Annotated in this window: 217 protein-coding genes, 2 tRNA genes and 1 pseudogene (1 of these 220 only partly in view); 95 read left to right on the forward strand and 125 right to left on the reverse strand. The window is 57.9% G+C overall.

The features are described 5' to 3' along the window. Positions 1-288 precede the first annotated feature (288 nt). The 14 genes from ACFPM8_RS07480 to ppa form a co-directional block, all read right to left on the reverse strand. Positions 289-729: a transglutaminase-like domain-containing protein gene (locus tag ACFPM8_RS07480; protein WP_378996638.1), complete on the reverse strand. Its 441-nt coding sequence runs from the start codon at positions 727-729 to the stop codon at positions 289-291. Between the two features lie 23 nt (positions 730-752). After that, on the reverse strand, positions 753-1,223 hold the full coding sequence (locus ACFPM8_RS07485; protein ID WP_378996640.1) for a hypothetical protein: 471 nt from the start codon (positions 1,221-1,223) through the stop codon (positions 753-755). A gap of 2 nt (positions 1,224-1,225) precedes the next feature. Further along, positions 1,226-1,849, reverse strand: a complete 624-nt coding sequence (locus ACFPM8_RS07490; RefSeq protein ID WP_378996642.1) for a type II secretion system protein — start codon at positions 1,847-1,849, stop codon at positions 1,226-1,228. After that, the gene (locus ACFPM8_RS07495) at positions 1,836-2,240 is read right to left on the reverse strand and encodes a type II secretion system protein (protein ID WP_378996644.1); all 405 of its coding nucleotides are present in this window, start codon (positions 2,238-2,240) and stop codon (positions 1,836-1,838) included. The genes ACFPM8_RS07490 and ACFPM8_RS07495 overlap by 14 nt, the downstream gene beginning before the upstream one ends. Further along, positions 2,234-2,731: a type II secretion system protein gene (locus ACFPM8_RS07500; protein ID WP_378996646.1), complete on the reverse strand. Its 498-nt coding sequence runs from the start codon at positions 2,729-2,731 to the stop codon at positions 2,234-2,236. Before ACFPM8_RS07500 ends, ACFPM8_RS07495 begins: the two co-directional genes overlap by 7 nt. Next, positions 2,728-5,112, reverse strand: coding sequence for a cohesin domain-containing protein (locus ACFPM8_RS07505; protein ID WP_378996648.1), 2,385 nt, complete (start codon positions 5,110-5,112; stop codon positions 2,728-2,730). The genes ACFPM8_RS07500 and ACFPM8_RS07505 overlap by 4 nt, the downstream gene beginning before the upstream one ends. Before the next feature lie 20 nt (positions 5,113-5,132). Then, positions 5,133-5,690, reverse strand: coding sequence for a hypothetical protein (locus ACFPM8_RS07510; protein WP_378996650.1), 558 nt, complete (start codon positions 5,688-5,690; stop codon positions 5,133-5,135). Next, positions 5,687-6,340 carry a hypothetical protein gene (locus tag ACFPM8_RS07515; RefSeq protein ID WP_378996652.1) on the reverse strand — a complete coding sequence of 218 codons (654 nt, stop codon included), beginning with the start codon at positions 6,338-6,340 and terminating at the stop codon, positions 5,687-5,689. Before ACFPM8_RS07515 ends, ACFPM8_RS07510 begins: the two co-directional genes overlap by 4 nt. Continuing rightward, the gene (locus tag ACFPM8_RS07520; RefSeq protein WP_378996654.1) at positions 6,328-7,743 is read right to left on the reverse strand and encodes a hypothetical protein; all 1,416 of its coding nucleotides are present in this window, start codon (positions 7,741-7,743) and stop codon (positions 6,328-6,330) included. Before ACFPM8_RS07520 ends, ACFPM8_RS07515 begins: the two co-directional genes overlap by 13 nt. Beyond that, on the reverse strand, positions 7,733-9,427 hold the full coding sequence (locus ACFPM8_RS07525; protein ID WP_417629162.1) for a GspE/PulE family protein: 1,695 nt from the start codon (positions 9,425-9,427) through the stop codon (positions 7,733-7,735). Before ACFPM8_RS07525 ends, ACFPM8_RS07520 begins: the two co-directional genes overlap by 11 nt. A gap of 293 nt (positions 9,428-9,720) precedes the next feature. Next, the gene (locus tag ACFPM8_RS07530) at positions 9,721-10,179 is read right to left on the reverse strand and encodes an SEL1-like repeat protein (protein ID WP_378996658.1); all 459 of its coding nucleotides are present in this window, start codon (positions 10,177-10,179) and stop codon (positions 9,721-9,723) included. Positions 10,180-10,246: 67 nt separating this feature from the next. Further along, the gene (locus ACFPM8_RS07535; RefSeq protein ID WP_378996660.1) at positions 10,247-11,509 is read right to left on the reverse strand and encodes a type II secretion system F family protein; all 1,263 of its coding nucleotides are present in this window, start codon (positions 11,507-11,509) and stop codon (positions 10,247-10,249) included. 38 nt (positions 11,510-11,547) lie between these two features. Further along, positions 11,548-11,979 (reverse strand): type II secretion system major pseudopilin GspG, encoded by a 432-nt coding sequence (gene gspG / locus ACFPM8_RS07540; RefSeq protein WP_378996662.1) that lies wholly within the window; start codon positions 11,977-11,979, stop codon positions 11,548-11,550. A 564-nt stretch (positions 11,980-12,543) separates the two neighbouring features. Further along, positions 12,544-13,083, reverse strand: a complete 540-nt coding sequence (gene ppa / locus ACFPM8_RS07545; protein WP_378996664.1) for an inorganic diphosphatase — start codon at positions 13,081-13,083, stop codon at positions 12,544-12,546. A gap of 278 nt (positions 13,084-13,361) precedes the next feature. Here ppa and ACFPM8_RS07550 point away from each other — a divergent pair, with 278 nt between their 5' ends. Further along, positions 13,362-13,754 (forward strand): PRC-barrel domain-containing protein, encoded by a 393-nt coding sequence (locus tag ACFPM8_RS07550; RefSeq protein ID WP_378996666.1) that lies wholly within the window; start codon positions 13,362-13,364, stop codon positions 13,752-13,754. A gap of 136 nt (positions 13,755-13,890) precedes the next feature. Here the strand turns inward: ACFPM8_RS07550 and ACFPM8_RS07555 are convergent, their stop codons facing one another. Next, the gene (locus tag ACFPM8_RS07555; RefSeq protein WP_378996668.1) at positions 13,891-14,139 is read right to left on the reverse strand and encodes a hypothetical protein; all 249 of its coding nucleotides are present in this window, start codon (positions 14,137-14,139) and stop codon (positions 13,891-13,893) included. Positions 14,140-14,426: 287 nt separating this feature from the next. Here ACFPM8_RS07555 and ACFPM8_RS07560 point away from each other — a divergent pair, with 287 nt between their 5' ends. Both ACFPM8_RS07560 and ACFPM8_RS07565 read left to right on the forward strand, forming a co-directional pair. After that, positions 14,427-14,579: a DUF3309 family protein gene (locus ACFPM8_RS07560; RefSeq protein WP_378996670.1), complete on the forward strand. Its 153-nt coding sequence runs from the start codon at positions 14,427-14,429 to the stop codon at positions 14,577-14,579. 86 nt (positions 14,580-14,665) lie between these two features. Continuing rightward, positions 14,666-15,568, forward strand: a complete 903-nt coding sequence (locus ACFPM8_RS07565) for a hypothetical protein (protein ID WP_378996672.1) — start codon at positions 14,666-14,668, stop codon at positions 15,566-15,568. A 65-nt stretch (positions 15,569-15,633) separates the two neighbouring features. On the opposite strand, the gene ACFPM8_RS07570 is transcribed toward ACFPM8_RS07565, so the two are convergent. From ACFPM8_RS07570 to ACFPM8_RS07580, 3 genes are all read right to left on the reverse strand, one after another. After that, the gene (locus tag ACFPM8_RS07570; RefSeq protein WP_378996674.1) at positions 15,634-15,936 is read right to left on the reverse strand and encodes an ElaB/YgaM/YqjD family protein; all 303 of its coding nucleotides are present in this window, start codon (positions 15,934-15,936) and stop codon (positions 15,634-15,636) included. 94 nt (positions 15,937-16,030) lie between these two features. After that, a complete protein-coding gene (locus tag ACFPM8_RS07575; protein ID WP_378996677.1) occupies positions 16,031-16,879 on the reverse strand; it encodes an OmpA family protein in 849 nt (282 codons plus the stop codon). A gap of 81 nt (positions 16,880-16,960) precedes the next feature. Further along, positions 16,961-17,338, reverse strand: a complete 378-nt coding sequence (locus ACFPM8_RS07580; RefSeq protein ID WP_378997424.1) for a DUF4398 domain-containing protein — start codon at positions 17,336-17,338, stop codon at positions 16,961-16,963. Positions 17,339-17,880: 542 nt separating this feature from the next. Here ACFPM8_RS07580 and ACFPM8_RS07585 point away from each other — a divergent pair. Then, positions 17,881-19,170 (forward strand): NRAMP family divalent metal transporter, encoded by a 1,290-nt coding sequence (locus tag ACFPM8_RS07585; protein ID WP_378996678.1) that lies wholly within the window; start codon positions 17,881-17,883, stop codon positions 19,168-19,170. Positions 19,171-19,347: 177 nt separating this feature from the next. Here the strand turns inward: ACFPM8_RS07585 and ACFPM8_RS07590 are convergent, their stop codons facing one another. Then, a complete protein-coding gene (locus ACFPM8_RS07590; RefSeq protein WP_378996680.1) occupies positions 19,348-19,761 on the reverse strand; it encodes an RcnB family protein in 414 nt (137 codons plus the stop codon). Positions 19,762-20,108: 347 nt separating this feature from the next. Between ACFPM8_RS07590 and ACFPM8_RS07595 the strand changes: the two genes are divergently transcribed. The 6 genes from ACFPM8_RS07595 (at position 20,109) to ACFPM8_RS07620 (ending at position 24,254) form a co-directional block, all read left to right on the forward strand. Then, positions 20,109-20,414: a hypothetical protein gene (locus ACFPM8_RS07595; protein ID WP_378996682.1), complete on the forward strand. Its 306-nt coding sequence runs from the start codon at positions 20,109-20,111 to the stop codon at positions 20,412-20,414. A 411-nt stretch (positions 20,415-20,825) separates the two neighbouring features. Beyond that, positions 20,826-21,545, forward strand: coding sequence for a Crp/Fnr family transcriptional regulator (locus ACFPM8_RS07600; protein ID WP_378996684.1), 720 nt, complete (start codon positions 20,826-20,828; stop codon positions 21,543-21,545). 254 nt (positions 21,546-21,799) lie between these two features. After that, positions 21,800-22,492, forward strand: coding sequence for a Crp/Fnr family transcriptional regulator (locus tag ACFPM8_RS07605; RefSeq protein ID WP_378996686.1), 693 nt, complete (start codon positions 21,800-21,802; stop codon positions 22,490-22,492). Between the two features lie 293 nt (positions 22,493-22,785). After that, positions 22,786-22,998 carry a CsbD family protein gene (locus tag ACFPM8_RS07610; RefSeq protein WP_378996689.1) on the forward strand — a complete coding sequence of 71 codons (213 nt, stop codon included), beginning with the start codon at positions 22,786-22,788 and terminating at the stop codon, positions 22,996-22,998. 26 nt (positions 22,999-23,024) lie between these two features. Continuing rightward, positions 23,025-23,573 carry a hypothetical protein gene (locus ACFPM8_RS07615; protein ID WP_378996692.1) on the forward strand — a complete coding sequence of 183 codons (549 nt, stop codon included), beginning with the start codon at positions 23,025-23,027 and terminating at the stop codon, positions 23,571-23,573. Positions 23,574-23,669: 96 nt separating this feature from the next. After that, positions 23,670-24,254: a BPSL1445 family SYLF domain-containing lipoprotein gene (locus ACFPM8_RS07620; protein ID WP_378996693.1), complete on the forward strand. Its 585-nt coding sequence runs from the start codon at positions 23,670-23,672 to the stop codon at positions 24,252-24,254. Positions 24,255-24,373: 119 nt separating this feature from the next. Here ACFPM8_RS07620 and ACFPM8_RS07625 read toward each other — a convergent pair whose 3' ends face one another. Next, entirely contained in the window at positions 24,374-24,565 is a 192-nt protein-coding gene (locus tag ACFPM8_RS07625; RefSeq protein ID WP_378996695.1) for a Thivi_2564 family membrane protein, read from the reverse strand. Positions 24,566-25,507: 942 nt separating this feature from the next. After that, positions 25,508-25,693 carry a hypothetical protein gene (locus ACFPM8_RS07630; protein ID WP_378996697.1) on the reverse strand — a complete coding sequence of 62 codons (186 nt, stop codon included), beginning with the start codon at positions 25,691-25,693 and terminating at the stop codon, positions 25,508-25,510. Positions 25,694-25,931: 238 nt separating this feature from the next. Here ACFPM8_RS07630 and ACFPM8_RS07635 point away from each other — a divergent pair, with 238 nt between their 5' ends. The 5 genes from ACFPM8_RS07635 to cydX are packed head-to-tail and all read left to right on the forward strand — an operon-like array spanning position 25,932 to position 29,743. After that, entirely contained in the window at positions 25,932-26,588 is a 657-nt protein-coding gene (locus ACFPM8_RS07635) for a GbsR/MarR family transcriptional regulator (protein WP_378996699.1), read from the forward strand. Between the two features lie 4 nt (positions 26,589-26,592). After that, positions 26,593-26,844 carry a cytochrome oxidase putative small subunit CydP gene (gene cydP / locus ACFPM8_RS07640; protein WP_378996701.1) on the forward strand — a complete coding sequence of 84 codons (252 nt, stop codon included), beginning with the start codon at positions 26,593-26,595 and terminating at the stop codon, positions 26,842-26,844. Continuing rightward, positions 26,831-28,420, forward strand: a complete 1,590-nt coding sequence (locus ACFPM8_RS07645; protein ID WP_378996703.1) for a cytochrome ubiquinol oxidase subunit I — start codon at positions 26,831-26,833, stop codon at positions 28,418-28,420. The genes cydP and ACFPM8_RS07645 overlap by 14 nt, the downstream gene beginning before the upstream one ends. Next, positions 28,417-29,559 (forward strand): cytochrome d ubiquinol oxidase subunit II, encoded by a 1,143-nt coding sequence (gene cydB, locus ACFPM8_RS07650; RefSeq protein WP_378996705.1) that lies wholly within the window; start codon positions 28,417-28,419, stop codon positions 29,557-29,559. The genes ACFPM8_RS07645 and cydB overlap by 4 nt, the downstream gene beginning before the upstream one ends. Before the next feature lie 10 nt (positions 29,560-29,569). After that, a complete protein-coding gene (gene cydX, locus ACFPM8_RS07655) occupies positions 29,570-29,743 on the forward strand; it encodes a cytochrome bd-I oxidase subunit CydX (protein WP_378996707.1) in 174 nt (57 codons plus the stop codon). Between the two features lie 16 nt (positions 29,744-29,759). Here the strand turns inward: cydX and ACFPM8_RS07660 are convergent, their stop codons facing one another. Next, positions 29,760-29,999, reverse strand: coding sequence for a hypothetical protein (locus ACFPM8_RS07660; RefSeq protein WP_378996709.1), 240 nt, complete (start codon positions 29,997-29,999; stop codon positions 29,760-29,762). A 78-nt stretch (positions 30,000-30,077) separates the two neighbouring features. On the opposite strand from ACFPM8_RS07660, the gene earP reads away from it, so the two are divergent. Both earP and ACFPM8_RS07670 read left to right on the forward strand, forming a co-directional pair. Beyond that, on the forward strand, positions 30,078-31,235 hold the full coding sequence (earP, locus tag ACFPM8_RS07665; RefSeq protein ID WP_378997426.1) for an elongation factor P maturation arginine rhamnosyltransferase EarP: 1,158 nt from the start codon (positions 30,078-30,080) through the stop codon (positions 31,233-31,235). A 139-nt stretch (positions 31,236-31,374) separates the two neighbouring features. Next, positions 31,375-31,944, forward strand: coding sequence for an elongation factor P (locus tag ACFPM8_RS07670; RefSeq protein ID WP_378996711.1), 570 nt, complete (start codon positions 31,375-31,377; stop codon positions 31,942-31,944). A gap of 78 nt (positions 31,945-32,022) precedes the next feature. Here ACFPM8_RS07670 and ACFPM8_RS07675 read toward each other — a convergent pair whose 3' ends face one another. After that, on the reverse strand, positions 32,023-32,514 hold the full coding sequence (locus ACFPM8_RS07675) for a MarR family winged helix-turn-helix transcriptional regulator (protein WP_378996713.1): 492 nt from the start codon (positions 32,512-32,514) through the stop codon (positions 32,023-32,025). A 152-nt stretch (positions 32,515-32,666) separates the two neighbouring features. Here ACFPM8_RS07675 and ACFPM8_RS07680 point away from each other — a divergent pair, with 152 nt between their 5' ends. Next, positions 32,667-33,584, forward strand: coding sequence for an EamA family transporter (locus ACFPM8_RS07680; RefSeq protein WP_378997427.1), 918 nt, complete (start codon positions 32,667-32,669; stop codon positions 33,582-33,584). 17 nt (positions 33,585-33,601) lie between these two features. After that, positions 33,602-33,889: a helix-hairpin-helix domain-containing protein gene (locus tag ACFPM8_RS07685; protein ID WP_378996715.1), complete on the forward strand. Its 288-nt coding sequence runs from the start codon at positions 33,602-33,604 to the stop codon at positions 33,887-33,889. Positions 33,890-33,917: 28 nt separating this feature from the next. Here ACFPM8_RS07685 and mmsB read toward each other — a convergent pair whose 3' ends face one another. The 3 genes from mmsB to ACFPM8_RS07700 all read right to left on the reverse strand — a co-directional run bounded on the left by mmsB (position 33,918) and on the right by ACFPM8_RS07700 (position 37,732). Next, positions 33,918-34,811: a 3-hydroxyisobutyrate dehydrogenase gene (gene mmsB / locus ACFPM8_RS07690; RefSeq protein WP_378996717.1), complete on the reverse strand. Its 894-nt coding sequence runs from the start codon at positions 34,809-34,811 to the stop codon at positions 33,918-33,920. Between the two features lie 135 nt (positions 34,812-34,946). Beyond that, positions 34,947-36,455 (reverse strand): CoA-acylating methylmalonate-semialdehyde dehydrogenase, encoded by a 1,509-nt coding sequence (locus ACFPM8_RS07695; protein ID WP_378996719.1) that lies wholly within the window; start codon positions 36,453-36,455, stop codon positions 34,947-34,949. Between the two features lie 23 nt (positions 36,456-36,478). Continuing rightward, positions 36,479-37,732: an ABC transporter substrate-binding protein gene (locus ACFPM8_RS07700; protein ID WP_378996721.1), complete on the reverse strand. Its 1,254-nt coding sequence runs from the start codon at positions 37,730-37,732 to the stop codon at positions 36,479-36,481. Between the two features lie 131 nt (positions 37,733-37,863). Here ACFPM8_RS07700 and ACFPM8_RS07705 point away from each other — a divergent pair, with 131 nt between their 5' ends. After that, a complete protein-coding gene (locus tag ACFPM8_RS07705) occupies positions 37,864-38,790 on the forward strand; it encodes a LysR family transcriptional regulator (RefSeq protein ID WP_378996724.1) in 927 nt (308 codons plus the stop codon). Between the two features lie 140 nt (positions 38,791-38,930). Next, complete coding sequence (locus ACFPM8_RS07710; RefSeq protein ID WP_378996726.1) at positions 38,931-40,601, forward strand: peptide chain release factor 3; 1,671 nt, start codon at positions 38,931-38,933, stop codon at positions 40,599-40,601. Between the two features lie 165 nt (positions 40,602-40,766). Here the strand turns inward: ACFPM8_RS07710 and ACFPM8_RS07715 are convergent, their stop codons facing one another. After that, positions 40,767-42,125 (reverse strand): dicarboxylate/amino acid:cation symporter, encoded by a 1,359-nt coding sequence (locus ACFPM8_RS07715; RefSeq protein ID WP_378996728.1) that lies wholly within the window; start codon positions 42,123-42,125, stop codon positions 40,767-40,769. 363 nt (positions 42,126-42,488) lie between these two features. On the opposite strand from ACFPM8_RS07715, the gene ACFPM8_RS07720 reads away from it, so the two are divergent. Together ACFPM8_RS07720 and ACFPM8_RS07725 are read left to right on the forward strand one after the other, a co-directional pair. Beyond that, entirely contained in the window at positions 42,489-43,235 is a 747-nt protein-coding gene (locus ACFPM8_RS07720) for an acetoacetate decarboxylase (protein WP_378996730.1), read from the forward strand. Positions 43,236-43,244: 9 nt separating this feature from the next. After that, positions 43,245-44,027 carry a 3-hydroxybutyrate dehydrogenase gene (locus ACFPM8_RS07725; protein WP_378996731.1) on the forward strand — a complete coding sequence of 261 codons (783 nt, stop codon included), beginning with the start codon at positions 43,245-43,247 and terminating at the stop codon, positions 44,025-44,027. 78 nt (positions 44,028-44,105) lie between these two features. Here the strand turns inward: ACFPM8_RS07725 and ACFPM8_RS07730 are convergent, their stop codons facing one another. Continuing rightward, on the reverse strand, positions 44,106-45,428 hold the full coding sequence (locus ACFPM8_RS07730; RefSeq protein ID WP_378996733.1) for a hemolysin family protein: 1,323 nt from the start codon (positions 45,426-45,428) through the stop codon (positions 44,106-44,108). A gap of 249 nt (positions 45,429-45,677) precedes the next feature. Between ACFPM8_RS07730 and ACFPM8_RS07735 the strand changes: the two genes are divergently transcribed. From ACFPM8_RS07735 to ACFPM8_RS07750, 4 genes are read left to right on the forward strand one after another with little or no spacing between them, the layout of a single operon-like run. Then, positions 45,678-47,219, forward strand: a complete 1,542-nt coding sequence (locus ACFPM8_RS07735; protein WP_378996735.1) for an ABC transporter ATP-binding protein — start codon at positions 45,678-45,680, stop codon at positions 47,217-47,219. Continuing rightward, entirely contained in the window at positions 47,212-48,303 is a 1,092-nt protein-coding gene (locus ACFPM8_RS07740) for an ABC transporter permease (RefSeq protein WP_378996736.1), read from the forward strand. Before ACFPM8_RS07735 ends, ACFPM8_RS07740 begins: the two co-directional genes overlap by 8 nt. Positions 48,304-48,357: 54 nt before the next feature. Beyond that, entirely contained in the window at positions 48,358-49,278 is a 921-nt protein-coding gene (locus tag ACFPM8_RS07745) for an ABC transporter permease (protein WP_378996738.1), read from the forward strand. A 44-nt stretch (positions 49,279-49,322) separates the two neighbouring features. Continuing rightward, on the forward strand, positions 49,323-50,465 hold the full coding sequence (locus ACFPM8_RS07750; RefSeq protein ID WP_378996740.1) for a BMP family ABC transporter substrate-binding protein: 1,143 nt from the start codon (positions 49,323-49,325) through the stop codon (positions 50,463-50,465). Between the two features lie 302 nt (positions 50,466-50,767). Here the strand turns inward: ACFPM8_RS07750 and ACFPM8_RS07755 are convergent, their stop codons facing one another. From ACFPM8_RS07755 to hemC, 4 genes are read right to left on the reverse strand one after another with little or no spacing between them, the layout of a single operon-like run. Next, positions 50,768-51,964, reverse strand: coding sequence for a heme biosynthesis protein HemY (locus tag ACFPM8_RS07755; RefSeq protein ID WP_378996742.1), 1,197 nt, complete (start codon positions 51,962-51,964; stop codon positions 50,768-50,770). Positions 51,965-51,968: 4 nt separating this feature from the next. Further along, positions 51,969-53,195: a uroporphyrinogen-III C-methyltransferase gene (locus tag ACFPM8_RS07760; RefSeq protein ID WP_378996744.1), complete on the reverse strand. Its 1,227-nt coding sequence runs from the start codon at positions 53,193-53,195 to the stop codon at positions 51,969-51,971. Further along, positions 53,192-54,001: a uroporphyrinogen-III synthase gene (locus ACFPM8_RS07765; RefSeq protein WP_378996746.1), complete on the reverse strand. Its 810-nt coding sequence runs from the start codon at positions 53,999-54,001 to the stop codon at positions 53,192-53,194. Before ACFPM8_RS07765 ends, ACFPM8_RS07760 begins: the two co-directional genes overlap by 4 nt. Next, complete coding sequence (hemC, locus tag ACFPM8_RS07770) at positions 53,961-54,959, reverse strand: hydroxymethylbilane synthase (protein ID WP_378996748.1); 999 nt, start codon at positions 54,957-54,959, stop codon at positions 53,961-53,963. The genes ACFPM8_RS07765 and hemC overlap by 41 nt, the downstream gene beginning before the upstream one ends. 100 nt (positions 54,960-55,059) lie before the next feature. On the opposite strand from hemC, the gene ppc reads away from it, so the two are divergent. The 4 genes from ppc to ACFPM8_RS07790 all read left to right on the forward strand — a co-directional run bounded on the left by ppc (position 55,060) and on the right by ACFPM8_RS07790 (position 60,224). Next, complete coding sequence (gene ppc, locus ACFPM8_RS07775; RefSeq protein ID WP_378996750.1) at positions 55,060-57,930, forward strand: phosphoenolpyruvate carboxylase; 2,871 nt, start codon at positions 55,060-55,062, stop codon at positions 57,928-57,930. A gap of 207 nt (positions 57,931-58,137) precedes the next feature. Continuing rightward, a complete protein-coding gene (locus tag ACFPM8_RS07780) occupies positions 58,138-59,193 on the forward strand; it encodes an adenosine deaminase (RefSeq protein WP_378996752.1) in 1,056 nt (351 codons plus the stop codon). Between the two features lie 325 nt (positions 59,194-59,518). Next, a complete protein-coding gene (locus ACFPM8_RS07785; protein ID WP_378996754.1) occupies positions 59,519-59,788 on the forward strand; it encodes a hypothetical protein in 270 nt (89 codons plus the stop codon). Between the two features lie 178 nt (positions 59,789-59,966). After that, positions 59,967-60,224 (forward strand): DUF1488 family protein, encoded by a 258-nt coding sequence (locus ACFPM8_RS07790; protein ID WP_378996756.1) that lies wholly within the window; start codon positions 59,967-59,969, stop codon positions 60,222-60,224. Between the two features lie 37 nt (positions 60,225-60,261). On the opposite strand, the gene ACFPM8_RS07795 is transcribed toward ACFPM8_RS07790, so the two are convergent. After that, positions 60,262-60,429, reverse strand: coding sequence for a hypothetical protein (locus ACFPM8_RS07795; RefSeq protein ID WP_378996758.1), 168 nt, complete (start codon positions 60,427-60,429; stop codon positions 60,262-60,264). A 30-nt stretch (positions 60,430-60,459) separates the two neighbouring features. Here ACFPM8_RS07795 and ACFPM8_RS07800 point away from each other — a divergent pair, with 30 nt between their 5' ends. The 6 genes from ACFPM8_RS07800 (at position 60,460) to leuA (ending at position 66,128) form a co-directional block, all read left to right on the forward strand. Continuing rightward, the gene (locus ACFPM8_RS07800) at positions 60,460-60,864 is read left to right on the forward strand and encodes a DoxX family protein (protein WP_378996761.1); all 405 of its coding nucleotides are present in this window, start codon (positions 60,460-60,462) and stop codon (positions 60,862-60,864) included. 137 nt (positions 60,865-61,001) lie between these two features. Next, a complete protein-coding gene (locus ACFPM8_RS07805) occupies positions 61,002-61,418 on the forward strand; it encodes a MarR family winged helix-turn-helix transcriptional regulator (RefSeq protein ID WP_378996763.1) in 417 nt (138 codons plus the stop codon). Positions 61,419-61,428: 10 nt separating this feature from the next. Then, positions 61,429-63,183: a chloride channel protein gene (locus ACFPM8_RS07810; protein ID WP_378996765.1), complete on the forward strand. Its 1,755-nt coding sequence runs from the start codon at positions 61,429-61,431 to the stop codon at positions 63,181-63,183. 185 nt (positions 63,184-63,368) lie between these two features. After that, the gene (locus ACFPM8_RS07815; protein WP_378996767.1) at positions 63,369-63,701 is read left to right on the forward strand and encodes a hypothetical protein; all 333 of its coding nucleotides are present in this window, start codon (positions 63,369-63,371) and stop codon (positions 63,699-63,701) included. 488 nt (positions 63,702-64,189) lie between these two features. After that, positions 64,190-64,339: a hypothetical protein gene (locus tag ACFPM8_RS07820; protein WP_378996769.1), complete on the forward strand. Its 150-nt coding sequence runs from the start codon at positions 64,190-64,192 to the stop codon at positions 64,337-64,339. An 82-nt stretch (positions 64,340-64,421) separates the two neighbouring features. Further along, entirely contained in the window at positions 64,422-66,128 is a 1,707-nt protein-coding gene (gene leuA, locus ACFPM8_RS07825) for a 2-isopropylmalate synthase (protein WP_378996771.1), read from the forward strand. 138 nt (positions 66,129-66,266) lie between these two features. Here leuA and ACFPM8_RS07830 read toward each other — a convergent pair whose 3' ends face one another. Continuing rightward, complete coding sequence (locus tag ACFPM8_RS07830; RefSeq protein ID WP_378996773.1) at positions 66,267-66,884, reverse strand: FMN-dependent NADH-azoreductase; 618 nt, start codon at positions 66,882-66,884, stop codon at positions 66,267-66,269. Between the two features lie 135 nt (positions 66,885-67,019). Between ACFPM8_RS07830 and ACFPM8_RS07835 the strand changes: the two genes are divergently transcribed. Beyond that, positions 67,020-67,916: a LysR substrate-binding domain-containing protein gene (locus ACFPM8_RS07835; protein WP_378996776.1), complete on the forward strand. Its 897-nt coding sequence runs from the start codon at positions 67,020-67,022 to the stop codon at positions 67,914-67,916. 128 nt (positions 67,917-68,044) lie between these two features. Here ACFPM8_RS07835 and ACFPM8_RS07840 read toward each other — a convergent pair whose 3' ends face one another. Beyond that, positions 68,045-68,968, reverse strand: a complete 924-nt coding sequence (locus ACFPM8_RS07840; RefSeq protein WP_378996778.1) for a LysR family transcriptional regulator — start codon at positions 68,966-68,968, stop codon at positions 68,045-68,047. 103 nt (positions 68,969-69,071) lie between these two features. Between ACFPM8_RS07840 and pcaD the strand changes: the two genes are divergently transcribed. Next, complete coding sequence (pcaD, locus tag ACFPM8_RS07845; protein ID WP_378996780.1) at positions 69,072-69,863, forward strand: 3-oxoadipate enol-lactonase; 792 nt, start codon at positions 69,072-69,074, stop codon at positions 69,861-69,863. 93 nt (positions 69,864-69,956) lie between these two features. Here the strand turns inward: pcaD and egtB are convergent, their stop codons facing one another. Beyond that, positions 69,957-71,204, reverse strand: a complete 1,248-nt coding sequence (gene egtB, locus ACFPM8_RS07850) for an ergothioneine biosynthesis protein EgtB (protein ID WP_378997429.1) — start codon at positions 71,202-71,204, stop codon at positions 69,957-69,959. 2 nt (positions 71,205-71,206) lie between these two features. After that, entirely contained in the window at positions 71,207-72,181 is a 975-nt protein-coding gene (gene egtD / locus ACFPM8_RS07855; RefSeq protein ID WP_378996783.1) for an L-histidine N(alpha)-methyltransferase, read from the reverse strand. A gap of 242 nt (positions 72,182-72,423) precedes the next feature. Here egtD and ACFPM8_RS07860 point away from each other — a divergent pair, with 242 nt between their 5' ends. Continuing rightward, positions 72,424-74,214: an ABC transporter transmembrane domain-containing protein gene (locus tag ACFPM8_RS07860; protein WP_378996785.1), complete on the forward strand. Its 1,791-nt coding sequence runs from the start codon at positions 72,424-72,426 to the stop codon at positions 74,212-74,214. 133 nt (positions 74,215-74,347) lie between these two features. On the opposite strand, the gene ACFPM8_RS07865 is transcribed toward ACFPM8_RS07860, so the two are convergent. The 4 genes from ACFPM8_RS07865 to ACFPM8_RS07880 all read right to left on the reverse strand — a co-directional run bounded on the left by ACFPM8_RS07865 (position 74,348) and on the right by ACFPM8_RS07880 (position 77,896). Then, entirely contained in the window at positions 74,348-75,295 is a 948-nt protein-coding gene (locus ACFPM8_RS07865) for a LysR family transcriptional regulator (RefSeq protein ID WP_378996788.1), read from the reverse strand. A 233-nt stretch (positions 75,296-75,528) separates the two neighbouring features. After that, positions 75,529-76,509 (reverse strand): pyridoxamine 5'-phosphate oxidase family protein, encoded by a 981-nt coding sequence (locus ACFPM8_RS07870; protein ID WP_378996789.1) that lies wholly within the window; start codon positions 76,507-76,509, stop codon positions 75,529-75,531. A 35-nt stretch (positions 76,510-76,544) separates the two neighbouring features. Then, positions 76,545-77,183, reverse strand: a complete 639-nt coding sequence (locus ACFPM8_RS07875) for a glutathione S-transferase family protein (RefSeq protein ID WP_378996791.1) — start codon at positions 77,181-77,183, stop codon at positions 76,545-76,547. A 143-nt stretch (positions 77,184-77,326) separates the two neighbouring features. Then, complete coding sequence (locus ACFPM8_RS07880) at positions 77,327-77,896, reverse strand: TetR/AcrR family transcriptional regulator (RefSeq protein ID WP_378996793.1); 570 nt, start codon at positions 77,894-77,896, stop codon at positions 77,327-77,329. 226 nt (positions 77,897-78,122) lie between these two features. Here ACFPM8_RS07880 and xdhB point away from each other — a divergent pair, with 226 nt between their 5' ends. The 6 genes from xdhB to ACFPM8_RS07910 all read left to right on the forward strand — a co-directional run bounded on the left by xdhB (position 78,123) and on the right by ACFPM8_RS07910 (position 85,242). Then, a complete protein-coding gene (gene xdhB, locus ACFPM8_RS07885) occupies positions 78,123-80,489 on the forward strand; it encodes a xanthine dehydrogenase molybdopterin binding subunit (RefSeq protein ID WP_378996796.1) in 2,367 nt (788 codons plus the stop codon). A 138-nt stretch (positions 80,490-80,627) separates the two neighbouring features. Continuing rightward, the gene (locus ACFPM8_RS07890) at positions 80,628-81,242 is read left to right on the forward strand and encodes a TetR/AcrR family transcriptional regulator (protein WP_378996798.1); all 615 of its coding nucleotides are present in this window, start codon (positions 80,628-80,630) and stop codon (positions 81,240-81,242) included. Positions 81,243-81,331: 89 nt separating this feature from the next. Beyond that, positions 81,332-82,489, forward strand: coding sequence for an iron-containing alcohol dehydrogenase (locus tag ACFPM8_RS07895; RefSeq protein ID WP_378996800.1), 1,158 nt, complete (start codon positions 81,332-81,334; stop codon positions 82,487-82,489). Then, positions 82,489-83,436: a glutathione S-transferase family protein gene (locus tag ACFPM8_RS07900; RefSeq protein ID WP_378996803.1), complete on the forward strand. Its 948-nt coding sequence runs from the start codon at positions 82,489-82,491 to the stop codon at positions 83,434-83,436. Before ACFPM8_RS07895 ends, ACFPM8_RS07900 begins: the two co-directional genes overlap by 1 nt. A gap of 36 nt (positions 83,437-83,472) precedes the next feature. Continuing rightward, positions 83,473-84,507 carry an NADP-dependent oxidoreductase gene (locus tag ACFPM8_RS07905; protein ID WP_378996805.1) on the forward strand — a complete coding sequence of 345 codons (1,035 nt, stop codon included), beginning with the start codon at positions 83,473-83,475 and terminating at the stop codon, positions 84,505-84,507. A 57-nt stretch (positions 84,508-84,564) separates the two neighbouring features. Continuing rightward, entirely contained in the window at positions 84,565-85,242 is a 678-nt protein-coding gene (locus ACFPM8_RS07910; RefSeq protein ID WP_378996808.1) for a type 1 glutamine amidotransferase domain-containing protein, read from the forward strand. Positions 85,243-85,377: 135 nt separating this feature from the next. Here ACFPM8_RS07910 and upp read toward each other — a convergent pair whose 3' ends face one another. From upp to ACFPM8_RS07985, 15 genes are all read right to left on the reverse strand, one after another. Next, complete coding sequence (gene upp, locus ACFPM8_RS07915; RefSeq protein WP_378996811.1) at positions 85,378-86,028, reverse strand: uracil phosphoribosyltransferase; 651 nt, start codon at positions 86,026-86,028, stop codon at positions 85,378-85,380. A gap of 158 nt (positions 86,029-86,186) precedes the next feature. Continuing rightward, complete coding sequence (locus ACFPM8_RS07920; protein WP_378996814.1) at positions 86,187-86,591, reverse strand: MerR family transcriptional regulator; 405 nt, start codon at positions 86,589-86,591, stop codon at positions 86,187-86,189. A gap of 8 nt (positions 86,592-86,599) precedes the next feature. Then, complete coding sequence (locus tag ACFPM8_RS07925) at positions 86,600-86,953, reverse strand: integration host factor subunit alpha (RefSeq protein WP_465263048.1); 354 nt, start codon at positions 86,951-86,953, stop codon at positions 86,600-86,602. 267 nt (positions 86,954-87,220) lie between these two features. Next, positions 87,221-89,647, reverse strand: a complete 2,427-nt coding sequence (gene pheT, locus ACFPM8_RS07930) for a phenylalanine--tRNA ligase subunit beta (protein ID WP_378996819.1) — start codon at positions 89,645-89,647, stop codon at positions 87,221-87,223. A 108-nt stretch (positions 89,648-89,755) separates the two neighbouring features. Continuing rightward, positions 89,756-90,772, reverse strand: a complete 1,017-nt coding sequence (gene pheS / locus ACFPM8_RS07935) for a phenylalanine--tRNA ligase subunit alpha (RefSeq protein WP_378996821.1) — start codon at positions 90,770-90,772, stop codon at positions 89,756-89,758. Positions 90,773-90,953: 181 nt separating this feature from the next. After that, complete coding sequence (gene rplT / locus ACFPM8_RS07940; RefSeq protein ID WP_378996823.1) at positions 90,954-91,313, reverse strand: 50S ribosomal protein L20; 360 nt, start codon at positions 91,311-91,313, stop codon at positions 90,954-90,956. A 23-nt stretch (positions 91,314-91,336) separates the two neighbouring features. Continuing rightward, the gene (gene rpmI / locus ACFPM8_RS07945; protein ID WP_378996825.1) at positions 91,337-91,534 is read right to left on the reverse strand and encodes a 50S ribosomal protein L35; all 198 of its coding nucleotides are present in this window, start codon (positions 91,532-91,534) and stop codon (positions 91,337-91,339) included. Positions 91,535-91,785: 251 nt separating this feature from the next. Next, positions 91,786-92,307 carry a translation initiation factor IF-3 gene (gene infC, locus ACFPM8_RS07950; protein ID WP_378997430.1) on the reverse strand — a complete coding sequence of 174 codons (522 nt, stop codon included), beginning with the start codon at positions 92,305-92,307 and terminating at the stop codon, positions 91,786-91,788. Positions 92,308-92,368: 61 nt separating this feature from the next. Next, complete coding sequence (gene thrS, locus ACFPM8_RS07955) at positions 92,369-94,276, reverse strand: threonine--tRNA ligase (RefSeq protein ID WP_378996827.1); 1,908 nt, start codon at positions 94,274-94,276, stop codon at positions 92,369-92,371. A 307-nt stretch (positions 94,277-94,583) separates the two neighbouring features. Then, on the reverse strand, positions 94,584-96,053 hold the full coding sequence (locus ACFPM8_RS07960) for an efflux transporter outer membrane subunit (RefSeq protein ID WP_378996828.1): 1,470 nt from the start codon (positions 96,051-96,053) through the stop codon (positions 94,584-94,586). A 35-nt stretch (positions 96,054-96,088) separates the two neighbouring features. Next, positions 96,089-99,184 carry an efflux RND transporter permease subunit gene (locus tag ACFPM8_RS07965; protein WP_378996830.1) on the reverse strand — a complete coding sequence of 1,032 codons (3,096 nt, stop codon included), beginning with the start codon at positions 99,182-99,184 and terminating at the stop codon, positions 96,089-96,091. Next, entirely contained in the window at positions 99,177-100,355 is a 1,179-nt protein-coding gene (locus tag ACFPM8_RS07970; protein WP_378996831.1) for an efflux RND transporter periplasmic adaptor subunit, read from the reverse strand. The genes ACFPM8_RS07965 and ACFPM8_RS07970 overlap by 8 nt, the downstream gene beginning before the upstream one ends. Before the next feature lie 182 nt (positions 100,356-100,537). After that, positions 100,538-101,170, reverse strand: a complete 633-nt coding sequence (locus ACFPM8_RS07975; protein WP_378996833.1) for a malonic semialdehyde reductase — start codon at positions 101,168-101,170, stop codon at positions 100,538-100,540. Between the two features lie 94 nt (positions 101,171-101,264). Beyond that, entirely contained in the window at positions 101,265-102,650 is a 1,386-nt protein-coding gene (locus ACFPM8_RS07980) for a sensor histidine kinase (RefSeq protein ID WP_378996834.1), read from the reverse strand. Next, positions 102,647-103,321 (reverse strand): response regulator transcription factor, encoded by a 675-nt coding sequence (locus ACFPM8_RS07985; RefSeq protein ID WP_378996836.1) that lies wholly within the window; start codon positions 103,319-103,321, stop codon positions 102,647-102,649. Before ACFPM8_RS07985 ends, ACFPM8_RS07980 begins: the two co-directional genes overlap by 4 nt. Before the next feature lie 198 nt (positions 103,322-103,519). Between ACFPM8_RS07985 and ACFPM8_RS07990 the strand changes: the two genes are divergently transcribed. Beyond that, positions 103,520-103,912: a MerR family transcriptional regulator gene (locus ACFPM8_RS07990; RefSeq protein WP_378996837.1), complete on the forward strand. Its 393-nt coding sequence runs from the start codon at positions 103,520-103,522 to the stop codon at positions 103,910-103,912. A 31-nt stretch (positions 103,913-103,943) separates the two neighbouring features. Continuing rightward, entirely contained in the window at positions 103,944-104,348 is a 405-nt protein-coding gene (locus tag ACFPM8_RS07995; RefSeq protein ID WP_378996839.1) for a carboxymuconolactone decarboxylase family protein, read from the forward strand. A gap of 259 nt (positions 104,349-104,607) precedes the next feature. Here ACFPM8_RS07995 and ACFPM8_RS08000 read toward each other — a convergent pair whose 3' ends face one another. Further along, positions 104,608-105,543, reverse strand: coding sequence for a LysR substrate-binding domain-containing protein (locus ACFPM8_RS08000; protein WP_378996841.1), 936 nt, complete (start codon positions 105,541-105,543; stop codon positions 104,608-104,610). Between the two features lie 301 nt (positions 105,544-105,844). On the opposite strand from ACFPM8_RS08000, the gene ACFPM8_RS08005 reads away from it, so the two are divergent. Next, on the forward strand, positions 105,845-107,158 hold the full coding sequence (locus ACFPM8_RS08005) for an MFS transporter (protein ID WP_378996843.1): 1,314 nt from the start codon (positions 105,845-105,847) through the stop codon (positions 107,156-107,158). Between the two features lie 9 nt (positions 107,159-107,167). Here ACFPM8_RS08005 and ACFPM8_RS08010 read toward each other — a convergent pair whose 3' ends face one another. Continuing rightward, complete coding sequence (locus ACFPM8_RS08010) at positions 107,168-107,608, reverse strand: multidrug/biocide efflux PACE transporter (protein WP_378996845.1); 441 nt, start codon at positions 107,606-107,608, stop codon at positions 107,168-107,170. A gap of 108 nt (positions 107,609-107,716) precedes the next feature. On the opposite strand from ACFPM8_RS08010, the gene ACFPM8_RS08015 reads away from it, so the two are divergent. Beyond that, entirely contained in the window at positions 107,717-108,592 is an 876-nt protein-coding gene (locus tag ACFPM8_RS08015; protein ID WP_378996848.1) for a LysR family transcriptional regulator, read from the forward strand. 329 nt (positions 108,593-108,921) lie between these two features. On the opposite strand, the gene acpA is transcribed toward ACFPM8_RS08015, so the two are convergent. Then, positions 108,922-110,520, reverse strand: a complete 1,599-nt coding sequence (gene acpA, locus ACFPM8_RS08020) for an acid phosphatase (protein WP_378996850.1) — start codon at positions 110,518-110,520, stop codon at positions 108,922-108,924. Between the two features lie 139 nt (positions 110,521-110,659). Here acpA and ACFPM8_RS08025 point away from each other — a divergent pair, with 139 nt between their 5' ends. After that, positions 110,660-111,919: a cytochrome-c peroxidase gene (locus tag ACFPM8_RS08025; protein ID WP_378996852.1), complete on the forward strand. Its 1,260-nt coding sequence runs from the start codon at positions 110,660-110,662 to the stop codon at positions 111,917-111,919. Between the two features lie 13 nt (positions 111,920-111,932). Here ACFPM8_RS08025 and ACFPM8_RS08030 read toward each other — a convergent pair whose 3' ends face one another. Together ACFPM8_RS08030 and ACFPM8_RS08035 are read right to left on the reverse strand one after the other, a co-directional pair. After that, on the reverse strand, positions 111,933-112,829 hold the full coding sequence (locus ACFPM8_RS08030) for a TIGR01777 family oxidoreductase (protein WP_378996855.1): 897 nt from the start codon (positions 112,827-112,829) through the stop codon (positions 111,933-111,935). A 264-nt stretch (positions 112,830-113,093) separates the two neighbouring features. Next, positions 113,094-113,399 carry an ArsR/SmtB family transcription factor gene (locus ACFPM8_RS08035; protein WP_378997432.1) on the reverse strand — a complete coding sequence of 102 codons (306 nt, stop codon included), beginning with the start codon at positions 113,397-113,399 and terminating at the stop codon, positions 113,094-113,096. A gap of 92 nt (positions 113,400-113,491) precedes the next feature. On the opposite strand from ACFPM8_RS08035, the gene ACFPM8_RS08040 reads away from it, so the two are divergent. Next, positions 113,492-114,580: an NADH:flavin oxidoreductase/NADH oxidase gene (locus ACFPM8_RS08040; RefSeq protein ID WP_378996857.1), complete on the forward strand. Its 1,089-nt coding sequence runs from the start codon at positions 113,492-113,494 to the stop codon at positions 114,578-114,580. Positions 114,581-114,782: 202 nt separating this feature from the next. Here the strand turns inward: ACFPM8_RS08040 and ACFPM8_RS08045 are convergent, their stop codons facing one another. From ACFPM8_RS08045 to ACFPM8_RS08055, 3 genes are all read right to left on the reverse strand, one after another. Beyond that, the gene (locus ACFPM8_RS08045) at positions 114,783-115,667 is read right to left on the reverse strand and encodes an amino acid ABC transporter substrate-binding protein (protein ID WP_378996859.1); all 885 of its coding nucleotides are present in this window, start codon (positions 115,665-115,667) and stop codon (positions 114,783-114,785) included. A 210-nt stretch (positions 115,668-115,877) separates the two neighbouring features. Next, a complete protein-coding gene (locus ACFPM8_RS08050) occupies positions 115,878-116,945 on the reverse strand; it encodes an NAD(P)H-dependent flavin oxidoreductase (protein WP_378996861.1) in 1,068 nt (355 codons plus the stop codon). A 12-nt stretch (positions 116,946-116,957) separates the two neighbouring features. Further along, entirely contained in the window at positions 116,958-117,788 is an 831-nt protein-coding gene (locus ACFPM8_RS08055; RefSeq protein ID WP_378996863.1) for a nucleotidyltransferase domain-containing protein, read from the reverse strand. 615 nt (positions 117,789-118,403) lie between these two features. On the opposite strand from ACFPM8_RS08055, the gene ACFPM8_RS08060 reads away from it, so the two are divergent. From ACFPM8_RS08060 to ACFPM8_RS08070, 3 genes are all read left to right on the forward strand, one after another. Continuing rightward, a complete protein-coding gene (locus ACFPM8_RS08060) occupies positions 118,404-118,844 on the forward strand; it encodes a ProQ/FINO family protein (protein WP_378996865.1) in 441 nt (146 codons plus the stop codon). A gap of 58 nt (positions 118,845-118,902) precedes the next feature. After that, positions 118,903-120,066, forward strand: coding sequence for a heavy metal-binding domain-containing protein (locus ACFPM8_RS08065; RefSeq protein ID WP_378996867.1), 1,164 nt, complete (start codon positions 118,903-118,905; stop codon positions 120,064-120,066). A gap of 144 nt (positions 120,067-120,210) precedes the next feature. Then, positions 120,211-122,022 carry an L-lactate permease gene (locus ACFPM8_RS08070; protein ID WP_378996869.1) on the forward strand — a complete coding sequence of 604 codons (1,812 nt, stop codon included), beginning with the start codon at positions 120,211-120,213 and terminating at the stop codon, positions 122,020-122,022. 72 nt (positions 122,023-122,094) lie between these two features. On the opposite strand, the gene ACFPM8_RS08075 is transcribed toward ACFPM8_RS08070, so the two are convergent. Both ACFPM8_RS08075 and ACFPM8_RS08080 read right to left on the reverse strand, forming a co-directional pair. Continuing rightward, positions 122,095-123,699: a flavin monoamine oxidase family protein gene (locus tag ACFPM8_RS08075; protein ID WP_378996871.1), complete on the reverse strand. Its 1,605-nt coding sequence runs from the start codon at positions 123,697-123,699 to the stop codon at positions 122,095-122,097. 112 nt (positions 123,700-123,811) lie between these two features. Beyond that, positions 123,812-125,737: a thiamine pyrophosphate-binding protein gene (locus ACFPM8_RS08080; RefSeq protein WP_378996873.1), complete on the reverse strand. Its 1,926-nt coding sequence runs from the start codon at positions 125,735-125,737 to the stop codon at positions 123,812-123,814. Between the two features lie 344 nt (positions 125,738-126,081). On the opposite strand from ACFPM8_RS08080, the gene ACFPM8_RS08085 reads away from it, so the two are divergent. Both ACFPM8_RS08085 and ACFPM8_RS08090 read left to right on the forward strand, forming a co-directional pair. After that, positions 126,082-126,876: a beta/alpha barrel domain-containing protein gene (locus ACFPM8_RS08085; protein ID WP_378996875.1), complete on the forward strand. Its 795-nt coding sequence runs from the start codon at positions 126,082-126,084 to the stop codon at positions 126,874-126,876. A 113-nt stretch (positions 126,877-126,989) separates the two neighbouring features. After that, complete coding sequence (locus ACFPM8_RS08090) at positions 126,990-128,288, forward strand: cytochrome P450 (protein ID WP_378996877.1); 1,299 nt, start codon at positions 126,990-126,992, stop codon at positions 128,286-128,288. On the opposite strand, the gene ACFPM8_RS08095 is transcribed toward ACFPM8_RS08090, so the two are convergent. Beyond that, positions 128,279-129,124 carry a lysophospholipid acyltransferase family protein gene (locus ACFPM8_RS08095; RefSeq protein ID WP_378996879.1) on the reverse strand — a complete coding sequence of 282 codons (846 nt, stop codon included), beginning with the start codon at positions 129,122-129,124 and terminating at the stop codon, positions 128,279-128,281. The two genes, ACFPM8_RS08090 and ACFPM8_RS08095, sit on opposite strands and share 10 nt — an antisense overlap. Positions 129,125-129,464: 340 nt before the next feature. On the opposite strand from ACFPM8_RS08095, the gene ACFPM8_RS08100 reads away from it, so the two are divergent. Next, on the forward strand, positions 129,465-129,782 hold the full coding sequence (locus ACFPM8_RS08100; RefSeq protein WP_378996881.1) for a hypothetical protein: 318 nt from the start codon (positions 129,465-129,467) through the stop codon (positions 129,780-129,782). A 39-nt stretch (positions 129,783-129,821) separates the two neighbouring features. Here ACFPM8_RS08100 and ACFPM8_RS08105 read toward each other — a convergent pair whose 3' ends face one another. Beyond that, entirely contained in the window at positions 129,822-130,235 is a 414-nt protein-coding gene (locus ACFPM8_RS08105; protein ID WP_378996883.1) for an EF-hand domain-containing protein, read from the reverse strand. 96 nt (positions 130,236-130,331) lie between these two features. After that, positions 130,332-131,843 carry a S10 family peptidase gene (locus tag ACFPM8_RS08110; RefSeq protein WP_378996886.1) on the reverse strand — a complete coding sequence of 504 codons (1,512 nt, stop codon included), beginning with the start codon at positions 131,841-131,843 and terminating at the stop codon, positions 130,332-130,334. Between the two features lie 624 nt (positions 131,844-132,467). Here ACFPM8_RS08110 and ACFPM8_RS08115 point away from each other — a divergent pair. Both ACFPM8_RS08115 and ACFPM8_RS08120 read left to right on the forward strand, forming a co-directional pair. Next, a complete protein-coding gene (locus ACFPM8_RS08115; RefSeq protein ID WP_378996888.1) occupies positions 132,468-132,899 on the forward strand; it encodes a hypothetical protein in 432 nt (143 codons plus the stop codon). A gap of 93 nt (positions 132,900-132,992) precedes the next feature. Continuing rightward, positions 132,993-133,430, forward strand: coding sequence for a DUF4431 domain-containing protein (locus tag ACFPM8_RS08120; protein ID WP_378996891.1), 438 nt, complete (start codon positions 132,993-132,995; stop codon positions 133,428-133,430). Positions 133,431-133,435: 5 nt separating this feature from the next. Here ACFPM8_RS08120 and ACFPM8_RS08125 read toward each other — a convergent pair whose 3' ends face one another. Then, a complete protein-coding gene (locus tag ACFPM8_RS08125) occupies positions 133,436-133,909 on the reverse strand; it encodes a LexA family protein (RefSeq protein ID WP_378996893.1) in 474 nt (157 codons plus the stop codon). Positions 133,910-134,060: 151 nt separating this feature from the next. Between ACFPM8_RS08125 and ACFPM8_RS08130 the strand changes: the two genes are divergently transcribed. Continuing rightward, the gene (locus tag ACFPM8_RS08130; protein WP_378996895.1) at positions 134,061-134,450 is read left to right on the forward strand and encodes a DOPA 4,5-dioxygenase family protein; all 390 of its coding nucleotides are present in this window, start codon (positions 134,061-134,063) and stop codon (positions 134,448-134,450) included. 266 nt (positions 134,451-134,716) lie between these two features. Here the strand turns inward: ACFPM8_RS08130 and ACFPM8_RS08135 are convergent, their stop codons facing one another. Then, the gene (locus tag ACFPM8_RS08135) at positions 134,717-135,376 is read right to left on the reverse strand and encodes a class I SAM-dependent methyltransferase (protein ID WP_378996897.1); all 660 of its coding nucleotides are present in this window, start codon (positions 135,374-135,376) and stop codon (positions 134,717-134,719) included. Positions 135,377-135,491: 115 nt separating this feature from the next. Beyond that, positions 135,492-136,382, reverse strand: coding sequence for a LysR family transcriptional regulator (locus ACFPM8_RS08140; protein ID WP_378996899.1), 891 nt, complete (start codon positions 136,380-136,382; stop codon positions 135,492-135,494). Positions 136,383-136,581: 199 nt separating this feature from the next. Here ACFPM8_RS08140 and ACFPM8_RS08145 point away from each other — a divergent pair, with 199 nt between their 5' ends. Both ACFPM8_RS08145 and ACFPM8_RS08150 read left to right on the forward strand, forming a co-directional pair. Further along, on the forward strand, positions 136,582-137,577 hold the full coding sequence (locus tag ACFPM8_RS08145; protein ID WP_378996901.1) for a cyclase family protein: 996 nt from the start codon (positions 136,582-136,584) through the stop codon (positions 137,575-137,577). A 51-nt stretch (positions 137,578-137,628) separates the two neighbouring features. Next, a complete protein-coding gene (locus ACFPM8_RS08150; protein WP_378996903.1) occupies positions 137,629-138,117 on the forward strand; it encodes a RidA family protein in 489 nt (162 codons plus the stop codon). A 27-nt stretch (positions 138,118-138,144) separates the two neighbouring features. Here ACFPM8_RS08150 and ACFPM8_RS08155 read toward each other — a convergent pair whose 3' ends face one another. The 5 genes from ACFPM8_RS08155 to ACFPM8_RS08175 all read right to left on the reverse strand — a co-directional run bounded on the left by ACFPM8_RS08155 (position 138,145) and on the right by ACFPM8_RS08175 (position 143,292). Beyond that, positions 138,145-140,901, reverse strand: coding sequence for a UPF0182 family membrane protein (locus tag ACFPM8_RS08155; protein ID WP_378996905.1), 2,757 nt, complete (start codon positions 140,899-140,901; stop codon positions 138,145-138,147). 33 nt (positions 140,902-140,934) lie between these two features. Beyond that, on the reverse strand, positions 140,935-141,429 hold the full coding sequence (locus tag ACFPM8_RS08160; RefSeq protein WP_378996907.1) for a GlcG/HbpS family heme-binding protein: 495 nt from the start codon (positions 141,427-141,429) through the stop codon (positions 140,935-140,937). Between the two features lie 95 nt (positions 141,430-141,524). Then, the gene (locus ACFPM8_RS08165) at positions 141,525-141,890 is read right to left on the reverse strand and encodes a nucleotide pyrophosphohydrolase (RefSeq protein ID WP_378996909.1); all 366 of its coding nucleotides are present in this window, start codon (positions 141,888-141,890) and stop codon (positions 141,525-141,527) included. Between the two features lie 266 nt (positions 141,891-142,156). Continuing rightward, complete coding sequence (locus tag ACFPM8_RS08170; protein WP_378996912.1) at positions 142,157-142,558, reverse strand: VOC family protein; 402 nt, start codon at positions 142,556-142,558, stop codon at positions 142,157-142,159. A 341-nt stretch (positions 142,559-142,899) separates the two neighbouring features. Beyond that, positions 142,900-143,292 (reverse strand): hypothetical protein, encoded by a 393-nt coding sequence (locus ACFPM8_RS08175; protein ID WP_378996914.1) that lies wholly within the window; start codon positions 143,290-143,292, stop codon positions 142,900-142,902. Between the two features lie 194 nt (positions 143,293-143,486). Here ACFPM8_RS08175 and ACFPM8_RS08180 point away from each other — a divergent pair, with 194 nt between their 5' ends. Further along, entirely contained in the window at positions 143,487-144,377 is an 891-nt protein-coding gene (locus tag ACFPM8_RS08180) for an alpha/beta fold hydrolase (protein ID WP_378996916.1), read from the forward strand. A 114-nt stretch (positions 144,378-144,491) separates the two neighbouring features. Here ACFPM8_RS08180 and ACFPM8_RS08185 read toward each other — a convergent pair whose 3' ends face one another. From ACFPM8_RS08185 to ACFPM8_RS08200, 4 genes are all read right to left on the reverse strand, one after another. Beyond that, on the reverse strand, positions 144,492-144,911 hold the full coding sequence (locus tag ACFPM8_RS08185) for a DUF1801 domain-containing protein (RefSeq protein ID WP_378996919.1): 420 nt from the start codon (positions 144,909-144,911) through the stop codon (positions 144,492-144,494). A 117-nt stretch (positions 144,912-145,028) separates the two neighbouring features. Beyond that, complete coding sequence (locus ACFPM8_RS08190) at positions 145,029-145,436, reverse strand: SRPBCC family protein (RefSeq protein ID WP_378996922.1); 408 nt, start codon at positions 145,434-145,436, stop codon at positions 145,029-145,031. Further along, positions 145,433-145,756 (reverse strand): ArsR/SmtB family transcription factor, encoded by a 324-nt coding sequence (locus ACFPM8_RS08195; protein ID WP_378996924.1) that lies wholly within the window; start codon positions 145,754-145,756, stop codon positions 145,433-145,435. Before ACFPM8_RS08195 ends, ACFPM8_RS08190 begins: the two co-directional genes overlap by 4 nt. A 182-nt stretch (positions 145,757-145,938) precedes the next feature. After that, positions 145,939-146,928, reverse strand: a complete 990-nt coding sequence (locus ACFPM8_RS08200; RefSeq protein ID WP_378996926.1) for a zinc-dependent alcohol dehydrogenase family protein — start codon at positions 146,926-146,928, stop codon at positions 145,939-145,941. 104 nt (positions 146,929-147,032) lie between these two features. Between ACFPM8_RS08200 and ACFPM8_RS08205 the strand changes: the two genes are divergently transcribed. Continuing rightward, the gene (locus ACFPM8_RS08205) at positions 147,033-147,932 is read left to right on the forward strand and encodes a LysR substrate-binding domain-containing protein (protein ID WP_378996928.1); all 900 of its coding nucleotides are present in this window, start codon (positions 147,033-147,035) and stop codon (positions 147,930-147,932) included. Positions 147,933-148,304: 372 nt separating this feature from the next. Continuing rightward, positions 148,305-149,435 (forward strand): substrate-binding protein, encoded by a 1,131-nt coding sequence (locus ACFPM8_RS08210; RefSeq protein WP_378996929.1) that lies wholly within the window; start codon positions 148,305-148,307, stop codon positions 149,433-149,435. A gap of 235 nt (positions 149,436-149,670) precedes the next feature. Here the strand turns inward: ACFPM8_RS08210 and ACFPM8_RS08215 are convergent, their stop codons facing one another. The 4 genes from ACFPM8_RS08215 to ACFPM8_RS08230 all read right to left on the reverse strand — a co-directional run bounded on the left by ACFPM8_RS08215 (position 149,671) and on the right by ACFPM8_RS08230 (position 152,476). Continuing rightward, entirely contained in the window at positions 149,671-150,372 is a 702-nt protein-coding gene (locus ACFPM8_RS08215) for a hypothetical protein (protein ID WP_378996931.1), read from the reverse strand. A gap of 96 nt (positions 150,373-150,468) precedes the next feature. Further along, positions 150,469-150,867 (reverse strand): RidA family protein, encoded by a 399-nt coding sequence (locus ACFPM8_RS08220; RefSeq protein ID WP_378996933.1) that lies wholly within the window; start codon positions 150,865-150,867, stop codon positions 150,469-150,471. After that, entirely contained in the window at positions 150,867-151,838 is a 972-nt protein-coding gene (locus ACFPM8_RS08225) for a threo-3-hydroxy-L-aspartate ammonia-lyase (RefSeq protein WP_378996935.1), read from the reverse strand. The genes ACFPM8_RS08220 and ACFPM8_RS08225 overlap by 1 nt, the downstream gene beginning before the upstream one ends. After that, positions 151,835-152,476: a helix-turn-helix transcriptional regulator gene (locus tag ACFPM8_RS08230; RefSeq protein ID WP_378997433.1), complete on the reverse strand. Its 642-nt coding sequence runs from the start codon at positions 152,474-152,476 to the stop codon at positions 151,835-151,837. The genes ACFPM8_RS08225 and ACFPM8_RS08230 overlap by 4 nt, the downstream gene beginning before the upstream one ends. Before the next feature lie 344 nt (positions 152,477-152,820). On the opposite strand from ACFPM8_RS08230, the gene ACFPM8_RS08235 reads away from it, so the two are divergent. From ACFPM8_RS08235 to ACFPM8_RS08245, 3 genes are all read left to right on the forward strand, one after another. Then, positions 152,821-152,991, forward strand: coding sequence for a hypothetical protein (locus tag ACFPM8_RS08235; RefSeq protein ID WP_378996938.1), 171 nt, complete (start codon positions 152,821-152,823; stop codon positions 152,989-152,991). After that, complete coding sequence (locus tag ACFPM8_RS08240) at positions 152,978-153,220, forward strand: DUF6868 family protein (RefSeq protein ID WP_378996939.1); 243 nt, start codon at positions 152,978-152,980, stop codon at positions 153,218-153,220. Before ACFPM8_RS08235 ends, ACFPM8_RS08240 begins: the two co-directional genes overlap by 14 nt. A 255-nt stretch (positions 153,221-153,475) precedes the next feature. Continuing rightward, on the forward strand, positions 153,476-154,684 hold the full coding sequence (locus ACFPM8_RS08245) for an MFS transporter (protein WP_378996941.1): 1,209 nt from the start codon (positions 153,476-153,478) through the stop codon (positions 154,682-154,684). Positions 154,685-154,920: 236 nt separating this feature from the next. Here ACFPM8_RS08245 and ACFPM8_RS08250 read toward each other — a convergent pair whose 3' ends face one another. Next, positions 154,921-155,160 carry a hypothetical protein gene (locus tag ACFPM8_RS08250; RefSeq protein WP_378996943.1) on the reverse strand — a complete coding sequence of 80 codons (240 nt, stop codon included), beginning with the start codon at positions 155,158-155,160 and terminating at the stop codon, positions 154,921-154,923. A gap of 278 nt (positions 155,161-155,438) precedes the next feature. Here ACFPM8_RS08250 and ACFPM8_RS08255 point away from each other — a divergent pair, with 278 nt between their 5' ends. Next, on the forward strand, positions 155,439-156,839 hold the full coding sequence (locus ACFPM8_RS08255) for an aminotransferase-like domain-containing protein (protein WP_378996944.1): 1,401 nt from the start codon (positions 155,439-155,441) through the stop codon (positions 156,837-156,839). Positions 156,840-157,628: 789 nt separating this feature from the next. Here ACFPM8_RS08255 and ACFPM8_RS08260 read toward each other — a convergent pair. After that, entirely contained in the window at positions 157,629-158,261 is a 633-nt protein-coding gene (locus tag ACFPM8_RS08260) for an FMN-dependent NADH-azoreductase (protein ID WP_378996946.1), read from the reverse strand. A gap of 132 nt (positions 158,262-158,393) precedes the next feature. Between ACFPM8_RS08260 and ACFPM8_RS08265 the strand changes: the two genes are divergently transcribed. Both ACFPM8_RS08265 and ACFPM8_RS08270 read left to right on the forward strand, forming a co-directional pair. Then, positions 158,394-159,293, forward strand: a complete 900-nt coding sequence (locus ACFPM8_RS08265) for a LysR substrate-binding domain-containing protein (protein ID WP_378996948.1) — start codon at positions 158,394-158,396, stop codon at positions 159,291-159,293. A gap of 455 nt (positions 159,294-159,748) precedes the next feature. Next, on the forward strand, positions 159,749-160,525 hold the full coding sequence (locus ACFPM8_RS08270) for a hypothetical protein (protein ID WP_378996950.1): 777 nt from the start codon (positions 159,749-159,751) through the stop codon (positions 160,523-160,525). A 518-nt stretch (positions 160,526-161,043) separates the two neighbouring features. On the opposite strand, the gene ACFPM8_RS08275 is transcribed toward ACFPM8_RS08270, so the two are convergent. The 4 genes from ACFPM8_RS08275 to ACFPM8_RS08290 form a co-directional block, all read right to left on the reverse strand. Beyond that, a tRNA-Val gene (locus ACFPM8_RS08275) sits at positions 161,044-161,120 on the reverse strand. A gap of 75 nt (positions 161,121-161,195) precedes the next feature. Next, positions 161,196-161,927 carry a DNA polymerase III subunit epsilon gene (dnaQ, locus tag ACFPM8_RS08280; RefSeq protein WP_378996952.1) on the reverse strand — a complete coding sequence of 244 codons (732 nt, stop codon included), beginning with the start codon at positions 161,925-161,927 and terminating at the stop codon, positions 161,196-161,198. 76 nt (positions 161,928-162,003) lie between these two features. Next, a complete protein-coding gene (rnhA, locus tag ACFPM8_RS08285; RefSeq protein WP_378996955.1) occupies positions 162,004-162,438 on the reverse strand; it encodes a ribonuclease HI in 435 nt (144 codons plus the stop codon). 136 nt (positions 162,439-162,574) lie between these two features. Further along, on the reverse strand, positions 162,575-163,369 hold the full coding sequence (locus ACFPM8_RS08290; protein WP_378996957.1) for a class I SAM-dependent methyltransferase: 795 nt from the start codon (positions 163,367-163,369) through the stop codon (positions 162,575-162,577). Between ACFPM8_RS08290 and gloB the strand changes: the two genes are divergently transcribed. The 3 genes from gloB to fabI all read left to right on the forward strand — a co-directional run bounded on the left by gloB (position 163,341) and on the right by fabI (position 167,010). Further along, positions 163,341-164,162, forward strand: coding sequence for a hydroxyacylglutathione hydrolase (gene gloB, locus ACFPM8_RS08295; protein ID WP_378996959.1), 822 nt, complete (start codon positions 163,341-163,343; stop codon positions 164,160-164,162). The two genes, ACFPM8_RS08290 and gloB, sit on opposite strands and share 29 nt — an antisense overlap. A 375-nt stretch (positions 164,163-164,537) precedes the next feature. Further along, the gene (locus ACFPM8_RS08300; protein WP_378996961.1) at positions 164,538-166,004 is read left to right on the forward strand and encodes a transglycosylase SLT domain-containing protein; all 1,467 of its coding nucleotides are present in this window, start codon (positions 164,538-164,540) and stop codon (positions 166,002-166,004) included. Positions 166,005-166,227: 223 nt separating this feature from the next. Further along, the gene (gene fabI, locus ACFPM8_RS08305) at positions 166,228-167,010 is read left to right on the forward strand and encodes an enoyl-ACP reductase FabI (RefSeq protein WP_378996964.1); all 783 of its coding nucleotides are present in this window, start codon (positions 166,228-166,230) and stop codon (positions 167,008-167,010) included. 113 nt (positions 167,011-167,123) lie between these two features. On the opposite strand, the gene ACFPM8_RS08310 is transcribed toward fabI, so the two are convergent. The 3 genes from ACFPM8_RS08310 to ACFPM8_RS08320 form a co-directional block, all read right to left on the reverse strand. After that, on the reverse strand, positions 167,124-167,477 hold the full coding sequence (locus ACFPM8_RS08310; protein WP_378996967.1) for a c-type cytochrome: 354 nt from the start codon (positions 167,475-167,477) through the stop codon (positions 167,124-167,126). Positions 167,478-167,489: 12 nt separating this feature from the next. Then, positions 167,490-167,810: a c-type cytochrome gene (locus tag ACFPM8_RS08315; RefSeq protein WP_378996969.1), complete on the reverse strand. Its 321-nt coding sequence runs from the start codon at positions 167,808-167,810 to the stop codon at positions 167,490-167,492. A gap of 196 nt (positions 167,811-168,006) precedes the next feature. Next, a complete protein-coding gene (locus ACFPM8_RS08320) occupies positions 168,007-170,169 on the reverse strand; it encodes a site-specific recombinase (protein WP_378996971.1) in 2,163 nt (720 codons plus the stop codon). 270 nt (positions 170,170-170,439) lie between these two features. Between ACFPM8_RS08320 and ACFPM8_RS08325 the strand changes: the two genes are divergently transcribed. From ACFPM8_RS08325 to parC, 5 genes are all read left to right on the forward strand, one after another. Then, positions 170,440-171,294, forward strand: a complete 855-nt coding sequence (locus ACFPM8_RS08325) for an AAA family ATPase (protein WP_378996973.1) — start codon at positions 170,440-170,442, stop codon at positions 171,292-171,294. Between the two features lie 120 nt (positions 171,295-171,414). Next, positions 171,415-172,584, forward strand: coding sequence for a vWA domain-containing protein (locus ACFPM8_RS08330; RefSeq protein ID WP_378996975.1), 1,170 nt, complete (start codon positions 171,415-171,417; stop codon positions 172,582-172,584). Positions 172,585-172,805: 221 nt separating this feature from the next. Continuing rightward, on the forward strand, positions 172,806-174,794 hold the full coding sequence (locus tag ACFPM8_RS08335) for a DNA topoisomerase IV subunit B (RefSeq protein WP_378996977.1): 1,989 nt from the start codon (positions 172,806-172,808) through the stop codon (positions 174,792-174,794). Next, positions 174,794-175,633, forward strand: coding sequence for a lytic transglycosylase domain-containing protein (locus ACFPM8_RS08340; RefSeq protein WP_378996979.1), 840 nt, complete (start codon positions 174,794-174,796; stop codon positions 175,631-175,633). Before ACFPM8_RS08335 ends, ACFPM8_RS08340 begins: the two co-directional genes overlap by 1 nt. A gap of 13 nt (positions 175,634-175,646) precedes the next feature. After that, positions 175,647-177,953, forward strand: coding sequence for a DNA topoisomerase IV subunit A (gene parC, locus ACFPM8_RS08345; RefSeq protein ID WP_378996981.1), 2,307 nt, complete (start codon positions 175,647-175,649; stop codon positions 177,951-177,953). Positions 177,954-178,155: 202 nt separating this feature from the next. Here the strand turns inward: parC and ACFPM8_RS08350 are convergent, their stop codons facing one another. The 4 genes from ACFPM8_RS08350 to ACFPM8_RS08365 all read right to left on the reverse strand — a co-directional run bounded on the left by ACFPM8_RS08350 (position 178,156) and on the right by ACFPM8_RS08365 (position 181,182). Then, positions 178,156-179,349, reverse strand: a complete 1,194-nt coding sequence (locus ACFPM8_RS08350; RefSeq protein WP_378996984.1) for an aminotransferase-like domain-containing protein — start codon at positions 179,347-179,349, stop codon at positions 178,156-178,158. Positions 179,350-179,457: 108 nt separating this feature from the next. Continuing rightward, on the reverse strand, positions 179,458-179,916 hold the full coding sequence (locus ACFPM8_RS08355) for a RidA family protein (RefSeq protein WP_378996986.1): 459 nt from the start codon (positions 179,914-179,916) through the stop codon (positions 179,458-179,460). Between the two features lie 337 nt (positions 179,917-180,253). Further along, the gene (locus ACFPM8_RS08360) at positions 180,254-180,847 is read right to left on the reverse strand and encodes a LysE family translocator (RefSeq protein ID WP_378997434.1); all 594 of its coding nucleotides are present in this window, start codon (positions 180,845-180,847) and stop codon (positions 180,254-180,256) included. Further along, the gene (locus tag ACFPM8_RS08365) at positions 180,847-181,182 is read right to left on the reverse strand and encodes a DUF2917 domain-containing protein (protein ID WP_378996988.1); all 336 of its coding nucleotides are present in this window, start codon (positions 181,180-181,182) and stop codon (positions 180,847-180,849) included. Before ACFPM8_RS08365 ends, ACFPM8_RS08360 begins: the two co-directional genes overlap by 1 nt. A gap of 122 nt (positions 181,183-181,304) precedes the next feature. Between ACFPM8_RS08365 and ACFPM8_RS08370 the strand changes: the two genes are divergently transcribed. The 3 genes from ACFPM8_RS08370 (at position 181,305) to ACFPM8_RS08380 (ending at position 185,442) form a co-directional block, all read left to right on the forward strand. Beyond that, positions 181,305-182,771 (forward strand): aminotransferase-like domain-containing protein, encoded by a 1,467-nt coding sequence (locus ACFPM8_RS08370; RefSeq protein WP_378996990.1) that lies wholly within the window; start codon positions 181,305-181,307, stop codon positions 182,769-182,771. Positions 182,772-182,901: 130 nt separating this feature from the next. Further along, a complete protein-coding gene (htpG, locus tag ACFPM8_RS08375; protein WP_378996992.1) occupies positions 182,902-184,815 on the forward strand; it encodes a molecular chaperone HtpG in 1,914 nt (637 codons plus the stop codon). Positions 184,816-184,929: 114 nt separating this feature from the next. Further along, positions 184,930-185,442: a GNAT family N-acetyltransferase gene (locus tag ACFPM8_RS08380; protein WP_378996994.1), complete on the forward strand. Its 513-nt coding sequence runs from the start codon at positions 184,930-184,932 to the stop codon at positions 185,440-185,442. On the opposite strand, the gene ACFPM8_RS08385 is transcribed toward ACFPM8_RS08380, so the two are convergent. Both ACFPM8_RS08385 and ACFPM8_RS08390 read right to left on the reverse strand, forming a co-directional pair. Beyond that, a complete protein-coding gene (locus ACFPM8_RS08385) occupies positions 185,436-185,876 on the reverse strand; it encodes an Mpo1 family 2-hydroxy fatty acid dioxygenase (protein WP_378996996.1) in 441 nt (146 codons plus the stop codon). The two genes, ACFPM8_RS08380 and ACFPM8_RS08385, sit on opposite strands and share 7 nt — an antisense overlap. Positions 185,877-186,114: 238 nt before the next feature. Further along, on the reverse strand, positions 186,115-186,570 hold the full coding sequence (locus tag ACFPM8_RS08390) for an outer membrane lipoprotein (protein ID WP_378996998.1): 456 nt from the start codon (positions 186,568-186,570) through the stop codon (positions 186,115-186,117). Between the two features lie 304 nt (positions 186,571-186,874). Between ACFPM8_RS08390 and ACFPM8_RS08395 the strand changes: the two genes are divergently transcribed. The 5 genes from ACFPM8_RS08395 (at position 186,875) to ACFPM8_RS08415 (ending at position 190,566) form a co-directional block, all read left to right on the forward strand. Then, positions 186,875-187,360, forward strand: a complete 486-nt coding sequence (locus ACFPM8_RS08395) for a DNA-deoxyinosine glycosylase (RefSeq protein WP_378997435.1) — start codon at positions 186,875-186,877, stop codon at positions 187,358-187,360. Between the two features lie 69 nt (positions 187,361-187,429). Beyond that, positions 187,430-188,257: a class I SAM-dependent methyltransferase gene (locus tag ACFPM8_RS08400; RefSeq protein ID WP_378997001.1), complete on the forward strand. Its 828-nt coding sequence runs from the start codon at positions 187,430-187,432 to the stop codon at positions 188,255-188,257. A 52-nt stretch (positions 188,258-188,309) separates the two neighbouring features. Next, positions 188,310-190,091 carry a type IV pilus assembly ATPase TfpB gene (gene tfpB, locus ACFPM8_RS08405; RefSeq protein WP_378997003.1) on the forward strand — a complete coding sequence of 594 codons (1,782 nt, stop codon included), beginning with the start codon at positions 188,310-188,312 and terminating at the stop codon, positions 190,089-190,091. A 27-nt stretch (positions 190,092-190,118) separates the two neighbouring features. Next, complete coding sequence (locus tag ACFPM8_RS08410) at positions 190,119-190,400, forward strand: hypothetical protein (RefSeq protein WP_378997005.1); 282 nt, start codon at positions 190,119-190,121, stop codon at positions 190,398-190,400. A gap of 90 nt (positions 190,401-190,490) precedes the next feature. Next, a tRNA-Lys gene (locus ACFPM8_RS08415) sits at positions 190,491-190,566 on the forward strand. Between the two features lie 160 nt (positions 190,567-190,726). On the opposite strand, the gene ACFPM8_RS08420 is transcribed toward ACFPM8_RS08415, so the two are convergent. Continuing rightward, the gene (locus ACFPM8_RS08420) at positions 190,727-190,987 is read right to left on the reverse strand and encodes a hypothetical protein (protein ID WP_378997007.1); all 261 of its coding nucleotides are present in this window, start codon (positions 190,985-190,987) and stop codon (positions 190,727-190,729) included. A gap of 493 nt (positions 190,988-191,480) precedes the next feature. On the opposite strand from ACFPM8_RS08420, the gene ACFPM8_RS08425 reads away from it, so the two are divergent. After that, positions 191,481-192,626, forward strand: coding sequence for an MGDG synthase family glycosyltransferase (locus ACFPM8_RS08425; RefSeq protein WP_378997009.1), 1,146 nt, complete (start codon positions 191,481-191,483; stop codon positions 192,624-192,626). Then, positions 192,623-193,219, forward strand: coding sequence for a dual specificity protein phosphatase family protein (locus ACFPM8_RS08430; protein WP_378997011.1), 597 nt, complete (start codon positions 192,623-192,625; stop codon positions 193,217-193,219). The genes ACFPM8_RS08425 and ACFPM8_RS08430 overlap by 4 nt, the downstream gene beginning before the upstream one ends. 147 nt (positions 193,220-193,366) lie before the next feature. Here ACFPM8_RS08430 and ACFPM8_RS08435 read toward each other — a convergent pair whose 3' ends face one another. From ACFPM8_RS08435 to ACFPM8_RS08520, 18 genes and pseudogenes are all read right to left on the reverse strand, one after another. Continuing rightward, complete coding sequence (locus ACFPM8_RS08435) at positions 193,367-194,446, reverse strand: nucleoside hydrolase (RefSeq protein ID WP_378997013.1); 1,080 nt, start codon at positions 194,444-194,446, stop codon at positions 193,367-193,369. A gap of 64 nt (positions 194,447-194,510) precedes the next feature. Then, positions 194,511-196,835, reverse strand: coding sequence for a penicillin-binding protein 1C (pbpC, locus tag ACFPM8_RS08440; RefSeq protein ID WP_378997015.1), 2,325 nt, complete (start codon positions 196,833-196,835; stop codon positions 194,511-194,513). A 176-nt stretch (positions 196,836-197,011) separates the two neighbouring features. Beyond that, on the reverse strand, positions 197,012-203,092 hold the full coding sequence (locus tag ACFPM8_RS08445) for an MG2 domain-containing protein (RefSeq protein WP_378997017.1): 6,081 nt from the start codon (positions 203,090-203,092) through the stop codon (positions 197,012-197,014). A gap of 276 nt (positions 203,093-203,368) precedes the next feature. Continuing rightward, complete coding sequence (locus tag ACFPM8_RS08450) at positions 203,369-203,626, reverse strand: hypothetical protein (RefSeq protein WP_378997018.1); 258 nt, start codon at positions 203,624-203,626, stop codon at positions 203,369-203,371. Between the two features lie 837 nt (positions 203,627-204,463). Then, positions 204,464-204,937 (reverse strand): hypothetical protein, encoded by a 474-nt coding sequence (locus ACFPM8_RS08455; RefSeq protein ID WP_378997020.1) that lies wholly within the window; start codon positions 204,935-204,937, stop codon positions 204,464-204,466. A 199-nt stretch (positions 204,938-205,136) separates the two neighbouring features. After that, the gene (locus ACFPM8_RS08460; RefSeq protein ID WP_378997022.1) at positions 205,137-205,685 is read right to left on the reverse strand and encodes a hypothetical protein; all 549 of its coding nucleotides are present in this window, start codon (positions 205,683-205,685) and stop codon (positions 205,137-205,139) included. After that, on the reverse strand, positions 205,686-206,057 hold the full coding sequence (locus tag ACFPM8_RS08465; protein ID WP_378997024.1) for a hypothetical protein: 372 nt from the start codon (positions 206,055-206,057) through the stop codon (positions 205,686-205,688). A 223-nt stretch (positions 206,058-206,280) separates the two neighbouring features. After that, entirely contained in the window at positions 206,281-206,577 is a 297-nt protein-coding gene (locus tag ACFPM8_RS08470; protein ID WP_378997026.1) for a hypothetical protein, read from the reverse strand. Between the two features lie 281 nt (positions 206,578-206,858). After that, positions 206,859-207,221, reverse strand: a complete 363-nt coding sequence (imm40, locus tag ACFPM8_RS08475) for an Imm40 family immunity protein (protein WP_378997028.1) — start codon at positions 207,219-207,221, stop codon at positions 206,859-206,861. Between the two features lie 19 nt (positions 207,222-207,240). Continuing rightward, positions 207,241-207,339: pseudogene (locus ACFPM8_RS08480) on the reverse strand (hypothetical protein); the annotation flags it as partial. 206 nt (positions 207,340-207,545) lie between these two features. Further along, the gene (locus ACFPM8_RS08485; RefSeq protein WP_378997030.1) at positions 207,546-208,049 is read right to left on the reverse strand and encodes a hypothetical protein; all 504 of its coding nucleotides are present in this window, start codon (positions 208,047-208,049) and stop codon (positions 207,546-207,548) included. 240 nt (positions 208,050-208,289) lie between these two features. Then, positions 208,290-208,661 (reverse strand): hypothetical protein, encoded by a 372-nt coding sequence (locus ACFPM8_RS08490; protein WP_378997032.1) that lies wholly within the window; start codon positions 208,659-208,661, stop codon positions 208,290-208,292. Between the two features lie 54 nt (positions 208,662-208,715). Further along, the gene (locus ACFPM8_RS08495; protein WP_378997034.1) at positions 208,716-208,970 is read right to left on the reverse strand and encodes a DUF7660 family protein; all 255 of its coding nucleotides are present in this window, start codon (positions 208,968-208,970) and stop codon (positions 208,716-208,718) included. Positions 208,971-209,149: 179 nt separating this feature from the next. After that, positions 209,150-209,632: a pentapeptide repeat-containing protein gene (locus ACFPM8_RS08500; RefSeq protein ID WP_378997036.1), complete on the reverse strand. Its 483-nt coding sequence runs from the start codon at positions 209,630-209,632 to the stop codon at positions 209,150-209,152. Beyond that, complete coding sequence (locus ACFPM8_RS08505) at positions 209,626-212,085, reverse strand: RHS repeat-associated core domain-containing protein (protein WP_378997038.1); 2,460 nt, start codon at positions 212,083-212,085, stop codon at positions 209,626-209,628. The genes ACFPM8_RS08500 and ACFPM8_RS08505 overlap by 7 nt, the downstream gene beginning before the upstream one ends. Further along, positions 212,082-213,914 (reverse strand): DUF6531 domain-containing protein, encoded by a 1,833-nt coding sequence (locus ACFPM8_RS08510; RefSeq protein ID WP_378997040.1) that lies wholly within the window; start codon positions 213,912-213,914, stop codon positions 212,082-212,084. Before ACFPM8_RS08510 ends, ACFPM8_RS08505 begins: the two co-directional genes overlap by 4 nt. Before the next feature lie 1,161 nt (positions 213,915-215,075). Continuing rightward, a complete protein-coding gene (gene hmpA / locus ACFPM8_RS08515; RefSeq protein WP_378997042.1) occupies positions 215,076-216,290 on the reverse strand; it encodes an NO-inducible flavohemoprotein in 1,215 nt (404 codons plus the stop codon). Positions 216,291-216,391: 101 nt separating this feature from the next. Next, entirely contained in the window at positions 216,392-216,895 is a 504-nt protein-coding gene (locus ACFPM8_RS08520) for an RrF2 family transcriptional regulator (RefSeq protein WP_378997044.1), read from the reverse strand. Positions 216,896-217,049: 154 nt separating this feature from the next. On the opposite strand from ACFPM8_RS08520, the gene ACFPM8_RS08525 reads away from it, so the two are divergent. From ACFPM8_RS08525 to ACFPM8_RS08545, 5 genes are read left to right on the forward strand one after another with little or no spacing between them, the layout of a single operon-like run. After that, positions 217,050-217,571 (forward strand): Csu type fimbrial protein, encoded by a 522-nt coding sequence (locus ACFPM8_RS08525; protein WP_378997046.1) that lies wholly within the window; start codon positions 217,050-217,052, stop codon positions 217,569-217,571. A gap of 12 nt (positions 217,572-217,583) precedes the next feature. Continuing rightward, positions 217,584-218,318, forward strand: coding sequence for a fimbrial biogenesis chaperone (locus tag ACFPM8_RS08530; RefSeq protein WP_378997048.1), 735 nt, complete (start codon positions 217,584-217,586; stop codon positions 218,316-218,318). Next, positions 218,272-220,620 (forward strand): fimbria/pilus outer membrane usher protein, encoded by a 2,349-nt coding sequence (locus ACFPM8_RS08535; RefSeq protein ID WP_378997050.1) that lies wholly within the window; start codon positions 218,272-218,274, stop codon positions 220,618-220,620. The genes ACFPM8_RS08530 and ACFPM8_RS08535 overlap by 47 nt, the downstream gene beginning before the upstream one ends. Beyond that, the gene (locus ACFPM8_RS08540) at positions 220,617-221,093 is read left to right on the forward strand and encodes a Csu type fimbrial protein (protein WP_378997052.1); all 477 of its coding nucleotides are present in this window, start codon (positions 220,617-220,619) and stop codon (positions 221,091-221,093) included. Before ACFPM8_RS08535 ends, ACFPM8_RS08540 begins: the two co-directional genes overlap by 4 nt. Positions 221,094-221,141: 48 nt before the next feature. Next, positions 221,142-221,618: an OsmC family protein gene (locus ACFPM8_RS08545; RefSeq protein ID WP_378997054.1), complete on the forward strand. Its 477-nt coding sequence runs from the start codon at positions 221,142-221,144 to the stop codon at positions 221,616-221,618. A 4-nt stretch (positions 221,619-221,622) separates the two neighbouring features. Here the strand turns inward: ACFPM8_RS08545 and ACFPM8_RS08550 are convergent, their stop codons facing one another. The 6 genes from ACFPM8_RS08550 to ACFPM8_RS08575 all read right to left on the reverse strand — a co-directional run. Further along, positions 221,623-222,249, reverse strand: a complete 627-nt coding sequence (locus ACFPM8_RS08550; RefSeq protein ID WP_378997056.1) for a hypothetical protein — start codon at positions 222,247-222,249, stop codon at positions 221,623-221,625. Between the two features lie 5 nt (positions 222,250-222,254). Then, complete coding sequence (gene sctU / locus ACFPM8_RS08555; RefSeq protein ID WP_378997058.1) at positions 222,255-223,349, reverse strand: type III secretion system export apparatus subunit SctU; 1,095 nt, start codon at positions 223,347-223,349, stop codon at positions 222,255-222,257. Further along, positions 223,346-224,134 (reverse strand): type III secretion system export apparatus subunit SctT, encoded by a 789-nt coding sequence (gene sctT / locus ACFPM8_RS08560; RefSeq protein ID WP_378997060.1) that lies wholly within the window; start codon positions 224,132-224,134, stop codon positions 223,346-223,348. The genes sctU and sctT overlap by 4 nt, the downstream gene beginning before the upstream one ends. 26 nt (positions 224,135-224,160) lie before the next feature. Continuing rightward, on the reverse strand, positions 224,161-224,424 hold the full coding sequence (gene sctS, locus ACFPM8_RS08565; RefSeq protein ID WP_378997062.1) for a type III secretion system export apparatus subunit SctS: 264 nt from the start codon (positions 224,422-224,424) through the stop codon (positions 224,161-224,163). A gap of 490 nt (positions 224,425-224,914) precedes the next feature. Continuing rightward, positions 224,915-225,574, reverse strand: a complete 660-nt coding sequence (sctR, locus tag ACFPM8_RS08570; protein WP_378997064.1) for a type III secretion system export apparatus subunit SctR — start codon at positions 225,572-225,574, stop codon at positions 224,915-224,917. Further along, a protein-coding gene (locus ACFPM8_RS08575) for a FliM/FliN family flagellar motor switch protein (RefSeq protein WP_378997066.1) crosses the window boundary here: on the reverse strand, positions 225,568-226,170 show its 3' portion. The gene runs 477 nt beyond the window's last position; the window shows 603 of its 1,080 coding nt (coding positions 478-1,080); its start codon lies beyond the right edge, outside the window — the gene reads right to left on this strand; the stop codon is at positions 225,568-225,570. Before ACFPM8_RS08575 ends, sctR begins: the two co-directional genes overlap by 7 nt.

A 226,170-nucleotide genomic window follows, 5' to 3' on the forward strand; every position in this document is an offset into this window, starting at 1 on the left:
CGGATATATGGCTGCAATCTTTACCTGTTTGTGATCGTCGATTGAATGCTTGTCAAACTGAGGGCGTCCATATATGACTAGCTGTCGGGCTACCCCCGACCAGCTTCCACGGAGTAGCGACCGTGTTGAGTAACGACGAACGCATGCAACCGCCCATACTCCGTAGCCCGTTAAAAGGGGTCAGAGTAATTTTCGTCAAACTGCCGACGAAAAAAAACTCTGACCCCATTTAACTACGTCATCGCTGCATTCTGCCCCCGGTGAGCTACGGCCTACGGTCGCACTCTCCTACAACCTCACCTGCATCTCCCCACTGACATTAAACCGATGCGCCAACCCAACCGGATTGATCACACTATCCCGGTAAAAACGAAACGCAATGTACTGCTGCACCGGCGCCAGCCAATTCTCCTTTTGTGCATCCAGCAAGCGCCAGGCGCCATCCACATACAGCTCCGCCCAGTTGTGGTATTCCTCCGCGCGCGGCGCAATGTTGCGGTCGGTGACGTAACCGCCCACCATGCGCGCCGGGATGCCGTTGGCACGCGCCAGCGCGACCGCCAGATAGGCGTACTCGGTGCAGTCGCCGCTCCTTTGCAGCAGCGCCCACAGCGCCCACAGGTCGTCCGCGATGTAACCGGCATAGTGCGGCGGAGCGCGCCGGATTGCGCCAACGACGGCGGCGTCAGCATCAAGCAGGCTAACGCCCCGCCGCAGGTTTGCAGCCATCTTCTACGATTAATACCCGTCACTTACAAACCGCATCCCAACTGCTTCGGCCCATGCGCTTGCGCGGTCCAGATCGCTTTTTGCAAAGTCAGCTGGCGCGCATAGGCATCCTGGGTGTCGGCATAGATCAACAACGGCGTCGGCTGCGCCGCTTCGCGCCAGCGCTGCAGGGTTTCCGGCGTGGCGCCGGCGGCCGTCACCAGGATCACAGCGGCCAGCGGCGCGCCCTTGCTGCCTTTGCGGCGGCGCTGCTCGATCATGCTCTTGATGGCGGCCGGGCTCAAACGAACCGATTGCATCGCATCCAGCGGCTTGCCCAGCACGGCTTGCCGGCTCAATAGCCAGGACGGCATGCCGCCGCGCAGTACTTTGACTTGCTTGATGCCTTTCAAGGCCTCCGGCAGGTCGTTTGCGGATGAGGTTTGGGCTATCAGCACCAGCCAAGCCAGGCAGCCTAACCAGCGGCCGGCTGCAGAAAACAGGGATTTCGACATAGTCAGTTTGTATCCGGTTGGCGTGGCGGCCCGCTCAGGGGGTTATCGGTCAATGGCGTTGCGGCCTGAGGCGGCGCGCCGATCGAGTTCTTGAGGTCAACCGGCTTCAGCTCTTTGCCTTCAGCACCATTGAGGCCGTTGACATCGGTCCGCAGCAGCAAGTCGGACGGATAAGTAAACACCCAGTCGCTGTATTTTTCCTTGCCGCGAAACGACATGTCGTCGGCCTCGAAATGATCCTGTTTGATCGGCATTTTGGCCGACAGCGAATGGACGCCGACGATCCGCCCGGCGACCCGCACCAGGCCCCACTCTGCGCTGCCGGTCATCGGGTCGACGAAGACCTGACGCAAATGCCGCTTCAGGCCGGGGCTGCGATTATCGCGCAGCAAATCTTCCAGGCTGGCCGGGTATTCGCGCTTGCCGCCGCTACCGAGTTGGGTCTCATAGTAGCGACCGATCGCGACCCGGAACTGACGGCCGATAGCGAGCAATTCGGCCTCCTTGTCGCGGGTCACCGAGGTGGTGTAAATATCGACGCCCACGGTTAAACCGAGTCCCATGATTGCCACCAGAAGCAGCACCCACAGGTAGGCAAAACCACCATCTGTTTTAAAAGGTTTCATACGGCCTGCCGTCATACGCTTGCCCGATGGCGCCGCTTTTGACGTCGGCGATGCCTTTGGCTTCGGCCTCGCGCGGCGGGATCAGGATCCAGCTGGCGCTGGATTCGGTGACCGGATCGACCGGCACTGCGCGCAGATATTTTTGCTGGGTCAGTTCGTCCAGCGTCTCCGGATAATGGCCCTTATCGGCGTAAAACTTGTCCAGCGTGACCCGCAACACTTGCAGGTTTTCTTGCAGCGCCACGTCCTTGGCCTTGTTCAGCGAACCGAAATAGCGTGGCAAGGCAATCGTCAGCAGCAAGGCGACGATCGCCATCACGACCAGCAGTTCGATCAGGGTAAAGCCGCGGGTTTTATTGTTGAATTTATCTTGCAAGCGGAACCTCACCATTGCTTGTAGGGCACGCCGTTCAGCCCCTGCTTGTCGGATTTGGAGTGGATATCGAACACATCGTCGCCTTCGCTGGGATCGTCCGGCGGCGACGCATAACTGCGCAAGCCCCAGGTTTCGGAGGCCTTGACGGCGGCGCCGGCATACATCGGATCGGGCGGCAAGCTGCGCAGGAAATACAAATTCTGCCGCGACGGACTGCGCTGGTCCGGCACCCCTTCCACCAGTTGCTCCAGGTTTCTGGGATAGCCGGACTCGCCCACCTTGACGATGATCCGGCCTTGATCGGCGGCCCGTTTGTAGGCGTCCAGCGCGTCGCGGATCTGGATCAGCGCGCGCCGCAGTTCATGCTCTTTGTCGCGCTGTATGGTCACTTGCGCCATCGGCACCGCCACCAGTACCAGCACGCCCATGATCGCCAGGGTCATCATCAGTTCGATGAAAGTGAAGCCGCGCTGCCGGCTCGGCAACTCGTGACGACGCACGGTCACGGGACGATCCGCACCAGCTGTTCAAGCGGCAGCGCGATCGGGGTGGCGCTGACCGGTTCCGGCGAGGCCGACAACAGTTGCAGCTTGGCCGCGGCCGGCGCGGCGGTCGGCTTCAGCGCCTTGAAATTGACCGTCACGATGCCGCCGGCGCCGTTGACGCCGGCATCGGTGCCGGTCGCGTTTTGGCGGACTGCGGCGATGAATACCTTGCCCTGCGCCGGGTCGATGCGGTGACTGAAGTTGGTGGCGCCGCCGTTTTGCTTGAAGAAGTCGCCTTCCTGCACGCTGACCACCTGCAGCAACTGCGGATCGAAGCCGATCAACAGCGGCATGCCGCGCAACGCGCCCTGGCTGCTGACCCGCAGCACGGCGCTGAATTGTTCGCCGACCTTGACCTCGGCAGGAGTCTGCCAGTTCAGGCTCAGCGGGCCGGCATTGACCGCGGCCGGTACAGGATCAGTCGCAGCGGGTGCGGATGCGGGCGCGGCATTGGCGCCAAGTGCGGCAATCGCGGCTGGCGTTGCTGCTGGTGCAGCTGAGGTTGTAGCTGGCGCCGCCGCTTTTACTGTTTCAACCGAATTCATGGTCAACGACTCGGCGCCGATATTGGTTTCGGTGCCGGATTCGAACTCGGCCGCCAGCAGGTCCGGACGGCGGATCGAGCGCACCACGCGGGGCGTGATCGACAGCAGGATTTCACTGCGCTGGGTATCGTCCTTCTGGCTGCCGAACAAGCGGCCGATCAGCGGCAGCTCGCCCAAGCCCGGCACCTTGTTGGCGGTCGAGCGATCCTCGTCGTTGATCAGGCCGGCCAGGATCTGCGTTTCGCCATCCTTCAGACGCAGTATCGTATTGGCGCCGCGGGTCCCGATCTGGTAGGACAAGGTGCCGGCTTTGCTGGTGATCTCGCGCACGATGCTGGACACTTCCAGGTTGACCTTGATCGCCACTTCCTCATCCAGATAAATGGTCGGTTCGACTTCCAGCTTGAGGCCGACATCGACATAGTTGACCGACTCCGACACAAAGCCGGTATTGGTCGAGGTGGTCGTGATGACTGGCACCCGGTCGCCGATCAAGACTTTGGCTTTCTCTTTATTGCGCACGCGGATGCGCGGATTGGCCAGGATATTGCCGTCCTGATCTCCTTTGTTGGCATTGAACACCATGCTGCCGACGGTCGCTTGCGTGGTTTGCGGAGTCAAGTGCCGCAAGCCGTCCAGGGTCAGCGGCGCGCCGGCGACCTGCAGCGGCGCCAGGGTCAGCTGACTCGGCCATTGGATGCCCAGCTCCAGCATGCGCGAGCGCTTGATTTCCAATACCTCGACTTCCAGCATCACTTCCGGGTCGCTCAGATCTTGCAGCGCGACGATTTTTTCCGCCATCCGGATCGCCTCCGGCGTATCGCGCAGGATGATCAGGCCGAGTCGCTCGTCGATCACCATGTCCTTGGTTTTGACAATGGTCTTGATGGTGTTGGAAACCGCTTTGACATCCGCGTTGGTCAAGTAGAAAGTGCGCACCGCCAGGGTCTGATAATCCTTCAGCTTTTGCGGCGTGCTGGGGTAGATCAGGATCGAATTCTCGTTGAGCACCTTTTGCTCCAGCTGGTTGGTGACCAGCAGCAGCCGCACCACATCCGCCATCGAGGTGTTCTTGGCCAGGATCGACGCCTTCAAATCCGGACGCAGCTCTTTGTCGAAGAAGAAATTAAGGCCGGAAACCTGGGCAATCACCTCGAAGATGGTGCGCAATGGCGCATCGCGAAACTCCAGCGTGATCGGCTTCATATACGCCGCAGCCAGCTTGGCCTCCGGTTTGGAGGCCTTGGCGCGGGCTTCGTCGATCCGCGATTTCAGGTTGAGCGCGTCTTTTTGATTGGGGTTTTCCGACAGCACCGGACGCAATTTTTCCAGCGCCTCGATCAGGTCGTTGCGGCTGCCCTTCTTGAACAAGGCTTCAGCCTCGATCACTACCTGACGATGATGCCGTTCCATCACCAACGCTTCGATCCCTTGGCGCGCCATGTTGTTGTTCTGGTCCAGGTTGAGCGCCTGACGGTAGCTTTTTTCCGCATCCGACAAACGTCCTTCGCGGCGCGCAGTCTCACCCTGCATGACCAGTTGGTTGATGATCGACGAGCGGCGGCTGGACAGGGCGATCCGGTATTCCGCGTTTTTTGGGTCGAGCTTGACCGCCTCTTCCAGTTTGGCCAGGCCCGGTTCGATCTTGCCTTCCGCCAGCAGAGTATTGCCTTCGCGATATTCCCTGGTGCCGGCGCAACCGGCCAGCATCGCACCCAGTACCAGCACGCCCACCAGACGTTGCCATGGCGCGCCCGGCGTCATGCCGGAGCGGGAGGATGTTTGCACTCTATTCATAGTCATTCTTTTCAATTCGCTCAATTCGGATTACTTGGCAAAACGCCGACATCCAGCGTCTGCTGCTGATTCAGCGGGGTATACAGCAAGGTCAGGGTGCCGCCGTTCAGGCTCTGCACCTTGTAATTGCCGGCTATCGTGTCGCCCACGCGGACCACCAGACTCTGCTCGTTAAGCAGCAGGAACACCACGTCTTTGCCGTCCTCGACGTAACGGCCCAATACTTTGAAAGGCAAGGCCGGCGCTTGCGGCGCAGGCGGCGTCAGCGGTGCCGCGCTAGGCGGCGGCGCCACCACTTTCGGCGGCGGCGGCGTCCACTGGGTCGAGGCGAACACGTTGGCGCCGTCGTCCTCGCCCTCTTCCGCATCGCGCGGCCGTATCCGCAACACGTCAACGGACTGCGCGACGGACTGCGCTATCTTTGACGACTGCGGCACGGCCACGGCAGTCGCGCTCGCGCCCTTGCGAGTCGCCAGCACCACGCCATCGTCGGCGGCCGGAGGCGGCGCAAACACTACCGCCAGCAGTGCCGCCAACAGGCTCAGGCCCATGCCGATTCTTCCTTTATCCATTTTCATCGACGCTCTCCCGCTGCGGCGTTGGACTGGCTCGCGCCGTTCTCGGCCGGCAAGCGTGTCAGCACCACCCACTGAATCCGCGCCTCGACCACGGTGGCGTCGATCCGCTCGCGTTTGAACTGCACGCTTTCCAGCGCCAGCGCTTTTTGCGCGTGCAATGCGTTTTGCATGAAGCGATAAATGGCATGCGCATCGCCTTTGACCGGCATGGTCATCCGATAGCGCAGGAATTTCCCCGGCTGGTCGACCTGCGGCCGGTACTCGCCGCGGGTGATGGACAATTGCTCGGCTTCAGCCAGTTTGAGCAGACTTTGCACCACCTCGGGAATGTCCTCGTACACCAGCAAAAAGTCTTCGAAGTCCTTGAGCCGGGTACGGCCATCGCTATTGCGGCTCTCGACCAAGGCGGCTGGCGCCTGCTGCTGCGCATTTTTCATGCGAAGCAGCTGTGCGTGGACGTTGACCAGCGCGCGCACCTGCTGCCGCTTGATCTGCCACGCGCCGACGCCAAGCAGCGCGCAGCCCAACAGCACCAAACCGAACAGCCCGCAGCGCCGCATGAACCAATTCCTGGCGCGCCGCGCCTCCCATGCCAATTGCTCAGACAGCTGCGGCAGCCATTGCGTCGCTTGCATTTTCATTCCGCCCATACCGCCTCCACCGTAAACCGATAAGGCCGTTCCGGCGACGCTTCGACGATCTCGTGGCGCGACAGATATGCGCCGGTAAACGGCTTGCGTTCGGCCACAAACGCGACGTAACGCGCCATGTCGGCGCCGGTGTGCGCTTCCGCCACGATCCTGACGCCGGCGCTGCCGTCGGTGCTGGATGGAGCGGCCCCCATCACTTCGACGTTCAGCACTGCCGCCGCGATGTCGGCCGGCGGCTGCAATGCGCGCAACAGCGTCGCAATCGGCAGGTTCAGCTCGCGGATCGCGACGTTCACCGCCTGCACCCGCGTCACTTCTTCCCGGCTCCACGCAACCGGCGCCGGCGGCGGCCGTTGCGCGGCTTGCGAGGCGGCCAGCTGCTGCCGCACCAGCTTGACCCGGCCATGCATCTGCCAAACCTGGAACAGCAAGCCGCCGCACAGCAATACGGCCATCGCGGCCACGCCCCATTGCACGGCAGTCATCGCCGGTTTGGCGGCGACGGCGTCGATCGCGAGACGGCAGCGACGCGACAACCAGGCCAGATGCAGACGTGCCGACACTGCGCTGGCCGGCAAGCTTATGCAAAGCAGATCGGCGTCGGTCAAAGTTGCCCCCGCCGCTGACAGATTCAACACAGGAATCCGCTTCACTTGCGAGAAATGCAGGTCGCGCAATCGCATGCGCTGGATATGTTCACGCAATACCTGTTCAGTTCTTGCGGCATCCGCGCCAAAGTCGGCTTCTGCCCGTACCATCACCTCCGACATGCGTGCGCTGCCCTGCGCTGTCAGCAACAGCCCCCGCTCCAGCACCAGCAAGGCATCGGCCTTACTGCGCTGCGGCCGCGGCGCGGCCTCCCAAGCGGTGACACTGAGCGGCAGCACCGAGGCGAGGACCGCACCGACACCGGTCGCCAGCCTCGCAATCGCCGTCAGCAACACCGATGGATACGCCAGCACCAGCCGCGGCGCACCGAAGCGCGCGTCATCCAGCTTCACCGTATCGGCCGTCGTCAGGTCGAAGCCGGCAGCCTCCATCTGGCCGCGCGCAAACGCCTCGGCCGTGTCGGCGCGCTTCAGCATGCCGCTCCAGGGCAGGCTGGCGGTCGCCAGCCAGATATCGGAAATCAGCACCCTGACTTCACGCACCTTGAGCGAAGCCGCGGCTGGCTGCGCATCGCGCCAGCGCTTCAATGCCAGCTCGATCTGATCCAGCGCCGCTATCGGCGCAGCGGCATCCTGCGTCAAATCGAGCGGCGCCCGTTGCACGCTGTCCTTCAGCCAGTTGCCGCCGGCATGCACGCCCGATTCGATCTCCTGGGCGCCGATGACGATGAATAAAGTGCCGCGGTCCTTGCCTTGTCTTGCCTTGCCAATTCGCTTGATTCGTTTACCCAGCAACACGCATCACCTCTTCCAACGTAGTTTCGCCGCGTGCCGCCCACTGCAAGGCAGTGTCGTGCAATGCTCTCAGGCCGGCCTGCGCGGCCCGCTCCTTCAGCACCGAAATCGGCGCTTTACCGGCGATCAGCTCGCGCAGCATATCGTCCAGTATCAATACCTCGGCCACCGCCTTGCGCCCTTTGTAGCCGATGCCGCGGCAATGGCCGCAACCGCTTCCGGCTTTGAATATCCAGCCGTCGACCTGAGCCCGGCTCAAGCCTGCGGTCGCCAATTCGTCGTCGCTAGGCTCCACTTCCACCGCGCAATGCGGGCAGTTGATGCGCAACAGGCGCTGGGCCACGATGCCGTTCAGGGCCGCCGCAAAGCTGTAGGCATCCACCCCCATATGCAGGAAGCGTCCCAGCACATCGAATACGTTATTGGCATGCACCGTGGTGAACACCAGGTGGCCGGTCAGCGCCGCCTGCACCGCGATCTGCGCGGTTTCGTCATCGCGGATTTCGCCGACCATGATCTTGTCCGGATCGTGGCGCAGGATGGAACGCAAGCCGCGGGCAAAGGTCAGCCCCTTTTTTTCGTTGACCGGAATCTGCAATACCCGCGGCAGTCGGTATTCGACCGGGTCTTCGATCGTCACGATCTTGTCGCGGCCGGTATGGATCTCGGTAATCGCCGCGTACAGCGTGGTGGTCTTGCCGGACCCGGTCGGCCCGGTCACCAGCAACATGCCGTGCGGCTTGCTCGCCAGCTTGCGGATCGCCGCGATGGTATGGCCATCCAGCCCGAGATTGTCCAGCCGCAGCGCGCGCGCCTCTTCCGTCAGCGATTGCCGATCCAGCAAACGCAGCACCGCGTCCTCGCCGAAGATGTTCGGCATCACCGACACCCGGAAGTCGATCTCGCGATGATTGACCCGCACCTTGAAGCGGCCATCCTGCGGAATCCGGCGCTCGGCGATATCCAGCTCCGCCATCACCTTGATGCGCGAGATCACCTGCTCGGCCATATCCTGCCCCTGCACCTGGGTGATAGGCACCAGCGCGCCGTCGATCCGGTACAGCACATGCAGGCAGCCGGCGTCGCACTCCAGATGGATATCGCTGGCCTGCAATTTGAGCGCATCGTAGATGGTTGAATTGACCAGCCGCACCACCGGACTGGCATCGTCGCTGATACTCGCCAGCGTGATGACCGCCGCCACCTCTTCATCGTTGCGCCCGGCGCTGGCGCTGTCGAAGCCGTCCATCGCCCGCAACTGTTGTTCCTGCTGCGCGAAATACGCCTGCAAATCATCCGGATGCACCAGCACCACTCGCGGCGTCCCCGCGTGCATGCCGTAGCGCCGCAAAGCCCAGTTCTCCACTGCGCCGTCGAACGGATCGCCCAGCACCAGATGCGGCGTGTCCGTCTCATCGCTGGCGATCAGGACGCCGCGCTGCGCGCATTCGGTATACGGAATCCGTTCAAAGTCGGGGCGCAGCGCCTGCAACACCCGCATCGGCAGCACCGGATAACCGAACCGCGCGCCCAGCGCCTGCATCAATTCTTCGGCGTCCCAGCCGGTGAGCTGCTGCAAGCTGCGGATCAGCGCGGAGTCGTTTTGTGCGGATAGCAGGCGTGCCTGGTCGATCAGCGTTGTGGTCAGTGTCGGGCTTGCGCTATTGGTCGCTGCCGCGGCCATCTGCGTCACGCAGCCACCTTGTTCTTGCGGATGATGTTTTGTCCTGTCCTGCCGGGTTGCCCAACGCATTGTTGTGTAGTATTCATTGCCAACCGATTCATCTATCGGGCACCTCTAAAAACCTACTGCAGAGTTTGGCAAACTCGCCAATCTCGGGGCTGCGATGCTCACCCGCTCCATTCGGCTGCAAGTGTTGCAACTTAGTCGCCCCAACCTTGGGCCGCTCGCTACGGTTTTTAGAGGCGCCCTATTGTTTCTTAATATTTCTTTGCGCTTGATTCAATCGGCAATGCTCAGGGTTGAGATTTGGCGAGCATGGCAATCGCTTCTTTGCTGCCACCCTTGGCGGCCAATTGCAGCCATTTCTTACTCTCGACAGGATCGACTTTCACGCCTTCTTCGCCATACGCATAGGATTTGGCAATGCTCAACTCGTGCGGCGCAGCCGGGTCCTCGCCCGGCTCGACCAGCAGCGGCCCGATCGAGCCGCAACGCCGAAACCAGTAAATCGCATCGGCATCATTTTTAGCGACGCCATTGACGCCATAGGCGTAGATCGAGCCAACGATCATCTGGGCGGTCTTGTCGCCAAGATAAGCGAGCGGCTTCAGTTTTTCCAGCGCAGTGGCGCTTTGCCCCGCCTTATACGCCTGCACGCCGGCTTCCATCTGGTAATTACGCAATACGTACAAGCCCGCGCCGATGGCGGCTAGTACTGCAACAAACAAGGCCAGGGTTAATAATTTTTTCATACCGTTACTTTCAAAATATTGTTTCTAATTTCTATCTTCTTGACTCAGGATTTATGTGAGCCTTGGCTCACTCCAGACTCCCAGCCAAATCAAAAATCGGCATATACATCAACACCACCACAGTCCCGATCACCAGCCCGATCACCGTCATCAGGATCGGCTCCAGCAGGCGCGAAGCCCAGTCGACCCAGCGGGCGAAATCTTCATCCTGGAAGCGTGCGGTGCGTTCCAGCATTTCGGCCAATTGGCCTGAGCGCTCGCCGACCTTGATCAACGATTCGGCCACCGGGCTGGCCAGCCCCGCCGCCAGCAGCGCGGTCGACAGGCTCTGTCCCTGTTCGACCGCCAAGCGGCTTTGTGCCAGTTTGCTCTGCTGTTCGGCACTGAGCAAGCCGGTGACCATGCCCATCGCGCGCGACAAGGCGATGCCGGCGGCCAATAGCAGGCTGACGGCGCGGTAGAAACGGGCCAGGCGGAATTCGTTTGCCTTGGCGGCCAGCCACGGCAGGCGCAGCACTTGATTGAGCATCCGGGCGCGGCCCTCGGGCCGGCTGATCCACCAGCCGAGCACGGTGAACACGCTGAGCAGAGCGCCCAATGCGAGTTGCCAATTGTTGTAAATGCTCTTGCCGAAGGTCAGCAAGATGCGCGACAGGAACGGGATTTCTCGGCCCGAGGATTCGTACACGGCGCTGAATCTCGGCACCACATAACCGAGCAGGAACAAGGTGACGAAACCGCCGACCACCAGCAGCATCACCGGATAAATCGCGGCTGAAATCAGCTTCTTCTGGATCACGTCGAATTGCGACTGGTAAGCGATATAGCGCGCCAGCGATTGCGGCAAGTCGCCGGTGCGCTCCGAGGCGCGCACGATGGCGACATACACTTCGGGAAAATGTTGCGGCGCCAATGCCAGCACATCGGAAAAACTGCGGCCTTCGCGCAGCGTTTGCAGCAAGTCGCCCAATACCGCACGCACCGCTGGTTGCCGCTCCTTGTTGTGCAAGGTGGTCAGCGCCTCGGTCAGGTTCAGACCGGCGTCGAGCAAGGCCAGCAGTTCCTGGCTGAACAGCAGCAGCGGAAAGCGTGTCTTGGCGCCTGAGTCCGACGCGCTCGCGCCGGCAGCGGCGGATTCGATCGCCAGCACCCGCAGGCCGCGCGCGACGGTTCTGCGGATCGCCTCGGCTTCGGTGATGTCGGTGAATTCAAGAGTCTGGGCGCGACCGTCCACGCCCTGCACTTGCAGGCGCAGGCGGGTGGTCGACGTATTGACGGCGGGTGCCGGGACTGGAGCCTCAGCGAGCCTGGATTGATCCGAACGTGACATGCAGCTATCGCCTCTGCTTCGGTTTTAAGGCGACCTTATTAGCGATACGACACATCGGCATCATCTCCCTCGCCACCCGGCTGCCCATCCTTCGCATACGACATCAAATCGAAGTCGCCGCCCTGTCCCGGCGAGCGGTAGATATACGGCTTGCCCCAAGGATCGGGCGGCACTGCTTTTTGCAGGTAAGGACCGTTCCACTTGGTCTCATCGTTGGGTTTGACCACCAGCGCGTTCAAGCCTTGCTCGGTAGTCGGATAGTGGCCGGTATCCAGGCGGTAGGTATCCAACGCCTTGCCCAGCCCCTCGATCTGGGCCTTGGCCGTGCCGCGCTCGGATTTGCCGAGTTGCGCAAAATAGCGCGGCCCGACATAAGCCGCCAGCAAGCCGATGATGACGATCACCACCAGCAATTCCAGCAAGGTGAAACCGCTTACTGTTTGATTATTGCGTTGTTTGTTGCGATTCATTTTTGCACCGTCACATTCCATTTAAAATCCATGCCTAGCGTCCAGAGTTACTAAATCGTCAGGATAGGAATCGAGGACGCAGGAAATTCGGCGGCGCAAAGGCGGACTGGCGCACCGCGCAGCGGCGGTAGCGTGATTTGACTGAAAAACAAGGATTCCCCCTTGGGAAACGAAACTTAACGACGCTTAGTTACTTTGCGTAACTTTATCCCGCGCATTATCTGTTTTTCAATGCGCGAAAGCAACTTCTTTCTTAGGAGAATCGGGGTAGTACAAGGCTTGAGTTGAATGCGATGAGCTGATATTTCCAGAGTCGCAGGATGGTAGGGCGGAAAAGCGCAGCCCTTGCAGGGCGCGTATCCGCTTGCAAGCGGATACCGTTACGCAGGCCGATGGCATGCCATCCGAAACCCCTGCTTCACCCTTCCGCCGCTTCGAATGCGTCTAGCGCAGGTGGCGCATCCAGCGGCGGATAACGCTGCGCTCATCCGCCCTACTTCTTTCGATTTTTGGGTGAACGTAAAAAAGCGCACCGAGGTGCGCTTTTTTCTTGAGCTGAATTGCTTACGCTTCCAGCGACTTCTTGTATGCCTCGACGCCGGACAAGATTTCCTGGCGAGCTTCATCGGGACCGGACCAGCCGTCGATCTTGACCCATTTGCCCTTTTCCAGATCCTTGTAGTGCTCGAAGAAATGCTGAATCTGCTTCAGGCGCAGTTCATTCATGTCTTCCGGCTTTTGCCAGTGGGTGTAGATGCTCAACACCTTATCGACCGGCACCGCGAGCAGTTTGGCATCCTGGCCGGCTTCGTCCGACATTTTCAGCACGCCGATTGGACGGCAACGCACGACGACGCCTGGAAACAGCGGGAACGGCGTGATCACCAGCACGTCGACCGGATCGCCATCCGGCGACAGGGTTTGCGGAATGTAACCGTAGTTGCACGGATAGTGCATCGCGGTACCCATGAAGCGGTCAACAAAAATCGCGCCGGATTCCTTGTCGACTTCATACTTGATCGGATCGGCATTCATCGGGATTTCGATGATGACATTGAAATCGTTTGGCAAATCGCGCCCGGCCGGTACGTTATTCAGACTCATGGTGTGCTCTCGTCGGTAATAAAAAATACAGAAAATCTGTTGTTCAAAAATGTTATAGCGCGAAATTATAACGGGTCTGGGCCGCATCATGCGGCGCAACATTTATTTTGATGTTTGATTGCAAAGACGCAACTCTATAGTTGCTATTCATACCGCTTCATCCACGACCTCGCCGTCGTTGTGAATACAGGTGACAAGCGATCTGTGCGTTAGCGAACCGACTGCATTTGATTTTCATATCATCCTGAAGCCTCGATTTCATCACGAGGAGATTCAAAATGTCATACGAAGAACGCGACACCTACGGCATCTATAAAAAGAATCCGCATAAGGGGCCAGGCCCAGAATTAATGGGCGCCAATACCTTGATTGGGAACAAAGTACATAACACGCAAGATGAGCACCTGGGCGACATCAAGGAAATCATGCTCGATATGCGCACCGGCACGGTCGCGTATGCGGTGCTTTCTTTCGGCGGCGTCTTCAGCATCGGCGAAAAACTGTTTGCAGTACCTTGGAGTGCCTTGAAGCTCGACACCCTGAATAAGCGTTTTGTGGTTAACGTCGAAAAAGAGCGCTTCAAAAATGCGCCCGGCTTCGATTCCGACAACTGGCCCAATATGGCCGACCAGTCATGGGTCGATGCCATTCGCACTTATTACGGCGCTTGATCTGATTGACTCGGACCTGTTGCGGCGCCATGCCGCTGGCCCGGATGGCCGGCGGCATCGATGCATGAAACGTCATCCATCCACACAGTGGCAGCGACCGGCTGCGCGCCGGCCCGCTACCCGCTGCTTGCCGGTTTCAGCTATCCGGTTTTTTACTTCTCTGTCCTATCATCGAAATGGCCAGCGTGCGCGCCTCCGCCTCCGCTGCCTGTTCACTTGGAAATACGGATTCAAGCGCAACCCGTTGCGACGGAAAAATATCGTTCCTATGCATCGGATTGGAAGAAGGACCATAAATCGCCAGCATGGCGACCCAGTTGTCGCTGTCGGGTAACTGAAGTCCGGAATACTCGATTTCATATTCGCCAATTGTTTCAGATTGCATTGCAGCCTCCAAACAGTTCAGCTCAAAACCCAATGATGACATTGTTGTAGATGGAAAAATGCAGCGCATCTGTACGGTATCGAACTGTGGATGGTTTCTTTTAGAAAATGCGGTTTTGCGACTTCCCTTTGCAATCCCGCCAGCGGGGTTCCACCGGCAACCGATCTTGGTGCGTCAGCGTACAGACTTTGCGACTTTCGCTGACTATTGTGGTCTAAAGGCGGTCGGCGAAGGCGCCGGCCCCTCTTGCGCGGACCAATTTCTCATCCATTTTCCAGGAGTAAACCATGGGCACCCTGTTATTGATCATCCTGATCCTCGCCGTCATCGGCGTCTTGCCGACCTGGCCGCACAGCCGCAGCTGGGGCTATGCCCCTAGCGGTGTCGTGGGTCTGATCGTCATCGTCCTGATTGTCCTGTTGCTGGCCGGGCGGCTGTAATTTCACGTCCACCTCCGTCGAAGCGTGGTGCGATGCGTCATCCGCTTGAATATTCCAAGCCCGGATTCAACCGGAATGGAATGGCAATGCATAAGCGCGTTTGGTCAAGTGCTTTGAGTTGCTTGAGGTGGCTGCTGTTGATCTGCGCCGCAGCTGCCGCCGGCGTCGCGCTAGCGGAGTCCGATCCCGGTGCGACACTGCACGCTAAATATGCGTCGCTGGAAGAACAACTGCAGCGGAATCAGTTCGGGCGGCCGCTGGTTCTCGATTCCGTTGAAACGCCGAATCGCTTGAAGGGCGACATCTACGCGATTGTCGAATACCCGTTGGATGCGGTGAACACCGGCCTGAACAATCCGGATCATTGGTGCGACGTGATGCTGCTGCATATCAATACCAAATATTGTCACGCACTGGCGCAGCCGGCAGGCGCCATCCTGAGGGTCAATATCGGCAAGAAGACGCCCGAAGAATTGGCCGATACAGAACGAATCGAATTCAATTACAGCGTCGCCGCCGCGACCTCGGAATATGTGCAAATCAGGCTCAATGCAAAAGACGGGCCGCTGGGCACCAGCGACTACCATATACAACTGGAGACGATGGCGCTGCCGAACGCCAAAACGTTTTTGCACCTGACGTATTCTTACGCGATGAATTTTTCTGCGCGGCTGGCCATGCAAACCTATCTTGGAACTATTGGCAGCAGCAAGGTCGGATTCACCGTGATCGGCAAACGAGCCGATGGCCAGCCGAACTATGTCGGCGGGGTGCGCGGCATGGTGGAACGCAACACGATGCGTTATTTCCTCGCCATCGATAGCTTTTTAGGGGCCGCCAGCGCAGCGCCGGCGGCGCAGTTTGAAAAACGTTTGCAAGACTGGTTTACGGCGGTCGAGCGGTATCCGCGGCAGTTGCACGAGATGGACCGGGAGCAGTATTTGCAGATGAAGCGTGCCGAGTACTTGCGACAGCAAACCGAGCGCTGACATGGGTTGCCGCACTGTATTCATGTGACTGTAGGTTACGCTTGGCCAACCTATGCAGCGACTGATTATTTGCGCGCCAGGATCACGCCCACCAACAGTCCTACACCGGCCGCCGTCGCGATCGCGCGCCAGGGATTTTCTTTCACATAGTCGTCGGCCGACACCGCCATTTCCTTGCCGGCGTCAAGCACGCTGGTTTGCGCTTCCTGGGCCTTGGCCAGTGCCGTATCCAGCAAACGCATGGCGCGGTTGCGTACTTCCTCTGCTTTTTCGCCCGGCAACGCAGCCGCCGCTTGAAGCAGCGTTTGCGCATCCTTGATCAGCGTCTTTATGTCATTGCTGATCAGTTTCAGATTTGATTCCAACACGATGAACTCCTCAATATCAATATTTAACAGATATGAATGCACCGCCTCGGGCCGGTCCTGCGGCCGGACCTGGCGGGCACGCTATCGCCTTTTATTAGCGTTGCGAAATCTTACCGCTGCCATCAGAAAGAACGATCTCTACACGCCGATTCAGTTGGCGATTCTGCGCCGTATTATTGGCGGCCACCGGATATGCCTGGCCATAACCGCGGATCGCGATGCGTTCGGCGGGCACGCCCAGTTGCTGCAAAGCGCCGCGCACCGCGGTGGCGCGGCGCTCGGACAATTCCTGATTATGCGACGCCACGCCGGTGCTGTCGGTAAAACCTTCGACCAACACCGTGCGTTGCGGATTTTGCAGTAGCACATCGGCCAGCTTTTGCGCCGTGCGCATGCCGTCCGAATTCAAGCGCGCCAGGTCGGTGCCAAACAACACATCGCCGAAGGTGATGACCATCCCGCGTTCAGTCTTTTTCGCCGCCAGATCGGCCAGCTGTGCCTCCAGTTGTGCCGCGCGCGCTTGCGCTACTTGTGCTTCCTGCTTGGATTGTTCTGCACTCATCTTGGCCTGATCGGCTTCGTTCGTGCGTTGATCCAAACGCATTTGATCGCGCTCCTTGCCGGCGCTGGCGACGTTCGCTTCCGCAGATTTTTGTTTAGCCGCTTCTTGCGCCAGCGCGATTTTTTGTTTGGCAAGATAAGCCAGCTTATCGATAGTTTCGGCGCTGTCGTCATGGCTGGCCGCGGCATTGGCTTGCCCCAGTGCTTCACCGGCTTGCTTCATTTCCAGCGGCGCGTAGTTCGCGACGTTCGGATTGTTTTGCGCTGCGACGTAATCGCTGCGCGTCTGATCCAGCAAATAGGTGGTTTTCGGTATCGAGCTGCAAGCGCCGACCAGCATGGCAATCGCTAACAGCGTAGGCGTAAGATGATTGTTGTTCATGATCAAATCCTTTGAGTTACAGCGGCGCCATGCATGCGCGCCGCCGAATGTTGCAGATGTCGGGTTGCGGATGGGCGTGTCTTATTTTCTGCTGCGATCGAGCTCATCACGCAAGACGCGGACGTCCTCTTGCAAGGCATCGGCCGCGGTTTGCGCTTTGGCCGAATTGGCTTTGCCTTGCGCCAGTTTGGCGTCCGCCTGCGCCTGGGTTGCCAAGTCATCGGCCAGCTGATAATTTTTGGCCGCCATCGCTTTATTGGCCAAGGCTATTTTTTCACGCGCTGAATTCATCTCGGCCGGCGCAAATTCGGCACCGCCCGCGCCGGAGGCATTTTCGACAGCCGCAGTGGAGACCGCGACCGAGGCGGTCGCCGGGGTTTTCAAGCTGCTGCAGCCGGCAGTCAGCACCACGACCGCGCCGCACAGGACGCTGAACCATTGCTTCGAATTTTTTTTCATCATTTCTCTCCCGTAGACCGTTAATCGAATGTGGAATTACCCTCAAGCAATGACGTTATATGACGTTTTTTTTGCGGGATCGGTACGCTGACGCACATAGCGAAAGTTTTCGCTCGCAATAGTCGGCGCGCTATCGCATAAGTTTTCCAGGGAGTTAATTGAAGATGACGCTATGTTATTTAGCGTACAGACCAACAGAGGGGCGTTCGATACAGTAATTGCATCTTCCCTAGCTGGCCTTCCGAAGCCACTTGATTAGAGCGACGCTATCCATACTGCGTGCGCTTTGAGGACCAAATTGTTTGACAAGCAGTTTAATCGGCGGAGGTTGTTGTAGACATCGGACTACCGGGGCTGGCGGTCGGGAAATATACCAGCACCACCCTCCGTGATGTCACAGCAATGGACTTGCTGTCGTCACTGCGCTATTAGCGCAATCCGGATTGCATTCCACGCATTACTCGATTCGCTTGCCGTTTTTCAGACGGCATTTTTGTTCACCTCCTCCTGCATTCTTGTCTCGATTGCTTTGCGAAAAAAAAATGACAAACCTGGCAACAATCGTAGCGACAAAATCTTCCGAAGCTTCTTGGATAAGAGAACTCGGTCCGGGGCTGATTACCGGTGCCGCCGATGATGATCCGAGCGGCATCGCCACATATTCACAGGCGGGCGCACAGTTCGGGTTCAGCATGCTGTGGACGATGTTTCTTACTTATCCGCTGATGGTAGGCATTCAGGCTATCAGTGCCCACATCGGTCGCGTCAGCGGCCATGGTCTCGCCACCAATATTCGCCGCCACTATCCCGCATGGCTTCTTTATTGCATCGTCGGGCTTTTGCTGGTCGCTAATACGATCAATATCGCTGCCGATGTTGCCGCGATGGGGGAAGCATTGACATTGCTGACCGGCGGCCCGCCACATTTGTTTGCGCTTGGCTTCGGCATCGTGTCGCTATTGCTTCAACTTTTTGTTCCCTACAATCGCTACGTCCGCATATTGAAATGGCTCACGCTCGCCCTGCTGGCTTATGTCGGGGTCGTTTTCGTGGTGCAGGTGCCATGGCCCCAGGTACTGACAAAAACCTTACTGCCGCACTTGTCGTGGAAACCGGAATACATCACTACCGTTGTCGCCGTATTCGGCACCACCATCAGTCCCTATCTGTTCTTCTGGCAAACCTCGCAGGAAGTGGAGGACCAACAAGCCGATCCTTTGCAAAAACCGCTTAAAGATGCACCAAGCCAAGCTCCAGCCAATTTTCGACGCATCAAGGTCGATACGCTGATCGGCATGGGATTTTCCAATATCGTCGCCTACTTCATTATTCTCACTACAGCGGTAACCCTGAACCTGCATGGCATCACCGATATTCAAACATCGGCGCAAGCGGCATCGGCTTTGCGCCCGATTGCCGGCGAGTTTGCTTTCTGGTTATTCAGCGCCGGCATCATCGGCACCGGACTGCTTGCGATTCCGATATTGGCCGGCTCCGCCGCCTATGCAATGGCGGGTGCCTTTCGCTGGAAAAACAGCCTGGAATTAAAACCTGCAATGGCAAAAAAATTCTACGGCATCGTCGCCACTTCAACCTTGCTCGGTGTCGCCCTCTGCTTCGCCCCAATCGATCCGATCAAAGCACTGTATTGGAGCGCGGTAATTAACGGCGTCATTTCGGTCCCCATTATGTGCGTCATGATGCTGATGGCGGTACGCCCGGCGATCATGGGGCGGCTCGTCATTGGTTTGAGATTGAAACTATTGGGCTGGATCTGCACCGGCGTCATGGCAAGCGCGGTGGGGACGATGTTCTGGACTCTTGGGAAGTAAGCAATACAGACTTTATCCATTAAGAGCGCGCAGACAATTTTCAAACGTTTGTTGCATACCCAATGCTTCGATCGCGACATCGGGACCCAACATCTTCGCCATGTCAAGTCGGGCACTGATGCCATCAACCGCGATGAACAAGTTTTCAAACTGAAAACAGCGGCTCCGATCGCCGGCTCAGTTATTCAGGAACAGCTGCAGGATGATGCCGTTGGAATTCGCAACCAGAACATAGTCACCGCCTATTTGCACCCAGTGATAACCGCGCGGCGGCGCACTCAGCCGGTGGCCGCGCCAATCATCGACCGCATATTGCCTACTGCGGTATTCGGGCGGAAGCCGCTCGCCCCTGTGAAATTCATGATTTGGACCGGCGCCGCGTTCATCCCGCCGCCCGTCGTTGTAATGCCCGCGCCCCTGAAAGTCGCGGCGATCCGGCTGACGCCAGTCGCGGTGATCTTGCTGGTTGTCGCGTTGCATCTGTTCGTTGCGACCGCGGTCGTCGCGTTCTCCATAACCTTGGGCGAAGGAAAAACCTGCCGTCGCCAAAGACATCGCCATGATGGCGGAAACAACTTTATTACCGTTCATGCTGAGCTCCATTCGATTGAAAAGTACCGTATTCGCCTCGCGCACTTAGGCGTGCGCCTTGTGCCGATATGGAAGATAGGCTGGTAAAGCGACGGATTCTGTGCGCTAGCGTACCGAACCAGGCAAATAGTTCGCGTAGCCTCGTCGGCAGTCGTAACGCGCCGACAGAGTTCCCGCCCGGGGCTATTCGCGGAGGTCGGCTGCGGATGCGATCTTGCAGTAGCGATGGCCTGATCTGCCGACGCTGATCATTATCGCCAGAGACCGATCAAATCTGGATGGCTGCCCACAATGGCGTGTGTAGTTCTGGTTAACCAAGGAAATCATCATGAAATATTCGAAACTGTGTGCCGCAGTATTGGCAACGCTCGCGCTGGGTGGCTGTCTCACGCTTCCCACGGGTCCGGCCGGACCGCAAGGTGCAACCGGCAATACCGGAGCGACCGGATACACCGGCGCGACTGGATATACCGGTGCAACCGGTGACACTGGAGCGACCGGGGGAACCGGCGCAACTGGAGGAACCGGCGCAACCGGCGGGACAGGTGCAACCGGGGATACCGGCGCCACCGGATACACCGGTGCAACCGGCAGCACTGGCGCAAGAGGAAGCACAGGTGCCAAAGGAAGCCCAAATGGCGACACCGTCGTGATCGTGCCGCGTCGCTAGCAGGCCGGTGGCGAACCCTGGCTTGGGATTGCAGGGTTCGCCACCGGCTCCGTGAATCCGAAGGACGCCAAAAAACTCTTCAAGATGTTGATTTTGCGCTCATCGCCGCGATAGTTATTTCGAAGTATATGCAGCGTGCCTTGCAACAACCCGCATGGTTTCCCACAACAGTTCGACGAAATCAGCTGCCGCATGCGCCACTGTGCTGCCGAGTAATGACAGGCTCTGACGCTGACAACTACATTGTCCACTAGCGAACATAGCGCTGACTTCCTATACTGGTATTCCGGTGCGAGTGCACCACCAGTGGTAATCGTAGGGCTTGCCGACATATAAATTTCCCAATTGATATATCAACAGGCCCCAGAATCCAAACCAGCCTTGGAGTTCCGCGATGGCCATTTCCCCTGACCCAAGAAAGAACCACCTGCTCGCCGCGCTGCCGGATGCCGAGTGGCTGCGTTGGCTACCGCAGCTTGAAGCGATCGAACTGCCGCTGGGCAAGGTGCTGTATGAATCGGGCAGCACGCTGAACTATGTCTATTTCCCTACCACCGCGATCGTCTCGCTGCTGTATGTGCTGGAAGACGGCGCATCGGCCGAGATCGCCGTGGTTGGCAACGAGGGCATCGTCGGCATCTCGCTATTCATGGGCGGCGAATCCACTCCCAGCCGCGCGGTGGTGCAAAGCGCCGGCCATGGCTTCCGGCTGCGAGCGCGCACGATGAAAGATGAATTCAACCGCGCCGGTCCGGTGCTGCACCTGATGCTGCGCTACACCCAGGCGCTGATCACGCAAATGGCGCAAACCGCCGTTTGCAACCGCCACCATTCGCTGGATCAACAGCTGTGCCGCTGGCTGCTCTTGAGCCTGGACCGTCTGCAAGGCAACGAACTGGTGATGACCCAGGAACTGATCGCCAACATGCTGGGCGTGCGCCGCGAAGGCGTGACCGCGGCCGCGCTGCATTTGCAGGAGGACGGGCTGATTCGCTATGCGCGCGGTCACATCACGGTGCTGGATCGCCAGGGGCTGGAGCTGCGCACCTGCGAGTGCTATGCCGTGGTCAAGAAAGAGTGCGACCGGTTGTTGCCAAATAAGCTGGCGACGTAGCGCCGCGACGCCGGCTTACGTCAACGCGGGCGATCCGTCGCAGTCTCGAAAGCGCTCCGATGACAGGATCGGCCGCTGCCGATGTTGCACGTCAACTGATGCATCAATTTAATTTCCCTTATGTGCGCTGGCAGACAGTCACGCGGAAACACTTTATGCAGACTCATTCCATAGGCCGAAACGGCATTATGCGGCGACACGGCCTTCGGCCCGCCCCTCGCACGGAGGGGCCGGCAATACACAGGAGAGTCAGGTTGGCCACCATAGAGAACCACTTGATCGAACTGCTTCCGCGCAAGGACCGCCTGCATCTGCTTGCCGTCTGCGAGCCGGTCAAACTGGAGCTGGCAGAAGTGCTGTGCGAGCCCGGTACGCCGACTCGTTATGTCTACTTCCCGATCGACGGTTTCATTTCGCTGGTGGCGCGGATCGATGGCAGTCCGGGCGTGGAAGTCGGCATGGTGGGCCGTGAAGGCATGCTGGGCGCGCAGTTGGTGCTGGGCGTGGTTACCGCGCCATTGCATGCGTTGGTGCAAGGCCCGGGTTCGGCCTGGCGCATCGGCACCGCCACTTTCCGCAGTGAACTGGCATGCAGCGCCGCACTGCAGCGCGGCCTGAACCGCTACCTCTATGTGCTGATGGCGCAGATGGCGACGTCGGCCGTGTGTCTTCGCTCTCACCTGATCGGTCCGCGCCTGGCGCGCTGGCTGCTGATGAGCCAGGACCGCGCCCACTCCGACAGCTTCCGTATGACGCACGAATTTCTGTCCTACATGCTCGGCGTGCGTCGCGTCGGCATCACGACTGCCGCCAGCGCCTTGCAACGCAGCGGGTTGATCGAATACCGCCGCGGCGACTTAAGGGTGCTAGACCGCAGCGGACTCGAAGCTGCGGCCTGCGATTGTTATGCCGTGGATCGGCGGGCCTACGCCGAATTGCTGCGTTGACCCGGCATCAGTTACGCCGCCGTATTGAGGCCGAACAAACTTGAATGCGATTCTGTATTTGTCTTGTAAATCAGTTTATATAACCTAGAATTTCTAACAGACAACGCGAACTGCGGTCCCGAAAAATGCGTTTCGCAATCGATTTTTTCAAAAAATATGCTTCAAAAAAAAAGCATTTCGCCTGTTTTCGAGTATGCGGAATTTGACATGCTCGTTGTATTGACGCGGTGGCTGTTGATATGGATGTCGATTGCCGCTACTCCAAGGTAAATCGCGCTTAAAAGGAGACTCAAATGAATTGGGACATCGTTGCAGGAAATTGGAAGCAATTCAAAGGCAAGGTAAAAGAGCAATGGGGCAAGCTCACCGACGATCACCTCGACACGATTGCAGGCAAACGCGATCAGCTCGCCGGAAAAATCCAGGAAACCTATGGCGTCGGCAAGGACGAAGCCGAAAAGCAAATCAAGGAATTCGAAGAACGTCATAAGAAAGACGCTCCTTAACTTCCGCCACCCGACAAGGAAAAATCATGAACAAACTATTCGCATGTCTGTTTGTATGCGCTGCCACCCTTGGCTTCGCATCCACCGCACCAGCCGCAACGCCTGAAGCAAAAGCCACTTATAAAGCAGCCGAAGACAGCGCGGCAGCCGACTACAAAATTGCACGCGCAAAATGTGATTCGCTCACCGGCAATCCGAAAGATGTGTGCATTGAAGAAGCCAAGGCCGCCGAGAAGCGCAGCAATGCCGAAGCCGAAGCGCAATTCAAGCACACTCTCAAGGCCAGGACCAGTGCGCGGATTGCCATGGCCGAAGCCGACTATGCGGTAGCCAAGGCCAAATGCGGCGCCATGGTGGGTAACGACAAAGATGTCTGCATTAAAGAAGCCAAGGCGGTCGAGACCAAGGCGATAGCCGACGCCAAGGCCCACAAGAAAGTGGCCGAAGCAAAAACCGAGGCGCGTGAAGATACGCGCGACGCCCAGTATGACGCCGCCCTTGAGAAATGCAGCGCCTTGGCCGGTGCCGCGAAGGATACTTGCATCGCATCGACCAAAGTCCAATTCGGCAAATAGGACTACCGGCAGTGGCGTCCAAAGAGGCCACATGATTTTTCTTTGCGTGCTTGCGTGTTTAAAACCAGCTTTTCGTTTAACCCGATGGAGATCATTATGTATAGACGTGATTTCATGCTGAAGACGGCCGCCTCGCTCGCGGTCACCGGTTTGACAGCTGTAGGCTGCACCACCACCACGACGGCCGACTCCAATGCCGATAAGGGCAAGCGTCGTCATGAAATCGATGCGGGCGTCGATACCGCTCTGGCGCGGCTGTACACGGCGGCGCCGGGCGCGCGTGAATTGGTGGCAAAGGCGCACGGCGCGCTGGTGTTCCCGTCGGTCATCGCCGCCGGATTCTGGGTCGGCGGGCAGTACGGCGAAGGCGCGCTGCGGACCGGCAATACGACTGCGGGCTATTACAGCACGGCGTCGGCCTCGGTCGGATTGCAGATCGGCGCGCAGTCGAAAGCGATCATTTTCCTGTTCATGACCCAGGAAGCGTTCAACAAATTCCGCAACAGCGAAGGCTGGTCGGTCGGCGGCGATGCATCGGTCGCCGTGATGAAGATCGGCGCCAACGGCAACATCGACACCGACACGGCGACCGCAGCGGTGCTGGCATTCGTCCTGACCAATAGCGGCCTGATGGCCAACCTGACGCTGGAAGGCACCAAGGTATCGCGCCTCAAGATCTGAGCCGGACTTCGAAACCGGATCAGAAGCCAGCCTGAGTAAACGAAGAGGATGCATTGCATCCTCTTCGCGTCAACGCAGTACGACTCCCAATGTAATCAAGCAGCCAGGCAGCGCTCCGGCTACAGGTGGATATGCGGCAGATAACCGCCAGGGAGGATGCCGACCACCGACAGAATCATCAAGATCAGCAAGATGATGAATAGAATGCGGACAATCTGCGCCACCGGCGCCGGTAGCGGCAGCATACTGATTAGCCACCATATGAGTCCGAACACGACAAGATATACGATAAGACCGATGATTAAGTTCATTTTGTCCTCTGCTGCTAAAAACCGATTTACCTATCCGATCAGTAGCCGACAAATTTCTTGTTTAGATTGATGCCTGACTCTTTCAGGATCGCCGCACCCCTGATGCTGAAGTTCCGGCCGTCCGGAAAGTTTGTGCTGTCAAATGCAGACGCTTATCTGCGCCACCGTCACGGCACACGAGTAATCCGGCTTGAGATCGTGACGCGATCGGCAGCCGAATTCCCATGTGTCGCAGGCGTAGTTACTTCGGAACAACGACCACAGTATCACCGGCCTTGCCAGTCTTACCGGTATCCCCGGTATCGCCTTTGGCGCCCTCGCCGCCCGACGCTCCAGTTGCGCCGGTAGCACCGGTTGCGCCTTGGGCGCCCTCATTGCCAGCCGAAGCAGCCGCACCAGCCGGCCCAGGTGCTCCCTGCTGTCCAGGCGCACCGGCTGGTCCAGGAACCGGGACCGGAACGGCGACCGTTGCCGGTTGACGATCACAGGCTGTCAACGCGACGGATCCGACAAGCGTCAGTAAAAGAATCGAATATTTCATGGTGAACCCCTTTCTCGAAAACGAAAAAAATCTGCGACAAATCAAGCGGAAATGCCTTGAATAACGCAGGCGCTCAAACAAGATTCATTCACAACGGATGGCATCGACTGATGCGCGGGCGTATTGATTCACTAGCAAAAATCAGCTCACACACCGATGAACGTGTTCACACAATCCAGAGAAATGGATGTTCCGTTAAGTCACGCTGAAGTCTGCGCTACAAGATCAAGGGTTTCCGTTCGCTAGCGAACATACGGCAGCAAATAGCGGAAGGCTTTTCAAGCCCCGGCGTGCAGGGCAAGGCGCACAGCGCAGCGATAGTGGGCTATCGCAAGCATTTGCAACGCCGCCATGCGCGTCTGGTGCGCGACAGGCACTATCGAATCTATTGTTACAGTCCGCTAGTAACCGGAGCCACCCCGATCGTCGTGATGGCCTTCGCGGCGCTCTCCCCCTCGGTCGTCACGGTGTCCATGCCAGTCGCCGCCGCGATCGCCATGCGCTCCTTCCCCATCCGAGCCATACGGCACCGCTATACAGCCGCCGAGCAATACGGCCAACGAAAACAAGATAGCGAGACGTTTCATGATGAACTCCCAAGTAATTGGCGGCATTGATTTCGATGCCAAAGTCCGCTCATGGTTCAGATGTGAATGCCGCAAGATCATTGCATTCAGTGCTCCTGAATTCGAATCCGCCCCCTTGATAATCCGAACGCAACGTCGCGATTATTTTGCCATTTCCCCAACTTTAGCTTGCAGGATTTCCTGCTTTAACATATATTCCAGTAATTACTGAAAATTCAAAACAGCATTAAACATCACCATGCAAACCGACCCTTCCAGCAGCGCCGCCAACTCATCCATCACCCTAAGCCCCCTCACCCCTTTGACGCAGCGCTTCATTTCGCATTTCGGCGAAATGGGCAGCCGCTGGGGGATTAACCGTACCGTTGGCCAGATTTATGCGTTGCTGTATGTGCTGGGGCAACCGCTGAACGCCGATCAGATTGCCGAGTATCTATCGTTCTCCCGTTCCAACGTCAGCATGGGTTTGAAGGAATTGCAATCCTGGCGTCTGGTCAAGCTGCTGCACCAGCCCGGCGACCGTCGCGAATACTTCGAGCCGCCCAAGGATATCTGGGACATTTTCAAGACCCTTCTGGAAGAACGCCGCCGCCGCGAAATCGAACCGACGCTGTCGATGCTGCGCGACGCCTTGCTGGAAAATCCCACTACCGATGGCGACAAGCAGGCTCAGCAACGGATGCGTGAAATGTACAATTTGATTGAATTGTCCAGCTCGTGGTTCGATGACGTGCAGCGGCTTTCGCCCGAAACGCTGTCATCGCTGATGAAGATGGGTTCCAAGGTCAAGAAATTGCTGGATGTGCGCGACAAGTTCCGCACGCCCCTCAGTAGCAAAAGCAAGACCACCAGCGATCATCCTGACGTGCGATTGAACGTTCATACCAAGGAATAGACGCATGCCGTCGTTCACGCTGAAGAAACGTTTGACGCGCTTGCCGCTGGCGCTCGAAATCGGCCTGATCCTGATCGTCAAGATCGCTCTGCTGACGCTGCTCTGGAAAGCCTTTTTCTCCGAACCGCAAACCAAAAAGATGCGCATGCCGACCGCCCAGGTCGAACAGCACCTGCTGACCAGCCAAGCTGTCGCGCCGGCATCGCTCCCCTCTTATCCAACCTCCCGACCCGAGGCGCCTCATGATTCCCATTGAAGAAGTTGTCAATCTGTCGCGGCTGCAATTTGCCGCCACCGCAATGTTCCATTTTTTGTTCGTGCCGCTGACGCTGGGTCTGGCATGGATCCTGGTCATCATGGAGTCGGTCTACGTGATGACCGGCAGTCCTATCTACAAGGACATGACGCGCTTCTGGGGCAAGCTGTTCGGGATTAATTTTGCGATGGGGATCGCCACCGGCATCACGCTGGAATTCCAGTTCGGCACCAACTGGTCGTATTACTCGCATTACGTCGGCGACATCTTCGGCACGCCGCTGGCGCTGGAGGGGATGATGGCGTTCTTCCTCGAATCGACTTTCGTCGGCTTGTTCTTCTTCGGCTGGGATCGCTTGTCGCGGGTCCAGCATCTGCTTATCACCTTCCTGGTGGCGCTCGGCTCCAGCCTGTCGGCGCTGTGGATCCTGATTGCCAACGGCTGGATGAACAATCCGGTCGGCGCCGAATTCAATTACGAAACCATGCGGATGGAACTGACCAGCATCGTCGATGTGATCTTCAATCCGGTGGCACAGGTCAAATTCGTGCACACGCTGTCGGCCGGTTATGTGGCGGCGTCAATGTTCGTGCTCGGCATCTCCGCCTTTTATCTGCTGAAAGGCCGCGACACCGCATTTGCGTTGCGCTCGTTTGCGATTGCCGCCGGCTTTGGACTGGCCTCGACCTTGTCGGTGATCGTGCTCGGCGATGAGTCCGGCTATACCGCCGGCGAGGTCAACAAAGTCAAGATGGCGGCGATGGAAGCCGAGTGGCATACCGAACCGGCGCCGGCCGGCATCACCGTGTTCGGCTGGCCGAACGAGAAGGAGCAGCGCACCGACTATGCCATCAAGATTCCGTATGTGCTGGGCTTGATCGGCACCCGCTCGGTCGACAAGCAGATCGCCGGCATCCAGGACCTGAAGCGAGAACATGAAGTCCGCATCCGCAACGGCATGCTGGCTTACGCCGCGCTCACCCGCCTCAAATCCGGCGACATATCGCCGGCCGCCATCGGCGAATTCGAACTGCTGAAACGCGATCTCGGCTTCGGCCTGCTGCTGAAGAAATACACGCCGGCGGTGATCGACGCCACGCCGCAGCAGATCGCGATGGCGGTCAACGACACCTTCCCGAAAATTGCGCCGATGTTCTGGTCGTTCCGACTGATGGTCGGGCTGGGGCTGCTGTTCCTGTTTATTTTTGCCAGCTCGTTCTATTTCCTGATCCGCAAAAAACTGGCGCCGCAGCGCTGGTTGTTGCGGCTGGCGATGGTCAGCATTCCATTGCCTTGGGTCGCGATCGAACTGGGTTGGCTGCTGGCCGAATACGGACGCCAGCCGTGGACCATCTCCGGCGTGCTGCCGACCCATTTGTCGGCTTCCACGCTGCAACCGGGCAGCCTGTATTTCAGCCTGGCCGGCTTCCTCGGCTTCTATACTTTCCTGTTCGTGATTGAAATGATCCTGATGGTGAAATACGCGCGCCGCGGGCCGAGCAGCCTGCATACCGGCAAATACCACTGGGAAGCGCTGGAAAAACTGCAAGCCGCCAAACTGAAGGGAACGCCATGATCTTCGATTACGAAACCTTGAAAATAATCTGGTGGGGCTTTGTCGGCGTGCTGATCATCGGCTTCGCGTTGACCGGCGGCTTCGATTTCGGGGTCGGCATGCTGCTGCCGTTCATCGGCAAAACGGATGGCGAACGCAGAGTCGTCATCAATGCCATCGGCAGCACCTGGGAAGGCAACCAGACCTGGTTCATCACCGCCGGCGGCGCCCTGTTCGCAGTGTGGCCGCTGGTCTATGGCGCGGCGTTTTCCGGCTTTTATGTGGCGCTGATGCTGCTGCTGTTTTCGCTGTTTTTCCGTCCGGTCGGCTTCGACTATCGCAGCAAAGTGGCCGATACCCGCTGGCGCAATTTCTGGGATTGGGGGCTGTTTGCCGGCGGCATTGTGCCGGCGCTTATTTTCGGGGTCGCTTTCGGCAACCTGCTGCTGGGCGTGCCGTTTCATTACGACGACAGCATGCGGGTCGAATATACCGGCAGCTTTTTCGGCTTGCTCAATCCGTTCGGACTGTTGTCCGGCTTACTGAGCGTGGCGATGCTGACCATGCATGGCGCCGCTTTCCTGCAGGTCAAAACCGATGGCGCGATTGCGCTGCGGGCGCGCAATGCCGCCAGGATTGCGGCGCTGGCAACCGTCGTGCTATTCGTCATCGGCGGAATCTGGATTGCGCTCGGCATCGACGGCTATCGCATCACGGCGATGCCCGATCCGAATACCGCTTTCATGCCGCTCGCCAAAACCGTCACCGTCGTCAACGGCGCCTGGCTCGACAACTATGCGCGCTGGCCTGCCATCTGGGCGCTGCCGATCGGGACTATCGCAGCCGCCTTGCTGTGCCTGGCGTTCAGCATTGCGCACAAGGTGCTGGCGGCTTTCCTGTCCAGCGGCGTCGCCGTGACCGGCATCATCCTGACCGCTGCCGCCTCGATGTTCCCATTCATCATGCCTTCGTCGCTCGATCCTAAAAGCAGCCTGACGATCTGGGATGCGGTTTCGAGCCACAAGACGCTTGGCATTATGTTCTGGGTGGTGGCGATCATCATGCCGATCATCATGCTGTACACCGGCTGGGTGTATCGCGTGATGCGCGGCAAGGTGACGCTGAAGCATATCGAAGATAACGAACACACCGCCTATTAAGGAGAAAATGATGTGGTACTTCGCATGGATACTAGGGGTCGGGCTGGCGCTGGCGTTCGGCATCATCAACGTCATGTGGCTGGAAGCCAATTACGCGTTCGGCACGCGCGATGAAGAGACCACCCGCGAACGGTTCGAACAGGCCGCGGCCGCGCATGAGCTAGCCAAGGCGCGCAAGAAATAAGGACTGCGATCCGCAGTCATGCGTCAGGCAGGTTGGCGGCCGGAGTGGCGGCCGATCCGTCGTCGGCCGGTAAAGTCTCGGCGCATTCACTGATGGCGATGGCCACCATTTCCAGCTTGGTTACCGCCACATTCAAGGAATCGTTTATTTGCGCTTTGGTGTGCGCCGGCATGGTTTCCGCTATCTGCGCCACGGCCCCTGCCAAATCGATTACCGCCAGCGTCAGATTGGCAATCAGGTCGCGCTCGTTAGTCATCTTTCATCGTCCAGTGTGATACGGGGGGCGGCATTATTACATTACACTGTCGAAATTTGAATCTTGAGCCACCAAAAAATGCATCCGAAAGAGCATCAAACCACATCGCTGGCGCTGTTTTGCAAAGTCGTCGACAACTATGGCGACATCGGGATCTGCTGGCGTTTGACACGGCAGTTGGAGCAGGAACACGGCATCGCCGTCACCTTGTGGGTGGACGATTTGCGGAGTTTTCAGCGGATTTGCCCGGAAGTCGCCATCGACCGCGAGACGCAACAGATCGGCAGCGTGACGGTACGCCATTGGCGCGATCAAAACGGCGTGTTTGCGGCCAGCGATGTGGCCGATATCGTGATCGAATTTTTTGCCTGCGACATCCCGCCTGGATATATTGCAGCAATGGCAGAGCGCACTCCTCGTCCGGTGTGGCTAAACCTGGAAGGCCATAGCGCGGAAGAATGGGTAGAGGGCTGCCATACATTGTCGTCACCTCATCAATCGTCCTTGACCAAGTATTTCTTTTTCCCTGGCTTCACCGGCAAAACCGGCGGCCTGCTGCTCGAATCCGGATTGCAGCAACAGCGCCAGGCATATCAACAGGATCAAGCGGAAATGGCCGCTTTTCTCGGACAATTCGGCGTCACGCCGGCAGAGATGGCATCGCTGAAGGTCTCGCTGTTTTGCTATCCGCAGGCGCCGGTTTCAGCCTTATTCGATGCATGGCAAAGCAGCGGCACAGCGATTACCTGTCTGGTGCCGGAAGGCGTTGCGGTCGATGCCGTGCAAGCCTTTCTCGGGCAAGTGGCAAAGGCGGGAGCAAGCGCGAGCCGCGATGCGTTAACGGTGCGTGTGCTGCCTTTTATTCCACAGCCTGATTACGACAAGCTGTTATGGGCATGCGACCTCAATTTTGTGCGGGGAGAAGATTCCTTCGTGCGCGCGCAGTGGGCTGGCAAACCTTTTGTCTGGCACATCTACCCGCAAGACAAAGACTTGCACCACGTTAAATTGAACGCATTTTTGCAGCGCTATTCAGCAAAAACGGAGAGCTTGGTCGAATTCTCCTTAGCCTGGAATGCCGCCGCGAAAACAGCCATCGATTGGGCTGCGCTATGGCCGTCGTTTGAAGCTGACCTGCAAAAAATTGCCGACATGTCCGTCGATTGGCAGCTCCAGTTGTCGGCAAATGGCGATTTGACCGCTAATTTACTGAAATTTGCCGAAACAGTTCAGTAAGAGATATTCAAAAATGGGTTAGAATACTAGGCTAATTTTTGACGCATTTTAAAAATTCAATCATACGTGGGCTTGCGGCGCTTCATGCCAGTAGGCTACAGATGATTTTCAAGTAACCTACTTTTTACGACTATTCCCTATGAAATTTGCAAAAGAAATTCGTGTTGGCAACATCATTATGGTTGATAGCAAGCCGATGATCGTCTTGCGCTCGGATGTCAACGGCTCGAGCCGCACAGGCTTCACCTACAAGTGGAAGATGAAGAATCTTCTGACAAATAGCCCTCAGGAAAACGTGTTCCGCGGCGACGACAAGTTCGATGTCGTCGTGCTCGACAAAAAGCCTGTGACCTATTCGTATTTCGCCGATCCGCTGTTTGTATTCATGGACGCCGACTACGAGCAGTACGAAATTGAAGAAGAGAACCTGGGCGATGCGCTGAACTACCTGAAAGACGGCATGGAATGCGAAGCTGTGTTTTACGACGGCAAAGCAATTTCGGTCGAACTGCCGACCACTATCGTGCGCCAAGTGGTTTATTCGGAACCAGCGGTCAAGGGCAACACTTCGGGCAACGTCCTGAAAGAAGCCAAGATCGAAAACGCCATCGAAGCCAAGCAGCACACAGTCATGGTGCCATTGTTTATCAGCACAGACGACAAGATTGAAATCGACACACGCACCAACGAGTTCAAAAAGCGCGGTTAATACCTTCCCGCTTGCAAAAAACGCTGCCGATTTTCCGCAGCGTTTTTTTTCGCCCATCGGCCATCCAAAACGCGCCGGTCAGGATTCAAATCTGACCAGCAACTGACGCAACAATCCCGCCAACTGCTCCCTGTCCGCTTCACCCAATTCGGCCAGCAGGCGATGCTCGTTGGCGACGTGCGCCGCCACCGCCTTCTCAACCAATTCGAGACCGCTTGCGGTCAGGCTGATCAATACGCTGCGCCGGTCATCCGGGTTATGCCCGCGCTCGACAAGTCCGGCGCGTTCCAGGTGATCGATGCGATTGGTCATGGTGCCGGAAGTGATCATCAGCGATTGCAATAATTCATTCGGCGACAAGCGATACGGCGCACCGGCGCGGCGCAATGTGGCCAGCACATCGAACGACCAGCGGGTCAGGTCGAACTGCGCCAGCCCGTCATTTACCCCACGCTCCAGATAAGTGGACAGACGACCGATGCGGCCAATAATGCCCATCGGCGAGCTGTCGAGATCCGGCCGCTCGCGCTGCCACTGCTTAAGAATTTCATCTACTTTGTCTGTTTTCATTATTTCAAGCACATTGAGTCGGGCCAGAGAAAATTAGCCAAGACAGTATCTTGACATCAAGAGAAAGCGCTGTAAAATCCATTTGTCTTGATGTGAAGATAGTTCACATGAAGATTGATTGCAAGAAGATCAACGATTTGAAAATGGATGCCATGAAAAATTCAAACAACACCCTGACCGACACCCTGCTGACTGCGCTCGCCCCGGCAATCTGGGGCAGCACCTATCTGGTCACCACTCAGTTGCTGCCATCCGGCTACCCGCTGACGCTGGCGATGCTGCGCGCGCTACCGATCGGCCTGATCCTGCTGGTCTTGCTGCGCCAGCTGCCGAGCGGCATCTGGTGGTTGCGGGTGTTTGTGCTCGGCGCGTTGAATTTCACGTTGTTCTGGGCCTTGCTGTTTATTTCCGCCTACCGCTTGCCGGGCGGCGTGGCCGCTACGGTCGGGGCGATTCAGCCGCTGATGGTGATTCTTTTTTCATGGCTACTGTTTCGCGACGCACCGCGCCGTTTGGCGCTGTTAGCGGGCGCGGCCGGCATCTTCGGCGTCGCGCTGCTGGTGCTGACGCCATCGGCCAAGCTGGACGCGATCGGCATCGGCGCCGGCTTGCTGGGCGCGGTCTCGATGGCGATCGGCACCACTCTCAGCAAGCGCTGGCGGCCGTCGGTGCCCTTGCTCACGTTTACCGCATGGCAACTGAGTGCCGGCGGCTTGCTGTTGCTGCCGCTGGCCTTATGGTTCGAGCCGCCGCTGCCGGCTTTAAGCGGTCGGAATATCGTCGGCTTCGTCTATCTGGGTCTGATCGGCGCCGGACTGACTTATTGGCTTTGGTTCCGCGGTCTGCAAAAACTGCAAGCGGCGGCAGCCTCCTCGCTCGGTCTGCTGAGCCCGGTGACGGCGACCTTGCTCGGCTGGCTGGTGCTTGAACAACACCTGTCTTCGTTACAAATACTGGGAGCAGCGGTTATCCTGTTGAGCGTATGGCTGGGACAATGGGCGGCGCGGCCGGCGACCGCTGCACCGCGGCCGATAAGCCAGCCTGAGACTGCCCGGACCGCAGCTAATTGAATACCACGGAGACTGAAATGCCGAAAAACATCGAGAGAGAAGCCGTCGTCAAACTGGAAGATCTTCCCAATATCGGCAAAGCCGGCGCCGCCGACCTGCGCTGCATCGGCATCCACAGGCCCGATCAGCTGGTCGGCAAATCGCCGTTCGAGATGTACGACGCCCTTTGCGCAAAAACCGGCGCCAGGCACGACCCTTGTGTGATTGACGTTTTCATCTCGGTGGTGCGCTTCATGGAAGGGGCGCCGGCGCTCCCATGGTGGTCATACACGGCAGAACGGAAGCGCCTGCTCAAATCCGGTTAAGGTCATCTGAGCGTAACTAAAAGTCGCCTCACTCCGCCTTCGCCAACATACTGAAGATACTGGAAAAATCCAGCCCGCCGGCGCCGCTCTTGCTATGGATATCGTACAAATTGCGCGCCAATGACCCGAGCGGCACGCTGCAGCCGGTGGACAAGGCATTTTCTTCCGCCAGTCCCAGATCCTTCAGCATCAGGTCGACCCCGAAACCGCCGCTGTAGTCATGCGAAGCCGGCGCGGTATCCATTACGCCGGGGCATGGATTGTAGACTTCCAGCACCCAGTTGCGGCCCGAGCTTTTGCTCATGATTTCGGACAGCACTTTCGGATTCATGCCGTTCGCCATCCCCAGCCGGATCGCCTCCGAGGTGCCGACCATCATGATCCCGAGCAGCATGTTGTTGCACACCTTGACGGTCTGGCCGCTGCCGTTGTCGCCGGCATGAAAAATCGCCTTGCCCATCTTTTCGAGATACGGTTTGGCGGCGGCAAACCCCGCATCCGAACCGCCCACGATAAACGTCAATGTACCGGCAGCAGCACCGGCGGTGCCGCCCGAGACCGGCGCATCAACCATCGTAAAGCCCTTGTCGCGCGCCGCTGCCGCAACTTTGCGGGCGCTGTCGGGCGAGATGGTCGAGCAATCGATCAGCAGCGTGCCCGGCTTGGCCTGCGCCAGGATGCCGTTGGCGCCGAGATATGCCGACTCGACGTGGCGGCTGGCGGGCAGCATCGTGATGACAATCTTGGCCGCACCGACCGCGGCTGCCAGATCGGCGTGTGTGCTGCCGCCGCCGGCGACAAACTTCTCAACGCTGGTCGCAACCAGATCGTGACCACTGACGGTCAAGCCGGCATGCACCAGATTCAAGGCCATCGGTAAACCCATGTGGCCGAGGCCGATAAAAGCGATTTCGCTGTTCATGCAAGTCTCCTGTGTGTTGTCGGCGTAGGGCGGATGAGCGCAGCGTTATCCGCCGTTGGATGTGCCGCATGTGTGTGATGCATCCGAGACGGCGGAAGACGCTGCGCTTTTCCGCCCTACGTGACTGTGTTTGATTTACTTCATCGAAATCGTCGTATTCACCTGGCCGCCATCCTGATCCGGCGCAAACCAGCGCGCGGTGACGGTCTTGGTCTGGGTCCAGAACTGCACCGCCTGCTTGCCGTTCGGCCCCAGATCACCGAGCTTCGAGGCGCGCGAGCCGGTGAAGCTGAAATAGGCGACCGGCACCGGGATCGGCACATTGATGCCGACCTGGCCGACGTCGATCTCGTTCTGGAATTTGCGTGCGGCCCAACCCGATGAGGTGAAAATCGAGGTGCCGTTGCCGTTCGGATTGGCGTTGATGAATGCAATCGCCTGATCCAGCGTGTCGAGTTCGACCACGCACATCGCCGGTCCGAAAATTTCCTGCTGATAAATATCCATATCGGTTTTGACGCCGGCAAAGATGGTCGGCCCAACGAAATTGCCGTCCGGATAGCCGCTCACCGCGTAATTGCGACCGTCCAGCATCAGTTTCGCGCCCTGCTCCACCCCGGTTCCAATCAGGCGCTCGGTGCGTTCCTTGGCGGCTTTCGACACCATAGGCCCGAGGTCGGCAGTGCGATCGCTGCCCGGTCCCACTTTGAGGGTGCGCGAGCGTTCGACGATTTCCGGCAGCCAGTCGCGCGCCTGGCCGACCAGCACCACCACCGAGTTCGCCATGCAGCGCTGACCGGCAGCGCCGAAGGCGGCGCCGAGCAAGTTATTGATGGCTTGATCCTTGTTGGCGTCGGGCAGCACGATGCAATGATTCTTGGCGCCCATCATGCATTGGGCGCGCTTGCCGGCTTCGCTGGCACGGCGGTAGATATGGGTGCCGACGTGGGTCGAGCCGATGAACGAGATCGCCTTGATGTCAGGGTGATCGCACAGCATATTGGCCACCTCCGGTCCGCCGTGCACCACGTTCAGCACGCCCGGCGGCAAACCGGCCTGCTGCGCCAGCTCCACCAGGAACAGCGATGACGACGGGTCCTGCTCGGACGGCTTCAACACGAAGGTATTGCCGCAGGCAACCGCGACCGGGAACATGAAGCACGGCAGCATCACCGGGAAATTGAAGGCGGTGATGCCGGCGCCGACGCCCAGCGGCTGGTTGATGGTGTAGACATCGACGCCGGTAGCGGCGTTTTCCGCCAGTTCGCCCAGTTGCAGCGAGGTGACCGAGCAAGCATGCTCGACCACTTCCAGCCCGCGCATCACTTCGCCCTCGGCATCGGGCAGGGTCTTGCCGTGCTCGCGCGTGATCAGTTCGGCCAGCGGCGCGATATTGTCGCGCAGCAGCTGCTGGAACTTGAGCATGATGCGCATGCGTTGCGCCAGCGATGTGTTGCGCCAGCTGCGGAAGGCTTCCTTGGCGTTGGCGACGGCCTGATCGACTTCCGCCTTGGTGGCGAACGGCACCCGCGCCACCACTTGCTGAGTGGCCGGATTCCGTACTTCGCGCCATTCAGTGCTGGTGGATTGGACTTCTTTGCCGCCGATGTAGAGCGGCACGTTGGGGATGTTGGCTTGAGACATGATGACTTCCTTGAGGTTGAGGTTCAGTGCTTGATAGCTAGAGGAGTGAGGGAACAAGACCCATCCATAGGCTTGAAAGCCTGCTGCGCAGGAATCGTCGACAGCAGTTTCAGGTAATCCCAGGGTGCTTTGGATTCGGCCGGTGTCTTTACCTGATACAGATACATGTCGTGGATCACCCGACCATCGGGGCGGATCGAGGCATTGCGCATGACGGCATCCTGGATCGGGATCTCGCGCATTTTCTGGCTGACCACTTTCCAGTCGTGCGACTTGGTGGCGGCTGCGGCTTTCAGGTAGTGGTAGACGCTGGAGTAGACGCCGGCATGCACCATCGTCGGTTTGCTGCCTTTGTCCAGCGCTTCAAAGCGCTTCGAAAATTGCCGGGTGTCGTTGTCGAAATCCCAGTAGAAGCCATCGGTGTAAACCAGACCGTGCGCATCGTTCAAACCGAGCGCATGGACGTCCGACAAAAACACCAGCAACGCCGCCAGCCGCTGGTTCTTGCTGCCGACGCCGAAAGAGCGCGCTTGCTTGATCGCGTTGACGGTGTCCTGACCGCCATTGGCTAATCCAATCACTTGCGCCTTCGAACTTTGCGCCTGCAACAGGAAGGACGACAGGTCGCTGGCATTCAGCGGATGCCGGACCGAGCCGACGACGCTGCCGCCCAGGCTTTTGACGACATTCCCGGCGTCTTTCTCCAGCGACTGACCGAAGGCGTAATCGACGGTGACGAAGTACCAGGATTTCTCGCCCATCCGGGTCAGCGCGGCAGCCGCACCGGCCGCTTGCGAGTAGGTGTCGAACATCCAGTGGAAGCCGTTTGCCGCGCATTCGGCATTGGTCAGCACGGTGGTCGCCGGGCCGCTGTACATGGCGATGCCGCCCTTATCGCGAATCAGCCGCTGCACCGCCAGCGCGACCGAGGAGTTAGTCAAGTCGGCGATCGCATCGACCTTGTCGCGGTCCAGCCATTCGCGCGCCTTGGAGGCGCCGATGTCGGCCTTGTTCTGGTGATCGGCGCTCAGCAGCTCGATTTTCATGCCCTTGCATTCGGCTTTCAAGCAATCTTCCAGCGCCATCTTGGCGGCTACCAGCGAGCCCGGCCCGCCCATCGCCGAGTACGGCCCCGACATATCGGTCAGGATGCCGACCTTATAGACATCGGGCGCTTGCGCCTGGGCGTTCAAAGAACTCAAACCCACACCCACGCTCAGTACAAAAAATGCAGATAAAGCAACCGCCAAACTGCGAGCAAATACTTTGTTATGCATGCATGTCCCCTATTTTTATAAAAATTGGTGCGAAGACATTCTGCATGTGCATTATTATTGAAACAATAGGCAATATTCCACAATGGCTTTGCGTTTATGCAAAGCAGCAAGTCGACCAAGGACGATAAACCATGCTGGATTGGGACAATTTGCGCGTTTTTCTGGAACTGACCCGCAGCCAGGGCCTGGTCGATGCCGCCAAAAAACTGGGCATCGATCACTCCACCGTCTCGCGCCGCATGCGGCGCTTCGAAGAGCAAGTCGGCAGCCAGCTGTTCGAGCGCAATAACCAGGGCTATACGCTGACCGCCGAAGGCCATCGCCTGATCGAATACGCGGAACGGATTGAGAGCACGGTATATGCCGCCGCCGAGGAACTGAGCGGTCACAATCGCTTGTTGTCGGGACAAGTGCGGCTGGGCGCGACGGAAGGTTTCGGCACCTTTGTGCTGGCGCCGCATCTGGCGCATTTTTGCGCGCGCCATCCGCATATCACCGTCGATTTGCTGCCGGTGCCGCGCTTCGTCAATCTATCCAAGCGCGAAGCCGACATCAGCGTCACCATCGAACGCCCGCAAAGCGGCAACTACGTGGTGACCAAGCTGACCGACTACCTGCTCAAGCTGTACGCCACCCCGTCCTATCTGGCGCAGCATCCGGCGATAGCCTCGGTGCAGGATCTGGCCAGCCATGCCTTCATCGGCTATGTCGACGACCTGGTGTTCAGCGAAGAGCTGCGCTACAAGGACAACGTCGCGCCATCGGCTTTCCGGGCTTTTCGCAGCACCAGCGTGATTGCCCAATACACAGCGGCCCGCAGCGGCCAGGGGCTGGCGATTTTGCCGTGCTTCCTGGCGCAGCAGAGCGACGATCTGGTCCCGGTGCTGGACGGCCAAGTCGATATCCAGCGCACATTCTGGCTGGTGGCCGCCACCGAAACCCGCAACGTGGCGCGGGTCGCGGCGCTGTGGCGCTATCTGCGCGAGGCGATTGAACCGAACCGGGCGTTTTTGATGGGCGAGTCGCGGCAGATGGTATGGCCGTCCGGCGCGCCCTGACTCTTCCGGGCACCCCCACATACGCTATAATCGCGGGTTCCCGGAAATGCCAACATGGTGCCGCAGCGCCAACATCACGTTTTCCGTTTTTTTCCGAATCATATTCAAGGCAAGCGACGATATCGCTTGAACCACGCATCATGCAAGAATCCGTTTCCGATCTGCCGAACGCCAATGGCGATGACGCCGACATCATTGCCAATAACGTTTCCACCGAGCAGATCGCCAGCGAAGTGGCGCGCCGCCGCACTTTCGGCATCATCTCTCACCCGGATGCCGGCAAAACCACGCTGACCGAAAAACTGCTGCTGTTCTCGGGCGCGATTCAGCTGGCCGGCACCGTCAAGGGCCGCAAGAGCGGCCGCCATGCGACCTCGGACTGGATGGACATCGAAAAGCAGCGCGGGATTTCGGTCGCCAGCTCGGTCATGCAGTTCGAATACCGCGACCACGTGGTCAACCTGCTCGACACGCCGGGCCACCAGGATTTCTCGGAAGATACTTACCGCGTATTGACGGCGGTCGATTCGGCGCTGATGGTGATCGATGCCGCCAAGGGCGTCGAAGCGCAGACCATCAAGCTGTTGAACGTCTGCCGCATGCGCAACACGCCGATCATCACCCTGATGAACAAGATGGACCGCGAAACCCGCGATCCGCTGGAATTGCTGGACGAGTTGGAATCGGTGCTGAAGATCCAGTGCGCACCGGTCACCTGGCCGATCGGCATGGGCAAGACGTTCCGCGGCGTGTATCACCTGCTGCGCGATGAAATCCTGCTGTTCGCAGCCGGCAACGACAAGGCCGACCAGGATTTCGAAGTGATCAAGGGCATCGACAATCCGCGCCTGGATGAAATGTTCCCGCGCGAAATCGAGCAACTGCGGATGGAAGTCGAACTGGTGCACGGCGCTTCGCATCCGTTCGATGCCGACGCTTTCCTGGCCGGGGTGCAGACGCCGGTATTCTTTGGCTCGGCAATCAATAACTTCGGTATCCGCGAAATCCTGAACGCGCTGATCGACTGGGCGCAGCCGCCCGGCTCGCGCGACGCGACCGTGCGTTCGGTGCAACCGACCGAAGCGCCGTTCTCGGGTTTCGTGTTCAAGATCCAGGCCAATATGGACCCGGCGCACCGCGACCGGATTGCGTTCCTGCGAGTTTGCTCCGGCCATTTCCAGCGCGGCATGAAGATCAAGCACCTGCGCCTGAACCGCGAAATCAAGGTATCCAGCGTGGTGACCTTCATGGCGTCCAGCCGCGAGCAGGTGGAAGAGGCCTATGCCGGCGACATCATCGGCTTGCCGAATCACGGCAATATGCAGATCGGCGACAGTTTTTCGGAAGGTGAGCCATTGCAGTTCACCGGCATCCCCTACTTTGCGCCGGACTTCTTTCGCTCGGTGCGGATCCGCAATCCGCTCAAGATCAAGCAATTGCACAAGGGCTTGCAGCAGCTAGGCGAAGAAGGCGCGGTACAGGTTTTCAAGCCGGTTACCAGCAGCGACCTGGTTCTGGGCGCGGTCGGCGTGCTGCAGTTTGAAGTGGTCGCCAGCCGCTTGCTCAACGAGTACGGCGTCGATGCCGTATTCGAAGGCACCAGCATCAGCAGCGCGCGCTGGATTTCGTGCGAAGACAAAAAGATCCTGGCCGACTTCGAGAAATCCTCCGCCGGTCATAACGTCGCCTACGATGCCGCCGGCAACATGGCGTATCTGGCGACTTCCGGGGTGAATCTGCGCCTGACGCAGGAGCGCTGGCCGCAATTGACGTTCCATGAGACGCGGGAACACGCGGTCAAATTGGCGTAAATAAGTTGACGTAAGAAAAAAGAGGTCGCCCCAGATGGGGTCGGCCTCTTTTTTTTTGACCGCAACGTAGGGCGGATGAGCGCAGCGTTATCCGCCGTTCTGGATGCGTCAACCACATGCGGCACATCCAGCGGCGGATAACGCTTCGCTCATCCGCCCTACTTTTTAGGTGTGGTCGCGCATATCGGCTTTCGCTATCGCAGCCTCTTTCAGCGCCAGTTCCTGCTCCGCATCTATCCCTTTATTGTCCAGTTGACGGTGCAGTTGCTGCTCATCCAGTTCACCGGTCCATTTCGCCACGATCAAGGTCGCCACGCCATTGCCGACGGTATTGGTCAAGGCCCGCGCTTCGGACATGAAGCGGTCGATCCCGAGAATCAAGGCCAGTCCGGCGACCGGCACGTGCCCTACCGCCGACAAGGTGGCGGCCAGCACGATGAAACCGCTGCCGGTGACCCCGGCCGCGCCTTTGGACGTCAGCAGCAATACGGCCAGCAGCGTCAGTTGCTGCATCAGCGACATCGGCGTATCGGTGGCTTGGGCGATAAATACCGCGGCCATCGTCAGGTAGATCGAGGTGCCGTCCAGGTTGAACGAGTAGCCGGTCGGAATCACCAGGCCGACCACCGATTTCTTGGCGCCCAGATTTTCCATCTTGCCCATCAGGCGCGGCAATACCGACTCCGATGACGAGGTGCCGAGCACGATCAGCAATTCTTCCTTGATGTATTTGACGAACTTCCAGACGCTGAAGCCATGCAGCCGGGTGACGATGCCGAGCACCACGAAGATGAACAGCAGACAGGTCATATAAAACGCTCCCATCAGCTTGCCCAGCGACAGCAAGGAGCCCAGGCCGTACTTGCCGATGGTGAAAGCCATCGCGCCAAAGGCGCCGATCGGAGCCGCTTTCATGATCAGGCCGACCATGCCGAACAGGACGTGCGAGAACTTCTCGATAAAATCGAACACCAGCGTGCCGCGGCCGCCGAACTTGTGCAAGGCAAAGCCGAACAACACCGCAATCAGCAGCACCTGCAGGATCTCGCCCTTGGCAAACGCGTCCACCATGCTGGAAGGAATGATGTGCATCAGGAATTCGGTGGTCGATTCCATCTTGCCGGGGCCGGTATAAGCGGCCAGGCTCTTGGTATCCAGCGAATTCACGTCGATATGCATGCCGGAACCGGGCTGCAACACATTAATCACCAACAGCCCGACAATCAATGCGACGGTGCTCATCACTTCAAAGTAAAGCAAGGCCAGACCGCCGGTCTTGCCGACTTTCTTCATATCTTCCATACCGGCGATACCGATTACCACGGTACAGAAAATCACCGGCGCAATGATCATTTTGATCAGCTTGATGAAACTGTCGCCCAGCGGCTTCATTGCGGCGCCGGTTTCCGGATAAAAATGTCCGAGCACGACGCCGATAGCGATGGCGGTCAATACTTGCACATAGAGCGATTTGTACAGCGGTGATTTTTGCAGCGGCGATTTATTCAGCGCTTGTTCTGTCATTTGTCTTCTCCGATTGCTACTACGTTTTTTTTTAGAATATCGCCGGTACTGGCGCAGACTGCCGGGACTGGTCTGCGCTGATGATACTGGAATTCTTTTCCTGCCTGACACCTCAGAAAGAGTGACAAGGAGCGCAACTTTATCTGATAACGCTACCATCGCTCAAGTGATTTACATTCATTCATGTTGAAATAATATTTCTGCAATAAAATGCATGGTTTTTATACAAGAAAAGGAGGAAACGCCCGAATTTAAAAGGCAAGGAAAGCAGCATCAAACTTTTCCCTATGTCAACTGTCTCAATCCGTTGATCACACCCAGCAATATCGCCCACAGCAGTTCTTTTCTTAACCAGGAAAAACCATGACTGAGAACGATGTCCGCCAAAATGCATTTGCCATGCCGATCCACAATCCGGCCTACCCTCCCGGCCCCTACCGCTTTGTCGACCGGGAATTCCTGATCATCACCTACCGCACCGATCCCGCCGCACTCAAACGCATCCTTCCCGCACCGCTGCAATTTGTCGAGCCTATCGTCAAGTTCGAATTCATCAACATGCCGGACTCCACCGGCTTTGGCCATTACTGCGAATCGGGCCAAGTCATTCCGGTGACGCTGGACGGCGTGGCCGGCGGCTATTCGCACTGCATGTATTTGAACGATCACCCGCCGATTGCCGGCGGCCGCGAATTGTGGGGTTTTCCGAAAAAATTGGGAGAGCCGGAACTGCGGGTCCACAAAGACACCTTGATCGGCACGCTGGATTACAGCGACTTCCGGATCGCCACCGGCACCATGGGTTATAAGCACCAGGCGCTCGACCGGGAAACGGCCAGGAAATCGCTTGCAGCCCCCGGCTTCCTGCTGAAAATCATTCCCCACGTCGACGGCACACCGCGTATTTGCGAACTGGTACAGTACAGCCTGACCGACATCACTATCAAAGGTGCCTGGAGCGGCCCCGGCGCGCTCGAGCTGCATCCGCATGCATTAGCCCCGGTTGCGGATTTGCCGGTACTGGAAGTGCTATCGGCGGTACATATTTTGTCGGACCTGACCCTGCCGCTCGGCACGGTCGCCTATGACTATCTCGCCAACTCAAAATAAAGGAATGCCATGTCACTCAAAGATAAAGTCGCATTGATTACCGGCGCCGCCAGCGGTATCGGCAAAGAAATCGCCATCGAATATGCGCGCGCCGGGGCTAAGGTGGTGATCGCCGATCTGGCGCTGGATGCCGCCACCGCGACCGCCAACGAAATCACGCAAGCCGGCGGCATCGCCATGGCGGTTGCGATGAACGTGACCGACGAAGCGCAGGTCGATAAAGGGATTGCGGATACCGTGGCCGCTTACGGCGGCATCGACGTCCTGATCAGCAATGCCGGGATCCAGATCATCAGCCCCATCGTCGACTCGACGCTGGATAACTGGAAAAAGATGCTGGCGATCCACCTGGACGGCGCTTTCCTGACCACGCGGGCCGCGATGCGGGAAATGATCAAGGGCGGCAAAGGCGGGGCCATCATTTACATGGGCTCGGTGCATTCGCATGAAGCGTCGCCGCTGAAAGCGCCCTATGTCACGGCCAAACACGGCTTGCTCGGCTTGGCAAAAGTGGTGGCCAAGGAAGGCGCCAAAAACAAGATCCGCGCCAATGTCATCTGTCCGGGTTTCGTGCGCACACCGCTGGTCGAAAAACAGATTCCGGAACAAGCCAAGGAATTGGGCATCAGCGAAGACCAGGTGATCAAGAACGTGATGCTGAAAGACACCGTCGACGGCGAGTTCACCACCACCCACGATGTGGCGCAAACAGCGATATTCCTCGGCGGCTTCGAGTCAAATGCGCTGACCGGACAATCTATCGTGGTCAGCCACGGCTGGTATATGCAGTAAAGACGGCAATAAATGCGGCAATAAAAGTCCGCCGTAAAGAGCGCAATAAAAAAAGCAGGAAGTCATTCCTGCTTTTTTCTACTCAACCTCGCTCAAGCACGCTTCAGGATAAACCTTCACCAGCACGATCCGCGGGCCATTCATTTTCTTGACCACGATAGCAAAGCCGTCGAACTGGATTTTTTGCCCCTCCCGCGGCAAATCGCCGAGCTTTGCCATAATCAGGCCGCCGACTGAATCGACATCTTCATCGCCGTCGATCACGACGTCGACCCCGAGAATCCGCTCCAGCGTAAAGATCGGCAAACTCCCCTTGCCCAGCAAAGTACCGTCGTCCTGACGTGTCCACTCGTTGTCGTTGCGGCGGAATTCGTCGCGAATTTCACCGACCATCGCGCCCAGCAGATTATCCAGCGTGATGAAACCCTCGGGCAGCATGCCCTTTTTGCCGATGATGGCGAAATGCGGTGCGCCGGTACGGAAGCGGCGGAATAATTCCAGCGCCGGCATGCGCGACGACACGTACTGCACCGGACGCAAATAGTCGTCCAGGCTATCGATCAACTTGCCTTCCTGCTGCGCGATAAACAAATCCTTCAGATGAATCACGCCCAATACATTGAGGCCGTCGCGATCGAAAAACGGATAGCGGCTGAAACGATTGCGATAGATGGTTTGCAGATTCTCTTGCAAGCTGTGCGATTGATGCAGCGCCGTTATTTCATTAACCGGCCGCATCAGGTCGGACACTTCCAGCTCGCTGAAATCGAGCGACTGCGCCAGCACGTTCCACTCGTCGCGATTGAATTTTTCGCCGGCGCGGCTGCTGCGCAAAATCAATTTCAATTCGTCCGCCGAATAATGCGCGTCATGGCCATGCGCATTGCCCAGCCCAACCGCTTTCAACATCCAGTTGGCGCTGGCATTCAAGATCCAGATGGCCGGATACATGGCCCAGTAAAAACCGTATAGCGGCAGCGCGCACCATAGTCCGATCGCTTCCGGATTGCGGATCGCGATGGTCTTCGGCGCCAGTTCGCCGGCCACGATGTGGAGATAGGAAATAATGAAAAATGCAAAGAAAAACGAAACCGCATGCATCAGTTCGGGCGCGGCAATGCCGAGCATCGCAAATACCGGCTGCAACAAGCTGGCAAACGCCGGCTCGCCTATCCAGCCCAGCCCCAGCGAGGCCAGGGTAATGCCGAGTTGGCAGGCCGACAGATAAGCATCCAGCTGGCCATGCACGATCGCCAGAATGCGCCCGCGCAGCCCTTGGGTCTTGGCGATGGCGCGGATGCGGGTCTGGCGCAACTTGACCAAGCCGAATTCGGCCGCGACGAAAAAGCCGTTGAGCGCCACCAACAATATCGCTCCAATGACCAGTAACAGGTTGTTCAATGCATTTCTTTCTACAAACAAAAAGGGATGACAAGTATAGGCGACGGTAGTGCTTTCCTACAAAATTGATATAACTTCATGCAATACAGGCATTCATAACGGCAATTCTTATGTACAATTTTCCCCGGCCGGTAGGTATTGTGCCGAGCGTGCGATAAATGACTTTTCCGGCCGCTGATCGCAATGAACCAAGAACGTGCGTAAGTCAACCGTGAGACACGCCGTGCATAAAACAAGAAAGAACACCAAGTGACTGAGGGCGCGCACCGGCTGGATATTTCCCATATCCGCAAAACCTATCCCGGCGTCGTCGCCAATGACGACGTCAGCCTGACCGTGGCACCCGGCGAGATTCACGCGGTATTGGGTGAAAACGGCGCCGGCAAATCGACGTTGATGAAAATCATATTTGGCGCCATCAAGCCCGATTCTGGTGCAATGCACTGGAATGGTGAATTGGTGCATGTGCACACGCCGCAAGATGCACGAAAACTGGGCATCGCGATGGTGTTTCAGCATTTTTCCCTATTCGACACGCTGACCGTCGCCGAAAACATTGCGCTCGGCCTGCCGTCCAGCACCAACATGCCGGCGCTGATCGCGCAAATTCGCCAGACCGGGGAAAAATACGGCCTGGAGCTGGAGCCGCATCGCCACGTCCACACGCTGTCGGTAGGCGAGCGGCAACGGGTCGAAATCGTGCGCGCCCTGCTGGCTCATCCTCAGCTATTGATCCTGGACGAGCCGACCTCGGTGCTGACGCCGCAAGCGGTCGAGAAACTGTTTGTCACCCTGCGCCAACTGGCCGCCGAGGGTTGCAGCATTCTGTACATCAGCCACAAACTCGACGAGATTCGCGCACTGTGCCACCGCGCCACCGTGATGCGCGGCGGCAAAGTCACCGGCGTCTGCGATCCTCGCCAGGAAACCAGCGCCAGCCTGTCGCGCATGATGATAGGCGGCGAACTGCAGCATCAGCGGCGCACAGCCGCGGCGCCGGGTCAGGTCAAATTGCTGCTCAATCAGTTGTCGCTGCCGAAGGCGCATATTTTCGCGACCGAACTGCAAGCCATCGATTGTGCGGTAAGAGCCGGTGAAATCGTCGGCATCGCCGGGGTCTCCGGCAATGGCCAGCAGGAATTGTTGGCGGCCCTGTCGGGCGAAGACCAGCGCGCCGTGCCGGAGATGATCCGGGTGCTGGATCAGCCGGTGGCCCACCTTGGTCCCAATCCGCGCCGCGCCTTGGGGCTGGGCCTGGTGCCGGAAGAACGACTGGGACGCGGCGCGGTGCCGTCGCTCAGCTTGAGCGCCAACATGCTGCTGTCGCACCAGAAAGCGCCGTACGTCAAGCATGGCTTGATCGATTTCAACACGGCCCGGACGGCCGCCGCCGCCATCATCCAGCGCTTCAAAGTGAAGGCCGGCGGTCCGCAGGCCTTGGCCAAGAGCCTGTCAGGCGGCAACCTGCAAAAATTCATCGTCGGCCGCGAAATCGAACGCGCCCCCACCGTCTTCGTGGTGGCGCAACCGACCTGGGGGGTCGATGTCGGCGCCGCGGCGCAGATCCACGACGAGCTGCTGGCGCTCAAGCAGCAAGGTTGTGCGGTGCTGGTCATCTCCGAAGAACTGGATGAGCTGTTTGAAATTTGCGACCGCCTGCATGTGATCGCCAAAGGCCGCTTGTCGCCGGCCATCCCGATCGAACAAGCCACGCGCGAACAAGTCGGTTTGTGGATGAGCGGCTTGTGGCACGGCGCGGCGGGCGACATGGCGGAGGCGGCGCATGTTTAATCCGCTGCAACTGATCCCGCTCCGGCTGGAGCTGCGCGGCACGCCTTCGCGCACTATGGCCTATGCGTCGCCGCTGATCGCGATCGTGCTGACCATGATCCTGGGCGCCCTGCTGTTCATCGCGCTGGGCAAGGATCCGCTGGCCGGCCTCAAGGTCTTTTTGATCGATCCATTCAACGGTAAGCGCGCCATCAGCGAACTGCTGCTGAAAACCATTCCGCTGGTGCTGTGCGCGCTTGGACTGTCAGTCTGTTACCGCGCCAATGTCTGGAACATCGGCGCCGAAGGCCAGCTGATTGTCGGCGGCCTGTTCGCCGGCGCCACGCTGGTCTGGCTGGACGTGCCGGGGCACGCCATTCCCGGCAGTCTCGGCTTGCTGCTGATGATCCTGGCCGGCATCGTCGGCGGCGCCTTGTGGGCCGGCATCACAGCCTTGCTGCGCGACCGCTTCAATGCCAACGAAATCCTGGTGTCGCTGATGCTGACTTACATTGCGCAATTGCTGTTGATGTATGCGGTCAACGGCCCGCTGAAGGACCCGAATGGCATGAATTTTCCGCAATCGAAGGTCTTTTCCGCTGAATTCCTGTTGCCGGCGCTGATCCCCGGCACCCGCTTGCATATCGGCTTTATCGCGATGCTGGCAGCGGCGTTCGGCATGACGGTGTTCATGCTGCGCAGTTTTCGCGGTTATGCGCTGACCGTGGGCGGCCTAGCGCCGCTGGCGGCGCGCTATGCCGGCTTCTCCAGCCGCAGCGCGCTGTGGCTGTCGCTGCTGATCTCGGGCGGATTCGCCGGTCTGGCAGGAGCATTTGAAGTGGCCGGCCCGATCGGGCAATTGCTGCCGTCGATCTCGCCCGGCTATGGATTTGCCGCGATCATCGTCGCCTTCGTCGGCCGTCTGCATCCGCTGGGCGCGATCCTCGGCGGCCTGGTCATGTCCTTGTTTTATATCGGCGGTGAACTGGCGCAATCTCGGCTCGGCCTGCCGGCCGCGATTACCGGCGTGTTCCAGGGGTTGCTGCTGTTCCTGCTGCTGGCCTGCGACACGCTGATCGACTATCGCCTGCGGTGGCACAAATAATGCTCACTTCGATCTTCAGCGCCGCCAACCCACAACCTGCCCCGCTCAACTGATATGGACCAACTCGCCCCCGTAATCGCCGCCTCCGTCAATGCCGGCACACCGCTGTTGCTGGCGGCGCTCGGCTTGCTGATCAATGAGCGCGCCGGCGTGCTCAACCTGGGCGCCGAAGGCATGATGCTGGTGGCGGCGATCGTCGGCTTTGCGGTCGGCTACCAGAGCCACAGCCCGCTGCTCGGCTTTGTTGCCGGCGCCCTGGCCGGGATGGTGATGGCCAGCCTGTTTGCATGGCTGGCGCTGGTACTGGCGACCAACCAGGTCGCTACCGGCCTGGCCTTGTCGATTTTCGGCACTGGACTGTCGGCGTTTCTGGGGCAGCGCTTCGTTGGCCTGGCGCTGCCGAATCAGGCGTCTGCCATTCCATGGTTAAGCGAACTACCGTTCTTCGGCCCGGCCCTGTTCCGCCAACACTGGCTATCTTATGCAGCGCTGCTGTTGTGCGGCGCGATCGCCTGGTTCCTGTACAAGACCCGCGCCGGGCTGGTGCTGCGCGCAGTCGGCGAAGCGCCGGAGTCGGCCCACGCATTGGGCTACTCGGTGCGCGGCATCCGCCTGGCGGCATTGCTGTTCGGCGGCGCCTGCTGCGGACTGGCGGGAGCTTACCTGTCGCTGGTCTATACCCCGATGTGGGTCGAAGGATTGGTATCGGGGCGCGGCTGGATTGCGCTGGCGCTGACCACCTTCGCCACCTGGCGTCCGGCTCGCGTGCTGCTGGGCGCGCTGCTGTTCGGCGGCGTGACCATCGTGCAGTTTTATTTGCAAGGCATAGGCGTCACCATTCCATCCCAGTTTCTGTCGATGCTGCCGTATGCCGCCACCATCGTGGTACTGGCGCTGATGTCGCGCAACCCCGACTGGATTCGCTTGAATATGCCGGCATCGCTGGGCAAGCCGTTCCGTCCCGGCAGCATTTGAAATCCGGCGTGGTCGACCATTCGTTTTTTTAATAGGAGAAGCACATGATCATTTCACGCAGAGCCTCGCTGGCCGCTTTGATGGCGCTAGCGACCGTAGCCCTGATCGGCTGCGGCAAGAAAGAAACGCCGCAATCGGCGGAAACCGCAGCACCGGCATCCGCTGCTGCCCCAGCCACAGCTGAGCCGTTAAAAGTCGCGTTCGTCTATATCGGCCCGGTCGGCGACGCCGGCTGGACTTACGCCCACGATCTGGGCCGCAAAGCGGTTGCCGATAAATTCGGCGACAAGGTCAAGGTTACTTTCGTTGAAAACGTGCCGGAATCGGCGGCCGATGCGGAACGCGTATTCCGCCAACTGGCGACCGATGGCAACAAGCTGATTTTCGGCACCACCTTCGGCTACATGGAAGCGATGCTGAAAGTCGCCAAGGACTTCCCAGATGTCAAATTCGAACATGCGACGGGTTTCAAAACCGCCGACAATCTGGCGCAGTACGATGTCCGCACTTATGAAGGCGCGTATCTGGCCGGCGTGGTCGCCGGCAAAATGAGCAAAACCGGCAAGCTCGGCATCGTCGCATCGGTGCCGATTCCGGAAGTGATCCGCAATATCGACTCGTTCACGCTGGGCGCGCGCTCGACCAATCCGCAAGCCACCACGCGCGTAGTCTGGGTCAACAAGTGGTTCGACCCGGGTAAGGAACGTGAAGCCGCCACCACGCTGATCGGCCAAGGCGTCGATGTGCTGATGCAAAACACCGACTCGGCCGCCGTGGTGCAAACCGCACAGGAAAAAGGCGTGTACGCGTTCGGCTGGGACAGCGACATGACGAGCTTCGGCGCCAAGGCGCACCTGGCGGCATCGACCAATAAATGGGGCGGTTATTACACGCAACGGGTCGCCGCTGTACTGGACGGCTCCTGGAAGAGCGGTACCGTCTGGCTCGGCTTGAAAGACGGCGCGATCGACCTGGCCGCGTATAACCCTGAACTGCCGGCCGATGTCAAAGCACTGGTTGAACAGCGCAAGAACGCCATCATCGACGGCTCAGCCCCGATCTGGAAAGGTCCGATCAAGGACAATACCGGCAAGGACATCGTCGCCAAAGATGCGGTCGCCGATGACGTCCAGCTGCACGGACTCAAGGTGTATGTGGAAGGAGTTGACGGCAAGGTGCCGGGCTGATGATTTGCGAGGAGAATACTCTGGAGGTCTTGCAGCTGTCAGGATGATCCTGACAGTTGCCGGGAAAATCCGGGGTAATCTTTTTAATGGCTGACAGCGATGTCAGCCATTTTTTTTTGCACCTATTCGGGATGCTCTTGCCGCCTGTTCAAAATCTGCAACCGTCTGTAGGGCGGATGAGCGCAGCGTTATCCGCCGTTTCACCGTGTTAGATACATCGAATGCAGGTGGTGCATCAAGCGGCGGATAACGCTACGCTCATCCGCCCTACTTGCTGACAGCGATGTCAGCCTCTCAAGGTGTTACAACATCGTCGCCAGCGCGCATTGCCGATAGTGCTCAGCCGCCTGCTCCTGATGATCGACGCCCTCGTGCAACTGCGCCAGCTTCAAATGGGCTTCGCGCACCAAGTTCGGGGAGGTGGCGTCCGACAGCGCCTGCTCCAGATGCCGTTGTGCCTTGCCCCACAATTTTTGCTTGAGGCAGAAGCTGCCCAGGGTCAATGCCAGTTCGGCATCGTTCGGCGATTTGGCGGCCCAGCGTTCGCAATGCTCAATCTGCGCCAACAACTCCGGGCTGGCTTCGTCTGCCGCGGCGTCCCGATATACCGGCAACAAGCGCACATCCCACTCCGCGACCAGCGATTTCTCGACGATGGCGCGGGCCTCGCCATGCAAACCGCGCTGATTGAAAGCCTGGGCGGCACGCATCGCGATGAAGGGTTTGATCCGGTCTTCGTTCGGCACCGTGCTCCACAAACGGCCAATCGATTCGGCATCATGCGACGGATCCGACAGCAATCCATCGTAGGCCAATTCGCGCAAGCGCTTCGACAAGGCAGGATGGAGCGCTGCGTGTTTATCCAGCGTGCGCACCAGACGCAGTACTTCAGGCCAGTTCTTGGCTTGCTGATTGGCTTTCAGCGCCAGTCGCAAGGCGTGGATATGGCGGGTGCCGCTGGCGTTCAACTCTTTGACCACGTCCAGCGCAGCATGCGATTTGTGATCATCGACCAGCAAATCCAGCGCGGTGATCAGACGCGCTGTTTTCAGCGCCTGGTTGTCTTCAACGCTGGCCAGCCAGATATCGCGGCGCTCGGATTGGCCCATGCGATGGGCGGCACGTGCCGCCATCAATGCTGACACGCCGAGATTCTCCGGCAATTCCGCCGCCCGCGTGGCGGCCTTTTCGGCTTGACCGAAGCGGCCCTCAAGCAATGCTTTGAGGGCGTCGCGCAACGCATTGTTGGCATTGGTTTCACGCTTGTGACGGCGATAAGCAATCACCCGCCCGGGCAACTTCTGCGTCGCTCGAATCGTCCGGATCAGCACGTACAGAACGATGAACAGAATCGTCAGCAGTACCGCGAAAAAATTCAGCGACAAATCAATCCGGTAAGGCGGGAAGAACAGCACCACGTTACCGGGATTGTAACGAGCCATCACGGCCAGGCCGATGGCGACAGCGAACAGAGCAACAAGCCGGAGAAAGAATCGCATATGACTATGGCTTGCCTTTATAAGTACGGATCGCGGCGAGGCTGTCCAACACCGGCATCGCGATCGAAAGATTACTTCCTTGCACCTGCTTCAACAGTGCTTGCACGGTTTGCGTCTGCTTGGCGCGCGTATCGAAATATTTGCTGACCGTTTCTTGCGCAGCGATCAGGTCGCTGCGGAACGCGGCTTCATTGCGCGATAACAAGCCCAGACGTGCATTCAGCAAACGCAGCTTCAGGTTTTCCCGTGCGTAATAGGCTTGGGTCGGCGACAACAGCAAGGCGTCCGGCGTGGCAACGCTGCGCACCCGCACCAGTTGGCTGATTTCAGTCCACATCTCGCTGCTCCAGCTTTGCCATTTATCCTTCAGCGTCCGCTTCCAGTCGGCGACCACGCCGTCGTTCGCAGCCTGCGGCTCAGTCAGCGGCTGGGAAACTCCCGCCTGCTTGGATGACTTGGTGCCGGCTGCGGCCTTGCTGCGGCTTGGCGCCTGATTGCTAGGCTGCAGCGAACCGGTGACCGGCTTTTCGTCGGACAACAGCGGCATGCTGTCGACCTGGCCGATCACGCTGTCGAGACGTACTGCGATCCCGGTCACATCCAGCGTCGGCAACGCTTTCAGCTTTTCGATATCGTGCGCGATGGCGCGCCGGATGGTAATGAATTGCGGCTTGTCGGAGCGCGACAGGTTCTTGTCGGCGTTCTGCAGCGCAATCAATGCGCCCTGCACGTTGCCGGCCAGTTGCAATTGCTGGCTGGCGGTCGACAACACGTCTTCGACCTCGGACAAGGCCCAGTCATCTCCATTTTTTGAAAGATCCTGGTACAGCTGCTCCAGCGCCAGTTGCTGGCTTTGCGCTTCGACTTGCTTACTCTCGAGCACGCTGACCTTGGCTTGCAATTCTTTGGTGCCTTCTTGCACCGATTTGACGATCGTCTTGGTTTCGGAGTTGCTGCTGTCGCCGATTTGCAGGCGACGCGCCAGTTCCTGTCGCAGCTTGGCGTTTTCGGAGTGTGCTGACCACCACTGGCCAGCCAGCAGCAAGGCCAGCAGCAGCAACGCGCCATAAATCAAGCCAAGTTGCTTGCCTGGATTTTTACTGCGTTCATAAGCTTGTTGCGCGGGCGGCGACGCTGAAGACGGAGCGGCGGAAGAGCTGGCCGAGGTCGTCGAACTGGTGGCAGGGCCAGCATGCTGGCGCGATTCAGGAGTGGGTAGCGATTCGTTCATAGCGGGAATTGTAACGCGTCAAGTAGCCGTTCGTCGCCTGAGCCGGTGAGAGTTATCTTAGTAAAACCAAGCGCATGTGCCGTTTCGGCAATACGGGCATGCGGCACAACGATTTGCTGTTGTTGGATTTTTGCAACACCGGCACTGCTTTCCACTTGTTGCACCAAGGTCATCAGAATTCGCAATGCTTCTGAACTGGTCACGATCCAGGCGTTTTCGGTATTCAGCAATTGCCGTAGTTGCGCCTCGACCGTTGTCGTCAACGCCGGCGCCTGACGCCGGTAAGCGGCGACCGGGACCACTTTGATGCCCGCTGCCAGCAAAGCGTCAGCCAGCAATTCACGGCCGCTTTCGCCGCGCACGATCAGCACCTGACGGTCGCGCAAGGCCGGCAGATCGAGCGCTTGCAACAATCCCTCCGAATCTGTCTTGGCCGGGTCGGCTGGGCTAAAGATGGTGGCGTTCTGCCCATTCACGGCATGTCGCGCCAACGCGATACGGCTGCCCTCCCCGACTATGCCGATCGCCACCTGTTGCGGCCAATGCGACAAATAGCGAAAAGCGGCGTCGATCGCGTTCGGGCTGACAAAAACCACCAGCGCATAGCGGTCGAGTTGCGCCAATGCTGCCTGCAAAGGGGCGCTGTCGTTCAGCGGCAAAATCTCCAGCAACGGAAAAATGACCGGCTGCCGGCCGCGCGCAGCAATTTGCTGGGCAAGCTCCGCCGCCTGCGCTGCGGGCCGGGTAATAACGACAGGGGGCAAATTAGTGCTCCTGTAGGCAGGCGGCGAGAATCGCTGCCGCATCCTGCGCCTGTAGCGCTTCCGCGATCTTTTTCCCGAGTTCTTCCGGCGCGTTGGCCGCACCCGTAGCCTCGGCACTCGCCACGCGCTGGCCGTCGGGGGTGCCGATCATCGCCCTCAAGCGCATGTTGCCGTCGTCTATCGTCGCAAAAGCCGCCAATGGAATCTGACAGCTGCCGCCAAAAGCACGCGACAAAGTGCGCTCGGCGGTCACCGCTTGCGCGGTCGGCACATGGTTCAACGGCGCCAGCAGTTGCCGCAAGTCGTCGCGGTCGTCGCGAATTTCAATCGCCATCGCGCCCTGCCCTGGCGCAGGCAAACTCTGCTCGGGTTCCAGCAACGCCTTGATGCGCGCGGTCAAGCCGAGTCGTTTCAGGCCGGCGGCGGCCAGAATGATCGCCGCGTATTCGCCGCGGTCCAATTTACCCAGGCGGGTATCGAGATTGCCGCGCAACGGTTTGATCTGCAAGTGCGGGAAGCGCGCTGCGATCAGCGCCTGACGCCGCAAGCTGCTGGTGCCGACGATGGCGCCCTCCGGCAACTGCTCAAGTGAGGCGTAATCGTTGGAAACAAAGGCATCGCGCGGATCTTCGCGTTCCAGCACGGCCGCCAGCGCAAAGCCGGGCGGTAAGTCCATCGGCATGTCTTTCAGCGAATGCACAGCCAGGTCGGCGCGGCCTTCCGCCATCGCCACTTCCAGCTCCTTGACGAACAGGCCTTTGCCGCCGACCTTGGACAAAGTGCGATCCAGAATTTGATCGCCGCGGGTGGTCATGCCAAGGATTTCTATATTACAGTCTGGATATAATGCAAATAATCTATCGCGCACATGCTCTGCCTGCCACATGGCGAGCCGGCTTTCACGCGATGCAATCACTAACTTGGAGGGAGTAGATATTTTCGGCACAGATTCTTTCAAGTTGTATCGATGGTGGTTAGCCCAACCGCAAGCAGATCCCATCAAAGCGCGACGTTTTAACGATAAATTTTAACATGCGCTCTTCGTTGTAATTCTTATCCACAGCACGTCTTCCACTAAAAAACTGATTGCCTCGTCCAACATGGAAAAACAAGCAAATCCTGCCGTCCAAGTCAAAAAAGCCGCTCCCAATAAAGATGCACCGCTAAAAGAAGATATTCGCCTGCTGGGCCGCCTGCTGGGCGATGTGCTGCGCGACCAGGAAGGCGACGCCGTATTCGACGTGGTGGAGACCATACGCCAGACGGCGGTGCGTTTTCGGCGCGAATCGGATCAGCAAGCGGGCGCCGATCTCGACAAGTTGCTGAAGAAGCTGACGCGCGACCAGACCAATTCGGTGGTGCGCGCCTTTTCCTATTTTTCGCACCTGGCCAATATCGCCGAAGACCAGCATCACAATCGCCGCCGCCGCGCGCATTTGCTGGCGGGATCGGCAGCGCAGGCCGGCAGCGTCGCCCATGCGTTGAGCAAACTGGATGATGCCGGCGTGTCCGGCAGCAGCATCCGCGGTTTTTTGAAAGACGCCCTGATTTCGCCGGTGTTGACCGCCCATCCGACCGAAGTGCAGCGCAAGAGCATCCTGGATGCGGAGCGCGACATTGCGCGCTTGCTGGCCGAACGCGACCGGCCGCTGACGCCGAAGGAGTTGCGCGACAACAGCGAGCTGCTGCGCGGCCGCATCACGACCTTGTGGCAAACCCGGATGCTGCGCTATAGCAAACTGACCGTGGCCGATGAAATCGAAAACGCGCTGTCCTACTATCGCATCACCTTCCTGCGCGAATTGCCGGCGCTATATGACGACATCGAAACCGAAATCGCGACCCAGTTCCCGACCCGCGCGCGGCAAGCCGGCAGCAATACCGAGCTGGCGCCGTTCCTGCAAATGGGCAGCTGGATCGGCGGCGACCGCGACGGCAATCCGAACGTCAATGCCGGCACCATGCAGCACGCGCTGACGCGGCAATCGACCACCATCCTCGATTTCTACCTGGAAGAAGTGCACGCACTGGGCGCCGAACTGTCGGTGTCGACGCTGATGGTCGGCGTCAGCCAGGAACTGTTGATGCTGGCAGAATCGTCGCCCGACACCTCCGATCATCGGGCCGACGAGCCCTACCGGCGCGCACTGATCGGGATTTATGCGCGATTGGCCGCGACCGCACGCGAACTCGGCGCCGCCAATATCCTGCGTCAGGAAGTCGGCGCTGCGGCGCACTATGACTCGCCCCAGGAATTTACCCAGGAACTGCAAATCGTCGAGGATTCGCTGAAGGCGAACCATGGCGGCGCGCTGGTCAAACCGCGTCTGGCGACGCTCAAGCGCGCTTCGGAAATTTTCGGCTTCCACCTGGCATCGCTGGATATGCGCCAGAGCTCGGATGTGCATGAAAGAGTGCTGGCAGAGCTGTTTGCGCAAGCGCAGGTAGAACCGGCCTATGCCAGCTTGACTGAAGAAAAAAAGATTGAACTGCTGCTGGCGGAACTGGCCAAGCCACGGCTGCTGTATTCACCCTATATCGACTATTCCGACGAGACCGATTCCGAACTGGCTATCCTGCGGGCGGCACGCGAAATGCGCCAGCGCTATGGCGCCCGCGCGATCCGCAACTACATCATTTCGCACACCGAAACCGTGTCCGACTTGCTCGAAGTCCTGTTGCTGCAACAGGAAACCGGCCTGCTGCGCCCCGCTCAGTCGGGCACGGGCGCCAAAGCGCTCAAAAGCAGCGAGCTGGAAGTGATGGTGATTCCACTGTTTGAAACGATTCCCGACCTGCGCCGCGCCGCGGCCATCATGGAGCAATGGATGGCATTGCCGCCGGTCGCGCGCCTGCTCGCCCGCCAAGGCCAGTTGCAGGAAGTGATGCTGGGTTATTCCGATTCCAACAAGGACGGCGGTTTCCTGACTTCGAACTGGGAGCTGTACAAGGCCGAGATCCAGCTGGTGCGCGTGTTCGATCGGGCCGGCATCAAGCTGCGTCTGTTCCATGGCCGCGGCGGCACCGTCGGCCGCGGCGGCGGCCCGAGCTATCAGGCGATCCTGGCGCAACCGCCGGGCACCGTCAACGGCCAGATCCGCTTGACCGAACAAGGTGAAATCATCGCCTCCAAATTCTCCAATCCCGAGATCGGCCGCCGCAACCTGGAACTGCTGGTCGCCGCCACGCTGGAAGCCAGCCTGATGCCGAACGTGGCCGACAGCAAGCAAGCCAAAAAGCTGGGCGAATTCGAACAGTTGATGGACGACCTGTCGGAGCGCGCGTATCAGTCGTACCGCAACCTGGTCTACGAGACACCCGGCTTCACCGACTATTTCTTTGCGTCGACGCCGATTGCCGAGATTGCCGAATTGAATATCGGCTCGCGTCCGGCCTCGCGCAAATCGACCCGCCGCATCGAGGACCTGCGCGCGATCCCGTGGGGCTTCTCTTGGGGCCAATGCCGTCTTTTGCTGCCGGGCTGGTATGGCTTCGGCAGCGCGATCGAAGCCTGGCTGCAAGAAGGCAACGGCAGCAAGCTCAAGAACCAGAAGCTGGCGACGCTGCGCACCATGTATAAGGAATGGCCGTTCTTCGCCACGCTGCTGTCCAATATGGACATGGTGCTGTCCAAGACCGACCTGGCGGTGGCGTCGCGCTACGCCGGACTGGTGACCGACCGCAAGCTGCGCAACAGCATTTTCAAGCGCATCGTCGATGAGCACGAACGTACCAGCAGCATCCTGTCGGCGATCACCGGCTCCAAGGATCGTTTGTCGGGCAATCCCTTGCTGGCACGCTCGATCAAAAACCGCTTTGCCTATCTCGACCCGCTGAATCACTTGCAAGTTGAGCTGATCCGGCGCCACCGCAGCATTACCGCGGCCGGCCGCGTCACCGAAGAACGGGTCAAACGCGGCATTCACTTGAGCATCAACGGCATTGCTGCGGGCTTGCGCAATACCGGTTGATGCCGATCTCATAAAATGCGGCGACGGCCTGAATTGACCATGAGCAATTCAGGCCTGCGCATTTGTGGCCCCGCATGTCATCCGAGTCAAGAAGCAAAATCGCAATTCGCTTATTTGCTGATAAGGACGAAAGCGCCGCCGCGATTCTGTAAAATTGCGAAATTCCATCCCGATCACTTGTCCGACCAGAAGAAACCAGGTACCGCCATGAATACCGCTTCCCCTACTCCTTCGCTCCCAGCCGACCTCAAATCCTTCATCGAGGACATGCCCAAGGCAGAGCTGCACCTGCATATCGAGGGCACGCTGGAGCCTGAATTGCTGTTCGCGCTCGCGCAGCGCAACAATGTCAAGCTGGCCTACGACTCGGTCGATGCCTTGCGCGCCGCCTATGATTTCAGCGACCTGCAGTCGTTTCTCGATCTGTACTACGCCGGCGCCGCGGTGCTGCAAACCGAGCAGGATTTTTATGAAATGACGGCGGCTTATATCGCCCGCTCGCGGGCCGACAATGTGCGCCACTCAGAAATCTTCTTCGACCCGCAAACCCATACCGAGCGCGGCATCGGCATCGACGTGGTGTTCGCCGGGATCGCCCGCGCCTTGCGCGAAGCACGCGATACACACGGCTTCAGCAGCGGCATGATCATGTCGTTCTTGCGCCACCTGTCGGAAGACGACGCTTTCGCCACGCTGGAAGCAGCATTGCCGCTGCGCGAGACTTATAGCGACCTGTGGATAGGCATCGGCCTCGACTCGGCCGAGCGCGGCAATCCGCCGGAAAAATTTGCGCGCGTGTTTGCGCGTTGCCGCGAACTCGGCTTCCATCTGGTCGCGCACGCCGGTGAAGAAGGTCCGCCGCAATACGTGGTCGATGCGCTCGACGTATTACACGTGGAGCGCATCGACCACGGCGTTCGCAGCGAAGAAGACCCGGCATTGATGCAGCGGCTCGCGCAGCAACGGACCCCGCTGACAGTGTGCCCGCTGTCGAATCTGAAGTTGTGCGTGGTCGACGACATGCGCAAACATAATCTGGCGCGTTTGCTGCATGCCGGTCTGGCGGTCACCGTCAATTCCGACGATCCGGCCTATTTTGGCGGATACATGAACGCCAATTTCCTGGCGGTAGCCGAGGCACTGCGACTGAGCCGTACCGAACTCGTGATGCTGGCCCGTAACGGCTTCGAAGCGAGCTTTTTGCCGGCTGCGGAAAAACAGCGGCTGCTGCTGGAGCTGGATAGTTATTGCACGGCGACTTGATCGCGCTCCGATTTACCTGCGCTGGACATGATCACCCATCCGCCTCGCCACTCCGGTGCGGCGGATTTTTTTCGTCGCAAAATCAGCCGGCAAAAAAAAGCCCGCATGACCATTCGGTTGCGGGCTGAATCCAAACCTAGGAGGTGTTGGAGGAGACAGGTGTAACTATAGCGATCCGCCGCCCGCCTGTATGCTTTATTGTTCAAATACCTGATATTTCTCAAACGCATAACAAATACTTACTGGCAACTGTTGGCGAAATTCTTACAGAAACATTCAATGATCAAAATGGTCAAATTTGTTTCAGCCGCTACCGGAGAATGTGATGAGCAACGTGGTGATAAACAAGCACGACATTCGCAATCAATACGCAGCGGAAATGAGCAAGCGCTTCGAAGAATTCACCACTTGGGCCATCAGCAATTGGCCCGTCAAGAATGTGCCGCTGATGGCGACCGACTTCGCCGAGTGCCACAAAGAGATCGCCAAAATCCTCGGCCCCAGGCTAGGCGACAGCAACGATCCCGACGACTTGATCGAAGATAAAGAATATGAGCCGCAATACATCAACGTCACGCCGATGCCCTGGCCGTAAACATCGTATTTTTAGCGGCCGCATTTAAAAATTCCCTGCCACGATATCGAAGCCAGTCTGACGAATATGTACTCTTGTCCTTGCTAGCAGGCTATTTTCCGTGCACGATAGACGAGCAGTCAGTTGCATGTTTTACCGATGCATACCGACTCTGCACAATCGTATTCCCGTGGAGATCATGATGGACAACGTACTTGCTGCACCTCGCCTGACAAATGCCGGCGTACTATTTTCGGTGGTAGTCGAATATCAACAATATCAGTGCCTGGTGCCCGGAGCGACGCTCGCCGACCTGTCCCATTCCAAAGATCCCAAACTCGATCTGCTCGACACTTATCATGCGTTCCAGACCAAAATCGAAGGCGTCGCGCGTCGCCTGATCGGTGCCGGCGTTGCCGGCAAACCGCTGCTTATCGGCAGCGGCTATTTTCATTAATTACGGCGCGCGTCCAGCACATGATGGATAGTCAGGCTTACTTTTTTTCGTCAGTGCTCGCCGGCGTATTCGCGGTCGGCGGCACTTGTGCAGCGGGCGCTGCCGGCTTCGCAACTTCCGGCATAGGCGCGTCTTTTCTTTGACAAGCTGCCAGCAAGCCGATGAACAAGATGACGGCGCTGGCAAGGATTTTTTGACGGATCATGATAGACACCTTCTTACAAGAGGAGTGCTTATGAAAAATGCCGACGACCTGGGAAAGCTTGTACTGCGCTCAACTCTGGCGATCCTTATTCTATTCCATGGCGTTTCAAAAATCCTCAACGGTCCCGGCTTTGTCGTCGGCCTGATCAACAATGCCGGCTTGCCCCCGGTATTGGCCTATGGCGTCTATTTCGGCGAAGTGGTGGCGCCGTTATTAATCCTGTTTGGATTCTGGACGCGCATCGGCGCCCTGCTTGTCATCGCCAATATGCTGACCGCATTCGCGCTGGTACACAGCAAACAATTGCTGACCTTGTCCGATGCCGGCGGCTGGGCGCTTGAGCTGCAAGGTTTTTTCCTATTTACGGCAGTAACCATTTTGCTGCTGGGAGCCGGCCGATACAGCGTCGGCGGCAGCAATGGCCGATGGAATTGAACTGATGCAGACGGCTCCCTGATGACGCTACAACCCGCCTGCCGGCGGGTTTTTCTTTTCCGGTACAGGATTTCGAAAAAATATATCGTACTTTGATATATTATCTGCGTCCCACTTCCAGTAAAGCCGGCTGCCAGATGAATGCACCATCCCCACCTTCGTTGCAAAAACAAGACTTTGAAGCCTTGTCCACGTTTCGCTACCAACTCCGGAAATTCCTGCGCTTCAGCGAAGAAGCGGCTCAGGCGGAAGGCGTCACGCCCCAACAGTACTTGTTATTGCTGCATATAAAGGGCTTCCCAGGGCGCGACTGGGCTCGCATCGGCGAGCTGGCGGAACGCCTGCAGTCGCAGCATCATAGCGTCGTGGCGCTGGTATCCCGCTGCGAAAAACTCAAGTTGGTGGAACGCCGCGTCAGCGAAATCGATCGCCGTCAGGTCAACGTGCATCTATTGCCGGCTGGCGAGCGCTGCCTGGAAAAACTTGCAAGCTTGCATCATGCCGAGCTGAATACATTGACTGAAACCTTCCGAATTCCGACCATTAATAGTTAAAACCCTCGTCATGGCTTCCCACGCACACTTACACAAACGCGATTTCGCGGCCGACACGCGCCTGCTCAGGACCTCCTTAATCGCCATCGCCATCGGCGGCTGCGGCACGCTGGCGGCATTTGTATTGTTGAACTTGATCAGGCTGTTTACCAATCTGTTCTTCTACCAATCCTTTTCTTTCGCGACGCGCTCGCCTGCCGCGCATCACCTCGGCGCATGGGTCATCCTGTTGCCGGTGTTGGGCGGCTTGATCGTCGGCCTGATAGCGCGCTTCGGTTCTGAAAAAATTCGCGGTCATGGCATTCCTGAAGCGATCGAAGCGATCCTGTTTGGCAAAAGCAAAATGTCGGCAAAAGTCGCGGTTCTCAAACCTCTGTCCTCCGGCATCGTGATCGGCAGCGGCGGACCGTTTGGCGCGGAGGGGCCGATCATCATGACGGGCGGCGCCATCGGTTCGCTGATAGCGCAGCTTTTTCATCTGACCGCCGCCGAACGCAAGACCTTGCTGGTGGCCGGCGCCACCGCCGGCATGACGGCGGTGTTCGGCACGCCGGTGGCAGCCGTGCTGCTGGCGATCGAACTGCTGCTATTCGAATTGCGTCCGCGCAGTCTGCTGCCGGTCATCGTCGCCTGTGCGGTAGCCGGCTTCACCCGCCCCTTGCTGCTGGAAGCGGGTCCGCTATTTCCGTTGCAAACCCCGGAAATCGGCATCGCCGCACTATTCTCTTGCGCGATCGCCGGCATTCTGGGCGGGGCGCTGTCGGCCTTCATGTCGACCGCGCTGTACTGGGTTGAGGACATGTTCGGCAAACTGCCGGTCCACTGGATGTGGTGGCCGGCGCTGGGCGGCATCGTGGTCGGGATTGGCGGCTATTTTGAACCGCGGGCGTTAGGTGTCGGTTACGACGTGATTGGCGACCTGTTGAATAATCACCTGGCGTTGCAGATTGCACTGAGTCTGTTGCTGGTAAAGGCGGTCATTTGGGTCATCGCGCTTGGCTCCGGCACTTCCGGCGGCGTATTGGCGCCGCTATTGATCATCGGCGCCGGACTCGGCACCGTACTGGCGCCGTGGCTGCCGGGCGGCGACGCGCATTTGTGGCCGTTGGTTTGCATGGCGGCCGTGCTGGCCGGCGTATTGGGAGCACCGTTGACTGCCGCCGTGTTCGCATTCGGCTTGACCCATGACGTCAATGCCTTGCTGCCGCTATTGCTGACCACCGGCGTCGCCTATGGCTTTACGGTGCTGACCATGCGCCGCTCGATCATGACCGAGAAGATTTCCCGGCGCGGCTTGCATATCTATCGCGAGTACGGCGTCGATCCGCTGGAACGCCAGCATGTTGAAGAAGTCATGACCCATGCGGTGGAAGCAATTCCGGCCAATCTATCCATCGCGGCGGTGCTGGAACGCTATTTCGGCGCGCAACAGGTGCATCGCTGCTACCCGGTAGTCGATGCCGAGCAACGACTATTGGGAATGGTCGATCGCAGCAGCTTCGGCCCATTGACGGATGGCGCCAATCCGCTGACGACATTGTTCAGCCATCACCAGGATCAAGGCGCCGGTTTGGTGGCATTGCCATCCGAAACCTGCCGCCTCGCCGCGGCGCGGATGGCGACTCACCACCTGGAACGATTGCCGGTGGTGAGCGACCTGCATACGCTGCGCTTGATCGGGATCGTCAGTCGCAGCGACCTGATCAAGCCGTCCAGATTGTTCTTCGATGAGGAACAAAAACGCGAACGTCTTTTAAACGCGTAAGCAAGTCATAGACGCAGTCTGCACAGGGACACCTCGAAAAACCTACTGCGCGGCCCCCGCCACATTCGGTCCGGCGGCATACCCGGCAAAATTGACAGCATCAAAGCGCTTGCTTTCAGGGATGGAATCGACAATAATTTAAATGAGAATCATTTTCATTTAAACGAATCCTGCAAAGGCTTACGATGAACCATCCACACCATGCCGCAGATCCGATCACGCTCAACGCCGACGATTATCAAACCCCGCCGGAATTGCTGGTATCGGCGGTGCTGCACCTGATCTCGCAATACAGCACGCAGACGTTGACAGCTGGTGCCTGCCCGCAGTCGGCGGCTACGATCGAGCGCCACTTGCGGACGCTGTCCGAATGGCCGGAGCTGGCGCCGGTGTTGCGCGCCACCTGCCAGCAATTGTCGGAGCAGTGGTCGCTGGTCGTGGAACGCGCTTCGCCGAAGCCGAAGACGGAACGTTCGGCCTTTATTACGCGCTTGATTTCGGGCACGCGTGCGCTTTAGGGCGAGCTCTAATCGCGTATCCGGAAACCATGCATTCGAATTCCCCGGGAAGGGAGTGAATCCATCTCGCACTTGAGCTGCAATATGCGACGTCGACAATCTGCCGGTTGCTGACGCTGATCTACGCGTTCAGATCGAGCGCCTGATGGATGTGTGTCCTTATCGGCATTAGCCAAAACTGTAACGGTCGCTCCTCTTGATACAGTCGCTAGCCAAGCCGTTTTTTTACGCTCCTTGATTCTTGAGCGCTTGACAAGCCCCGGCCCAGTCTCGTACATTAGCCCAATGCCTTCCGCAAAAACCCATTCCTGCTCCCTACTACACGTTACCGGCTCCCTGCCGGCAATGCTGCTAGTGCCGCTACTAGCGCTATCGCTACTACGCGCACTATGATCTCGCCCCGGTACCGACCGGGACCCAACTGGCAAGCCTAGCAAAACTCCAGCCAGAAAAAGATAAAGCAAATGTAGTCAACCCGGGATTCGACGATGAATTCCGATTACGAAGAGCAGGATTCCATGTATTTCAAGCCACTTCTCGATACCTTCATCAACGGCACTGTATGCGCCGGGATGATCTTCGCTCGTGCGCTATCGCTACTACTACCGCTACCGATCGGTTGCCTGGCCTCGCGTTAAGTTTCAAGTGGCAGTCAGGCAGCCTCTCCGCGCCACAGCAGAACATTCCCCCGCATTTCACCCGTTCCACGAGAGGTTCACCATGATGTTGCAAAACCCTGCCGCAAAATATCACCCGTTTCCACCGGTTCAGTTGCGCGACCGCACCTGGCCCGATCAAATCATCAGCGCGCCGCCGATCTGGATGAGTACCGATCTGCGCGACGGCAATCAAGCCTTGATCGAGCCGATGGATGCCGATCGCAAACTGCGCTTCTTTAAAATGCTGGTCAAGATCGGCCTCAAGGAAATCGAAGTGGGCTTTCCTTCCGGCTCGCAAACAGATTTCGATTTTGTCCGTAAATTAATCGAAGAAAATCATATTCCCGACGACGTCACCATCATCGTATTGACGCAATCGCGCGAAGACTTGATCCGCCGTACGGTCGATTCGCTGAAGGACGCTAAACAGGCCATCGTCCATCTCTACAATCCGATCGCTCCGGCTTGGCGCCGTATCGTGTTCGACAAGAGCCGCGCCGAAGTGAAAGAGATCGCCGTCTCCGGCACCCGCCTGATCAAGGAATTGACCGATGCCCGGCCGGAAACGCAATGGCGTTACGAATATTCGCCCGAGACTTTCAGCATGGCCGAGCTGGATTTTTCCAAGGAAGTTTGCGACGCGGTAGTCGATACCTGGCAAGCCAGTCCGACCCGCAAAGTGATCCTGAACTTGCCGACCACGGTCGAGTGCAGCACGCCCAATATTTTCGCAGACCAGATCGAATGGATGCATCGCCACCTGGCGCGCCGCGACGCGGTCATCATCAGCGTCCATCCGCACAACGATCGCGGTACCGGCGTCGCCGCTGCCGAGCTGGCAGTGATGGCCGGCGCCGATCGAGTCGAAGGCTGCCTGTTCGGCAACGGCGAGCGCACCGGCAACGTCGACCTGGTCACGCTGGCCTTGAACCTGTACACGCAGGGAGTCAATCCAGGGCTGGATTTTTCCGACATCGACGTCGTCCGTCAATGTGTCGAAGAGTGCAACCAGATTCCAGTGCATCCACGTCATCCTTACGTCGGCGACCTGGTGTTCACCGCCTTCTCCGGCTCGCACCAGGATGCGATTAAAAAAGGCTTCGCCGCGCAAAAAGCCGATGCCATCTGGGAGATCCCTTATCTGCCGATTGACCCGGCCGATCTCGGCCGCAGCTACGATGCGGTGATCCGCGTCAACAGTCAGTCCGGCAAAGGCGGCATGGCGTATTTGCTGGAGCAGGAATACGGCTTGGCGATGCCGCGCCGCCTGCAAATCGAATTCAGCCGGGCGATCCAGAAAGCCGCCGATGCCAGCGGCAAGGAAATCGCCGCACGCGACATCTACGGCATCTTCAAGCAGGAATACCTGGACCGCCAAACGCCGTATCGCTATTGCGCCCACCGCATCAGCGAGGACTCGAATCAGGCGCAGCCGATCAAGATCGATATCGACATCATGCGCGACGGCCAGCCGCAAACCTTGCGCGGTCACGGCAACGGTCCGATCGACGCTTTCGTGGCGGCGCTGGGACTGGATATCAAGGTCATGGATTTCCATGAGCATGCGATCAGCGCCGGCGCCGATGCGCAAGCGGCCAGCTATATCGAACTGCGACTCAACGATGCGCCTACCGGCTTCGGGGTTGGCGTCGACGCCAATATCGTGACGGCCTCGTTCAAAGCGATCTTGAGCGCAGTCAATCGGCAAATCGACATTGCCGGCGCTGCCGCCAATCAGGAAACCGTGCGAACGATAGCGGCAGCGTAATTAGTTATCTCTGCCCAGCCATGGCGATCCGATGGCCGGGCAGAAATCCTCGTGTATTACCGTACATGCCGGATTGCACAGGCGCTGCGCTTCGCCAGCCACAAGCTGACGGGCGCACGCTGTCACACCCGAACAAAATCAGGCCATTGCAACAGCGCCGGACAGCCCGGCAATCTGCGTCCGCGCAGCAGCAAAACTCGCCTCTTTGGCCTCCGCTCCATAGCTCAGACCGTCGGCACGCACAATCTCGATATCCGTGATGCCAAGGAAGCCGAACACCAGTTTCAGATAATCTTCGTGCCCTATGCCGGTAGGCAGGCCGGCATGTTTGCCGCCCGAGGTAGACACGATCACGATCCGCTTGCCCTTGGCCAGACCTTCCGGGCCGTTGGCCGTATAACGGAAAGTGACGCCAGCCACGGCAATCCGATCGATCCAGGTCCTCAATTGTGTCGGCACCGAGAAGTTGTACATCGGGGCGCCGATCACGATCACATCGGCGGCCATGAATTCATTGAGGATAGAGTCGGCCAACTCCACTTCCAGCTTTTGCGCTGCAGTGCGCAGCTCCACCGGCGTTCCCTTGGCGGCGAATGACGCGCCGGACAGATGGGCGGTGAGGTCTTCGCTCAAATCGCGATAGACCAGTTCCAGCGCCGGCTCCGCGGCTTGCAATGCATGCGCCACTTCACGGCTCAATTGGCGTGAAGCCGACGCTTCACCAAGAATGCTCGAATCGATATGTAAAAGTTTCATGGTATTTCCTTTGACTTGGCTAAAGGGCCGGTTCAAATCCGGTAACGAGTCGCCATAGTACGTTCGAACCAAATATCGAACTAGTCGGCAAAAACAGGATATATTGTTCTGCACATAGAACAGTGTAGCCATCCCATGCAAGATTTAAATGACCTGTATTACTTCGCCAATGTCGTCGACCAAGGCGGATTTACCGCTGCCGGGCGCAGTTTGGGCATCCCGAAATCCCGCCTTTCGCGCCGCATATCCGAACTGGAAGCCCGCTTGGGCGCGCGCCTGCTGCAACGGAATACGCGCGGCATCGCGCTCACCGATTTAGGCAATCGCTACTATCGGCATTGCCAGGAGGTATTGGCCGCGGCCGAGGCAGCCGAGTTCGCAGTCACCAGTTCACTGGCGGAACCCAACGGCCAGATACGCGTCAGTTGCGCGGTGGCGATCGCGCGCGATCAGTTGGCGGACGTATTGCCGCTTTTTTTGGAACGTTACCCGCGTGTCAGCGTGGATATGGTGCTGACCAACCGGCGCGTGAATTTGGTGGAGGAAGGCGTCGATGTCGCGCTCAGGGTCAGGTCGAGCGATGACGAAGACCCGAACCTGGCGACGCGGCGACTGGTTGCTACCAAAGGCAAACTGGTCGCCGCACCGAGCTTGATGGCACAGTACCCGCCGCCCGAACACCCGCGGGCGCTGGCGGATTTCCCCTTTCTCGGCGCGGTCGGCCCGGATAGCCGCATGCATTGCCCGTTGATCGGTCCGCACAATGAGCGCCACACCGTGGTGCTGGAGCCGAGGCTGGCGGTAGAGGATTTTACGATGCGCAAACACGCCGCATTGCGCGGCCTCGGCTTGACCGTACTGCCGCTCGGCTATTGCAGCAAAGAGCTGGAACAGGGCGAATTGATCGAGGTGCTGCCCGACTGGTCACTGCCCAGCGGCAGCCTGCAAGCGGTCTATCCGACCCAACGCGGACTACTGCCGGCGGTACGCGCGTTTGTCGATTTTCTGGTCGAGCAGCTGGCGGAAAAATAATCGGGGTATTAGGGCCTGATAACAATCAGAGCAACCCAATATACAAGCGCAGTTCGGTCACCAACGACACGTCCAACACCCGTCACGGTCACAGCACCAAGACGCTCAAAGGCGATTAGCGACCGTCGCTAGACAGTCTTTTGAGAGTCGAGCGCTCCGCGCAACGCCGGCGCCTCCTGTTGGATGTGATCCCACAAGCGGTTCGAGACCGGTCCATGCGGCCGGTCGCTGCGCCGTGCCGCGACCAGTTCCTCGGTACCGCCGGGCAGGTAACGGCCGGCAATAGACCGCAGGCGTCCGTCGCGCAGCTCCTCCTCAATCAGAAAGCGTGGCATGTGGCCCCACCCTAGGCATTGCAGGATGATTTCCTTCTTCATCCCTTGATCGGCCACCACGCATTGAGGCGCACCTTCGATGACGAAGAAGTCATGTTGCGGTGAATGGCGCGCGGTGTCGCGCATAACGCATTGGGTGAACGCACGCATCTGATCGGGCGTGATTGCGTGCCTGCTGCGCTCCGGAAGAAAGCCGGGCGCCACTACGGGAATGAATGGCACCTTGCACAGGTCGAGCCACTCCAGTCGCGGGTCACTCTTGTCGATCCTGTGCAGAATCAAATCGGCTTCGCCGTCGAAGAGCCGTTCCTGCGGGCCGGCGACCGCTTCGAAGTGTAGATGCAGGCGCGTGTTCGGGCACTGCGAGAAGAACCGCCCGAGCATCCCTAGTACCTGCGGGCGTGGGCACAGGTCTCCGATCACCACATGGATATCGCTTTCTTCACCCATGGACAACTGAGCGGCATGGGTACGCAAGCCTTCCATCTCACGCAGCAGTGATTGCGCCCGGCGGAGGAACGAGAGCCCAGCGTCGGTGGGACGCACGCGATAGCCGCTGCGATCCAGCAGGACAAGGCCGAGTTGCCGTTCCAGCTTGGCGACCGCGGCGAACACTGCCGGGTGCGAGCGATGCAGCGCGACCGCCGCAGGCTGAAAGCCGCCGGTACGGACCACGGCATCGAAGCACTGAAGGTCGTGCAAGGTGAATTCGAACATGTCAGATATTATTACAAAGATTGATCAATCTTTGTAATATTTTCCTGAGTGAGCCGCAACTACAATTGATTCTCCTATCAATCAATAAGAAAGCGTACTCACTATGAATGACCTGAATTTTGTTACCGCCGGCGATGGCGCTCGCATCGCCTACCGGATTGACGGCGACGCCGGCATGCCGGTGCTGGTGCTGTCGAATTCCATCGGCACTACGCTGCGGATGTGGGACCTGCAGATCAACGACCTGTCGAAACATTTCCGCGTTCTGCGCTACGACACGCGCGGCCATGGGGAGTCAAGCGTCCCGGTTGGAGCCTATTCGCTAGACCGCCTTGGCCGCGACGTGATCGAGCTGCTCGATGCCCTGGGCATTGAACGCGCTCACTTCCTAGGGTTGTCACTGGGCGGCTTCATCGGACAATGGCTAGCCGTGCATGCGCCGGAGCGCATCGACCGTCTGATCCTGAGCAACACCTCGTCCTACCTCGGGCCGGCCAGGCAGTTTGACGAGCGGATTGCCGCCGTGTTGCAGGCGCCGGACATGTCGGAAACCGCCGAGATGTTCCTAGCCAACTGGTTCCCTGCACACATGCTGGCAACCAACGAGGGCATCGTCGAGGAGTTCCGCGCCATGCTGCTGGCTACAGACCGGCAAGGCCTGGCTGGCTTGTACGCGGCGGTTCGTGATGCGGACTTGCGCCGGACCATAGCGCTTATCTCGCGGCCGACGCTGGTGATCGCCGGCCAGCATGACACCGTGACGGCCCTCAGTCATAGTGAGCTGATCGCTGCGACAGTGCTTGGCTCAAAGCTGCTTGTCCTGCCTGCGGTTCACTTGTCGAACGTCGAGTACCCGGCCGAGTTCATGCAGGCCGTGCTCGGCTTTCTGCGTTGAGCTGGTAAATCGCGCATCAAATTGCGGGAGCAGAGTCGCAAGGCTGCTCCCGCCTAAGCGCAATCGTGTCGCGCAAGCTGATTAAGGGGTGCTTTAAGAACGCGCCAGACGAATCCCGCTAAACTGCCAGCGGGCCGTCGCCGGGAAGAAATTGCGGTAGCTCAGACGTGCATGGCCGGGCGGCGTCGCCGATGACGAACCGCGCAATACGTACTGATTGACCATGAACTTGCCGTTGTATTCGCCGACCGCCCCCTCCTGCGGGACATACCCGGGATACGGCGCATAACTGCTGCCGGTCCATTGCCACGCAATGCCGAAATAGTCCGCATCCTGGCTGGCGGCATTGGCAGCGGCGGCGCATTCCCACTCGGCTTCGGTCGGCAAGCGGGCGCCGGCCCAGCGCGCATAGGCCTCCGCTTCAAAAAAAGAAAGATGCGTGACAGCGTCGTTCAAGGCCAGCGGCTGCAAGCCATGCAGCGTGAATTCCTGCCAGGCGGAATCGAATTGCGTATAGGATTTTTGCCAATACAAGGGATGCGTCAGGTTTTGCTGCACCACCCATTCCCAGCCGGCAGCCAGCCACAGCAACGGATTCTGGTAAGCGCCGGCCTCGACAAATGCCAGATATTCGCCGTTGCTGACCAAGCGCGAAGCGATTGAAAACCGTTCGACAAACTGACGGTGGCGCGGCCTTTCATTATCGAAAAAGAAGCCCTGCCCGGCATGCCCGACCTCGACAATACCGGCCTCGAATGGCTGCCAGCATAGGGGCGCTGGAGTAATAGATTGGCGATCGGATTCAGGCCGCCCATCCAACAGATAAGGCGGTTTCAATGGATTCAGCGACAGCAAGTGTTTGATATCCGTCAGCAACAATTCCTGATGCTGCTGCTCGTGCTGCAGTCCGAGTTCAAGCAAGCTCGCCAATGCATGCGACGCGGCGGACGGCAGCATGGCCGACAACAGCCGCTGCAGCCGCTGATCGACGTTCAGGCGATAAGCCCGCACCTCGGCCAGCGACGGCCGCGTCAGCAAGCCGCGCTGGGCGCGCGGATGCTGCTCGCCGACGCCTTCGTAATAAGAATTGAACAAAACCCGGAAAGCCGGATGAAACGGTTGAAAGTCCGCTTCGAAGCGCTCCAGGATAAAGGTTTCAAAGAACCAGGTGGTATGGGCCAGATGCCACTTGGCGGGACTCGCGTCCGGCATCGATTGCACGCAACAGTCTTCGTCCGACAAGGGCTGCGCCAGCGTCATCGACCGCTCGCGCACGACGGGGAAAGCGGCCGCCAGCTTGCGCACCCTGACTTCCGCACTCAATGGTGCTTGCGCGGTCATGCTCATACGGCCTGCGCATGACAGACCATGAACCACTGGCGCGGATCGCACCAGCTCTGGACGTTGCCGAAGCCTGCCTGCTGCAGCAGGTCGACAAAGCCGTGCTGCGTGTATTTGTAACTGTTTTCCGTGTGAATCCAGTCGCCTTGCGCAAAATGCCGGATGCCGCCGTTTTGCCAGCACACGGTGACATCGCTCCTGGCTTCCAGATGCATTTCTATCCGCTGCTGCCCGGCATTGTAGAACCCGCGATGACGCCAATCCGATAGGCGGAAATCGGCATCCAGCAGCCGATTCACATGCAACAGCAGATTCAGGTTGAAGGCCGCAGTCACTCCCAGCGCATCGTCATACGCGGCATCCAGGATCGCCTTGTCCTTGATCAAGTCGACTCCGATCAGCAAGCCGCTGCCGCTATCGCCGGGCCGTATCGCCTTGCGGATGCGCTGCAAAAACATCAGTGCATCAAGCGGAGTAAAGTTGCCGATCGACGATCCTGGGTAAAAGAATTGCCGTCGCTCGTCGGGGACCGAAGCCGGCAGCTCCAGCCCGGCAGAAAAATCCATGCCGAGACAAGTCATCTCGATCTGCGGAAATTGATGCTGCAGGCAAGTGACCGCTTCTTGCAAGAATTTTGCCGAAATATCGATCGGCACATATTGGCGCGGCTGCAATGCCGGGAACAGTCGCGCCGCCTTGGCGCAGTTGCCTGCCCCCAGATCGATCAGCGTGGCGCCGCGCCCGACCGCATCGGCAATGTGGGCTGCATGCTGTTCGAAAATGGCGGCCTCGGTACGTGTCGGGTAATACTCCGGCAGTTCACAGATGGCGGCAAACAAGCGGGAGCCAAGCACGTCGTACAAGTATTTCGGCGAAATGGCGGCATGCGGCGACATCAGTCCGGCCACCAGTTGATTTGCAATCTCGTCTAGCGATACGCAGTGGTCCGGCTGCGCCGGTTGTGGCAATTGGGTCAAAGGAATCTCCTGCAAGGCTGAACAATTAACAATTCATTTGCTAGGTACTCGAATCTACGCGAGTTCCACCGCCACAACGCAACATCCACTACACTAGCGGGCTGTCCGTCGGCAACTGCCGCCGGTCGCTGCATATGGCATTATTTATGCCGTTAAAGTATATCGACAATAGGTAAACGTATGTAGCCCGGCCTCGGCTAGGGCCCTATTTTTTCTGTGCAGCATCAATCAAGCCGAGCAACATGACAACCACACCTCCCAGAGAACCTCAAAAACGCAGCCTGGCGCTGCTGGCCGGACTGCTGCCTTATTTGGCGCCGTATAAGCGCCAGTTTGTGCTGGCCGGGATTGCGCTGCTGGTCGCAGCCGGCGCCACGCTGGCGATTCCATATGCGTTCCGGCAGATGATCGATCTCGGCTTCAGCGCCGGCGGCATCAAGGGCAGCGCCCACATCGACCTGTATTTTCTCGCCCTGTTCGGAGTCGCCTGCGTGCTGGGGGTCGCCACCGCGGCGCGCTTTTACATGGTGTCCTGGCTCGGCGAGCGGGTCACCGCCGACCTGCGCAGCGCCGTGTATTCGCATGTCGTGACGCAAAGCCCGCAATTCTTTGAAACCACCCAGACCGGCGAGGTGCTGTCGCGGATTACCACCGACACCACCTTGATCCAGGCACTGGTCGGCACCAGCATTTCGATGGCGCTGCGCAATGCGCTGCTGTTCGCCGGCGGCCTGATCATGTTGTTCGTCAGCAGCGCCAAGCTGAGCGCGATCATTATCGTGATGCTGGCGCTGGTGGTGCTGCCTATCGTCTGGTTCGGCCGCCGCGTGCGCAAGCTGTCGCGCGCCTCCCAGGACCGGGTCGCCGATGCCTCGGCGATGGCCGGTGAAATCCTGAACGCGATGCCGACCGTGCAAGCCTTCACCCACGAAAACATTGAAGCCGGACGCTTCGGCGTCTCGATTGAAAGCGCCTTTGGCACCGCGATGCAGCGCATCCGTGCCCGCTCGCTGCTGACCATGATGGCGATCCTGCTGGTATTCGGCGCCATCGTCTTCGTGCTGTGGCTGGGCGCGCACGCGGTGGTGCAAGGCCGCATGAGCGGCGGCGAACTCGGCCAGTTCATCCTGTATGCAGCACTGGTCGCCGGCTCCATCGGCGCGCTGGCGGAAGTCATGGGCGACGCCCAACGCGCGGCCGGCGCCACCGAACGTTTGCTGGAATTATTATCGGCAAAATCGCCGGTGCAATCGGTATTGTTGCCGGAGCAGCTGCCGCCTCGCACCGAGCAAGGCGCTGCGCTGAGCTTGGAAAAAATCACTTTCCGCTATCCGTCGCGCCCGGAAACCGCGGCCCTGTCAGGCTTATCGCTAGATATCCGGCCAGGTGAAACAGTGGCCGTGGTCGGCCCCTCGGGCGCCGGCAAAACCACCTTGTTCCAATTGATGCTGCGCTTCTATGACCCGCAGCAAGGCAGCATCCGGCTCGATGGCGTCGACATCAAATTTCTCGATCTGCATACCTTGCGCAATGCCATCGGCATCGTGCCGCAAGACACCGTCATTTTTTCCGCCAATGCGATGGAAAACATCCGCTACGGCAGGGTCGGCGCTACCGATGCGGAAGTGATCGCGGCTGCCAAAATGGCCGCCGCGCATGAATTCATCGAACGCCTGCCGGAAGGCTATCAATCCTTCCTCGGCGAACGCGGCGTGCGGCTGTCGGGCGGCCAACGGCAACGCATCGCGATTGCCCGCGCGCTGCTGAAGAATCCGCCGCTATTGTTGCTGGATGAGGCGACCAGCGCCCTCGATGCGGAATCCGAACGCGCGGTCCAGGGCGCGCTGGAAGCGGCGATGGTCGGCCGCACCACTTTGGTCATCGCCCACCGTCTGGCGACCGTGCAACGCGCCGATCGCATCATCGTGCTAGAGCATGGCCATATCGTTGAAACCGGCACCCACGCATCGCTGGTTGCGCAGCGCGGGCTGTATGCCAGCCTGGCGGCCCTGCAATTCAACGGCGGCGAATAAAAGCACCTCAAAAACCTACTACGCGACCCAATCTCGGGGCTGTGATGCTCGCCGTACGGTCGTACGACTCCGCTTCTCTCCCCGACCTTGGGCCGCTCGCTACGGTTTTAGAGGCGCTTTGCTGTGAGCGAAGTTAGCCAGCTCGGCCCGCGGCCGACATGCCCAACCCGGCCGACACTTCCGCGATCAGGCGGCGCAACCAGACCACGTCCGGCGCCACATGCGAGCGCGCATGCCACAGCATGTAAAAACGCATTTTCGGCAGGTCGAACGGCACCGGGAACACGCCGATCGGCCAGTCTTCGACGAAATGCTCGGCAAACTGACGGCCGGTGGTAAAGATCAGGTCGGATTTTGCCAGCACATGCGGCACCAGCGCGAAATATGGAATCGTCACCTGGATGTTGCGTTTCAAGCCCTGCTCGGCCAGCGCCGCGTCGATGCTGCTGCGGTGCCCTTCGATGTACGGGGTCGGCGCCAGATGCGGCATCTCCAGATAATATTTCAGGGTCAACCCCTTCTTGGCGACCGGATGATCGCGATGCATCATGCACACCACATCGTCGTCAAACAGCTGCGCCAGATGCAGGTGCTCCGGCGGGTCCGGCCAATTGGCGATGATCAGGTCGAGGCGACCGGTTTCCAGCGCATTGGCGTAATCCAGATTGGCATCCAGCGCATGCACCACCAGGCTGGCGCCCGGCGCCCGCCGCCGCACCTGTTCGATGATCGACGGGATCAACAGCATGTTCAGGTAGTCGGGCGTGCCGATATGAAAAACCCGGGCGGTGCTGGCAGGCTCGAACGCGGCCACCGGCGCACCGATCTTTTCAATCACGTCCAGACCCTGTTTGGCCAGCGCCAGCAATTCCTGTCCGCGCTCGGTCGGCACCATGCCGCTCTTGCCGCGCACCAGAATCGCATCCCCGGTCAGCTCGCGCAAACGCTTCAGCGTATTGCTGATGGTCGGCTGCGACTGCCCCAGCTTGATTGCGGTGCGCGAGACGCTTTTTTCTATCAGCAAGGTGTGCAGCACGCGCAGCAGATAAGTATCGAGATGGTGGTTGGTGCGGGAGGTCATGGGCGACGCTGGCAAGGAGGAAATCAAAGTGCAGGATAACGGATAAGCGCGCCCATGAACAGCCGCCTGCCATGCACGACAGTCGGGCACCTCTAAAAACCTACTGCAGGATTTGGCAAGCCCGCCAATCTCGGGGCTGTGATGCTCGCCGTACAGCCGTACGACTGCAGGTGTTGCAACTTCGTCGCCCCGACCTTGGGCCGCTCGCTACGGTTTTTAGAGGTGCCCTGTCCTTACCAAGCCCCCATGCTTGCCAGTGCCGGCGACAGTTGCGGCTCGGTCCAGCGCAACGGCAAGCTTGCCTCGACCCTGATTGCCTGCCTGATATGGAAGCGCAGCAAGCGTTCGGCTCCGGCAAATGCCGCGACTTCGGGACCATCCCAGATCAGCTCGGCGTCGACCGCCAGGTAAAGCAGGTCACCGCTGGCGAAGTCGATAAACAACAGGCCGGCGCGTGGGTTTTCGACCAGGTTGCCGATGGTGTTGAAGAAAAAATTGCCGACAAAATCAGGCACCGTCAGCGTCGTTCCGCCATCGATCCTGACAAAGCCGGGCTTGCCGCCGCGATGCGAGACATCGACACCGTATGGGCGACTTTGATCGCCCTTTTCCCCCATGAATGCTGTGGCTATAAAGAAAGTATCCGCCGCTCCGACCAGCCGCTGCATCGCGGCGTCCAGTCGTTCGCCGCGATGGATGACGTGCTGCGGAGCAGCGGCGTTGTCGTCGATCAAGCTGGGCTGGCGCGCTTGAATGTATTTCGGACAGTTGCCGAAGCTCTGGTCGACTTTCAGCTTGAAGCCTTCGGCCGTCAGTTGTTCGACCTTGCCGTTCATCCGGTTGCGGCGGCGAGTGTGCGGCTCGATTCCCAGCAAGCCGATCGCAGCATTGAGCGCCAGCGTGTCATGCAAGGGATCGGCGGTCGGGGCATGGGAGCGTATCAGCAGATGCTCGGGATCCGGCGAGGTGACGAACCCGGGCGCACCGACCAGCACCGATGCCCACGGCTGTTGCTGCTGGTCGACGCTGCCGATGATGACGAACGGCAATTGCGCGAAGAATTCGCGATGCTGGTCCGGCATGAAAGTACGGATCGCCACGCGGCCGCGAGCGTCCATTTTTTCAAGCACGCCGACGCGTTGCTGCACGGCGCGTTCGCCGCTGTGGTACGGCGCTTCATCGGGCCGGCGCTCGGCTATCTCAGTAGTAGACATGGATATCACCTCATCGACGTGCTTGGTTGAATTGCTCAGGCAGCCAAACCTATCTTGCTGGCTTGCATCGGCACAAAACCGGGCAGGGCTTCGATCCGGCTTAGCCAGCTGCGAAGATTCGGATAAGCGTCCAGTGCGATGCCGCCTTCCGGCGCATGGGCGATATAGCTGTACGCGGCGACATCGGCGATGGTCGCCTGCGCATCGACCAGGAAGGCACGCGTCGCCAGATGCTGCTCCAGAATCCCGAACAAATGATGTGCAGTGGCGCGAGCGGCGTCGCCGTCCAGCGGCAAGCCGAACAAGTTAGCCACACGGGCAATTGCCGGTCCGCGGAAGATTTCCCCCGCCGCCACCGACAAAAAGCGCTGCACCGATGCCGCCCCCACCGGGTCGCGCGGCAGCCATCTTTGGTCGCCGTATTTGGTCGCCAGATACACCAGGATCGCATTGGAATCGGACAGCGTCACCTCGCCGTCTTCGATCACCGGCACCTGGCCAAACGGATTCTTCGCAAGGAATTCAGGTTTTTTGTGTTCGCCCTTGCGCAGATCGACATCGATCATTTCATACGGCAATCCCAACAAGGACAGAAACAGCTGAACCCGATGGGCGTGGCCGGAGAAAGCAAAACGGTAAAGGCGGATCGGATGGGCTGGGTGGACGGCTGACATGGTGGATCTCCTGAGTGACGTGAAATAAATGCAAATCGGTGTCGGACAGCCTGCATCGAACAGTTTGAATCAAGCATTCTGTACCGAACAATCGGTACAATACAAACGCAAAATAATTCTGTCAAGCAAAAACTGGCAGTTTTTCAAGCCGCCTGTTCGCCGATCAGTTGCGTCGGGAAGTTTTCAATCATGCGCAGGAATGGCGCATTGCTGCCTAATGCGCGGGACACAATCAACGATCCTTGGATAGTCACAACCGCACTCTCCGCTCGCCGGTCCGCCTCGGCCTTGTCGACGCCGGCCTCTTCTGCCACCGATGACAATACAGCGATCAGCGTCCGCATCCGGCCGCCGAGATGTTGTTGGAACAGCGTACCGGCTTCGCCGAACGTGAAAACATCCATCAGGCAAGGGACGAAGCCATCCATGTAATATTCCGTCAACCTGGCGGCAAAGCGCTGTAGGCGCACTCTGGGAGGCTCGCTGCCGCCCAAGGTGGCTTGCACATGCTGGGTAAACCAGGCCCCGACCGAAGCCAGCGCAGCATTCGCCATATCCTCTTTGCCATTCGGAAAATAATGATAAAGGCTTGAGCGCCCCAGACCAGTGGCCTCCGACAGCCGGCTCAGGCTGCTGCCTTCGTAGCCGTATTGACGGAAGGCGGCCAGAATGCGTTCGACGACTTCGTCGCGGGTAAGAGTTGCTGCGGGCATGATGGTGTGTACCGAATGTTCGTTGCCGGTAATTTAGGGCCGAACCGGCAAAACAGCAAGGGCTTCCTAGTGCTAAGCGCCGCTTACAGACCATTTTCCGCGGTGCTATAGTGATTCAATCTGCGCCCCCACTATGTCACTTCAAGGCCAGCATCATGGCTGACACCAGTAACACACCGATCCGCTTCTATTACCGCGGTGCCCTCCATAGCGTCGAAGGCCTGCCATGAACCAGCCTGCCTCACCGCCCAATCATTCCACGTACCAGCCGCCGCACGCATGGGCCGAAGTCGGGCTAGCCCATCCACATGAATCGGCGCGGCTGCACGTCACCGGCGAAGCCACTTACACCGACGACATTCCCGAGCTGCAAGGCACGCTGCATGCGGCACTGGGACTGTCGCAGCAAGCCCATGCAAGGATTCTGGCGATCGACTTGAGCGCGGTCAAAGCCGCTCCCGGCGTGGTCGCGGTGTTCACCGCACAGGATATTCCCGGCGCCAACGATTGCGGCCCGATCATTCACGACGATCCTATCCTGGCCGATGGCCTGGTGCAGTATGTCGGCCAGCCGATCTTTATCGTGGTCGCCACTGGGCACGATGCGGCACGCCGCGCCGCCCGCCTGGCGCAAATTGACTACGCGCCGCTGCCGGCCATCCTGAGTCCGCAAGCGGCGCGCGCAGCGCAATCCTATGTACTGCCGCCTATGCGCCTGGTGCGCGGCGATCCAGCTCGGGCACTGCTCCAGGCCCCGCACAGCGTCAAGGGCACGCTGGAAGTCGGCGGCCAGGAACAGTTTTACCTGGAGGGCCAGATTTCGTACGCCATTCCGCAAGAACAGGACGGCATGCACGTGTATTGCTCAACCCAGCATCCGAGCGAGATGCAACAAGTCATCGCGCATGCCTTGGGACGCTCGGCCCACCATGTGCTGGTTGAATGCCGCCGCATGGGTGGCGGTTTTGGCGGCAAAGAGTCGCAATCGGCGATCTGGGCCTGCGCTGCCGCAGTCAGCGCGGCGCGCTTGCAACGCCCGGTCAAATTGCGTCCCGACCGCGACGACGACATGCAAGTCAGCGGCAAGCGCCACGGCTTCTATTACGAGTACGAAGTCGGCTACGACGATAGCGGCCGCATCCTGGCGGCGCGGGTGGAGATGGTGGCCGACGCCGGCTTTTCGGCAGATCTGTCGGGCCCTGTTGCGACCCGTGCGGTATGCCACTTCGACAATGCCTATTTTCTGTCCGAGGTCGACATCCTGGCTTTGTGCGGCAAGACCAACTTGCAATCCAATACCGCGTTCCGCGGCTTCGGCGGACCGCAAGGCGCGATTGCGATTGAATACGCGATTGATGAAATTGCCCGCAATCTGGGCCTGGACCCGCTGACCGTCCGACGCCGGAATTTCTACGGCAAAAATGGCGAGCGCAACATCACACCCTACGGTCAAAAAGTCACGGACAACGTGATCCACGCCCTGGTCGACGCGCTGGAGGTCAGCAGCGACTACCAGCACCGCCGCCAGCAAATCGCGGCATTCAATCAAGCCAGTCCGATACTCAAGAAAGGATTGGCGCTGACCCCGGTCAAGTTCGGCATCTCGTTCAACCTGCCCCATCTGAACCAGGCCGGCGCCCTGGTGCATGTCTATCTCGACGGCTCGGTCCTGGTCAATCATGGCGGCACCGAAATGGGGCAAGGCGTCAACACCAAGGTGGCGCAGGTAGTCGCCCATACGCTAGGCATTCCGCTGCAGCAGGTACGCTGCACTGCCGCCGATACCAGCAAGGTCGCCAACACCTCCGCCACTGCGGCCTCGACCGGCTCCGACCTGAACGGCATGGCAGCCCAAGATGCGGCTTTACATATCCGGCACAAGCTGACGGCGGTGGCCGCTGCCGAATTTGGCGTCGATCCTGCTGCGCTGCTGTTTGCCGATGGCCGGGTCTGTACCGACCGGCATTCAATCAGTTTCACCGAGCTGGTGAAAAAAGCTTATCTGCAACGGGCTCAACTGTGGTCGGACGGCTTCTATGCAACCCCGGACTTGCACTGGGATACGGCGACCTTGACCGGCCACCCTTTCTATTATTTTGCTTATGGCGCGGCGGTCTCGGAAGTGGTGATCGACACCCTGACCGGTGAGTGGAAATTGCTGCGCGTCGATGCCCTGTACGACACCGGCGAATCGCTGAATCCGGCGATCGACATCGGTCAGGTGGAAGGCGGTTTTATCCAGGGCGTGGGCTGGCTGACCACCGAGGAGCTGTGGTGGAACCAGGATGGCAAGCTGATGACGCACTCGCCATCGACCTACAAAATCCCGGCGATCTGCGATTGCCCGAGTGACTTCCGGGTCGCGCTGTTTCGCAATACCAATCCGGCGGCAACCATCCACCGCTCCAAGGCCAGCGGCGAGCCGCCGCTGCTGCTGGCGTTCTCGGCCTTCTTTGCGATCCGCGATGCAATTGCCGCCGTCGCCGAGCAGCGCATCAACCCGCCATTAAAAGCGCCGGCCACCAGCGAAGCGATTTTGAATGCGGTGCAGGCGGTGCAAGCGGCACAAATACTGCGCGCAATGAGCAGTTGAATCCCGCATCTTATGAGTCACCGTATTCGGCACGGGTCATGTCTGACTTGCGCTGATACAGGTGCTTTGGAGAGTCCGGAAATAAGCGAAAAATTAAATTAGACGACCGGTCTAGTTTTTGATTATAATCGCCCAATCATGAGAGCAAGCTACGACACAACCAGACGCCACATCCTCGACGCCGGACATAAAATCATTGTCGTCAAAGGCTTTGCCGGCGTCGGCCTGAGCGAAATCCTGAGCGCTGCCGAGATACCGAAGGGGTCGTTTTATCACTACTTCGGTTCAAAGGAGCAATACGGGCGCGCGCTGATGGAACAATATGTCGGCGACTACCTGTTGGCACTGGATGGGGTTTTGCAGCCGCTGCCAGACACCGCAACACCGGAACCGGCACGCGAACGCTTGCTGCGTTACTGGGGACACTGGCTGGAATCGCAATCCTGTTCCGATGCCAGCGGCAAATGCCTGATCGTCAAATTGGGGGCCGAGGTGGCCGACCTGTCGGACGACATGCGCATGGTGCTGTGCAACGGCACCCGCCAAGTGGTGACGCGTCTGGCCGCCTGCATCGCCGAAGGCGTCGCCGACGGCTCGCTGCGAACCGAACTGGAACCGCAACAAACCGCGCAGATGCTGTATCAATTGTGGCTAGGCGCCAGCCTGCTGGCGAAGATCCAGCGCGACCGCAGCGGGCTCCAAAATGCGATGGACACCACATTGAATGTATTGGCGCAGCCACCGGTTAGTTAAGGTCCTGCATCAGATTTACAGCACGATTCCGGTCGTGCATTTTTTTACCGATTCGATAGTCGACCGGTCTAATTTTTAAGGAAGAAAGCATGCTTGATTTTGAATTCTACAATCCGACGAAAATCGTCTTCGGCCGCAACACCGTCGCCAAACTGTCGCAGCTGGTCCCGACCACGGCGCGGGTATTGATTCTGTACGGCGGCGCCAGCGCCCAAAAAACCGGCACGCTGGATGAAGTCAAAGCCGCACTCGGCGCGCGCGAAGTGCACGAGTTTGCCGGCATCGAACCCAATCCAAGTTACGAAACCCTGATGCAAGCGGTGGCGCAAGTACGGCGCGACAAGATCGACTTCCTGCTGGCGGTAGGCGGCGGCTCGGTGATCGACGGCACCAAGTTTGTCGCTGCCGCCGCCGGCTTCGACGGCGAGCCGTGGGACATCGCAGTCAAGCGCGGCGCCAACGTCACCAGCTCGCTGCCGTTCGGCGCCGTGCTAACCTTGCCGGCCACCGGTTCCGAGATGAATAACGGCGGCGTGGTTACCCGCAAATCGTTGCAGGCCAAGCTGGCGTTTCACAGCCCGCTGCTGTACCCGCAGTTTTCGATTCTCGATCCAAGCAAGACCTTCACCCTGCCGCCGCGCCAGATTGCCAACGGCGTAGTCGACGCCTTCGTCCACACCATGGAGCAATACCTGACCTATCCGGTGCAAGCCCAAGTGCAGGACCGTTTCGCCGAAGGACTGCTATTGAGCCTGATCGAAACCGGCCCGCGCGTGCTGGCCGAGCCGACCGACTACGACGCCCGCGCCAACCTGATGTGGATTGCCACGCTCGCGCTCAACGGCCTGATCGGCGCCGGCGTGCCGCAAGACTGGACCACACACATGATCGGCCATGAGCTGACCGCGCAATACGATATTGACCACGCACGCACCCTGGCCATCGTATTGCCGTCGCTGATGTCGGTCCGGCGCCAGGGCAAGCGCGCCAAACTGCTGCAGTACGCCGAGCGTGTCTGGCACATCACCGAAGGCAGCGAGGATGCGCGCATCGATCTGGCAATCCAGCGCACCCGCGACTTTTTCGAAAGCGTCGGCATCAAGACCCGCCTGTCGGACTATCAACTCGGCCAAGCCGCGGTCGAAACCGTGCTGGAACAATTGAGCAAACATGGCATGACGCGGCTGGGTGAGCAGCGCGACGTGACGCTCGACGTCAGCCGGACCATCCTGGAAGGCGCGCTGTAATGCGCGACCAACTGATCCTGCATCATTACGACGGCTCGCCGTATTCAGAAAAGATACGGCTGCTGTTCGGCTATAAAAAACTGGCCTGGCGCTCGGTAGCGATGCCGCCGATTTTGCCCAAGCCGGATCTGATGGCGCTTACCGGCGGCTACCGCCGGGCGCCGGTGCTGCAAATCGGCGCCGACATCTACTGCGATTCGGCCTTGATCGCCGACGAGATCGAACACCGCTTTGCCGAACCTGCTGTGGCGACCGGCGCCCGCAGTGCGAATGCCGATCTGCTCGCGCATCTGGTCGACGTCGATCTGTTCTGGCGCGCAGTGCGCTATGTGATGGGAGTGCGCGCCGAACAAATTCCGCAGCGCTTGCTGGACGACCGGGCGGCGATGCATCCGCATTTGCACTTCGATCGAGGCACGCTGGCGGCCGATCTGCCGCAGGTGGTGGCGCAGTTACGACCGCTGCTGAGCACGCTCGATGCGGCACTGGCCGACGCCGATTTTATTGGCGGTGCAATGCCTGCGTTGGGCGACTTCGCCGTGTATCAGCCGCTATGGTTCCTGCAAACAGTCGACGGCATCAATGCGCTCGCTGCCGACTGCCGCCATCTGCACGCCTGGCTGGCACGCATGGCTGCTTTTGGTCATGGCAGCGCCACGCCGATCAGCGCGGCTGAAACCATTGCCGTCAGCCTGCAAAGCACGCCGATTGCGATTGCAGCCGACGGTTCCGATCCGGCGTTGCCGATAGGCGCGCAAGTTGCCGTCACGCCGGAAAATTATCCCGCTGAAGCCGTGCGCGGCAAGCTGGTGCATGCCAGCCGCCGGCGCATCGTGCTGGCACGCGAAAGCGACGCGACCGGACTTGTTCACGTTCATTTCCCGCGCATCGGCTATAGCATCGCAATCGCATCGGGTTCGCCGGCTGCGGCCAGCGCCAAACCTTAACGTCTGTATCCCTTCCATCGAACTGGAGTATTCAACATGTCACAAAGCAAAACCACCAACCGCCGCATCGTACTCGCCTCACGCCCTCACGGTGCGCCGACTGCCAACAATTTCCGGCTGGAGCAAAGCCCGTTGCCGACACCCGCTGCCGGTCAGGTGCTGCTGCGCACTACCCATTTGTCGCTCGACCCATACATGCGCGGCCGCATGAGCGACGCGCCGTCATATGCGGCGCCGGTGGCGGTCGGCGAGGTGATGGTCGGCGGCACTGTGGCGCGGGTCGAGGCATCGCAACATGCCGATTACAAGACTGGCGATCTGGTGCTGGCCTACTCCGGCTGGCAGGATTATGCATTGTCGAACGGCGACGGCCTGACCAAACTGGATGCCAATATGGGGCAACCCTCCTACGCACTCGGCTTGCTCGGCATGCCCGGCTTCACCGCCTACATGGGCTTGCTCGATATCGGTCAGCCGAAGGCGGGTGAGACGGTGGTGGTGGCCGCGGCCAGCGGCGCAGTCGGTTCGGTGGTCGGGCAGATTGCCAAGCTCAAGGGCTGCCGCGTCATCGGCATCGCCGGCGGCGCCGACAAGTGCCGCTATGTGGTCGAGGAACTGGGCTTCGATGCCTGCATCGACCATCGCAGCGCCGACTTCCCGCAGCAACTGGCGGCAGCCTGCGCCAAAGGCATCGACGTCTATTTCGAAAACGTCGGCGGTGCGGTCTTCGATGCGGTACTGCCCTTGCTCAATACCGGCGCCCGGGTTCCGGTGTGCGGCTTGATCGCACATTACAACGCCAGCAGCCTGCCGCCGGGACCGGACCGCTTGTCGCTGTTGATGGGCACCTTGCTGAAAAAGCGCATCAGGATGCAGGGCTTCATCATTTTCGACGACTACGGCCACCGTTATCCCGAGTTCTTCAAGGACATGAGCGCCTGGATCGCAGCCGGCAAGATGAAATACCGCGAAGATATCGTCGATGGCCTGGAGAATGCGCCGCAAGCCTTCATCGGCCTGCTGGAAGGTAAAAACTTCGGCAAGCTGGTGGTGCGGGTCGGCGAAGCGTAAGCCAGTACGCATCGCGTCGTACAGCTTCTTTCTATCGCATCGTTATAGGAGTTTGAAATGAAAATTGTGATGGTTCTTACCTCTCACGACCAACTCGGCAACACCGGCCAGAAAACCGGCTTCTGGCTGGAAGAGTTCGCTGCGCCCTACTATGCATTCCTCGATGCCGGCGCCGAGATCACACTGGCCTCGCCCAAGGGCGGGCAGCCGCCGCTCGACCCGAAGAGCGATGCGCCCGATGCCCAGACCGAGGCCACCGAACGCTTTCGCAAAGACAGCGCGGCCAAAGCTGCGTTGGCGTCGACCATCAAATTATCCGATGTCAAAGCCAATGAATACGACGCGTTGTTCTATCCAGGCGGTCACGGCCCACTGTGGGATCTGGCCGAAGACAAGACGTCGATCGCATTGATTGAAGCCATGCACACAATGGGCAAGCCGGTAGCGGCGGTATGCCACGCGCCGGGCGTATTGCGCCACGCACGCACCGCCGGTGGCGCGTCGCTGGTCAAGGACAAACGGGTTACCGGCTTTTCCGATAGCGAAGAGGCCGCGGTGCAACTGACCGACGTTGTGCCGTTCCTGGTTGAAGCGGAATTGAAACGCCTCGGCGGCAAGTACAGCAAGGCTGCGGATTGGCACAGCTATGTGCAGGTGGATGGCAAGCTGGTCACCGGGCAGAATCCGGCATCGTCTGTGGCGGCGGCGCAGGAAGTGCTGAGATTGCTTGCCTGATTGGGCCGCGCAGTAGGTTTTTCGAGGTCCCCATTAGCTGAAATTGAAAAAAGGGCAGAGTCATTTTCGCGAACATACTGCGAAAAAACTCTGCCCTTTTTACGAAGCGCGGAGCAGACCTCCGTGCTTCAAATCCTACTTGGTGCCGAAGATCCTATCCCCGGCATCGCCCAGGCCCGGAACGATATACGCATGTTCATCCAGATGTGAATCGAGCCCGGCCACGTACAGCTTCACCCCTGGATGGGCGTCCTGGAATACCTGCACGCCTTCCGGCGCCGCCACCAGCGCCAGGAAAATGATTTGCTCGTCGCTGACGCCGCGCTTCTTCAGCACATCCACCGCGTGTACCGCCGAGTTACCGGTCGCCACCATCGGATCGCAAACGATAAAAGTGCGCTCCGCCAGATCCGGCAGCCGTATCAGGTACTCGACCGGTTGATGCGTGTCCGGATCGCGGTAGACGCCGATATGCCCTACCCGCGCCGATGGCACCAGGTCCAGCAAACCGTCGCTCATGCCGATCCCGGCCCGCAGCACCGGCACCACCGCCAGCTTGCGGCCCGCGATCACGGGCGCGTCCATGCTTTGCATCGGCGTCTCGATCTGTTGCGTCGTCAGCGGCAGGTCACGGGTGATTTCATACCCCATCAGCAGCGTGATTTCGCGCAGCAGCTGGCGGAAGGTGCGGGTCGAGGTTTCTTTGCTGCGCATATGCGTCAGCTTGTGCTGAATCAGCGGATGGTTGAGGATGAACAGATTGGGGAAGCGCGGGTCACTGAGCATGATCAGGAGATAAATAAAGTAATTAGTGGACTGTAACAGTCCACTAGTGGCGGGGTTCCCAGGAAGCGATCGAACTCCTGGCAGCGAAAACCGGTTTTGCAAACGGTGGTTTCAAATATAAAAAAGGGAGGATGATCCCCCCTTCCCTGATACGGCGACTACTTTGCGGTTTCCGGCACAGGAGGCGTCAGCAATGCCAGGATTTGTTCCAACTCGTGACGCACTTCCGCGATATTGACGTCGCTTTGCGGAGCCTCGGCAAACTCGGCTGATTCGGCGCCGCCGAGGCGGCTGTCGAGCTTGTTGCGGGCACCGCTGATGGTGAAGCCCTGTTCGTACAGCAGCTCGCGGATACGACGAATCAGCAGCACTTCATGATGCTGGTAATAGCGGCGATTGCCGCGCCGCTTGACTGGCTTGAGCTGGGTGAATTCCTGCTCCCAATAGCGCAGCACATGCGGCTTGACGCCGCACAACTCGCTGACTTCGCCAATGGTGAAATAACGCTTGGCCGGAATCGGCGGCAGTACGACAAGTTCGGATTTACTAATGCGATCGTTCATGAATTAGCTTAATGAGAGGCTGAAAACGGTTGAGGGCTTGCGACATCAACCATGCCTTTGAGTTTTTGACTCGCATGAAAGGTGACCACACGGCGTGCGGTGATGGGAATTTCTTCTCCGGTTTTTGGATTGCGGCCCGGACGTTGCGGTTTGTCGCGCAACTGGAAATTGCCGAATCCCGACAATTTGACCGATTCGCCACGCTCCAGCGCATTGCGGATTTCATCGAAAAACGTTTCGACCATATCCTTCGCTTCGCGCTTGTTGAGACCGACTTGTTCGAACAAAAGCTCGGCCAATTCAGCCTTGGTCAAGGTCGGCAAATTCTTTTCCGCCTGCGAGCGAGCTTGCGCCTCCTGCATTGCGCGAATCAGCTCGGCATCCAGTACGGATTCAAATTCAACTGTTTGCATATCGTTCATTCTGTGGTGTTCAACCTGTCTTTTTGGGTTTCGCGGCGCCAATCATGCTGGTTTGGCTGCAGGCTTCATATTTACTCTGGCTGACACATTGTTCAGCACGGCTTCAACCACTTTTGGCTTATTGCCAATTGATGCGTCAACTTTGTAGCAGCTGCGTGCCACTTTCATGGCACGCTGTTTGAGCATTTTTTGACTGTTTTGAGTTACTCAAGCACGTAATTTGGCACCTGGCAATTTGCTGACGGCGGTGATCAAAGCAGCCATTGCGGCTTCCACGGTGTCGTCTTGCAGGGTGTTTTCAGTATCTTGCAAGGTAAAACGGAAAGCAAGACTTTTTTCGTCGTTTTCCAAGCCCTTGCCATGATATTCATCAAATAAAACAATGGCTTGCAGAATCCGGCAGGCTGGATTTGCTTGCTGTTCGGCAGCAAAAACATCGAGTAAATCCTGTGCCAAAACACCGTGTTTGACGACTACGGCAAGGTCCCGCACTACCGCCGGGAACTTGGAAATCTCGACGTACGCCGGCAATTGCCGTTGCTGCAATGCCTCGGCATCGACTTCAAACAATACCGGCGCCAACGGCAGGTCGTATTTCTGCTGCAAACGCGGGTGCAATTCGCCGATAAAGCCAAGCACCTGGTCGCCCAGCAGCACTTGTGCCGAGCGGCCCGGATGCAATGCCGGATGCTCCACTTTGGCGAAGCGCAAGGACGCTGGCGCAAACAACGCTTCCAGATCGGCTTTGACATCGAAGAAATCGACTGTGCGGCTCGCTTGCCCCCATTGCTCATCGGCCTGCGGGCCGTAGGCCAGTGCGGCAACCCGCTTCGGTTGCGAGAAGCCAGCCACCGACAGCGGCCCGTCCTGCACCTGCTGATCGCGCGAATATACGGTGCCGGTTTCAAAAATACGGACCCGGCTGGCTTTGCGGTTCAGGTTGTATTTGACGTTGGCGACCAGGCTGGCGATCAGCGAGGAGCGCATCACGCTCATCTGGCTGGCGATCGGATTGAGCAATTTGATCGGCTGCAGATTGGCGGCGAAGTCGGCTTCCCAGGCTTCTTCGACGAAGCTGAAATTGATCACTTCCTGATAATCCAGATCTGCCAGTTGGCGCCGGATGGTGAACAGCGAACGGCTGTTTTCGGGAACCATGAACATCGCGTTCGGCGCCACCGGCGGCAAGGCCGGAATGTTTTCGAAACCGTAGACCCGGGCGATTTCCTCGATCAGGTCTTCTTCGATTTCGATATCGAAACGGTAGGACGGCGGCGTCACGGTGAACACGCCGTCCCCTTGCACAAACGCCAAGCCAAGCCGCGTGAAAATATCCGCAATCTGGCCGTCGGACAAGGGCACGCCGATCACCTTGATCGCACGCGCGGTACGCACGCGCACCGGCGTCCGTTGCGGCAGGTTGACGCTTTGATCGTCGATCGGACCGACCTTGGTCTCTGCGGTACCGCAGATTTCAATCAGCAATGCAGTAATCCGCTCGAGGTGCTCGACCGTGGTAGCAAAGTCGACGCCACGCTCATAACGATGCGCAGCATCGGTTGAGAAGTTGAAACGACGGCCGCGACCCTGGATCGCTTGCGGCCACCAGAAAGCGGATTCCAGATAAATGTTTTGCGTCTCCAGCGATACCGCGGTGGCGTCGCCGCCCATGATGCCGGCCAGCGATTCGATCTGATGATCGTCGGCGATCACACCGATCCAGTCGTCGACTTCAACCGTGTTGCCGTTCAATAGTTTCAGCGATTCGCCTGCTTTGCCCCAGCGCACCTCAAGGCCGCCGTGGATCTTGTCCAGATCGAACACATGGCTCGGCCGGCCCAGTTCCAGCATCACGTAATTGGAAATATCGACCAAGGCCGAAATCGGCCGCTGGCCGCTGCGCTCCAGGCGCTGCTTCATCCAATGCGGAGTCGGCGCCTTGGCGTTCAAGCCGCGAATCACGCGACCGGAAAAGCGGCCGCACAAATCGGGCGCTGAAATCTTGACCGGCAATGTCTCATCCGTGCTCGTGCCGACGGCCTGGAACACCGGCTGCTTCAATGGCGTACCGGTCAGCGCAGAGACTTCGCGGGCGACACCCAGCACCGACAAGCAATCGGCTTTGTTCGGGGTCAGCTTGATCGTGAACTTAAGGTCGTTCAGCTCGTAATAATCACGGAAATTGCGGCCCACAGGCGCATCGTGCGGCAATTCCAGCAAGCCGCCGTGGTCCTCCGACAGCTTGAGTTCGCGCGCGGAGCACAACATCCCTTGCGACTCGACGCCGCGCAACTGGCCGAGCTTGATTTCGAACGGCTGGCCGTCGGCGCCCGGCGGCAGCACCGCACCGACCATCGCGCATGGCACTTTGAGGCCGGGCCGAACGTTGGGCGCGCCGCAGACGATATTCAACGTGGTGCCGGTACCGACATCCACCTGACACACGTTCAGGCGATCGGCGTTCGGATGTTTTGCGGTCTCCAGTACCAGCCCGACCACGATATTGGTAAAGGGCGGCGCGACCGGCTCGACCTCTTCCACTTCGAGGCCGGACATTGTCAGCAAATGGGACAGTTCGTCCGAAGTCATCTTCGGATCGACCATGGTACGCAGCCAGCTTTCAGAGAATTGCATAGGTAAAACCTTCAAAAACCTTTAGTCACAGAAGCAGGGAACGCCGGATTGTGTGCCGTGTTGCGGCTTTATTTCAAAACAATCCCAGCGTCTTCGGCGAACAGCTTTTTAGTTAAATTGTTTCAAGAAACGCAGATCGCCTTCATAGAACAGGCGCAGATCGTTGATGCCATAGCGCAGCATCGTCAGACGCTCGATGCCGGAGCCGAACGCAAAGCCGATGAACTCTTCGGGATCCAGTCCCATGTTGCGCACCACGTTCGGGTGCACCTGACCGGCGCCGGACACCTCTAGCCAACGACCTTTCAGCGGCCCGCTGCCGAAGGCGATATCGATCTCGGCCGAAGGTTCGGTAAATGGGAAGTACGATGGCCGGAAACGCACCTGCAAGTCATCGGTTTCAAAGAACGCCTTGACGAAATTCAGGTACACGCCCTTGAGGTCGGCAAAGCTGATGTCTTCAGCAATCCACAGGCCTTCGACCTGATGGAACATCGGCGAATGCGTGGCATCGCTATCGACCCGGTAAGTACGGCCTGGCGCGATCACCTTGATCGGCGGCTTGTTCATGCGCGCATAACGTACCTGCATCGGGCTGGTATGGGTGCGCAGCAGCAGCGGCTTGCCGTCGCTGTCGTTGCCTTCGATATAGAAGGTGTCCTGCATCGAACGCGCCGGGTGATTTTCCGGGCTGTTCAATGCGGTAAAGTTGGTCCAGTCGGTTTCGATTTCGGGGCCGTCGGCCACATCGAAACCGATCGAACGGAAAATCTCTTCGATGCGCTGCCACGAACGCATAACCGGATGAATCCCGCCGACGCCGCGACCGCGGCCCGGCAGCGTCACGTCGATCGCTTCGGCATTCAGACGTGCTTGCATCTGCGCATTTGCCAACGCATCACGGCGGGCATTGAGCGCGGCTTCGATCTGCTCTTTGGCGTGGTTGATGACCGCACCCTGGACTTTGCGCTCTTCCGGCGCCAGCTTGCCCAGCCCTTTCATCTGCTCGGTGATCTGGCCAGTCTTGCCCAGATATTTGGCTTTGGCGTTTTCCAAAGCGGCAGCATCTACGGCGGCAGCAAAATCGGTTTGGGCTTGCGTTACGAGTTGTTCTAGGGAATTCATGCAGTGTTTCCTGCCTCACAGTGAAGCTGAAAAGGGCGCTAAGTGGCCGTATATTGCAATTAAAAGCGCTATTAAGCGGCGGTTGAATGCATAAGCGGGGCATAAGGTGTTGACCTCTGCCCCGCTGGAGATTGCTGCGCCGCCTGATTGCGCGGCAGCGTCAGCAAAACTACGTCATCACTTACGCAGCGATGTTGGCCTTCACTTGATTGACAATCGCGGCAAATGCCGGCTTGTCCATCACTGCCATATCGGCCAGAACCTTACGGTCCAGTTCGATCGAAGCACGTTTCAGACCATTCATGAATACGCTGTAGGTAACGCCATGCTCACGCGAAGCGGCGTTGATACGAGCGATCCACAATGCACGGAATACGCGCTTCTTGTTACGACGATCGCGGTACGCGTATTGACCAGCGCGCATGACTGCTTGCTTGGCGATACGGTAGACTTTGCTGCGGCGACCGCGGTAACCCTTGGCAAGGGCGAGAACTTTTTTATGACGGGCACGAGCTGTAACCCCACGTTTTACTCTAGGCATAATAACTCCTTAATAGTGTGAGGTTAAGCGGTTGGCAACATGCGAGTCACGGAAGCCATGTTTGTTTCATGGACACCGACGGAACCGCGCAATTGACGTTTGTTTTTGGTAGTTTTCTTGGTCAGGATGTGGCGTTTGAACGCTTGACCGCGTTTAACAGTACCACCTGGACGCACACGAAAGCGCTTTTTGGCGCTGCTTTTCGTCTTCATTTTTGGCATGACACTATCTGTCCTTAGGGACAGCTCCTTTTTTAACATGATTGCAGGTGGCAACAGTTCGTTACGCTTGGATGCCTGCTCTCACTTGTTTAAACCCAGCTGCATCATTTCCACAGCCAGATTTGGCAGCAGAGTTTAGCCTGCTGCTTTTGAGCGATTAAGCACTTAAACCACTCAAAATTTTTAATCAGTTGGGAACAAAGAAAACCGCCACGCTTCGGCGGTTTATAAGCTCGATTCCACAGCCGTGATTACTTTTTCTTTTTAGGCCCAATGATCATGATCATTTGGCGCCCTTCCATCTTCGGCCACTGCTCGACCTGTCCATACGGTTCCAGATCTTGCTTCAGACGTTCCAGCATCCGCATACCGATGTCCTGGTGCGCCATTTCACGACCGCGGAAACGCAGCGTGATTTTGGTCTTGTCGCCATCTTCCAGGAACTTGGTCAGATTGCGCAGCTTGATGTTGTAGTCGCCATCATCGGTACCTGGGCGGAATTTGACTTCCTTCACCAGGATGACCTTCTGCTTCAACTTCGCCTCGTGCGCCTTCTTTTGTTCCTGGTACTTGAACTTGCCATAGTCCATCAAGCGGGCTACTGGCGGCTGCGCCGTCGGTGCGATTTCAACCAGATCAACGTTTGCCTCTTCCGCCAGGCGGAAGGCCTCAGCCAAAGAAACGATGCCGAGGGCTTCGTTCTCGACACCGGTTAGGCGCAACTCAGGCGCAGTAATTTCGCCGTTGATGCGATGTGACTTGTCCGTAGCTATTGTAGTTTCCTTTAAAAATCAAATAATTAAGCCGTGCTCTTTGCGCTACAGGTTACCCCGTTCAGGCTTTGGTATCGACCTCGTTCTTGAGGCGCTCCACCAGCACGTCGATCGGCATGACACCTAAATCAACGTTGCCCCGCGCACGCACGGCCACTGTGTTTGCATCCCGCTCTTTATCACCAACAACCAGTATATAAGGCGGTTTCTGCAAAGAATGCTGCCGTATTTTATAGGTAATCTTCTCATTACGCAAATCGGTCTCGACTCTAAAGCCTTGTTTCTTCAGAGTTTGCGCAACATTCTGCACATATTCCGATTGCGCATCGGAAATATTCAAAACAACGATCTGCACCGGGGCCAGCCATAGCGGCAACGCGCCGGCATGATTCTCGATCAGGATGCCGATAAAACGCTCGAGCGAACCGACAATCGCCCGGTGCAACATGACCGGCACTTTGCGGCCATTGTCTTCGGTGACATATTCTGAACCAAGGCGGCCCGGCATTGAAAAGTCGACCTGCATGGTGCCGCATTGCCATGAGCGGCCGATCGAGTCTTTCAGATGGTATTCAATCTTCGGACCGTAGAACGCGCCCTCGCCCGGCAATTCTTCCCACTCGGTGCCGGAGGCCCGGATCGCTTCGCGCAGCGCAATTTCGGCCTTATCCCAGACCTCATCGTCGCCCACCCGCTTGTCCGGCCGCAAGGCCAACTTGACCGCCACTTCGGTAAAGCCGAAATCGGTATACACCTGACGCACCACTTTATCGAATGCCGCAACCTCTTCCTGGATTTGCTCTTCGGTGCAGAAAATGTGGCCGTCATCCTGGGTAAAACCGCGCACCCGCATCATGCCGTGCAAGGCGCCGGACGATTCGTTGCGATGGCATTGGCCGAACTCGCCGTAGCGCAACGGCAGGTCGCGATAGCTATGCAAGCCGGAATTGAAAATCTGGATATGCCCTGGGCAGTTCATCGGCTTCAGCGCATAGCTGCGATTTTCCGATTCTGTGGTGAACATATTGTCGCGATAGTTATCCCAGTGACCGGTCTTCTCCCACAGCGAACGATCGAGAATCTGCGGCGCCTTGACTTCCTGATAACCATTATCCTGATAGACGCGACGCATGAATTGCTCGACTTGTTGCCAGACAGTCCAGCCTTTCGGATGCCAGAAAATCAAACCCGGCGCTTCGTCCTGGAAATGAAACAGGTCGAGCGCGCGTCCCAGTTTGCGGTGATCGCGCTTTTCGGCCTCTTCCAGCATGTGCAAATAGGCTTCCTGCTCTTCTTTCTTGGCCCAGGCAGTGCCATACACGCGTTGCAACATTTCATTTTTGGAATCGCCGCGCCAGTATGCGCCGGCCAGCTTCATTAACTTGAATACCTTCAGCTTGCCGGTCGACGGCACGTGCGGACCGCGGCACAGGTCGGTGAAATTACCTTCTGTATACAGGGACACGTCCTGGTCCTGCGGGATCGACTCGATAATTTCAGCTTTATAGGCTTCGCCGATGGATTTGAAATAGGCGACCGCTTCGTCGCGCGGCAATACTTTGCGCGTCACCGGCTCGTCCTTTTTCGCCAGTTCAGCCATCTTCTTTTCAATTGCGACCAAGTCGTCCGGGGTGAATGGCCGCTTGTACGAGAAATCGTAGAAAAAGCCATTGTCGATCACCGGTCCGATGGTGACTTGCGCATCCGGGAACAGCTCTTTGACCGCGTATGCCAGCAAGTGGGCGGTCGAATGGCGAATCACTTCCAGGCCATCGGCATCCTTGTCAGTCACAATCGCCAGCTCGATATCGCGATCGATCAGGTAAGAAGTATCCACCAACTTGCCGTCGACTTTGCCGGCCAACGCCGCCTTGGCCAGACCGGCGCCGATATTGGCGGCCACCTGGGCGACTGTCAGCGGCGCCTCGAATTGACGCTGCGAACCATCGGGAAGTTTGACTGAAATCATTTTGAACTCCATAGCGGCCGTCGCCATCAGTTGAGCGACGCCAGATTAAATTGAACAATTCTTTACAAAAACGCGGACGAAAAAAAACGCGAACCAGCCGCGCTTTTTCAACATCCATAGGAAAAAGACCTCGACTAGTGTCGCTCGCAAATTGTGGTGGTAGTTCGCGGTGTCATAACCAGGATGCCTTTCTCGCTCTTACAGATGTCGTTTTCCGTTTGGGTTGACATACCGATGCCGACAGTCAACCAGAAGCTGCCGATAATACCAGAAAATTTAATCGGGATGGCATGGCCGGCATCGCGATTTATTTCAACTTATTGCTGGCCAGCGCCTGGTCGCGGTTCCACCAACCGCCGCCCAGCGCCTGGAACAAGGCCGCCGTATCCGCATAGCGCGCAGCTTGCGCCTGCGCCAGATTGATCACCGCCTGCTGGTAAGTTTGCTGCGCGGTCAGCAGCGTCTGCGGGCTGGCAGCGCCGAGCTGCACCGAACGGCGCGTAATAGCCAGACTGTTGGCGGCTGCCCGTTCCGCCGCCACCTGCGCCTGTAGCGCCTCGGCATCGTATTGCAAGGCGCGCAGGCTATCGGCCACATTCTGGAAGGCGACGATCACGGTGCTGCGATATTGCGCCGCCGCCTGCTCCAGCAATGCCTCGGACGCACGCTTCTTATGCAATAGCGCACCGCCGGCAAACAACGGTTGGGTCAAGCCGCCAGCCAGAGTCCACAAGCCGGTGCCGGAAGTAAACAAATCACCCATTTTTGCGGCCGCGCTGCCGATACTGGCGCTCAGCGTAATCTGCGGCAGCATGTTGGCGGTCGCCACCCCGACTGCCGCACTGGCGGCATGCAATTGGGCTTCGGCGGCACGCACATCGGGCCGTTGCCGAACCAGGTTCGATGGCAGGCTGAGCGGCAATTGCTGCGGCAAGGCGAGCTGCGCCAATTCGAATTTCTGCTCCAGTTCTTCGCTCGGGAATCGCCCTGCCAGCGCAGTCAATCTGTCGCGCTGCAGCGCCAGCGATTTCTGCAAAGCGGGCAAACCGGCCCGGGTCTGCGCCAGCGCCGCCTGCTGAGTCATGACGTCGGCCATCGCCACATCGCCAAGCCGGTACTGGCGCTGCAACAGCTCGAGCAACTCCGTCTGCACCTTCTGCACTTCCTGGGTCGCACTGATTTGCGCCCGCAACGAGGCTTCCTGCACCGCTGCCGCCACCACATTCGAGGTCAATGTCAAATAGGCCGCCTCCAGCTGAAAGCGTTGCTGTTCGGCCTGCGCCTGCAAGCCCTCGACCTGCCGTCGATTGCCGCCAAACGCATCCAGCGTGTAGGCGACGTTGACCTGGGCGGTATGCAGATTAAACGGCGACGTTCCCTGCCCCGCCGCTGCGGCCGGCTTCTGACGGGTCGGCGTAAGACTGGCGTTGACGCTCGGGAAAAATGCGCCCTGCTGCACCGACACTTGCTCTTCGGCTGCGCGCAATGCGGCTTGCGCCGATTGCAGATCCGGACTGGCCTTGAGCGCCTGTTCGATCACGGCATTCAACGGCGCCGACTCGAACAGGGTCCACCACTGCGCCGGGATATCCATGCGTTCGACGAACTGCTGTTCGTTACCGCCGCCGGTGTCGGCGGCAGCGGTTTTCGTGACCAGCGGTTCTTTGGTGTAACCCTGCACGGCCGGCGCGTCAGGCTGCTTGAAGTCGGGACCGACGGCGCAACCGGACAGCACGAATGCCAGCACACAGAGTGGACGAAGTTTGATTTTGCTCATGTTTTTTACCTGCCTAATATTCTGTTTTGCGCTGCTTATCGACCATCGGGCGCTGCACCCGTCCCGCGCCGCCGCTCTATCCAGCGCTCCAGCGAGAAATAGAAAGTCGGCAGGATAAACAAAGTCAGTAAAGTCGCGACCACCAGCCCGCCCACCACCACCGTCGCCAGACCGCGCTGGACATCGGTGCCGACGCCGGTCGCCAGCGCCGCCGGCAACATGCCGACCGAAGCCACGGTCGCCGTCATCAACACCGGACGGAAGCGCTCTGAAGCACCGGCCAGTACCGCGTCGGTCAACGCCATGCCTTGCTGCCGGACCCGGTTGATATTGGAGACCATGATGATGCCGTTCTGGACCGCCACCCCGAACAAAGCGATGAAGCCGACTCCGGTCGCCACGTTGATCGTGCCGTCGGTGAAATACAGCGCAATCAAGCCGCCCAATGCCGCCAACGGCACTCCCCCCAGGATCAACAGCGCCTGCCGCAGTTTGCCGAAGCCCGCATATAAAATAATCGCCATCAAACCCAGCACCAGGCCGAACACCAGTATCAGACGCGCCTGCGCCCGCTCCTGATTTTCAAACTGTCCGGCCCATTCCAACCGATATTTGCCTTGATCGAAATGCACGTTCTGCGCCACCTTGGCCTGCGCTTCCTGGTAATACGACAGCAAATCGCGATCGGCATAATCCAGGCGCACGGTCAACTGCCGATGGGTGCTCTGATGGCTAATCGTGCTCTCGCCGGTGGCGGTACGGATATGCGCCACCTGCGACAATGGAATCCGGGCGCCGCTGGCCGTGGTAAGCAACAAATTGCCGAGCGCATCGGGATTGTTGCGACGCTCCTTGGGAAAGCGCACCGTCACGTTATAAATGCGATCCGCCACATACAGCTGGGTCACCGATGCGCCGCCGATACCGGTCTGGATCAGACTGGAGATATCGGCCACGTTGATGCCCAGGCGCGCAGCAGCGGCGCGATCGATATCGATCACCAATTGCGGCACCGGCGGCTCCTGGAAAATCGAGGCGTCTGCCGTGCCCCTGACGCCATGCAGCACATCGACGATCTGGTTGCCGATGCGACGCAATTCCTTGAAATCATCGCCATACACGCGAATCGCCAACGGACTATGCGCACCGCCCACAGCATCATTGACGCCATCGCTGATCGGCTGGCTGATGCCGACTGAAAAGCCCGGCAGTCGCTGCAGACGGGCATTCAGGCGACGCACGAATTGCGCCTTGTTTTCGCCACTGGGCCAGGTGTTGTAAGGCTTCAGCCCAACCGGAACTTCCATGTGCGACGGCGTCCAGGGATCGGTGCCGTCGTCGCTGCGGCCAAGCTGCGTAATGACGTAAGACACCTCGGGGAATTCCAGCAGCGTGCGGCGCAATTCACCCGCCATCTCGCTGCCTTTTTCCAGCGACAGGCCGGACGGCATTTGCACTTGCAGCCAGAGCGCCCCTTCATCCAGGTTAGGCATGAATTCGCTGCCGGTCGCCGCCCCCAGCACAATCACGCCGGCCAACGCCAGCGCGCCAATCACATAGGCAATCGCCGGCTGGTCGAGCAAGCGGCCCAGGATCTTGCGATAACCGGCACTCAACCATTCGAGCGGTTTGTTGTGAAAAATCCGGCGCGGCTTGCGCAACGCCATATAGGCCAATCCCGGCACCAGCACCAGACTGCACAACAGCGCGCCCAGCAAAGCATAACTGACGGTGAACGCTATCGGCGACAGCAATTTCCCCTCGGCCCGTTCAAAAGCGAACAGCGGCAGATAGGCGCTGATGATGATCAGGGTCGCAAAGAAAATCGGCTTGATCACTTCGGTGGTGGCGGCGCGCACTTCGCCTTCGCTCAGCTCTTCGGTCGGCTTGGCTTCGCGCCGCCGCAAAATCGCTTCCGTCACCACGATCGCGCCATCGACAATGATGCCGAAGTCAATCGCCCCCAGCGAGAACAGATTGGCCGGCATCTTGGTCAGAGCCATCATGATGAACACCGTCACCAGCGCCAGCGGGATGGTGACGGCCGCCACCAGTGCGCTGCGCGGGCTGCCCAGAAACAGGATCAGCACAATGCACACCAGGCCTATTCCTTCCAGCACCGTATGGCTCACCTTATGCACAGTCAGCTGAATCAGGTCGTCGCGGTCGATGTAAGGCACGATCTTTACCCCCTGCGGGGCGAGCTGCTTTTGCAACTGGTCGACTTTGGCGTGCACCTCCTTGATCACTTCGGACGCATTCTGGTATTTCAGCAGCTTGACGATGCCCTGGATCGTGTCCGGATTATTGTCTTTGCCGAGGATGCCCTGGCGCTCCTGATGGCTGTATTGCAGCTTGCCGAGATCCCGCACCAGCACCGGCACGCCGCTCACCTGCTTGACCACCACGTTGCCGAGGTCGGTCAGGCTGCGCATCATGCCGATGCCGCGTACCACATAGCCCTGCTCGCCGCGCGAGATACGGCTGCCGCCGGCATTGGAGTTGTTGCCGTTGATGGCGGTGGTCACGTCCGATAGCGAAACGCCATAGCGCTGCAATTGCCTCTGATCGACTTCCAGCTGGTATTCCTTGGTGAAGCCGCCGAAATTATTCACCTCGGCGACACCCGGCACCTGCATCAGCGCCGGAATCAAGATCCAGCGCTGAATCTCGGACAGCTCCATCAGATTCTTGCTGTCGGACTCCAGCGTGTAGCGATAAATTTCACCGGAAGAGCCGCTCACCGAATCCAGGCTAGGCGTGACGCCGGTAGGCAGCGTCGCCTGCGCGATGCGCTCGGTTACCCGCTGACGCGACCAGTAATCTTCGGCGCCATCCTTGAAGGTCAGCGTAATCAATGACAAGCCGAAGGTGCTGGAGGAACGCATTTGCGCCAGGCCGGGGGTGCCGCTCAGCTGGCGCTCCAGCGGAATCGTGATTTGCTGCTCGATTTCTTCTGCAGCCAGACCCGGCACCTGGGTGGTCACCTGCGCCGTGACGTCGGCCAGTTCCGGATAAGCTTCCAGCGCCATCCGGGTCCAGGCGTAATAACCGAACAGCGCCACCAACAGCGTCACCAGGATCACGGCATAGCGCTTTTGCAGACAATAGCGGACGATCTTGTTAATCATTCAGCAGCACTCCGCCTTTGGTGACGACCCGCTCGCCGGCAGTCAAGCCCTTTTGAATGCGGGCGTTGCCGTTATCTTCGGTGCCGGTTTCCACCGTGCGTCGCTCAAAAGTCCAGGGAGCCACCTCAACGAAAACAGTGGTGTTGTCGTTATTCATCAGCAATGCGGAAGTCGGCACCACCGGCGCCGATGTTTGCGCTACCGAAAATACCGCGTTGGCAAACATATTGGGTTTGAACTTGCCGTCGGCATTCGGGATTGCGATGCGCACCAGCGCGCGCCGCGTGTCCGGCTGCAGCACATCGCTGACGAACGCCACTGTGCCGTGGAACTGCTCGCCCGGATAGGCGGGCAAACCGATAGTCACCGCTTGCCCCTTCTTGACCGACGACAGCAGGTTTTCCGGGACGTTGGCGGTGATCCAGACGCTTTCCAGGTTGGCAATCGTCATCAGTACCGCATTCAGATCATTGGCGCTCTGGCCAACGCCGATCGACAGCGCGGTAATGCTGCCCGAGCTCGGCGCCACCACGTTCAAACGCTGTCCGCTGCTATCGGCGCTGGTTGCACCGCCTGCACTGAGCGATTTAAGACGCGTATCGGCCCGCGCAAATTCGGCCTGGGCCTGGGTGTAGGCGCTTTCAACCTGCTCCACATCCTTGGCCGCGCCGGCGCCGGCTTGCTGCACGCCACGTGCCCGTTCCAATACTCTCTTGGCCAGTTGCAACGCATCGCGGGCCTTCTGCTGATCGGCAGTGGCTTGCGCAAAATCGCCCGATGCCATCACCAGCAGCAACTGCCCTTTCTTGACATGATCGCCAAGCCCGACCTTGAGTTCGAGCACTTTGCCGGCGACCGGCGGCACGATGTTGACGGTGCGCGACGGGTCGGCTTCCACCTGCGCCGGCAATTCCAGCGCATGCGCGGCGTCCAGCGACGCTACCGCTTGCACGGCGACGCGCTGGCGCAACGGCGAACGCGGCGGAATCACGATCCGTTCGCCTTGCCGGGTGAAATTGACGACGGGTTCAGAGCCGCCATCGGCGGCATGGGCGGCGCCTTTGCCGAAATTAATAACGGCAATAGCGGCGACGGCCAGAGTGACGACAGCCAGGGCAATTAGGAAGCGACGCGGGGTTTGGCTTTTTTCGGCCGGGGCAATGAGAGACATCGGAAAGTACCGCCAGTAGACAAATTGAAGAGTGCCAATCCTGTTGTTCGCGGGATTGGCACGCTGCCCCACCATGGGACGTCTACAGATTACCGATGCATCCTGTCAAAAACCTGAAGCAAAGCTGACAAAATCCTGACAAATGAAAATTATCAGATTGAGCACAGCGATATGACAACAACTCAAAGCAGTTTGCAGACCTCATCGAAATCTAGCCGTGGGCTGCGCGGGAACAATTTGGCCGGATCACCGTAGCCGAGGTTGCACAGGAAGTTGGATTTGATATGGCTGTCAGGAAAATATTCCTGCTGGAACTTGACCTGTTCGCAGCTGGCGGGGAAGAACTCGTGGTCCACCTTGGCATTGTCGAAACCGGACATCGGTCCGCAATCCAGCCCCAGCGAGCGCGCTGCAATGATGAAATACGCCCCCTGCAGGGTACCGTTGCGGCGCGCCGTGACTTCCGCCAGTTCCGGCGTGTCGGCGAACCAGGCACGGGCGTCCGCATGCGGAAACAATCGCGGCAGCGCATCGTAGAACTTCATATCCATGCCGACGATGGCAGTGACCGGCGCGGCCATGGTCTTTTCCACATTACCCGGAGCCAACGCCGGCAGCAGGCGCTGTTTCGCTTCCTGCGTGCGCAGGAACAGAATCCTGGCCGGACAGCAATTGGCGCTGGTCGGACCCCATTTCATCAAATCGTAGAGCTGTCGCAACACATCGTCTTCCACCGGCTTGTTAACCCAGTCGCTGTAGGTACGCGCCTTGCGAAACAACAAATCCTGTCCATCTTCGCTTAACCGGTTGCTCATCATCATCTCCTTAAACACGATCCAACTTCAGCAAGATTCAACTTCAGGCCTGTGCGGACTCCCGAAGCTAAAAGGTTAGCACGCGACAGAATTTCTACAATGGCAGTTTGGCCGGGGCGCCGAGGATGGGAAAAGGGAAATACACCGAGAAAATCGTGCCGCCGCCGGTGGCCGGCTCGACCGTAATCCTGGCGCCGTGATCTTTGGTGATATCGCGCACAATCGCCAGTCCGAGGCCGTTGCCGGCGACGTTGTCGTCGAGCCGATAAAAGCGGTTGAAGATCAACTCCTGCTCCGATGAGGCGATCCCCGGCCCGGTATCCTCGACCGAGAAAATGCCGCCATCCTTGCCCTGTATCGTATGCACCGTCACCCTGCCGTCGCGCGGCGAATAACGAATCGCGTTGTCGATCAGGTTATCGATCAGGTCGCGCAACAGGAATTGATCGCCCATGACCCGGGTCGGGTTCAGGTTGAATCCCAGGTCGATATTTTTTTTGTCCGCTTCTTCGACAAAATGCTGGATCGACTCTTCCACCAGCTTGTTCAGATCCACCACCGCCAGCCGTTCTTTTTCAAACTTGCTCGGCTCGGCCCGCGCCAGCGTCAATAACTGGTTGGTCTGACGGATCATTCTTTCGGTTGACGATGCCATTAACGCAATGGAATGGGCAGTTTCCGCTTCCTGCGCATGCTTTTGCAGCAGCCATTCGAGTTGCGTGCGGAAGCCGGCCAGCGGCGTGCGCAGTTGATGGGCGACGTTGGCCAGGAAATTCTGCTGCGCCTTGGCGTCGATTTGCAGCTTGTCGAGCAGCGCATTGATGGCCTTGAGCAACGGACTGAGTTCGCGCGGCGCATTCTGTTCATCAAGCGGCGACAGGTCGTCGTGGCTGCGGGAATCGAGATCGCCTTGCATCTTCTTCAACGGCAGCAACCCCTTGCTGACGGCAATCCAGATGATCGCAATCAGCACCATGGTCAGCACGGTTTCCAGCGCGACCAGCGCCAGCAATATGACGGAGCGGATATGGGTGCGCTTGCGCAGGGTTTCGGCGACGCCGATCGAAATGGACTCGTTGCCGATCCGGGTTTTCAGCGCCATCACCCGTATCGGTTCGCCCCGCATGAGGTCATCGTAGGTGCTCGGATCGTTCAGCGCCTCCTTCTCCGGCAGCGCCGGAAAATCGGCATCGCCGGCCAGCAACCTGCCCTGGCCATTGCGGACCACCAGGTAAATGGCGTCGAAATGATCGACCCGCAATACCTGCTCGGCCTGCTGCGACAAGGCGATTTCAACCTGCCCGCCGCTCTCGCGCAAGCGCGGAATCAAGGCCCAGCCGGCGTCCGCCAGACTCTGATCGAACGCGATCTGGGCCGGGATCCAGGCCAGCCAATAAGTCAGGCCGGCACCGACCAGATTGACCATCAGCAGCGGCACAATCAGCCACTTCAACAGGCTCATGCGGATGCTTGGAATCATGCTTGAGATTCCACTTTTTCCAGCATGTAACCAAAACCCCGAATGGTGCGGATTTCAATCCCGGCATCGGCGATCTTCAGGCGGATCCTGGAGATATAAACCTCTACCGCGTTCAGCGTCAGCTCCGCCCCCCAGGGCAGGATGGCGTCGATGATCTGCTGCCGGGAAACCACGCGCGAGGCTTGTTGCAGCAGGTATTCCAATACCGCCCATTCGCGCACCGACAGCGTAATCGGCTTGCCGTTGATTTTTGCGCGGCGCGACGAGGTGTTCAGCGACAGGCCGCCCAGATGCATTTCGACCGGCTGCGGCGCGCTACGCCGCAACAGCGCCCGCACCCGCGCCACCAGCTCCTGCGTGGCAAATGGCTTGACCAGGTAGTCATCGGCGCCGAGTTCCAGGCCGTATACCCGGTCCTGCACCGAATCGCGCGCCGTCAGCAACAGCACCGGAACCTGGCTGCCGCGCGCGCGCAAGCGCCGTATCACTTCAAAGCCGTCCATCCCCGGCAAGCCGATATCCAGCACCACCGCGGAAATCTCCGTGCGTTGCAACAAGGCGTCGGCATCGGTGCCGTTCTGCACCACATCGACCACCATCCCATGGCCTTTGAAGATGCGTAAAATCCCATCCGCGAGTACCGAATCATCTTCCACCAAAAGAATATGCATATGCCGTTTACCTATCCTGGAGCTTGTTCAAGTGACAGAACAAACTCCACTACCCATCGTTGTTGTCATTGCCAATAAAAACGCGATTTTAATCCGTCGCAGCCTATCCGCGTGGTTTCGTCTCGTGCCGAGGCCCGCATGATCCAGACAAAAATAGTTCTTGACCTAGAGCGCACTCTAACTTTTAAGCTTGATCCTATGAACACTGCCATCTCGATTCAACAAGCTGCGGCGGCAACCGGCCTCAGCGTCCATACCTTGCGCTATTACGAGCGGATCGGATTGATCGACCCGGTATCGCGGCTAGACAATCAGCATCGCCTGTACCGTGAGGACGACATGCGCTGGATTGCATTCCTGTTAAAGCTGCGCGCTACGGGCATGTCGATCCAGCAAATGCTGCGCTATGCCGAATTGCGCCGTAGCGGGGACGACCTGGACAGTGTGTCGGAACGCAAAGCGATGCTGGTACAGCACACCGCTGCGCTGGAGGCCGAACTGCTGGTCTTGCAGGAAACGCTGACTGTGCTGCACGGCAAAGTTGCGATGTACGCCAGCATGGAAGAAAAGCTGAAAGAACCCGTTAATTAATAACTGAGCAATAACTTAGAAAGGAAGTCACATGGATCAAACAGTGTACGAAAGAGGCTTGAAGCGCTTGAAGGAAGTGGACGGCGCAGCCGGCGATAAGGTGATCGACAGCCTGGCCGATATTTCACCGGATCTTGGCCGCCTCGTCATCGAATTCGGCTTCGGTGAAATTTACTCCCGCCCCGGCCTGACGCTGCAACAGCGCGAACTGGCGACGGTAGCGGCGCTGACCGCGCTGGGCACGGCACAACCGCAACTGAAGGTGCATCTGGCGGCGGCGCTGAACGTCGGCCTGTCGCGCACCGAAATCACCGAAACGATTATCCAGATGGCGCTGTATGCCGGTTTTCCGGCGGCCTTGAATGGCATGTTTGCGGCGAAAGAAGTGTTTGCCGAACACGATCGGCTTCAGCAAGCTCAACAACAAGCCGCTTAAACCGGGTGCTGGATTACGCGGTAATCCAGCAGATCCTGTTGTATCGCATTTTCCAGATTTGTCATCCGGAAGCGTCTGGCATATGAACACCTGGTAAGGTGTTCGACTGCCAGACGATGCGGCCATGGTGGCGGCCTTCGTAGCAAAAAACGTCGGTTGAAATTTGCAGTGATTGAAGTCTACGGGAGCAGGACGGGCCGGTGGAAATACCGATTCTGGATAGGGGTATAAGGAAAAACGATATCCAGGCAATCAATCACTAGCGAGGCAAAATCTTCGCATGCTGCCAGCGGCCGCTACGGCACAACTCATCGGTCACCTCCAGCACCAATCGCTCCACCGCCGCCGCCGCATTGGTCAGCGGAATATTTTTTGATGCGCACAACGCGAGCGTGCGTGAAATGCTGGCGCCGCTGATGGTGTACGCGCGCATCTCGCCGCGCGCAATCTCCGCCAGCAGCGGCGCCACCGGCAGGATGGTGGCGCCGATATCGGCCAGGATGGCCGACTTCAGGATCGCGACGGAATTGATTTCAATCACGTTATCGAGAGCCAGGCCGGCCGTTCTGACGATGTTTTCGATGCGTGGCCGCACCCCGTGCTGCAAGCCCGGCAAGATCAGCGGCGCCTTGATGGCCCGGGTCAGCGTCACCGAACGCCGCGCCGCTGCATATTGCGAGTCGGTGCGGGTGATGAACATCATTTCTTCTTCCACCAGCGGCGTCATCGCAAAAGTGCCCAATTGCCCGTCGTCGAACAACACCGCCAGATTGATGCGTCCGGTCTTCAATTGTTCGATCAAATTACCGGTCAGCTCTTCGGTCAGTTGCAGCGAGATATCGGGATATTTGGCGCGCACCGCCGTCAGCAATGGCAGCGCCAGCACCGCCGATACGCTTTGCGGGATACCCAGGGCAACGGTGCCGGTCGGCTTGTCGGTCGATTGCGCGACCGCCGATTTGGCATCGCTGACCTGCTTCAGGATCGCTTGCGCGTGCTGGTAGAAGGTCTTGCCGGCGTCGGTCGCCATCACCCCTTGCGCCGAGCGATGCAGCAGCTGCGCTTCGAGTTCGTCCTCTAGTTGCTTGATCTGCTGGGTTAGCGCCGGTTGCGCAATATGCAGCACGCGCGCGGCGCGCGACAGCGAACCGTGATCGACAATGGCGACGAAATAACGCAGTTGACGCAACTCCATAAAACACCGGCCTCACTGATCTTGATTGAAAAATGATTCTTTGCTTACCCGTCGTGAAAGCGGGATAGCGGAGTGTAAACGACTTCCTGCGGCCGTCGCTGAACCGCGCATTGGCCAAGCCATGTGCGTGAAGTTACAATGCCGAACGGTTCCGAGAGCATATTTAAAATCCAACAACCTGTAGGGCGGAAAAGCGTAGCGCCTTCCGCCGTGCTCGATGCGTCAAACATTGGTGGTACATCCAACGGCGGAAGGCGCTACGCTTTTCCGCCCTACCTGCTAAACGAATGGATAGAGAGACATGCCCCCTACCCCAAGCTCAACTGCTGCACCTGCCGACAGCCATCCCGCATTTGAAGCCGCGACTTACGCCAAGGTGACCTGGCGCCTGATGCCGCTGCTGTTCCTGTGCTACGTCGCTTCCTATCTGGACAGGGTCAACGTCGGCTTCGCCAAGCTGCAAATGCTGAGCGATTTAAAGTTCAGCGAAACCATCTACGGCCTCGGCGCCGGAATTTTTTTCCTCGGCTATTTCATCTTCGAAATCCCCAGCAACATGATCCTGCACCGGGTCGGCGCCCGACTCTGGATTGCCCGCATCATGATCACCTGGGGCGTCATTTCGGGCGCGATGATCTTTGTCGATAGTCCGACTTCGTTTTACGTCATGCGTTTTTTGCTGGGCGTGGCGGAAGCCGGTTTCTTCCCCGGCGTGATTCTCTATCTGACCTATTGGTATCCAGCCCACCGGCGCGGCAAGATGACCGCCTTGTTCATGACCGGCGTGCCGCTCTCCGGCGTCATCGGTGGTCCGCTGTCGGGCTGGATCATGCAAGCCATGCCCGGCCTGCACGGATTGAGCGGATGGCAGTGGATGTTTATTCTTGAGGCGATTCCGTCGCTGCTGCTGGGCGTGCTGGTCATCTTTTATTTGAAGGACCACATCCGGGACGCCAAGTGGTTGAGCGAGGAGCAAAAACAACTGCTGGCATCGCAAGTGCAGGCTGAAGCCAGCCAAAAATCGGAAGAATCGCTGCGCCGTATGTTCGCCAATCCGAAGGTGTGGCTGATGGCGCTGATCTATTTTTGCTTCGTCATGGGCTTGTACGGCGTCAGCTTCTGGCTGCCGACCATCATCAAGACCACCGGCGTCACCGATACCTTTCATATCGGTTTACTGACGGCGATTCCGTACGGGGTGTCGGCAGCGGCGATGATTTTGATCGGCCGCAGTGCCGACCTGCGGCGCGAACGGCGCTGGCACGTTGCGATTCCAGCGCTGCTGGGCAGCATCGGCCTGTTGCTGAGCACGGTGTACGACCATAACACCCTGCTCGCCATGAGCGCGCTGACGCTGGCGACGATAGGCATCATGAGCGTGCTGCCCCTGTTCTGGAGTTTACCCACCGCGTTTCTCGGCGGGGTCGCGGCGGCGGCCGGGATCGCGCTGATCAACTCGCTAGGCAACCTGGCCGGCTTCGTCAGCCCTTACCTGGTCGGCTGGCTCAAGGATCTGACCCATAGCACCAACAGCGGCATGTTCGTGCTGGCGGCGGCGCTGGTGATCGGGGCTTTGCTGACGCTGTCGGTGCCGGCACGCCTGGTAAATAAATAGTCCTGCCTGTTAAAGACGCACTGCTGAACGTCGCTTGATGAACGTTTCGCGCAGCTTGTCGTAAGCCCAGTTAAACACCACGGTATAGGGCAGGAAGAACAGCAGCAAGCCGATGTCGAGCAGCAGCGCATCGAACCAGCTGATCTTCAGCCACCATGCCGCCAGCGGCACTACCGCTGCCACCAGGCCGGCCTCGAATGCCACCGCGTGCATCACCCGCACCGCAAATGTCCGCACCAGCCCCCAGTGCCGCTCGACACGCTCGAACAGCGTGTTGAAGATCATGTTCCAGAGCATCGCAATCAGCGAAATCATCAATGTCAGCAAACCCGCGTGGGCCATGGAGCTGCCCATGGCCCACGCCAATACCGGGGCGCAGATGGCCAACGCCAGGATTTCAAAAACCAGCGCATGCGCAGCACGTTCGATCCAGGATTTGTTCGTATTCATACTTCCCCCTGTGTTATCCAGTTTCAACCCGGTCATTCTCCGGCAGTTCCCTGATACCATCAAAGCAATAACCATCGGCTAAACCGATACTTTAGAGAGTCATCAAGCATGGGCCAATCTCTGGAATCACTCGTCATGTTTGTCGAAGCCGCCACGCTGGGCTCGTTTTCAGCCGCAGCGCGCAAACTCGGCAAACAGCAATCCACCGTCAGCGAAGCCATCGCCAACCTGGAAATCGACTTGGGACTGAGCTTGTTCGATCGCAGCACGCGCCGCCCTACGCTGACCGCACATGGTCAGGCGATGCTGGTCTATGCGCAGCAGGTGATGGAGGCCAGCGACCGGCTGCAGCGTTCGGCCCATCGCCTGGCCGAAGGCCTGGAACCGCAGCTGACGCTGGTGCTGTCCGATACCTATCAATCGGATCGGTTCGAGGCGATTCTCACCGAATTTGAAAAACGTTATCCCGAGCTGGAACTCGAATGCATGATTGCCGAGCACAACGACGTGGTGGCGCTGGTGCAAGAGGGCCGCGCCCATCTTGGCCTGGTGGCGGCGCAGCCGGACTACCCGCCGGATATCGGTTTCGAATCCATCGCCGAACGCTCCGCCATCGGCCTTTACGTCGGCAAGCGGCACCCGCTGGCGAGCGCGCCGCACGTCACCACCGAAATGCTGCATCAGGCACGCGAGCTGCGCCTCAACACTTATCTCGACGACGTTGTGCAACGCCGTCGCGGCAAGTGCTGGTCGGCCTCTAGTTATCTGCTATTGCTGGAAATGACCGAGCTGGGTTTTGGCTGGGCCGAACTGCCGCGCTGGCTGGCAAAGCGTTTTGCCGCTGACGGCCTGCTCGAACTACGGGTGCGCGGCTGGCCCAAGAGCATACAGGTGGATGCGCTATGGTCGCGCCGCCATGGGCTTGGACCGGCTGGCGGCTGGTTGCTAGATACGCTGTTGGCGCCGTGCATCGGCGACGCTTAAAGGGCACCTAAATCCGCACAATGATCTGTTGACAGGCTTATCGCCACCTCTAAAAACCGTAGCGAGCGGCTCAAGGTCGAGGCGAGAAGCGGAGCCGTACGGAGGTACGGTGAGCATCGCAGCCCCGAGATTGAGTCGCGCAGTAGGTTTTTAGAGGTGGCTTCAGACAATAAAAAACCCGCTCGCCTTACGGCAGCGGGCTAAACCCCTCGGAGACGTCGAGGAGGGAGACAAAGACATCAACAGATTTTAACGGATCCGCAAAAATATATCCACACGGAAATATTCTTACGCCCTCCAGTCACCTCTATTGAATGTCCCGTGTGTCGTTAATCCTGGCTATACACCAGCGCTCCGGTCAGGTCGCCAATCGGCTTGCCGCCAGTTGCCGCGATTGCCTTGTCGCGTGCAGCGATGCCGTCCAGCACTGGCAGCGACCAGCGGCGGGTGATGAAGCGCAGAATCGATGACGTGTCGTACAAGCTCGAATCGACATAGCCTTTCTTGGCGAACGGCGACACGATGATCGCCGGCACGCGTGAACCCGGGCCCCATTTGTCGGCCTTCGGCGGCGCCGCATGATCCCAGAATCCGCCGTTTTCGTCATACGTCACAACGATCAGCATATGGCCCCATTGCGGACTTTGCTTGAGCTTGTTGATGACATCGGCGATATGCGCGTCGCCGGAGGCGATATCGGCATAACCGGAATGCTGGTTCAAATTGCCTTGCGGCTTGTAGAAGGTTACCGACGGCAATTTGCCGGCCGCCGCATCGCTCAGGAACTGGCTATCGAAGTCCCTCAAATGCTTGGCACGGTAATCGGCATGCGTGACCGGGTCCATGTTCGCAAAATAATTGAACGGCTGATGATGGAATTGGAAATTCGGCACCGGGACGCCGAACTTGCGGTCGCTGGTGGCGGCCGCGAGCGAGGCGTTCCAGGCACCGGCATACCAGGCCCAGTCGACCCCTTTATCAGACAACAGATCGCCGATGTTCTTTTGCGTCTGCGGCGGCAAGGTCGACGGCATGCTGGTATCGGCATACAACTTGCTGGCATCTGCTGCGGCAGGCTTGACGTTACTCGGCTGATAAGGCGGCTGCATGGTGTTGACCGCATAGAACATGCCGTTGGCATCGGCCGGCGTCAACGCGCCGTCATTCAGGTATTTCGGCGCGCCGTTCAGGACCGAGGTTGGCGAACCCGGAGCCGGTGTCAGCCGTAAGAAATTACCGTTGGCATCGACGTCGATCTTGGAGATCAAGCCGCTGGCGACGGATTTGTCGGCATTCGGATATTGCGGGATACAGGCGCAGATCAGGAACTGATGCGACAGGAACGATCCGCCGAATGCGCCGATAAAGAAGTTGTCGGCCAATGTGTACTGTTTGGCAAGCTGCCACATGGCCGATTTGCTGCCATCGTAATAGCCCATGGTCATACCGCCGGCATCGGAGTAAGCCGCAAACTTATCGTTGTTGCCGCCGTTGATCTGCATCTGGTTGTTATAGAAGCGGTGCACCAGATCACGCGTGATCACCGTGCTGTCCAGGTTGAAGCCGCTGGCGCTATCGAGCTGGAACGGCTGGTTAGGCAGGTTGGCCGATTGCGCCTGAGTGACTACCTTGCTTTGTCCGGGCACGGTCATGCCGCCCCAGGTCGGCGGCAATACCGGCAAGGTGGAGCCATCGAAATCTTTTTGCGGCACATATTGGATTTTGGAACTCGGATTGACGCCGGGGATGCCGTTGGCACCCGGAAACAGGCCGTAAAGAGTATCAAAGCCGCGGTTCTCCGCGTAAATCACGACAACGGTATCGATTTGATTGATCCCATCGGCAGTGACAGTGCTTGACCCGCCGCAAGCACCCAGGCCGACCGCAAGCGCGGCAGAGAGCAAGGACAAGCGAAAAATGCGATTCATAGTTCCCCCTTATTGTTAGAAGGCAATATGATACCAATCAACAATGACCGGCCGATGACAAACTCGCACTATTTTTTCAGGGCAGCAATTATTCTTCGCGTCATTGTTTTGTCATCAATGCATGCTAGTCTCCCCCACCATGAAACTAAAACAACTACTCATTGCCGCCGCCGCAACCGGACTCGCCCTCATCGGCTGGCAAGTTAACCGGGCCAGCGTATCCGCCCCCCAGTCAAGCCCCGCCCCCGCTTATCGTCAAGCCGCTTATGCGCCGCAGAAGACCCGGCCGACGGTGGAGGCGATGACCAATCTTGGACGCTTGATGTTTTTCGACCCGGCCTTGTCGGCATCGGGAAAACAAGCTTGCGCCACCTGCCACAGCCCCGACCATGCGTTCGGCCCGCCCAACGATTTATCGGTGCAACTGGGCGGAAAAGACATGACGCTGGTCGGCACCCGTGCCGTGCCGTCGCTGCGTTATATGCAGAACGTGCCGCCGTTCACCGAGCACTATCATGACGATGATGGCGACGACAGCATCGATGCCGGGCCGACCGGCGGCCGGACCTGGGATGGGCGCGCGGATTCGGCGCATGACCAGGCCCGGATTCCGCTGCTGGCGATCCATGAAATGGGCAATGCCAGCCAGGCCGAGGTGGTCGGAAAACTGAAAAAAGCCAGCTATGCAGGACAGTTTCGCGCCGCTTTCGGCAATGATGTTTTCGATCGGACTGAGCAAGCATTCCAATCGGCATTGATGGCGCTGGAGGTATTCCAGGAAAGTCCCGTCGACTTTTACCCGTACAGCAGCAAGTACGATGCTTTTCTGCGCAAGCAGGTAGAACTGAGCCCGCAGGAATTGCGCGGCCTGGCGCTATTCAACGATGAGCGCAAAGGCAATTGCGCCTCCTGCCATATCAGCGCGGTAATGCCGAATGGCGCATTCCCGCAATTCACCGATTACGGATTGATCGCGATCGGCGTCCCCCGCAACAAAAAGATCCAGGCCAATGCCGATCCGGCCTACTTCGATCTGGGCCTGTGCGGACCCGACCGCACCGATTTCACCGACAGGAAAGACTATTGCGGACGCTTCAAAACGCCGACCTTGCGCAATGTCGCCTTGCGCCACACTTTTTTCCACAACGGAGTTTTCCACAACCTGGAGGAAGTCATGCGGTTTTACGTCCAGCGCGATACCCATCCGGAAAAATGGTACCCGCGCAATCACGCTGGCAAGGTACAAAAATTCGATGACCTGCCGCCGGCATACCACGGCAATGTGAACGTCGAACCGCCATTTGACCGTCAGCCCGGCGATCAGCCGGCGCTGTCGGATGCCGAAATCAAGGATGTGATCGCCTTCATGAAAACGCTGACCGACGGTTATCGGCCTTAGTAGTTCACTAGAACTATCGGATCAAATCCCGCAGCGCATCATCGAGCGTCGGGAACGAAAAGCGATAGCCGATCGCCTCCAGCTTGGCGGGCAGCACCCGTTGACCGCCGAGCAGCAAATAGGCCCGGCTGCCCAGCAAAAGCCGCATCAACCAGCCGGGAGCCACAAACACGGCCGGGCGATGCAGGGCGTGCGCCAGTTTGCTCGTGAACTCCGCATTGGTGACTGCTTCGGGCGCGTTCATGTTAAACGGTCCGCGCGCATCGGAGTTCTCCAGCAGCTGGAGCACGATGGCCACGTAATCGTCTATGTGAATCCAGCTCATCCACTGCCTGCCGTCGCCGATCCGGGCGCCCAGGCCCAGCCTGAACGGGAGCAGCATGCGCCCCAGAAACCCACCAGTGCCATCGAGCACCAATCCGGTGCGCAAGGTACAGACCCTGACATTGAAAGCCGCCGCCCTTTGAGCGGCCTGCTCCCATGCTTTACATAATTCTGAACTGAAGGCTGGCGAAGGTCCGGCAGACTCGCTCAATTTGATATCGCCGCGATCGCCGTAATAGCCAACCGCGGAACCGCTCAGGAGAGTGGCAGGCTTGACTCTTGCGCCTTCTATCCGGCGCACCAGTTCCTCGGTCAATACAACGCGGCTTTGCCACAATTTGGTTTTTCGTTGCTCGGTCCAGCGCGCATCGACGATGGGTTCACCAGCCAAATTGATGACGGCATCGAACATGTCGTCCGGCCCCCATTCAGCCAGCGAGGCTATTGGCGTTACGGCTGGCCCGCATTTGTCTTTGACTGATTCCGGCTTTCGGCTGAATACCGATATTTCATGACCTTCTCGCAGTAAAGCGGCGCATAAGCGCCGCCCGATCAAACCAGTTCCGCCGGTAATGAGAACGCGCATGTCAATCTGCTCCGCAATGCCATTGCTGCAATATACGCCAAAGCATCCGCAGCGGAGAATGAAGGCGCTGGTGCGAATTGACCGCTGCGCCGGTTCTGGCCGACCGATTGTGCTGATCCGCGCTGCCCCATCCTGATGGCGTTGATCTCACGGTTCATGAATGACCGACTGATGCGTGTTGCGACGGACAGCAACGACTCAAAGCGGACATTCAACCATCTACTTCTATCTTCAAGACATTCGCCTGTTGTATGGCAAAGGCCCTCAAGAAGTTTGCTGTGCCAATATCGCCGACAACAAGCCTGGAAAGCGACCTTCAATGTCCGCACGTCGTAGTGTATTCATATGATTCGTGCCGCTGCTCTCCGTGAACACCAATCCAGCTTCACGCAACACCTTGAAATGATGAGAGACAGTGGACTTGGGACGTCCTCCGTCCAGCTCACCGCAGGTTGCTGCCTCAACGCAAGCAAGATGTCGAACGATGTCGAGTCGAATGGAGTCGCTCAATGCGTACAGCACACGTTCGAGGGAAAACTCACTAGCGGCAGGATGTTTGAATGGGCGCATGAGCACCATCATACACTTTGGATTATAATTATTCCATTGTTCGTATATCTTCGAACTAACGAATAAATACTCCACTTTCGTAAAGGTCATCCATGTCTGCCCTGTTTCAACCATACAAGCTTAAAGGCGTTACCCTGCGCAATCGTATTGCTGTCCCGCCAATGTGCCAATATATGGCGGTCGATGGACTAATCAATGACTGGCATCAATCGCACTACGCAAATATGGCGCGTGGCGGCGCCGGACTTGTTATCGTTGAAGCAACTGCCGTTTCTCCCGAAGGACGCATCACACCGGGTTGTACCGGTATCTGGAACGATGATTTGGCACAAGCGTTTGTTCCTGTTGTGCAGGCCATCAAGGCAGCGGGCTCAGTACCTGGAATTCAAATTGCTCACGCGGGCAGAAAGGCGAGCGCCAACCGCCCTTGGGAAGGAGACGACCATATCGCTGAAGGCGATGAGCGTGGTTGGCAGACGATTGCTCCCTCAGCAGTTGCGTATGGAAAAGGCTTGCCCAAGCTCCCTCGAGCGATGACATTGGATGACATCGCTCGCGTGCGTCAGAACTTTGTTGACGCAGCCAAGCGGGCGCGTGATGTTGGGTTTGAATGGCTGGAACTCCATTTCGCGCATGGCTATCTGGCACAGACCTTCTTTTCCGCACATTCGAATCATCGTGACGACATCTATGGCGGTAGCGTCGAGAACCGCGCACGCTTCCTGCTCGAGACGTTGAAAGCAGTACGTGAAGTTTGGCCAGAAAATCTGCCGCTAACTGTACGCTTTGGTGTTATTGAATACGATGGACGTGATGAGGAAACACTGCTCGAGTCGATTGGCCTTGTGCGCGATTTCAAAGCCGCTGGCATGGACATGATTAGCGTCAGCATCGGTTTTACAATTGCTGAAACCTCGATTCCGTGGGGACCGGCTTTCTTGGGGGCGATTACTGAACGCGTTCGACGCGAAGCGGATGTGCCTGTATCTTCAGCATGGGGCTTCGGCACACCGGAGATTGCCGAGCGCGCCGTCAAAGAGCAGCAACTCGACGTCGTCATGGTGGGAAGAAGCCATTTGGTCAATCCCCATTGGACCTATTCCGCTGCAAAGGAGTTGGGCGTTGAGCGTGCTTCGTGGACGCTACCGGCACCGTACGCGCACTGGCTCGAACGTTATTAAATGAAAATGGCGAACCAGGGTTCGCCATTTCCTTATCCACTGGTGGTGCATGATTTACCCGGAGTGACCGCTTCTGACCTAATTGCGCCGGTCGCCCTACGCATCTGCGAGCAAGCGATGCAGAGAATACAAAAATGGAAGCCGGACTGCGCTTCCATTTGTATGCCGAGCAGGCCAAACGCGGCCTGACAGGATCTGCCGCTTAGTTACCGACCTTGTCCGACGGGTAAGCCAATGAATCGCGCAACAGATAACTCATCGGCATGTTCAAATTGGTGCCTTTGGGGCCGTTCGGTTGCTGGAACCAGTAGTCATAGAGCCTCTTGAATTCGCCATCGTTAATCAGGCGCGCCATCTCGCCATCCACCAATTTTTTGAAGCCCGGATCATCCTTGCGGAACATCAGCGAGTACGGTTCGGTTGACAGCGGATCGCCGACTACAGCAAAGCTGGCAGGATTTTTTGCGTTCGAGCGCAGGCTATACAGCAGCACGTCATCCATCGCGTAGCCATCGGCTTTGCCCTGATCGACCAGTGAGAACGATTCATCGACATCGCGCCCCTCCATGACCTTGATATTGAGCGCACGTACATTGCTGCGCGCATTGATCAGATCGATGGTGGTAGTGCTCTTGGTAACGACGATGGTCTTGCCCCTCAGATCCGACCAGTTCTTGATGCCCTTGTCGCTCTTCACCAGCATTTTGACGCTGGAAAAAAAGTGCGGCACGGTAAAGGCGACGCGGCCACGACGCTCGGCGTTATTGGTCGTCGAGCCGCATTCCAGATCGGCCTTGCCTTCGATGATGCTGGTGAAGCGGGTGCTCGAATCGACCGGCAGATACTGCACTTTCAAATTCGGCAGTTTCAGTTCGCGCTTGACCGCATCGGCGATTTTCAAGCACAGGCCGATTGAATAGCCGGTGATCTGCTTGTTTTCATTGGTGTAGGAAAATGGCGCGGTCTCACGATACGCGAGCGTGATGCTCTGACTTTCGCGAATCTTGGCAAGGGTATCGCCAGCCGTTGCGGCTAGCGGCGTCAGAATACACATCAAGGTCAAACCATGCTTAATCACACCACGCATAACAAAAGCTCCAATGAGTCGCTCGGTCGCCACTGGCGCAGCCAAAGCCGACAACCGAAAAGTTGATTGGGGTGAACATTACCCCCGTGCAAATGTATCAGAAATTCCAGCCGGTGCGGCCTTTTTGTTGCATATGTAATAAATTTGTTACGCTTTTTTGTTGGGCTTGCAAAACACCTGGAATCGCTGCCGCGATTTCAGGTCGGTCTATCACTGATTGGGCAGCAGCGCCTGCAGTTCGTCCGCCAGGGTCTTCACCAGTTCTGCCGCCGGCATCGGACGCGCCATCGCTACGCCCTGCCCGGCCCACAAGGACATGAACTCCGGGCGAGCGAGTTTGGCGGCGGCCTGCCGCATTTCACCGGTCAGCGCGTTCTGGACCGGATAAGGCGGGACTTCCTGTTCGAACGGCCGCATCCGCTCCATGAACTGATTGACGATGCCGCGCGCATACCGACCTGAGAAAGTGCGCGTCAGGCGCGTACTGTCGTCCCGCGCCTTTTGCAGCTGCTGCCGCCAGGCTTGAGCGATGCCCGATTCCGGACAGCTCAAGAAGGCGGTGCCGAGTTGCGCCGCCTGCGCGCCTAGCATCAGCGATGCCGCAATGCCGCGTCCGTTCATGATGCCACCAGCCGCAATGACGGGAATTTTTACCGCCGCCGCAACCTGCGGGACAAGCGCCATCAGGCCGATGCAAGACTGTTCAAAATCGCCCAGGAAAGTCGCGCGGTGACCGCCGGCCTCCGAGCCTGAGGCGCAAATGAAATCGGCTCCGCCCCTTTCCCATGCTTGCGCTTCCGCAACCGTGGTCGCGGTGCCGATGACCAGAGAGCCGGCGCGCTTGAAGCGGGATACGGTTTCGCTGTCGAGGATGCCGAAAGTAAAGTTTACAACCGGCGGCGCGGCCTCCAGCAGCGCACTGACTTGATCGCGGAAATCCTCGCAGAATTTGTCCGGAACCGATGTCGGGCCGAGCCCGAGTTCGGCCCGGAACGGAGCGAGCAAATCCTGCGCCGCCAGCACTTCGGCGGCCGCCGGACGCGGCGGCTCTTGCACGAACAGATTGACATTGAATGGACGGTTGGTCAGGGCCCTGATTTTCGCCACGTTTTCGATGATCGCCGCTGGCGCCAGCAGCGCCGCGGCGTAAGAACCGAGTGCCCCGGCGTTGCTGACGGCGACCGTCAGCTCCAATGGCGAGCCGCCGTTCATCGGTCCTTGCACGATCGGATGATCGATGCCGACCGCTGTCTTGAATGCAGAGTAGCGAATAGTCATGTTTGCGATGTCTCAGATTAAAGGGAGGGCGCCGCCAAGCACGGTATCGTGCAGCAAGCGATCCAGCACGGTGAAGTCCCGCTCTTCCTGTTCGGGTGGCGGGAACGCATGGCTCAAGCGGTCGAGATGGAATTCGAGAAATTGATTTATGACCGGCATCGCCAATCCCTGCTCGGACTCCAGCGCTTGCCGTTTGATCGTCAATAGTTCTTCAATCGCATTTTTCAGCGCGCTATCGGTGACGATGGCGTCAACCAGGTCCTGAAAGCGCATCGGCACCACGCCGCGCTGCTGCTCTATCCACAGGCAAGCGAGCAATGGCCGCAACACATACAGATATTTTTTGAGGCGAACCAGATCGCCGCGCAAATGCTCGCGATAATTCTTCTTCGCCATATGCAGATAGTGATGGAACGAGCGCTCAGGCCGATACACTTGTTCGGCTGCAGCACGCACCGCGCCCAGGAACGCTTGATCGGCTCGATAGATGACCGGCGACGACAGCCATTCCACCACCGTGGCATTGCCGTTGCGGAGCAGGCCCAATGCCTTGCGCAAATCCCAGCCGCTGACATCGTAGACATCGTTGATCGGCAGTTCGATCACATCGCGCCCCGGGAAAACGGTCAGATACCAATCCACTTGGTGCACATAGATAAAGCGCACGTCGTAATCGCTATCGGGCGAAGCGAAGCCCCAGCCACGGCTGCCTGATTCACAGGCGAATAGCACTTTTACCGAATGTTCGGCCTCGACCCGGGCAAGGGTCGCTTCAATTTCGATACGTACTAGCGGATCGATCGGGTGTTCATTGTCCTGAAAGTCATACTTGTTACCGGTCATAGAGCTATTTCTTATCAAATCAAATGTTTCAAATGTTGCGCTAGTGTATTTGAATGATCGCGCTCTACCAACTGCAATTCTGATGCCGCTCTGAGATTTTTTTGGCGCACAAACGCAACCAAGCTCCGCGGCGGACGGAAGGAGCATTCAGACAGCAATTTACCTGAACGAAAACCGGTTCCGGCATGAACATTCAATGCTAAGGCGTCATATCCTGCGACCGGGTATCGGCAGGCTTGGTACTCAACGGCAGATGCTCCGTCGCACAAAACTCGGTATCCGCAGCCGCAATGCATGCTTCAAAAGCATCCGCATGGTCTGCCGAGGCGAATACGTAAATCGTGTCATCGACTTGAATCTCAGTCGGGGAAATTCGAATAGTAGCCATCGGTAACCTTTCTAAATTCCGTATCAATGATTGGAAATCCTAGCATGAATGAACCGTCAATATTGCCCCCGCTCCCACGATGCACGCGTTGCGCGGCGTGACATAAAACCCGTGGCCGGCAGTCTGCCGGCGGCGCCAAAGCCTCTTGGATCGGGCTCATGCTCGCAGCTTGGAACGGCTCCGTGCTATGCTGCGCAACCCGGAATATCTAGTACACATTATTGTTAATGAATACCACCAACCCTACCCTCAGCCCTTTTCAGTCCGCACGCATCCTGCTCAAGCAATTTCAAGAGAAATTCGCCGCTTTCCGCGAGTGCATGCCGCTGGCCATTGGCATCGACAAGCAGCTTATCGCGCAACTCCCCGAGCTTGACCGCAAGACTATGCGCACCGCGCTGGGGATTCACACCAACTCATTGCGGTATCTGAAGGTAATGGCGAAGGCGACCGTCAGATTTGACCTCGACGGCAATGCCGCCGGCGAAGTCACCGAAATCCATCGCACCCACGCATCCCAAATTCTGCTGGAGCGTGCAAAAAAAGATGCCGAGCTGCGCAAAGCTCAGCGCAAGGCAGAAGAAGCTCAACGTGAATTAGATCAGGCAGCGCGCCAACGCGCCGAGAAATTGAGCCAACTCACGGCGAAATTCTCTCGCGGCAGCTGATTCGGCCAAACACATGCCGTAAATCGACAATCGCATTTCCAACCAAGGAATCCTGCATATGCTGCAACCGAAGGTCACTGGCTTATCTGGTAATGAAATCTATTGCATGCACCTGAAAGGATTCACGCCCGCCGGGATTGTGGTTGGCAACAGCGTGCAGTCTATGGGTGTCCTCGGCAGTCTGGGCTCTGCCTTCCGAGGAGCCTTGGGTGGCGAGGTTCCGGCGATAACCGACATGATCCATGCCGGACGCGAAGCGGCGTTTGAACGGATGACCAAAGAGGCCGAACGCGAAGGCGTGCATGGCGTGGTTGGCGTCACTTCGGAACTGCGAGCGCTGGCAGGAAATTCCGAGTTCCTCTTTGTCGGATCAGGGGTGCTTGGGCACAGTACAAGCAGGATGTTCACCAGCGCCGGCGATGCGCAAGAACTGTATTGCCACATGGATGCCGGATACCAGCCGATCCACTTTGCCTTTGGAAATATCGCTTACTCGGTCGGCGTGGTGGGTGGAATCACCGGCACCTTAAAGACGATGGTGCGTGGAGAAATCAAGGAATTCAGCGACATCTTCAACGCCACCCGGCATCACGCGCTTGAGCGCCTGGTTAACCAGGCCAAGAAGGTAGGCGCCAACGCCGTCATCGGCGTCAAAACCAACGTCAAGAAATTGAACGGCATCCATGAGATGTACATGACCGGCACGGCAGCCATGCATCCCAGCCTGCCCGCCGCATGCTACGACTCACCGGTTTCCAGCGACCTGACAGGCGAAGAATTGTGGTCGATGACCAGCCTTGGTTACGCACCGGTCAAGCTGTTGATCTCCACTTCGGTCTATTCGCTCGGCGCCATCGGCGGGCTGAAAGCCATGTTCAAAGGGTTTATCAAAGGCGAGATCAGCGACTTGACCACGCTGATCTACGATGCCAGAGAGAACGTGTTCGACCGCTTGAAGTCGGATGCAGCGGAAGTCGGCGCGGAAGAAGTGGTCGGGACCAAAACCTACATTGTCGAACTCGGCTCGGGCTTGATCGAAGTGATCGCGATAGGAACTGCTGTTCGCAAGTTACCCGGCTTCAGCGTCGTCACCCCCTCCCTTCCCTGCCAGGCGATTATCCGAGACAAGGACACGTGGATCAGTGGCGACAGCGGCTTCGATCTGCAATCGACACGAGCCGGCGGCTCTGACTCGCAGGCCACACGACGGGCCGGCGGCTGATTTTCATATCGCACGACCGGCCACAAGCAGCCCTCCAGCAATTATCCGAAGCCGCGGCAGCGATTGACAGATTGGTAGATTGACACTTGCAAAAGTGTGAACAAAAATGATAGGTAACACTGCGTTCCGCCACGAGGAGAATGTATGTATTACCAAAGTTACAACCCGATGGGGAACGTGTTTCTTTCCACCCTGGTAGCAGCGGTCCCGATTGCCGCTTTGTTGTACTTCATTGCCCTTCATCCACATCGCGACGTCCAGGGAACCAAACGCCTGGGCATCCCCGCTCCTTACGCGGCATTGTTCGGCGTAACCGCCGCTTTCCTGGTTTCCTGCATCGCCTTCAAGATGCCGCTTGCCGCAGCGGCGTCGGCTTTCGCACTGGGCTCGCTCTCGGGATTCCTGGGGATCATATGGATCATTCTGGGCGCGATGCTGCTCTACACGATGACCGTGGTCACCGGGAAGTTCGAGATCGTGAAGGAATCCATCATTCAAATCTCCTTCGACCGCCGGCTCCAGTGTGTGCTGATCGCCTTTTCTTTCGGCGCGATTATCGAGGGCACCTCTGGCTTCGGCACGCCGGTGGCGATCGCCGGCGCCGTGATGGTGGGCCTGGGATTCAAGCCGTTCCAGTCCGCCGTGCTGAATCTCCTCGCCAACACCGCCCCGGTCGCCTGGGGCGCGATCGGCACACCGATCGTGGTGCTGGCGTCCGTCAGCGGCCTGGACCAGGTCACGCTCTCCGCCATGGCAGGTCACCAGTTACCCTGGATCTCGATGCTGGTGCCGTTCTGGCTGGTCGCTGTTTTTGTGAAGATGGAGGGCGGCACGTGGAAGGAAGTGTTCGAGGTGTGGCCGGCCACGCTGTGCGCCGGCGGGTCGTTTGCGCTGATGCAGTATTTGGCCTCTGGAACCAATCAATTCCACCTGATGACCGATGTCGTGTCGGGCGTTTTCTCGGTCATCTGCACCGCTTTGTTTTTGCGCTTTGTCTGGCATCCGAAGACCCGCTTCCTGCTGAAATCGGAGCGCGAGGCGCTCGCGAAAACCGGCGCGCCTGCAGCCGTCACGACTGACCGCAGCGCCTGGAAATACTCGTACAGCGTGGGGGAAACAATCTACGCCTGGCTGCCGTGGGCCATTTTGATCATCTGCTGCGCGGTATGGGGCATGCCCGAATGGAAGAAGTATCTGAATGCGCTGTTCTCCGGCATCGCATTCAAGACCACACTGCTAGGCTCGCCGTTTACCGGCACCCTGTCCTTGCCGACCTGGGATATGCCGGCGCTGCACAATCTGGTGCAGCGCACCCCTCCGGTGGTTGCGGCCAGCGCCAAGCCCGAGGCGGCGCGTTTCGTCATCAACTGGCTGTCGGCCGCGGGGACCGGCGTGTTCGTTGCCGCGATCTTGTCCGGCTTGGTTCTCAGATTGAGCGCAGCGCAGTGGAAAGAGGCCGTGGTCCGCACCGGACGCCGCATGGCGACACCGGTGGTGGTCATCGCGCTGGTGCTGGGACTCGGCTTTCTGACCCGCTACTCGGGCACGGACGCGGTGTTGGGTCTGGCTTTCACCAATGCCGGCCCGATGTATCCGTTCTTTGCCGCCTATCTGGGCTGGCTGGGCGTCTTCCTGACCGGCTCGGACACGGCATCCAACGCCTTGTTCGGCAGCCTGCAGCGAATCACGGCGCAACAGCTGCATCTGAATGAAATCCTGATTGTGGCGACCAACTCAACCGGCGGCGTCATGGGCAAGATGATAGACGCCCAGTCCATCATGGTGGCCTGCGCCGCCTGCTACGACGATCCGCACGAGCGCGCGCATGCGCTCGGACCGATTTTCCGCAAGGTGTTCTGGTACTCGATCGCCGGCGCCGCCATGATCGGCGTGATCGCCATGCTGCAAGCCTACGTCTTCCCGGGTGCGATCCCGATACCGCCGCTGCCCAAGTGATCACTAGTGGACACTCGATACGCAATATGAAAAGCCCGGCATTTGCCGGGCTTTGTTTCATTCCAGACTGAATTACGGTTTCTTTAATCTCTCCAGCCCAAATTTCGCCAGCATCATATCCGCAGTTTGCAGCGCTCCCTCCACCCAACCCTGCGCATCGGAATAGGCTTCGCCGCAAATATACAAGTGTTGCTGACTGAACGGCTGGATGATTTTCTGTTTCACTTCCCAGCTTTTTACGCCGATGTTCCAGCTGTTCCAGCCGCCGCCGAACGGGTCGTCGCCCCAATCGCGGAAGCAGGCGTCCTGTACTTTTGGTGTGTAGCTCAAGCCATGCATGGTTCCAAGCTGGCGCGCCACTTCGGTCACCATGCGGTATGGCGCCTGATATTGGTCCCAGGTCAGTTCCGGATTGTGTTTCCGGTTTTCGGCGACAAACGGTTCGTCCACTTTGGCGACCTGCTGCCCCTTGGATTTGTATTTATGCCGCTGCGGCCGCAAGCCGTCCCAGAATCCGGTATTGTCGCCGTCGTCATAACTGGCCAGTAGCATGGCGGGTCCGGTTTTAACCGGTGCGCCATTGCTTTTCGGCCAATAGTAGGTTTGCCGTACCGGTATGTCGGTCACGCTGCGCCCGGCTTGTACCGGCACCACGGTACCGTCAGGTTCGGTGTATCCGGCAGCGCGCCACCATGGACTGGTATAGGTGGTAAATAACTTAAACAAGGGACGCGGAGTGACCGAAGCAATCAAGCCGTTGATTTCTTGCAGAATCGGGCTGCTGTCGGCCAGCAAATCCAGCGAGCGGCGCGGCATCGCCAGGATCAGGGAATTGGCGCGGACCGACCTGCCGTTGACCTGAAATTCAACTGCGCCGTCCACACTTTGAAGCGCCGATACGCTGCTGTTTATCCGAACTTCACCGCCCGCATCAGTGAAGAATTTAGCCAGAACCTGCGGCACCTGCTGGAAACCCTTGGTGAAGCCCTCGTACACAGAATCGGCCCCAAAGTCGGACAAATACCAGGGAATGGCGTCGGCGGCGTTCCAATTGCTCAAGGTCGAGTCGTAACCGCCCGCATCCATTGAATATTGATACGATTCGCCGTTAATGACCCGCATCAATACATTCCAGAACCCCTGCTGATACAAGGGCTTGCCGGCGAAACTGGCTTGCTGCGCCATTTCGCGGCGCTGCTCTTCGCTTAACTTTTTATTGGTAATGCCCGGCACAATCTGCTCGATCGCATTGATCATGATGGAACCGGCGGTTTGCCCGTGATTCGGGAAGCCAAGCCGGTACGGCACTTTATCCGGATTGCTGGTGAAGTCGGACAGGCGCAAATACGTGCCACGCAAATAGGCGATGTTTTGCGGTTGGTCGACCGGGAACGGATAAGTCGTAATTTGTTCGTTCTCCGGCAGCGCCTTATTCAGCACCTTAAGCAAGGTGCCGATCAACGGCTGCACCTCGGGCAGAATCCGCATGCCGCCCAGTTCCGCCACCATATCGGGAATGCCGGGCGGCGTGACCGACAGCAAGCGGCCGCCAATATGGTCGCTTGCTTCAAACACCACTATTTTTTGTTTTGGATTGGCTTGTTGCAGCCGCCATGCGCTATACACGCCAGAAACGCCGCCGCCGACGATGGCGATATCAATTTTTTCATCTGCCATGATGCATATCCCTTTTTTTATAAGTAAATGGACAAACGAATCCCAGGAGACTGGCGGATAGCATGCCAATGCCCGCCAGTAGCCCGAGTGCTGCGCTTACACCTGACACGGCCTAGAAAATCACCGGCGCATTCTGATTGTCGTCAGGCCCTGCGTTACTCAGTAGCTGGCTTTGCTGGTGGAACACATTCAAGGCAGGCTGTACCAGCGCTCTTGTGCTGCCGGTGGCGTCATCCGTGCTGGGCGGCGGCGGCGGATTCTGGGCCGTGCGCATATCCAGAATATAAGCTTGCCGCTGATGCAAAACATGGTCCATGCCGCGCCGCACGGCGGCTTTGACGTCTTCCGGGGTGCGCACCACTTCGCCGGCAAGTCCGCCCAGCGCATTTGCAATCGCAACAAAATCCATTACCGGGCTTTCGATGCGTAAATAAGAGGGATCGGTATTGTTGTCTTTCGGATGCCATTCATAGCCGGGCGCATCGCCATACGCCGCGACCAACTGTTTCAGCCCGTTTTGCAGAGTATGGTATTCGTGATTATTGGTAATGATGTACAACACCGCCAGTTTTCGATGCGCTGCGGTCCACCAGGTTTGCGGATAAAACAGCGAAGAACCGTCGCCCGTTGCCGCCACCACAAATTCGGCATCGATCTGTTGCCATCCTTGCTGGCTTAATTTAATCCCGAGCGTCGCCGGCATCGACCAACCCAGCGAACCTCCGCCGACGCAGTAGTAACTGATCGGTGCTGCGCCTGCGGTACCGAACGGCAGCAAATACTGGAACGGTGCGGGGTCGGAAACCGCTTCATGCACGTACACAAATTTCTTGTTCAGATCGCGTTTGTTGATCTCTTCACGCAAAGCCTGTGCAATCACTACCGCCAGAATATTCGGCTCCGCCAGCGCTTCGACAAAGTACATATTCCACTGCTGCTGCCGCTTCGCCGCGAGCGCGGCCAAATGCCCGTTGCGCGCAGCAGCTGCGGCAGACGGCGTCGCGCCCAGCTCCGCATTAATCAGCGGCAGCGTCGCTTTAATGTCGCCGAATACCGCCGCTTCGCCATAATAATTCTTGCCTATATCCCAAATGTTATTGCTGAGATAAACCTGCCTGACCGCTGGCGGAATTAACGCGCCATCCGAATATTTAAAAATCGTGATCTGCGCCTGGTTGCTAAAGCCGCACAGAAATGCCACGTCATGATCCTTGAACACACCTTGCACACCCGCCTGGGTGCCAGGCAATTCGCCCTGCCAATGGCAATCGTCATTCGGGAAGTTCGCCACGCTGCTAAAGGTTTGCAACAACACAGGCGCGCCGATCAATTGCGCCATGTGCTGCAATTCCGTCCAGGCATTGGCATAACCGACCGCATCGCCGGCGATGATGATGGGATTTTTTGCTTCCCTGAGCGCCGTGGCGACCTGGGTAATCGATTCCGGCGCGCCGGTGAAATGCGGCGAGATACGCGTTACGCCCTTGATCTTGTCGTCGGGGCCAATTTCGCGCATCGTGAATTCCCACGGAATCGATACGAAAACGGGGCCGTTCGGTGCCGCCATCGCTTCTTTAAAGGCTCGTTGCAGTACCAGCGGCAGCTCTTCGGCGGCACGTACTTCATGCGCCCATTTGGTGTATTGCCTGGCTAAATCAACCAGATTGGATGCCAGCAGTGGTTCCTGGGTGACCAGTTCATTTTGCTGTTGGCAGCATAAAATCACCAGCGGCACCTGCGAGCGCGCCGCGTTGAATAAATTGCCGATGCTATGCGCAATACCCGGCGTGACGTGCACCACCAACACCCCGGGCAAACCGGTCATGCGGGCCGAGCCCATGGCCGCGCCGAGTGCGATGTTTTCATGCAGGCACTCGATGTACTCCACCTTGTTTTCCGGATAAGAGGTGCCGTCGATAATCGGGATTTCATTGGTGCCCGGTACGCCGAAAATATGGTGGATACCCAGTTCGCTCAAGATATCGAAAACATAGTCGCGCGCCCAGCGTGTCGGTGCCTGCCCAAGGTGATTCGGCATTTGTCCCCTCCTGTTTAGATTAAGTTACCCAACTAAAAAGACCATGCCTCGACCTCATACGCATCAGAGCCGCAAAGGCACGGATATCGGCATGACGGCCCGCACGTTCGTCAGCAACGCCGCTACCGCTGCAGAGACGCAGTCGGACGATGAATAGCGAGGATGAGGAGCAATGCCGACGATTCTAAGTCGTTATTTCCACGCAGAAACCAGTCTGAATTGACAGGTGGGATTTTTCTCGTATTCTGCTTACCCGAAGAACAAATGCCGTTATCCATATAGCTGCGGCGCTACCTGATAACATTGCGGCAAATCAACCGTTGGCAACTTGAAACACAAAGCTAGTGGAAAACATCAATTTAAAAAATAAGGAAATAGAAATGCCGAGCAATACCATCAACCCGGTTTTCGATGTCGCAGGTCTCCGCATGACGCGAATCTGGCATTGTTTTGGAAACTACATGCATAAGGTGGATCTCGATACGGTTCTTAATATGCTGTCCGCATCAAAAACCAATGTGCTCCCGATTAATACCCACTTGCTGGACCAGGCCTCCGGACGGAGCGGTCTCAACATTGGATTTGGCGGCGTGCAATTTGATCAGTTGGCCGAAAAAATCAGCATGGATGAGATGGTCATCATGCTCAACATCAACCACCAGACAAGCGCGCAAGCGGCAATTGACAAGACCAAGCTCGCCTACGCTTTAACCGGCGAACGGGTCGTCAAGCTCGAGGTTCTGAATAATGACCTGCGCACATCAAACAATGCGGAATTGATCAAGGCGGTAAAACAACTCAGGAAGGATCTTCCGGAATTGATCATCATGCCGCTGCTCCACAACGACTACGAATCAGCCGAAACGCTAGTCGAACTCGGCTGCCCGCTACTGCGAGTGATGGGCAGCGGCATAGGTGACGGATTGGGGATCGTGGATGCAAATGAATTCGAACGGATCTGCGCATTGCCTGTGCCAGTAGTGCTTGACGGCGGCGTGCGGGGCGCTGAGGATTACGCGCATGCGCATAAGCTGGGAGCCGTAGGATGCCTGATCAATAGCGCGCTTTTTGTCGAAGACGCGCCACCTGAGCAGTTGCTGGCCAAGTTTCTTTCCGGATCGCAAAGCTTTCTTAATTGATAGCGCCGATGTCAACGGAAGCTTCCCGCATGACCGTCGTCGCAAGCAAATCCGGCTTTCGCCCCCCAGCCCCCAAGCCGCACGATAGTCCGCTTGGGTCGCTGCAACTGCTGATGGCGCTACGTCGCAATGTGCTCGAAATTTGGTCGGCCCAGGATTTTGTATTGCCGATTCAGGTCCGGCAGACGATCGTCGACAAACGTGCGCTGGTCTGTGACCCTGCCGGCATTCGTCATGTCTTTCTCGACAATGCAAAAAACTACCCCAAGAACGAATTGCAGCTGAGGATGCTCCGCCCTGCGCTCGGGGCGGGGGTACTGACCTCCAACGGTGAGGATTGGCGGCGGCAGCGGCGCATATTGGCGCCACTTTTCTCGCCGCAGCAGATTCAGGTTTTCACTGCAGCCAAAGCACGCGTAGCAGCCCATGCCGTGGAACGGCTGCGACAAACCCAGGATGGCAGCTTCGTCGATATGTCGCTGGAAATGGGGCGATTGACGCTCGAAATGCTGGAACACACTTTATTCAGCCAAGGCTTGGGGCGGGACGCCAGTGAATTCCAGCACGCGATCACACGGTATTTCGATACGCTGGGTCAACTCGACGCCTTCGACATGCTGGGATTGCCTGATTTCCTGCCGCGCCTGAATCGCCTGCGGGGGCGCGCCACTCTCAAGTTTTCGGCACGTGTGGTTAACGACATCATCGCAAACCGTCGCCATCTGTTGGCGTCTGGCGCGGATGCGCCGCCGGACATACTGACTCTGCTGCTGAAAGCGCAAGACCCTGATACGGGCCGCTTCATCAGCGAGCAAGAACTGCGGGACAACATCGTGACCTTCATTGGCGCCGGCCATGAGACCACCGCCAACGCCTTGACTTGGACGCTCTATATTCTGTCGCAAGCCCCGGATTGGCGCGCAAGAGTCGAGGCGGAAATTGATGCCTGTTTTGATCCAGCCGCCCCTACCGCTCACTTGCCCGTTACCAAGGCTGTGGTGGAAGAAACGATGCGGCTTTACCCGCCGGTTTCGATGATGAGCCGCGTCGCCTTGCACGACGACATGGTGGCCGGCACCGCCATACGCGCGGGGACGATAGTCACCGTGGCCCCGTATGTCCTGCATCGCCACCAGACCTTGTGGAACGACCCCGATGTGTTCGACCCCGAGCGCTTTCTTGGGGCAAACCGGAGCGACATTGATCGCTACGCTTATTTGCCTTTTGGCGTCGGGTCGCGAGTCTGTATCGGCATGGGATTTGCGATGTCGGAAATGCTGGTGATCCTTGGTCATTTTCTGCGGGAGTTTCGCTTCGACCTTGCCCCCGGTCATCCGGTCGCGCCAGAGGTACGCCTTACGATGCGCCCGGCTCACGGCATGAAAATGCGCGTCAGAAAACGTCAGGCCTGAATTGATTCACAAGTTCTGGCATCGACAGCCCCTAGCGCATAGGTGCGCCGTCGAAGTTCCTGGATCAAGGTTTTGTTGTCCCCCACTGACGCCAATTCCGGATAGCAAATGACGTCGCCGATGGCGACCGGCAAACAGGTTTTGATCCGTGCTTTTACTTCGTGAAAAATCAGCGACAGGCGGAGCGAACGACTGATATGGCTGACAATCTGGAACATGCGGCTGTTTTGTCCGGAGAAGAAGATCGGTAAAACATTTGCCTGTGAGCGCTGAATCAATTGTGCGGTAAAAGTGCCCCAAGGCGGGTCGATTGCTTGTTTGCGCCCCAAACGATCGGGCGCGGTCGAAATAAGACCCGCCGGAAAGATAATCAAGGACCCGCCGTTTTTAAGATGCGCAAGCGCCTTCCGCCGCGTTGCCAGGTTGAGGTCGCGGGCTTCAGGCCTATTTGACAAATCGACCGGCAAAGTAAAGGGCTGGATCTCCGGCGCCTGGACCAACACTGCGCTGGCCAGGATCATAAAATCTTGTCGTATTTTTTCCACCAGATACGTTATGGTCAGGCCGTCAAGCACGCCATACGGATGATTGGCGATAACCACCAGGGGGCCCGTCTTCGGCGCTTTGTCCAAGGCCGCCGGATCGAATTGCACGTCGAGTTGAAGGCGTCTGATACAAGCCGCCCAAAAACTTTCGTTGGCCTTGGGCGCTCGCTGATTGTCAAGATACAGACGTTCCAGATGCACGCGCCCGGTGGCTACTTCAACCGCGCGGATCAGGCATCGCTTTAGCGGCGTGTTGACCTGCGCTGCATACGAAAATTTGGCGTTGCTCATGGTTGGATCAATCTGAAGTGGTCAAGTTATTTCGGCGCGTCTCTACAGAGCGGTGGCAGTATAAACTCCCCTCGTCACAGGGACAACGGTCATCTGCTAGTTAAGATCGGCGTTGAAATTCGCGACTGATTGATCCAAGGTGCAAGCAGGTCGGGAGTCCGGCAGCAAGGTAGCCGAGGCACTCCCACCGGAGGCCAAATAGGGCTAGGATGACACCACGGCGCTGGCCGAACCGATAAGCACGGGCGGATCGTTCGTAGGTCGATAGCTGAAGCGGGAGTTGGGGCCCCATGACCGCAATAGCGGCCAGTCAGAGCTGGAAGAGTCCAGGAGGAACACCATGCCTGAAATTGATCCTGAAAGCACGTTCCGCGGGCTTCCGTTGACCGCGGAGCAAGACGCAGAAGTTAGGCATTACATAAAAAAGAAAACGCAGCGTGGCGAGCCGTGGGATACGCCGGAACTGGCGGCCATGCTTAAAGACATGCTGGAGCCTCCAAGCGACGACGACGACGAATTCGGCGCCGCCGCTAGCGAAACGACAGCGGCGGCAGAACGCGCGGCGGCTTTCATCGACGACGCCATGGATCCCATTGAGGCCCGTGAGGAGCACAAAGCCGCCATGGAATCCGAGAGCATGAAAGGCCCCAAGCGTTGAGCCGAACCGCCGCGCGGGAGCAGCCACGGCACGCGACGCCTAGAAGCTCGCCCCGTTTGATCGCATAAAGCTTTTCACATTCTCAAACGTGACTCGCCCGGTGTGGCCGGCATCGATCTGCTCGAAATTGTTGGCGACAAACCCGAATCCTGCCTTCTGGGCCTGGGCTTTGGTCACCGAACCGACGCTATCGGTATCCGCCTCATTGAATTTTGCTTGCAGCTTTTGCAATGCCTGGGTTTGCAGCGAGCCTCTGGCAACCGCCGGCGCGGCCACTGCGGTCCGTGCGGCGGCTTTGACATGAGGCGGGACATAGGGATCACCCAACTGCGCCATCCCTGCGCGGGACGGCACAGCAGACAGGTTGGCAGCGGTTTGAGCCGCCGCCGGATTGGCCTGAACCACGGCCAGCGAAGAAATTGCCAATGCGGAGAGGATAAGAAAATTTTTCATATCATTGCCTGAACAGGTTGAACTGCACGAGGAAGCCGGGGCAGCCTGTTGGCTTGCCCGGGCATTTCCAGTCGAATTACAGAAATTCGCTAAGCGTCATGAGCCGCTGCCGTAGTACTTGACCAGGTCGGCTTTCATGACTACGCGTGACGGATCAAACAGGTAAGTCATATGGCCGCCGCGATAATGCGCGATCTGCAGATACGGCACCGTACCGAGCCGCCCTAAATCCAGCTCGGTGTTGTAAAACGGCGTGGCGAGATCGTGGTAGCCGTTCACCGACAATACCTTGAGCTTGGGATTCAGGTACATGGCTGCCGCCAGGTCAGGAATCGTATCGGGCATGACCAGACCGTCGTGGCTCCAGACCCAAACCTGAATTGCATTGCCGTTGCTTATGTTGTAGCTCGAGACCGTGTTGTATTTCAGGTCGTGCGGCAGGTAATCCTTCATGCGATCGGTGAACGGTTGCGTAATCAAGGTGCTGGACGGATCGCCGTCGGCCGCTTGCGGGCTGCCGTTGACTGCGACTACACGGCCATCGTAACGGCCGATCAGCGAACCCGGGATCAGATTCTGCCGGAAAGTGCCTTCATCCAGATTGAAATCGGCGCTCCATTGCGCTTGCGGATAACCGGTATTCCAGTAAAGCTGATTCAACAGGTCGGCTGAAGGCGGCTTTTGCGAGGCCAGAAACGCATCCACCGCAGGTTCATAACGACTCACCACAAAGCGGCGCGACTGCGCCATGAACGCGGTCAGATTGCCGGGGGCTGGCGTCACCAGCTTGAAATAGGCGCCAACCGCGGCATAGCCGGGGAAAAACGGCCCATACGAGCCACCGTTCATATCGGCGTTCGAGTTGTAGTTCAAAATAGCCGATTGCAGCACGATGCCGGTCAGTTTGGTGCCGGCGATTTCCAGCAGATTGGCCAACACATCGGTGCGCGGCGTGCCATACGATTCGCCATAAAGATAAATGGGCGATTGCAGGCGATTGTTGACCGTGATGTAGCGCTGGATGAAATCCCTGAAAACACCCGCGTCGGCATCCACGCCCCAGAAAGTCTGGTTGGTATTGGGACTGATCGCTTCCGACAATCCGGTGCCGACCGCATCGACAAAGACCATATCCGTGGTATCGATCAAGCTTTCCTGGTTGTCGACGAACGGAAACGGCGTCGGCTCCGGGGTATTTGGATCGCCGGTCACGACGCGTTTGGGGCTGAACGAGCCGAGATGCAGCCATACCGACGAAGAACCCGGGCCGCCGTTATAGAAAAAAGTCACCGGCCGTTTTTGCGCAGGCTGCTTGTCCGCGGTATAGGCAACGTAAAAAACGGTCGCCTCAGGCTTACCGGTCTTGGGGTCGGTCGCGGTCAGATGGCCGGCAGTTGCCGTGTAATTGATATTTTTGCCGTTGATCGTAATGCGTCGGTGGGTGACCGCGGCGTTTTCCGTCACCTGTGCCAGCGGCAACCCATCGTTCGCGCCAAAACCATATAGCGTCTTGTCGTCATACGCCTGATCGGGCGGCAACCGCACTGCTGCGATGTCACGTTGCGGCGCTTTCTGGGCCAGCGCATGATTTGCGCCGAATCCGAACATCAAAATTTGTACTGAACAGGCAACAGCAAACCGTATTTTTCGCTTCATCGACATATTGTCCTCGCGTTATATTTATCGGTACTGCTTGCAGTGAACGGTCAAATCCCACTCCGATAGCTGCCGGTATCAGCGCACTATCGCAGCAGATACGACGTCGCTTCGAAGCAAGTCGCTGACGTCGATCCGGGTCGGATCGGCCACATGCAAGATGGGGTTTTTACGGACTGAAAGGCGGTGGGGAAATGGGAAGCAAATTATTTCCGTGCATCAATATATGCAAAGAAATCGCCATAATCAAGGTGACATTTGACAGGGTTCTGTAATTTTTTTTGGCTGAGCAGAGGGATCGCCTTCCGAGCTTTGGTTTCGGAGCGCAAGATGTCGTTACGACGGAAACGCGATCTCGACATCAGGCAGATCAAGGCACTCGGCAAGGTCAATATAAAACCAGCTGCTTTTTTATAACGATGCGCCATCCTGAGATGAATATATCCGTCGCACGGAGAAGTAAAATATTTCGAGGGAGGGATATTTATTTTTTGCTGGTACGGACCTAGGAGGACCGACCTTATGACGTACGTGACGGAATCTGCATTTCTAGCAATAACAGAAAGGATGCATATCATGAAACACATTGTCTTGATTTTAATTTTAAGTGCGCTCTCATTGACTGCCGCGGCGCAAACAGCATCAGATAATCAAACCGTGGAAGTCACTGGCCCGACACTCCGAATTGACCTCCCCAGTCAGTACCATCGGATGCAGCCGGAAGAATTCTATGACTATATGCGCTCGTACGATCTTTCCAATGGCATGACACTTAACCTGTTCTACAGAGGCAGACAAATGTATGCCGAAGTGGAAGACCAGGGACGGCATGAAATTGTCTCCACCGCATCGAATGTTTTCGTCGCCTTGGACAAACAATTGAAAATGACGATAAATCTGCGCGGGGATAATGATGCGAGCGGAGAACTGCTGATGGTCGTGCCGGCCCAGCACCTTGCAAATGGCGGCGTGATCGGCGAACGACTGATGGTCGTTGCGCTTCACTAAACAATAATAATTTGGAGGCTGGTGTCGAGCTTGCGCTAGCAGCCGTTCCACAGCCTCCAGCATTTTTCAAACATCCTATATCCTTCAAACTCAATGAAAATATTGAAATTCGCTTTACTTGTATTGCTCCCGCAACTGCTTACTCAAACATCCCAAGCTGCGCAGGCAACTTGCCTTGCGTATGAACCAGCCAGTGCAGCTATTTCCGGAATGCTTCATAGGGAAACTTTCCCCGGAAGGCCCAATTATGAAAGTATTGCGCAAGGAGACGAGCCGGAAACCGGATTTTATTTAACGTTGCCGCAAGCTATTTGCACGATCGCCGACCCGGCACATCAGATGGACGGACTTGCCGCTGTGCGGGAGGTTCAGCTGGTATTGAATGAAAAACAGTACGCCGAGCTTAGGCCGTATTTGGGCCGCCTTGTGCGCTTGGACGGCAAGCTTTTTCCAGCGTCCACAGGACATCACCACGCCGACTTGTTGCTTCGCGTCGAGAACGCGCCCTCTTCGCGAGGGAAAACCAAGTAAGGAAGTCAGACCGCGATTTTACGAACAACGCCGACAACCACACCCCAGATGAGAAGATCGTCGTCCTCGCCGACGCGAATCGCGTCATATGCCGGATTCTCAGGTCGCAGTTCAATCGCGTCGTGCAAGCGGCAGAGTCGCTTCAAATTAAATTCGTTGTGGATGATCGCCACCACTATATGGCCGTGCTTCGGCCCTATCGAGCGATCGACCAAGACTTGATCACCGCTCAAGATGCCGGCGCCGCTCATGCTATCGCCCTCCACCGTGAAGTAGAGAGATGCAGCCTTGTGCCTAACCAGATATTCATTAGCGTCCAGACTGCCCTCGAAATAGTTGGCTGTCCGAGAGGGAAACCTGGCAGGAACCTTGCTTGGAAACAATAAGATAGGACAAGCGGCCGGCGCTTCAGGGGCGCGTTGCGGTGTTTGCATCAAGTTAACTGGGGCGTATGGTTGCACGCTTGCAAAGAGGCTCATGGCTGGCTTTCAAGTACTGTACATATATACAGTATATCAAAATAATTTTGCCCTCTTGTCGTTTCCTTGCTGCAATTTCACATGCTACGTAAAATCACGCATCATGCGACTAGTCGGCCAGCCGTTTTACAAGCTACGAAATGAAAGCAACATGAACAACGCTCCTTACCACGCACACATCTACTACCAACTCGACAATCGCGCTGTCGCCGAAGCCGTACACCGTCGCCTGAGCGAATTAAAAGAATCTGGAGGCATTTCCCCGATTCTTTTTGTCGGGCAGCTGCGGGATTACAAGGCGGGTCCGCATCCAATGCCCCAATTCGAAATCCATTTCACAGAAGAGCATCTGTCGGCGATTCGACCCATCATCGAGGCATCGGGACTCACGGCGCTTGTGCATCCGCTCACCGACGACGACCTCGCCGACCACACAAGTTTGGCTCAGTGGATAGGGGCATCCCTCGAACTTGATCTCACTCCGCTCGATCCTCCGGGCATGAACAAAGGCGTCGCACGTTTTGGAAAAACCGATTTCTAGAGAGCATTCCTGACATCGGCCAATTCGCGTCGACGAAGACTCAGTCACTCAGTCTGGACGGCATGAGAATTTAGTTCGGGCGTTTGTATGCGTCATTCGACAAGCAACTGGTCTTGAATGCGCTTGGCAGTAAGGACATCGTGTTGTTGGATAGTGAGAGCGTTGGCGTTTCCTCGAGTAAGAAGATTCATCGCCTGATTGTGCGGAAAGCTACGAGCGCCGAATGCCAGCCAAGCTTTCCGGACGGTCTGACCTTACCGGCAGAATCAGCGTTTGCGTGCCAGCGTCAGTCCGTCGCCGATCGGCAGCAGCGACAGGTCGATGCGTTCATCCTGATGCAGTTTGATGTTCAGCGCTTGCAAGGCGGCCGTGTCGGCGCTGGCATCAGTGCTTGCCACTTTGCCGCTCCATAATGTGTTGTCGATGGCGATCAGCCCCCCGGTGCGCAGCAACTGCAGGCAGCGTTCGTAATAGTCGTCGTAGCTGGTCTTGTCGGCATCGATGAAGGCGAAGTCATATTGGCCGGCCTCGCCCGCGGCCAGACGGGCATCGAGCGTCTCCAGCGCGGGTCTCAACTGTAGATCGATCTTGTGCCCAACATGGGCCTGCGCCCAAAATGGCTGGCCGATCTGCGTGTATTCATCGCTGATGTCGCAGGCCAGCAGCTTGCCGTCATCCGGCAGAGCCAGCGCCACCGTCAGTGCGCTGTACCCGGTGAAGACGCCTACTTCAATGGTGCGCCTTGCCCCCATCAGCTTGATCAGTAGCGCCATGAATTGACCCTGTTCGGGCGAAATCTGCATTCCCGCATACGGATGACTGCGCGTAACGTCGCGCAGGGCCGCTTGCGCCGGATGCTCGCGGATCGAATGATCCAGTACATATTGGTACAGCGTGTCGTCGAGATTGAGTGTGCGGTTAGACATACGGTTGTTCTCCTGAATAAAAATAAGTATGAGATGGACGATGCGCATGATGAGCGGTCGCCCTCACTTTGTTCAACTGCTGCACCATCGCCGATTCCGGCGTGGCTTGAACTGCTCAAGCTTCCCTTAGCGCTGCGGCCAGAAAATCGACAAACACCCTTACCTTTTGCTGCAAGTGGCGACTGCTGGGATAAAGCGCAAAGATACTACGCCGGGCCAGCTTATGTTCCGGCAGTACCTGGGTCAATTCGCCGCGTTCCAGCGCAGGTCGCGCAACGAATGAAGGCAGCGCGCCTATCCCGACTCCTGCCAGCAGCATGTCACTGAGCATCAAACTGTTATCGACCGAAAAACGTGCCGGCAACTCTATGCTGATCGCGCCCTCCGGCCCATCCAGATGCCAGCTGCCCGGATGATCTGCCAAGCGGTAGGCAAGCAAGTCGTGCTGGCGCAGGTCTTCGACACAGAGCGGCGTGCCGCGCGCCGCCAAGTAGCTCGGCGCGGCACATATGATTTGCTCCACTTCCCCCAGTCGCCGCGCTATCAGCGTCGAATTGACCAAGGTCGCGCGGATGCGCAAGGACACGTCGAAGCCCTCGGCAACAACATCCAGCAGGTGATCGTCCAGGGTCAATTCGACCGTCAGTTGCGGATACCGCGCCATGAATTGCGCCAGCACTGGCGACAGCACCTTAAGTCCGAACGATAGCGGCGCGTTGACCCGAAGGCGCCCGGCAACCTCGCCACCCCCGGTCGCCGTCGATCGTTCCAGTGCATCCAATTCATCCAGCAGACGGCAACATTCGGCAAAGTAGGCGCGGCCGGTTTCGGACAGGCTCATACGCCGGGTGGTGCGAATGATCAGCAAGGAGCCGAGACGCTCTTCGAGCTGGCGCACCTGTTTGCTGATTGCCGCGGTTGACTGCCGCAGGTCTTCGGCGGCCTTACTGAAACTGGCACGCTCCACGACCCGGCGGAAGACTCGCATGTGCGCTAACAAGTCCATATATTTTCCATCCAGTTAAATATGTTTTAATTTTTTAGCTGATTATCATTCTATTTAACAACAATATCATGACGACATGCGTTCCCCAAGCCAGCGGGAAGAAGCAAAAAATCGAGCAACCAAATCACGGAGTCCCATGATGTTTAACCGCTTTCAATCCAAATTCAGTCCTATCTGCGTCGCGCGCCGTTTAGCTTTCATGCCGCTATTACTCGCACTGCTAGGAGGGAATGCCAATGCGGCCAATGCAGCCAATGCGGCGCCGGAAAACGGCGGCAAGCTAGCGCAGAAAGTCGGCGCAAGTCCCTGGGGGCCAAAAGATGAGATCGGCCGCCTCAACCTGATGACTCCCGCCTCGCGTGCTGCCATCATGGCGCGCGTGTCCGGCGCGAAGGCCTACGATCTGGCGGTGGAGTATTTCATCGGCATGCCTAGCTGGCAGGCCGCAGGCGATCCGCCTTATCAGATGTGGATGACCCATACGCCGCATGGCAACCTGGTTGCCGATTCGATGCAAGTTGGCGAAGCCATGAACCGGCACGTCAGCTATACAGGCTCAGCGATCTCGATGTATGCCCATATGGGCACGCACATCGACGCGCTGAATCACTTTGGACTGGACGACAAGATCTGGAACGGCTTTTCCGCTGCCGAACACCTGGGAGATCGCGGCTGGAATGTGACGGGCGCAGAGAAACTGCCGCCCATCATTGCCCGCGGCGTGCTGCTTGATGTCGCAACGGCCAAGGGGGTGGACATGCTGCCCGACAGCTATCGAGTGACCCGCAAGGATCTGCGCGAGACGCTCGACAAACAAGGAACGCGCCTGGAGCAAGGCGATGTGGTGTTGATCCGCACCGGCCGCATGCGCAACTATGAGAAGGCGCAGGCCTATATGGCCAATCCGCCGGGGATGAGCCTGGATGCAGCAAAATTCCTGATCGAAGATGGCGGCGCCATGGTGGTCGGCGCCGACAATCTGAGCTTCGAAACTTTCCCGTCCGAAGTGGCTGACAATTATCTGCCGCTGCATACCTATCTGCTGGCGCAACAAGGCGCACCTATTATCGAATTGGTCAATCTAGAGGCCTTGTCGCGTGATCGCGTCTACCAGTTTGCCTTCGTCGGCGCCTCGCTCAAACTCCGCGGCGCCGACGCCGCGCCGATCCGCCCTGTCGCATTACCCATTAAATAGATGTCGCGACGTTTTTGCGCCCTGCCCCCTGCACAATCGACCAGCCTAGAAATGGACAAAATGACCCACGCCGCCCGCTTGCCTGATCACCCAGCTGTTGAATTACTGAACCCTCCAGACCTCTATGATCCCAGCGCAAACGGCTATTCCCACGTTGCCCGGCTCGCCCCGGGAGCGCAGCTGGTCTATACCGCCGGCCAAGGCGGTGAAGATTCACAAGGACAGTTGTCGCCTGACTTCAGCCATCAGGTGCAGCAGGCCTTTGTCAATTTGCGTGCGACGCTGGCCTGCGCCGGCGCCGCTCTGACGGACGTTGCGAAACTGACGGTGCTGATAGTCGACCACAGCGAAGCGCGCCTTGCAGTACTCGCGCATGAAATTGCACAGGCATGGGGCACTGCGGCGAAACCCGCATGCACCCTGATTCCGGTTCCCCGGCTGGCGCTAGACGGCATGCTGTTCGAGGTCGAAGCCATCGCGGCTCTGAAATGCAGGGCAATTGGGGAGAATGGAACGCGTGCTCCCGACGCAATGAGTTGAGTAGACGTTCTTTCAAATACACTCAGCTCACCTCTGACCCTCGGGACGGCCGGCGCCGAGCGTCTCGAGCAGCGGCCGGAGGGCATCGAGTTCGGAGCCGAAACCGTTCCAATCCCCCGCCTTCAATCGCTCGATGGCGCGGTCATAGTGGGCGAGTGCCTCGCGGGCGCGCGCATCCGCCGTGCCGCGCAGCGGCGATGCCATTGGGACCGTCTCCTTGAACAGCGCCGCCAAGGCCTCGCCCAAGGTCTCTTCCATCACCACCCGGTCGCCATAGGTGGCGATCACCCGCTTCAACTCGGGCAGTTGACCGGACGCCGCACGCAAGTAGAGCGGAGAGACATAGAGGATCGAGCTCTCGATCGGCACCACCAGGAGATGACCGCGAATGACGCGCGAGCCCATCTGGTTCCACAGCGAAATCTGCTGCGAGATCTCGGTATTCTGCTGGATCCGCGCCTCGATCTGGAACGGCCCATAGACCAGCTTGTCCTTGGGGAAGGTGTAGACGATGAGCTTGCCGTACTCGGGCGGATCGCAACGCGCCGCCAGCCAGGCGATCATATTGTCGCGCTGGCTGGGCACCATCGGCAGCATGAGGACGAACTCGGCGCGCGACTCCCCAGGGAGCCGCATGATCATGTAATAAGGCGTCATCGGCGTGCCGGGGGCACTCCCACCATCAATGCCGGCCAATCCCCGCGGGAACTGCCACAGATCCTCGCGATTGTAGAAGACTTCCGGCGCATCCATATGGTAGGCGCGGTAGAGTTGCGCCTGGATCAGGAACAAATCCTCGGGGTAGCGGATATGCTGCTGCAGGTCTTGCGGCATCGCCGCCAAAGGCTTGAATAGACCTGGGAAGATGCGCCGGTAAGTCCGCAGGATCGGATCGGCAGGATCGCTGACATAGAAGTCGACCGTGCCGTTATACGCATCGATCACCACCTTGACCGCATTGCGGATGTAGTTGGCGCCGTCGCCGCTCATTCGCTGGGCGTAGGGGAACCAGCGGCTGGTGGTATAAGCATCCTGCATCCAGAAAAGGCGGCCGTCGCTCGCGACGATATAGGGATCATGGTCGAGGCTGAGAAACGGGGCGATCGTGCGTACCCGGTCTTGAATGTTACGGTGGAGCAGGATCCGGCTCTGGTCCGTGATGTAGCCCGTAAGCAGGATGTTGGGATCGTCGAGCTGCCAGGCGAAAAGGCCGCGCCGCGCAATGCTGCCGATCGCGATACCGTCGCGCCCACTGTAACTGGTGTAGACATTGTCCTTTCCCATCGGGTAATCGAATTCGGGCACGCTGCCCTTCACGATGACGTAGCCATGACCGCTTTCACCGAAATAGAGGCGCGGTTCGCGGATGGCCGGGCCGCCGTTGGCGACGGGCGGAATATCCTGCAAATAAAAGGAAGGTAAGCCTTCGGTGGATTTCTCGGTGACCGGCGACATTACGACGCCGTTGCCGTGGGTGAACAGGAGATGCAGGTTGACCCAGGTCTGGGCGTTCGCCGGCAGCATCGCCGGCTCCAATTCACGCGCCGACAGCATCACTTGCCGGTAGCCAGCGTCAAGCCGGTAGCGATCGATGTCCACGGCGAGGAATTTGTAGTAGGTCCTGATCTCCTGCAGTTGCGCATAGGTATCCAACAGCGGCTGCACATCCCACAGGCGGACGTTGTCGACGGTCGCGCGATTGGCCTGGAGCGAAGCGAAATTCAGCCCCTGCTCGGCCGGAAACGGTTTTACCACGATCTGTTGCAGGCCGTAGGCCTTCCGCGTCAGCGCGATATTGTGCTCGATATAGGGCGTCTCCAGCTGTAGCTCGCTCGGCTTGACATAAAAGCGCTGGAACAGCGCCGGAAAGATCAGGGCGAACACAAACGAGCTACCAAACACCAGCAACGCCGAGGCCACAGGAATTCGATAGCCGCGCCAGCGCATATTGATCCACGAAGCGACGGACGCGGCAGCGGCAAGACCGACCATTAGCCACAAGACCGGCAGCTCGACGTGGATGTCGGTATACCCGGCGCCGACCACGACGCCGTTGTCGCCGTAGAGCAGTAAAAAGCGGTCGAGTGCGTAGGACCAGGCCTTCAGCAAAAAGAACAAACCGAGCATTGCCGAACCATGCGCGGCGGCGGCGTGCGAGACCCCACGCGACGACTGCCCGAGCGCGATGTCGCCGCGCACCCCGTAGACCACACCTGCAACGAGCGCGCTGCAGAAGAGCAGCTGCAGCAGCCAATTCTTGAGCGCAAGATAGGCGGGCAGCGAGAAGAGATAGAAGCCAATGTCTTTGCCGAAGATCAGATCGCGCTCGCCAAAGGGCACCTGATGAAGGAAGCGAAGCGCCACGCCCCAATTCGAGATTTCGAGGTAAGCGATAAGCAACCCAAAGAGGACCGCGCCGCAAGCGATGCTGGAGCGCCAAGGAATGCGCGGCGCGATCTGGTCGGCCAGTTCGCTTATGACCACCGGCGTACCCGACGACAAGGCTGTTTTCGCTCGCGAGGTACCGAGGCTCCTCGCGTAACGATGTGCCAGCAACCCGGATACCCATATAGCGCCCGCCGAGGCGGCGAACACGGCGACAAACAAGAGCGCTTGGGCGGACAGGACCGTCCAAAAAACTTCGACGTAGCCGATCGAAGAAAACCACAACCAGTCGACCAGGACGCCGGTGATGCGCCCAACGATGATCAGGCCGACGACGACGGCCGCAACCGTGATTGCATTGCGTTTCAAGCGTACGCCGGACCTCAATTGCGACCGCATTGATCCTCCCTTGCCGGGCCGTCACGCCATCGCTTATTTCAGCTGATCGGCCACCTTGGCGATGCCGGCATTGGCACAGATTTCGTCCTTCTCGCCGCCGGGGGCGCCGGAGACGCCAACCGCGCCGATGGCGACGTTGCCGATCTTGATCGGGACACCGCCGCCGATGGCGACGACATCGGGAATCTGACGCAAATACGCGTTGGCAGGATCGTCGGTCAGCTTCATAAATTCAAGCGATGTCTGGCCGCGCGTGCGGGCCGTGTAAGCCTTCTTGCGCGCGACTTCCATCGTGTGCGGATTGGTGCCGTCTCCACGAAGCGATGCGCGCACCAATCCGGCATTGTCCACGATTACCACGGAAACCTTGTAGCCATCCTTCGCGCATTGCGCAAGCGCGCCGTCAATAATGGCCAGCGCCATTTTCATCGATACATTCTTCTCGATGAGCGGAGCCTGCGCGCCGGCCGATGTGATGGAAGCGATCGTAAGTGCCAGAGTTGCAAGAACTTGTCGATTGAGCGTCATGATTTCCCCCTAGTCTGACCGGTCCGCGAACGGAACCGATTGGAACACCACAGGTCCGCCTGAACCTGTTGGGTATTTAAGCCGAATCTTTCACTTTAATACTCGGAGTATTTGCGAGCATCGCCGCGCACTTTTTCTGCAGGATACTTGGCACGGTTAATTTCCATTTTCTCGTCGACCGCCGCGATCAGATCAACATCAAGCTTATCGGCGAGACGAACCAAATAAACTAAAACATCGGCCATTTCGTGCCGAACCTGTTCAAATTTCGCCTCATTGAGTTCATCTTTGTTGCCCGTCTTGAGCCATTGGAAGTGTTCGAGAAGCTCGGCGGCTTCCACACACAGTGCAGCGGATAGATTTTTCGGCGTATGAAATTGATCCCAATCACGCTCGGCAACAAAGATTCGAATTACCTCGCGGAGTTTGACAAAATCACTGCTCTGGGAGTCTTCAGTCATGGTAATGCTCCGCCTTAAATTTCTCAATATCGTCCAGGCATCCCGAACGGTGAACCATGCGATTGATATTTACCCCAACCGGGGCAAATTTGAATAGCACTGGTGAAGAAGTAGGCAATATCTCTACTCCCGTCAGCAGCAACGTAGATATTGCCATCGTTTGACAATAATAGGCAGCGCATGACCACGCGACAAAAGGCGGGCCTCGCATCTCGTTTTGTTGGTCCGGCGGGAATGGGCGTCAGCATTAGGCCTGGACGTAAAAATTATTCAACTTCGGCATTGTTCCAATCGGCGTTCTGCAAGACGACACGGTAGCCATCAAGGTCTTCGAAAGTGCGTCCTCGAGCATCCCAATACGGGTTGAACGAAGCAACCTGCCTGAACCCGGCCGCCAACATGCTTGCACACCTATCCTTCCATTCGGTTGAGTCCGGCAAGTAGAAGACCGTCAGATCTTCGGATGTGGGATTGGGCTCCACCGGATGGGTTCGACAGTGCGTGAACTCGAAGTGATAACTTGATCCAGCCCTGCCTAGCATGACCCCATCAAATCCTTCGTGACCTTCAAAACTCCCAAGAACGCGAAGACCCAGGCCCTCGCAATACATAGAACTGGTTTGCGACAGGTCGCTCACGGGGCGGGCGATTCGAAGGTGACATTTCATAGGAATATGGCGAAGGCGTTGTTTAATGGAGGCTAAGAGTGAGCTTGACGGGAAATAGCTCCAAGACTGCAGGAATTTTACGCGCGGCTGCAATCGGTCACGAGCGCAGATAAGCAGTCAAAAGATAGCGTGCCCGATGAGCTGCGACAAAAACTGATCGAGTCTTTATGCGTTGAATGAATCAGTGAATAGCGGCTCAATCAATACTGGCACATGGTACGCAACTTATTTTGGTGCAACGAAATTTTGGGTTCTCGCGCTGCACCAGGGAGCATTACACAAAGTTGTTGCTCAAGTGAATTTTTTGCAAGGGGGCTGTATAACAACGCCGTAAGGCGGCATCAGAGAACGAGAGAGAACAGCATGGTTCCGAGACTACCTACCTCGACAAGTCCCTCGCTGTTGACGAACGAACGGCTTCCTTCGGCCAAAATAGTATTGTTCGCCAGATAGGCTCCATTCCAGTTATCAACGATATTGTAAGGACGCTTGTCCGGGCGCTGAGCACCGCCGAAGGAAAGATTAAATGGAGCAACGCCGTCTTTGCCCTGGGCTTTATTGAAAACCCAGCCGTATGTGCCAACGTCCCCTTCCACTACCAATCCGCCGATGGGGCTGTAGTTGGCGCTGTAAACGCCGGTGATCACGCCATTCGACGGATTTGCCGAAGAAATTTTCAGTGTGAAATTCTTGTCCGCAGATATATATTTTCCAATTAAAGGTACGTTGCTCATTGCAAATTTCCTTTCATATGGGATTACGGGGCGCAGTCAGGCGCATTTGTTATGCCTCTGCGAAGCGGACAGTAACCTATAAAAATCTGGGCAACATCCCGTCATAGATAGCAGGGTTACACATCAGCAAACGCATTCCCTGCTGCCCGGTGTCACCGCCCGAATGGTCTTTTAAATCTCAGTTGGGGTCGAACATGAACAATGAGAAACATCACGCAAAGACTCAGACGCTCGACATCTCGTTTTTCGATGCCGGGCCTGCCGACGGTCCGCCGGTGATCCTGTTACATGGGTGGCCCGATTCGGCAAGAGCTTGGAAGGACGTCGCCAGCCGGCTGACCGGCGCGGGCTTTCGAACCGTCATCCCTGAGCTTCGCGGCACGGGCGATACCCGCTTTTTGCGAGCAGATGCCGTGCGCGACGGATCGGGTGTGGCTCTCGCACAGGACGTCATCGATCTCGCCGATGCGATCGGCCTCGAACGCTTCGACGTCGTCGGCCACGACTGGGGCGCTCGCGCCGCGTACACACTCGCGGCACTCTATCCGCACCGTGTTCGTCGCATCGCAGCGCTAGCCCTGGCGTTCCAGCCTTACGGAAAGTTCGAGCTTCCAGCATTTTCCCAAGCCAGAAAATTCTGGTATCAGTGGTTCATGGCGCTCGATGACGGCCCTGCTGCAATCCGCGCCGATGCAAAAGGTTTTGCGCGGATTCAATGGGACACGTGGTCCCCGCCCGGTTGGTTCGATGACGAGGAGTTCGCGCTGACCGCTTCGGCCTTTGACAATCCCGATTGGGTTCCAATTTCCCTCAATGGGTATCGGAGACGCTGGCGGAAAGACGAACCATCGGACCCGGCGTATTCGGAGCTCGCAGAACGGCTGCGCACAATTGATCGAATCGCAACGCCGACGTTGATGGTACAAGGCGCCGCGGATCAATGCGATGAACCGAGCTCATCGGAAAACCTGGAACAGCATTTCACGGCGGGATACAGACGCCTTTTGATGCACGGTGTCGGGCATTTTCCGCCGAGGGAAGCAGCGGACGATGTGGCAGATGCGCTGGTTGAGCATCTGCGTTGATCGAGTCGGCTTAGCTCGAATGCAGCCTTTTGCGCGTGACGCAGTTAGGCCGGAAGCGGACACTGAAGACCTCGAGACGATCCCGATGTCGGCCCCGTTCAATCGCGGGATTTCCTAAGACTTCGCTTTCTTCGCAGGTTTCGATTTGCCGGAACTGTTGAGAGCAATCGCCTGACGGACGAGCGCCTTGAAGGCCGACTCGTCAACTTCTTCTCCTTCGTGAATGTCGATCGCGCGGCGTACATTTCCGTCGAGACTTGAGTTAAAGAGAGGGGCCGGGTCCTTCAGAGACGCGCCCTTGAGGAAGGTAAGCTTCACCTTATCCTTGTAGGATTCGCCGGTGCAGATGATACCGTCGTGCGACCAGACCGGAGTGCCCATCCACTTCCATTCCTCGACGACGTCCGGGTCTGCTTCCTTGATGAACTGGCGCAGTTTGCCGAGGGTTTCCCCGCGCCAGTCCCCGAGTTCGGTGATTCTTTTAGAGATGAGGTCCGATGCCGGCGAGCTTTGGATTTCGTCCATTTTTTTCATGTTCTCGTCCTGGAAGTTACAGATATATTTTGTTGCAAGTGATGGTGACCGCTTCTTTCTATTTTTCTACCGGAGCGATTGTGCGTTGCCCGAACCACATGCGGCGGAAAACGCGGCTCACGAAAGGCCTCCCGCCACGCGTTCGAGCGCTGCGAAGAATTTCTGCCACCCGTACTTGGCGCCCTCGTAGGCCTGCTGCTGATCCGGCCGGAAGCCCGACTGCTCCATGCGCAGATGGGTTCCCGTGTTCGTCGGGGTAAGAGTCCAGGTGACGACACTCTTGAGACCCAGGGCTTCCCATTTGTAAGACAGCGCTTTGTTCGGCTCAATCGCAAGGACCTGACACTCAACCACGCCCCAGTCCGCACGAAGATCGAAACGATGACCCACGACAGGTTTGAAGTCGTTCTCCATCAGCCATTCTTCAATGAGAGGACTCTGCGTGAGCGCCCGCCAGACTTTTTCGAGAGAATGTGGCATTTCCCTCTCTACAATCAGCGTTTTAGTGTCGTTGGTTTGCATCATTGATCCATCCTTTTCAATAGGGTTTCCAAGCGGTCAAATCGGCTGTTCCAGAAGGTCGCATAAAAATTAATCCAGTCAATCAGCGGTGCCAGCGCTTTCGGCTCGGCGCTGTAATACGTCTCACGTCCGTCGCGCCGGCCTCGCACCAGGCCAACTAGCTTGAGCGCACCGAGATGCTTCGAAATGGCGGGTTGCGACACCCCCGACGGAACAGTTAAGGCATGCACCGTCATTTCACCGTCCCTGCTCAAGCGCTCGAAAATTGCGCGCCGGGTTGGATCAGACAAGATTTTTAGAACAGCGGTCGGTTCTGCGTGCATTGCGAATCATTGCCTATGTTAACTTCGTTTCAATTTCAGTGAATTTGCTACCTCACATGTGTCAATCATAACCAAGTAGTTATGAATGTCAAGGAACGCGTCTTGGACGAGTTTTTAAACACAATCCGCTGAGATCCAACCCTTCGCGTCGGCGCACCTCGGGCGGGTAGCCTCACGCTTGATCACACCGTCACGACGATTTTGCCGAGTTGCTCATTCGATTCCAGAAAGCGATGTGCCTCGACGATCTGGTCGAACGGGAAGGTTTTGGCGATGACTGGCTGCAGCGCCCCCGACCTCAGCCCGTCGAGGATGAAGGTCTTGGCGGCTTCCAACCTGGCCGGATCGCTGACGATCTCGTGGACGAGGTAACCGCGCAGCGTCAGTGTCTTGCTCAGCACGGCGAACAGCGGGAAAGGCGTCGGCTCCGGGCTCAAGCCGCCATATTCGATCAGAATGCCGCCACGAGACATCGCGGCCGTTAGCGGCTCGAATATGGGACCGCCGATTGGGTCCAACACGACTCTTACGCCCTCCTGCCCGGCGATTTCCTTCAACCGGCCCGCCAGGTCTTCCTCCGCTGAAGCAATGACATGGGCGGCGCCCAACTCAAGCAAGGCCTGCTTCTTGGCAGAGGTCCGCGTGACGGCGATCGGCGTCGCGCCAACCATGTTGGCAATCTGGATCGCGGCAAGACCGACACTGCTCGATGCCGCAGTCACGACAACATAATCCGCCTTGGTGAGCTTGGCAATGTCGATCAGCGCACCGTAAGCGGTGAGGTATTGCATCCAAACGGCTGCGGCCGCTTCCCAACTAAGCGATGGCGGGTGCTTGACAACCAGCTCGGCAGGAAACGTTGCAAGCTCGCCATGGGCCGGCCAACGCACCATAGACAACGGCGGCACGACGCTGACGGCATCGCCTGGCGCGAAACCCGCCACGCCTGCACCGACCAATTCGACGACGCCCGCAGCCTCGAGTCCAAGGCCGGAAGGAAACGTCGCCGTCTCGATGTAGGAGCCCGCGCGTAACAACGCCTCGGCCCGGTTAAGGCCCAAGGCCTTGACGCGGATCCGGATCTCGCCCTGAGCGGGCCGTGGAACCTCGATGTCCTCGATGCGCAAAACCTCCGGACCACCATGCTGATGAAAGCGAATCATTCGTGCCATGTTTTCTCAACTCCAAATTAATTGAACTGAATGTACTATAGCGCCACACAAAAATCGGATAAATGGCTTAACAATTAGAACAATCAAAACCAGGAGTTTTCAATATGGATCGCCTTACAAGCATGGCCGTGTTCATCAAAGCCGTCGACCTGGGTTCGTTCGCAGCCGCCGCGGACGCGCTCGATCTATCCGGACCGATGGTCGGCAAGCATGTCCGATTTCTTGAAGAGCGTCTGGGGGTGCGTCTCATCACTCGCACCACACGTCGCCAGAGCCTGACGGAGTTCGGGCGCACCTACTATGAACGCTGCCTGGCAGTACTCGCTGAAGCGGATGCCGCGGACGCACTCGCAGCCGATCAACTGTCCGAACCGCGCGGAAAGCTGCGTGTCACCATGCCCGTTCATTTTGGCCGGCGTTGTGTTGCGCCGGTCTTGCTGGAGTTGGCGCAGCGTTATCCGGCGCTGGAACTTGACCTGTCGTTTAACGACCGCTTCACCGACCTTGCAGAGGACGACTACGATCTTGCGATTCGGACCGGCAGCTTGGAGGACAAAGCCGGGGTGATAGCGCGTCGCATCGCGCGCCAGAGCATGATCGTCTGCGCGTCGCCGTCCTATCTCGATAGGCGCGGCCAGCCGCGGCAGATAGAGGATCTCAGCCGGCACGACGCCATCATATACAGGCGATCGGGCAGCATTCGCCCGTGGCTGTTTCCTCGCGATGACCAGCCTCCGGCGGAGGTCAGGCCTGCAAACAGGTTGCGGCTCGACGACCTCGATGCAATTGCCGACGCTGCGGCCGCCGGAATGGGACTCGCCTGGCTTCCATACTGGCTCGTTCATGAACGCATTCAAGCTGGCAGCCTGGTCCAGCTACTGCCGAATCAGCCGGCATTTCTTTACGATGCCTATGCGCTATGGTTGAAGACGCCGCACTTGCCGCTGAAGGTCCGTCTCGCTATCGATGCATTGGCGGCTGCATTGCCCAAGCTCATGACCTGAGCGACGTTACATCGAGCAGAAGAGTGGCCGTTCCAATATCAAAGGCAGGCTGCTCGTCCTCGTCCAATATAGCTCCAACCCTGTCCGAAAATCGTCGCCCGATCAGGCACAACCACGTTGACAAACGCCGCCCTGCCCCTAGACTGAACTCGTTGTTTTGCAAAAAACATCACGCTGTTCGAGCAGTCCACTAGATTTAAACACGACCTTTTGCGAATGACGCAGTTCGGCCGATACCGGACATTCGAATCCGCAGAGGCTAGCGCGAGAACTCTCAGAGATGGCATGTCGCGTCAAGACACATGTGCGAGCTCCCCCCTTCAAAAGCCAGCGCCTATTCACCAACAACCAGTTTTGAGAGGAGAGAACGCAATGAAAGAATCAAAAACTTCAGTTAATCCATCCATCAAGGTGGGAGTAATCACGGACCAGACAGGCGCACTTTCATTCATGGGTATCGCCAATGCAAACGTGGCCAGGATGGTGATCAATGACATCAATGCAAAGGGCGGCTTGTTGGGGCGTCAGATAGATCTGTACCTTGAAGACAGTGCGACCACAGATAGTGTCGCGCAAGCCAAAGCTGCCAAGCTCGTCCAGCAAGATCAGGTCGATGTGATCTTCGGCGGCATTTATAGCTCCACGCGGCAGGCTATCAAGGGCCCTGCGGTAATCAACGGCAAGAAGCTTTACATATACCCGGAGCAATACGAAGGACAGGAATGCGATCCGCTCATTTTCTGTACCGGCCCGGTTCCAGCGCAGCAGGTTGATCCTCTCATTCCCTGGCTGATGCAACAACCCGGGGCGAAGAAATTCTACTTGCCGTCAGCCGACTATATCTGGCCACAAACGATGAACAAAAAGGTCCGCCAAATTGTCATGGCTAACGGTGGCACGATAGTCGGAGAGGAGTACTTTCCCCTTGATCACGCCGACTATGGCCAGACCATTGACAAGATCACGTCCAGTGGCGCCGAGGTGGTATTTATCACGATCGTTCCCCCCGGGCTCACGCCATTTCTCGAGCAGCTTTACAACTCTGGCTTCACGAAGCGAGGTGGGCACATGGTCTGCACGTACTTCGACGAGAACTTCCTGAACTTGGTGCCAGGCGCACACGTGGAGGGTCTGTACAGTTGTCTCGACTACTACCAGAACGTCAGCGATCCATTCAGTAAGGATCTGATCAATCAATACGACATGCTCTATCCGGGCAATGCCAAGTTCACTGCCGGCAGTGCGTGTTCAGGCATGTACCGAGGCTTGAGGCTCTGGGAGGCTGCGGTGAAGGAGGCAGGCTCGCTAAATCAAGAAGATGTCATCAAGGCACTGGACCATGCAAAGATCACCGAGGGTCCGGGCGGTGCAGCTGAAATGGTGCCCGGCCAGCATCACGTTCGGATGAACATGTACATTGCCCAGTTGAAGAGCGGACATTTTCAGATTATCAAGAGCCTGGGGATCATTGATCCAAAGGAGTGCATGCAAGACATAAAATAAGCAATCCGCGCCGATGCTTTCTTGGTGGGCTTGAACGCCTCGAACATGGACTGAAAGGAATCTCGGGTTGAGAGGCGCAGCAGCTATCAACTGATTGCGGCGGAAGGCGTTGCTCGAGGCCGCTGAACGCAAACGTTGAGCGGCCTCTTCAGAACGCCTCCAACAACCGTGGCAAGCACCGCCGGGTGCGGCGTGCTAACCAAACCCGACAGCAGGTTTTGAGAGGCGACCCTGCTTACTCCCGGACGTAGACCATTCCCTCGTCCATCTCCAATCGCCCGTCCCGCACCTTCAACTCCATATGCTCGAAAGCCTGAGGCAGGATCTGGGTGACATCGTCCAGCGCAAATGACGCGATCCGGGCAGCGGCACGCTCCGCCGGAATCGCAAACCACTGCCAATCGCCGCTGCGCCGCAAGCCGGCCCGGGCCCACGTCTCATCGGCGGGCATGCTGACCTCCGCATCCCCATTGCGATCGGTCTTCGCCGTTACGGTCTTGCCGGACTTGCTTTCGAACTTTACCTCCATGCCGACTGCCGGTCCGACATTCGGCACGCCGACAATCGCCACCCAACTGCCCGCATCCGCCGGCTTGACGATCCGCAGCTCGTCCTCGCGGAACAAGCGGAACACCGGCTCCTTGTCCGGAGGCACGGCCACCAGCGCGACCTCCCCCTTGTCCAGACTCCAGCGTCCCTGCGCAAAGCGATCCTCCGCGCCATAACTCATCGTCCACTGGAACCGGCCATCATTCTTTAACAACAGCTCGGAACCGAGTTCAGTCTTCCCTTGCAGATAATAGTGGCCGACCAGGGCTTGCTTGGCCGCATCGTCGCTGGGAGCGGCAAATGCTGGATTTATCAGGCCGGCGAAGGCCAGTAGTGCGAGCAGGGTTTTCATATATTCGGAAGGAAAAAAAACAATAGCATACGGCAAGCCGGGATCGCCCGACACTCAGCCCGTCGCGACCGCCTCGAAACGGCCAGGAATAGCTGGCGATGATTTTGTGATGTGAAGACCGTCGCTAAAAAACTATGGGATGGCGGGATGCGTGGCGACAGCTTCGATTTCCAGTTCCAGACCGTAGTGCAAAGCCGGTACGGGGACAACAGTCCTGGCTGGACGGTGTTCGCCGAGCCAGGCCGCGTAGAGCTGGTCAAAGTGTGGCCAATGTTCGATATCGAGCAGGTAGACGCGAACCTGGACCAGACTCTCCCGGGTGCAGCCGCAGGCGCTTAACACCCGATCCAGATTGTCGAAGACCTGGCTGACCTGGACATCGAATGGTTCACCAGTGAGCTTGATACCCTGCGGGGTGATCGGAAGTTGCCCCGACAGGAAAACCAGATCGCCGACGCAAGCGGCGTGACTGTAATGCCCGGCCGGCTTGTTCAACAACTTGCCGGCGCCGACCATGCTCACGCCAGACATCAGAGCGCCCCTTGAATGAGCTCGGCAAAGCGCATCAGGTCGATGTTGCCGCCAGTAAGCACCACCCCTACCCTTTTACCCCGCAAATCGAGTTGCTTGCCGAAGGCCACTGCTGCCCCCAGGCAGCCGGTCGGCTCCACTATCATCTTCATTCGACTGGCAAAGAACTTCATCGCCTCGACCAGCTCGCCGTCGCCGACAGTCAGAATGTCGTCCACCCGTTGCTGCAGCACCGGGAAAGTGTAATTCCCCAAGTGCTGGGTTTGAGCACCGTCGGCGATGGTGTTGGGGGTATCGATGTGGACGATTTCTCCGCTGCGCAAACTGCGCTGACCGTCGTTGCCTGCTTCCGGTTCGACGCCGATGACGGTGCAGCCGGGGCTCATGGCTTTGGCCGCGGTGGCGCAGCCGGACAGCAAGCCGCCACCGCCGAGCGGCACTAACAACAGGTCGAGCGCTCCGACCTCCTCGATCAACTCCTTGACAGTTGTTCCCTGACCGGCCATCACGTGTGGGTGGTCATACGGCGGAATCAGGGTAAGGCCACGTTCTTCGGAGAGACTTCGCCCGATTGCTTCACGGTCTTCCGTGTAGCGATCGTAGAGAATGACCTCGGCACCGTAGCCGCGGGTAGCTGCCACCTTGATAGCTGGCGCGTCGGTCGGCATGACGATCACGGCCTTCACCCCGAGCAGACGCGCGGACAGGGCGATGCCTTGGGCATGGTTACCCGATGAGAATGTGACGACGCCATGTGCGCGCTGTTCCGGGGTGAACTGAGAGATGGCGTTATAGGCGCCCCGAAATTTGAATGCTCCCGCGCGTTGGAAGTTTTCGCATTTGAAGAAGATTTGTGCGCCAGTCCGGTCATTGGCGGTCGTCGAAGTAAGCACCGGAGTGCGGTGTGCAACACCGGCGATGCGCTCATGCGCCCGGATGATGTCGTCGAACGAGATAGCGAGGCTGCTCATGGTTTAGCTCCTTGGTCTGGTAAATAGGTGTACACGGTCGAGCGCGCCACGCCGAGTATGTCGGCCACAACGGATTGGGCGTTCTTCAGATCCATTAATCCCGCCTCCGCCAATTGACGCACGGCTTCTCGCCGTTGGGCGGGAATGAGCGCGCGCGGCGTGGTATTGAGCCCGGTAGCGAAACGCTCCAGCGTTACGCGCAACTCCTCTAGTCGCGGTGAGACCAGCGACTCCCGGATGTCGGTTGGAGAGACTTGCGTTTGCGCCAGTTGGCTCAGGCTGGCTGCGACGGCAGTCAGCATTGATATGTCAACGTTCAGACAGATAGCGGCGACATAGTCGCCCCGGCTGTTTTTGAGGCCGATCGATGTGCTCTTGGCCGGTCGGCCGTCCGGGAAGCGGTTAGGGTAGTTCTGCAGGACTTCCGGAAACTCCGGGTCAACCATCCGTGCCAAGCCAATTTCGGTAGCAGGATCACCGACACTGCGCCCGGACAGATTGTTGGAAATAGCAACCACGGCATGCTCTCGCCGAGTCAGGTCATGCAGTACCACCTCCACCAGCGGGGCGAGGGTTTTGCCGAGTGCGTCTACGATCTTTTCGCCTTCTCGGAGTAGTAATTGGTTTTCAGTAAGCATCATGCAGGACATTTTGTCATATTCTGACCATTTGTCAATTTCTAAGTTTGACGCTTGCATGGAAAACGTTAACGATTCCGACGCTCTTCCTACCCGGTTAGCCGACCTGCCCGGCATAGCCCGGCACCACGAACAAGCGCCGATATTCGTCACATTCGACTAGTTCATCGTGCATTAATACCCCGAAGCGTTTCCATGTGATCCCATCGCGCAATCGCAGTCGCCGGAGCCCTCCCGATACCGCCCCAGATTTGTGCGCTATCGGACAGAGCGTTGATTGCCTACACTGATAATCCGGTGCGTGTGCACCGCCAGTGGTAATCCTAGAGCCCTGGAGTTCCGCGATGGCCATTTCCCCTGCCCCAAGAAGGAACCGCCTGCTCGCCGCGCTGCCGGACGCCGAGTGGCAGCGCTGGCTGCCGCAGCTTGAAGCGATCGAACTACCGCTGGGCAAGGTGCTGTGCGAGTCGGGCAGCGGGTTGAATGCCATGAGGATGTGTCATGACAATGAATGAGATTAAGGAAGCTCTCCTTTGGTGTGTTGTTATCAATTACGCGTCGCTTCTCATCTGGGGCGGCATCTTCATCTATGCCCACGACTGGATGTATCGAATATATACGCGTTGGTTCAAGCTCTCGGTTGAAACCTTTGACGCAATGAACCTTGCCGGCATCACTCTCTACAAACTTGGGATCATCCTGGTCAACCTGGTGCCTTTGGTCGCACTTTACCTGTCGTCATAGCGGTGAGCCTCAGGGCATCTCACCATGCGCCCATCCGGGAGCAGATCGCACGCGACCTGCTCCGTCCCGACGCTGCACTCGCTGTTCAATCACATGGCAACTAGGTTTAAACCCGACTTTTTGCGACTGACGCAGTTCAGCCAGCAACAGCCTTTGAAACCCATAAATAGAGTGCTCCAAGTGATCGTCACATTTTGATGACGGTCGACATACAGTAGTAAGCTTGCCGCACCTCAATTTTTCGCACTCAGAATAATGACCGATCTGAAAGCTGTATCAATTTCTCGTGATCCGGATGCCGCCGACACTTCCGTCCGTCGCCGCTCCCTGATGGCGGCCTGCAGCGCCCACGCAGTACATGATGGCCTGACTGACCTTATCTATGTGCTGCTGCCTATCTGGCAGGCGCAATTTTCCATCAGTTACGCGCTAGTGGGACTGCTACGCGGATCCTATTCGGGCATGATGGCCGGCTTCCAGTTGCTAGCCAGTCGGCTGGCAAAACGCTGGGGGCGAGAACGCATGCTGACGGGAGGGACGGCACTGGCCGGCATCGCATACCTGATTGCTGGTCAGGCCGGCGGCCTGACGGTACTGGTGATTGCGTTGTTGTTGGGTGGATTGGGGGCCAGTACTCAGCACCCGCTGGCATCCTCATTGATCACTGATACGCATGAGGACGGCGGTGGCGTCAAAGAGGCGCTGGCACAGTACAACTTTGCCGGCGACATCGGCAAGACGCTGATACCGGGTCTAATGGGCCTTTTGCTGGTGGTCGTGAGCTGGCAGGCCAGCGTTACGCTGGTGGGCCTGCTCGGCTTGGCTGCGGCCGGTGTGTTGTGGTGGCTTATTCCGGCACGCGATGAACAGGCATCCAACAAGGGAGCAGCCGCCAAGGCAATAAGCGGAACTGGTTCGGCTAGCGGACTACGTGCGCTGCTGCTGACCGGTACTTTGGACAGCGCCGTCCGGATGGGATTTCTAACCTTCTTGCCATTCCTATTGAAGAGCAAAGGCGCCGGCACGGCAGGCATCGGTTTTGCGCTGTCGCTATTGTTTGTTGGCGGCGCGTTCGGCAAGTTGTTTTGCGGTTATCTGGGGGCGCGCATCGGCATGATGAAAACGGTGTGGATAACGGAGTCCGCCACATCGCTGTTGATCTTGCTAGCGGTGTGGTTACCGCTTTTCGGAATGATGGCAATGTTGCCGCTGCTGGGACTTGCCTTGAACGGGACGTCTTCGGTACTGTATGGCGTGGTACCAGAATTGGCCAGCGCAGGAAAACGCGAGCAAGCTTTCGCGCTGTTCTATACCGGCACCATAGGTGGCGGGGCGCTATCACCCGTGTTGTTTGGTCGACTGGGTGACGCCGCTGGAGTCCCCACTGCCGTGATAACGTTGGCGGCGATACTGCTGTTCACATTACCGTTGTCGTGGCAGGTACAGAAAGAGGTCGGCTGTTGATTGCTGCGTATTCACTTCAAAGTTGCCAGTCCCTAGATAGCGGTTCGATAAATTGCGACTTCGATCGGCTGAAATCGGACAGTAGCGGTCATCTAAATTTGACGGTATTTTAAACGGCAAGTGAGTGTCTAGCAGATTCGTGGCGATTCACTCTGACCCGCCTGCTGACGCTGCCCAATAGCCGCATCGGGGAATTGCTGCCGCATCACTGGATATCGCCCGACTATTCTTTGTCATCATGGGAAGGTCAAGTCCAAACCGAGCATCCTGGCAAGGACGAAGGTGACGAGCCCCAGGCCCAGGAGCGATAGCACGAAGACTGCGGCCACCTTGCCGCCCGCGCGTAGCACCGCGCGCTTCTCCTTCTCCTTCTCCTTCTTCCCTTGATCGTAATGCCACTTGATGGCGAAGAACATGCCCGTGCCGAGCACGAGAACCTTGAACGTAACGAAGACTATAGGGATCCAATCCATCATTTTGAGTATTTCCAGGCTATTACTTGACACTATCTATCGTGAGGAGCACTACCTTAAAACGCTGCTTCAGCAGCTTCATTTTTTGTTCAAACCGTCCCCTCAGGCATCCTGCTTGAATCTTTCATTACATCTACCTATGAAATAAGAATGGCATCCAGCGGAGTGATTTGCCGAATGCAGACGATAGAGGAAAACGTCAACGACTACCATGCAAGGATGGGGTTGCTGCACGTCCTGATGCATACTACTTAAAAGCAATTTCCATACATTGAGACAAAATGTCCCAGTTGAAAAACATACAAGATGAAAATTTGCCAATCTGGTTGCCGCGATTGGCCGTGCACGGCGGGCCACGTTTTTTGCAGATTGCGGATGCGTTGCAGGCGGCGGTGGTAGAAGGATCGCTGAAACCGGGTGATCGTCTACCTCCGCAGCGCCAGTTGGCAGCACAGCTGGACGTCGACCTGACGACGATCACGCGCGCATACGACGAAGCCAGACGCCGCAACTTGTTGGAGGGCCGCGGCGCTCGAGGCACTTATGTCGCGGCGCCGAAGGTCGAATTGACCTCGATCCTCGACCTGAGCATGAATACCCCACCACCGCCGGATGGCGTGGACTTCGACGACATGTTGAAACAAGGTTTGTCTCAAGTACTGATGAGGGCAGATAATGAATTGCTGATGACTTACCACTTGGCCGGGGGAAGCGACTCCGACCGTAAGGCTGGGGCCAAATGGCTCGAACCGATGTTTGGACATCTGGATTCTCGACAGGTTGTTGTCTGTCCGGGTGCGCAAGCGGCGATCGCCGCATTGATCCTTGCGCTGACGGAGCCTGGCGATGTCATCCTGGCAGAACCAACGAGTTATCCCGGCTTGCGTGCAGCAGCGACCCAATTCGGCCGGCACATCATTGCGGTGGAAGCGGACAAGCACGGGATGGTGCCTGAGATGCTTGAGGCAGCGTGCCGCCAGCACAAGCCTGGGCTGGTCTACCTCAATCCGACATTACAGAACCCGACCGCCATCACCATTCCGGAACGCCGGCGCAAGGAGCTCGCCAGCATCGCGAAGCGCTGCAATGTACGCATCGTCGAGGACGATCCATACTGGCTCCTTGCCGATGCCCCGCCACCACCTATTGCCACGTTTGCCCTGGAACAGGTGTACTACATCTCAACCCTGTCGAAATGCCTGACGCCCGGCTTGCGTGTCGCCTTCGTGCTAATACGCGCCCCGCACGAACGCGAACGTTTCCTGGTCGCGCTAAGATCATTTGCGCTGATGGTCGCTCCTCTGACGGCCGCACTGGCCACTCAGTGGATCCTCGACGGTTCGGCTGACGGATTGATGGAAGGCGTACGCAACGAGGTGCGCCTGCGCCACTGGATGGCTCGGGATATTCTGGCGGGGCGGTACAGCGGCGCCGGAGACGGCCTGCATGTATGGCTCGAGTTGCCGGCGTATTGGAATTCCTCACAGCTTGCGCGTGCAGCCAACAGCGAGGGCATCGCAGTCACGCCGGCGGAGGCATTCGCAACTGGCAGCGGATCAGTGAATGCAATTCGGATCTCTTTGGGTAGCGTCAAGGACCGTGGACGCTTACAGGCGGGTCTTCAACGGCTGTCTCATCTGCTTGCGCGGCGGCCCGAGTCGTTCAGCGCTGCTGTGGTTTAACTGTCCAGGAAACACTGTGCTTCATCCGGGAGTTCTCTCAATGCGGTCGCACATTGGTTTGCTGCCTCAGTGTTTATTTATCGTGAGATCACGCGCGAAAGTGGACAGACTGAAAGAAAGCTACGTTAGCCGTGCAGCACAACATCCGCTTGGGGGCGGAAGCCGCTGCTCACTTAAAACTGCGCTATACGTCTCAACGTTACTCAACACCTGGCATTGTTATGGTCGCGTAGCCCGTTCTTGCCAAGATCTTTTCATAAGTTCTCGCATGTCGGTATTCAACTGGAATCAGTGGCCTAGTCCGGATCGGAATTATTGACCTGCATTCAATGAGAATGCTTGGCTGATTTTGAACGAGAATGTATGGTTGGTTTTTACCGGAATACGCAACAAATAACTGGTGGGTTGGGGGCCAGTTCGGATGGCGATAACGACTGACTTGCAGTTGTTTCAAAACACGTTTTCCCTTCGATCGAAGGAAAATTGCGCCTACCAATCTTGTTCCATTGAAGCGGTAGAGGGCTCACTCGGAATCGTCATGATTAGTGTTGAATGACCGTCTGGTTTGGAGAAGTCTGAACTTCCGCTTAGGGTCGAATTCAGCCTGTCGCCACCGGCCCCAAACGGCCAAGAAGGGACATTCGTCGGCAGGCACAGACGGACGTTCGCGTGTCCGCCCCCCCCCGCTTCGCAGCGGCCCTCGGGCTTGACCCGCTTGCGCGCTGGATGCGGCAACGTCAACGCCGGCTTCTACAGGTGACGATGGATTTGCGCCGAAGCTCAGTGGGGTTAGAACGCGCGTGCGATCGTGCGAGCTTCTTCGATTGCGCTACTTCGATCGGCCTCTCCGTCGGGGCCGAACAAGGTGCGCTCGACCACAATGCCGACGACGTCTTTCACACCCACGAACTTGAGCCAGGTTTCCATATAGGGGCGCTGGAGGTCGAACTCGCTGGCCGGCGTAAACGAACCCGGCGACATGTAGCTAAGTCCGCGCGCGTAAACGACTGCTGCCTTTTTTCCGTGCAACATGCCAGCAAAACCTGAACTATCGAACCTGAACAGCACGTCTTTCTGCGAGATCACGTCGATCAGATGCTTAAGCTTGTACGGAATGCTGAAATTCCATAGCGGTACGCCGAACAGGAACTTGTCCGCCTCGTGGAATCGCGCCGCGAGTTCTTCGATACCCTGCCAGGCCGCCGCCTGCGCCGGCGTCAAGGCCGCTCCGTTCAGTCCGGCGTATTTCGCGGCCAGGGCGTTTCCGTCGAATTCGGGCATCGCCAGGTCCCATATGTCGAGCTTCTGTATCACATGATCGGGATGCTCCAGCCGGTACGCATCGAGAAATGCATTGCACACTTCGATGGACGCCGAATATTCCTTGTTGGGTGAGCCTTCGATATAGAGCACGCGAGTCATTGAACCAGTCCTTACCATGGGTGACGGCGACGCGCAGGATGCGCGGTCGCCCACTGTGATTCGAAGTGTATCGAGTTGACTTATAATTTAGAAACGATATTAATTGATTGAATTAACCTTATTCTGTGATTAATGAACAATCCCCTCGACACTTCGCTACTCCATACGTTTGTTGCCGTCGCCGATGTGCGGAGCTTTACCGGCGCTGGTCGTAGACTGAATCTGAGTCAATCCGCGGTTAGCGCCCAGGTTGTTCGTCTGGAAGAACAAATCGGCCGTGCTCTTCTTGTTCGCAATACGCGTAACGTCACGCTCACCGAGCACGGTCAAACGCTGCTCGGATACGCTCGAGCGATGCTCAATCTGAGCCAGGAAGCAAGGGTCAGGTTGGGAACTGGCGACGCGTTCGCAGGCAAGCTGCGCATTGGCGTATCGGAAGACTTTGCGGGAGGTTGGCTTCCCGATGCGATGCGCCGCTATAGCGCTGCGCGCCGTGGTTTGCTGCTGGATTTGACGGTCGACATTGGCGACAGTTTGTTTCGACGGCACGCAAACGGCGATTTCGATCTCGTGATCGGCAGCCGCTGTTCACACTCGGACAAAGGCGTGACTTTGTGGCGAGAGTCACTCGTCTGGGCGTTTGCTCGTCACGAGCCGCTTCCCGAAGGCGATGTACCGCTGGCATGCTTCCCCAACCCGTGTCCGTACCGGGAGGCAGCCGTCAAGGCGCTCGCGTTAGCCGGCATGCCTTATCGAATCGCATGCGAAAGTCCGAGTGCCACTGGCATCCGAGCGTTTGCGCGAGCCGGCATCGCCATCGCACCGATGTCGCGTAACGCGATCGACGACGAGCTTCGTGAATTGGGTGTGTCTGAAGGCTTACCGGAACTGCCGGAAATTGAATTCGTCATGATGTACGATGCCGGGCTGCCGGCTGCTGTCGAATTCGCCGAGACGATTTTCGACGAAGTCGCCGTTCGCACAGGAGCGGGCAAACGCAATCAGGCAGTAGCGAAAAAACCTCGCGCTTAGCACGAGGCCGATGGCGACGATGCATCCCCCTCTGGTTGATAAGGTATACCGAGGAAGGTGGTTGATCGAAGGGCCGTTGTATGCCGAAAGCGGTCATAGCGAATGACAATTCCAAATGGCAGAAACGGGGCGAAATCAGTCTGTCGCGTCTGGCTCCAAGCAGCGAAATCCAGTTGCCTGCACTTTTCCAATATCACCCCGGTTCACCCCAAAATTCGTCGCTGGAACAGGCACAACTAAGTTGACAAACGCCGCCCCGCCCGTAGACTACAAACATTTCCTTGCGGAAATATTGCTACTATTCGTTCACGCGCCAACGAAAGCACCTATCAGTGCGTCCGGAATTAGTTGGTCGCCACAAATGAGTGCCCACAAGTCTTGGATATCTGGATCGTTCCACGAATGCGCCACATCATGTTTTTTAACCAATTAAATGACTCATAAAGGAGAAACAAATGAAGAAGGCAGCGATAGTGTGGCCGCATGTGGCTGGAGTGTTTGGCCTGATCCTGGCTTGTCTGGCGTCAGGGCAAAGCTGGGCCGGGCAGACAGTGGTGCCGCAATTTGACACTTATTACAATACGCCTTTGCGCAATGTCTTGTGCCAGGCCGGGCATCTGGTGACTTTGTATGACAATGGTTATCTGCAAAGTTGTACCGTGCCGGATGGCAATCAACTGCTAGGCAAGACGGGTATCAGCAGCGCGCAATTCTATTCCTGTTCCGCCGCTCAGCCGGTTGAGTTGTACGCCGATGGCTATCTGAATCAATGTGTATTGAAGGAAAATATTCTGGTTGCCGGGCATAACGGCCCGAGTGGTGGGTCGTTTTACCTGTGCAAGGCGGGAAATCCAGTGCAGATTAATGCCGATGGCTATCTGAATCACTGTGTATTGATGGCAGATATTCAGGTTGCCGGGCGTAACGGCCCGAGTGGTGGGGCGCTTTACTCGTGCAAGGCGGGAAATCCAGTGCAAATTAATGCCGATGGCTATCTGGCAAGTTGCACGCTGATAGTGCCGATGAATATCGCCGGCCGCTATGGAAGTAATACCGTGCTGCAATATACCTGCAAGGAAGATGCGTCAATGGAAATCCGCTCGGATGGTTATCTGAGCAGCTGTACGCTGCGCAATCCAAATTGGGTACAGTCACGTAACGGCATGAAGGCATGCGATGCCGGTAGCGTAATTTATATCGACAGCTCAGGAACTGGCAGTTGCAGCAACTGATGATATCGCGTGGCGCCATGGCGCCGCTTGATTGATCGTCATGTTTGGCTGGCCCATCCCGCTGCCGTACCTTGGGAGTGATCTTGAAGTCTTCATTTCCTGCCATCCCAAAGTAACGTCAATTTCACGTCAGCGGTGGAAGACGAAATTTCAGGGGGAAGCTCAGACATTGACCTTGAACGCAAGTGGACCCGCTGGCAGCAGGCCTGGCACGACGAGCGGTCGCAGCGGGAGCACTACTGGACGCCTTGCTTGAAAAGACAGCTTTAATGGCCGGGGTCAACCCGAGCTATATCAGCCGTCAAATGGGGCATCGTTCAGCCAAAATGCTATTTTCAAGCCGTCTTGGATAGCACTGCCGGCGAGGCGGAGATAAAAAACCACCAAATAAGCGCGTCAAGTCCGACAACGCTCAGAAATTGAGCGAAAAAAAAGCCCATCACGTAAGCGATGGGCTTTTTCTTGCAATACATTCCAGTGCTAAATGTCCCCGGAATGTCCCCGAGAACCGAAATCACTGGTAGGCACGATTGGACTCGAACCAACGACCCCTACCATGTCAAGGTAGTGCTCTAACCAGCTGAGCTACGCGCCTCCTAAAGAAACGAAATTATAGTGGCAAATTTTATTTATGGCTAGTGTCTTGTAAGAATTTTTTACGAAATCAGTTTTAATCCTGATTTTCCGTCGGTTGAGCCGGCGCTTGATGCCATATGCACTGCCCTCTTACTTCCTTGTCGAGGACCGTTAATGCAGCCTCATGTTCGGCCAACTCTTCTTCATTGGCCACTCGCACGATGATCTCGGCCAATGGAGCCAAAGCTAGCACTTCACCACCGCCACCGGCATCGCTTTCGTCCGCTCCAAGGTCGATGCTGAAACTGTTTTGCCCGCGCGTCATGGCCAAATACACTTCCGCCAGCAATTCGGAATCCAGCAGCGCGCCGTGCAGGGTCCGGTGCGCGTTCGAGATGCCGTAGCGATCGCATAAGGCGTCGAGCGAATTGCGCTTGCCGGGATACATTTCCTTGGCCTGAACCAGCGTGTCGATAACGCCGCTGACATCGCCCACGAAAGGCCCGTGGCCTAGCAGCTTATATTCAGCATCCAGAAATCCCAGATCGAACGGCGCATTGTGAATGATGATTTCGGCACCGCTGACAAATTCGCGCAGCTCGGCAAAAATCTCGGCGAACTTTGGTTTATCGCGGAGGAATTCCGTAGTCAAGCCGTGCACCGCCAACGCGCCTTCTTCCGAGTCCCGCTCCGGATTGATGTAGCGATGAAAATTTTTGCCGGTCAATCGCCGATTCATCAGTTCGACGCAACCGATTTCGATGATGCGATCACCGGTACGCGGGTTAAGGCCAGTAGTCTCGGTATCCAGAACAATTTGTCGCATGGTCACTTGATCGCCAATACAGAAAGAATATTAAAAACATACCCTTCAAGGGTATTTATGGAAGTCGTGGAGGCCATTATAAAACCGTCGTCACGCCGCGATTGGCAAGCTGGTCGGCGCGCTCATTGCCGGCATGACCGGCATGCCCTTTCACCCAGCGCCACTCGATCCGATGGCGTGCCTGAGCGGCGTCGAGCTCCTGCCACAAGTCGACATTCTTAACCGGCTCGCGCGCTGCGGTTTTCCAGCCGCGCGCCTTCCACCCGTGAATCCACTCGCTAATGCCTTTTTGCACGTACTGACTATCGGTAAATACGACCACTTCGCATGGCCGCTTCAATGCCGCCAGGGCCTCAATCACAGCCTTCAACTCCATCCTGTTGTTGGTTGTGTTGCGCTCGCCGCCGCAGAGTTCTTTTTCTTTACCGTCGGCGACCAGCAATGCTCCCCAACCGCCGGTGCCGGGATTGCCCTTACATGCACCGTCTGCATATATTTCTACTTTATCCATACTTATTTAGCTCACTTGAACTGCATTGATTTGACCGGCGCGCCGAATATGATCGGCACGCCAACGATAGGTACACGAGGCGACAGAACCAAGCCAGCTGTAAGTAAGCTGGTCGCTTGCCACCCCAGTTAAAACACTATTGCCCTGCCCCGTTCTGGCGTGTCTTGTGGATCTTGTTGGTGGCCGGTACGCCGCGCGCGGCCTTGATAGCCTGCTTACTGAAAGCCGGGCCGATAAGGTGCATGCCTTTAACACGCTTGATCGCTTGCACGATGTATACCGCACCAAAATACGGCCACCAGCGATTGCCCGCTTTCTCCATGAAGGCAAAACGATGCAACCATTTGGCGCTCGTATACGGCGGCGCGTAACAACCGAAGTGGCCGCGATTGACTTCCATGTTCAATAGTTTCAACCAATCCTTCAAACGCAGCAGGCTGATGAACTCGGCATTCTGCGGCAAAAAATGGACTCCCGACATGCGACCGACCGTTTGCCGAATCCCCCATAAACTGGCTGGATTGAAACCGCAAATGATGACCTGTCCTTCCGGGATCAATACGCGCTCGACCTCGCGCAATACCTGATGCGGTTCGGCGGCAAATTCCAGTACGTGCGGCAACACAATCAAATCCAGGCTTTGCGACGCAAACGGCAAGTCTGCAAAATCATGGGTCACTACGATGCTGGTCGGACTTGCCGCCACGGTCGATTCCGGCAAACGACTATCGGTCAGCCATTTGTACGGCATCCGATTGGCCTGCAACGCGTTAATTTGCGGCACGCCAATCTGCATCGCATGAAAACCGAAAATATCCGCGGTCATCGCATCCAGGCGCGCCTGCTCCCACTCCTGCATGTAACTGCCGGTGGGCGTCTGCAGCCAGGGGCCGAGCGCTATAATGGATTTTTCTGAAGACGGATATTCCATGCCTGCCTTATTAAATCGGTCGTTGAGTGTATTGGCAGTGCCGGCATTTAACGACAACTATCTGTGGTTAATTCATGATGGCCGGCATGCCGCCGTGGTTGACCCTGGCGATGCGGCACCGATTCTGGACGCGCTCGCGCGCCATAACCTGACACTCACCGCTATTTTACTGACACATCATCATGCTGACCATGTTGGCGGCGTACAAACTTTGTTGCAAAGTTTTAAAGTGCCGGTATTTGGGCCTGACAGCGAAGCCATCGCTGGCGTCAGTCAGCCATTGAGTGAAGGCGATACAGCCGACATTCCACAACTGGGACTGCACTTATCGGTGCTTGATGTTCCGGGCCATACTAGCGGCCACATCGCTTATGTTGCGGCCGAACAGCATTGGCTGTTTTGTGGCGACACCTTGTTCGCCGGCGGTTGCGGTCGCCTGTTCGAAGGCACGCCGACGCAAATGACCGACTCATTGGCAAAATTGAGCGCGCTTCAAGATGACACGCTGGTCTTTTGCGCACATGAATACACCTTGTCGAATTTGCGTTTTGCGCTGGCGGTCGAGCCAGATAACGCCAAGCTGATCGCCCGCATCGCAGCGGAACAAGCCAAGCGCGACCGCAATCAGCCAACCGTGCCATCCACCATCGGCCTGGAGAATGCCACCAATCCGTTTCTCCGTTACAGGCAGGCGACGATCATTGCCAACCTACAATCGGCCGGCCGTCTTGAGGCTGCCGATCCGGTCTCGGCATTCGCGGCGCTGAGGGAATGGAAGAATACTTTTAAGTGATCGCAACCTGTAATGCGGCGGCAATGCTTAGGCGCCGCCCTTCCAATTCTGTCCATTGCAATTTATACGTCTCATCTAGTTAGTTGGGGACAGAGTAATTCGCCGCGCTGCGGCGGCTCTTAAACTCTGTCCCGCAAATAGTTGGCTTGTTGGGGACAGAGTAATTCGCTGCGCTGCGTCAGCTCTTAAACTCTGTCCCGCAAATTGTTTTTAATTCTCCCCCGCAATGGCGAAAATAGTAATTACCTGTTAAATCAATCACTTAACCACAAAAATTTGCGCAATTTCCACTTGACGGAGGAAAACTGCGTTACGTACACTGCGCTTATTCCTTTATTACCGGCTGATGACAGCCCGGTCACGCAAATCGAACCCATGCATCAGCTAAAACTCAAAACTCTCGCTATTGCCGCGCTGGCTTTTTTCGGCGCCCCGCTCTTGGCCCAGGCCAACGATATTTCCATCTACACTCCCACTTTCAGCTTGATTGATCCAAACGATCCCAGCGCGGGAATGCTTGGCATGGAACAAGTCGATATCTGGGCGCGGATTCGCAAGGGTTTCGGTATACCCGACCTGGAAAATCAACAGGTGCTCAGTCAAACCGAGTTTTACAGTGCGCGTCCGGAGTATTTTGAGCGCACCACGGTACGGGCGTCGCGCTATCTGTTTCACGTAGTGCAAGAGTTGGAAAAGCGCGGCATGCCGACCGAGTTGGCCTTGTTGCCCTTCATCGAATCCGCATTCAATCCGCAAGCTTATTCAAGCGCCAAAGCAGCCGGCATGTGGCAATTCATCCCCTCCACCGGACGCGACTTCAATCTCAAGCAAAACATGTTCAAGGACGAGCGGCGCGACGTCCTGGCATCGACCGATGCGGCCTTGACCTATCTGCAAAAGCTGTATGGCATGTTTGGCGACTGGCAACTGGCGTTAGCGGCGTACAACTGGGGCGAAGGTTCGGTGCAGCGCGCGATCAACAAAAACCAGGCAGCCGGCTTGCCTATCGATTTCAATAGCCTGGCACCGTTGATGCCGGCAGAAACCCGCAACTACGTACCGAAGCTGCAAGCGGTCAAGAACATCATCGCAGCACCCGACCTGTACAGCATCGCGCTACCGAAAGTGGACAACCAGCCATACTTCGTCACGATCGGCAAAACCCGCGACATCGACGTCAAGGTCGCGGCACAACTAGCGGAATTATCGCTGGATGAATTCAAAGCCTTGAATCCGCAGTTCAACCGGCCGGTGATCATCGGCAGCTCCGACACCAAGATCCTACTGCCAGAAAGCAACGCCGAAAAATTCAAGAACAACCTGACAAAATGGACGCAAACGCTGTCATCGTGGACCGCCCATACCGTCGGCAGCGCACGCGAGCGGATTGAAACCATTGCGGCCAAATTCGGCACCACCCCGGCGGTGATTCGGGAAGTCAATCACATCCCGCCAAAAATGCTGCTGAAAGCCGGTTCGACCATCCTGGTGCCGAAGACTGAAGCCTCCAACAGCGACATCACGGCAGAAGTCGCCGACAACGCGACCATGGCAGTCACGCCGGACGCACCGGAAACGCGCCGCATTGTTGTCAAAGTCGGCAAACGCGACACACTGGCCTCGATCGCCCAGCGCTATCATGTCAGCGTTTCTCAAGTCAAATCATGGAATAGCCTGCATCACGACAGCGTCAGCCGCGGCCAAAGCCTGCAACTTCAAGTACCTAACCGCATGATCGCAGCGAGTGGCGGCCATAGCACGCGCTATCACAAGGCGAGCGCGACTGTCAGCCATGGCGCCTCAAAAGGCAAAGCAACCGCCAAGAAACACCCGCGCAGCTAATCAATACCTGAGGTGCTGGGGCAGTTGAGGCCGCTTCGAGGCGGCCGCTTCTGGACTCCAGTGCCTCTTACATCAGAATCGCGCCGGCGCCCTCTAGTTGCCGGGACCGCAGCGAACCCCTACAATCCTGCCTTGTTCGTTCAGAATTTCCGGTAGCATTCCCGCACCTCACTGACATAACCCCGCGCCCGCGACACTCAAGGCGCGCATATCTGGAGTCAATATGGCATTCCTGCAAGGCAAAAAAATTCTCATTACCGGCCTGCTGTCCAACCGCTCAATCGCCTATGGCATCGCCCAAGCCTGCAAGCGCGAAGGCGCCGAGCTGGCATTCACCTATGTCGGCGAACGCTTCAAGGAGCGCATCACCAATTTTGCGAAAGAATTCGACAGCGAATTGATTTTCGATTGCGACGTCAGCAGCGATGAACAAATCAACGCGCTGTTTGCCGATCTGGGCAAGTCCTGGGATCAGCTGGACGGCCTGGTGCATGCCATCGGTTTCGCGCCTAGCGAAGCGATTGCCGGAGATTTCCTGGATGGCTTGTCGCGTGAAGGGTTCAAGATTGCGCATGACATTTCCGCCTACAGTTTCCCGGCAATGGCTAAAGCCGCCGTGCCTTTGCTGCGCCCTAATTCGGCATTGCTGACCCTGACCTACCTGGGTTCGGACAGAGTGGTACCGAACTACAACACAATGGGCCTGGCCAAGGCGTCGCTCGAAGCCAGCGTCCGCTATCTGGCCGCCTCGCTGGGCCCCAAAGGCGTGCGCGTCAACGGCGTCTCCGCCGGTCCGATCAAGACATTGGCAGCCAGCGGCATCAAGGGCTTCGGCAAGATCCTGGGCTTCGTTGCCGAGCACGCCCCGCTGCGCCGCAACGTTACCCTTGAAGATGTCGGTAATGCGTCGGCCTTCCTGCTGTCCGACCTGGCCAGCGGCATCACCGGTGAAATCACCTATGTCGATGGCGGTTTCTCGCACGTGGTGGGCGGCATTGCCGAATAGGCCGCGGACGATGCGCCAGTCGGAATAATCGGCTAGCCTGACTAAAAAAATAGCCCTCCAGGTCAATGACTTGGAGGGCTATTTTCATATCGCGTTTGGCTAGCGCTACTTTATTACTTACGCAATACCAAATTCGTCGGCAGACTATGCAGGTAAGCCGCGACATCCTGCACATCCTGATGCGACAAGGCCTTGGCTTGAGGACCCATGATTGCGTTGCTGCGGCCATAAGGGCCGTCGTTGCCGCGTTGGTAAGCGATCAATGCGTGCTGCAAGTAATCCTGCGGCTGGCCGGCGAGCTTCGGATAACTTGGATCGATCGGGGTATGGAAGTCCGCACCATGACAAGAAGCGCAGCCGTATTTTTTCACAGCCGCTTCGCCCGCCGCGATATTACCGCCAGCGAAAGCATTGATGGAGACACTCGTGGACAGCAAGAACAGCACGCCAGCAATAATCTTTTTCATTGTGTGGGCCCCTTATTTTTGCTGCGAATAGTAAGCCGCAATATCCGCCATGTCCTGATCGGACAAGCTGGCTGCGATGCCGTGCATGGTGGGGTGCTTGCGCTCGCCCTTTTGATAGGCCTTCAGCGCATTTTCAATATATTTCGCCGATTGCCCGCCTAGCATGGGCACTTGATATACCTCCGGGAAGCTGGCTTTATAGCCGGGGATGGCGTGGCAGCCAATACACATCGATATCTTGTTTTCAGCCGCCTTAGCGTTGCCGACCACGTCCGCCGCTGCGGCCATGTTGGCAATACCCGCAAGCGCGAGAAGTGCAATTAGTTTTTTCATATTAGCTGGGGGTAAAGAGCTGCGTAAATGAAGCGAAACCGGTTTTGTGTAAATTTTGGTAGCCTGCCAGACGCAAATTGCCGTCGCCACCCGACACCAAAGGCGGACAATTTTACCCCAAGAAACACGCATAGTCACGCCCGCTGATGTCAAAGCCACACGATCGGCAGCGCCGATATCGGCGCTGCGTCGGCCATTAACCCTGCCGACTGTCGGGCCGCCTGATCGGCGCCGGCGCTTGTTGATTTGCGGCTTGATCGGAAGAGTCGCGCGCAGACTGCGGCTGCACATCACCCGCAGTAGCCGGCGAGACGTCGTCCGCGTCTTCCGCAGCTTGCTGCCCGGCCTGCGCCGATGCCGCCGGCGACTCTTCGGGAAACAAGAAGAAGCGCGGCGAAACGCTGAAGCGTCGCAACACCGCCCGAAATACCAAGCGCCTGATCCGTGCCGGAACATCCCGCGCCCGCAGCGCCAAGGTCAATGCGCAAGCAAAAGAAACTCCAACATTCAGCATGCCGATGCTGGCAATCCCAGCTAGCGCCAACCAAAACTGCGGCATAGCCAGCACTTCCCATCCCAGACTTGCGGCGGCTGCGGTCAGCGCACCCGTCGACAGCGTCACATGCCGCACCTCCAGCGGCACACCGAAAAATTGCGCGATCACAGGCGTCATGCCCAATAAAAGCCCGAGCGATAAGTTACCGGAAATTTGCGCCATATTGCGATCCAGCCAGGTCGCCCAGCGTTCGGCCCTCATCGAACCCAATACGCGCACCAGCCGCCGCTGATGGGTCAAGGCTTCACGCAGGCGACGCAAGGCAAACCAATTGTCGGCATAGCCGGCGACCAGGCTCGACAACCATAGCAATATCCCGGTCAGCGCGGCAAACAACGGGGTCGGCCCAATCAGCGATAAATCATGTATGTTGGAACGAGCATATTCGGCAGTCATCAGCGGCGCATGTGTGGTCAACATGATGACTCCGGAGATCGCCAGCATCATCGGTATCACGCCGATCAAATTACCGAATACCGCAGCCGCCTGCGACCGCAGCAGCAACGCAACCTCAGTCAGCAGCGCACGCAAGCCGTCCACCGTGTCGAGCTGGCCCATTTTGGATGCCAGCGCCGGCGCCGTGACCGCCGGCTGCTTGGTCGCCAGCACGCCGCCTACCGCGGAAATCATCGTGAAACTGACCGCATAGTTCAACGAAGCAAACAGTCCTTCGAAAAAACGCGCCGCCCCCGCACCCGAAAGCAACGATTTGCCAAGTACCGTGAATGCGGTGATGACGCCGCCGCGACAGGCCGCTTTCAGCATTGCACGATATTCGCTGCGATCACGCGCAATATAGTGCTCGCCATGATCCGCATTGCGCTCGACCATCTTGCGCGCCAGCAGGGAAAAACTGCGCTGCACCAGGCCACGCACCGACGAGCGCTGATGATGGGCGGCGATAAAGTCGCTCAGCAGGGCCTGGATCTGACTCACATCTCGCCCCGGATCCTTGCCAGGATTCCGTTCCGCGTCTTGCGCCGTTTCCTGATCCCGGTAAATCGCGGCACGCACATCGAGCAAACGCGCCATACGGGTCAATTGCGCACGCATCCGTTCGACCCGATACACCAGGCTGACCGATACGCCATTTTCATCAAGATGCGCATAAATCCTATCGGTTTGCGCCTGACAGACGGCGATCAACATGCGCACGCTGCGCAGTGCGGCCTCATCTCTGGGGTTGACGTACAAATAGGTTTCCAGTTCGCGCCGCAACACCATGAATGGCGTCGCCTGCAATGGCATCCGGGGATCCAGCCGTTGGCGGAAGGCTTGACTGACGCCGTCCGCCAGCACTGCCGTGACCAGATACACCAGGGCCTCGTCAATCTGCTGCTGATACATATGGGTAATGCCATCGTCAGCGACCAGGCGCCAGATCTGCGCCACCGCCTCCTGATCCAGCTTCAGTAGCCATGCGGCATCCTCCGGAGCCGGGAACAACGCTGTAAACAAGACCGACAGGTCGGCTTCAAAAGGCGGTTTCGGCAAAACCAGCTTGACCACATGCTCGGATAGCTCGCTGAAAAACGCCGGCTCATGCGGCAAACCCGTGGCACAAAAAAGCTCGGGGCCGACCGCCTCGCGCAGCGTTTTCTGGAGCGTGGTCTGCACCACCCGGCGCACGTCGCGGTTGGCATCCAGCCACACCAGTAGAAAAACCAGGCGTTGTTGCTTGACGCGACGCCAGATACCCTCTTCCAACAACGACACCGTGGGTTCATGACGCACCCATTCGACAATGTCGATCATCCAGTCGGCGCGCTCCTGCCATGAAGCAAAAGGATTTGCGCGACGCATCAGGGATTCGAGCTGCGACGCCTGATGCAATTGATCGGCGTGCTGTCGACTGCCTCCTCGTCGAAAGCGGCGCCACATGACTTGCAAACGTAGAAAGAATATTTTCATTTGTAGTTGTTATGAAGAAAAGGCGAATGTAATCAAATGAACAATGGCGTATTGCCAACATTGATGTTCAAGCATTTTCGCGCTCGGATTGAGACACAGATGACCGATTGGTCGATTGAATTTCTCGCTTATACTCGGCTTTATTTTCTTCCGGATGAACCGATGCGACCCGAGACACGATTTGAAAGTTCCCCCAGCTATGTTGCGACCGACGACCTGAAACTGGCAGTAAACGCCGCGCTGACGCTGCAACGGCCACTATTGATCAAGGGCGAACCGGGCACCGGAAAAACCATGCTGGCGGAAGAAGTTGCCGCCGCGCTGAACATGCCTTTGCTGCAATGGCATGTCAAATCGACCACCAAAGCCCAGCAAGGTTTGTACGAATACGATGCTGTGTCGCGCCTGCGCGATTCACAATTGGGCGACGCCCGCGTCAAGGATATTCACAATTACATCGTCAAGGGCGTGCTGTGGCAGGCGTTTACCGCCAATGAGCAAGTAGTGCTGCTGATCGACGAAATCGACAAGGCGGATATCGAATTTCCCAACGACCTGCTGCGCGAACTCGACCGCATGGAATTTTACGTATATGAAACGCGTGAAATGGTCCAGGCCAAACACCGGCCGCTGGTCATCATCACCTCGAATAACGAGAAAGAATTGCCGGACGCTTTCCTGCGCCGCTGCTTTTTCCATTACATCAAGTTTCCCGACAAAAAGACCATGCAGGAGATTGTCGATGTCCATTTCCCGCACCTGAAAAAAGATTTGCTGGCGCAAGCGCTGGAAACTTTCTATCAAGTCCGCGACGTTGCAGGGCTGAAAAAGAAACCGTCGACGTCGGAATTGCTGGACTGGCTCAAGCTGCTGCTGGCCGAAGACATCCCGGCCGAGGCCTTGCACAGCAGCGATTCCAAAGCCGTCGTCCCGCCTCTGCACGGCGCTTTATTGAAGAATGAACAGGATGTGCATTTGTTTGAGCGGCTGGTTTTTATGGCGCGCAAAAATCGGTAACTTATTGTTGGGCAGAGTTTAAAAGTCGCCACAGCGCGACGAATTGCTCTGTCCCCAACTGACCAAGCAAGAAGCTTGAAACACCCCCAAACCTTTGCAAAACCAAACAAGTAGCCCCCCATGCTGATCGATTTTTTCTTTACGCTGAAAGACGCCAGAATTCCCGTATCGATCAAGGAATTCCTGATTCTGCTGGAAGCGTTGCAGAAGAATGTCATTTCCCCATCGCTCGATAATTTTTATTACCTGGCGCGGACCACGCTGGTCAAGGATGAAGCGCATTTCGACAAATTCGATCGGGCTTTCGGCCAGTATTTCAAAGGCATCCAGACCATCTTCGAGAAGAACGCAGAGATCCCGCTTGAATGGCTGATCCAGCGCATGAAACGCGAATTGACGCCGGAACAGCAGGCGCAACTGGAGAAATTCGGCTACGACAAGCTGATGGAACGCTTGCAACAGCTGCTCGAAGAACAAAAAGGCCGGCACGAAGGCGGCAACAAATGGATAGGCACCGGCGGCACCTCGCCGTTCGGGCATGGCGGCAGCAACCCGGAAGGAATCCGGATCGGCGGTTCGGGCGGCAACCGCAGCGCGGTCAAGGTATGGGACGCGCGCGCCTATCGCGACTACGACGACGAGCGCGAACTGGGCACGCGCAACATCAAGGTGGCATTGCGCCGCCTGCGCAAATTCGCGCGCGAAGGCGCGGCGGAAGAACTGGCGCTGGATGACACCATCCGCGCCACCGCCAACAATGCCGGCTATCTCGACATCAAAATGCAACCGGAGCGCAAAAACAATATCAAGGTGCTGATGTTGCTGGATGTCGGCGGCACCATGGACGACCACATCACCCGCACGGAAGAACTGTTCTCGGCCGCAAAAACCGAATTCAAGAATATGGAATTCTTTTATTTCCACAATTGCGTCTACGACTACCTGTGGAAAAATAATCACCGACGCCACGCAGAGCGCTTCCAGACCTGGGATATCCTGCGCAAATATACGGCTGACACCAAATTGATTTTTGTCGGCGATGCGACCATGAGCCCGTATGAAATCTTGCAGCCGGGCGGCTCGGTTGAATACAACAACGAAGAAGCCGGGGCCGAGTGGCTGCAAAGGTTCACCAAGACCTTCCCCAAATTCATCTGGCTCAATCCGGAGCCGGAAGGCTTGTGGCAATACCGCCAATCGGTTGGCGTGATCCGGCAATTGATGAGCAACCGCATGTTTCCGGTGACGATAGAAGGACTGGAGCGCGGCATGCGCCTGCTCAGCAAGTAAGCTCATCACCATTCGCATTTGTTTCTGCCAACGCCCTGTGTGGCATTTGCAACATTTAACCACCTTTCGGTTCTTGGCCTATTTGTTAACCAACTCTTAGTTCTGCAACTAAGCGACTTTTTTCATTAGAATGCGGACAGTTTGATATTTTCCGATTCCACTTGCAGTCCATTGTTAATTGCAAATTGATAATTTTTCACCTCGTACCCCTACACAACTGAATGGCAACCAAAAAAACACCGCTGTCTGACTATAGTGAATCGTCGATCCGTGTACTCAAAGGCCTGGAGCCGGTCAAGCAACGGCCCGGCATGTACACCCGCACCGAGAACCCGCTGCATATCATCCAGGAAGTGATTGACAATGCATCGGACGAAGCGCTCGGCGGATTTTGCAAAAATATCCTGGTCACCTTGAACGCCGACGGCAGCGTCAGTGTTGAAGATGACGGTCGCGGCATCCCGGTCGGCTTGCACCCTGAAGAAAAAGTGCCGACGGTGGAAATCGTGTTTACCCGATTGCACGCCGGCGGCAAATTCGACAAGGGCAGCGGCGGCGCTTATTCATTTTCCGGCGGTCTGCATGGGGTCGGCGTGTCGGTCACCAACGCCCTCTCCTCGCGGCTGGAAATCACGGTCTGGCGCGAAGGCGGCGTGCATCAACTGGTGTTCGCCGATGGCGATGTGATTGAAAAACTGAACTCGCGTCCGATCGCGCGGGACGACAAAAAATCCGGCACCAGAGTCACAGCCTGGCCGAATCCGAAGTATTTCGATTCGCCCGCCATTTCGCTTCCGGAAATGCAGCGCCTGCTGCGCTCCAAAGCGGTGCTGCTGCCCGGCGTCAAAGTCACGCTGCTGAACGCAAAAACCGGCGACAGCCAGACCTGGCAATACGATCAAGGTTTGCGCGGCTACCTGATGGAGTCGCTGGCGCAATCGTCGAATGCCGAACCGCTGATCCCGCTGTTTGAGGGCGAGCAATACGCGACCGCCGACGCCGAAGGTTTTGCCGAAGGCGAAGGAGCGGCATGGGTCGTGGCCTGGACCGAAGAAGGCGCCATCGTGCGCGAATCGTATGTCAACCTGATCCCGACCTCGGCCGGCGGCACGCATGAATCGGGACTGCGGGAAGGTTTGTTCGGCGCGGTCAAGAGCTTCGTCGAGATGCACTCCTTGCTGCCCAAGGGCGTCAAGCTATTGCCGGAAGACGTGTTTGCCCGCGTCTCTTTCGTGCTGTCGGCCAAGGTGCTGGACCCGCAATTTCAAGGCCAGATCAAAGAGCGCCTGAACTCGCGCGATGCAGTGCGGCTGGTGTCGACCTATACCCGGCCGGCGCTGGAATTATGGCTTAACCAGCACGTCGAGTACGGCAAAAAACTGGCCGACCTGGTCATCAAGCAAGCCCAGAACCGCCTGCGTTCCGCGCAAAAAGTAGAAAAGAAAAAATCGTCCGGGGTCGCCATCCTGCCAGGGAAATTGACCGATTGCGAATCCAGCGATATCACCCGCAACGAACTGTTCCTGGTCGAGGGCGACTCGGCCGGCGGTTCCGCCAAAATGGGCCGCGACAAAGAATTCCAAGCCATCCTGCCATTGCGCGGCAAGGTGCTCAACTCCTGGGAAACCGAGCGCGACCGCCTGTTCGCCAACAATGAAATCCACGATATCGCGGTCGCCATCGGCGTCGATCCGCATAGCAAGACCGACACCGTCGATTTCAGCAGCCTGCGCTATGGCAAAATCTGCATCCTGTCCGATGCGGACGTCGACGGCTCGCACATCCAGGTATTGCTGCTGACTTTGTTTTTCCGCCACTTCCCGCAGTTGATCGACCGCGGCAACATCTGCGTCGCGCGGCCGCCGCTATACCGGGTCGATGCCCCTGCACGCGGCAAAAAGCCGGCGCAAAAGATCTACGCGCTGGACGATGGCGAACTGGAAGCGATTGAAGACAAATTGCGCAAGGACGGCGTCAAGGACACTGCATGGACCATTTCCCGCTTCAAAGGCCTGGGTGAAATGAACGCCGAACAATTGTGGGAAACCACGATGAATCCCGATACCCGTCGCCTGTTGCCGATCTCGCTCGGCGCTTTCGATTTACTGGCTTCCGAAAACCGCTTCAACATGCTGATGGGGAAAGGCGAAGCCGCTGCCCGTCGCGCCTGGATTGAAGAGCACGGCAATGAAGCCGAGGCAGATATTTGATGAAATTGCCTGTGCGCCTGTCTGGATTGATGTTGAGCCTGACCATGGCTTTGGGATTGGCATCGGCGCTGGCGCCGACTGCCGCCCATGCCGATGTCTACGGCTACATCGACGCCGACGGCGCCGGTCATTTTTCGACTGAAAAACTGGACGGCCGCTATCAGTTATTCATGCGCGGCGGCGCCGAGTTCGATTCTGCGCAACTGACGCCGGGCGCTGCCGGTCATCAAAATACCCAACGCCTCGACAGCCCGCTGTTCCGCTATCTGTCGCAACATCCCAATCTGAAGAAGTACGAAACCATCGTCGATCAGGCGGCGCAAGAATTCGCGCTGGAGCCGGCTCTGCTGAAGGCGGTGATGGCGGCTGAATCCGGCTTCAACCCGGCTGCGGTATCGCCCAAGGGCGCCATCGGTCTGATGCAGATCATGCCGGCCACCGCCGAGCGTTACGGCTTGAGCAGCGATCGCAACAAGCCACTGGAGCAAAAGCTGACCGATCCGCGCACCAATATCCGCCTCGGCGCGCGTTATTTGCGTGATTTGCTGAAGATGTTTCCGCGCCAGCAGGAATTGGTGATCGCCTCTTACAATGCCGGCGAAGGCGCCGTACAAAAGTACAACAACCAGATCCCGCCCTATCCCGAAACACGCAATTACGTACAACTGGTGCGCCAGTTCTACCAACTGTATCAACCGGCTTTCGCCAAGTCGGCCCGCAACTCCGCAGGCAACGACTCCGGATTAAGCCGTATCCACATGACCATTCCCGGACGCCGCAGCATGCCTGCCACGATGCCTGCTGCCATGCCCACCGCGACTTCGCCTTTAATCGAATAATCTGCTGAATTCCATGACTGAACAAAACGATTTGTTTGACCTGCCGCCACCCGACGGCGAATCCTTGACCCTCGCCACTTTCGCCGAACGCGCTTATCTCGACTACGCCATTTCCGTGGTCAAAGGCCGTGCGCTGCCGGATGTGTCCGACGGTCAGAAACCGGTGCAGCGACGCATCCTGTATGCGATGAACGAGTTGGGACTGAACGCCGCCGCCAAGCCGCGCAAATCGGCCGCCGTGGTCGGCGACGTGCTCGGCAAACTGCACCCGCACGGCGATCAGTCGGTGTATGACGCCCTGGTGCGGATGGCGCAGGATTTTTCGCTGCGCTATCCGCTGATCGACGGTCAAGGCAATTTCGGCTCGCGCGACGGCGACGGCGCGGCGGCGATGCGTTACACCGAAGCGCGGCTGACGCCGATCGCCAAATTGCTGCTGGATGAAATCGACATGGGCACGGTCGATTTCCAGCCCAACTACGATGGCTCGACCGAAGAACCGAAACTGCTGCCCGGGCGCTTGCCGTTCGTGCTGCTGAACGGCGCGTCCGGGATCGCCGTTGGCCTGGCCACCGAAATCCCATCGCACAATTTGCAGGAAGTGGCCAAGGCCGCCGTCGCGCTGATCCGCAACCCGGCGCTGAGCCATGACGAATTGATGCAGATCATCCCCGGGCCGGACTTCCCGGGCGGCGGCCAAATCATCACTTCCGCCACCGCGATTTCAGAAATGTACGCGTCCGGACGCGGCAGCCTGAAAGTACGCGCCACCTGGAAAATCGAAGAGCTGGCACGCGGTCAGTGGCAGGTGGTGGTCACCGAACTGCCGCCGGGCACCTCCTCGCAAAAGGTGCTGGAAGAAATCGAAGAACTGACCAATCCGAAAATCAAGCTCGGCAAGAAATCGCTGACGCCGGAACAACTGGCGCTGAAGCAAACCATCCTGTCGGTGCTCGACGCGGTGCGCGACGAATCCGGCCGCGATGCCCCGGTACGCCTGGTGTTTGAGCCGAAATCGAAAAATCTCGACCAGACCGAATTCACCAACATGCTGTTGGCGCATACCTCGCTGGAAAGCAGCGCCTCGATCAACCTGGTGATGATAGGCGGCGACGGCCGTCCGCGCCAGAAAGGCATAGGCATGATTTTGCGCGAGTGGATCGCGTTCCGCTTCGCCACCATCACCCGCCGTTCGCAATTCAAGCTGCAAAAAATCGAAGACCGGATTCATATCCTGGAAGGCCGCGAGGCGATCCTGCTGAATATCGACAAGGTCATCAAAATCATCCGCGAATCGGATGAGCCGAAGCCGGCCCTGATCACCGCCTTCAAGCTGTCCGACCGCCAGGCCGAAGATATCCTTGAAATCCGCCTGCGCCAATTGGCGCGACTGGAAGCGATCAAGATCCAACAAGAACTGGCCGAGTTGCGCAACGAAAAAACCACGCTGCTCGACCTGCTCGACAATCCTGCCTCCATGAAGCGTCTGGTGATCAAGGAAATCGAAGCCGACCAGAAGCAATATGGCGATGCCCGCCGCACCTTGATCGAGGCCGCCGAAAGAGCCGTAGTGGAAGCCAAGGTTATCGACGAGCCGGTGACTGTCATCATTTCGCAAAAGGGTTGGGTCCGGGCCCGTACCGGTCACGGCCACGATGCCAGCCAGTTTGCGTTCAAGGCCGGCGACGCGCTGTATGGCGCTTTCGAATGCCGCACCGTCGACAATCTGCTGACGTTCGGCTCCAACGGCCGGATCTACTCGGTCTCGGTGACCGCACTGCCGAACGCTCGCGGCGACGGCGTGCCGATCACCACCTTGATCGACCTGGCCAACGGCAGCAGCATCCTGCATTACTTTGCCGGCGCTAGCGACATCACGCTGCTGCTGGCATCGACCGGCGGCTATGGCTTTACCGCCAAGGTCGGCGACATGCTGAGCCGGGTCAAAGCCGGCAAGGCCTTCATCACCCTGGACGAGGGCGGCCAAGTATTGCCGCCGCGCCCGCTGACCGCCAACGTCAGCGCGCTGGCCTGCCTGTCGGAACAAGGCCGCCTGCTGGTGTTCGGCCTGGACGAATGCAAAGCGCTGACCAATGGCGGTCGCGGTGTGATCCTGATGGAGTTGGATAACAACGAGAAACTGCTGGCGGCGCAACCGATCAGCCAGCGCGGCGTCGTGGTGGCCGGCACCGGCCGCGGCGGCAAGGCGCAAGAAGTGGCGCTGTCGGCCTCAGGCCTGGCAGCGCATATCGGCAAGCGCGCCCGTAAAGGCAAAATGCTGGAATCGAAATTGAAACCGGCGACGTTGACCGCCCAGTAGTGAGTCTTGCGCCACCTGTGAAATAAAAAAAGGCCCGTAGGGCGGATGAGCGCAGCGTTATCCGCCATGATGCCGCCGCCTGCGGTGGGTTCGGGCCGAGTAACGGCGGAAGACGCTGCGCTTTTCCGCCCTACTTGCTGATTCTCAAGGCAATAAAAAAGCCGGCTGATCGCCGGCTTTTTTCATGCGCTGAAACCTGAAGTCACAGCATCGCGGTAATCAACTTACCCAGGATCTCGATTCCCTTGCGGATTTTCTCCGGTGGCACGGTGACGAAGCTCAGGCGCAGGGTATTGCTTTCCGGCGTATTGCCGTAGAACGGTGCGCCCGGCACAAACGCGACGTGCTGTTCGATGGCCTGCGCCAGCAGTACTTTGCTGTCGATATGCTTGGGCAAGGTCACCCAGATAAACATGCCGCCTTCCGGTTTGGTCCAGCTGGCGCTGCTTGGGAAATACGTTTGCAGTGCATCCAGCATCGCCGCGCACTGATCCGAATACAGCTTGCGGATGGTCGGGATGTGCTCTTTCAGGAAGCCGTCCTTGATCGCTTCGTACACCACCATCTGGGTCAGCTGGGCAGTGTGCAAATCGGTCGCCTGTTTGGCTTGCTCCAGCTTCTCCACCAGCGGCCGCGGCGCCACCACATAGCCCAGACGAATGCCCGGCGTCAGGATTTTGGAGAACGAACCCATGTAGATAACGCCGTCCGGATTCATGTTCAGCATCTTCGGCAACGGTTCGCCGCGATAGCTGAGGGCGCCGTACGGGTCATCCTCGATCAGCGGCAAGCCCAGTTTGTCGCAGGCCGCGACCAGGGCCTGGCGGCGTTCCACCGACAGCGTGCGGCCGGTCGGGTTCTGGAAATTAGGCAAGGCATACAGCATGCGCGCGCCCTGCCCCAAGGTTTCAACCGCTTCCGGCAGCAAGCCGCCGTCATCGCTAGGCAGCGACACGAACTCCGGTCCATATAAGGAAAAGGCTTGCAAGGCGCCCAGATAACTTGGCGTTTCGACCAATACCTTGCTGCCCTCGTCGATCAATACCTTGCCCAGCAAATCCAACCCTTGCTGCGAGCCGGACACCATCAACACCTGTTCCGGCAAGATTTTGGCATCGCTGGTCGACAGCGAATTGGCGACCCACTCGCGCAGCGGCCCATAACCGTCGGTCGGACCGTATTGCAGCGCAATTTTGCCTTGTAGCGACAGCACTTTGTCGTAGGCCGCGCGCATTTGTTCGACCGGGAACGTCGCTGGCGACGGCAGGCCGCCGGCGAACGAAATCACTTCCGGACGCATCGTTACCTTCAGGATTTCGCGGATGGCCGAGCTTTGCAGCTTTTGCGCACGCTCCGAAAAGCGCCATTGGATAGGGGTTGGATTATTAATTTTCATGCTGTTCTCTTCAAGTGATCTTCTTTTTATAATCGGATTCTTGTGATCTGGCGTCTCCGCTATTGGGTAGCTAGTAGCGATGGCACTCAATAATCGCTGCTGCCGGGACTACTCCAGTTCTGCAATCATTTCAATTTCAACGCAGGCGCCCATCGGCAGCTGCGCGACGCCGAACGCCGAACGGGCATGTATGCCTTTGGCGCCAAATACCTCCGAGATCAATTCCGAAGCGCCGTTGGTAACCAGGTGCTGCTCGGTAAAATCAGGCGTCGAATTGACCAGGCTCATCAGCTTGACGACGCGTTTGACGCGAGTCAGGTCGTTGCCGGTTGCCGCTTGCAGGGTCGCCATCAGGTCGATTGCGATGTTGCGTGCAGCTTGTTTGGCTTCGTCAGTCGTAATGTCCTTGCCGAGTTGGCCGACCCAGATCTTGCCGTCTCTCTTCGCCAGATGACCCGACAAATAAATCGTCTTGCCGCTTTGTACGTACATCACATAGGCAGCAGCGGGCGCAGCGACCGCCGGCAAGGTGATATTCAGGGCTTTCAAATTTTCATAAACAGACATCTGACACTCCGATAAAAAGATCATTTGTCGGCGCTTTTGACGCCAACAACAATGATGGGATGAATTGGGGTAAAGCCGGCGCAACTCTGAAGAAGCTGCCGGCTAATTGATGATTATCTCAAATCCGCCGTGCAGATTGCGGAAAAATACTGCTATTTATTTCACCACTTTGTATCAGACACTTCTAAAAACCGTAGCGAGCGGCCCAAGGTCGGGGCGAGAAGCGCAACCGTACGGAGGTACGGTGAGCATCGCAGCCCCGAGATTGGGACGCGCAGTAGTTTTTTAGAGGTGTCCTTCGCGATCATCATTTCTGTGTAACAAGCAACTCCGGCCGCTAAAGCCAGATTGAAACCGCCGAATAAACCGTCAACAGTACCATCACCGCGCAAAACACGCGCTGCCACAGCGCTTGCGCCAAGTAGCGCCTTAGTACCGAGCCGGCCCCGGCCCAGACGCTGACGCAAGGCAGATTGATCGCGCAAAACACCAGGCAATACAGGCTGATCGAGAGCCAGATCGACTCCATCTGCGGCAAGAATGCCGAAGCGCTGGTGACCGCCATGATCCAGGCTTTCGGGTTGGCAAATTGAAACAGCGATGCCGCCATAAAAGTCATGGGCTTGTTGTCGCCCTTCGGATCGGCGTTGAACGTCATTTTGCGCAGCTTCCAGGCCAGGTACAGCAAATACCCCGAGCCCAGCGTTTTGAGTATCACGTGGATTGACGGCAATGCCAGGATCAGGCTGCCGATCCCGGCCGCGCACAGCACCAGCATGACGCCGAAGCCGAAAGTGACGCCGAGCATGTGCGGGACCGTGCGGTTAAAGCCGAACATGATGCCCGACGAGGTCAGCATGATGTTGTTGGGGCCAGGCGTGATGGATGACACGAAGGCGAACAGGGCAAGCGGAAATAAGGTTTCGATCATCATGAGTCAACTCTATCTAATCCAAATACATTGGTTGCGGGGTGGAAGCCGGGGTCGCGCAGGCGACTTAATGCCGATAGTAAAGCCGTCAACAAGCCGCGTTGCGGCGGACAAGTCAGCTCGATGCGACTGTCGGCCGAGTCGGATTCAACCACCACCATGCGGCCTGGCAGCAATGCCAGCGAGCGGCCGGCGCGCAGCCAGTGATCTTCCGGCTGCCCTTCGAAAGTAATCCATACCTGCCCGCTCAGCACCCGCAAGGTGCGCGGACTATCGGCGATACCGGCCAGCGTGCAGCCGCCGGCGATGGTCAGTTGGGTATGCCCTGTTTGCATGAACAATGTTTTCATGGTGGTCAGTGGTTGTCAGCGTTTGTAATGTAGGAGTATCCTATGCGATAAAACCAATACAGTACCAATACAGTTAACCAAATAATTTCTACCATTGTCCTGGTGATATGACCAATACAGTTCCTGCCCGCAAGCTTAGCGCCGTAGCGTCGCCCACCGCCCCTCAGCTACTGTCGCGCGATAGCGATACCTCGCTGGTCGAGCAGATAGTGCGCTTGATCGAAGCGCGCATCGACGACCGGCTGTTGCGTACCGGCGCACGCATGCCGTCGATTCGCCAATTCGCCGATTTGCATGGCGTTTCGCGGTTTACCGTGGTCGAGGCCTACGACCGGCTGGTGGCGAAAGGCTTCCTGGAATCGCGCCGCGGCTCCGGCTTTTATGTGCGCGAACGTTCGCCGTTGATCGGCAACGGTCAACACCAGCCGTCCGGCGATAGCCGGCCGCCGTTGCTGGACGTGGTCTGGCTGGTGCGCAATATGTTCCGCCAAATGCCGCCGCAAAAAATGCCGGGCTCGGGCATGCTGCCGAACGACTGGCTGGACGGCGCACTGATTGCCAACGCCTTGCGCGCCGTCAGCCGGCAAAGTCCCAGCCACTTCCTGACCTATGGCACGCCGCAAGGTTTTTTACCGCTGCGTCAGCAACTGCAATTGAAACTGGCGGAGCTGGAAATCGCCGCCACGCCGGAGCAATTGGTCACCACCATCGGCGTCACCCAGGCCATCGACATCGTGGCGCGCCACTTTACCCAGCCGGGCGACGTGATCTTCGTCGACGATCCGTCCTGGTTCATGATGTTTGCCTCGTTCACCGCGCTCGGCGCCAAGATCGTCGGCATTCCGCGACTTGCGGACGGCCCCGACATCGCCAAACTGGCGGAACTGGCGGCCTTGCACAAGCCCAAGCTGTATGTGCTGGTATCGGTGTTGCACAATCCAACCTCGACCTCGCTGTCGGCGGCCAAAGCATTCCAGATCCTCAAGATCGCGGAAGAACACGACTTCATGATTGTCGAAGACGATATTTACTGCGATATGCACCCTGGCACCGTAGTGCAGCCGGCGACCCGCATTGCGACCATGGATCAGCTCAAGCGGGTGATTTACCTGGGCGGTTTTTCCAAAACGCTATCGCCCAATCTACGGGTCGGTTTTATTGCCACCTCGCATGAGCTGGCGCAAAATTTTGCCGACCACAAACTGCTGACCACGCTGACCAGCGCCGAAATCGGCGAGCGCGTGGTCTACAAGATCCTGTCCGAGGGCCACTACCGCAAGCACGTCGACCGCCTGCGCGGCAAACTCGACAGCCTGCGCGACAAAACCATCCGGCAACTGGAACGGGTCGGCATGACAGTCGACATCAGCACCCCGGCCGGCATGTTCGTCTGGCCCGACACCGGTTGCGACACCAATGTCCTGACCGAAAAAGCGCTGGCGCAAGGCTATTTGCTGGCGCCCGGCAGCTTGTTCTCGCCCACCCAATTGCCGACGTCGCGGATGCGAATCAATGTGGCATCCATGTCCGACCCGGGAGTCTGGAGCTTCCTGGAACAGGAATGCGGCAAATAAGTTCCAAAAAGATCATAAATAGCGAAATAACATGGCCTTGAAATAGCCGATTCACGCCCCATTTTCGGTGGAATCTGGCTTACATCGTATTTTTCCTATTCACCCCCATCCATTTCAGAGGTAACAAGCAATGGTCGTATCAGAAAAGCAAACCCTTGGTTTCCAGGCAGAAGTCAAACAACTGCTGCAGTTGATGATTCACTCGCTGTATTCCAACAAAGAGATTTTCCTGCGCGAACTGATCTCCAATGCGTCCGATGCCGCCGACAAGCTGCGCTTTGAAGCGATCAACAACGACGCCTTGTACGAGAACGATCACGAACTGAAAATCAAGGTCACTTTCGATAAAACGGCGCGCACCATCACCATCTCCGATAACGGCATCGGCATGAGCCGCGACGATGCGATCGAGCATCTGGGCACCATCGCCAAATCCGGCACCAAGGAATTCTTCTCGAAATTGTCCGGTGACCAGCAAAAAGATGCGGCGCTGATCGGCCAGTTCGGGGTCGGCTTTTATTCGGCCTTCATCATCGCCGACAAGATCACGGTCGACACCCGCCGCGCCGGCATTGCAGCCGCCGAAGGCGTGCGCTGGGAATCCGCGGGCGAAGGCGATTTCAGCATCGAAACGATCGACAAACCAACCCGCGGCACCGACATCACCCTGCACCTGCGCGAAGGCGAAGACGAGTACCTGTCGGCCTGGAAATTGAAATCCATCATCCGCAAATATTCCGACCATATCTCGCTGCCGATCGTGATGCAGAAGGAAGAATGGGACGAAGAGAAAAAAGAAACCGTGCTCAAGGACGAATTCGAAACCGTCAATCAAGCCAGTGCGCTGTGGGCTCGCAACAAGGCCGACATCACGGAAGAGCAATACACCGAATTCTACAAACACGTTTCGCACGCTTTCGAAGCGCCGCTGACGTACACCCACAACCGGGTCGAAGGTCGCAGCGAATACACGCAACTGCTCTACATCCCGGCCCGCGCCCCGTTCGACCTGTGGGATCGCAACAAGCGCGGCGGTATCAAGCTGTACGTCAAACGCGTGTTCATCATGGACGACGCCGAGCAATTGATGCCGGTCTATCTGCGCTTCGTCAAGGGCGTGATCGATTCCAGCGATTTGCCGCTGAATGTATCGCGCGAAATCCTGCAGGAATCGCGCGATGTGCGCGTCATCCGCGAAGGCTCGACCAAGCGCGTGCTGGGCTTGCTGGAAGAATTGGCGAACAGCGACGATCAAGCGCAAAAGGATAAATACACCACCTTCTGGCAAGAATTCGGCCAGGTGCTGAAAGAAGGCATCGGCGAAGATGCCGGCAACAAGGAACGCATCGCCAAACTGCTGCGCTTCGCCTCGACCCACAACGATAGCGATGCCCAGACCGTGTCGTTCGCCGACTATATCGGCCGCATGAAAGAAGGTCAGGACAAGATCTACTACGTCACCGGCGAATCGTATGCCGCCGCCAAGAACAGCCCGCACCTGGAAATCTTCCGCAAGAAAGGCGTCGAAGTGCTGTTGCTGACCGACCGTGTCGATGAGTGGATGCTGTCGTTCATCCAGGATTTCGAAGGCAAGGAACTGGCATCGGTGGCCAAGGGCGGACTCGATCTCGGCAAACTGGAAGACGAAGCCGAGAAAAAGCAGCACGAAGAAACCGAAACCCAGTTCAAGGATCTGGTCGAAAAAATGAAGAGCGCGCTGACCGACAAGGCCAAGGACGTGCGCGTGACCTTCCGTCTGACCGACTCGCCAGCCTGCCTGGTGGCCGACGAACACGAACTGTCGGGCAACCTGATGCGGATGCTGAAAGCCGCCGGCCAGGAAGCTCCTGAATCCAAGCCCATCCTGGAAATCAACCCTGATCATCCGCTGGTGCAACGCCTGAAATATGAGGAAGCCAAGTTCAGCGATTGGTCGCACCTGCTGTTCGACCAGGCCATGCTGGCTGAAGGCGGCGCGCTGGCCGATCCATCCGGCTTCGTCAAGCGCCTGAATGAAATGCTGTTGGGCATGGCGACAAAATAAGGCGTATTCTCCGCCTGCTGGATGGTGAGCCATACATGGCTCGCCATCCAGCTCCCCCTCTTCCCCATATCGTCATCAATGGCCGATATTCCTCCGCTATCCGGCAAACGGCTCGTGCTCCGCGCTTGGCGCGATGACGACTTGCTCCCGTTTGCGGCTCTCAATGCCGATCCGGTCGTAATGGAATATTTTCCCGCTACGTTGAGCCGCGCCGAAAGCGATGCGCTGGCAACCCGCATTCGCGCGCATTTTGCGCAGCATGGTTATGGTTTCTGGGTGCTGGAGATTCCCGGCCTCACGCCGTTCGCGGGTTGCGTCGGACTGCTGCACGCGGATTTCGAGGCGCCGTTTGCACCGACAGTGGAGATCGGCTGGCGCCTGGCGCAAGCCTATTGGGGTCAGGGTTACGCGACAGAAGCTGCGCAACTGGCGTTGCAATATGGCTTTGAAAAATGTCAGCTGCCGGAAATAGTCTCGTTCACTGCGGCCATCAACCTGCGTTCGCAAGCGTTGATGCGACGCCTGGGGATGACGCATGACTGCCGCGACGATTTTGAGCATCCCAAACTGCCGCAAGGCCATCGGCTACGTCCGCATGTACTCTACCGAATGATCAAGCCTCAATAACGTAATTGCCAGCGCCGGTAAAAAATCCCCAGCACAAATAACGGCCCGATCAGCAAGAATCGCAAATCGTCGAAGAACGACGGTTTCTTGCCTTCGATATGGTGACCGATAAATTGCCCGATCCAGGCAAGCACGAACACCGCAATCGACAGCGGCCAGATCCAGGCCGACGGCAACAGCGCCAGGACCAGCAACATCGCCCCCATCATCAGCGCCATCCCGGCTGCAAACGCCAGCGATAACGAGCAGTAGTACAGCAGCGCCAGCACCGCCGCCAGCAAGGCAACCAGCGGATGCCAGGTCCACCACAGGCCTAGCGCCGCAAATATGATCGCCGGGATGCAGATGCAGTGAATGATTTCATTAACTGGATTGCGATGACTTTCTGCATAGATAGCCAACAGCGCATCAATTTTTCTGGTACTGGTTTGCATGGTTGTCACCTCCTTGGCACCTCGAAAAACCTACTGCGCGGCCCAATCTCGTGGCTGCGATGCTCACCGTACATCCGTACGGCTGCGCTTCTCGCCTCGACCTTGAACCGCTCGCTACGGTTTTTCGAGATACCCTCTTAATTCATAGTTTAAAAAAAAGCCTGAATGTAGAAACCAGGAGTTTCCACATTCAGGCCTTCTGACGTCGCAGCGACTGCGCGTCGCTGCTGCTTGATCATCAGTTATGTGTAACGCGCGTCACGCCGCCGGACGACAACAAGCGAACCCGGTCGCCGACACGGAATTGCTCGTCCGCATCCTGGGTGATCGCCCGCAATTCGCCGTTATTCAGGCGCACGGTAATTTCCAGACCGGGCCGCTTGGACAGGTTAGCCTCGACCTGGTTGCCGACAATCCCGCCCAGCACCGCGCCAACCACGCCCGCCGCCAATGAGCCGTTACCCTTGCCTATCGCTGCGCCGGATGCAACGCCGCCGATTGCCGCGCCTGCCAGCGTACCGGAGCCGCCGCCATGATTCTTGTCGATGATCACTTCGCGCACCGAATCCACGACCGCCATACGCACCGTTTGCTCACCTTGGGCTTGCCTGCTGTTATAAACGCTGGCCGAATTCGGGGTAACGGCACAACCGCTCAACGCAACAATCGCTGCGACTGCAATCAGGTTCTTCATTCTTGATAACTCCATCTAAATTGATCTGGCTCTGGGGAATTCAACACATACAACGCCTGGCCGATTGCAGCTTTAAAGGTGACAAGGTGACTGGCACGGCAGCACACGACGGCGAAGCTTATTTTTACAACAATCTTTTCGTGGATCAACAACAGCGACCATTCTATCAATTCCACTGAGAACCGGCTATTTTCGTAAAATAATGCCGCTGCATTTAACGACTGCCGGCGGCGATGCGTGGATAATAGTGCGCCGCTTCAATTCAAACTTGCCGATGACCGCCTACTCCGACACACCGACTTCGATGACGCCGCCGGCGCTGACCGGCTTCGCACCAGTGATCGACGCTCAAACGCGCGTCCTGATACTCGGAAGCTTCCCCGGCGTCGCCTCGCTGGCGGTGCAACAGTACTACGGCCATCCCCGCAATCAATTCTGGGCGCTGCTATCCGCAGTGCTGGACGACGACCTGGTCAAGCTTGACTATGATGAACGGCTGGCGCGGCTGCAAACGCACCGGATTGGTTTATGGGACGTCATCGCCGGTTGCGAGCGGGTCGGCAGCCTGGACAGCGCCATCCGCAATCCGCAGGCAAACCAGTTCGCAATCCTGCGGCAGCGCTGCCCGCAGCTCGCGCGGGTTTGCTTTAATGGCAAAACTTCCGGCAAGTTCGCACCGCAATTTACCGCCGCCGGATTCGATACGCTGGTGCTGCCCTCTTCATCGCCGGCCAATGCCCAGGCAACATTTGCCCAAAAATTACTGCTGTGGCGCGGTATCATTGCCTAATATTTTTTGACTGAAATTCATTTCCTGGACCTTATCCAGTTTCATAAGCCGCAATTTAATTTCGCCCTCATGTTGATCAAACGCAAATCCATCGAAGCCGACGCCAACCGTAAAGCCGGCCCCGGAAAACGCCCGGAAAAAGAAGCCGCCAAACCTGCCCGCAAACCCAAATTCGCGCCCGTCACGCTGTCCGAACAAGGCGGCGTGCGCTATCTGCATTTCGGCACCGAATGGGTACAAGGCGCGATGCGCATCCGCAAACCGGACTGGCCGGAACTGGAATACGCACAGCAAATGATGGTGTGGATGCTATTCAACGATCAGCCGCAACATATCGTGCAGCTGGGCCTGGGCACCGCGGCGCTGACCAAATTCAGCTATCGCCAATTCCCCGCCGCCCGCGTGACGGCGATTGAACTGAACCCATCGGTACTCGCCATTTGCGGCTCGATGTTCAAGCTGCCGCCTGACGATGAACGGCTGTCGGTGATTGAAATGGACGCCATGGACTTCGTGATGAACGACGCCAATCACGGCACCGTGGACGCCTTGCAGGTCGATCTGTACGACGCCACCGCACGCGGCCCGGTGCTCGATACGCCGGAGTTTTACGGCGCCTGCGCCGCCTGCCTCAGCGACCACGGCATCATGACCGTCAACCTGTTCGGCGATCATCCAAGCTACGCCAAAAACCTGAAAGCCATGTCGTTTGCATTCGATGAGGTCTGGTGTCTGCCGGAAGTCCACCAGGGCAACGTCATCGCCATCGCCTTCAAGAACGCCCCCGAACCCGACTTCACCGCACTCTACGAGCGCGCGGCACAGATCACGGCCAGCACCAAGCTGCCGGCAAAGTCCTGGGTCAACGGCTTGAAAGCCTGGCATTCCGCACCTTAAGCGATGACGCCGAAGCGTCATCAGCAAACCTACACATTTAGCCAATATCGCAATGAGCAAAGCGCCGCCGAAAGTACTTGATCTACAACAAATTTTTACCTGGCTGCTGACCGACGGCACCGTCGACAAAGCCGAGGTAAAAGCGTTCTACACGCAAGCGCTGGGGATCTTCCGCAACGCCAGCATCGCCATCCACCCGCTCACTGCGATCGCACAATGCAAGCGTCAATCGGCACAGCCGCCGCATCGCACCATCACGCTCGAATGGCTGACCGAATGGCTGGCGCGCCAGGTGCAATTGCCGTTCTACCGGATCGACCCGCTCAAGATCGACTTTGCCAAGGTGGCCGACGTCATGTCCGCCAACTATGCGACACGCTTCAATATTTTGCCGGTTGAACTGACCCCGACCGAACTGGTGATCGCCACCGCCGAGCCATTCCGCACCGAGTGGGAAGCCGAGATCTCCAAAATTTCACGGCGCAACATCAAGCTGGTGATCGCCAACCCGCTAGACATCGCGCAATACATCACGCAATTCTTCACGCTGGCAAAGTCGATCAAGAGCGCGCACAAATCCGGCGGCCAGGAACTGGCGCTGCGCAACAATTTCGAGCAGCTGGTCGAACTCGGCAAGACCAACAAGCAAGTCGACGCCAACGACCAACACATCGTCAACATTGTCGACTGGCTCTGGCAGTACGCGTTTGAACAGCGCGCCTCCGACATCCACATGGAACCCAAGCGCGACTTCAGCGCCATCCGCTTCCGTATCGACGGCGTGCTGCACCAGGTTTATCAAGTGCCGGCAGTGGTCATGATCGCCATGACCGCCCGCATCAAATTGCTGGGACGGATGGACGTCATCGAAAAGCGCCGGCCGCAAGACGGCCGCATCAAGACCCGCACCGCCGGCGGCCAGGAAATCGAACTGCGGCTATCGACCCTGCCGACCGCCTTTGGCGAAAAACTGGTGATGCGGATTTTCGATCCCGACGTGGTGGTCAAGACGCTGCCGGAACTAGGCTTTCCGCCGGACGACGCGCTGCGCTGGGATGCGCTCACCAAGCGCGCGCACGGGATTATCCTGGTCACCGGCCCGACCGGCTCCGGCAAGACCACCACCTTGTACACCACGCTCAAGGCGCTGGCCACCTCCGAAGTCAACGTCTGCACGGTGGAAGACCCGATCGAAATGGTCGAAGCCTCGTTCAACCAGATGCAAGTCAGTCAAGGCATCGACCTGACCTTCGCCGACGGCGTCCGGGCGCTGATGCGGCAAGACCCCGACATCATCATGGTGGGCGAAATCCGCGATCTGCAGACCGCCGAAATGGCGATCCAGGCCGCCCTCACCGGCCACCTGGTGTTATCGACGCTGCATACCAACGACGCGCCATCGGCGGTCATGCGTCTGCTGGAACTGGGCGTCCCCTACTACCTGCTGGAAACCACGCTGATCGGCATCATGGCGCAACGCCTGGTACGCACCTTGTGCCCGCACTGCAAAAGCCCCGACGGCGAAATCGCCGACGATGTCTGGATCAACCTGGTCGAACAATGGAACGTTCCGAAACCCGCCACCGTCTACCACCCGGTCGGCTGCCCGGAATGCCGCCAGACCGGCTACCGCGGCCGCACCGGCCTGTACGAACTGCTGACCATCACCCAGCCATTCTCCAAACTGATCCAGGCCGAAACCGATATCCATGCGCTGAAACAGCAAAGCATCAGCGACGGCATGAAACCGCTACGCCTGGCGGGCGCCCTGAAAATCGTCGAGGGTGTCACTACCGTGGAAGAAGTACTGAAAGTCACTTCCGCGCTCACCTAAAACCTAATAACTTCACAGCAAAAGATCATGCGTAAATACCTCGCCATCGCAATCACTCTGACCGCAACGATTGCCGGCGCATATGCCCAACAAAGCCCGGCGCGCGTATCGCTGGACGCATCAAAACCGCCGCCGACCGAAGAATGCAGCCGCCTGCAACAACGAATCAAGGAGCTGGACAGAATGGACGACGAACGCATCGCCCGCGCCGGCCAGGTTGGCGCGCAACAAAGCCCGGTGCAAACCAAGGAATGGATAGACAAGGAACGGAAGGACGCCAAGACCGCGATGTTTTTTGCAAAATGCTAGGAAGAAGAAAGATTAAAAGCGCAGCACGACAAAAAGATGCGCTTGGGTCTAGCAAAAATCTGGAACAGTAGCTATAATTCGTCCCCTGTTGGGGCGTTAGCTCAGTTGGTAGAGCAGCGGACTCTTAATCCGTAGGTCGAGTGTTCGAGTCACTCACGCCCCACCACCTAACACATAATATTGAAGCGGCTCTCAGCGATGCGGGCCGCTTTTTTATTGCCAAAATTTAAGCAAGTAGGGCGGAAAAGCGTAGCGTCTTCCGCCGTTCTGGATGCATCACACACCTGTGGCACATCCAGCGGCGGATAACGCTGCGCTCATCCGCCCTACGTCTTGCGCGTTTTTTTGAGCTCCCAGTTTTCCCGCATCACATCGAACAGATTGTGCCTGTCGTCGGCCAGGTCGATGATCGCCTGTACCAAGTCATGTGTCATCGCGTTGTCTTTGGAGATCTCGCGCAGGGGCCGCAACAGCCGCAGCACTTCTTCCAGGCAGATCATGCCGAGACGGGCGGTTTCAATGGCTTCTTCGTGGTAGTCGGTATCTGGAACGATCAGGGTTTTGTCAGGCGTTATAGCGAAGGTCATACGGGCTCCTTGTGGTTGAGGGGGAATTGAGCCGCGCTGTGCCAAAACGGGAGGGCGGCGAGTAATAAGGTTCGCAGACCGGCCCTGTAACTACCCACACCACCGGCAGCCCGAAGGCTCCCCACTACCACCGCCCGTAGAGGACGGAGATAAGTGTGGACGATAGAACGCATGACGCGATCTGCGTACAGGAGTCAGGCTGCGAAGCCAGGTCCCTTCTTTTTCGGGGACGGAAGCGACTATAGACCTTCTTTAACAATCCGGCAATAAGCCGACTGCTCAAGTCCGTAGGGCGGATGAGCGCAGCGTTATCCGCCGCTGGATGCTCCGCCGGTGTTTGATGTGTCCAAAACGGCGGAAGGCGCTACGCTTTTCCGCCCTACCTTGCCGCGGCTTTGATAAGATGGCGCCTCGTGAAAAATCAATCGCGCTGTTGCCCCTCCCCCGTTCCCAGCCAGAAACCCGACTCCCGCATTTATCCTTAAGCAAACCAATGAAAAAAATCCTGATCTTGAGCGTCAGCGCCGGCGCCGGCCATATGCGTGCGGCCGAGGCGATCCGCGTCTGCGCCGCGTCCCATGCCGAACCAATCGAAGCGACGCATCTGGATGTGATGGCCTATGTGAGCGGCAGTTTTCGCAAGCTGTATACCGATTTCTATATCAAGCTGGTCAGCGACCATCCGGCGCTGTGGGGTTATCTGTACCAGAAGACCGATGAAACCTCGCACAGCGCCATGAGCCAGAAAATCCGGCGCGCGGTCGAGCGGCTCAACTGCCGCACCCTGCTGGCCGAAATCCGGCGGCTCAAGCCTGACGCGATTATCTGCACCCATTTCCTGCCAGCCGAACTGCTGTCGCGCGAAATCGGCAAAGGCCGGGTGTCGGTGCCGGTCTGGGTCCAGGTCACCGATTTCGATTTGCATAACATGTGGATCGTGCCGAATATGCGCGGCTATTTTGCCGCCAACGAAGAGATCGCCTACCGCATGCGCCAGCGCGGCTTGGCGGCGGATGCGGTGCACGTCAGCGGGATCCCTATCATGCCGGCGTTTTCGGCGCCGCTGGAGCGCGCAGTTTGCGCCGCCGAATACGGGCTCGACCCCAAGCGCAAAACCTTTTTGATGATGGCCGGCGGCGCCGGGCTGGGCAGCCTGGAAAGCCTGGCCGAACGCCTGCTGGCGATGGACGGCGATTTTCAGCTAATCGCGCTGGCCGGCAAGAACCAGCAAATGCTGGAGTCGCTGAACCGGGTCGCGCTAGCCCACCCCGGACGGTTGTTCCCGCAAGGCTTTACCGACAAGGTGGAGCGCTTGATGGCATGCGCCGATCTGGTCATCACTAAACCAGGCGGCCTGACCACCTCGGAATGCCTGGCGATGGGACTGCCGATGATCGTCAACTCGCCGATTCCCGGTCAGGAAGAACGCAACGCCGATTTTCTGCTGGAACAAGGGGTGGCCTTGAAAGCGATCGACGCCATCGCGCTGGAATACCGGATCCGCGGCTTGCTGGATGACCCGGAACGGCTGGCAGCCATGCGCCGCAAGATCGCGCCGCTGGGCCGTCCGCACGCCGCGCAGTTTGTATTGGATAGTGTATTGGCCGCCACGTCGGCACAGCCGGAGACCGCGGCATGACGGCCCGCTCTTGTGCCGCATCGCTGCTATTACTGGCCGGCTTGGGCGGCCTGTTCGCGACGACGGATGCCGCCTCGTCGGCGGCCGTCGCGCCGGCAGAGCGCCCCTTGAATTGGGCGCAAAGCGTGGCCGGCACGCCGGTCAACAACCTGCATCAGATCACCCCGCTGCTGTATCGCAGCGCCCAACTGTCGAAGGACGACGTACCGAGATTGCAGCAGCTTGGGATCAAGAAGGTCATCAGTTTTCGCGCCTTTCATTCAGACGACAAGATCCTGGCCGGCAGTCAGATCGCGATGCAGCGCATCCCGGTCAACACCTGGCACATCCGCGACCAGGACATGATCGCGGCGCTGAAGGCGCTGCGCAACCTGGAGCAGGATGGCCCGGTCCTGATCCACTGCCAGCACGGAGCCGACCGCACCGGACTGGTGTCGGCGCTGTATCGCGTGGTGTATCAGGGCTGGAGCAAGGAACAGGCCTTGAACGAACTGCAAAATGGCGGCTACGGTTTTCACGCCATCTGGCAAAACATCAAGTGGTATCTGGAATCGGTTGATGTGGAAAAGTTGCGGCGGGAAGTCAATAGCTGAGCTTGGTTAAAAACGCGACGGCGGAATGCAACAATCGGCACTCCGTGGGCCGTTAAAAGCGCGTAGGTTGGGCTGCAAAGCCCAACGTTTCTTTCATCGCGACCAAACGTTGGGCTTTGCAGCCCAACCTACCCCCGTTAACGCTGCTTAGGGCAGTTTCGCCAATTGCGCGGTCAGCAAATCGAAGAACCCTTGCGTATCGCCATCGGTGATCCAGCGTGCATTTTCAGGACGTTTGCTGGAATGGTAGTAGTCGACCACGGTGGCGCCGAAAGTCGGGCCTTCGCGGGTATCGACTTCGACATTGACCATCCTGCCCTTGAACATTTCCGGCCGCAGCAGATAGCCGATGGTGGTCGCGTCATGCACCGGGCCGCCCGGCAGGCCGTATTGCTTGATGTCGTGCGCGACATAGGCATCGAGGATGTCGGCGGCGGTCTTGCCGGCCTTGTTGCCGATGTTGCGCAAGCCTGCGATGCGCTCCGGGCTGGTCAGCATCTTGTGCGTCACATCCAGCGGAATCACGGTGATCGGCAAGCTGCTCTTGAACACCACGTCGCTGGCATGCGGATCGGCGAACACATTGAATTCCGCCGCCGGCGTGATATTGCCGCCGTTGAAATGGGCGCCGCCCATCATCACGACTTCCTTGATGCCCTGCCTGATGCCGGGATTTTCGATCAGCGCCATGGCCAGATTGGTTTGCGGCCCCAGAGTCACGACAGTCATGCTTTGCGGCGGCGCGGCCAGCAAGGTCTCGATCAGGTATTGCACCGCATGGCCTTTGGCCAGAGGCTGTTTCGGCTCGAATACCTGGACCCCGGTAACGCCTTCGGCGCCGTGCACTTCGGCCGCATAGATCGGCGTTCTCAGCATCGGCCGCGGACTGCCGGCATAGACCGGTACATCCGGGCGATTGGCCCATTCCCGGACCATGCGCGCATTGCGCGAGGTCTTATTCAGCTGCACGTTGCCGGCCACCGTGGTCAGCGCCCGGACATCGAGCTTGTCGCGTGCCGACAAAGCCAGCAGCAAGGCGATCACGTCATCCGCGCCGGGATCGGTGTCGATAATCAACGGCAGCGGCTTGGCCGCCGCGGCGAATGCAGCTTGCATCGGTAATGCTCCCATTAACAGTCCGCCAGTCAGCAAGGCACCGCTTTGGGCGAGGAAATGACGGCGTGGTGATTGCGCCGGAGCGGCGTTCTCCAATTTATTTTTTTTCATTTTTGATTCTTTCATCGGAAAAAAGGTTTTGAACCGGCTCCTTATTTGGAGCCAGGTGGAAATATTACGGCACAAACTCAACTTCCACCTCGCGCACGTCGGCCCTGCCCTGCTGGTCGATCGCCCGCAATTGATAGCGCCCCGGCGTGCCCGGCAGCCAGCCCAGGCTGTCGGCGGCTTTGGCCTTGCCGATCAGGCCGCCGTTGGCGAACCAGAACAGGATGTCGTGCGCCGCGGTGGCGTTGGCGCGCAGCGCGATCGGCGTCATTTTCGACAACTGCATGGTGTAGGTGGCGCCGCTGTTGGGCGACACTATTTGCGGGCCGTCGCCGCTGTCTTGTCCCTGTTCCGCTTTGCCGCAGTCGGGCTGGGCCGGCGGCTGACGGCGCGGCATGCCGGCTTCGCGGAACAGGCGTTGCATGTCGGTCGGCCAGAATTCGAAGATTTCGCTGTGGCTGTTCGGACCGTCGTCGCAGGTCGCCTTCCCGCTGTGGTTGTCGATCCTGACGGCGCGGTGCAGATTGCTGATCTTGATCGGCGACTTGCCGGGGATGAACCAGGTCTGTGCCCGGTCCTGGCACAAGGGATTGGGCAGATCGCCGCTGGCGCGACAGACCTCGACCCGCGTCACGTTGGCCGGCAACGCTTGCGGCGGCTGGCCCGGATCGAGTCGCTGGGCGCGCAAGCTATCGACGATTTTGAAAAACAACGGTGCAGCGGTCTGAACCCCGATGAAGGCCGGATTGCCGCTGCTATCGAAATTGCCGACCCAGACCACCATCACATAGCGGCCGAATACGCCCGCGGTCCAGGCATCGCGGAAGCCCCAGGAGGTACCGGTTTTCCACGCGACCGCGGGTGCCGCCGGCTCGCCGCTGTCGGGCCGCGGATTGGCTTGCAGCATTTGCAGGGTGATGAATGCGGCTTCGTCCGACAGCAGGCGTTTGTTTTCCGCATGCGGATCGGCTTGCTGCTTTTCGTAGCTCAGCGGTCGCAGCACGCCGCGATTGGCCAGCATCAGGTACAGGCGCGCCAGTTCTTCCATCGTCAACTCGCCGCCTCCCAGCGCCAGCGCCAGGCCGTAGTGTTTTTCCGAAGCGAGCCGGGTCACGCCGGCTTGTTGCAGGAATTGGTACAGATTCGGTTGCGACAGTTTGGCGGCCAGTGCCACCGCCGGGATGTTGCGGCTGCGTACCAGCGCGTCCTGGGCCGCAATCGGTCCGACAAAACGGCCGTCGAAATTCTCCGGGCTGAACGGGCCGAAGCTGGTCGGCGCGTCTTTCAGGATGCTCAGCGGATGCAGCAAACCCTGGTCCAGCGCCAGCCCGTAGATGAACGGTTTCAAGGTCGAGCCGGGCGAGCGTTTGGCTTGGGTGCCGTTGACCTGGCCGTCGATGGCGCGGTCGAAATAGTTGGCGGAGCCGACCACCGCCCGCACTTCGCCGCTGCTGCGATCGATCAGCATGGCGGCGGCATTGTTGACGCCGACCCCGCGATGATTGGCAACGAACTGGGTCAGGATCCGTTCCACCGTCGATTGCAGCGGCAGGTCGATGCTGGACCAGATCTCGCCGCCGCCTTTGCTGCGCAACAGGGTGTCGCTGGCGTGCGGCGCCAGGAACGGCAGGCTGGCGGTCGCATACAGCGGCGTGCGCGACGCCAGATCGGCTTGGTATTTGCGCGCCTCCGGGTGCTGCGCTAGCCAGATCGCGGCCAGCCGTTGCCGCGCCAGATATCGCTCCTGCTCTGCACCATCCTTGGCGCGCGACATGCCGCCGCGCTTGCGCGGATTTTGCGGGATCACGGCCAGCGCCAGCACTTCCGGCAAGGTCAGGTGCTGCGCCCGTTTGTGGAAGTAAATCAGGCTGGCGGCGCCGACCCCTTCGATGTTGCCGCCATACGGCGCCAGATTGAGGTAAGCCTCCAGGATCTCGCGCTTGCTGTAGCGCGCTTCCAGCCACAGGGCCGCCGCCAGTTGCCTGAATTTGCCGCCGACGTTCTGGCTCTGGATGCCGTACAAGCGTCTGGCCAGTTGCATGCTGATGGTCGATGCGCCTTGCCGCCCGCCGCCGCCGTAAGTGGTAGCGACGGCCCGCCCCAGCGCGACCGGATTGACGCCGGGATGCCAGTAAAACCAGCGGTCCTCGTACAGCTGCACCGCTTCGGCCAGGCGCGGATCGATCTCGCTCAACGGCACCCACAGCCGGTACTGCTCGTCCGCAGCCAGCGCCAGCCGCAGCAATTCGCCGTTCTTGGCATAGATCGCGGTCGAGCTGGCGACCGCCGCCCGCAACGGCGAATGCGGCCACAGCCGCAGGCCGAGCAGCAGCGCGGCGATGCAGGCGGCGATCTGCATCAAACGGCGATGACGGCGCAGATTGTTCAACATGCTTTACAAAACTCCAACTGCTGGTTGCGTAGGTATTGCGTATGTATTGCGTAGGTCGGAAAAGCGTAGCGCCTTCCGACGTTCGGTGAACCGCCTAGAACAGTCAAGGGCTTGACCTAGTGATGCGATTCTCGCCGTCGGAAGGCGCTGCGCTTTTCCGACCTACGGACCTGCGCTTATTTCTTGCCCGGCGCTTCCACCGTCAAGCTCTGGCCGCCGGCCGAACGCGCTTGCACGCCGCGCTCGTACATCGACTCGGCATACGCCGGCGGCACCACAAAACGGCCGCTGTTGGTGGCCTTGATGCGGTAGCTGATTTCGCTGAAATCGGTGCCGACGGTGCCGTAAAACACGACCCGGTCTTCGCGCACGTCGGCGTAGCTGATGTTCCAGTTGGACTTGGCGCCGGCCAGTCCGGCCAGGGCCGAACTTTGCGCCGGCTGCGCAGTGCTGCCGTCGGCGGTGCCGGCGGTCGGTTCGGACGGGGTGTCCAGCACCGGCTCAAAACCGCCCGGCATCAAATCGACCAGCGCCGCGTTCCACACCGATTGCCGCCCCACCGCACGGAACTTCAGGCGCACCGTCAACTCGTCGCCGACCTTGACCGCGCTGACCGGCTTGCCGTCGCTGCCGACAAATTCGCGCAGCACTTCGATCCCGGCCCGCAGTTCCTCTTTCGGCGGCGTCTTGTCGAAGCCAGTTTCGGTGACGGCGTAATAACTGGTCAGCTTGCTGTCGTTGCCGAAGCGCAGTTTGGCAGTGCCTGCAGCAAAGCCGACCCGCGGCACCAGGTTATTCGGCAGCGTCAACGGATGCTGCTTGCCGCTGGCATCCACTTCGGCGATTGCCAATTTGCCCAATCCCTCGGCCCCGACCGAATTGGCGTAGGCGTCGAATGCCAGGATCAGGTAGGCGCTCGACAACGTGTTGAAACGGCCGTCGGCGATCGGCTTGACCAGGTCGATCACGACCGACTGCGGCAAGGCTTTGACCCGCGCCGGGAAATGGCGCGACAACAAATACAGCAGCTGCGCATTGTGAATCAGCGGGTCGTAGTAAAAGCCGTAGTCGAACGATTTCCCGGGTTTAACCAGTTGTTCGACTTGCTTGTCGATCAGTTTGCTGGCCAGGCTGTCCTGCTTTTGCAGCTGGTAGGCGGCGGCCAGGTAGGCCGCGGCCAGATCGCTTTGCCATTCCTTCGGATAACGTCGTTCCAGCGTTTCGCGGATGCTGGTCAGGACAGGCGTGGTGACCACCATCTGCCGCGTCAACAGATACGCGGCATAGGCGCGCACCCGCAATTGCCACAATTCGGTGCCGGGGCTGGCGGCCAGTTTTTGCGCATAATCCAGGCCTTTTTGCAGCATGTCCGGCGGTACGGTTTCGCCGCGCTCGCGCCCTTCCAGCAGCAAGTGCAGGGCGTAGATCGAGGCAAATTCATCGACCTCGACCGAGGCATTCCACAAGCCGAAGCCGCCCTCCGCATTTTGCCGCGTGCGCAATACCTTCAACGCGTCGTCAAAGCTGCGGGCGGTGGCCGGTTTGAGCTCGGACTTGCCGAACTCGGGCCGCTTGGAAAGAATCAGCGCCGGGATCGCCTGGCTGACCATTTGCTCGGTGCAAAGATGCGGGAAGTTGGCCAGATAATCCGCCAGGCCGTCGGCCAGCACCAGCGGCAGCGCCGACACGCCGGCTTCCAGCTTGCGGTATTGCGGGTACATATTGCGCTTGACCGGCACCTCGGCCGAGCCGCTGAAACTGCCAACAGTCAGCTGGGTGTAGCGCGCCACCGGCGGCCGCACCGAGACATCGGTGCTGAGCTTGGCGCTCTTGCTGCTATTACTGACCAGGCTGGCGCTGAAATTGAGGCTGGCCGAACCCAGCATCGCTTGCGTGCCGTCCACCGCTTTGACGCGGTAGCTGGCGACGCCTTCGCGCATGGCGCCGATTTTTAAGGTCTGGGTCGGATTGCCGATGATTTGCAGATGCGGCGAGGTTTTCAAGGTCAGGCTGACGGCTGCATCCTTGCCGGCATCGGCGACATTATTGGCGAGGCCGACGCTGACGTCGAACTCATCGCCCGGCGTGACCGCCAGCGGGGCATTGGGCGAGATCACAAAATCGCCGCGCACCAGGGCCTTGGTCTGCGCGGTGCCGATGGCGCCGTCGTTGACCGCGACCGCCATCACCCGCATGCTGCCGTTGAAGGTATCCGGCACCTGGTAGCTGAACTCTTGCTCGCCATTGACGTCGACGATGCCCGACCAATACACGGCCGGTTTGTCGTGCTTGCGCTTGAACGGGTTCAAATGCTTGCCGAGCGCGCCTTCGGCGTCGCCGCCGGGGGCGCTGGCGGCCAGCAGCTTTTTGAATTCCGGCAGGATCAGGTCGAGGATTTGCGAGGTGCGCACTTCCAGCATTTTCTTTTGGAAGAAGAAGCCGAGCGGGTCCGCCATCTGGTAGCGCGCCACTTGCAGGATGCCTTCATCGACCGCAAACACCACCACCCGGGTCGGCTGCGCTGCGGTCAATTTCATTTTCAATTGCTGGCCGGGCTTGACCAGCTCCGGCGTGCTCAAGGTCAATTTATTGGTGCGCGCCGCCAGGCTGGTGGCGAACGGCACCACGCCGTAACTCAGCGGACTCATGAAAATTTCATCCGACGACGGGTCGCGGATGAATTGCACGCTGATGTAGCCGTTGCCTTCGAAATCCTTGGGCAGACGGATTTTTTGCACCGATGCCAAGGTGTCCGCCTTGAACCATTGGTGGGTGAACACTTTGTCGCGCTCGATCGTGATCAGGCCGGCGCCGGTGTAGGGCGCGCGGATGCTGACCTCGATCTCGTCGCCGGGCACGTAATCCTTTTTGTCCAGGGTCAGTTGCAGCTCGGCGTTGCGCTCCAGGCTGCGGCTGACGTTGCCCTTGCCGGCTACCGCGTATTCGATGCGGTTGAATTCCAGGCCCTGGGCATCGCGGATCACGTAGGCGAAATTGCCCGGCGTGTCGCTCGCCAACGCCAGGTTGAAACCAGCAGCCGGGATCGCCAGCGGCGATTCTTTCAGCAGGATTTCCTTTTTGCGCGATTCGTATTTGTAGCCGCCGTCCGCTTGCTTGGTCAGGACCGACACGTATTTGCGCTCGATCTGCTGCAAGGTCAGACCTGCCACCGCGGTCTTTTGCGCCTTCGGATCGAGGCCGATAATCGAGACCGTGCGATGCGATCCGCGCGAGACAAAGTTCAGCGCGCCGTCGGCCTTGAAGCCGATCATATAAGGCAGCTCCGAGACCAGCGTCGCCGCTTCCGCCGCCACCCCGCGTCCGCCTTGCGGCTCGTAGGTGCGGGTCAGGACTTGCAGGCGATAGGTGGCCTTGGCGTACTTTGCCAGTCCCAAGTCGAAACTCGCATCGCCCTTGTCGTCCGTGGTCTGCTCCGCCAACTGCTCGTTATAGCCTTCCTTGGCGCGCTGCGGATCGTAGAAGGTGTAAGCCGGGAATTGCTTGAACGCCGGGAACGCCGGGGTCAAGGTCAGTTCCGCGGTGACCCTGCGGTTTTCGGCCGGCGTGCCGAACAGATTCTGGGCGTTGACCGCCAGGCTCAGATCCTTGGGATTGAGCCAACCTTCGCTGGCCGGGGCCGAGAACCTGGCGCTCACCTTGATCCGGTCCGGCTGGAATTCCTGCACCTTGACGCTGGTGCTGCCGACCTGGGCCCCGGCCTTGCCGTCCCGGACCAGGTACAGGTTGACGTTGTAGGTGCCGGTCGGGGCGCTGTCCTGCGTGGTGTACGACAGTTCGCTGAAGCCGCCAGCCGGCAGCTTGATTTTTTCGCGCTTGACGGTCAGGCCGCGCGCATCCAGCACTTCCGCTTCCAGCGGCAAGCCGGTAATGCTGCCGGCCCAGTTGGCCGACTTGGCGATGATGCCGATGTGGAAGGTATCGCCGGGGCGATAAATCCCGCGATCGCTGAACAGGTAAGCCGACACCTGGTCCGCCACCGCGGCATTGTTGGCGCCGCCGACATCGAAGCGCGACATATCGAGCGCGCGGTCGGATTTATTGAGCGGCATGAAGCTGAGATCGCCGCCCTTCCTGACCATCACCATCAGCGGCGCACGCTCGCGCGACAAGCCCTCGATCTTGGCGAAATGGGCGCGGCCGCCGGCATCGGTGGTTTGCGAAAACAGCGTGATACCGTTCTTGCCGATGATCTCGACGGTGGCGCCGTCCACCGGTTTGCCGCTGAAAATCGACTGCACAAAAATATCCTGCGAGCCGTCGAGCGATTTTTTGACCAGCAGCCCGAGGTCGGTGACGATCACCAGGCGCTTGTCGATCTTGTTTTCCGGCTGGCTGTTGCCATCACCGCCATCGCCACCGTTGCCGCCGTTTTCACCGTCCGCAGCGCAGTTGTCGCCGCAGTCGGCATCGCCGGCTGCCGCCACCGGTTCGCCCGGTTGCCGCTGATTTTTGTCCTGTTCCTTTTTCTCGCGCGCTTCCGCGGCCGGGTCGTAGCCGCTCACCGTCAGCAGAAATACGCCGCGACGCGCTTCGCCGTCGCCCTTCAGGTATTGGCTCATATCGACCGCTTCATAGTGCGCACGGCCGCGCTCCAGGTTGGGCAGCGGGATTTTCGATTCGAAGCGCTCGGTCAGGTTGTCAGGACCGAAGCGTCCGTAAAATTCGGGATTGGCAAAATTGCCGTCGGCTTGCGACACCAGATGCTGCAATTGCGAAGTCTGGACCCGGCCGATTTCCACTTTGACGCCAGGCAGATCGCGCACCAGCACCGCGACTTTTTTCTCGCCGCTCATGGTCAGCAAAGCGCCCTGGCTGAGGATCTTCAGTTCCGGCGGGAACGGCGGCACCTGCAGCACGCGGTGCTCGGTTTGACCCAGCAGATAACCGCCGAACGATTTCAGGCCATGCTCGACCCGGACGTAAATCATGGCGCCGACATCTGCGCGGTATTTGAAACTGTGGCTATCGGTATATTCGTGCTCGGCTGGAATCGCCTCCAGCGGCAGACGGCGCGATTGCTGCAGGATGGCCGGGGTGATTTCGCCGGTGCTCCAGGACTCGGCCGGATCGTCCTCGCTACCGTCCTTGCGGTCCGGATGGAACTTCGGCAAGACCCAGGCGCTGATCGCCTTTTGCATCTCGCGCTCATGCACGGTGGCGCTGGTCTGCAACAGCAGCACTTGCTCCGGTTCGTTCTTGTCGTTGGTGACGACTTGCGGCTGCATGTCGCTGATCGCCAGGCTGTACAACCCCGGCACCTCGATCTGTGCAGTCAACGGCTGGTCCGAGGCTGGACTGCCGCGTGCCGCCGTGAGGCCCTTGGCCAAGGTGAAATTCATCCGGCTGCCGTCCTTCGGGATCGGCAAGCTCGCGGAACGGATGTAGGCGTTCAATTTCAGCTTGTCGTAAGTCGCCGTGAACGGCGTGGTTTCCTTGCCGATGCCGAGCACGCCGGAGGATTGCTGGTCGAGTTGCAGCTCGATCCGTTTTTCCAGCTCGACCGGATTGACCGGGTGACTGAAGTGCAGCTCGACCACCGCCTGCTTGATCGCCGGGTTGACCGGGTCCTGATAGAACTCGGTGCGGGCGATGTTAAGCGTGAAAGCGGCGCTGCTGAAGGTGGTGTCGTATTGGGCCAGACGGATTTCGGGGCTGAACAGCTGCTTGTCGAAGCCGAGCTTGTATTCGCGCCCTACCGGCCAGTCTTCGCTCGGCTTGAAGCTGAGCGTCTTGTCGTCGTCCCAGTGCCAGCCCCCGGCAATTGCCGGGCTGACCGTGATGCCGCTGCTGACGTCCTTGCCGACCGCCGCCAGAGTGGCGGCCGAATGGTCGAATTTGATCAGCAGCGGTTTCGGCAGCCGATTGGCCGGATCGTCCTGTTCGATTTCGGTGCGTCCGGGATTGACCGCCTTGAACGTCACCTCGACCGGCTTCGGCCGCGCCTGCCACCAGTGATAACCATACCAGCCGCCGCCCGCCAGCAACAACACGGCGGCCAGGCCGATCAGCGCCTTGCGCGGATGGCGGCGCACGCCTACCGCAGCAGCAAAACCGCGCCGCGCGCTCCAGTGCAACCAGGCCGGCGCTTGCCAGTTAAGATTGCCGAACACCTGCCGCAACAGCCATCTGAGCGGGGTCCAGATCACCATCAGGACAATCCCGAAGAAGTTCAGGAAAAATAAAAAAAGCGCCAATCCGCGATTGGCGCTTTTTGGTGATTCGGCTGGCTGCTGCATGTGTTTTCCCGGTATTGGCAAACGTTAATAAAACTCTTGGGAGAATATCATGATGCCTAGGGGCAAACCATACAAACAACGACCAAATTTACTGCAAACAATTGGCACGTAGGGCGGATGAGCGCAGCGTTATCCGCCGATGGATGTACCACATGCATTCGATGTATCCAACGGCGGAAGGGTGAAGCAGGGGTTTCGGATGGCATGCCATCCGCCTGCGTAACGGTATCCGCTTGCAAGCGGATACGCGCCCTGCAAGGGCTACGCTTTTCCGCCCTACTTCTTGCGCGTTTTGGCGTTCTCTTCAAATTGCGCGCGCATCACATCGAACAGGTTGTGCCTGTCGTCGGCCAGGTCGATGATGGCCTGCACCAAGTCATGCGTCATCTTGTTGTCTTTGGAAATCTCGCGCAGCGGTCGCAACAGCCGCCGTACTTCTTCCAGGCAGATCATGCCCAAGCGTGCGGCTTCAAGCGCTTCATCGAGGTAATTGGGACAGATAATTTTTTTGTCAGGCGTTATAGCGAAGGTCATACGGGCTCCTTTAGTGGTTGGGGGGAGGTAATTGAGCCGCGCTGTACCGGAATGGGAGGGCGGCGACAACAGGATTAGCAGACCGGCCCCAACAATTACCCGTCTCACCGGCAGCCCGAAGGCTTCCCACTATCGCCACCCAAAGAGGATGGAGATAGAGACGGACGCATAGGCCGCATGGCGCGATCTATATGTATTGGGAGACAGGCCGCTAAACCTGGTCCCTTCTTTATTCAGGGACAGGGGCCGACTATAAACTTTCTTTAGCGTTTCGGCAACAAGCGTGCCGTAGCCGGCGCCTCGGCTGCGACAGGAGCGCCGGTATTGGAAAAATAGAGGATTGCTGCCGGGAAGATGGCGATTAACACTCGGACAGCCGTCGATGCACCAATTTAGTGCAACATCGACATTCTGAAGATCGACACTGATCTTCAGAGGGTCGACAGCCTACTTCACAAGTAGGACTTCGATCTTCAGAAGGTCAATGTCGCACTTATTTGGTGCGCAGTCGAACTTCAGAAGCAGGACAGCGAACTTGCGAAGTTCGACATCGCCCCTATTTGGGGCAACTCAGTGCTTCCGAAGTAGGACACCGAACTTCGGAAGTTCGATACCGCCCTTATTTGGTGCAGCGTCGACCTTCGGAAGCAGGACACCCACCTTCGATAGTCCGATGTCGACCTTCGGAAGATGGACAGCGTCCATTTTTACAATATCGTCAGACTTTGCACGGCCAAACATGATCTTTGATGCTTGAATGCGCTGCTTTGCATCGCCGGAAGTAAAAAAGGGATGTGCCGTTGGGCACATCCCTTTTTCTGTTGCTGCTAGTCGGACTTAAGTAGTGGGTGCCGCTGGTGCTGTCGTCTTATTGGCAAACCGCTTGCTCAACTCTTCTTCGATCACTTTGGCATCCGGCACATTGTTTTTGGCGGCTAGCTTGACGCTGTTATAAAACAGCAGCGCCTGGTTATACGCTTCCGAACCGCATTGCATGTTGGTGTCGCCGACGTTGGAGGTCAATTCTTTCAGCAGATGGTGCATTTCAGCCAGGGTTTTGCGGCCAACGGCGTCTTTTTTCCATTCTTCCAAGTTGACGAAGCTTGGCAGCAGCTTTGGCGCGCGCTGGGCAAAATCGAGGGACTTTTCAACAAACGGTTGCGAGCGATCCCCCATTTTGAGGCTCTCTTGACGTTGTTGCGGGGTCAGCGCAATCAGGTATGGCGCCAATAGTATTTTGATCTCGTTGATTTTTACCAGGGCCAGCTTCTGTACAGGTTCGGGGATGACGATTGAAATTTTGTTTTCCATGCGGGCAATCTCCAATGAAAAGTTATCAAACGGATATGCATGCTAGCACAGATATGTTTTCATTTAGCTAACAACGATCAACATCAAGATAGTGACCTTGGTCCCCTCCCCCAGCATTTCGCAACGAATAATCACCATCCCCAAGCCTCCGGATTAATTTCTGAAGAAAGAAACAACTCCACATCCGTCCCGCAAGAGTCTAGCGAGACAAAATTTGCTCTAACGTTTCTCCAATTCCAACAGCACGCTGCTCCGGCAACATCAGCAACGCAACCGTGGCCATCCCAAGACGCTCAAAAATGCTTACTGTCGAACCAGTTTCGCCGTGCGCCGCAAAACAAAAATTAATTGTTTCTCCCGTTGGCGCTCCAAATTTGGATATTCCGGCATTTGCTCCGTCTAAAACAGCAGTGGCATATTCATCCGGAATTCCGGACCAGACCGTATCAAGATTGCCTGCAAGTGATTCCGTAAATTTTCGTTCCCTTTTTGAAGAAGTCTGCACAGCGATATCTAAAGCCGAGGCTTTTACACCATTTATTTCACAACCCAGGAGTCCATATAAAAAACGCCCACCCAGCGGAATAAACAGTTCGACAGTCGCAATCCTGTGATTAGCGACACGCATATTCGGCGTTTCTATTCTTCGGTGGAAGTATGTCGGGCTGGCAGAAGTAAAAATATCCGGCGGAGACGAGTCAAGCCATACTCGCGCGCGACGCTCCTTTGACAAGGCTAATATTGTCATTTAATTTCCAGATACACGAAAAGCGTTATTGAACTCTGATGGAAAAACACGAACTACATCTGCACCGTGCTGAGCAGTTACCGACTCAATGCGCCAAACGTCATTCTCTTCTTTCATCGATACATATAGTTCAAATTTTCCTTTGGAACCAACAACATTGATTTGCATTTTCGCTAAAGCCTCGGAATCTACAAAGCCATATTCAAAAAGTCCAAAGGGTGCGAGGCTGACAGTAGAGATCTTGCCAACCATAACTTCTATGGACTTGGAGTCTTGAATTTTTCGCTTTGCATATAGGAATGCATTGCTTTGACTGACAGCAAAGTAAATAGATACATACAAGACAGCGCCCAGCAAAATGGCAGATGACATCCATTTCGTTATTTTCTTGAAGTTGGTCACAATTATTTTTCGCTGTAAATCGTAGCTTGGCCGCCAAAATTTGCGTCGGCATTTACCCGTTGGGTAAGGGACACTAAAAATAAGGCCCACCGCCAGAGTGGGCCTCGTTTGTTAAAAATTAATACTGATCTAGCTATGACACTGACTCCGAGGATGTTAGTTTCCATCCTTCAGCGACAATCGGATTCCCAGATTACATCGCTACAACTTCACAGTCGCCGATTTTTCTTTGCCCTTCGGTTAAAAGAAATTTTTTCCCAATGCTAACTTTCGGCATAACAAGGTCTGGCCACAGGAACTGCATTGGAAGACTAATTTCCTGTCCAGGTTCAATCGAACTTGTCCCGCTGATATAAATCCTGGCATCATGAAATTCGTCATCAATATTCACGATACATCCATACTTCGGCGGCAGAATCGGAACACTTCCTCCCTCTTTACTCGTTTCATAGAGCTTTAATCTGACAATGATTTTCGGCGAATTTTGCATAGGTCAATTAAGGAAAAATGAGCGTCCCCAGAGATTTAGTCTTCCACAAAAATGATCGGTTCAAAAAATATCCCCTGCTTCGGGCTCGCGTCGAGCCTTCTTCAAGCCCCTGAGATTGGTTGCTGGTGTCTTCATGCTTTAGAGTCCATGGTTACTGAGACATTGCATCACCGGTTTCACAACGAGTAATCACAATACCCAAGCCTCCGGATTAATTCTGATATTGCTCCAAGGAATACCATTACATTACTTGGGGAGAGCATTAAGCAAAGTGCGTCTGACTATACACTTGGCACTATTGCAAAAAGCACACTTCCTGCCGTAATCTGATAGTTGGCAATGTAGCTCTTTGCCTTAGCGACACTACGTTTTATGAAGTCAATTTCAGTCTCATTGCTCTCACGATTGCAATACCAATTGTCATAGTTGGATTCGACATTGCTGCCACTTACCGCGTAGACATCTCCACCGAGTACGGCAACCCCAATAGCAGAGAGTTGGTCAAGCGCTGCCAAAGCAGCTTCCTGCTCAAGCGCCCAATTTCGAACTCCAATATTTTCCAAAGAGCGGCCAACGCTCAAGATCGAATCAATTTCATTTTTGGAAAATGCGGTCGAATGGTCGCGCATAAAATCTAAATGCATTTTCTAATACCCTAGATAGTTACTCTGCATGCCGAAGTTTTGCATTATCCCAAATCGCTTCAAACTTCTCTTTCGATATTAAGCTTGCCTCGAATTCAGGGTTCATTGCTATCTCTTCTAACGAAGAAAATCTCCATCACGTGATAAAAGCTGCCAAGAGATAATCAGGGCGAAGAGTCAACCTCTTCACCAATCACGCAATTGGCGCGCACCGTTCATACACTCGTTAAAAATCAAGAGCTTGAACAGGCCAAGGCACTAATACCAATAGAGCGACCATATCCAACCGGCCCATGAACATTCAACATCAAGCAACTCTTCGTTTTAACCCTTCATGGCCTTTATCAATCGTTCTGCGTTTTCCGCAAGAATCGCATTGCTCCCCTGAGCAATCAAGGCCAACTTCTCTTTTGCGTTGCTAGTCCCTATCGCACGAAGCGCGTATATACACTTCACACCAAGAGCATAACTTTCATCGTAATCCAAATACGGGAAGACGGCCAAAGCGGCCTGGTAAAGACATTGCACCGCCCCGGGATACCGCATGTCCTTCAAGACCATGGCTATGTTTTCGTGTTGCGTATGCCAATCCTGAAGGATGAGATTACACAGCACTTCCGCACTACTCTCCGTACATCCAAACTGAAAGCCGAGCAATAGCAGATGTTCTACAGCATCAGCATCCTTACTGGAAAATGCGCGTTCTAGCTCATGGCGCAGATAATCCCCATTCGACTCCAGTATTTCCGGGAAATGCCTGAGGAATTCGTCCTTGGAGACTCTACCCAAAGACAAATTTAGAATTAGATTTCTTTGATCTGCATTCATTATTTCACCGCCGAAAAACCTCGAATATATGAGTTGAATGTATCCAAAGCTGCTCCTCTGCCGAGGCCAATATTAATCTGCGCCCCTTCCGTCTTAAAAAAGGCATTACCCGACGACCAGCCTTTAGATACCAGTGACATATCACCATCCCCAAGGCTCTGGATTAATTGGGGCGTTGCCACAAGGAGAGTCACTACTCGAGCAGACTCTGCTCAAGTTTAAAGTGTCGGCTCAATGCCTTCATAGGACAGTAACGCTAGCTGCCTTTTTAAAGCCTTCGTAGAGCTCAAATACGCAACCGCTTCTTAATCTCTCCCAAGGAGCATCTGGCACGAGAAAGCGAGCCGTCGCTTCAAATGATTCAGCATGTGCAACTACTGACGACGAAAAATCAAGCACTATGCTCCAAGCTGTATCAGGCCAATGTTCGGCATCCTCAGCGAATTTTGCTACTGTGCTATAGCTTCTTGATGACGGAAGATGCTTCATTTTTTCCGAGCACCATGTCACTCGTACTTTTACGAATGTGGCCATCATTTGAACACCTTTATTACGGCGCCTACCCAAGCGCTTTGTATTCCACAATAAACATTCCGCGTAGTCTTCCTTCATTTTCGTGCTTCGGCAGCTCCTTTATCGGATTCCCAATGACATAGGTATAAATGTTTATTCGTATGTCTTAGCTGCGAGAAGCATTTCTGCGACTGTTTTCCAAGTCGGCTGCTCAGGAGGCAAAATACCTTGATTAATATAATAGCCATCCATATCTGTGATCCAAGCCGAAAGTGCTTCTAAAAAAGATTCAAGTCTAGTGCTCTCCCATTCATCAGGAGAGGTCAACAAATTTTGTCTTAAATCCTGCACGAACATGGCAAGTGTCTCTTTGGAAGAAACGGCATTCAATTTCTCATTGAGCTTCATATTCAGTTGCGTCACTCTAATTGATGTACCACCATTTTATGACTTTATAAATATCGTGAAGACAATTGGCCGCAAACATATAGCGCGATCTTCCTTGCAGATTTAATAGTCTCAAAATTCTCCAAGAATGTGACAAGCTCCATAGACAAAAAATAGTCAATATCCCACTTTCTCTCACTTTACGATGCGTAAATTACCCCTCTTTGGATCGGATCAAAATTTTCCGGCCACTGTGTATTGGCATCCGCTAAAGCACCTGACAAATCCGCATTTTCCAAACCCTCGCATCTGACATCTGCGCCCTTAAGATTTGCCTTAACGAAGCAGGCACCTCCGACACGAGCCGCGTTCAGATTTGCATTTGAGAAATTTGCCTCTTCAAAAATTCCACTGCGCATCATTGTGCCGCTCAAATTTGCCAGCGAAAAATTGGCGTGCGATGCGTTGCAAGCGGCAAGATTCGCGCAGCACAGAGTTGCATTGGCAAAATTCGCCTCTTCCATCCATGCCGAACGTAACTCTGTCCCCGAAAGATCAGCCCCAGTTAAGTCCGATCTGTCCAACAATGCCCTGTGCAAATTTAGATTTGCCAAAGAAGCGCCAACAAGGGTGTTTTCCTCGATGGTCACATCATCACCGGTTTCACAACGAATAATCACCATCCCCAAGCCTCCGGATTAATTGGAATGTTACTCCAAGGAATAACACTACTCGGTCGGCCTCCTGCCCAAGATTGGATTTCCGGTTCAATACCGAGCACACGACCAGCAACATATCTATGATTCCCATCAACGATTATCCCTTCGTCGACTTTGATAGCTGGAGCAACCTCGCCTTGAATAAGTCTTTCCACATACTCTTGCACCCTTGGCAACGATATGCCACCTCGTTGCTGAGAGCTTAAGGGAGCACCTTCCATTGCTTTCCTGATTATTTCTTCAGTGACTTGCTCGCCCTTGGTAATTGCATTTGTCGCTTTAATCTCACAAGCAGCAACCCCTTTGAGTACCCCGGCTAGGACGCCCTTAATTACCCCACCTGCGCCTACTATTTCAACTCCTGCAGGGAAACCAGAAATAGATCTATCGAAGGCTTCAAGCGGGCTTTCTGATCGGGCAGCAGCTACAGAGCTACTCCACCAATTGTTAATTGACTCCCGCCAATCGAGTCCACGAGGATCAATTCGAATTATTGGATTGCCTCCGACATAACCATAGGTATTGATGCCGCCGCTTAGCCCGATCGGATCAGATTCGAGGTACCGCCCTTGCTGCGGATCATAGTCCCGATGGATGTTGTAAAAATTATTGGTTTCCTTGTCATACAACTGCCCCGGGAAGCGCTGGTTGTACGTGAAGACTCCCAGTCCGCTCGGATTCTCATCCGGCGGCAGCATCCCAAACGGATCGGCATTGTCCCAACGCCACACCATCTTGTTATCACTCGCCTGCGTGATCACTCGCGGGGTGTTGATGTGGTCGGCATAGACGTAATACACATTGGTCGCCGTGATCTGATTCACCCCGCTGCCGGTGACCGTTTGTTTCAACACCGCGACCGGCAGATCGCCCAGATATACCGTTTCTTCGATCACTTGCCCGTTGACGTCGTATTCGCCGATCAGGTGGCCCGCTTCGTCATACACATAGCTGTTACTGCCGGTCGCAACAATGGTTGCCGGGCCTTGCTTTTGCACCCGCTGGTCGATGCCGTTATGGCTGTAGGTGACGGTATTGCCGGCGTTGGTCGCGCTGACCATGCGGCCGCGGTCGTTGTAGGTGTAGCTGATGCTGCTGTCGCTGATCAGGTTGCCGGCGGCGTCGTAGCTGATGTTCTTGGGCGGCGCGGATCCGGCAATCGCGCTTAGCCGGTTGCTGTTGGCGGCAATGATATCGGCATAGGTGCTGCCGCCGAATGTCGCCTGGATACGGTTGCCGCTGGCGTCGTACTGGAAGCTTTGGTTGTTGGCGCCGCTGCTGCCGGTGACGCTGGTCAGACGGTCCAGATTGTCGTAGCCGTAGCCCTGGTTGTAATTGGCCGGGGCGTTGTTGCCGGTGCCTGATCCGATGTGACTGCTGCTGACAATCCGGCCGGCGGCGTCGTAGCTGATGCTGCGGTTGGTGCCGTTGTTCAGCAGGTCGCCGAGCGGGTAGCTGGTGATGCGGCCGTTCAGGTCGATGCCACGGGCGTAGGTGCTGCTGCTGAGCGCATTGCTATTGCCCCAGGTCCAGGCGTTGACCGCGCCGAACGCTTGGTAGCCGATGCCGGTCAACAGTGGAATCGTGCTGCCGGCATTGGTGCCGCCGCCTGTCGCATTGGTCGGGTTCAAGAACAGCATGTTGACCCGGCCGGCCGTGTCATAGCCGTAGTTGATCCGGTTGCCGCTCGGGTAGGTCATGCTGGCCAGCATGCCGGCGGCGTTGTCGCTGCCGCCGTAGGTATAGCTGATGGAGCGGCTAGTGGCCGTGGCGCCGCTGACGATGGTTTGGACCTTGCTCAGCAAGCGGCCGAAGCCGTCGTAGGCATAGGTCGTCTGGCCCGAGCCGTCGATCATCCGCGTCAGGTGGCCTTTCGCGTTCGGCGCGCCGCTCGCGCCGCCGTCGTATTCGAACTGGGTCGGGGTGCCGCTGGCGTAGGCTATCCGGGTCAGTCGATTGATGCCGTCGTAGCTGTAGCTGGTGGTCTTGCCGCGGGCGTCGGTGCTGGTTGTCAGATTGCCGACCGCATCGAATGCCCTGGTGGTGGTGCCGGTGTCGGGACTGCTAATGCTGGTCAAGTTACCGAGGCCGTCGGCGCTATAACTGGTCACCAAGCCTCGCGGGTCGGTGACCGTGCTCAGTTGGCCCAATCCATCGTAGCTGTAACTGACGGTTGGGTTGCTGCCGCCGGCCATCGGCGCTTGCTGCGTTTGCTGGATCAAGCGGCCCAGGCCGTCGTAGCTTTGTGTCGCGACGCGGCCGAGCTGGTCGATGATCTTGGTCGGATTCCCTATGGCGTCGTATTCAAAACTGGTGGCCGGGTTCGGCGCCGTTTGCGCGGCAGCGATCGAGCCATGGAGGCTGCCCAGCAGCAGGACGGCACCGACGATGCTCTTGGAAATGAAACGCCCGCTCATTGCATGGCTCCAGTAATTGTTTGTAAGCGATTCAAGCCATCCATCACGCGGCTGCTTTGCAGCGCCAAGGCGCCGCTCGGGTCGTTGACTTGCGTACCGATCCGGTTACCCATGTTGTCGTAGGTATAGCCGATGCTGTTGCCGATGCTGTCGGTGACCTTGGTCAAGCGGTGCGCCGGGTCGTAGCTGTAGCTGACCGTGGCATGGTTGGGCAGCGTGACCTGGGTCAGTTGGCCGACGCCGTCGTAGCTGTAGCTGGTGGTCTCGCTCGTGTTGTTGGCGCTGATGGTCCTGCCGGTCAGCCAGCCGCGTGGGTTGTACGTCAGGGTGGTGGCGGTGCCGTTGGCATCGACAATCAGCCCGACGCGGCCGTTGGCGTCGTAGTTCGACAGCGTCGTCACCAGTCCGACCGGGTTGGTGATCGTGTTCAGGTTGCCCTGGCCGTCGTAGGTGTAGCTGGTCTTGTATACGGCATCGGTGCGCGGATCGGTGGCGGTCACGACCTGGCCGCGATTGTTATACGTATACGTCCAGGTGCGCGGCGCGCCGATCACAGTCGCCGTCAGACCTTGGCTGCCGGTAGCGTCGCTGGTGGCCTGGACGGTTTTACTGAGCAGGTTGCCGGATGCATCGTAGGCATAGCTGGTCAGGCGCTTCGGTTCGGCGATCTGGGCCGGCAGCCGGAAAATGGGGTGCCAGGCGGTGCTGACGGTGCGCGCTTGCGGCGTGCCGGCGGCTTCGGTGCGGCTGAGTTGCAGATTGCGGGCGCCGTATTGATACGTGGTCAGATTGCCGTTGAAGTCCATGCGCGAGGTATGGTTGCCGTTGCTGTCATACGCATGGCTGGCGATGGAGCCGTCGCGGCAGGTATTGCACGGCACCGAGAGCGTCGTCGGCTTGGACACGCCCAATATCGATTGCGCCGAAAATTGCCGCGCCAGATTGAACGCGTCGGCAATGGTCCGGCTGCCGTCGGCGTTATAGGTGATCGAGACCTTTTCGGTGCCGAGCGCATGTTCGGACGACAGCGTGCGGCCATTGGTATCGTAATGCCACGATGCGAAAGTGCTGCCGTTCTCATCGTCCAGGCGGGTCAGCGCCTGCGGCAAATCGGTTTGCTGGGTGTAGCCGGATTCGTTGTAGTGATAGCGGCGGACCTTGCCATCCTGATAGGTGACGTCGGTGAGGCGGCCCAAGTTGTCGTAGCCGTAGGCGATGGTTTTACCGGATGGATCGACGACGTTGCTGATGCGCTTGGTAGTGGCGTCGTAATTGATCGCCAGCACATGGCCGAAGCTGTCGGTGATCGAGGTCACACGGTTATCGTTATTTGCATAGGCCAGTGTATGCGTCAAGCCTTGCCGGTTTTTAACCGCCACCAGCTTGCCGCTGGCGTCGTAGCTTTCCACCTCGTCGCGGGCGTTGATGTAGGTCGCACTGGCAAGCTGGCCGGTGGTGAATGTGGTCAGCGACAACTTGTCGGTCACATCGGCGTCGCTGACCCAGCCGCTGCCGCCCCAGGTAAAGGTGTACATCTTGCCGCTGGGGCGCGTGACCAGCGCCTTGTTCGGCGTGACGGTGGTAATCAAAGTCACCGATGCGGCGTAGTTGTGTTGCCAGTTCAGGCCGAAGCTTTGTTGCGCGGCGGCCCGGCTGTTATAAAAACGCTCCAGGTGTAGCGGAAATGCGCCGACGGCGGTGTAATCCTGTTCGGTCTGGAAGTGATTGCCGCTAACAAAATTGATCGGGTCGCCGGTGCAGCAATCGGATTCGCCGTCGTCCTTTTGCTCGTTGAATTTTTGGGAGAGGTTGGTTTCGATCAGAAGCATGGTCTCCGACGACCGGTCATCGGGTGCTGGCACGCCATCGATGGTATATCCGTTAGATATCCACCACTGCTTCACTACGCCGATGTCATAAGCAAACCAGCTGTCATTTTGTGACTTGTACACCAAATCGTGATCACGCCCTTGATCTTGTATCTTCATGTGCTGAGTGAACTTCTCCTCCAAGTGCAACGTGTCATAGATCCCAGCAGGAACTGCGATTCTTTCGACACCCACAACACGCGCTTCCCGTTTTATGTCCATCAGGACAGACTGCCCCTCGGCATATGGACAAACCACCGTTGTATTACCTACAAACGCTTGGCCAGGCGTGACCTCGGCCGGCAGATAGGTGATGGGCTGGCTGAAGAATGGCGTACACCGCAGTTGCGCTGTGGTGTTCACGTCGTCGTAGTGGAGTCGAAATCCATCTACTATATTTCTGGAAACATAAGATTTATTGCCGGGCGACCATTCAAACAGGGTTGTACTAGCACCGGAATCAATAGAACCTGGCTTTGTTACGACAGACACGGTACTCACGTCAGGATCATCGGAAACGCTATACACCCAATGATTTCCCACTGCGAGCGGAAAGTAATGCTCAGTCGTGATGGCCGACGCTGTCGGGGCCAACGTCGACAGCCAGCCGGTCAACACCAACAACGTCATTCCACGTGTCAAATTTTCTGTACGTACAACACGACCATGGCGGCATAAGCGCCCATGAGCCAATAGGCGCCCCATCAATTTGAATAACCGCACACAGCCCCCCCTGAAAGTAATGTCTTGCTATCTAAAATGTTTTTGAAAAGCAAATCATTGTTCGAATGACCTCTTTCCAAAAGGAAACGAAGTATATCTACAACATTTCCAATAAGCAATTTACATTTCAGAACAACATTATTTCCCTGTCAAACCATCTTCCTTACTCACGAGCGCACGCATCAACAAAGATCCGGAGCGTCGCAAGACTCATTGGAAGCTGATTCGACAGGTAGGGACAAGATGATTTGTCAATCGCCAAGGCACCTCGAAAAACCTACTTCGCAGCCCAATCTCGGGAGCGATGCTCGCCGTACCTCCGTACGGCTGCGCTTCTCTCCCCGACCTTGAGCCGCTCGCTACGGTTTTTCGAGGTGCCCGCCAGTCATCACCGGCAATTTATTGCAAATGCTCCAGCAACGACGGCCCGAATACCTCTTGCCGGATCTGATGCGCAGCGATGCCGCGGGCCAGCAATGCCTGCCGTTGCGCCTGCATGAACGGGGTCGGGCCGCACATGAAATAGCTGCCGTCCAATGGCAGCCAATCCTGATCCAGCTGCGCCAGCTGCAAATAGCCTTGCTGCTGGAAGTCCTGCTCGGAGCTGTCTTCCGCGGTTGGCGTCTGGTAGGCGATGTGTGACGCCAATTGCAGATGCCGATCGCGCAAGTCGGCCAGTTCCGCTTTCAACGGGTGGTGCTGGCCATTCAGCGTGGCGTACAGGAAATTGATGCGGCGCTCGGGATTCTGCTGCAAGCTGCCATGCAACATGCTCATCATTGGTGTGATGCCGACCCCGGCGCTGATCAATACCAGCGGCGTCGCCGCATCCTGGTCCAGCACGAAATCGCCGCAGGGCGGGCTGACCCATAGCTGGTCGCCGACATTGAATTGATCATGCAACAGGTTCGACACCATACCGGCCGGATTCTCGGCGCTGGCCCCCTCGCGCTTGACGCTGATGCGCCAGTGGGTTTGATCCGGCGCGTCGGACAAGCTGTATTGACGCAATTGACGCAGCGCCAGCTGTTCCACCGTGACGGCGACGCTGATGTATTGGCCGGGATGAAAAGCCGGCAGCGGCAAGCCGTCGGTCGCCTCCAGGTAAAACGAGGTGACGGTGGCGCTTTCCTGTTCCTTGCGCACCACGGTGACCTGGCGATGCTGGCCCGGCTCGATCCCATGCGCCTGATACAGGCGGCGCTCTTCCGCGATCAAGGCATCCGCCAACAGGCCGTAGGCTTCGGCCCACGCCGCCAGCAGTTCCGGCGTTGCCGCCGCGCCCAGCACTTCGCCTATCGCCGCCAGCAAATGCTCCCCTACGATCGGGTAATGCTGCTCGCGGATGCCGAGGCTGACGTGCTTCTGCACAATCCGGCCGATCACCGGCGCCAGCGCATCCGGATTGTCGATGTTGGCGGCATAGGCAAAAATGGCGGAGGCCAGCGCCTGCTGCTGCACCCCGGATTGCTGGTTGCTCATATTGAAGATGTTCTTGAGCTCGGGATGGGCGTCAAACAGACGTTGGTAAAAACAACGCGTAATCGTTTCGCCATGCTCGCGCAACACGGGAACCGAGGCGGCAATGTAGGGACGGGCACTTGCTGAAATCATGAATCACTCCTATTGTGTCATTTAAAATACTACAATTAAGGCAAAAAACTCCCACGTGCATGCTGTGCGTTACAGCACGTGGACCAACAAAAATTCAGGGATCAGGCCAACGCGGACGAAGGCGGCTGAAAATGCATGCGCGCTATCACGTTGGCGGTCGGCTGCTGGATCAGTTCGGCCAGGCTGTGCCGGTTCATGCTGGCATAAAACTCAGCCAGGCCGAGATCCAACACCTGCTTCAAATGGCAATTGCCCCTCAAAACGCAAGGCGGCTTGTTGCAATCGACCAGGCTTGGATGCCCTTCCAGCGCGCTCAGGATGTCGCCCAGATGCAGGTTTTGAGGCGCCTGCGCCATCCGCAAGCCGCCGTTGCGGCCGGGTGTCGCCGTGACCCAGCCCAGCTTGACCATGCGGTTGACGACCTTGTTCAGATGGTTTTTCGGGATGTCGAAAGATTGCGCCAGTTCGCCCACGGTGATGACGCCCTGCTCCGGCGTCGCCGCCAGATACATCAGAACGCGTAAACCGAAATCGGTGAACTTGGTAAATTGCATGGTCTTGCTTTCGACAAATTGCGGATAAACCATCCGCGATGGCGTCATCATACAAATGTTGCATTTTAAAAGCAACATTAAAATCCAGTGCATAAATCACAGTTGACTACCCGTCCATCGACGTCAATAATTAACCAAAGAAAACATTTCCACACTGCAAAACAAAGAGGTACTGCAAGAGCCAATATCAATCGGGAGATCAGCCATGAAAAAGTCTGTTCGAAATACCGCTTTGACTATCGCTTTAGCCGCCAGCACTTCCATTGCATTTGCCGCCACCGCCACGGCCAACATGACCAATACCGTCACCGTGTCCGACAATTGCAGCATCGGCACCACCGGCTTCACCACCACCTATGACCCGATCGTCACCAATGCCGCCAGCAATCAGGACGTCACTGCCAGCGTCACCACCACTTGCACCGTCGGCGCGAGTCCGGTCATCACGCTTGGGCAAGGCGCCAATGCCAATACCGGCTCCACCGACGCCGTGCCTTTACGCCGCCTGTCGAGCGGCGGCGGGACGCCGGTATACCTGAACTATTCGCTGTTTTCGGACTCCGGCCGCTCGACCACCTGGGGCAACACAGCGGGCACCGCCCCTAGTGCGGTAACCGGCACCGGCGCCGCCGCCCCGCTCACCATTTATGCCCGCATCCCTTCCGGCCAGACCTCGGCGAAAGCGGCTACCTATACCGATACGGTGGTCGCTACCGTGACCTTTTAGGCACGCCCGCCTATGCGCTTAAGTCATCAGACCAGGCGGATTGCGTTGGCAATCGGGCTAGGCATCGGGCTGGCAAACGCGGGCGCGGCGGCCTCGTTGAGCGTCAATCCGATCGGCTTCCATCTGACGCCGCAGCGGCCGTCTGCGGTGCTGCAAGTCAGGAATGCCGGAGCCGATCCGGTGCGGGTGCAGGTCGGCGCAGTCGATTGGAGCACCGACGGTCGCCAGGAAGTCTTGACGGACACCGATGCCGTGCTGTTGAACCCGCCCATTTTTGCGCTGCAACCAGGGCAAACTCAATATGTGCGCTTCGGTCTGCGGCATCCGGCGAATTCGGCGGCGGAAGCCAGCTATCGCTTGCTGGTTGAGGAAGTCCCTTCCGGCGCAGCACCAGCCTCGGGTTTAAGAACCTTGTTAAGAGTCAGTATCCCGGTCTTCATCGCGCCCGCGAAAGGACGCGAAATGGTGTCCTGGACACTGCAGCAGGCAGCGACCGGGCCGGTGCTGGCGGCGCGCAATGAGGGCAACGTCCACGCCAAGATTCAACAGATCAGGCTAGCTAACAGCGACAGCAACGGCAGTTTGCAGATCACCTCCACGGCGTACGTGCTGCCCGGTCAGCATAAGGAATGGCGGCTGGAAAGCGGCAAAATCCAACCCGGCAAAGTGCGTCTGCAAATTCAAACAGATAAGGGCGAGATTGAAGAAAACCTCACGTTGGGGGCTGACCAAGTGCCTGGCCGCTAGCTTGATTGCATGGCAAACTCCGATGCCGGCAGCCGCCGAAAAGTCAGCGGCGGAACAGGAAGTCTTATTGGCCGTCAGCGTCAACCACAAGATGCTGACGGATAGCATGCTGATTCTGCTGGCTTCGGATCGGCGCATCATGGTGCCGGCCCAATTGTTGACTGCTGCAAGGTTGCGCCTGCCGGGTGCGCCCGCGGTTCCTGCCGTCAACCGGCAAGGTCAGGATTACTACCCGCTCGATGCCCTGCCCGGACTGCAAGGCGAGATCGAAAGCACAACGCAAACGCTCAACATCGACGCCGCGCCGGCAGCTTTCGTCGCCGCCATATACGACGGCAACGAAGATCGTCTGTCGTCGCTGCCGCACACCAGGGCGGCAGCCGCCACCGGCGCTTTTTTAAACTACGACCTCAATTACGCCAGGGGACCAGCCGCCGACAATCTTTCCGGCCTGTCCGAGCTGGGCATATTCAACGGCAGCGGTACGTTCACCAGCCGTTTCATCGGATTGGAACTGACCGGAAAACGTTCGCTATTCCGGCTTGACAGCCAGTACGCGCGCGACTTCCCGCAACAACAAGCAACGCTGGTGGTGGGCGACAGCATTAGCGGCGCCAGTGCGCTCTCGCGTCATGTCTATTTCGGCGGCCTGCAATGGAAGACCAATTTTTCAACCATCCCCGGCTTCCAGCCTCTCCCTTTGCCGACCATCAGCGGCACGGCGGCGGCGCCGTCGACGGTCGACATCTACGTCAATAACATCTTGCGGCTGCGCCAGCCGGTTGAAACCGGGCCGTTCACCATCAACAACCTGCCGGTTTTCAGCGGCCAGGGCAATGTGCAAATGGTGGTGCACGATGTACTGGGGCGACAACAAGTCACGACCCAAAGCTATATCACCAGCGCCCAGTTGCTGCGGCAAGGCGCCCAGGATGTCTCGTATGAGATCGGGGCCCTGCGCGACAACTTCGGCCGCCAGGACAGCCGCTACGGTCAAATCTTTAGTTCAGGCACGCTACGGTATGGCTTAAGCAACTCCGCAACTATCGAAAGCCACGCTGAACTCATGCGCGGCCGCCAATCCGCCGGACTCGGCATGACCCTCGCAATCGACCGGCTAGGCTTGCTCAGCGGCGGCCTGGCCGCCAGCCACGCGGAGCATGCCGGCGACATCCAGCAATACCTGCAATTCGACCGTCAAAACAGTGTTTATGCGTTGACCGTGCGCGCCCAAACCGCTGGCGCCCGCTTTTGGCAACTCGGCCTCGACGATAGCGCGCCGGCTCCGGCCCGACTGATTCAGGCACAAGCCAGCGTCGTCGCCGGCCGCCGCGCCACACTCTCGCTCGGCTATGTCAGCCAGGTCAATCGCCGCCAGGACGATGTGCGGGCGATCAATGCCGGGGTCAACTTCAATTTCCGTCAAGCCGGAACGCTCAGCGTCGGCCTGCTCAAAGCACTAAGCCAGGAGCGCCTGCTATCGGTCAACGCGGTCTGGGTAATCCCGCTTGAGCACCAAAGCCTGCTGCAAATGACCGCCAGCGGACAAGCGGGCAACCGCTCGCTCAGCGCCGGCTACCAGCAGGTCGCGCCGGCCGCAGGCGGCTGGGGCTATCGGGCGCGCAAAGCCATGCTGGCCAACGGCGGCGCGGATATCGGCATCGATTACAGCGGCACCAAAGGCGATGTCATGTTGAGCGCCAACCGCATGAATGCCTCCAGCAACCAGCTGCTGGAAGCCCGCGGCGGCATCGCCCTGCTCGGCGGCCATGTGCGGGCAACGCGCTGGCTGGATCAAAGTTTCGCCATGGTAGAGGTGCCGCCGATGCCGGCAATCGATATCTATGCCAACAACATCAAGGTCGGCCAGACCGACCAATACGGCATAGGCATGATTCCACGCCTGGTTCCTTATGAACCCAATCAGGTCAACCTGGACGATTCCGGGCTGCCGTTGTCGATGTCGCTGGATTTGGCGCAAAAGTCGGTGATTCCCGGCCCAAGATCCGGGACTTTTTTACAATTCAGCGCACAGCAAAATAAAAGCGCAACCCTGATCCTGACCGATGAAAACGGCGTTGCGCTAGCCACCGGCACCCGGGTTCGGATCAATGGCAAAAATGAGGAACAGGAAGTCGCATTACGCGGACAGGTATTCATGCCGGAGATCGAGTTCCCCGCCACCATCGTCGTGCTGGACGCCAGCGCCCGCGCACGCTGCAGCTTCCGCATCGAAGCGCAGTCCAAGCCGGAACCGTTTCCGAAATTGGGCCCTTATGCCTGTCGCCAGGAGATCAAATGAGACAGCGAATAAAGTGGCTGCCAGCCTGCATTGTTCTTCTGGCGCTGCCGTGGAGCGCACGCGCGCAGCTGGTCACCTGCACCGGCGCCGTGACCGGCATCGCGTTTGGCAGCTATGCCTCGCCCGGCAGCGCCAATGCCGACGGCAGCGGCACCATCAACGTCACCTGCACCGCCACCCTGGTCGTCAGCCCGGTCAACTACACCATTACGCTCAGTACCGGCAACGGCAGCTACGCCACCCGCAAACTGGTATCCGGCACCCACTCCCTCAACTACAACTTGTATACAAACACCACCCGACTGAATGTGTGGGGCGACGGCAGCGCCGGCACTTCCACCGTGTCCGACAATTACGTCGTCCTATTGACCCCGACAGTGCGCCCCTACACCGTCTATGGCCGCATACCCGGCAGTCAGAACCCGCATGCAGGGTCGTATCAGGATAATTTGACGGTGACCATTACTTATTGATATAAATGTCGCCGACTAGTGCCATGGTGCAACACGAAAGGAAAAATAATGTCCCACCAATACACAGCAGAAGTACTTTGGCTCCGCGGCGAGCAGGATTTCCTCGGTCATCGCTACAGCAGAAAGCACCTGCTGCGGTTTGACGGCGGCGTCGAGGTTCCGGGCTCCTCGTCCCCGCTTTCGGTTCCGCCGCCGATGTCCGATCCGGCAGCGGTCGATCCGGAGGAAGCATTCGTGTCCGCGCTGTCCAGCTGCCACATGCTGTGGTTCCTGGCCATCGCAGCCAAACGCAAGTTTTGCGTCGACCGCTATTTCGATGCGGCGGTGGGCGTCATGGACAAGAACGCCGAGGGCAAGATTGCGATGACCGTGGTCACGCTCCGGCCTGAAGTCCACTTCTCCGGCGAGCACATGCCGAGCCGCGAGGAAGTCGATCAAATGCACCACAGCGCACATGAAGAGTGCTACATCGCCAACTCGGTCAAGACCGAGGTGCGCTGCGAACCGGTGTATGCGACCCCGTAACGTGCTATAGCAAGCCGCCATCGCCGTCCGCGTGATACCCGCCGCAGTCCAAGGCATCGGACGGATCGCTGACATCGAGGTAGTCGCGGTCATCGCTGGCGCCGCGCTTGCTTGGCTTCACCGCCGGAATGGCTTCGTGCCTTTTGCTTAACAGCGGCGCGCGCAATGACACGCTGCCGGTCGCGCCACTCATGGCCAAATAGGCGGTCCGGTCGCTAATGCCAACCACCTCGACCGGCGGCGGCAGGTCGTCGGCGCCGAACGGAGCGTCAGTGCCGATCACGCTTGTCGGCCGTGCGCCGGCGCTGTCGATGTCGATCTCGCTCGCCGGCCGCGCACCGCCTGCGACTATCGCACTGGCCGTTCCGGCGCCGCCGGTCAGATCGGCAATCAGCCAGGCCAGGCCATCCGCCGTCAGCGCAGCATCGATGGCGCTGACCACCGCCTCGGCACCGGCCACCAGTGCCGGTTCAGGCAGGCAGGAGATCGGCTCCTGGTTCGCTGCCAGACTTTCTTGCAGTGACACCGAAGCGCTTGCATCGCGCGGCGCTTGCTTGATCTTTTCCTTATCTTTTATAGCGGACGGCCTGGGCGCTGCCGTGCCATGCGCTACTTTTGCAGGTGTGTTCATTCCGCTTATCCTCCCGGCATTTCGCCAAAACTTTCCAACTCAAATACCTGCCCCATCTGATCGGCATGGCGCAATTCCTCGACCACCGCATAAACGTGCGCCACCGCTTCGTAGGTCGATTTCGGGATCACCTGGTCGGCCTGGCCGGTGGCGTACAAGGCCCGCGCCAGCCACACATGACGGATCACCGGGATGCCGCACTCGCGCGCTCGCGCGATCATCGCCTGCGCGGTTTCATCCTTGCCTTTCGCCAGCACCATCGGCACCGGCACCTCGCTCGGGTCGTAGCGCATCGCGATCGCAAAGTGGGTCGGATTGACCACCACCGCGTTGGCGTTCTCGGTGTTGGCCACCGGCGCCGACATCGCCAGTTCCTGCGCAATATGCTTACGCATCCCCTTCACCATCGGATCGCCCTCCGATTCTTTATATTCGCGCTTGATATCGTCCATGCTCATCTTCAGCGAATTGGTGTGGGAGTATTTCTGCAGGCCGAAATCGACCAGCCCGAAGCACAGGCAAACCCCGGCCATGGTGCGAAACACCGAATGCAGAATGACGATAAAGCCGAAGTAAATATCCTTGGGCTCGCCGCCGGACAATTTGACGATGGTCGGCAGCTGTTCGCGAATCACGCTATACACCATCAGCCCGATCACCGCCGTCTTCAGCAGCATGAGCGCCACTTCGCCCAGCTTCTTTTTGGAAAAAAGCTGCTTCACGCCATTCACCGGATTCAATTTATCGAAACTCAGCTTGATCACTTCCGGCGAAATCAGCACCCCGAATTGCCCCCAAAAAGCCGACACGCCGACCACCGTACAGGTGACGAACAGCGTGCAAAATACCACCAGCAGCGTGGTGCCGGCCGCAGTCGCCATTTCCCACATCGCCTCCGGGAACGACTGTCCGACCCGCATGAAGGCCAGATTCATCATCGCCTGAATCGACTCGCGCCACATCTTTTCGGTGCCGAACGCCAGTTCGCCGACCGCCACCAGCGTGCACAATTTCGCCAGGTCGCGGCTGACCACCACTTGCCCGGATTTACGCGCGTCGTCGACCTTCTTGTCGGTGGGTTGTTCGGTCTTTTCGCTCACGGCCGCCCGCCCGCCTGCAACAGCTGCGCCGCCAGATCCAGCATGTGCGCAAAATCGTTGTTGACGTAATGCGACAGCGTCGCGAAATACGCCAACAGGATGAACAGTCCAGTCAGGCTCTTGATCGGCGACGACGCGAAGGATACCTGCAGGCCCGAGGCAAAGACGCCGATGATGGCAAAGCCGAAATCGATCAGCAGCAAAGGAATGATGACCGGCCCGCCATACACCACGATATGCCAGAAGAATTCGCCGAAGCGCTGCATCACCACTTCCATATGACCCGTCTCAAACGGCGGCATCAGGCTGAATGCCGGCCAGATGCCGTAACTGTCGATCGTGATGCGCACCAGCGGCACCAGCAGTCCGGCCTGGATCATGACCACCACCACCGCCTGCATCAGCAGCGAACCGGTAGCGCTGGCGTCGGGATCGCTGTTGGATTGAATCTGGATCGGCGAGCGTTGCGCATCCAGGATCGAACCGATAGCCTGCGCCACCCAGATCGGCATCGCCAGCAGCACGCCGAGCATGCCACCGATGGCGGCCTCTTTGAACGCCAGTGCGCCCGCCAGCAGGTAGCCCGGCTGGATCTCCTGCACAAAGGTATAAGTCGGCAACAGCGCCGGCAGGGCAATCGCGATCGCCACCGCGTTGCGGATAATCCCGACCAGGGTGCGGGAACCGAAGCACGGCAAAATCGCCAGGCATATATAAGAGCGCGGCGTAATCAGCGCCATCGACACCAGCAGGTTCTGGGCGTCGATAAAAAGTGTGGTCGCCATGATGCTCCGTGTGGTTGGCGATATGGCTATCGGCCGATGGTCGATACCAGCGACAGGCCGGTATCGGTAAGTTGGATGATTTCGCTGCCCAGCCAGCGCCCCATCAGGGCCAGCGTGACGGCGACCGAGATCAGTTTGACGATATAAGGCAGGGTCTGATCCTGGATTTGGGTGATGGCCTGGATGATGGAGATCAGGCAGCCGAACAGGGTGGCGACAATCAGCGGGGGGGCGGACATGGCGATGACTAGCCATAGGCCTTGTTGGAAATAATTTAGTGTATCGGGCATGGGGATTTCCTTTAATCAAACGGGCCGGTAGTTAATTGGGGTCAGAGTTTTTTTACGCGGATTTTTGCGTAAATTACTCTGACCCCTATTAACGGGCTACGGAGTACATGCGTTTGCACGGGTTTGTTTGGTAGCTAATACGGTTGCTACTCCGTGGATACAAGCCGGGGGTGGCCCGGCAGCCAGTCCCTTTTCTTGCTTCGCCAAGAAAAGGAACCAAAAGAAGGCGACCGCAAGCCACTGCCCTCCCGTTGGTCGGGTCCCCAAATGTGTCGTCTATCAGTCGGGCGTGAAGGCAAACTCGCTGCGCTCAGACAAGCCTTCCCACAATTCCCGACTGACAGCCGCCACATTTGGCAGCGTCCCAATGCGGAATGCACGTCAAAGGCAACGGCAACCACACCCCCCGTAGTGCGTAGGTTGAGCTGCAAAGCCCAACATTTCTTTAATCGCCGCCAAACGTTGGGCTTTGCAGCCCAACCTACGCCCCCTACAAATACGACATCGCCAACGCATTCAACAACTTACCCCAGCCATCGACCAGCACGAACAGCAACAGCTTGAGCGGGATCGAGATCGTTTGCGGGCTGACTTGTTGCATGCCCAGCGCCATCAGCAGGTTGCCGATCAACAGGTCGATCACGACAAACGGGATGTAGATCAGGAAGGCGATCTGGTAACCGGTTTGCAACTCGGATACGACGAACGCCGGGATCAGCACCAGCAAGTCGCTCGACGTGGCTTCGCGGGCAACGTCTTTCGGCCACAACTTTTTGGCGGAGTTGAGGAAGATTTCGCGTTGGTCCGGTTTGCTGAAGCGCAGCATGAAGTCGCGCAGCGGTTCGAACGCTTGCTTGGCCTGCTCCAGCATCGGCGCCGAACGGACGTCGACGTTGCGCGTCTCCACCGCCATCACGCGCTTGCCGATTTCCTGCACGGTGGGGGCCATGATGAAGACGCTCATCGCCAGCGAGATGCCGTAAATCGCCAGAGTCGGCGGCACTTGCTGGACCCCGATGGCGTTGCGCAGCACCAGCAATACCAATGAAATTTTCAGGAACGATGTGGTCGTCACTACAATCAGCGGCACCAGCGACAGCAGTCCGAGCAGGACCGCGAACGAGACGACATCGGTTTGACCGTTCAGCATGCGCCGGCCCACTGCACGATGCGAATCCCGAGCTGGGCGCCGACTTCGACCAGTTCGCCGCGTCCAAGCGTGCGGCCGGCCACTACAATCGCCACCGATTCCGGCGAGCCGCCGTTGATCTGCAGGATGTTGCCGGCCGCCAGCGTGCGCAACTCGCCCAGCGTCATGGAGACCTGCCCCATCCGGAATTCAAGCAGCACCGGCACCTGATCCAATGTGGTGTACGGCCCGCCGTCCTCGGTTGCCGCTGGCGGCAAATCGGCGCCGGCTGACACTTGATCAAATTCTTGTTGGTAATCGGTTTGTTCCAATTTTTTCTCCAGAGTGATGATTTGCAGCGAGCAAGGCGCTAAATATTGAACCCGGGCGGCGACGCTCCCCAAACCGAGATCGCCTTCGCCGCCGCACAGGAAACGCGGGGTAGCAGGCACGATCACGTCGCCGGCCTGAAGGCCTGACAGTGCCGATGCCTCCAGCGCATGACTAGCCAGCGAGACCGGCCACGACAGCGTCAGATCGGCCCAGTGATCGAACGCATCCGGGGCGTTGCGCCAGCCGCCGTCCGACAGCCAGGCCAGCATGGCGCCAGCCTCGGC

The sequence above is a fragment of the Paraherbaspirillum soli genome, assembly GCF_042654985.1.
GTDB lineage: Bacteria > Pseudomonadota > Gammaproteobacteria > Burkholderiales > Burkholderiaceae_D > Paraherbaspirillum > Paraherbaspirillum soli.

Bases quoted from the DNA above. Each gene is read 5' to 3' on its own strand.
- ACFPM8_RS07480 (WP_378996638.1), bottom strand. From the start codon at position 729: ATGGCTGCAAACCTGCGGCGGGGCGTTAGCCTGCTTGATGCTGACGCC.
- ACFPM8_RS07485 (WP_378996640.1), bottom strand. From the start codon at position 1,223: ATGTCGAAATCCCTGTTTTCTGCAGCCGGCCGCTGGTTAGGCTGCCTG.
- ACFPM8_RS07490 (WP_378996642.1), bottom strand. From the start codon at position 1,849: ATGAAACCTTTTAAAACAGATGGTGGTTTTGCCTACCTGTGGGTGCTG.
- ACFPM8_RS07495 (WP_378996644.1), bottom strand. From the start codon at position 2,240: ATGGTGAGGTTCCGCTTGCAAGATAAATTCAACAATAAAACCCGCGGC.
- ACFPM8_RS07505 (WP_378996648.1), bottom strand. From the start codon at position 5,112: ATGAATAGAGTGCAAACATCCTCCCGCTCCGGCATGACGCCGGGCGCG.
- ACFPM8_RS07510 (WP_378996650.1), bottom strand. From the start codon at position 5,690: ATGAAAATGGATAAAGGAAGAATCGGCATGGGCCTGAGCCTGTTGGCG.
- ACFPM8_RS07515 (WP_378996652.1), bottom strand. From the start codon at position 6,340: ATGGGCGGAATGAAAATGCAAGCGACGCAATGGCTGCCGCAGCTGTCT.
- ACFPM8_RS07525 (WP_417629162.1), bottom strand. From the start codon at position 9,427: ATGGCCGCGGCAGCGACCAATAGCGCAAGCCCGACACTGACCACAACG.
- ACFPM8_RS07530 (WP_378996658.1), bottom strand. From the start codon at position 10,179: ATGAAAAAATTATTAACCCTGGCCTTGTTTGTTGCAGTACTAGCCGCC.
- ACFPM8_RS07535 (WP_378996660.1), bottom strand. From the start codon at position 11,509: ATGTCACGTTCGGATCAATCCAGGCTCGCTGAGGCTCCAGTCCCGGCA.
- gspG (WP_378996662.1), bottom strand. From the start codon at position 11,979: ATGAATCGCAACAAACAACGCAATAATCAAACAGTAAGCGGTTTCACC.
- ppa (WP_378996664.1), bottom strand. From the start codon at position 13,083: ATGAGTCTGAATAACGTACCGGCCGGGCGCGATTTGCCAAACGATTTC.
- ACFPM8_RS07550 (WP_378996666.1), top strand. From the start codon at position 13,362: ATGTCATACGAAGAACGCGACACCTACGGCATCTATAAAAAGAATCCG.
- ACFPM8_RS07555 (WP_378996668.1), bottom strand. From the start codon at position 14,139: ATGCAATCTGAAACAATTGGCGAATATGAAATCGAGTATTCCGGACTT.
- ACFPM8_RS07560 (WP_378996670.1), top strand. From the start codon at position 14,427: ATGGGCACCCTGTTATTGATCATCCTGATCCTCGCCGTCATCGGCGTC.
- ACFPM8_RS07565 (WP_378996672.1), top strand. From the start codon at position 14,666: ATGCATAAGCGCGTTTGGTCAAGTGCTTTGAGTTGCTTGAGGTGGCTG.
- ACFPM8_RS07575 (WP_378996677.1), bottom strand. From the start codon at position 16,879: ATGAACAACAATCATCTTACGCCTACGCTGTTAGCGATTGCCATGCTG.
- ACFPM8_RS07580 (WP_378997424.1), bottom strand. From the start codon at position 17,338: ATGAAAAAAAATTCGAAGCAATGGTTCAGCGTCCTGTGCGGCGCGGTC.
- ACFPM8_RS07585 (WP_378996678.1), top strand. From the start codon at position 17,881: ATGACAAACCTGGCAACAATCGTAGCGACAAAATCTTCCGAAGCTTCT.
- ACFPM8_RS07590 (WP_378996680.1), bottom strand. From the start codon at position 19,761: ATGAACGGTAATAAAGTTGTTTCCGCCATCATGGCGATGTCTTTGGCG.
- ACFPM8_RS07600 (WP_378996684.1), top strand. From the start codon at position 20,826: ATGGCCATTTCCCCTGACCCAAGAAAGAACCACCTGCTCGCCGCGCTG.
- ACFPM8_RS07610 (WP_378996689.1), top strand. From the start codon at position 22,786: ATGAATTGGGACATCGTTGCAGGAAATTGGAAGCAATTCAAAGGCAAG.
- ACFPM8_RS07615 (WP_378996692.1), top strand. From the start codon at position 23,025: ATGAACAAACTATTCGCATGTCTGTTTGTATGCGCTGCCACCCTTGGC.
- ACFPM8_RS07620 (WP_378996693.1), top strand. From the start codon at position 23,670: ATGTATAGACGTGATTTCATGCTGAAGACGGCCGCCTCGCTCGCGGTC.
- ACFPM8_RS07625 (WP_378996695.1), bottom strand. From the start codon at position 24,565: ATGAACTTAATCATCGGTCTTATCGTATATCTTGTCGTGTTCGGACTC.
- ACFPM8_RS07630 (WP_378996697.1), bottom strand. From the start codon at position 25,693: ATGAAACGTCTCGCTATCTTGTTTTCGTTGGCCGTATTGCTCGGCGGC.
- ACFPM8_RS07635 (WP_378996699.1), top strand. From the start codon at position 25,932: ATGCAAACCGACCCTTCCAGCAGCGCCGCCAACTCATCCATCACCCTA.
- cydP (WP_378996701.1), top strand. From the start codon at position 26,593: ATGCCGTCGTTCACGCTGAAGAAACGTTTGACGCGCTTGCCGCTGGCG.
- ACFPM8_RS07645 (WP_378996703.1), top strand. From the start codon at position 26,831: ATGATTCCCATTGAAGAAGTTGTCAATCTGTCGCGGCTGCAATTTGCC.
- cydB (WP_378996705.1), top strand. From the start codon at position 28,417: ATGATCTTCGATTACGAAACCTTGAAAATAATCTGGTGGGGCTTTGTC.
- cydX (WP_378996707.1), top strand. From the start codon at position 29,570: ATGTGGTACTTCGCATGGATACTAGGGGTCGGGCTGGCGCTGGCGTTC.
- ACFPM8_RS07660 (WP_378996709.1), bottom strand. From the start codon at position 29,999: ATGACTAACGAGCGCGACCTGATTGCCAATCTGACGCTGGCGGTAATC.
- earP (WP_378997426.1), top strand. From the start codon at position 30,078: ATGCATCCGAAAGAGCATCAAACCACATCGCTGGCGCTGTTTTGCAAA.
- ACFPM8_RS07670 (WP_378996711.1), top strand. From the start codon at position 31,375: ATGAAATTTGCAAAAGAAATTCGTGTTGGCAACATCATTATGGTTGAT.
- ACFPM8_RS07675 (WP_378996713.1), bottom strand. From the start codon at position 32,514: ATGAAAACAGACAAAGTAGATGAAATTCTTAAGCAGTGGCAGCGCGAG.
- ACFPM8_RS07680 (WP_378997427.1), top strand. From the start codon at position 32,667: ATGAAAAATTCAAACAACACCCTGACCGACACCCTGCTGACTGCGCTC.
- ACFPM8_RS07685 (WP_378996715.1), top strand. From the start codon at position 33,602: ATGCCGAAAAACATCGAGAGAGAAGCCGTCGTCAAACTGGAAGATCTT.
- mmsB (WP_378996717.1), bottom strand. From the start codon at position 34,811: ATGAACAGCGAAATCGCTTTTATCGGCCTCGGCCACATGGGTTTACCG.
- ACFPM8_RS07695 (WP_378996719.1), bottom strand. From the start codon at position 36,455: ATGTCTCAAGCCAACATCCCCAACGTGCCGCTCTACATCGGCGGCAAA.
- ACFPM8_RS07700 (WP_378996721.1), bottom strand. From the start codon at position 37,732: ATGCATAACAAAGTATTTGCTCGCAGTTTGGCGGTTGCTTTATCTGCA.
- ACFPM8_RS07705 (WP_378996724.1), top strand. From the start codon at position 37,864: ATGCTGGATTGGGACAATTTGCGCGTTTTTCTGGAACTGACCCGCAGC.
- ACFPM8_RS07710 (WP_378996726.1), top strand. From the start codon at position 38,931: ATGCAAGAATCCGTTTCCGATCTGCCGAACGCCAATGGCGATGACGCC.
- ACFPM8_RS07715 (WP_378996728.1), bottom strand. From the start codon at position 42,125: ATGACAGAACAAGCGCTGAATAAATCGCCGCTGCAAAAATCACCGCTG.
- ACFPM8_RS07720 (WP_378996730.1), top strand. From the start codon at position 42,489: ATGACTGAGAACGATGTCCGCCAAAATGCATTTGCCATGCCGATCCAC.
- ACFPM8_RS07725 (WP_378996731.1), top strand. From the start codon at position 43,245: ATGTCACTCAAAGATAAAGTCGCATTGATTACCGGCGCCGCCAGCGGT.
- ACFPM8_RS07740 (WP_378996736.1), top strand. From the start codon at position 47,212: ATGTTTAATCCGCTGCAACTGATCCCGCTCCGGCTGGAGCTGCGCGGC.
- ACFPM8_RS07745 (WP_378996738.1), top strand. From the start codon at position 48,358: ATGGACCAACTCGCCCCCGTAATCGCCGCCTCCGTCAATGCCGGCACA.
- ACFPM8_RS07750 (WP_378996740.1), top strand. From the start codon at position 49,323: ATGATCATTTCACGCAGAGCCTCGCTGGCCGCTTTGATGGCGCTAGCG.
- ACFPM8_RS07755 (WP_378996742.1), bottom strand. From the start codon at position 51,964: ATGCGATTCTTTCTCCGGCTTGTTGCTCTGTTCGCTGTCGCCATCGGC.
- ACFPM8_RS07760 (WP_378996744.1), bottom strand. From the start codon at position 53,195: ATGAACGAATCGCTACCCACTCCTGAATCGCGCCAGCATGCTGGCCCT.
- ACFPM8_RS07765 (WP_378996746.1), bottom strand. From the start codon at position 54,001: ATGCGGCAGCGATTCTCGCCGCCTGCCTACAGGAGCACTAATTTGCCC.
- hemC (WP_378996748.1), bottom strand. From the start codon at position 54,959: ATGGGATCTGCTTGCGGTTGGGCTAACCACCATCGATACAACTTGAAA.
- ppc (WP_378996750.1), top strand. From the start codon at position 55,060: ATGGAAAAACAAGCAAATCCTGCCGTCCAAGTCAAAAAAGCCGCTCCC.
- ACFPM8_RS07780 (WP_378996752.1), top strand. From the start codon at position 58,138: ATGAATACCGCTTCCCCTACTCCTTCGCTCCCAGCCGACCTCAAATCC.
- ACFPM8_RS07785 (WP_378996754.1), top strand. From the start codon at position 59,519: ATGAGCAACGTGGTGATAAACAAGCACGACATTCGCAATCAATACGCA.
- ACFPM8_RS07790 (WP_378996756.1), top strand. From the start codon at position 59,967: ATGATGGACAACGTACTTGCTGCACCTCGCCTGACAAATGCCGGCGTA.
- ACFPM8_RS07795 (WP_378996758.1), bottom strand. From the start codon at position 60,429: ATGATCCGTCAAAAAATCCTTGCCAGCGCCGTCATCTTGTTCATCGGC.
- ACFPM8_RS07800 (WP_378996761.1), top strand. From the start codon at position 60,460: ATGAAAAATGCCGACGACCTGGGAAAGCTTGTACTGCGCTCAACTCTG.
- ACFPM8_RS07805 (WP_378996763.1), top strand. From the start codon at position 61,002: ATGAATGCACCATCCCCACCTTCGTTGCAAAAACAAGACTTTGAAGCC.
- ACFPM8_RS07810 (WP_378996765.1), top strand. From the start codon at position 61,429: ATGGCTTCCCACGCACACTTACACAAACGCGATTTCGCGGCCGACACG.
- ACFPM8_RS07815 (WP_378996767.1), top strand. From the start codon at position 63,369: ATGAACCATCCACACCATGCCGCAGATCCGATCACGCTCAACGCCGAC.
- ACFPM8_RS07820 (WP_378996769.1), top strand. From the start codon at position 64,190: ATGAATTCCGATTACGAAGAGCAGGATTCCATGTATTTCAAGCCACTT.
- leuA (WP_378996771.1), top strand. From the start codon at position 64,422: ATGATGTTGCAAAACCCTGCCGCAAAATATCACCCGTTTCCACCGGTT.
- ACFPM8_RS07830 (WP_378996773.1), bottom strand. From the start codon at position 66,884: ATGAAACTTTTACATATCGATTCGAGCATTCTTGGTGAAGCGTCGGCT.
- ACFPM8_RS07835 (WP_378996776.1), top strand. From the start codon at position 67,020: ATGCAAGATTTAAATGACCTGTATTACTTCGCCAATGTCGTCGACCAA.
- ACFPM8_RS07840 (WP_378996778.1), bottom strand. From the start codon at position 68,968: ATGTTCGAATTCACCTTGCACGACCTTCAGTGCTTCGATGCCGTGGTC.
- pcaD (WP_378996780.1), top strand. From the start codon at position 69,072: ATGAATGACCTGAATTTTGTTACCGCCGGCGATGGCGCTCGCATCGCC.
- egtB (WP_378997429.1), bottom strand. From the start codon at position 71,204: ATGACCGCGCAAGCACCATTGAGTGCGGAAGTCAGGGTGCGCAAGCTG.
- ACFPM8_RS07860 (WP_378996785.1), top strand. From the start codon at position 72,424: ATGACAACCACACCTCCCAGAGAACCTCAAAAACGCAGCCTGGCGCTG.
- ACFPM8_RS07865 (WP_378996788.1), bottom strand. From the start codon at position 75,295: ATGACCTCCCGCACCAACCACCATCTCGATACTTATCTGCTGCGCGTG.
- ACFPM8_RS07870 (WP_378996789.1), bottom strand. From the start codon at position 76,509: ATGTCTACTACTGAGATAGCCGAGCGCCGGCCCGATGAAGCGCCGTAC.
- ACFPM8_RS07875 (WP_378996791.1), bottom strand. From the start codon at position 77,183: ATGTCAGCCGTCCACCCAGCCCATCCGATCCGCCTTTACCGTTTTGCT.
- ACFPM8_RS07880 (WP_378996793.1), bottom strand. From the start codon at position 77,896: ATGCCCGCAGCAACTCTTACCCGCGACGAAGTCGTCGAACGCATTCTG.
- xdhB (WP_378996796.1), top strand. From the start codon at position 78,123: ATGAACCAGCCTGCCTCACCGCCCAATCATTCCACGTACCAGCCGCCG.
- ACFPM8_RS07890 (WP_378996798.1), top strand. From the start codon at position 80,628: ATGAGAGCAAGCTACGACACAACCAGACGCCACATCCTCGACGCCGGA.
- ACFPM8_RS07895 (WP_378996800.1), top strand. From the start codon at position 81,332: ATGCTTGATTTTGAATTCTACAATCCGACGAAAATCGTCTTCGGCCGC.
- ACFPM8_RS07900 (WP_378996803.1), top strand. From the start codon at position 82,489: ATGCGCGACCAACTGATCCTGCATCATTACGACGGCTCGCCGTATTCA.
- ACFPM8_RS07905 (WP_378996805.1), top strand. From the start codon at position 83,473: ATGTCACAAAGCAAAACCACCAACCGCCGCATCGTACTCGCCTCACGC.
- ACFPM8_RS07910 (WP_378996808.1), top strand. From the start codon at position 84,565: ATGAAAATTGTGATGGTTCTTACCTCTCACGACCAACTCGGCAACACC.
- upp (WP_378996811.1), bottom strand. From the start codon at position 86,028: ATGCTCAGTGACCCGCGCTTCCCCAATCTGTTCATCCTCAACCATCCG.
- ACFPM8_RS07920 (WP_378996814.1), bottom strand. From the start codon at position 86,591: ATGAACGATCGCATTAGTAAATCCGAACTTGTCGTACTGCCGCCGATT.
- ACFPM8_RS07925 (WP_465263048.1), bottom strand. From the start codon at position 86,953: ATGCAGGAGGCGCAAGCTCGCTCGCAGGCGGAAAAGAATTTGCCGACC.
- pheT (WP_378996819.1), bottom strand. From the start codon at position 89,647: ATGCAATTCTCTGAAAGCTGGCTGCGTACCATGGTCGATCCGAAGATG.
- pheS (WP_378996821.1), bottom strand. From the start codon at position 90,772: ATGAATTCCCTAGAACAACTCGTAACGCAAGCCCAAACCGATTTTGCT.
- rplT (WP_378996823.1), bottom strand. From the start codon at position 91,313: ATGCCTAGAGTAAAACGTGGGGTTACAGCTCGTGCCCGTCATAAAAAA.
- rpmI (WP_378996825.1), bottom strand. From the start codon at position 91,534: ATGCCAAAAATGAAGACGAAAAGCAGCGCCAAAAAGCGCTTTCGTGTG.
- thrS (WP_378996827.1), bottom strand. From the start codon at position 94,276: ATGATTTCAGTCAAACTTCCCGATGGTTCGCAGCGTCAATTCGAGGCG.
- ACFPM8_RS07960 (WP_378996828.1), bottom strand. From the start codon at position 96,053: ATGAGCAAAATCAAACTTCGTCCACTCTGTGTGCTGGCATTCGTGCTG.
- ACFPM8_RS07965 (WP_378996830.1), bottom strand. From the start codon at position 99,184: ATGATTAACAAGATCGTCCGCTATTGTCTGCAAAAGCGCTATGCCGTG.
- ACFPM8_RS07970 (WP_378996831.1), bottom strand. From the start codon at position 100,355: ATGTCTCTCATTGCCCCGGCCGAAAAAAGCCAAACCCCGCGTCGCTTC.
- ACFPM8_RS07975 (WP_378996833.1), bottom strand. From the start codon at position 101,170: ATGAGCAACCGGTTAAGCGAAGATGGACAGGATTTGTTGTTTCGCAAG.
- ACFPM8_RS07980 (WP_378996834.1), bottom strand. From the start codon at position 102,650: ATGATTCCAAGCATCCGCATGAGCCTGTTGAAGTGGCTGATTGTGCCG.
- ACFPM8_RS07985 (WP_378996836.1), bottom strand. From the start codon at position 103,321: ATGCATATTCTTTTGGTGGAAGATGATTCGGTACTCGCGGATGGGATT.
- ACFPM8_RS07990 (WP_378996837.1), top strand. From the start codon at position 103,520: ATGAACACTGCCATCTCGATTCAACAAGCTGCGGCGGCAACCGGCCTC.
- ACFPM8_RS07995 (WP_378996839.1), top strand. From the start codon at position 103,944: ATGGATCAAACAGTGTACGAAAGAGGCTTGAAGCGCTTGAAGGAAGTG.
- ACFPM8_RS08000 (WP_378996841.1), bottom strand. From the start codon at position 105,543: ATGGAGTTGCGTCAACTGCGTTATTTCGTCGCCATTGTCGATCACGGT.
- ACFPM8_RS08005 (WP_378996843.1), top strand. From the start codon at position 105,845: ATGCCCCCTACCCCAAGCTCAACTGCTGCACCTGCCGACAGCCATCCC.
- ACFPM8_RS08010 (WP_378996845.1), bottom strand. From the start codon at position 107,608: ATGAATACGAACAAATCCTGGATCGAACGTGCTGCGCATGCGCTGGTT.
- ACFPM8_RS08015 (WP_378996848.1), top strand. From the start codon at position 107,717: ATGGGCCAATCTCTGGAATCACTCGTCATGTTTGTCGAAGCCGCCACG.
- acpA (WP_378996850.1), bottom strand. From the start codon at position 110,520: ATGAATCGCATTTTTCGCTTGTCCTTGCTCTCTGCCGCGCTTGCGGTC.
- ACFPM8_RS08025 (WP_378996852.1), top strand. From the start codon at position 110,660: ATGAAACTAAAACAACTACTCATTGCCGCCGCCGCAACCGGACTCGCC.
- ACFPM8_RS08030 (WP_378996855.1), bottom strand. From the start codon at position 112,829: ATGCGCGTTCTCATTACCGGCGGAACTGGTTTGATCGGGCGGCGCTTA.
- ACFPM8_RS08035 (WP_378997432.1), bottom strand. From the start codon at position 113,399: ATGCGCCCATTCAAACATCCTGCCGCTAGTGAGTTTTCCCTCGAACGT.
- ACFPM8_RS08040 (WP_378996857.1), top strand. From the start codon at position 113,492: ATGTCTGCCCTGTTTCAACCATACAAGCTTAAAGGCGTTACCCTGCGC.
- ACFPM8_RS08045 (WP_378996859.1), bottom strand. From the start codon at position 115,667: ATGCGTGGTGTGATTAAGCATGGTTTGACCTTGATGTGTATTCTGACG.
- ACFPM8_RS08050 (WP_378996861.1), bottom strand. From the start codon at position 116,945: ATGACTATTCGCTACTCTGCATTCAAGACAGCGGTCGGCATCGATCAT.
- ACFPM8_RS08055 (WP_378996863.1), bottom strand. From the start codon at position 117,788: ATGACCGGTAACAAGTATGACTTTCAGGACAATGAACACCCGATCGAT.
- ACFPM8_RS08060 (WP_378996865.1), top strand. From the start codon at position 118,404: ATGAATACCACCAACCCTACCCTCAGCCCTTTTCAGTCCGCACGCATC.
- ACFPM8_RS08065 (WP_378996867.1), top strand. From the start codon at position 118,903: ATGCTGCAACCGAAGGTCACTGGCTTATCTGGTAATGAAATCTATTGC.
- ACFPM8_RS08070 (WP_378996869.1), top strand. From the start codon at position 120,211: ATGTATTACCAAAGTTACAACCCGATGGGGAACGTGTTTCTTTCCACC.
- ACFPM8_RS08075 (WP_378996871.1), bottom strand. From the start codon at position 123,699: ATGGCAGATGAAAAAATTGATATCGCCATCGTCGGCGGCGGCGTTTCT.
- ACFPM8_RS08080 (WP_378996873.1), bottom strand. From the start codon at position 125,737: ATGCCGAATCACCTTGGGCAGGCACCGACACGCTGGGCGCGCGACTAT.
- ACFPM8_RS08090 (WP_378996877.1), top strand. From the start codon at position 126,990: ATGGCGCTACGTCGCAATGTGCTCGAAATTTGGTCGGCCCAGGATTTT.
- ACFPM8_RS08095 (WP_378996879.1), bottom strand. From the start codon at position 129,124: ATGAGCAACGCCAAATTTTCGTATGCAGCGCAGGTCAACACGCCGCTA.
- ACFPM8_RS08100 (WP_378996881.1), top strand. From the start codon at position 129,465: ATGCCTGAAATTGATCCTGAAAGCACGTTCCGCGGGCTTCCGTTGACC.
- ACFPM8_RS08105 (WP_378996883.1), bottom strand. From the start codon at position 130,235: ATGAAAAATTTTCTTATCCTCTCCGCATTGGCAATTTCTTCGCTGGCC.
- ACFPM8_RS08110 (WP_378996886.1), bottom strand. From the start codon at position 131,843: ATGTTCGGATTCGGCGCAAATCATGCGCTGGCCCAGAAAGCGCCGCAA.
- ACFPM8_RS08115 (WP_378996888.1), top strand. From the start codon at position 132,468: ATGAAACACATTGTCTTGATTTTAATTTTAAGTGCGCTCTCATTGACT.
- ACFPM8_RS08120 (WP_378996891.1), top strand. From the start codon at position 132,993: ATGAAAATATTGAAATTCGCTTTACTTGTATTGCTCCCGCAACTGCTT.
- ACFPM8_RS08125 (WP_378996893.1), bottom strand. From the start codon at position 133,909: ATGAGCCTCTTTGCAAGCGTGCAACCATACGCCCCAGTTAACTTGATG.
- ACFPM8_RS08130 (WP_378996895.1), top strand. From the start codon at position 134,061: ATGAACAACGCTCCTTACCACGCACACATCTACTACCAACTCGACAAT.
- ACFPM8_RS08135 (WP_378996897.1), bottom strand. From the start codon at position 135,376: ATGTCTAACCGCACACTCAATCTCGACGACACGCTGTACCAATATGTA.
- ACFPM8_RS08140 (WP_378996899.1), bottom strand. From the start codon at position 136,382: ATGGACTTGTTAGCGCACATGCGAGTCTTCCGCCGGGTCGTGGAGCGT.
- ACFPM8_RS08145 (WP_378996901.1), top strand. From the start codon at position 136,582: ATGCCGCTATTACTCGCACTGCTAGGAGGGAATGCCAATGCGGCCAAT.
- ACFPM8_RS08150 (WP_378996903.1), top strand. From the start codon at position 137,629: ATGGACAAAATGACCCACGCCGCCCGCTTGCCTGATCACCCAGCTGTT.
- ACFPM8_RS08155 (WP_378996905.1), bottom strand. From the start codon at position 140,901: ATGCGGTCGCAATTGAGGTCCGGCGTACGCTTGAAACGCAATGCAATC.
- ACFPM8_RS08160 (WP_378996907.1), bottom strand. From the start codon at position 141,429: ATGACGCTCAATCGACAAGTTCTTGCAACTCTGGCACTTACGATCGCT.
- ACFPM8_RS08165 (WP_378996909.1), bottom strand. From the start codon at position 141,890: ATGACTGAAGACTCCCAGAGCAGTGATTTTGTCAAACTCCGCGAGGTA.
- ACFPM8_RS08170 (WP_378996912.1), bottom strand. From the start codon at position 142,558: ATGAAATGTCACCTTCGAATCGCCCGCCCCGTGAGCGACCTGTCGCAA.
- ACFPM8_RS08175 (WP_378996914.1), bottom strand. From the start codon at position 143,292: ATGAGCAACGTACCTTTAATTGGAAAATATATATCTGCGGACAAGAAT.
- ACFPM8_RS08180 (WP_378996916.1), top strand. From the start codon at position 143,487: ATGAACAATGAGAAACATCACGCAAAGACTCAGACGCTCGACATCTCG.
- ACFPM8_RS08185 (WP_378996919.1), bottom strand. From the start codon at position 144,911: ATGAAAAAAATGGACGAAATCCAAAGCTCGCCGGCATCGGACCTCATC.
- ACFPM8_RS08190 (WP_378996922.1), bottom strand. From the start codon at position 145,436: ATGATGCAAACCAACGACACTAAAACGCTGATTGTAGAGAGGGAAATG.
- ACFPM8_RS08195 (WP_378996924.1), bottom strand. From the start codon at position 145,756: ATGCACGCAGAACCGACCGCTGTTCTAAAAATCTTGTCTGATCCAACC.
- ACFPM8_RS08200 (WP_378996926.1), bottom strand. From the start codon at position 146,928: ATGGCACGAATGATTCGCTTTCATCAGCATGGTGGTCCGGAGGTTTTG.
- ACFPM8_RS08205 (WP_378996928.1), top strand. From the start codon at position 147,033: ATGGATCGCCTTACAAGCATGGCCGTGTTCATCAAAGCCGTCGACCTG.
- ACFPM8_RS08210 (WP_378996929.1), top strand. From the start codon at position 148,305: ATGAAAGAATCAAAAACTTCAGTTAATCCATCCATCAAGGTGGGAGTA.
- ACFPM8_RS08220 (WP_378996933.1), bottom strand. From the start codon at position 150,867: ATGTCTGGCGTGAGCATGGTCGGCGCCGGCAAGTTGTTGAACAAGCCG.
- ACFPM8_RS08225 (WP_378996935.1), bottom strand. From the start codon at position 151,838: ATGAGCAGCCTCGCTATCTCGTTCGACGACATCATCCGGGCGCATGAG.
- ACFPM8_RS08230 (WP_378997433.1), bottom strand. From the start codon at position 152,476: ATGCTTACTGAAAACCAATTACTACTCCGAGAAGGCGAAAAGATCGTA.
- ACFPM8_RS08235 (WP_378996938.1), top strand. From the start codon at position 152,821: ATGGCCATTTCCCCTGCCCCAAGAAGGAACCGCCTGCTCGCCGCGCTG.
- ACFPM8_RS08240 (WP_378996939.1), top strand. From the start codon at position 152,978: ATGACAATGAATGAGATTAAGGAAGCTCTCCTTTGGTGTGTTGTTATC.
- ACFPM8_RS08245 (WP_378996941.1), top strand. From the start codon at position 153,476: ATGACCGATCTGAAAGCTGTATCAATTTCTCGTGATCCGGATGCCGCC.
- ACFPM8_RS08250 (WP_378996943.1), bottom strand. From the start codon at position 155,160: ATGATGGATTGGATCCCTATAGTCTTCGTTACGTTCAAGGTTCTCGTG.
- ACFPM8_RS08255 (WP_378996944.1), top strand. From the start codon at position 155,439: ATGTCCCAGTTGAAAAACATACAAGATGAAAATTTGCCAATCTGGTTG.
- ACFPM8_RS08260 (WP_378996946.1), bottom strand. From the start codon at position 158,261: ATGACTCGCGTGCTCTATATCGAAGGCTCACCCAACAAGGAATATTCG.
- ACFPM8_RS08265 (WP_378996948.1), top strand. From the start codon at position 158,394: ATGAACAATCCCCTCGACACTTCGCTACTCCATACGTTTGTTGCCGTC.
- ACFPM8_RS08270 (WP_378996950.1), top strand. From the start codon at position 159,749: ATGAAGAAGGCAGCGATAGTGTGGCCGCATGTGGCTGGAGTGTTTGGC.
- dnaQ (WP_378996952.1), bottom strand. From the start codon at position 161,927: ATGCGACAAATTGTTCTGGATACCGAGACTACTGGCCTTAACCCGCGT.
- rnhA (WP_378996955.1), bottom strand. From the start codon at position 162,438: ATGGATAAAGTAGAAATATATGCAGACGGTGCATGTAAGGGCAATCCC.
- gloB (WP_378996959.1), top strand. From the start codon at position 163,341: ATGGATTTTTCTGAAGACGGATATTCCATGCCTGCCTTATTAAATCGG.
- ACFPM8_RS08290 (WP_378996957.1), bottom strand. From the start codon at position 163,369: ATGGAATATCCGTCTTCAGAAAAATCCATTATAGCGCTCGGCCCCTGG.
- ACFPM8_RS08300 (WP_378996961.1), top strand. From the start codon at position 164,538: ATGCATCAGCTAAAACTCAAAACTCTCGCTATTGCCGCGCTGGCTTTT.
- fabI (WP_378996964.1), top strand. From the start codon at position 166,228: ATGGCATTCCTGCAAGGCAAAAAAATTCTCATTACCGGCCTGCTGTCC.
- ACFPM8_RS08310 (WP_378996967.1), bottom strand. From the start codon at position 167,477: ATGAAAAAGATTATTGCTGGCGTGCTGTTCTTGCTGTCCACGAGTGTC.
- ACFPM8_RS08315 (WP_378996969.1), bottom strand. From the start codon at position 167,810: ATGAAAAAACTAATTGCACTTCTCGCGCTTGCGGGTATTGCCAACATG.
- ACFPM8_RS08320 (WP_378996971.1), bottom strand. From the start codon at position 170,169: ATGCGTCGCGCAAATCCTTTTGCTTCATGGCAGGAGCGCGCCGACTGG.
- ACFPM8_RS08325 (WP_378996973.1), top strand. From the start codon at position 170,440: ATGCGACCCGAGACACGATTTGAAAGTTCCCCCAGCTATGTTGCGACC.
- ACFPM8_RS08330 (WP_378996975.1), top strand. From the start codon at position 171,415: ATGCTGATCGATTTTTTCTTTACGCTGAAAGACGCCAGAATTCCCGTA.
- ACFPM8_RS08335 (WP_378996977.1), top strand. From the start codon at position 172,806: ATGGCAACCAAAAAAACACCGCTGTCTGACTATAGTGAATCGTCGATC.
- ACFPM8_RS08340 (WP_378996979.1), top strand. From the start codon at position 174,794: ATGAAATTGCCTGTGCGCCTGTCTGGATTGATGTTGAGCCTGACCATG.
- parC (WP_378996981.1), top strand. From the start codon at position 175,647: ATGACTGAACAAAACGATTTGTTTGACCTGCCGCCACCCGACGGCGAA.
- ACFPM8_RS08350 (WP_378996984.1), bottom strand. From the start codon at position 179,349: ATGAAAATTAATAATCCAACCCCTATCCAATGGCGCTTTTCGGAGCGT.
- ACFPM8_RS08355 (WP_378996986.1), bottom strand. From the start codon at position 179,916: ATGTCTGTTTATGAAAATTTGAAAGCCCTGAATATCACCTTGCCGGCG.
- ACFPM8_RS08360 (WP_378997434.1), bottom strand. From the start codon at position 180,847: ATGATCGAAACCTTATTTCCGCTTGCCCTGTTCGCCTTCGTGTCATCC.
- ACFPM8_RS08365 (WP_378996988.1), bottom strand. From the start codon at position 181,182: ATGCAAACAGGGCATACCCAACTGACCATCGCCGGCGGCTGCACGCTG.
- ACFPM8_RS08370 (WP_378996990.1), top strand. From the start codon at position 181,305: ATGACCAATACAGTTCCTGCCCGCAAGCTTAGCGCCGTAGCGTCGCCC.
- htpG (WP_378996992.1), top strand. From the start codon at position 182,902: ATGGTCGTATCAGAAAAGCAAACCCTTGGTTTCCAGGCAGAAGTCAAA.
- ACFPM8_RS08385 (WP_378996996.1), bottom strand. From the start codon at position 185,876: ATGCAAACCAGTACCAGAAAAATTGATGCGCTGTTGGCTATCTATGCA.
- ACFPM8_RS08390 (WP_378996998.1), bottom strand. From the start codon at position 186,570: ATGAAGAACCTGATTGCAGTCGCAGCGATTGTTGCGTTGAGCGGTTGT.
- ACFPM8_RS08395 (WP_378997435.1), top strand. From the start codon at position 186,875: ATGACGCCGCCGGCGCTGACCGGCTTCGCACCAGTGATCGACGCTCAA.
- ACFPM8_RS08400 (WP_378997001.1), top strand. From the start codon at position 187,430: ATGTTGATCAAACGCAAATCCATCGAAGCCGACGCCAACCGTAAAGCC.
- tfpB (WP_378997003.1), top strand. From the start codon at position 188,310: ATGAGCAAAGCGCCGCCGAAAGTACTTGATCTACAACAAATTTTTACC.
- ACFPM8_RS08410 (WP_378997005.1), top strand. From the start codon at position 190,119: ATGCGTAAATACCTCGCCATCGCAATCACTCTGACCGCAACGATTGCC.
- ACFPM8_RS08420 (WP_378997007.1), bottom strand. From the start codon at position 190,987: ATGACCTTCGCTATAACGCCTGACAAAACCCTGATCGTTCCAGATACC.
- ACFPM8_RS08425 (WP_378997009.1), top strand. From the start codon at position 191,481: ATGAAAAAAATCCTGATCTTGAGCGTCAGCGCCGGCGCCGGCCATATG.
- ACFPM8_RS08430 (WP_378997011.1), top strand. From the start codon at position 192,623: ATGACGGCCCGCTCTTGTGCCGCATCGCTGCTATTACTGGCCGGCTTG.
- ACFPM8_RS08435 (WP_378997013.1), bottom strand. From the start codon at position 194,446: ATGAAAAAAAATAAATTGGAGAACGCCGCTCCGGCGCAATCACCACGC.
- pbpC (WP_378997015.1), bottom strand. From the start codon at position 196,835: ATGTTGAACAATCTGCGCCGTCATCGCCGTTTGATGCAGATCGCCGCC.
- ACFPM8_RS08445 (WP_378997017.1), bottom strand. From the start codon at position 203,092: ATGCAGCAGCCAGCCGAATCACCAAAAAGCGCCAATCGCGGATTGGCG.
- ACFPM8_RS08450 (WP_378997018.1), bottom strand. From the start codon at position 203,626: ATGACCTTCGCTATAACGCCTGACAAAAAAATTATCTGTCCCAATTAC.
- ACFPM8_RS08455 (WP_378997020.1), bottom strand. From the start codon at position 204,937: ATGGAAAACAAAATTTCAATCGTCATCCCCGAACCTGTACAGAAGCTG.
- ACFPM8_RS08460 (WP_378997022.1), bottom strand. From the start codon at position 205,685: ATGACAATATTAGCCTTGTCAAAGGAGCGTCGCGCGCGAGTATGGCTT.
- ACFPM8_RS08465 (WP_378997024.1), bottom strand. From the start codon at position 206,057: ATGTCATCTGCCATTTTGCTGGGCGCTGTCTTGTATGTATCTATTTAC.
- ACFPM8_RS08470 (WP_378997026.1), bottom strand. From the start codon at position 206,577: ATGCAAAATTCGCCGAAAATCATTGTCAGATTAAAGCTCTATGAAACG.
- imm40 (WP_378997028.1), bottom strand. From the start codon at position 207,221: ATGCATTTAGATTTTATGCGCGACCATTCGACCGCATTTTCCAAAAAT.
- ACFPM8_RS08485 (WP_378997030.1), bottom strand. From the start codon at position 208,049: ATGAATGCAGATCAAAGAAATCTAATTCTAAATTTGTCTTTGGGTAGA.
- ACFPM8_RS08490 (WP_378997032.1), bottom strand. From the start codon at position 208,661: ATGAAGGAAGACTACGCGGAATGTTTATTGTGGAATACAAAGCGCTTG.
- ACFPM8_RS08495 (WP_378997034.1), bottom strand. From the start codon at position 208,970: ATGAAGCTCAATGAGAAATTGAATGCCGTTTCTTCCAAAGAGACACTT.
- ACFPM8_RS08500 (WP_378997036.1), bottom strand. From the start codon at position 209,632: ATGGTGATTATTCGTTGTGAAACCGGTGATGATGTGACCATCGAGGAA.
- ACFPM8_RS08505 (WP_378997038.1), bottom strand. From the start codon at position 212,085: ATGAGCGGGCGTTTCATTTCCAAGAGCATCGTCGGTGCCGTCCTGCTG.
- ACFPM8_RS08510 (WP_378997040.1), bottom strand. From the start codon at position 213,914: ATGCTTCTGATCGAAACCAACCTCTCCCAAAAATTCAACGAGCAAAAG.
- hmpA (WP_378997042.1), bottom strand. From the start codon at position 216,290: ATGATTTCAGCAAGTGCCCGTCCCTACATTGCCGCCTCGGTTCCCGTG.
- ACFPM8_RS08520 (WP_378997044.1), bottom strand. From the start codon at position 216,895: ATGATGACGCCATCGCGGATGGTTTATCCGCAATTTGTCGAAAGCAAG.
- ACFPM8_RS08525 (WP_378997046.1), top strand. From the start codon at position 217,050: ATGAAAAAGTCTGTTCGAAATACCGCTTTGACTATCGCTTTAGCCGCC.
- ACFPM8_RS08530 (WP_378997048.1), top strand. From the start codon at position 217,584: ATGCGCTTAAGTCATCAGACCAGGCGGATTGCGTTGGCAATCGGGCTA.
- ACFPM8_RS08540 (WP_378997052.1), top strand. From the start codon at position 220,617: ATGAGACAGCGAATAAAGTGGCTGCCAGCCTGCATTGTTCTTCTGGCG.
- ACFPM8_RS08545 (WP_378997054.1), top strand. From the start codon at position 221,142: ATGTCCCACCAATACACAGCAGAAGTACTTTGGCTCCGCGGCGAGCAG.
- ACFPM8_RS08550 (WP_378997056.1), bottom strand. From the start codon at position 222,249: ATGAACACACCTGCAAAAGTAGCGCATGGCACGGCAGCGCCCAGGCCG.
- sctT (WP_378997060.1), bottom strand. From the start codon at position 224,134: ATGGCGACCACACTTTTTATCGACGCCCAGAACCTGCTGGTGTCGATG.
- sctS (WP_378997062.1), bottom strand. From the start codon at position 224,424: ATGCCCGATACACTAAATTATTTCCAACAAGGCCTATGGCTAGTCATC.
- sctR (WP_378997064.1), bottom strand. From the start codon at position 225,574: ATGCTGAACGGTCAAACCGATGTCGTCTCGTTCGCGGTCCTGCTCGGA.